Raw genomic sequence first — 216192 nt, 5'->3', positions numbered from 1 at the left:
CCCTTCCCATCCCGAACAGGACCGTGAAACGACTCCACGCCGATGATAGTGCGGATTGCCCGTGTGAAAGTAGGTAATCGTCAGGCTCCCCTTACGGTCAGAGTTAGCGCTTTAGCGGTTACTCTGAGCCAATGCAGAGCATGTAAGACCAAACCCCCGACAGCCCCGCGCTCTCGGGGGTTTGTGCTTTTACGCGCCGGAAAGTCCAAACCGAGACAACAAGCGATCCACTACTATCAGGTCGCGGTCCGCGCGCTTTCGGCAACCCGTTCCTTCCTGCGGATCGCGCAACCGCGCGACACCTCGCCCCCATTCAAGCCTCGCTGTTCTCGTACTTGACATACTGTATATGCATACAGTAAAAAGATCGTCTATACACATCCCGCATAGGGAGACAGGCCGAGCAACCGTGCTGGGCTTGAATGTACGATGGACAACCTCGACGCCGAATACCCGATTGCCCCACCCGCGCCGCTCAAAGGCCGGGGGGCGGTCACGAATCTGCAAGGCCGCTACGAGTTGGATCAGCGAGTAACGGTCGACGACGGCTGGCTAGCCGGGGGCGAGGACGACGCGCCTCCGGCACTGAAGACGCAAGTATTCGAGGAGCAGGCTCGCAGCATCCTCACCCGCAATGCGTCGCCCGACATCCCGTTCAACGTTTCGCTCAATCCCTATCGCGGCTGCGAGCACGGATGCATTTACTGCTTCGCTCGCCCGACGCACAGCTATCTCGGTCTCTCGCCCGGCCTCGATTTCGAAAGCCGCATCTACGCGAAGATCAACGCCCCCGAACTGCTGCGACGAGAGCTATCGAAGAAGAACTACGCGCCGGAGCCGATCGCGCTCGGCGTCAACACCGACGCTTATCAGCCCGTCGAGCGCGAATTGCGCCTGACAAGACGCATCATCGAGATCCTGCACGACTACGGACACCCATTCGCCGCGATTACGAAGTCGTCGCTGATCGAGCGGGACATGGATCTACTCGCGCCGATGGCCGAGCGCGGACAGGTGATGGCGGCCGTCACGATCACGACGCTCGATGCGCAGATCGCACGCACGCTGGAGCCGCGGGCGGCAACGCCCTCGCGTAGGCTCCGTACGATTCGCGCACTCAGCGAGGCCGGTATTCCCGTGGGCGTGAGCGTCGCGCCCGTTATCCCGTTCGTCACGGAGCCCGATCTCGAGCGCGTGCTGGAGGCTTGCGCCGAAGCGGGTGCAACGAGCGCGAGCTACATCGTCTTGCGCTTGCCGTGGGAGGTCGCGCCGCTTTTCAAGGACTGGCTCGCCGCCCATTTTCCGCAGCGGGCGGATCGCGTCATGGCTCGCGTGCACGACATGCGCGGCGGCAAGGACTACGACTCGTCGTTCGCGCATCGCATGAAGGGGGAGGGCGCTTGGGCCGATCTGCTCAAGCAGCGCTTCGATAAAGCGGTGAAGCGGCTCGGCCTCAACGCGCGGCAGCACGGCATCCTCGATATGTCTCACTTCAAGAAGCCGGCCCCGGCCGCCGCGCCGAACCCGCAGTTGGATCTTTTTTGACGGGGCCGCGCCGCCCCGCGATTACTGCGAGAGCGAGGTGCTCAAGCCGCCTTGCGACTCGAAATACGTTTGGAACGACACGGCGAGCCCGGTCATCAGCAGCAGCGCGCCGATGAACAACGAAAAGATCACGACGAAGATGACGGGCCAGCCCGATCGGCTGCGGTTCGTCTGTTCCGCGTTGAATTGCGCGTCCCATTTTTCATCGGGGCGCAGCCCGTAGACGATCGCCGCGAGAAATGCGGCGAACAACGAGACGGCGCCGGGGACGGCGAGCGCCCACCCGAGCACGGAAGCGCGCTGCGTGGCAATGAGCAGCAGCACGCCTGGGATGCCGAGCGCCAGGCCGATCAAGTGAGCCCATCCGAACAGGTCGCGCCGGCCGTACAGATAGAACCGATGTGCGCCGAGACTGCCGAACAGGAAGGCCAGCAATGCAGTGAGCGTTTTGGAGCGAAAGCGCGTGGGGGCGGAAGAAGCGCGTGTGGACATGACCGAAAGAGCGTGGAAAGAACGTGAAGCGGTGGTTTGCCGAGAAAAAACGCCCGCTCACGCAGGCATCCGAGGGCGCATTGTACGTCTCCGTCTTTACATCGAGCCTGGATTCGGTTGCGCATACCGCACGGGAAACCGGGTAAGTGTTTGTTATGGTTTCAGTTTCCCGCTATAATCGATCGTTTCAGTAGTTCCGAACCCCCGGTTTTCAAGGATTACAGTATGGTCATCATCCGCTTGGCACGTGGCGGCTCGAAGAAGCGCCCGTTCTACAACATCGTCGCCACCGATTCGCGCAACCGCCGCGACGGCCGTTTCATCGAGCGCGTCGGCTTCTACAACCCGGTCGCCACGAAGGGCGAATCGCTGCGCATCGCGCAAGATCGTCTGACGTACTGGCAAGGCGTGGGCGCGCAACTGTCGCCGACGGTCGAGCGTCTCGTGAAGCAAGCGCAAAAGGCGCAACCGGCTGCTTAATCGCGCCGGCGGTAATGTGGGCCGCTTGTTGTGTGTACTACTCCGCATGAACGGCGTGGTGCAGGCAGCGGTCGGTCGGCAGCCGCTCGTGGTCGAGCAACTGTGAGGTTTATCGATGTCCGTTCGTGATGATTCGGGCGGCTCGGGTCGAGCAAAAGCCGCTTCCCGGGCGCCTGCGTCGTTTGGCGCGTTCGCGCGCAAGCCGGTCGAGCGCAATGCGGTGCATGCAGCCGCCGGCCCAGCGTCGGGCATCGAGTCGGTCCAGGCGTTGCCTGACGGTGCCGTCGAAGTCGGCGCCATTGTCGACGCCTACGGCTTGAAAGGCTGGGTGAAGGTCGCGCCGCACGCCGGCGCGAACCGTGGCGGCGACGCTTTGACGAGCGCCAAAAGCTGGTGGATCGTCAAGGGGCGCGAGATCAAGGCGGCCCCGGTCGTTGCGGCAAAGACGCATAGCGACAGCATCGTCGCGCAGTTGAGCGGCGTTGGCGATCGTGATCAGGCGCTCGCGCTGCGCGGGTGGCAAGTCCATGTGCGCCGCAGCGATTTCCCCTCGCTCGAGGCCGACGAGTTCTACTGGGTCGATCTGATCGGCCTCGAAGTCGTCAACGAAGCGGGCGTGGCGCTCGGCGCCGTGGCCGATCTGATCGACAACGGCGCGCACTCGGTGCTTCGCATCGAGTATCCGTCGCAGGGCAAGGACGGGCAGCCGGTCACCGGCGAGCGGTTGATCCCGTTCGTCGGCGTGTATGTGAAGACGGTGGATCAGGCGGCGAAGCGTATCGTCGTCGATTGGGAAGCCGATTACTGAGCAGGGTCCACATCAGGGAGCGAGCGATGCAGTTCGATGTCGTCACGCTCTTTCCCGAGATGTTCCGCGCGATTACCGAGTGGGGCATCACGAGCCGAGCGGCGAAGCAAGGGCGGTTCGGCTTGAGAACGTGGAATCCGCGCGATTTCACGACGGACAATTACCGTACCGTCGACGATCGGCCGTACGGCGGCGGGCCCGGCATGGTCATGCTGGCCAAGCCGCTCGAGGCGGCCATCGGCGCGGCGAAAGCGGCGCAGGAAGCCCTGGGCGTGAGCGGGGCGCGCGTCGTGATGATGTCGCCCCAAGGGGCGCCGCTCGATCACGAACGCGTGATGCGTTTCGCAAGCGAGCCTGGGCTCGTGCTGCTCTGCGGCCGATATGAAGCGATCGATCAGCGTCTCATCGAGCGCTGTGTCGACGAGGAAGTCAGCCTGGGCGATTTCGTCCTGTCGGGCGGGGAGTTGCCCGCCATGGCGTTGATGGACGCGGTCGTGCGGCAGTTGCCGGGTGTGCTCGGCGATTCACAATCGGCCGTGCAGGATAGTTTCGTGGACGGGCTGCTCGATTGCCCGCATTACACGCGCCCCGAGGAATACGAGGGCATGCGTGTGCCCGACGTACTGCTCGGCGGCCATCACGCCGAAATCGAGCAGTGGCGGCGTAAGGAAGCGCTCAGAAACACCCTCGCCAAGCGGCCCGACCTGATCGTGCGCGCGCGGCGGAGCAAGATGTTGAGCCGTGCCGACGAGGCATGGCTCGCAAGCCTGGCGAAAGCGGCATCGGAGTCCTGAGCGGGCTGCGGGCCGCGCGCAAGGCGCAGGCGGCGCCGCTTTCAAAGCGGTGTCAGATGTGAACCCATCCTCTATCGGGGCCGAGCCACATTGCCGATTCGGCATACGGCAGGCACAACGCCGACAAGATGGCATAAGGAGTCAGTGATGAATCTGATTGCAAAACTCGAGCAGGAAGAAATCGAGCGCTCGCTCGCCGGCAAGACGATCCCCGAATTCGCCCCCGGCGATACCGTGATCGTCAACGTGAACGTGGTCGAAGGCACGCGCAAGCGCGTCCAGGCCTATGAAGGCGTTGTGATCGCCAAGCGTAATCGCGGCCTGAACTCGTCGTTCATCGTCCGTAAGATTTCGTCGGGCGAAGGCGTCGAGCGTACGTTCCAAACGTACTCGCCGCTGCTGGCCAGCATCGTCGTGAAGCGTCGCGGCGATGTGCGTCGTGCGAAGCTGTACTACCTGCGCGAGCGTTCGGGCAAGTCGGCACGTATCAAGGAAAAGCTGGTCTCGAAGGACCGCGCGGCTTCCTGAGCGTGCAAGTTGTAAGAAAAAAGCACCCGCTTCGGGTGCTTTTTTCTTTTTGGTTTGGCGAGTCACAATGACGGGTATCTGCCCATGACTTCACGAGCGTTACGTTGATCCGTCCCGTCTTCGAACCCGAAGTCTTACCGATCGAAACCACCGGCGCGGCGCTGCCCCGGATCGCCCCCTATCGTCTGACGCCGGCCGGCCTGCGCGAGCGCTTCACCCAGCGTTTGGCCTGGGCGCCCGAACCGTTCGAGACTTTCCCCGAGCGCGGCGACCCGCGCGCCGCCGCCGTGCTCGTCCCGCTCGTCGTGCGCGAGACTGGGCTTTCGGTGCTGCTCACCCAGCGCGCCGATCACCTGAGCGATCACGCAGGGCAAATCAGCTTTCCCGGCGGCCGCCGCGAGCCGTTCGACCGCGACGCAACCGCAACGGCCTTGCGCGAAGCGCAAGAAGAAGTCGCACTCGATCCGGCTCGCGTCGAGGTGCTCGGCGCACTGCCCGATTATCTAACGGGCACGGGATTTCGCGTGGCGCCCGTCGTCGGACTCGTGCATTCGCCCTTTACGGTGCAGGCCGATACGCTCGAAGTGGCGGAAATCTTCGAGGTGCCGCTTCCGTTCTTGATGAATCCCGCCAATCACGAAGTTCGCGTACTGCGTTGGGAAGGCGGCGAGCGTCGCTTTTTCGCCATGCCGTATCCGCGATCGGGCGCAGGCGGCCAATATTTCATTTGGGGCGCAACTGCCGGCATGTTGCGCAATTTCTATCGCTTTTTGGCGGCATGAGTGCACAACCCCTGCATCGTAGGGTGTTGCGCTAAGCCGATGCGCTCGCATTCGGGCATCGCGCCCTGTGCTATCGTTACGCGACATACGAACAAACTCGAATTGTCACGGCCCCTCGCATGACCTTTTTCTCCGTATTGCTGGCCCTCGTCATCGAACAGCTGCGCGCGCTCTCGCAGAGCAACCCGATCTTCGCGCTGCTGCAGTACCACGCGGAATCGGCCGCGCAGGGTTTCGACGCGGGCAAGAGAAAACACGGGATGCTCGCCTGGCTCGTCGTCGTGCTGCCTTGGACGCTCGCCGTCGCCGCGATCTATTACGTCCTTTATCGAATCAGTTTCGCTCTGGCGTTCCTCTGGAACGTCGTCATCGTTTATTTCACGCTCGGTTTCCGCCAGTTCAGTCATTACTTCACCGATATTCATCTCGCGCTGAATAACGACGATGTCCCGCGCGCCCGTGAAATTCTCGGCGAATGGACGGGGATGGATACGGTCGACATGCCCGTCGGCGAAATCGCGCGTCATACGCTGATTCACGCCGTCGTCGCTTCGCATCGCCATGTGTTCGGCGTCTTCTTCTGGTTTCTCGTGCCGATCGGTCCGGCCGGCGCCGTGCTCTACCGGATCTCCGAATACCTCGCGCGCAGCTGGAGCGTGTCGGTCGGGGAGCGCACAGCCGCCTTCGGCGCGTTCGCACGCAACGCGTTTTTCGTCATCGACTGGGTGCCGTCGCGGCTGACGGCGCTCGGTTTCGCGATCGTCGGCAATTTCGAGGACGCGATCTATGCCTGGCGCAACCACGCGCGCCAATGGCCCGACGCCAACGAGGGCGTCCTGCTCGCCGCCGGCAGCGGGGCGCTCGGTGCGCGCCTAGCGGGCCCCCTGGCGGAGCCGTCGAGCCTCGACGCGCTCGGCGCGCCGGACGGCGGGCCGGTGACGGTCGGTGACGACTGCACGCCGCGCACGCTGCAATCGGCGGTCGGTCTCGTCTGGCGTGCCGTCATCTTGTGGATGATCCTGCTGCTCATGCTGACCATCGCCGTCTGGGTAGGGTGACGAACAGGGGGCACGTTTCACGCGCGCTTCACCCGAGCTTCGGTTCCGGTCCCGCTTCGGCTTGGGTCAATTCGTCAGTTCGTCAATTCGTCTCGCGCCACGCACCGCAACGCCAGCAGGCCGTGAATTGCGCTTCCAGCATCTCGCCGCAGGCGCCGCACCGCCAGGGCATGGCCCCAGGCGGTGGTCCGCTCTGGGCTGCCGCCAAGATTCGTCTGGCCAGCGCTTCGTCGCGTTCGTCGACCAGCCATAGCTCAGGGGCGCATTGGTCGGCCGGAATTTCGCCGAGCGCACCGTTCAAGTACCGGTTGTGCAGTTCGCATTCGATGCCGGCCGCGGCCAGCACGTTCACCCAATGTTGGCCGATGACGGGATTCGGTGCGAAGGTCAGCTTCAGCATGGGCGTGCGCTCGTCGAGCGGGTTAGAGCGGATTATTCGGTCGGTCTTGGCGTTGATCGTTATCTGACGATCTGGCTCGCTTCGTGTACGAGCTGGGCGTAGAGCGCATGCCGTTCGCGCCCGACGCGGCCGTCCGCCAGCGCGTCGAGAATCGCGCAGCCCGGCTCTTGCAGATGATGGCAATTGTAGAACCGGCAATGTGCGAGCAGCGGCCGGAACTCGGGGAAGGCCCGCTCGAGCCGGCCTTCGGTCAAGTGGTGGAGGCCGAATTCCTGAAATCCCGGCGAGTCGATCAGTGCGCCGCCTGCGGGCAGCGGGTACAGGCGCGTAAACGTCGTCGTGTGGCGGCCGCTGTTCAGGGCAGTGGAGATCTCCCGGGTGGCGACGTCGGCGTCCGGCACGATGAGATTCACGAGGGTGGATTTACCCATTCCCGATTGGCCCAGCAGCAGCGTCGCATGGCCCTGCAATCGCTCCGCGAGCGCCGAGCGTGCTTCCTCGGGGGACATCTTGATCGACAGTTCGAGCACGTCGTAACCGAGCGCGCGGTAGGGCGCCAGACGTGCGCGCGCGGCGGGCACCGCAACCGTCACGTCGGTCTTGTTCAGGACGATCACCGGCGCGAGTTCGTTGGCTTCGGCGGCGACCAGCGCCCGGCCGAGCAGATCCTCGCTGAAGTGCGGTTCGGTCGCCAACACGATCAGCAATTGATCGAGGTTCGCCGCGAACAGTTTCGATTTGTATTGATCGGAACGATAGAGCAAATTGCGCCGCTCGCCGATTTCGACGATGACGCCTTGGTCCGCCGACGTCGGCTCGTAGACGACGCGGTCGCCCACGGCCACCTCGCTTTTCTTGCCGCGCGGGAAGCACTGCAGCGGCGTATGCGGCTCGTGCTCCGGCGCGACCAGGTAATGGCGCCCGTGCGCGGCGATGACGAGCCCGTGCAAGCGCACGGCACCGGCTTGCTTGCCGGGTTTGGCGGGACGCGAGCTCATGCGTGCCGCAGCAGCCGTTCGATCCGCTGCGACGCGGGCGGGTGCGAGTAGTAGAAGGCGGTGTAGACCGGATCGGGCGTCAGCGTGGACGCGTTGTCTTCATAGAGCTTGACGAGCGCGTTCACGAGTTCGTGCGCGTCGGTTTGGCTGGCCGCGAAGGCGTCGGCTTCGAACTCGTGCTTGCGCGAGGTCAGGCTGCCGAGCGGGGTGACGAAGAACAAGAACACCGGCAGCGCCAGGAAGAAGAGCACCAGTGCCAAGGCGTCGTTGCTGCCCGTCATCGAGGGCCGCACGCCGAGCCCTTCGTAGAACCAGGTGCGCCCGCTCAGCCAGCCCAGCAGCGCGAACAACCCGAGGGTGATCGCAAACGTCACGAGCATGCGCTTGATGACGTGGCGGCGCTTGAAATGCCCCAGTTCGTGGGCCAAGACGGCTTCGATTTCGCTGCCCGTCAGCCGTGAGAGCAGCGTGTCGAAAAAGACGATGCGCTTGGCGGCGCCGAAGCCCGTGAAGTAGGCGTTGCCGTGCGCGGAACGGCGGCTGCCGTCCATCACGAACAGGCCCTTGGCGGCGAACCCGCAGCGTTTCATCAGCGCGTCGATCCGGCGCGCGAGCGCTTCGTCGGTCAGCGGTTCGAATTTATTGAACAGCGGGGCGATCAGCGTCGGATAGAGCACCAGCACGAGCAGTTGGAACGCGACGATCACGACCCACGCCCACAGCCACCACAGGCCGCCGGCCCGGCCCATGAGCCAGAGCACGACGAACAGGAGCGGCAGCCCGAACGCGGCGCCGAGCGCCGAACCCTTGGCGAGATCCGCGAAGAAAATGGCCCGCGTCATGCGGTTGAAGCCGAAGCGCTCCTCGACCACGAATTGGCGGTAGTAGTCGAACGGCAAATCGATGACGCTCGTGACGACGACCACGGCGGCGACGAGCCCGATCTGGCCCGCATAGCCTTCGCCGAGCCAGCCGGTGACCGCGCGATCGAGGGCCTGGACGCCGCCGAGCAGCGTGAGCCCGATCAGCACGGCGGCGCCGATGATGATTTCGAGCATCGTCAAGCGCGTGCGCACGACCGTGTAATCGGCCGCGCGCCGATGCGCCTCGATCGGGATCGTATCGGCGAACTGCCTCGGCACCGCGTCCCGGTGTGCCGCCACGAAGCGGATTTGCCGCGAGGCGAGCCACATTTTCGTGGCGACCATCGCGACCACCATGACGGCGAACAGAACGGTGAAGTCGAGAGCGGGCATCGGGAAGTCCAAGTTATCTATGCGAGAATTATAAAGTTTCGCGGGATCGGGGGAGCGTAACCGACGCCGCGCAGCGATATTTTCATCAACGGATTGCCTTCATTCATGACTGACTTACTCGAACCCGTCGGCGAGCCGACGCTCGCGCGCAGCGAGATGAACCTCGTTTGGCTCGATATGGAGATGACGGGGCTCGAGCCCGACACCGACCGCATCATCGAGATCGCCGTCGTAGTGACGAACTCGACGCTCGACAAGGTGGTCGAGGGCCCGGTGCTCGCGATCCACCAGAGCGACGAGACGCTCGACAAGATGGACGATTGGAACAAGAACACGCACGGCTGCTCGGGGCTCATCGAGCGCGTGCGCGCGTCGGCGGTCTCGGAGGCGGATGCCGCCGAGCAGATCCGCGCGTTTCTCGGCAATTACGTGCCGCCCGGCAAATCGCCGATGTGCGGCAATTCGATCTGCCAGGACCGCCGCTTCATGGCGCGCTGGATGCCCGAACTCGAGCGGTTTTTCCATTACCGCAATCTCGACGTCAGCACCCTCAAGGAACTGTGCCGCCGCTGGCAGCCGGCCATCTACAAGGGTTTTCAGAAGCGCGCCATGCACACGGCGCTGGCCGACATCCACGAGTCCATCGACGAGCTCAAGTACTACCGTCAGCATTTCCTCGTCGCGTCCAGCACGGCACCCGCCGAGGGAAGCTAAGCAACTCCGCAAAACGACGGGGCGATCGGCGTGCGGCAAGGGGCGCGCCATGACGCCGGCCGGCTGCGCGCCGGTGGCGCCCAGCCGGCGGCGTTAGGCCGGCGGCACGCGCCGGGCGCTCTTCGGCCGGAAAGCCGCGACGACCTGCTCGTGAGTGGTCACGTACGGCCCGCCGATCAAATCGATGCAATAGGGCACCGCCGCGAAGATGCCCGGCACCTTCACGGCGCCCGTTTCGTCGCGCAGCCCCTCCAGCGTCTCCTGAATCGACTTCGGCTGGCCCGGCAAATTGATGATCAGCCCCGCGTGGCCGGCCGTTTCGCGGATCACGGCCACTTGGCGCGAGAGAATGGCCGTCGGCACGAAATTCAGGCTGATTTGCCGCATCTGCTCGCCGAAACCGGGCATTTCCTTCGTCCCCACCGCAAGTGTCGCCTCGGGGGTGACGTCGCGGCGAGCCGGGCCCGTGCCGCCCGTCGTCAGCACGAGATCGCAGCCGAAGGTATCGACGAGTTCGATCAGTGCGGCGGAAATTTGCTCGGGCTCGTCCGCTATCAGACGTTTCTCGACGCGCCATGGCGAGGCCAGCGCCTGGCCGAGCCACGCTTCCAGCGCGGGCAGCCCCTTGTCTTCGTAGACGCCGCTCGAGGCGCGGTCGCTGATCGACACGAGACCGATGACGATTTCGTCGGGGTGGCTGCGCGTCGGTTCAGTCATCGTCGTCTTCCGTCGAATCCTCGTCGTCCGGGCTTTCGGCGGAGCCGCCGCCGGCCGACTTGATCCATTGGAACAGCTCACGGAAATAGCGCGGCGGCTTGCCTTGCTGCGCTTCCTTGCGCGCATTGCGGATCAGCGTGCGGCCTTCCTGGGCGTCGGCATCCGGATGTTCGCGCAAAAAAGCCGTGAGGGCATCGTCGTGCGCGATCAGCTGCTCGCGCGTCTGCTCGATCCAATGCAGCCGCGCCGTTTCGGCCTTGTTCACGCCTCGATGCGTGTCGAGTGCCGTGCGCAGGGCGGCGATCTCGTCTTCCCGCAGCGAGCGCATGACGCGCCCGATGTATTGGATTTGCCGGCGTTTGCCTTCATGATCGGTGATGCGGCGCGCTTCGCGCACGGCGTCAGCCAGATTTTCGGGCATCGGCATGCGCTTGAGGGCGTCTTTCGGCAATTCGACGAGATCGACGCCCAAAGTTTGCAGCGCGTGCATTTCGCGCTTCAGTTGCGATTTGCTGGGGCGCTCGTCGAATTCTTGATCGGCGGAATCGTCGTGCTCGATCGGTTGGATGCGGGTTTTGCGTGTCATGGGCGATATTGTAGCGTGCGGCGGCCCGGGGCCTGCCCGTATCGAGGGCGTTTCGCATGGTGTTCGCACTGTGTTCGCGCGGCGCTCGCGACCATCCGCTCAAGCCTTGCTATGATCGCGGGATGCGAACGATCGGGCCACGTGCCCCGCATGCCGGATTCTCCGGCGGCGGTGGCCCGAGCCGTGCTCAACAGACAGCTCTTCACCGGACGGCAAAGACGATGGCAGCGGATACGGAAACCTCACAACGCTTTTTCCCGCACACGCAAGACGAACTGAAGGACATCGCGTCCGACATTCTCGAGCACGCGAAGTCGCTGGGCGCCACCGACGCCGCCACGGAAATCTCCGAAGGCGACGGGCTGTCGGTGTCCGTGCGGCGCGGCGAGGTCGAGACGATCGAGCACAACCGCGACAAGATGGTGGGCGTGACCGTCTTCATCGGCGCCAAGCGCGGCAATGCGAGCACGTCCGATTTCTCGAAGGAGGCGCTGCGCGATACGGTGGCCGCGGCCTACAACATCGCGCGCTTTACGGCCGAGGACAATTGCGCCGGGCTTGCCGAAGCCGAGCTGCTGGAGACGACCCCGCGCGATCTCGATCTGTATCACCCGTGGCACCTGTCGGCCGACGAGGCCGTCGAGATCGCCCGCCGGGCCGAGGATGCCGCGTTCGCCACCGATCCGCGGATCCGCAACTCCGAAGGCGCGAGCGTGTCGGCTCAGCACTCGCAGTTCGTGCTGGCCACGACGCGCGGTTTCTTGGCCGGCTACCCGTATTCGCGCCACTACGTGGCCTGCGCGCCGATCGCCGGCACCGGCCGCAACATGCAGCGCGACGATTGGTACTCGTCCAAGCGCAGCTCGCACGCGCTTGCCGATCCGGAGGCGATCGGCCGCTATGCCGCGGAACGCGCGCTGGCTCGGCTAGGCGCGCGCCGGCTCGATACGCGCAAGGTGCCCGTGCTGTTCGAGGCACCGCTCGCCGCGGGGTTGCTCGGCGCGTTCGTGCAAGCGACGAGCGGCGGGGCGCTGTATCGGAAGACGTCGTTTCTCGTCGATAGTCTCGGCAAGAGCGTCTTCGCGCCGCACGTGCAGATCGTCGAAGATCCGCACGTGGCGCGCGCGATGGGCAGCGCGCCGTTCGATGAAGAAGGCGTGCGCACGAAGCAGCGTTCGGTTGTGAAGGATGGTGTCGTCGAGGGCTACTTCCTGTCGACGTACTCGGCCCGCAAGCTCGGCATGCAGACGACGGGCAACGCCGGCGGCTCGCATAACCTCACCCTGACGAGCAGCCAGACGCGGCCCGAGGACGACTTCAAGGCGATGCTCAAGAAGCTCGGAACGGGCCTGCTGTTGACCGAGTTGATGGGGCAGGGCGTCAACTACGTGACGGGCGATTATTCGCGCGGCGCGTCGGGGTTCTGGGTCGAGAACGGCGAGATTCAATATCCCGTCGAAGAGATCACGGTGGCCGGGACGCTGCAGGAGATGTTCCACCACATCGTCGCGATCGGCGCCGATTCGATCGTTAGGGGAACGAAGCAAACCGGCTCGGTGCTGATCGAGCGGATGACGATCGCCGGACAGTAACGGCAAGTGCAATGATGCGGTGGGGCCCTAGCGCCCCGCGCGCTTCGAAAGCGGATTCACCCCCGGCAAGCGGCGGCGCTCAACCGATGCGACGATAAACGACGCGTTCGTAGTCGAACGCTTCCGCGCGATGCTGTTCGCGCGACACGGCCTCCCACTGCGCCGGATCGGGTGCCGGAAACGTCGCATCCCCCTCGATGTCGGCATCGATCTCGGTGATGATGAGTTTGTCCGCGAAGCCGACACCCTCCGCGTAAAGCTGCGTGCCGCCGATCAAGAACGCTTCGGTCGCACCGTCCTTGGCGGCGAGCTTCAACGCTTCGCCGATGCTCGCGGCCGTCTCGCACCCTTCGAACCGCCGCGCGGCATCGCGCGTGACCACGATGTTGCGGCGGCCCGGCAGCGGACGGCCGATCGACTCGTGCGTCTTGCGGCCCATGACGAGCGGCGCGCCCATCGTCGTGCGCTTGAAGAAGCCGAGATCCTCGGGCAGGTGCCACGGCAGTTGATTGTCGCGGCCGATTACGCCGTTGCGGGCGCGGGCGACGATGATCGTCAGAGTCGTCATGTTCGAAGGCGATAGAGCAAGAGAAAGGAAGCGGGGAAGTCGATCCGCCGATTTTACGCGACTGCCGCGCGTCCCATGCCTTGCCTTTCGCCTTGCCTCATTCCGTCGCCGTCTTGCCTTCGCCTGAATCGTCCGCTTCGCCGGCCTTCTCCTCGGAAGCCGCCGGGTCCCGCAATCCGTGCGAGCCCATGAGCCGGTAAAGCGTCACGCGTGAAATGCCGAGATCCGTCGCCGCCTCGTTGAGCCGATGGCGATGCCGCAGCAGCGCCGATTCGATGGCGCGCTTTTCCGCGGCCTCGCGGGCTTGCGCGAGCGTCATCGTTTGCTGCTCCGTGAACTGCGCGAGATCGAGATCGTCGGCGCCGATCAGTTTGCCCTCGGCCATGACGATCGCGCGCCGCACGCGGTTGATCAGTTCGCGTACGTTGCCGGGCCAGTTGTACTTGTGTATCGCCTCGATCGCCGAGGGCGCGAAACCGCGAATCCGACGGGCGCTGTCGGTTTTGAACTTGTGCAGGATGTGATGCGCCAGGATTTCGATGTCCTTGCCGCGTGCGCGCAGCGGCGGTTCGTCGATGCGCAGCACGCAGAGGCGATGAAACAGGTCCGCCCGAAAGCGGCCGTCGCGCATCGCGCTTTCGAGGTCCACGTGCGTCGCCGAGATTACGCGCACGTCGACGGCGATCGACTCGCGTCCGCCGAGCCGCTCGATCCGGCCTTCCTGCAGAAAGCGCAGCAGGCTCGCTTGGCTTTCGAGCGGCAAATCGCCGATTTCATCGAGAAACAGCGTGCCGCCGTTGGCGGATTCGACGCGTCCGATCTTGCGTTGATTGGCACCCGTGAACGCACCGCGCTCGTAGCCGAACAATTCCGATTGCAGCAAGTGATGGGGGATCGCGCCGCAGTTGATCGCGACGAACGGCTGGTTGCGGCGGGGCGAGCGTTCGTGAATCGCGACGGCCGTGAGTTCCTTGCCCGTGCCGGACTCGCCGGAGATGAACACGGCCGCGTCGGTATTCGCGACTTTGCGGATCGTGCGGAACAGCTGCTGCATTGCGTCGCAGGTGCCGACCATCTCGTCGTCGCCCACGCTCGCCATGCCCGCGACGAGATCGAGATCGGTCAGCGTCACCATGCCGAACGCGTGGCCGGCCAGATAATCGACCGTCTGCGCGGCCGCGGGTAGCCGCAGGTAGTCGAAGCAATAGCTGCGGATCAGACGCCGCACGTCGGGCTCGTCGAGCCGATCGGGGCTTGCCAGCGCGACCCAGCCGACCAGCGGCTGGCGCAAGCTCGTCTCGAGCGCGGCGAGCTCGCGCGCGGTAAAACGCGACAAGTCGACGATGCCGGCATACGGCACGTCGGGACGTATCAGGCGCGCGCAATCGCTCGGCGTGCGGGCCAGCGATACCGTCCAGCCGCAGAGTTTCAGATGATCGACGAGCGCGTCTTCGGGCGCGCGCGAGAAATAGACGAGCAGGCGTTCGTCGGCCTGCCGCTCGTGCTCGCTGCCGCGCTTGCTGTGTGCGAGCGATAAAGGCGGAGCGCTGGCGCCGAGTGGACCGGCTGCTGTCAGATGAGATGTGTCGCGCACGATGCCCCCGTATGGTCAAGCATCAGAAGGTGTACGGGAACCGCACGCCGACGACGAAGTTCGGCGCATCGGGCGTGAGCCCGATCGATACCGATCCGTTGATCGTCAAGTGCTTGTTCACCACGTGGTTCAAGCCGAAATTCACTGCGGCGGCGACGGTCTCGCTGCCCGGTACCTTTTGCCAGCCCTGGCCGGGGGCCTGCGTCTCGCTCTCGGGTTCGATCGCCATCGTGTAGGAGACGCTCGCCGAATCCTTCTCGGAGAAGGCGAGGGCGACGCCGGCGCCCCATTGGATGATGTCGCCGAGCTTGACCTTTGCGGGTTCGACTTGTCCTTCCACGGATGAGATGTCCGAGAACGTGCGCGCGAGGTTGTAGGTGTACGACATGCTGCCGAACAGCACGACCGGGTCGTAGGTCTTCAGCACCGATACGCCGGCCGTGAAGTTCCAGAAGCCCGTGCCGGTGGGCAGCTTCGTCGGGGCGACGAGGCTCGTGTTGTTCGGATCGACTTCGACGAGCTTGATGCCGAACGGCGACGTGCCTGTCGGCGCCTTCACGCGCAGGCTGCCGACGACGTCGGGCGTGCTGCCGTTCTCCTTGAGGAACTGGTAGTACAGGCCGAAGTTGACGTCGCCGATCGCGCTCGAGTTGCCCGACGCGTCCGACAGGGCGCTCGCCGCGCCGCCCGCGCCGCCGACGATGAAGTCGCTATGCCGGTAGACGTAGGGCACGTCGACGTCGAAGCTGATGCGATCGGTGAGGCCGTAGCGGGCGTCGAGGTCGGCCATTACTTGGTGCGACTTCGTCTCGCCCAAATTGATGTTGCCGAGGAAGATCGCATCGAGCGCGAGGAAGCCCGATAGCTGGAGTTGGCGCCGATCGTAATAGGTGTCGCTGATGCCCCAATCGAGTGTGAGCTTGCGGTCGAACAGCGGCGCGTGCTCGCGCTGCACGACGGCGTTTTCGGCTTCCGTGCGCACCGGCTGCGCGGCCTTTTGCGTCGTGCCGATCGCGCTGCCCTGACTGCCGTCGGAGCCGGCCGCGGCCGTGCCGCCTGCCGGTTCGGGAATCGCGGGCGTGGTCGGCACCCCGGTTGCCGTCGAGCCGCCGCTCGTCGGGCCCGCCGAGCCCGGCGCCACCTGTGCGAGCGGCGGCAGCGGGACGGGCAGGCCGTCGGCGCCGGGCGGCGGCACGGTCGAGGAGTCGCCGTCTCCGCCGCTGCCGCTCAGGCCTCGGCCGCGCTCGGACATTTCGAGCTTCGTGACTTGTGCCTCGAGCGATTGAATTTGCTTTTGCTGCTCGTCGACCACGCGCATCAGCGTCGTCAGCCGGTCTTCGACCGATTGTCCGGCCAGTGCTTGAGCAGATGCGATGTGCGGCAGACCCAGCGCGAGTATGGTCGCCGGGATCGCCGCGAGCCGCGCTCGGCCGGCATGCCGCGCGCGCGGCGAACCCCTCGATGACTTCTTGGACATGGTCGTTCCCCCGGACTTGTATCAGCGCGGGAGTCCAGTCATTGCTTTTGACTTTGACTTCCCGCGCCGTTTGTATGGATTGCCTGTTGCGTACGTTCCGATTCCTTTCGTTGCCACGGGTATCCGACCGTGGCCTAGCGCCTGCCTAGCGCCGCGTTCTGCATGGCTTGCAGCACGCCCAGCTGCCGCAGCACCGCACCCGACATCGCTTTCGTTTGAATGCTCAACTGCAGTTGGTTGACGACCGCCTGCGAATTGCCCGCTACTTGAACCAATTGCCCTATCGAGCCGCTGCCTTGCGCAGCCGATGTCGCGATCGTCTGCGTCGCGATGCCGGCCGGCGTTTGCACGCTGAGCGCGACGCCGCCGTTGCCGAATGTCACGGACGCAGTGACGTTGCCCGATGCACTCGCTGCCGACGCGCTTGCGTTGTTCGAGCTTGCTGCCGCGCCCGCGGCGATCGTCGACTGGCTCGTCGCCGACGTGGTGGTGTTGATCGTGCTTGCCCCGCCTCCCGCGGCGATCGTCGATGGGCTCGATCCGTTGAAGTCGATGACGGCCGAGTTCGTGCTTGTGTTGCCGTTACCCGCGACCTGCGTGACTTGCGAGACGCCGTTGATCGAGACGTTTTGGCCGCCCGTGACGCTTGCCTGCGGGTTGGCACCCGTGCCGGCCGATGCCGTGGAGGCGAGTGGCGAGGACGACGCACGCGGCGAGGTCGTCGAAATAGTCGAGGACGATGAGGACGTCGGCAACGATGAGGGCGGCGTGGAAATCGAGGCTATCGATGGCGTCGACACGCTTCCTTGGCCGTTGCCGTAGTGATTGCCGTTGTTGTTCCCGTTCCCGTTCCCGTTGTTTCCGTTTCCGTTCCCATGACCGATGCCGTCGCTCGCTTGAGCGGACGTCGACACCTGCGCCGACAGCGAGTTGTCGGCGTTGGTCGTGACCGTTAGTTGGCCGCTCGCGGTGGCGGAGCCGCCGTTCGGCATTTGCCATTGCGTCATCAGTTGGAGCACGAGGCCGGAGACCATCTCGGCGCCCGGTGCCTTGCCGGTTTGATGCGACAGCACGTCGTCGTCGACGGCTTGCCAGCTAGCGTTCCCGGCCGCGGCGCCCGCTTGCGCCGAGAGGAACTCGGGCGGCACGGCGAGCCGCTCGGCGGCGTACGCGGTGCTCACGAGTCCGCATGCGGCAAGCGCGAGCGCGAGCGTGAGCGGTGAAGCGATAGGGTGCTTCATGGCGTTTCAGAACCAGTCTGCCTTAGACAATCCGTAATCCACGAAGGGGGTCGCCGACGTGCTTGCGTCGAGCGCTCGCTCGCGCAGCTTCAAAGCCAGCGACACGTTGTCCTGCAACAGCGGGGAATCCTCCCTGAACGGCTTGCCGAGGACCGCGAACACGAGCCCGTTCCAGCTCGCGACGAAATCCTTGTCGAGCACGATGCGATTGCCGAGCGCCGGATCGGCGATGAACACGCGTCCGTTCTCGGCATGCTTGACGATGACGAAGTGCTCGTAGCCGCCGATGTTCATCAGCACGAGCACAGGAATTCTCAAGTGGTAGAGCGCGTCGAGGTTGACGCGAAAGCCGCGGCCCCGAAGACCGATCGTTTCGACGAAGTGCTTCATGTCGAGCATCGAAAAACCGTTCTTGACGACGATTTGCGGCGTCGAAAACGCCATCATTCGGCGAATCAATTCCGGCTCCGGAATATCGATTCCATAACCGTACTTGAGCAGCGTCGCAAGCGCGGCCGAGCCGCAGCTGTAGTCGTAGCGCTGGCTCACGATATGGCGATATCGGATATCCCGCATGGAGTGCACCGTCTTGGTGAGTGGCACCCCGGCAAGGTTAGACGTATCGATGGTCGACTGCGCGTTGCTTGGCGCACATATCGCGGCGCAAACGAGCGCGGCGAGAGTACGCCATGCCGCGATCCGGGCATGGGTTGACATGCTGCATTTCCTTGAAAGGCGCATACCGACCGCTTTTTACGCGGCCGGTATGCGTGAGCGCTTCTACCGGCGGCGGACTAGCTCTGCGCGTATCCGCTAGCCGCCGGCGGCGACGCTCAATGGCCGGTGATGTTCGTCGCGGCGATCGCGAGGCCGTTGTGCTGCAGGTTGCCGGCGCCACCGGCGATGTTCACGCCGATGTTGCCCGTCGAGTTCTGCAGCGCATTGGCGCCGATCATGGCTGTACCGCTGAACGTGCCTTGCACATCCATGTTCGCCGTCTGGCTGTTGTTGTCGGAAGCAACCATCGCGACGGCGAGCGGAATCGCGCCGTCCTTCAGGTTCGTCGTCGACGCGGCCAGGCTGTTGTTTTGCCCGTTGCCGACGCCCGCGGCGATGTTCACCCCGATGTTGCCGGACACGCCGCTCAGCGAGCTGTCTCCGAGCGAAGCGTTGAGCGTGAAGTTGTTGATCGCCGCTTGTCCGCCAGCCGATTGCGTGTTGAAGATCTGTGCGTTGCCGAACACATTGCCCTGATCGACGGAGGCCAGCGAAGCATCGTTGCTTTGCGCATTGTCGACGCCTTCTGCCACGTTCATGCCGATGTTGCCGGACGAGCCGCTGCCTACGCCTGAGCCGGTCGTCGCCGTCAAATTACCGGGTGCCTGCGTGTCGATATAGTTCGTCACCGAGCCCGACACCGTCACGTCCGTCGTGGTTTTCGAGTTCGCATAGGACCACGTGGCCGAATGGCTCTTGTCGCTCGAGGCGGTCCATGCCACGCCGCCCGACGACTGTTCCGCGAAGGCTTGGCCGCCCGAACCTTGATTGGCCTTGAACCCCCACACGGCACCTTGGCCCGACCCGCTGTTCGCGCTCTTGCTGTCCATCGAGGCCGACGCGTCGGTGGCGCTGCCCTCGAACACGTTCACGCCGAGATTGCCGTTTGCGCTGAAGCTGCCGCTGCCGTTCTGATTGCCGTGATGATGATGGCTATCCGAACTGTAGGTATAGCCGCCGCCGATCGAGCCGCTTGCCGTCAGCGAGCCGCTCGCGTCTTGCGACGTATGCGAATCGCTGCTCGAGCTGCTCGATTTTTGGTTGCTGTACTCGTAGCCGCCGCCGGAGATCGCGCTGCTTTGGTTCTTGTACGCATAGGCCGACGATTCCTCGAACGCTTGCGCGAATCCTGCGGAGCCCGATACGCTGCTCTTGCTGGAGCCGTTGGCGGAGCCGGTGTCATTCACCGAGCTGTAGTTGTTATTGAACGTCGTCGTGACCGCGCCCATCGAATAGCTTTGCGCGGTCGGATCCAGCGTCGCATTCGCCATGATCGCCTGGGTATTGTTGACGACGGCGCCAACCGTGCTCGACACGGTGACGCAGCCGAACAGGCGGACGAAACCGTCGATCCCGACGTTCTGCGACACGGCCGTGGCGTTGAAGATGTACGGGTCTTTGACGTTGTGCGCGAACGCGGTGCCCGAAGCTGCTGCCAGCACTGCCGCTGCGATGAGTGTGCGCTTCATGATGACGCTCCGATACGAAGAGGTGCTGCGTTAGAAAAAAGTGCCCGCCGGGGGACGGAGCACGAAACTGTTCGCCGTGGCATTACCGGCGCCGGCCGTCTGGTTGATTTGCGCGATGCCGCTCGCGTTCTTGAGCACATCGTTGCCGATGCGCACCGCGCGCTCGCCAGAACTCATCGCCGATACATCCACACGTCCTTGCTTGGGAGAGGCCGCGGACAGCACGCTGTCCGAAACGCTCTCCACTCCTTGCGCGGCAGCGCCGATAACGACGCTGTTGCGTTGGAGATTGGCCGCGCCCGCCGTTTGATTCACCATCGCCACGCCGGACACGTTGGAAAAGGCGCCGTCTTCGATGCTTGCCGTCGCGCTCGGCACGCGCGCGCTCGTTCGGGCGCTTTGGGCCGAACTCGTATCGACGGCACCGTTCGGTGCCAAGACGATCGCCGCTTGATTGTTCTGCGCGTTGGACAGGCCTGCCGCCTCGTTCACGCTCACGACGCCCGTCGAACCTGCGAAGGCACCGGTCTCGATCGTCGCGTTGCCCGTGACGACGGGTGTCGTTTGCGCCCAAGCCGATGCCGATACGGCAAGCGCTGCGAGGGCTGCCACCGCACCGGTGCGGCGAATTGCGATATGTGCGTTCATTTGAGGCCTCCGACACCGGAAAGCGCGGAGGTCAACGGCGCAACGGCGCCCGTTACCGACATCGAGATCGTGCCGCCCACGCCTGTCGTCGTCGGCGCAAGCCCGCCCGGACCCATCGCGACGTTGCTGCCCGTCGCCGAACCGCCCAGGAGCTTGGTCAGCGCCTGCAGGCTCGCCACGCCGCCGCCGGTGTTCGCCACGCCCTGCGAACCGTGCGCTTGCGTAAGGTCCGCATCGGACACGACCGTGGCGACCGACGAATCGAATGCCGGTGCCGGGAAAGTCGTTGCGCGCACAGCGACCGGGTTCTCGTCGCGGGGCAACGCCTGGAACGCGTCGCGCGGCATGACCTGGCGTTCGACGATGATGTCGCCGGGATTCCCGCTTGCTTGCGCGTGGGCGCTCGGTGCGGCGGCCGCCAGCGCGGCGGCGATGCCGGGCAGCAGTGCCGCTTGTGCGAGCCGCCGCGTCGAGGCGAGGAGGATGAGGAACATGTCGGGTTCTCCGGCAAAGGCGAACATCGGTTCGCCGCGCTACTGACGGAAATAGCTGACGGCGTTGGTCTGGGCCACGTGCGACGAGTCCGCCGGTACGGGTACCGGCGCGGGCGGCGCGATTTCGTCCCAGAGCGTCACCGACGGCGCACCCTTGAGCGCTTGGAACGACGCGCCCACGGTCATGAGGCCCGGGCCCGTGCCGCGTTGGCGAGCCAGCGCGCGATCGTCGAGTGCGGCGTCATCGGCAACGGGGGCTTCGGCGGCGAACAACGTGGCCGCGCCGATCGCTTGCGCTTCGCTGTCGCTCAGCGAGTCGGCATGCGCAAGGCCGGGCGCCGCGAGAGCCGCGAGCGCGATGCCCAGCGCCGCGAGGACCGCGCGCGAACGAAGCGAAATGGGGTGAACGAATTGCATGGCGTCTTCTCCGTGTTGCGCGGAGCTAACGCGAAAGCTGTGCCATCGGCGCGAAACCGTTGCGGCAATTGGAGCGTCGATTCATCGCGGGCGGTGGCGCGAACCGAAACGCCAAAATCCGTTTCAGCGCTGAAACGGGGCATCGGAGCAGCAAGCCGGGAGACGATTCGTCATCGGAATTCGATGTCGTAAAACCGCCACGCATCCGCGCTTAAGATTGCGCTGCAGCACTCGCGCGAAGCCGCATGGCGCCTGCCCGGGCCTGTCTTGTTTCAATTCTTACGGCCGCGCGCCTGCCTCAATGACGGGTCGTATAGTAAGCTGTGAGAACAGTTTCACGTCGCCAAAATTGCCGAAAATACGGCAATTGCTATTAATAATTCATTTGCGGGGTCGCGGTAGTTTAGCCAGAGGACTGTGAGCGGGGCTCTCCCACCAGGGAAGGGCCAAGGGGGTAAGCGTTCGCCGACGCGTTGTTCGCGCGAGGCGTCTTGCTTCACGTTCATCGATAAGAGGTCTGAACAATGGAACCCGCAATTCGGCATTTGATTTACGTCACGCGCGACGTCAATGCTCAATTAAGTGCGCAATTCAATGCGCGCGGATGGGACGTGGAGGTGGCGGCGAGCGCGCGCGATGCGCGACGTGCAGTGCGCAGCGATGCGGCGGCCGGCGGGCTGCTCGATCTTTCCAGCCGATTCGATTCGCACGAGATCGTTGCGCTCGAACCTTGTTTGACGAGACCCAACGTCGGCTGGGTCGCGGCCACGGCACCGGGGCAAATGCAAGAGAGCACGTTGCGCCGCCTTGTGCGCGACTACTGCTACGACTACATCACGATGCCCTATGAAGCGCCGCGTATCGTCGATTCCGTCGGACACGCATACGGCATGGTCGTGCTTGGAGCGAGCGACGAAGATGAAACTTCCGCGCGCTCGGGCGAAGGGGAAATGGTCGGTTCGTGCGAGGCGATGCGCGCGCTTTTTCGCACGATCCGCAAAGTAGCGCTGACCGATGCCCCCGTTTTCGTCTCGGGCGAATCGGGCACGGGCAAGGAGCTGACGGCCGTCGAGATTCACGAGCGCTCCTTGCGCCGGGCCGCGCCGTTCGTCGCGATCAACTGCGGGGCCATTCCGCCGCATCTTGTGCAGTCGGAGTTGTTCGGCTACGAGCGCGGTGCGTTCACGGGCGCCAATCAACGCAAGATCGGGCGCATCGAGGCCGCGCACGGCGGCACGCTGTTTCTCGATGAAATCGGCGATCTGCCGCTCGAGAGTCAAGCGAGCCTGCTGCGCTTTCTGCAAGAGGGCCGCATCGAACGTCTAGGCGGCCACGAATCGATCGACGTCGACGTGCGCGTGATTTCGGCCACCCACATCGACATGCATCGCGCGATGGCGGAAGGACGCTTTCGCGCCGATCTCTATCACCGGCTGTGCGTGCTGCAGATCGAAGAGCCGCCGCTGCGCGCGCGCGGCAAGGACATCGAGCTGCTCGCTCGCCACATGCTCGAGCGTTTTCGCAAGGACGGCACGCGCCGGCTGCGCGGCTTTTCGGCCGACGCGATCGCCGCGCTCCACAACTACGCGTGGCCCGGCAACGTGCGCGAACTGATCAACCGCGTGCGGCGGGCGATCGTGATGTCGGAAGGGCGGCAAATCACGGCGCACGATCTCGAGTTGGCCGATTACGTCGAGATCGCACCCATCTCGCTCGCACAGGCGCGCGAAGCGGCCGAACGACAGGCGATCGAAGTGGCGCTGCTGCACCACCGCGGGCGTTTCGGCGATGCGGCTCAGGAGCTCGGCATATCGCGCGTGACGCTATACAGGCTCTTGAGTTCGCACGGCATGCGCGATATCCACGTCCCGCCGGGCGATCCTCGAATGCTGAGCTGACGAGCCGGCGAACCGCTGCGATCGATGCCGGTGCCGCGCAAACGCGCCCTCCGGTCGGAAATCCTGCTGCTTGGTAAAATCGCGGTTTGCGCGGCGCGACAGCGGCCGCGCGCCACGAGCACGAGCCGAAGGATCCCAGCGCATGAAACAGTACCTCGACCTTGTCCGCACCATTCTCGATATGGGCACCTGGCAGGAAAACCGCACGGGTATTCGCACGATCACGATGCCGGGCGCGATGCTGCGCTTCGATCTGCAAGAAGGCTTTCCGGCGGTGACCACGAAGAAGCTCGCGTTCAAGTCGGCGATCGGCGAGATGATCGGATTTCTGCGCGCGTCGCGCAGCGCGGCCGATTTCCGCGCGCTCGGTTGCAAGGTTTGGGACGCGAATGCGAACGAAAATGCGCAGTGGCTCGCCAATCCGTACCGCGAGGGCACGGACGACCTAGGCGACGTGTACGGCGTGCAATGGCGCAAGTGGCCCGGCTACAAGGTGATCGACGCGTCCGAGCAGGCGCGCGTGGCCGACGCGACCGCGCGCGGGTATCGCATCGTCACGCAGTTCGAGGAAGACGGCGTGCAAAAGGTGCTGCTCTACAAGGCCATCGACCAACTGCGGCAGTGTCTCGACACGATCATGAGCAACCCCGGCGATCGCCGCATTCTGTTCCACGGCTGGAATCCCGCGCTGCTCGATCAGATCGCGCTGCCCGCGTGTCACTTGCTCTATCAATTCCTGCCCAACACGGCGCGCCGGGAAATCTCGCTGTGTCTCTACATCCGCAGCAACGACGTCGGGCTCGGGACACCGTTCAACCTGGCCGAAGGGGCCGCGCTGCTGTCGCTCGTCGGGCGGCTGACGGGCTACACGCCGCGTTGGTTCACCTACTTCATCGGCGATGCGCACATCTACGAAAACCAGCTGGATATGCTCAAGCGCCAGCTCGAGCGAGCGCCCTATGAAAGCCCGCGGCTTGTCATTGCCGATCGCGTGCCGGCCTACGCGGATACAGGTGTGTACGCGCCCGAGTGGCTCGAGCAGGTCGAGCCGGGCGATTTCTCGCTCGTCGGCTATCGCCATCACGAGCCGCTGACGGCCCCGATGGCCGTTTGAACGGGCCACACCCTACGTTCGTTCTAAGTACGCCCTAAAGAAGAAGCCCGCGGCATCGCGCACGCGGCGCGCCGGATCGGACCATCGTCCGTGTTCGGTGCGCCGCGTGAGGCGGCCCGCGGGCTTCGCCGTTTTATCGACGCTTGCCGTCAGCCATGGTGATGCTCGTCGCCGTGCGCCGCCGCCGCATGTTGTTCTTGCTTCTGCTCATGCTGCTGGGGCGCGGGCGCCGGCCTTGGTTGCGGCTGCGGACGCGGCTGCTCGATATGAGGCTGCGGCTGCGGACGCGGTTGCTCGACATGGGGCTGCGGTTGCGGGCGAGGCTGCTCGTAATGCGGCTGAGGTTGCGGTTGCGGACGCGGCTGCTCGTGATGCGGCTGCGCCTGGGGTTCGGGGCGCGGCTGCTCGATGCGAGGCTGCGGCTCGGGGCGAGCCTGTTCCTGCCGCGGCTGCTCGTAATGCGGCTGCGCTTGTCCCTGCGGCTGGGGCCGCGGTTGCTCGACGCGAGGCTGAGCTTGCGGCTGTTCGGCACGGGGCTCGGGCTGCATGCGCTGCTCGTTCATCGGCAGGTGCTGCTCCGTGACGGGCGCGTGTGGCTGCGTCCAGGACGGAGCGGGCCTCGCGCCGGCCTCGGCGCCGCGTTCCGCCGGGTTGTTCATCGCGGGCGGACGCGGCACGCCGTTGTTCGGCTGCGCGCGCTCCATCGCCGCGGGTGCATGTTCCATCGCGGCGGGTGCGTGCGGTTGCTCGGCGCCGGCGCGCGGCGGCTGTCCCGCGCCTGCTTCGGGGCGCGGCTGCGCGCCCGGCTGCCCAAAGCGCTGCTCGGCATTCGTGGGGCCGTGCGTCGGCGTGATGACGGGCGAGTGCGTGGCGACGATGCGTACCTCGCGCGCATTCGTTTGCGGCGCGCGACCCGCGAACGCGCCCGGTGCGGCGGGCCGAACAACCGGGGCGCCCGCGCCCGGCACCTTGCCGCCCGCTTGCGCCAGATGTTGGGCCAGCGGATCGCGATAGACGGCCGGCGTGGCCGGCGCGCGCGTGGCGACGATGGACCGTGCGGCGAGCGCCTGCGGCGGATGGTTGGCTGCCGGGCGCAGGCCCGACGCGAAGCTTTGGCTTACCGGTGCCACGCCTGCCGCGCCCGGGTTGAACCGGACGTTCTTCCATTGCCGCGGATCGACGCGCTGCGCGAAATGCGCCACCGGCTGGCCACGCACGAATGCTGTAGCCGGCACGGCCGTGACGGCGCCCGGCGCGCGATAGTTGATATACGTGTTGTGGATGTTCGTGATGTTCACGTTCCTGTTGACGATGACCGTCTGATTCACGCGCTGGTAGTAGTGCGGGCTCCAGCCGCCGTAGCCCGGATGCCAGACTTCGCCGGGGCCGAGCGGGAACCATGCGAGGCCCGCGGCCGCGGCACCGCCGATCGCCAGGCTGACACCCCAGCTGACCCCGCCGCCGCCGCCGCCGACAAACGCGACGAGCGCCGGCGCATAGACGGGCGGCGCGCTGACGACGAGCGGCCCCGGCACCCAGCACCACGACGAGCGCACGTACGCCCAACGCCCGTAGTGGTAGGGCGCGAAGCCCCAGGGCGCGTCGTCGATCCACGTCCAGCCCCAAGGTGCGATCCAAGCCCAGTGGCCGTCGTGATAGGGCGCCCAGCCCGCGGGCTCTTGGTTCGGCACCCAGATCGCGCCGTATTGCGGGTCGTTGCTCCAGGTCCCGTTCGCGTCGAGATCCTCGTAGCCCGGCATATCGCGCGAGACGTAGCGGGCCGAGACCGAGCGGTCCTCGGCGTTGTCGCGGTTCGCGGCCCACGCGTCGAAGGCGTCGGGCGCGGGGGCTTCGGCGACGGATGCCTCTTGCAAGTTCGTGCCCGTGAACGTGATCTGCTGGCCTGCCTGGACCGGCACCTGTCCGTTGTCCCCGTAGGCCGTGAGCGCACCGCTGCGCACGGTCACCGTGGTTGTGCCGCCGTCCGGCGCGACGTCGACGCGGTAATCGCCGGGGCGCGTTACGCCGAGTGCGACATTGGGCGTATCGATCTCATAGGTGGAGCCACTCGGCACTTCCCGCACGCGCGTCGACAGCGTGCCCTGCGCGATCTTCAACTGGGCATCGTTGTCGTCGAGGTTCATGACGTCGAGGCTCGTCGACGATCCGAGACGTACGGCCGTCGATCCGATGTGCAGCTCCGAGCGCGCGTTCGCGTCGTTCCAGAGCTGATCGCCCGTCGTCAGCGGACGATTGACGGCGGCGTACGACCAGTCGGTCGCGCCGGCCGGCTCGGTGGTCACGGTGCCGGCCATGTAGTTCAGGCGGGCGACGCGGTCCGGAGGATCGCCCGCTTGCGTCGTGGGCGCGCCGTCGGGGGCGGGGGGAACTTGCGCAAAGGCGGCGCGCGCCGCGAACGTCAGCGGAGCGAGCGCGAGCAGGGCATAGCCGGCGATGCGTCGAAAGGTCATGGGCGATGAGGTCGTGGCGGTGGTCATAGGGATCTCTTTTGGTGCCGGATCGTACTACGGTCCGTGACAGCACTGTAGCCCCACCGCGTGTATCAAGGCGCTCCGTTTTGTAGCCGTCCGTTCCGGCCTGTAACGAAAAATATCCGGGAACCGTCCCTTTCACGCGGAAAGCAGCGCATCGAATTCGCTGCGGCCGGCCGGCGTGATGCGCAGCACGCGCGGTTTTTCCGCATGTTCGACCCATCGGTGCTGCGTCCAATGATCGAGCAGCGCGGCGCCGAGCGCGCCGCCCAGATGGGCGCGCCGCTCGCTCCAGTCCAGGCAGGTGCAGGCGAAGCGGCGTTTGCGGATGCGCTGCGCGCCGACGTCGATGCCCCAGCGCGCGAGTATTGTTACGCCTTCGTCGGTGGCTTCGACATTGCCGCCCTCGTCGACGAGCCAGCCGCGTGCGAGCAGGTGATCGAACACGCGCACGGCCAACTCGCCGGCCATGTGGTCGTAGCAGGTGCGCGCGTAGCGCATGTCGAGCGGCACCGTGCGCGCCGCGACGGGGGCGGGCCGAGCCGGCGCGCTCGCCTGCGCGAGGTGGGCGAGCGCCTCGATCGCAGCCGCGATGTCGGGGGTGGCGATGCGGTAGTAGCGATGACGCCCTCGGACTTCGAGCGCCACCAATCCGCTTTCGGCGAGCTTGGCGAGGTGGCCGCTCGCGGCCGACGGCGACAGTCCCGCGATCATCGTCAATTCGCCGGCGGGCCTCGCGCTGCCGTCCATCAGCGACCACAGCATGGCGGCGCGCCCGGGATCGGCAAGCAGCGCGCCGATGCGCGAGAGACCGGGGAAGTGGGCGATCTCGCGTTCGGAATCGGAGGGGAGGGTGGCCATGGCTTTTCCTCGTTGCGTCGATGTGAAGTGCATGACGTCACTGTAAACGTCCGATGCATTCGATGTTTCTGTGTAACGTGAAGTATCGAATGCGCCGGTGCGGCCAGGTGCAGGACGGCGCCGGAAGCGGCTTGCCGGCATGGCGCTAGAATGCCGTTGTATGCGGTTTCCGAGCGAGGGCAGCAATGAAAGGGTGGTTGGCGGCCGCTTTGGCCGCATGGTTATGCGTCGGGTGCGCGCAGGGCGGGGCGCCGCAGAGCAACGACGGCAGCAGCATCACGATGTACGGCACGATCGATCAGGGCATCAGTTTTCGGAAGTGACATCGAGGGCGACTTCGAGGCGACGGTAAAGAGTGCTCGGATTGAATGGCGCTCGAACCGTCCAAACCGGGCGAATCATCGGATTCGTCCGATTCGTCCGGATGTGAAAGCTGAAGACCCGGGGCAATGTCCGATCGCATCGGCTGGCAGAAATTGATGCATCATTGTCCTTTCTGCCAATTCGGCATGGGCGAGGATAGGGCTGTCCTCAATCCGCCAAGGGTCACCGATGCACGCTTCCCTGCCCGTCCAACTCGGCCGCGAACGCGCCGGCCGCCGCAATGCGCGCGTCCTGGCGCTTTGCCAGGCGCTCTACACGTCGTCCGTCTCGATCGATCTCACGCTCACGGGCCTCGTCGGCTACACGCTCGCCGACGACAAAGCGCTCGCGACGCTGCCGTTTTCGCTGATCACCGTCGCCGCCGCTCTGACGACGATCTTCGCTTCGTTTCTTATGGCGCGCATCGGCCGCCGCGCCGGTTTTGCGCTCGGTGCGGCAGTGGGCGCGGCGGGTGGGGCGATCTCCGTCCATGCGATTTTCGTTCACAGCTTCTGGCTGTTTTGCTGCGGGACGGCGACGGTCGGCGTATTTCAGGCATTCGCGCAGTACTACCGCCTGGCCGCGGCCGACGCCGTCGACGTGCAGGCGAAAGGCCGCGCGATCTCGACCGTGCTGACGGGCGGCGTCGTCGCCGCGGTGCTCGGTCCCGCGCTTGCCGCCTGGAGCCGCGATTGGCTCGCGCCGGTCACGTTCGCCGGTTCGTATGCGCTCGTGACGGTGCTGGGGCTCGCTTCCATGGGGCTCGTGCTGATCGGGTATCGCAATGCAGCGCCGGCTACTGCGCCGGTGTCCCCTTCGGTTGCGCAGACGCCCGCCGACGAGGCGAGCGCGCGCCCACTCTCGCAGATCGTGACGCAGCCGATCTTCATGGCCGCGCTCGCCAATAACGCGATCGGCTACATGGTGATGATGTTCGTGATGACGGCTACGCCGATTGCCGCTGTCGCCTGCGGCCACACGATTGGCGAGGGCGCCAGCATCATCCAGTGGCATCTCGTCGGCATGTACGCGCCTTCGTTTTTCGCATCGCGTTTGATCTCGCGTTTCGGCGTACTGCGTATCATCGGTGTGGGGATCGCGCTGTCGGCGGCTTGCGGCGGGATCGCGCTGCTATCGACGGACTTGCCGCATTTCTATGTGGCGCTGGCTTGCCTGGGCGTAGGCTGGAATTTCATGTTCGTCGGCGGCACGACCTTGCTCGCGCAGTCGTACCGTCCGAGCGAGCGGGCCAAGACGCAGGCGACGAGCGAGTTCACCACATTCGCGTGCACTGCCTTGGCATCGCTGACGGCCGGGCAGTTGCTGACACGGTTCGGTTGGTCCGTTGTGAGCGTCTCGATCTTGCCGGCGTTGGCAGTGGCCGCTTGCGCGACGCTCGGCTATGCGTGGTCGCGCTCGCGAGCCGGTACGGTTGCAGCGGCGAGTGTTTCGTGAGGCAAGCACATGACCTTGCCTTGGTCGTCGATGAGGATTCCTAAATGATTGCGCCCGCGGCTTCGCCTTCACCCGTTCGGCAAATCGTATTCGCCGTTGCACCGCATCTCGTGTTGCTTGACGCATGCGGTCCGCTGGAGGCGTTTTGGCGGGCCGAACTCGAGATGCGCCAAGCGCGCAACAGCGCCGGGGACGAACCCGTCGCTTATCGAACGCGGGTCGCGTCGATTGAAGGCGGCACGCTGCCGACGCACGTCGGCCTGCCGGTCGTCGTGGAGCGGCTCGATGCGTTGGAGAGCGAACCGATCGATACGATCGTCGTTGCGGGTACGTTCGTGGCTGATCAGATGGTGCTCGACCCGCAACTCGTGAAATGGCTCGAGCGTATGGCGCCGCGCGTGCGGCGAGTCTGCTCGGTTTGCGTCGGCGCATTTTATTTGGCCGCCGCGGGGTTGCTCGAGGGACGGCGCGCGACGACGCATTGGCGCAGCGCCGACGAGCTCGCGCGCCGCTTTCCATCCATTCAGGTGGACGCCGATCCGATCTTCGTTCGCGACGTGCGCGGCGGCAGAGCCGTATGGACTTCGGCGGGCGTGACGGCTGGCATCGATCTCGCGCTTGCGCTGATCGAAGAGGACTTCGGCCATGAGCTAGCCATGCTGGCTGCGCGTCGGCTTGTCGTCTTCATGAAGCGCCCGGGCGGGCAATCGCAGTTCAGTGCGACGCTCGATGCGCAGCAATGCGCGACGGCGGAGTTCGATACGTTGCATGCGTGGATGGTGACGAACCTGCGTGGCGATCTGTCGGTCGAGCGGCTTGCCGAACGTGTACGAATGTCGCCTCGCACGTTTGCGCGACGCTATGTCGATGCGGTTGGACGCACGCCGGCTAAAACCGTCGAGGCATTGCGGCTCGAAGCAGCCGCCCGTTCGCTGGCCCAATCGCGCCGGCCGATGAAACGGATCGCGCTCGATTGCGGTTTCGGCACCGAGCAGAATCTAAGGCGAGCATTCGTCCGCCGTTTCGGGGTGCCGCCTCTTAGTTATCGGGAGCGGTTCGCGCCGATCAATGCAGCAGGTTAGTCGACTTGTGCTTGAGGCCGGCGTGAGCCTAGAGTCAGCGTGAATGGGCCCTAGGGCACGTTGCTTGGCCTGTAATCAGCGTGCAATGGGCGCTAGGCTGCGCCGGACCAATATTGGCCCTTTATAATCGGCTCCTTTACAGCCGCGCGAACGCGCACCACCGGAGCCACGATGAGCACGCCCTCGACCCCCTTGGACCGTTCGGAAACCACATTCCGTTTCCTCGCCGAGCCGACTTCCGTCAACTTCGGCGGGAAGGTGCACGGTGGAGCACTGATGAAATGGATCGACGAGACGGCTTATGCTTGCGCGGCCGTTTGGTCGGGCCGCTATTGCGTGACGGTCAGCGTCGGCAATATTCGTTTTCGCCGCCCGATTCTCGTCGGCAACTTGGTCGAACTGCGGGCGCGTGTGGTTGCAACGGGCCGCACGAGCATGCATATCCATGTGACCGTGCATGCGGGCGACCCGAAAAGCGGCCAACTGCGGTTGACGACCGACTGCCTCGTCGTGTTCGTTGCGGTGGACGAGAACGGCACGCCGATTCCCGTGCCGCCGTTCGAACCGCGCACGGACGAGCAAAAGCGCGTGGCGAAGTATGCGATGGATGTTAAGACGGCGCTCGATGCGATCGTCGAACTCAAGCCGGAAGAGATGGCGAAGGGGAGTATTTGATCAATGCGCGGCGCGCTCGGCTCGAGAAATGCCGAGCGGGCGTGATCGACGACGAACGGCCGTAAGCGAGGGCGCAAACGGCCGTTCGCACGTTTTCACGCTCTTATGCTGTCATCCCCGCCGCCCCGTCATATCCTCGGGCCTCACCCACTCGTCGAACTGCGCCTCGGTCACATACCCCAACGCCAGCGCCGCCGCCTTCAGCGTTGTCCCTTCCTTGTGCGCCTTCTTCGCGATTTGCGCGGCCTTGTCATAGCCGATGTGCGGATTGAGCGCCGTCACGAGCATCAGCGATTCGTTCAGCAGCGTATCGATGCGGTCGCGATTGGGCTCGATGCCGACCGCGCAATTGTCGTTGAAGCTTTGCGCGCCGTCCGCGAGCAGGCGAATCGATTGCAGTACGTTGTGCGCGATCATCGGGCGAAACACGTTCAACTCGAAATTGCCGCTCGCACCGCCGAGATTGATCGCCACGTCGTTGCCGAACACCTGACAGCACAGCATCGTGACTGCCTCTGACTGTGTCGGGTTGACCTTGCCCGGCATGATCGAGCTGCCCGGTTCGTTCTCGGGGATCGAAATTTCCCCCAAACCGCAGCGCGGACCGCTCGCGAGCCAGCGCACGTCGTTCGCGATCTTCATCAGGCTCGCCGCCACCGTCTTGAGCGCCCCGTGCGCGAAAACGATCGCATCGGCCGCCGCCATCACTTCGAATTTGTTCGGCGCACTGACGAACGGCACGCCCGTCAACCGGCCGATAGCCGCCGCGACGCGCTCGGCGAATTGTGGATGAGCGTTGAGCCCGGTGCCGACCGCCGTGCCGCCCTGTGCCAACTCGTACAAATGCGGCAGCGCCGATTCGACGTGCGCGATGCCATGCGTGAGTTGCGCCGCATAGCCGGAGAACTCCTGGCCGAGCGTCAGCGGCGTCGCGTCCTGCAAGTGGGTGCGGCCGATCTTGACGATGTCGGCGAACGCCCGTGATTTTCCATCGAGCGTCGCGCGCAGCGTGGCCAGCGCCGGCAGCAGATGCTTGACGATGGCGCTCGCGGTGGCCACATGCATCGCCGTCGGGAATACGTCGTTCGACGATTGGCCGCGATTGACGTCGTCGTTCGGATGCACCTTGCGCGCTTCGCCGCGCTCGCCGCCGAGCAGTTCGCTGGCGCGATTGGCGATGACCTCGTTCAGGTTCATGTTCGTTTGCGTGCCCGAACCCGTTTGCCAGACGGCCAGCGGAAATTCGCCCGCATGGCGGCCCTCGATGACTTCATCGACCGCCTGCATGATCGCGCGCGCTTTTTCCTCCGGCAACACGCCCAGCTCGAGATTCACCTCGGCCGCCGCGCGTTTGATGACGGCGAGCGCGGTGACGAGTTCGGGCGATTGCTTCTCGGTCGAAATCTTGAAGTTCAGCAGCGAACGTTGCGTCTGCGCGCCCCACAAGCGTGCGGCGGGTACGGCGATCTCGCCGAACGTGTCGCGCTCCATGCGATGGTCTTCGGTCATGATGCTTGCGCTCCGGTACTAAAAGAACAGCGAAATTGAGAAAGGCAGTGGGATGGATTCGGCCCGCGACAGCGACGGTGACCGTGGCGGCGCGCGCTGCCGTTAAAGCTGCGAGTCGATCGGCAACATCAAGAATAGACCTGTGAGCAAATTGCGTACGAAGCCTGCCTCGGGGTCGAGCGTCCATGTGTGCATGTGAGGGGGGCCGCCGTCGTCCTTTTCCTCGCCGCTCCAGACGAGACCCGAATCGGGCTCCCCGAGCGCGCGCGACTGTGCTTGCTCGCTCGGCGTGGCCAGCCGCAGGCGAAAGCTGACGGTCGGGGACATCGACTGGTCGATCAGTTTGGCCACCTCGCCCGCGATCGTCGGGCTGTCGATAACGAGCGCCAGTTCGCTGTTCAGATGCGCCGAGCGAGGATCGAAGTTCAACGAGCCGATCACGAGCGTGCGGCGATCGATGACATACGCCTTCGCATGCAGGCTCGCGCGCGACTCCGAGCTGCCGAACAGGCGCGAATGCTCCCGCTGCACCGGCTGAAATTCGTAGAGTTCGACTCCCTCTTTCAGCAGCGGTATTCGATAGGGGCTATAGCCGGCTTGCACGGCGACCGCATCGGTCGAGGCCAGCGAGTTCGTCAAGACGGCCACGCGCACGCCGCGGTGCGTCAACTCCGACAACAACTTCAGGCCCGCACCGTGCGGGACGAAATAGGGCGAGAGCAGTAGCACCTCATGCTGGGCGCCGCGCAGCAGCTCGGCGAGCTTGTGCATCGGCGGGCTGCGGTAATCGTCGCTGGGGTCGGTGATCTTGGTCGGCGAATCGACGCTGAACGTCGCGTGCGCCCATACGAGCCCCATTTGCTGCTGCGCGATTTGCTGCCACAGCGGTGCAGCGCGCAAAGGCTTTGCGCCGACGGCCTGCGCCTCGGCATCCCAGTGCGCGCGCAATTCCTGACGGGCGGCTTGCAGATCGGCCGCGGCGTAGTTCTTCTTGTCGACGACATTCAGCGGGTACGCGCCGGCGCTGTTCCAAAACGAGTCGAAGCTCTTCGATACATCCTCGACGATCGGGCCCGCGGCGATGACGTCCAAATCGCGGAACTGCAGTTTCGGACTCGCGCTGAAATACTCGTCGCCGAGATTGCGGCCGCCGACGATCGCCAGTTCGCCGTCGGCGATCATTGCTTTGTTGTGCATGCGATGCGTGAAGCGATCGATACGGGTCACGAACGTTTCGGTCCGGGAGAAGACGCTTGGGCGCGTGGTGCCGAACGGATTGAAGACGCGCACCTCGATGTTCGGATGCGTCGACAGGCCGGCCATCAAACGCCGGGTGTCGTTGAAATTCAGATCGTCGACGAGCATCCGGACATGCACACCGCGATCGGCCGCGTAGAGCGCGGCGGCGAGCAGCAAGCGGCCCGTCGTATCCTCGGAGGCGATGTAGTACTGCAGATCGAGCGTCTTGGTGGCCGAGCGGGCCAGTGCGATCCGCATCTGCAGCGCGTCGGTGCCGTCGGTCAGCAGCCGAAAGCCCGACTGGCCCCCATGCGCGGCAACCAGCGGCGCCAATGCCTGCCCGAGCGGCGTCGCGCCGGGATCGGCCAGGGCATGCGAGACAGGGCGGTTCAGCGACGTAGCCGGCGGCAGCGTGGCGCACGCGGTGGCCAGGCAGGCGACGAAGGCAAGGGCGATCCAACGCGCGATGGCGCGCACATCGGCTCGCATACGGTGCGGCGTTCGCGCTCGGCGCACCCGTTGATGCCACGCGGCCCGTGGCCGCGGCCATTGCTCATCGAACACGTCGGACTCTTCCTTCGCTGACGGACCGGCCGGACGAAGGGGCGGCTCGTCCCGGCACCAATAACCTCATTCTATGGGAAGCCGGCGCGGATTACCCGCCAAGTATGCGCGTGCCTAGGCACGGCGTCCGCTTATGATGCCCTGTCGACGCATGTTCGACGATGCTTGCTCAAGTGCTCGGCCGATGGCGCGTGCGGCGCTCGAAACGCAGCGTCATCAGCACGGCGACGCTCGCGAGGCCCGCCGCGAGCCCCCACCAGAGCCCGCGCGGGCCGAACCCGGCGTGAAACGCGAGCAGGTACCCGGTTGGAAAGCCGATGGCCCAATAGCCGAACGCGGCGGCGAGCATCGGTACGCGCGTGTCCTTGAGCCCGCGCAGGCAGCCCGAACCGATCGTCTGCATCCCGTCGACGATCTGAAACAACGCGGCCACGCGCAGCAATGAAGTGGCGATCGAGACGGTTTGCGCGTTGGCCGGATCGTCCAGCTTCAGGTAGAGGCCGACGATGGCGTGCGGCGCAACGGTGAACAGCAGCCCCGACATCGACATGTAGGCGACGCCGAGCCCGAGCGCCACGAAGCCCGCATGGCGTGCGGCGACGCGATTGCCGGCTCCCATCCAGTAACCGACTCGCACATTGGCCGCCTGCGCGATCGCGAGCGGCACCATGAACGTGACGGAGCTGACGCTCAGGGCAATTTGGTGCGCGGCGAGCGGCTTCTCGCCCATCAGGCCGATGAATAGGCCCGTACAGAGAAACAGCATCGATTCGACGCCATAGGTGATCGCGACGGGCCAGCCGATCGAGAACAGCTCGCTCATGACCGGCATCGTCGGGCGCTTGGCGACGACGAAGTGCTTGAAGCGCTGCCGTCCGTGCAGCAGCGCGACGAGCGCGATCGCGCTGAGCCAGACGGTGACCGTCGTGGCCGTGGCCGAGCCGAGCAGGCCGAGCCGCGGCAGGCCCCAGGCGCCGTGAATGAGCCCGTAATTGAGCACGCCGTTGAACACCACGCCGACGAGCGAGACCCAGAGCAGCCGCTTGGCCGCGCCGATGGCCGGCAGGAAGGAGCGCATCATGCCGACGCCGATGAGGCTGCCGAGCGAGGCGAAGCGCAGCACGCCCGTGTAGGCGCCGACGTCGTGCGCGAGCGCGGCCGGCTCGCCGAACGCGAGCAGGATCGGCTGCGCGAACGAGAGCAGCACGAAAGCCGGAATCGCGAGCAGCACCGACAGCGCAAGACCCGTCCAGTAGATATGCGGCACGCGATGGTCGGCCTGCGCGCCGCGCGCGTTGGCGACCGTGACGCTCACGGAGCTCAGCACGCCCTGCAGCAGCGTCACGATGACGAAGAAGATGCCCGCGCCAAGACCGCCCGCGGCGAGCGCGTCGGCGCTCAGCGAGCCGAGCAGGATCGTATCGGTGACGCCCATCGCCATCTGGGACAGCTGCGCGATGGCGAGCGGCGCGGCTAGGCGTGCGGTGTCGGCAGCGTGGCGCGACAACGGCGGCGGGGCCGGCGTGGCGGCGGCCCTAGTAATCGTGGACTCGGACATGGCGAAGCGATCGAGGCGCAACGGGCCGTCAGCGCATGACGCGAGCGCGGCCCATGTTGTTTTTTTATCGGAAACGAAGAGCTTATTGCTTCCGTGCGCGGCTGTCGATGGCGACGGTGCGTAGTCGTTGAGATATGAGACTTTTCCGCTTTCGTTGCTTCAGCTTGCCTCTAGAACGGCGATGCGCGTATCCCCGAGGATGACGACTTGGCCCGCGCGGATCTTGCACGTTTTGCGCAGCTCGACGCGGCCGTCGACCTTGACCTCGCCCGACGCGACGAGCCCCTTCGCCGCGCCGCCGCTGTCGGCCAGGCCCATCAGCTTGAGCAGGTTGTGCAGTTCGACGTGATCGCCCGTGAGCGTGAAATTGAGATTGGCCATGGCGATAAGCCGTCGTGCGGCGCGAAAGCGATTAGGGCACGCATCATAAGCCACGCTGCGGCCTAGAGAAAGATGAAAGATGCGGGTTCGTTTGCTCGTCCCAGTGCTTGCAGTCCGACCATGTATGCCTATACAGTATGTGCGTCGCCGTCCGCGCCGATTTGCGGCTCCGGCGCTTGCTAGTTCGAACGATCGACGGTCTTCCCGTGTCCCCAATTTCTGCCGCTGCCCAGCCGGAGTTTTCCGCGCCGAGCACCCCTTATCTCGAAAAGCTGAACGACGCTCAGCGGGCCGCCGTCGAGCACGGCATTGGCGATCGCGCAAGTCCAGGCGGCCCGCTGCTCGTCATTGCGGGCGCCGGCTCGGGCAAGACGAATACGCTGGCTCATCGCGTCGCGCATTTGCTCGTGAAGGGTGCCGATCCGCGGCGCGTGCTGCTGCTCACGTTTTCCCGCCGGGCCGCGCAGGACATGACGCGGCGTGCGACCCGGATCGCCGCGCAAGCGCTCGGTACGCGAGCCGACTTGGCGCAGGCGCTGACCTGGTCCGGCACGTTCCATGGCGTCGGCGCGCGTTTGCTGCGCGAATACGCGGATTCGATCGGGCTCTCGCCCGCATTCACGATCAACGATCGCGAAGACTGCGCCGATCTAATGAACGTCGTGCGCCATGAGCTTGGACTCTCGGCCAAGGAGCGCCGTTTTCCCGTGAAGGGAACGTGCCTCGCGATCTATTCGCGCGTCGTCAACACGGGGGCGGCGTTGTCCAGCGTCCTCGAACAGGCGTTTCCTTGGTGCCGCGAGTGGGAGCGCGATTTGCGCGCGCTGTTCGCCGGCTACGTCGCGGCCAAGCAAACGCAAGACGTGCTCGACTACGACGATTTGCTGCTCTACTGGTCGCGCATGGCGGCCGAGCCGTCGATTGCCGCCGATCTCGGGCAGCGGTTCGATCATGTGCTCGTCGACGAATATCAAGACACGAACCGCCTGCAGTCGACGATCCTGCTGGCGATGAAGCCCGACGGTCGCGGGCTCACCGTGGTGGGCGACGACGCGCAGTCGATCTATTCGTTTCGCGGCGCGACGGTGCGCAACATCCTCGATTTTCCGGCGCATTTCACCCCCGGCGCGGCGCGCGTCACGCTCGAGCGCAACTACCGTTCGACGGCGCCGATTCTCGCTGCTTCGAACGCGGTGATCGGCTTGGCCGCGGAGCGGTTTACGAAGGATCTTTGGACCGATCGGGCCTCGGCGCAGCGCCCGCGGCTCGTGACGGTCGCGGGTGAGGTCGAGCAGGCCCGCTATGTGGTCGAAGCGGTGCTGGAGGCACGCGAGGCAGGGATGAAGCTCAAGGCGCAAGCCGTGCTCTTTCGCGCCGCCCACCATAGCGCCGCGCTCGAGCTGGAACTGGCGCGGCGCAACATTCCGTTCGTCAAATTCGGCGGGTTGCGCTTTCTCGATTCAATTCACGTGAAAGACGTGCTGGCGGTGCTGCGCTGGGCGCAGAACCCGCGTGATCGCGTGGCCGGATTCCGCGTTTTGCAGTTGATGCCCGGTGTCGGGCCCTCGACGGCCGGCCGCGCGCTCGACGCCGTCGCGGCGGCGGGTGCGCTGCCGGCGGCGTTGAGCGCCTTCGCGCCGCCGCCGCGCGCGGTGGTCGATTGGGCGCCGTTTTCGGCGCTGATGGATGAAGTCGGCGCGTCGCGCACGCCTTGGCCGGCCGAATTCGAGCAAGTGCGCCGCTGGTACGAGCCCCATCTCGAACGCAATCACGAAGACGCGGCCATGCGCCACGCCGACATCCTCCAGATGGAGAGCCTGGCCGCGACGTTCCCCACGCGCGAGCGTTTCCTGACCGAGCTGACGCTCGATCCGCCCGATGCCACGAGCGGCGAATCGGGGGTGCCGCTCGTCGACGAGGACTACCTGATTCTCTCGACGATCCATTCGGCCAAAGGGCAGGAGTGGCGCAACGTGTTCGTGCTCAACGGCGTCGACGGGTGCATTCCGTCGGATCTCGGCACCGGCAGCCAAGACGAGATCGAAGAGGAGCGGCGCCTGCTATACGTGGCCATGACGCGGGCGAAGGAGGATCTGCACATCGTCGTCCCGCAGCGCTTTTACGTGCATAACCAGAGCGCGCTCGGCGATCGCCACGTCTGGGCGTCGCGTACGCGGTTCATTCCCGAGGCGCTGCTCGGCTTGTTCGACGTGCACGCCTGGCCACGCGTGCTGGACGCCGCCCCGCCCACGCCGGCGGGGCTGGCCGCGGCCGCGAAGGCGCGTGTCGATATCGCGGCGCAGCTCAAGTCGATGTGGGATTGACGCCGGCGCTCGATGCGGGCGTCGACCGAGGTGAAACTCGCACGGACTTTAGGCCGGCAGATGCAGGCCTGAGCCTGGCGGCCCCTGGTCTAGCGATCGGAGCGGCAGGCGCTCAGCGGGGGCGGCGCGGTTCGGCCGCGCGCGGTTGCGGCTGCCGGGGCGGGGGCATGAAGAAGCTGCGCATCCACGCGGCCATGCGCGAAAAGATGTCGTACGGCTCTTCGACGAAGATCTCCGGCTTGAGCAGCCGCAGATACTCCAGGATCTGCTGCGCTTCCTGCTTTTGGAACGAGCCGTGCGCGAGCCCGAGCTTGAGCAAGCCGCGCAGTTCGCCGAGCTTTTCGCGCGCGGTGCTGCCGATGCTCGTTTCGCAAGCGATCTTTGCCTCGTAGACACGCTGGCGCAGCGATTCCGCGAGCCGCCAAGCCGGCGTCTGCATCTTTTCCTCGAGCGATAGGATGTCGCGCGCCGTCGACTTGATCTGCGCCGCAAGCGGATCGACGAGCGCGGCGTCGCCGCCGGCTTCCTTGACGATGGCCGAGGCCCAGTCGCGGGCGGCCTTCGCGACCTCGTCGGACGTCCATTCGGAGCGCACCGCGAAGCTGAATCCGAATTCCTCGGCTTGGCGCATCAGAATGGCCACGACGTCGGGGAACTCCTTCTCCAGCGTGCGTTTGGCCCAGGCGTACTGGCCCCCTTGCAGCATCCGCTGCACGGCGGCCTCGGTCAGCGGCACCATGTTGTCGAGCAGCTTCGCTCGCAGGAAGTCCTCGAACGAAGGCGTCGCGAATTGCGGGTCGAGCTTGAGCGACACGCGCATGAAGGCGTCGAAATCCTTCTGCAGCGAATTGAGCGTCTCTTCTCGAAGGGAAAGGGTAATTTGACCCATGGCTTGTCCTGATCGCGCGTCCCCCGTCGGGGGCCGCCGCGGCGTTTCGCGCAGGCACCCTACGGTCGAGCCGGCACGGCGCCCCCAAAACTGGCGGACCCGCTCGATGGCCGGCGCTTTTACGGTTTTTGCATGCGCGTTTCGGGCCGCTGCCGACGCCGGGCGCCGGCGCGCCCCCCGCGCCGCGCGGCCAAGAAGCGCGCTTCGACTGAATAACGGCGATCGAGCGCAGAACTTGAGGCCGAATAGACGATATCGTCGGACGGATAGGGCCGGCGGCGTGCTTCGCGTGCGGGCGCAGGCGTTTCGGGCACCGAGGCTCGGGCTCAGGCTCAGGCTCAGGCGCCTTGGGTACCTAGGCGCTAGTGCATGACCAAGCCTTGCCACGCAAAAAACACCGCGAGCCCGACGGCGATGGTCAGAAGCGGTCGGCGCGTCACGGCGGACACCGCGCAGGCGGCGAGGGCGCCGACTAGCTGCGGGTTGCGCCACGTGAGTTCGGGTGCACCGCCGTGGGGCGTGACGGCCATCGGCACGATGATGGCCGTCAGGACGGTCACGGGCACGAAGCCGAGCGCCGTGCGCACGAGCGGCGGGAACACGATGCGCTCGCCGAGCAGAAACACCGTCGATCGGATCAGGAACGTGACGATAGCCATGCCGAGGATCAGGACGACGTAGCTCATGGCGCGAGCTCCGCGGAGCGATCGGCGTGGGCCGAGGTAGCACGTTCGGCGCCCTCGGCACGTGCGGCCCGCTCGTCGGCTTGGCCGGGATGCTTTGTTGCGCCGGGCTGCCGGCCGGACCGGCTGCGGCCCGCTCCGCCGTCGGCGGCCCAAGGCCGCGAGAGTACGACGCCGACGGCAACGCCCGCCGCCACCGCGGCCAGCAGGCCGAGCTTATACGGCAAACCGGCGCAGGCGAGGGCGACGACGCCGGCCGTGGCGGCCGATGCGATATAGCGCAGCGAAACGAGCTGCGGCACGACGATGGCGATGAACGTCGCGACCATCGCGAAGTCGAGCCCGAGCGATTGCAGCCTCGGGAAGGCCGCGCCGAATAGCAGCCCGGCCAGCGTCCAGATCTGCCAGTTCACGTACATGGCGAGACCCGAACCGAGAAAGTAGTGGGGTCCGATTTCCCCGGGCGGCGCGTGGCGATAATGCGCGTAGGAGACGGCGAACACTTCGTCGGTGAGCAGGCCCCCCAGCGCGAGCCGCCAGCGCACGGGCAAGCGCGCGACGTAGGGTGCCAGCGTCGCGCTGTAGAGCACGTGACGGAAATTCACGATCAGCGTCGTCGCCCAGATCACGGCGAAGCTCGCATGCGCCGCGATGAGGCCGAGCGCGATGAACTGCGACGAGCCGGCGAAGACGGCAAGCGACATCAATTGGCCATGCCAGAGGCTCAAAGGGCCGGCGGTGACGAGCGTGCCGAAAATGATGCCGAACGGGGCGGCGCCGACCATCATCGGGATCGTGTCGCGGGCGCCGTCGATGAATTCGTTGAGCGGAATGCGCGGTTTCAAAAGAAAGTCCTCCTACTGCGCGCAGGATAGCGTTCGCTTGCGGGGCGGCGCTTGTACGTTCTTGCTTTGGGTAGTGGTAGGGACGTGTTTGGGGCGGGCTCCTACGAAAGCTGCTCGGATCGGCGTGTCTATCGTCCGAGCATCCCTTGGGCCAGCGTGCTTCCCGGCAACGGGCGCCTCAGCGCCCCGGGCCGTTGCCCGCCTGCCATCGTCCGGGCGGGACGCCGAACATGCGCCGGAAGTGCCGTGTGAAATGGCTTTGATCGGTGAAGCCGCAGGCCGCGGCGACGTCGGCGACGGCGACGCCTTCGCGCAGCGGCGCCAGCGCCCGCTGCAGCCGCAATTGATTGCGCCAGGCATGGGGCGGCATGCGCGTGGCCTGGGTGAACAGCCGAGCCGCGTGAAACGCGGACAAGCCGACGTCCGCGGCCAGTTCGCTCAGGCTCAGCGGTTCGGTCAGGTCGGCCGCGAGCCGTTCTTTCATCAGCGCGACGCGCGGCGGATCGATGTTCGGCTGGCGCGCATCGGTGTGGCGCAATGCGTGGCGCACGATCAGGGTCGACATCGCGTCGATGAGCGCTGTCTCCGCCGCGAGCGGGTCGCCGTGCAATGGGAATGGGCCACCGTGCGCTGAGCCGTTCAGGCCCTCGAGCAGCCGGTGGGCGCGCGCGACGCGGGCCGCGAGATCGGGATCGCGGATCACGTCCGCCGGGAACCACGGCATCGGCTGGGGCGCGGCCGCGATGTCGCCGGTGAGCTCGGCCATGAAATCGACCGGGATGTAGAACACCCGATAGCGCCAGCCCACCTCCATCGCACGCGACCCGGTGTGGACTTCGCCGGGATTGATGACGGGGACGGTGCCGGCCTCGGCGACGTGATGGCCGCCTTGATAGGCAAACATTTCCGCGCCGGCCTCGATGACGGGGACGGCATAGGCTTCGTGCCAGTGCGGCGCGAACTCGTGTTCGCGGTACTCGGCCGTGACCATGTCCCCGCCGGGCACGAGCGGCGAGCGCCAGTAGTGCGCGCAATCGCGGAAGAGGGGCTCGTCCATGGTCGGCATCGGTTTGGCGGGCGGTGCGGGCGCGGCGTGCGTCAGCGCAGCGGGATCGTCGTGCCGGCCGGCATCGGAACGGCGCTGACGCTGTTCTTGGCGCTGCCCGAGACGACGCGGTCGCTGTACGTCAGGTAGACGAGCGCGTTGCGCTTCGCATCGACGATGCGCACCACGTGCAGTGTCTTGAAGATCAGCGACATGCGTTCGGAAAAGACGTCGGCTTGACGTTTCAACGGGCCGTCGAACTTGATCGGGCCGACTTGGCGGCAAGCGATCGAGGCTTCGGTCGGATCCTCCGCGATGCCGAGCGTGCCCTTGATTCCACCGGTGCGGGCACGGGAGACGAAGCAGGTGATGCCGGCGACGTCCGGATCGTCATAGGCCTCGACGACCACGCGATCCGAGCCCGTGATGTGGAAATTGGTGTTGACGCTGCCGATTTCCTCGGCGTGCGCGGGCAGCGCGGCGCAGGCAAGCGCGAAGCATGCAGCGAAGACGATCGAAAGCGGCGAAAGATGAGTGCGGTGCATGGCGAGTGAGCGATGGCGCGGATTGCGCGGCGATTGGGTGGGCCATGAAAGCCGGGCGATGAACGGCCGAGCCGGATTGGGCCGACCTGCGGACGTTCGCACGGCGGGACCGCGTACGGCATACGTTGAACGGTATCACAACGGCCGGTGGCAAGCGTCTAGGCCGGACGGCCAATGTACGGCCGATACGGGTTGCGCGGCCGATAGCGGATGGGCCGACCGTGAATGCAAAAAGGGCCCGTCGTATCAACGACGGGCCCTTTTGCTGGAGCTTTTGGCTCCCCGACCTGGGCTCGAACCAGGGACCTACGGATTAACAGTCCGGCGCTCTACCGACTGAGCTATCGGGGAACAACGTGCTACGTGAAAATCGTTACCGCGTAAAAAAGCCCGCTATGACGAACGGGCTTTTCCATTCATTCTTTGGCTCCCCGACCTGGGCTCGAACCAGGGACCTACGGATTAACAGTCCGGCGCTCTACCGACTGAGCTATCGGGGAACAACAACAGCAGAGAAGCGAGATTTTATGTACTGACTCTCGCCCTGTCAATACCCGTAGGCATCTTCGCGACGGTTCCAGCGTCTGGCCCATCGCCGCGGTCGAGCCGTCGCATGCGAGCGGTCGGGTATCGCGCCGCACCGGCGAACACCCGTGCGCGGACGCGGCAGCCTCTTATCGCTCGAGGAGTTGGAGCTTTTCCTGGATATCCTTGAACTCGTCCGCTTCGGGCAGCGGCGACTTCGTTTTCGTGATGCTCGGCCAAATCTTCGCGAGTTCGGCGTTCAGCGGGGTGAACTGTTGCTGATCGCCGGGTACGTCTTCCTCGGCGTAGATCGCGTTCACCGGGCATTCGGCAACACACACGGCGCAGTCGATGCATTCATCGGGGTCGATCGCGAGGAAGTTGGGACCTTCGCGAAAGCAGTCCACCGGGCAGACGTCGACGCAGTCGGTATAGCGGCATTTGATGCAGCTTTCGGTCACAACGTGAGTCATTCAAGCTCCTGCAGGTATCTGGGGAAAATGCGAATTAGCAAACGGCGTATTGTAACTTAACGCTCTCGCCACGATGTGCCGGGGGGCTTCATCCCGTTTAGATCGATTCGTGATTAGTTTATGGGATGGGGCCGGTATTCCCGGGATGGGGCCCGTATCCCGTACACATCGCGCGCGAGTTCGCGCCGCGCTCGCCCACCGCGCGCCGCCGTGCGGTAACATGCGGCGATCCCATCGGAGATGGGCGGCGCACGGCGTGCCGCCCGACCGCGTGCCTCGGTTAAGACCATGATCATCACCTCGCTGCTCGACACGGATCTCTACAAGTTCACGATGATGCAGGTCGTCCTGCATCAGTTTCCCGCGGCCAACGTGGAATATCGCTTTCGCTGCCGCACGCCGAACGTGAACCTCGTGCCCTATATCGAGGAGATTCGCGACGAAGTGAGCAAGCTGTGCGAACTGCGCTTCGCTGAAGACGAACTCGACTACCTGCGGGCGATGCGCTTCATCAAGAGCGACTTCATCGACTTTCTCGCGCTGTTCCATTTGAACGAGAAGTACATCTCGATCGAGGCGTCGCCCAAACACAACGGCGAGATCGAGATTTCGATCCAGGGCCCTTGGCTGCACACGATCCTGTTCGAGATTCCCGTGCTCGCGATCGTCAACGAGGTCTACTTCCGCAATACGCAGCGCGACCCGGACTATGCGATCGGGAGAGCGCGCTTGTCCGAGAAGGTCACGCTGCTCGGCGCCCGCCCCGAATTCGCCGATTGCAAGATCGCCGATTACGGCACGCGCCGGCGCTTCTCGAAACGCTGGCACGAGGAAGTGATCCTCACGCTCATGGCCGGCATCGGCGAGCAGTTCGCGGGCACGAGCAACGTCTTCTACGCGAAGAAGCACAACTTGACGCCGCTCGGGACGATGGCGCACGAGTATCTGCAAGCCTGTCAGGCGCTCGGGCCGCGGCTGCGCGACTCGCAGACGTACGGCTTCGAGCACTGGGCCAAGGAGTACCGTGGCGATCTCGGCATCGCGCTGTCCGACGTCTACGGCATGAAGGCGTTTCTGAACGACTTCGACATGTACTTCTGCAAGCTGTTCGACGGCGCGCGCCACGATTCGGGCGATCCGTTCCAATGGGGCGAGCGGTTGTTGCGGCACTACGAAGAGAACCGCTGCGACCCGCGCACGAAGGTGCTCGTGTTTTCCGACGCGCTCGACATCCCGAAGGTGCTGCAGCTCTACGAGCGCTTCCGCGGCCGCTGCCGGCTCGCCTTCGGCGTCGGCACGAATCTCACGAACGACCTCGGCTACAGCCCGCTGCAAATCGTCATCAAGATGGTTCGCTGCAATGGGCAGCCCGTCGCGAAGCTGTCCGATTCGCCGGGCAAGAACATGTGCGACGACAAGGCGTATCTGGCCTATCTGCGGCAAGTTTTCGGGATCGAAACGAACGTTGACGACGGCCCTGCCTGAGGCGGTCCGAGACATCGTTTTTTCGGCCGATCGGCCGATGTATCCCAAAAAAGAAGGCTCGTATAATCGGCCATTCGTTCGGCTCAAGACGGGGAATGCAATGGATACATCGGCGGCGCGGCGCAACATTCTCGCTCGAATCCGCTCGGCCTCGGGCCGTTCGGGGGAGCCCGAGCCGGGCGAGCGCGAGGCCGTTGCCGATTACCTCGCGCGGCATCCGCAGGGCCCGCGCCCGGAGATGCCGTCCGATCGCGAGGGGCTCACGGCGCACTTCGTCGAGGCAGCGCGGCTCATGGCGAGCACCGTCGAACTCGTGGAATCGCTCGACGAGGTGCCGGCCGCGGCCGTACGCTATTTGGCACAGCTCGGCGTCGCGCCGCGCGCCGTCGCCTGGGCCGCGCTGCAAGCGCTGCCGTGGGAGCAGGCAGGCCTTTCGATCGAATTCCGCAAACCCGAGAACAGCGATCTCGTTGGCATCACGGGATGTTTTTGCGCGACGGCCGAAACGGGCTCGCTCGTGCTGCTGTCGGGGCCCGAAACCGAAGCGTCGATGGCATTGCTGCCCGAGACGCATATCGCCGTCGTACCCGCCTCGCGCATCGTGGCCGGGCACGAGGAGGCGTACGCGCTGATGCGCCTGGAGCGCGGCGAGTTGCCGCGTGCCGTGAATTTCGTATCGGGGCCGTCGCGCACCGGCGATATCGAACAAACGATCGTGCTCGGGGCACACGGCCCTTATCGCGTGCATACGATCGTCGTGCGCGGCGCGTGAACTGAGTGCGGGCACCGGCACCGGCACCGGCATCTTAGCCGGGGCGAGGTTCGTCGCCTCCTGCTTCACGAACTACCAAGAGGAAGGGCATGACTGAAGGACAGGCCGCTTGCGCGAGCAAGGCGGCGGCGAGTGCATTTGTGGTGATGGTTGCCGGCTGGTCTCGCGCAGCGTCGGCAGCGTCGGCGATGCCGGACGGCGCGTCGTTGGGGCCGCATTGGGCCTTGCCGTTCGCTGGCATTTTGCTCTCGATCGCGCTCTTGCCGCTCATCGCGCCGCAGTTCTGGCATCGCCATTTCGGGAAGATCTCGGCCGCATGGGCGATGGCCTTTCTCGCGCCGTTCGCTTACGCATTCGGCATCGGGGCGGCCGCCGATGCGCTCGCCCACGCCCTCGTCGCCGAATACGTCCCGTTCATCGTCTTGCTGACGGCGCTCTACACGGTCGCGGGCGGCATCTGCGTGCGCGGCGCGCTGCATGGCTCGCCGCGCGTCAATACGGCGCTGCTCGCGCTCGGCACGGCGCTGGCCAGCATCATGGGCACGACGGGCGCGGCGATGCTGCTGATTCGGCCGGTGCTGCGCGCGAACGAGAATCGCAAGCACGTCGTGCATGTCTTCGTCTTCTTCATTTTTCTCGTCGCGAACGCCGGGGGCTCGCTCTCGCCGCTTGGCGATCCGCCACTGTTCCTCGGGTTTCTGAACGGCGTCGATTTCTTCTGGACGACGCGCCATCTCGCGTTGCCGATGCTGTTCATCTGCGCGGTGCTGCTCGCGCTGTTCTACCTGATCGACACCTACTACTACCGTCGTCCCGGCGAAGCGCGCGCGCCGGAACTCGACCCGGCGCCGGAGGCGGCCGGCATCGTCGTCGAGGGCAAGCGAAACTTCGTGCTGCTCGCGATCGTGATCGGGCTTGTCCTGATGAGCGGACTATGGAAGCCGGGCATCGTGCTCCATGTCTTCGGCGCGCATCTCGCTCTGCAAGACGTCGTACGCGACGCGTCGCTCGCCGTGCTGACGCTGGTGTCGCTCCTCATCACGCCGCGTACGGCGCGCACGGGCAACGCGTTCACCTGGGCGCCGATCGAGGAAGTGGCGAAGCTCTTCGGGGCCATCTTCATTACGATCGCACCGGTGGTCATGATGCTGCGGGCGGGCGAGAACGGCGTGTTCGCCTCGGTGCTGCATCTCGTGACGGACAGCCACGGCCGGCCCATCGACGCCATGTACTTCTGGGCGACGGGTATCCTGTCGTCGTTTCTCGATAACGCGCCGACGTACCTCGTGTTCTTCAATCTCGTGGGCGGCGATGCACACGTGTTGATGAACGCCGGTGCTTCGACGCTCGCGGCCATTTCGGCGGGCGCGGTGTTCATGGGCGCGAACAGCTATATCGGCAATGCGCCGAATTTCATGGTCAAGGCGATCGCCGAGTCGCGCGGCGTGCGCATGCCGAGCTTTTTCGGTTACCTCGGATGGTCGGCCGCCGTGCTGATCCCGGTGTTCCTGCTCACGACGTGGCTGTTCTTTTGAATTCGGAAGGAAGGGTGATATCCATGCAGAAGATTCTCGTTGCGCGTCCGATCTTTCCCGACGTCGTCGAGCGTTTGAGGCAGTACTTCGATGTCGATTGGAACGACGGGCCCGCGTTGCCGCTCGACGAGCTCGCACGCCGGCTTGCCGATAAAGACGGCGCGCTGACCGCGGGCGACCGGATCGACTCGGCGATTTTCGCGGCGGCCCCGCGCTTGCGCGCGGTTGCGAATATGGCCGTCGGCTACAACAACTTCGACATCGATGCGTTCAACGCCGCGGGCGTGGTCGCGACGAACACGCCCGATGTCCTCAACGAAGCGACGGCCGATTTCGGCTGGGCGCTGATGATGGCGGCGGCGCGGCGCGTCACCGAAAGCGAACATTGGCTGCGCGCGGGCAAGTGGGGCGCGTGGCGCTATGACGGTTTCCTCAGCGCCGATGTTTACGGCTCGACGCTCGGCATCATCGGCATGGGGCGGATCGGACAGGCGCTCGCGCGCCGGGCGCGCGGCTTTTCGATGCGCGTCGTCTATCACAACCGCTCGCGGGTAGCGCCGCAGATCGAGGCGGAGCTCGGGGCTCAATACCTGTCGAAGGATGATCTGCTGCGGCAAGCCGATCACGTCGTGCTCGTGGTGCCGTACAGCGTGCAAAGCCACCATACGATCGGCGCGGCCGAACTGGCGCTGATGAAGCCCACGGCGACGCTGACGAACATCGCGCGCGGGGGTATCGTCGACGATGCCGCATTGGCAGATGCGCTGCACGAGCGCCGCATCGCCGCCGCCGGGCTCGACGTGTTCGAGGGCGAGCCGAGCGTGCATCCGCGGTTGCTGACCGCGCCTAGCGTCGTGCTGACGCCGCATATCGCGAGCGCGACCGAATCCACGCGCCGGGCGATGGCCAATCTCGCGGCCGACAATCTCATCGCCGCGCTCGGCATGGGGCCGCGCGCGGGTCAGCCGCCCAATCCGATCAACCCCGAAGTGTTGGGACGCGCGCGTTCATGACGACGATTCTCATGGCGGCGCTCGTTTGTGCCGTTGTGCTGCTGGCCGTCGCTTTGGCGATCTCGGTCCGAAGCGCGAGCCGCACGAACGAGCGCGAGGCGTTCGCCGAGCTCGGTCAACGTATCGAAGCGACGGGTCAGACGCAGGGCCGGGCTTACGAGCGGCTCGAGCGCGAGCTGCGCGGCGAGATGGCCGAAACCTCGCGCCTTTCCCGCGCCGAACTCGGCGGCGGTTTCGCGCAGTTTCAGCAGACGCTTGCCGCGCAATTGACGAGCGTGGCCACCGTGCAGAATCAGCAGATCGACGGTTTTGCCAAGCGCCTTGTGCAACTGACGGAGACGAACGCGGCTCAACTCGGCGCGATGCGCGACAGCCTGCAGCGGCACGCGCACGAATCGCGCGACGAGCAAGCGGCGGTGCTCAAGCGCTTCGGCGATACCCTGGCTCAGCAGCTCGCGCAGCTCGTCGAAGCGAACGACCGGCGGTTCGCCGAAGTACGCGCGACGCTCGAGGCACGGCTCAAGGATATCGAAGCGAACAACGCGACGAAGCTCGAGGAGATGCGCCGCACCGTGGACGAAAAGCTCCACGCCACGCTCGAGCAGCGGCTCGGCGAATCCTTCAAGCTCGTGTCCGACCGGCTCGAGCAGGTGCACCGCGGGCTAGGCGAGATGCAGTCGCTTGCGGCCGGCGTCGGCGATCTGAAAAAGGTGCTGACGAACGTGAAGACGCGCGGCACCTGGGGGGAAGTGCAGCTCGAAGCATTGCTCGAGCAGATGCTGACGCCCGATCAATACGCGAAGAACGTCGCGACGGTGCCGAAGAGCACGGAGCGCGTCGAATTCGCCATCAAGCTGCCGGGGCGGACGGAAGGCGCAAGCGGGCAGGGCACGGCCGCGCCCGTCTGGCTGCCGATCGACGCGAAGTTTCCGCGCGAGGACTACGAACGCTTGATCGATGCACAGGAGCGCGCCGATCCGGCGGCCGTCGACGAAGCCTCGCGCGCGTTGGAAGCACGCGTGCGGGCCGAGGCGCGCACGATTGCTGAAAAGTACGTGGCGCCGCCCCATACGACCGATTTCGCGCTGCTGTTCTTGCCCACCGAAGGGCTGTATGCCGAGGTGCTGCGCCGCCCGGGGCTCAGCGATCAATTGCAGCGCGACTATCGCGTGACGATTGCCGGGCCCACGACGCTGACGGCGCTCTTGAACAGCTTGCAGATGGGCTTTCGCACGCTGGCGATCGAGAGACGGTCGAGCGAGGTGTGGCAGGTGCTCGGCGCGGTGAAGACCGAGTTCGGCAAGTTCGGCGATGTTCTGGCGAAGACGAAATCGCAGCTCGAAACGGTGACGCGCTCGATCGAGGCGGCCGAACGCCGCACGCGGGTGATGAATACGAAGCTTCGGGAAGTGGAAGCGCTGCCCGGCGAACACGCGGAAGGGCTGCTGGGCGACACTGGCTCGGGCCAGCAAGAGCCCGAGGCCTGAACTATGGCGTGAACGCGGGTACGGCTTCGCGGCCCGGCCCGCGCGGTGATACGTGCCTGCGGTGTTGCGGCGTGTTTGCGCCGCGCGCGATGTTTCAGGCTGCGCCGGCGAGCCGGTTCAAGGCCTCGTCGGTGACACGCACGATGCGCCAATCGGGCAGCACCGTCGCGCCCATCTTCGTGTAGAAATCGATGGCGGTCTGATTCCAGTCGAGGACCGACCACTCGAAGCGTCCGCATTGGCGTTCGACGGCGATCGCCGCGACGCGGCGCAGCAGTGCCGTCCCGACTCCGCTGCCGCGCAGCGCGGGCTGAACGTAGAGATCTTCGAGATAGAGGCCGCGCCGGCTGAGGAACGTCGAAAAATTCTGGAAGTAGAGCGCGTAGCCGACTATCTTGCCGTCCTGCTCGGCAACGAGCGCTTCCGCTGCCGGACGCGCGCCGAATAGCGCATCGCGCAGCATGTCCTCCGTCGCCACGAACAAGTGCGTCAGTTTTTCGAATTCGGCTAGCTCACGCATCAAGCCGAACACGCCGGCAATGTCGAGCGGCGTGGCGTTGCGAATGACATCGGCCATGACGTTAGGCTTCCTCGGGTGCGTCGGACAAGACGATTTCGATGCCGCCGAAGCGATCAGCCACCCAGTTGTAGACGTGGCAGGCAATCCAGAGCAGCACGAAGCCGAGGATCGCATTGAGCAGCAGGGCGCTGAAGAAGATCGTGCCGATCTCGACCGACCCCTGGCGCAAATACGTCACGAGTGTGCCGAGCAGGACGATCGGCGTACTGAAAATGACGTAGACGAGGATGAGCGCCTTGGCGGTTTGTCCCGGCGCGATCGATAGGATTTGTTTTTTCATTGGTCTAGGCCTCGTTGAGAGACGATGTGCTATCCGGAAATTGGGCGGTTGGCGTTGCGCCCCGGTCAGACGAGCCCTTCGAAGGGGATGATGTCGACGGGTGCGCCGGCCGCGACGTCGCCTTGGTCGTGGCCCAGTACGATGAAGCAATTGGCTCGGCTCATCGAACTGAGGACGCCGGACCCTTGCGCGGGCGTGGGCACCACGCTCCATTGGCCCGCGCCGTCGCGCGTGGCAACGCCGCGCAGAAACTCGGTGCGTCCCGGCCGTTTTTTGATCGGCGCGCTGCTCGCGGCCGCAAATTGTAGCGGCCCTGGTGCGTTCGCGCCCGACATTGCGATTAGCGCGCCGCGCACGAACTGATAAAACGAGACCATGACGGCAACGGGATTGCCGGGCAGTCCGAAGAAGAGTGCGCCGCCCTCGCTCGAGGCGTGGGCACCCGCCGATAGACGGCCGAACGCAAGTGGGCGTCCGGGCCGCATCGCGAGCTGCCAGAACGCGACGTCGCCGAACGTTGCCGTCATGCGTGCGGTGAAGTCCGCATCCCCCACCGACACGCCGCCGGAGGTCAGCACAACGTCGACGCATGCGGCGGCGGCTCGCAGTGCGGCTTCGATCGCGCCGGGTTCGTCGCGGACGACGCCTAGATCGAGCACCTCGACGTTCATGCGCGTGAGCATCGCGTACAGCGTGTAGCGGTTGCTGTCGTACACGCAGCCCGTATCGAGCGGCTCTCCGACCGAGCGCAGTTCGTCGCCGGTGGAGAAGAACGCGACGCGCACGCGCCGGCGCACGGCGACTTCCGCGACACCGAGCGACGCGAGCAGGCCGAGGTCGGCCGGGCGCAGGATGCGGCCCGCTTCGAGCGCGGCGCGCCCACGCGCGAGGTCTTCGCCGGCTCGCCGGCAGTTGGCGCCGCGTACGATCTGCCGCGTATCGAACGCGACGTTGGAGCCGGTCCGGGTGACGAGTTCTTGCGGCACGACCGTATCGCAGCCGGCCGGCATCGGCGCGCCCGTCATGATTCTGACGCATTCGCCCAGGCCGCAGGCTCGGTCGAACGGATGACCCGCGCGTGCCTCGCCGGCCACGACGAGCGTGAACGGCGCTTGGCCCTCCGCGGCAGCGCCGCTGCCCGAGAGCGCGGCGCCGTCGAACGCGTAGCCGTCCATCGCGGCGTTGTCGTGCGCGGGGACGTCGATCGGGGAGACGATGTTCTCGGCCAGCACTCGGTCGAGCGCCGCGCGCAAGGCGACGCGCTCGACCGCCTCGACGGGCCTGACTGCTTGCCGGATGAGGGTGCGCGCGGCGTCGACGGGAAGCGGATTCGGTGCGGCCGCGCGAGCTTGGCCGGAGGTGTCGTTGGAGATCGTCATCGAAGATGGGGCGCGGCGCGCGCCGGGCGGGCCTGTCACCGCGTGTCTCGGTCGATCTAATCTAGCTGTCGCGCTCGGCGTGGCGCGTCGAGCGTTCGTTCGAGATCGGCGAGATCATGCAAAGAGTTGGCATTGTAAAACGCGCGCTCGTCCGCAAACGGCACTTCGACGTGCTTGTGGCGCGCGTACCACGTGCGAACCTTGCGTTCGCCGGCGTCGAGGTAGGCCGCTAGATCGTCGGCGAGCGTTGCGCGCACGAGCGCGACGACGGGGTGGAGCGAGACCTGTCCTATCGCGTCGACAGTCGCCGCGACGGCGGCATCGGCCTCGTTGGCGTCGAGTGCGGCGAGTAGCCGCACTGCCAGATCGGCCGGCAAGGCGGGCGTGTCGCACGGCACGCACAGGACGAACTCGGTCGACGCCGCGCGCAGCCCAGCCAACAGCCCGGCCAGTGGCCCCGGAAAATCGCGGGTTGCGTCTTGAACGACGCGCGCATCGAACGGCGCGCCCAGCCGAGCGTAGTCGATGAGATGGCGATTCGCGCTGATCAGCAGCGGGCCGACTTGTTCGGCGATGCGCCGGACGACGTGCAGTGCGAGCGGCTCGCCCGCCAGCGGCTGCAGGCCCTTGTCGGCGCCACCCATGCGTGTGCCGCGGCCGCCGGCGAGGAGCAGTCCGGTCATGCGCGAACGCATGGGCGACGCGGTAGGTGATGGATTCGCCATGGCGGGCTTGGCCTCGGGGCGCTAACCGCCGATATACGACATCTCGACGGGCCCGTTGCCGCTGCGCGCGGCATCGGCGGCGGCGCTGCCGCGCAGCTGCGAGTAGCGATCCTCGCGCGCTTGCCAGATGCGGCCGATAGCCGTGGCGATCTCGTCGTCGGTGGCACCGTTGCGTACGAGCGCCCGCAAGTCATGGCCGCCCGAGGCGAACAGGCAGAGGTACAGCTTGCCCTCCGTCGATAGGCGTGCACGCGTGCAGGTGCCGCAGAAGGCGCGCGTGACGCTCGAAATGACGCCGATTTCGCCGCCGCCGTCCGCATAGCCCCAGCGCTGCGCCGTCTCGGACGGCGTGTGGGCTTCGAGCGGCACGAGTGGAAAATGTTCGGCGATGCGGGCGACGACATCGGCCGACGGCAGCACTTCCGCCATGTTCCAGCCGTTCGACGTGCCGACGTCCATGTATTCGATGAAACGCAGGACCGTGCCCGAGCCTTTGAAGTGCCGCGCCATCGGCACGATTTCGCCGTCGTTCGTGCCGCGCTTGACGACCATGTTCACCTTGATCGGCGCGAGCCCGACCGCCTGCGCGGCCGCGATGCCGTCGAGTACCGCGCTCGGGGCGAAGTCGGCGTCGTTCATGCGCCTGAACAGGGCGTCGTCAAGCGCATCGAGGCTGACGGTCACGCGGGTCAGTCCGGCGTCTTTCAAGCTGCGCGCTTTACGTTCGAGCAGCGAGCCGTTGGTCGTCAGCGTGAGGTCGAGCGGCCGTCCGTCCGGCGTGCTCAACGCCGCGAGCCGTTCGATCAGACGTTCGAGGTCCTTGCGCAGCAGCGGCTCGCCGCCCGTAAGACGGATTTTGTCGACGCCGTGCGCGACGAACACGCGTGCGAGCCGTTCGATTTCCTCGAACGTCAGCAGCGCGCTGTGCGGCAGGAATGGATAGTCCTTGTCGAAGACGGCGCGCGGCATGCAATAGACGCAGCGGAAGTTGCAGCGATCGGTGACGGAGATGCGCAGGTCGCGCAGCGGTCTGGCGAGCTGATCGGCGAGCGTCCCGCGCGCGGCGAGCGGCGTTCCGGCGATGTCGGGTATCGCGCTGACATCGGCGACGGGAATGATGCGACGAGACATGATGAAGCAAAAAACGAGCAGAAGCCCATTCTATCCGAACGCTTCGAAGCCGGCGGGCATTGCCCGCCCGATGGTGCGGATAACGTCAAAAATGTGACGTATTTCCATGGATGGATGAACAGCGCCCGCTCGTGAACCGTACCCTAAAAGTTGGACGTCGGTCTAATCTTTTAGGGTACGTTCATGGCGAGCCGAAAAAAAGCCCGCCACGAAGGGCGGGCTTGTCAAGCTAACGAGCGCCTGAGCGCTTCGGAAGCTGAGGATGCGGTTTAGGCGTTCCGGTGCGTCTCGACCTGCTGCATCGGGGTCGAGTCGGCCGGCGGCAGCGGCTTGCGCTCGCGCGGCACGCGTGCCGGGGCGGGCGCTTGCGCGGCGGCTTCCTGGGCGGCGCGCAGCTTGTCGGCGTCGGTATTGACCCAGACGAGGCCCGCCGATTCGAGCATCGGCTTCAGATCGGCGGCGGACAAGCCGTTTGCCCGCGGGCTCGGCTTGGTCGCGACTTCGATCGACGCGGGCCGCTGCACGATTTCCGTGACGGCGCTGGCGGCTTCGAGGGGGGCCGATGCCGCGCTCGCGACCGGCTCCGCCGAAACGACCGGGGTCGGCTCGACGATAGGCGTCGGTTCGACGACGGGCGCGGGGGCGGGCACGGCTTCGATGACGTGCGTGAGCGCCGACTCGGGCTCTGCGGCCAGCGGCGCGGGCGCGGCGGGTGCGGCCGGGATGGCGTGGGCATGCTCGACCGGCGTGGCCTCAGGCTCGCTCGGGGCCGGCGCTACCGGTGCTACCGGGGCAGCTTCCGTCTCGCTCGGGGCCGACGCTACCGGAGCAACCGGAGCCGCCGCCGCAGTGGCCGGCGCTTCGGGCAGCGGCGTAGCGATCGGCGCGTGCGTCGGTACCGGTGTGACCACGACGTCCTCGGTGTGCGCTTCGGCTTGCTGCGGGGCAGCCTCGGCGATCGTCGCGTGTGCATGTGCCGGAGCTTGTTCATGCGCTTCGCCTGCTGCTTCGAGAGCGGGTGCCTCTTGCGGCTGCACGGCGGACGCGGACCCTTCGGCTTCGGCCATGTCGGCGGCCAGCGTTGCGTTCACGCCTTCTTCCTCGCGCTCGCGACGGCCACCGCGACGGCCGCGGCGGCGGCGACGACGCTCTTCGCCGTCACGTGCCGCGGTTTCCTGGTCGGGGGCGGGTACTCCGTCCACCACCGCGCCTTCGGCGGTTTGTGCCTCGACACGTGCGGCGGCTTCCGCGATTACCTCGGCCTGCGGCTTGCGGCGTTCACCGCGCTCGGGACGCTCTTGCCGCTCGCCGCGCTCAGCGCGATCGACACCGCGCTCGCCGCGTTCGCTACGCTCGGGACGTTCACCGCGTTCACCGCGTTCACCGCGTTCACCGCGTTCACCGCGCTCCGCACGCTCACCGCGCTCCGCACGCTCACCGCGTTCGCGCCGCTCCTGGCGTTCGCCGCGCGCCGTGGCTTCGACTGCCTCGGCGCGTTCTTGCCCGCGCTCGCGCGACTCGCCTCGACCTTCGCGGCCCTCACGGCCTTCTTTACCTTCACGCTGCTCGCGGGGCGGGCGTTGCGACGGCTGCTGCTGCTGCTGCTGGCCCGTGCGTCCGCCGACGGCGGATTCGGTACGAGCCGCGCCTTCGCGTCCGCCGGTGCCCCGGCGGTTGCGGTTGCGATCACCGCCGCGCTCTTGACGCTCGCCGCGTTCGGCGCGCGCCGGACGTGCCGGTTGAGCCGGCTCGGGTGCCGGCGCCGGCGCTGCGCCCTGGGCGCCGCCGAACAGGCTCTTGATCCATCCGAAGAATCCGCCCGTGCGCGGGGCGGCTGCGGCGACGGCCGGCGCGGCCGCGGCTTGCGGGCGCACCGGTGCGCTCGGCGCGGGCCGCTCGGGCGTGATGCCCTTGACGGCGGCTTCCTGCTTCGGCTTCACTTCTTCGGCGCGCTTGCTGTAGGCCGTCTCCGATTCGAGTTCGCGAGCGGCTTCCTCGGCCATCTTCCACGATGCGCGCGGCTCATCCAGACGCGAATCGTCGTGACGCAGGCGCTCGAGCTTGTAGTGCGGCGTATCGAGATGCTTGTTCGGAATGAGGACGACGCCCACCTTGAAGCGCGACTCGATCTTGTTGATTTCCTGACGCTTTTCGTTGAGCAGGAAGGCGGTGACTTCGACCGGCACCTGGCAGTGGATCGCCGCGGTGTTTTCCTTCATCGCCTCTTCTTGAATGATCCGCAGCACTTGCAGCGCGGACGATTCCGTATCGCGAATATGACCCGTCCCGTTGCAGCGCGGGCAGGTGACATGGCTGCCTTCGGACAGGGCGGGGCGCAGGCGCTGGCGCGACAGCTCCATCAGGCCGAAGCGCGAGATCTTGCCCATCTGCACACGCGCGCGGTCGTGCTTGAGCGCGTCTTTCAGGCGTTGCTCGACTTCGCGCTGGCTCTTGGCCGATTCCATGTCGATGAAATCGATCACGATCAGGCCGCCGAGGTCGCGCAGGCGCAACTGGCGGGCGACTTCGTCGGCGGCTTCGAGGTTCGTGCGCGTGGCCGTTTCCTCGATATCGGCGCCCTTTGTGGCGCGCGCCGAGTTCACGTCGATCGCGACGAGCGCTTCGGTGTGATCGATGACGATCGCGCCGCCCGAGGGCAGCGGCACCGTGCGCGAGTACGCGGTTTCGATCTGATGCTCGATCTGGAACCGCGAGAAGAGGGGCACGTCGTCGTGGTAGCGCTTCACCTTGCCGACGTTGTCCGGCATCACGATATCCATGAAGGCGCGGGCCTGGTCATGGATTTCGGTCGTATCGATGAGGATTTCGCCGATATCGGGCTGGAAGTAGTCGCGGATCGCGCGGATGACGAGGCTCGATTCCAGATAGATCAGCATCGGCTGACCGGTCTGGCCGCTTTGCGAGGCGGCTTCGATCGCGCGCCACAGCTGCATCAGGTAGTTCAGGTCCCACTGCAGTTCTTCGGCGCTGCGGCCGATGCCGGCCGTGCGCGCGATGATGCTCATGCCGTCGGGCAGCTGCAGCTGCGACATCGTTTCGCGCAGTTCCTGGCGGTCGTCGCCCTCGATGCGGCGCGAGACGCCGCCGCCGCGCGGGTTGTTCGGCATCAGCACGAGGTAGCGGCCGGCGAGCGAGATGAACGTGGTCAGGGCTGCGCCCTTATTGCCGCGCTCTTCCTTTTCGACCTGAACGATGAGCTCTTGGCCCTCGCGCAAGGCGTCCTGAATGCGCGCGGAGCGCATGTCGACGCCTTCCTTGAAGTACTGGCGGGCAACTTCCTTGAACGGCAGGAAGCCGTGGCGGTCTTCCCCGTAGTTGACGAAACACGCTTCGAGCGACGGCTCGATGCGGGTCACGATCCCCTTGTAGATATTGCCTTTGCGCTGTTCGCGCCCGGCGGTTTCGATGTCGATGTCGATGAGTTTTTGCCCATCGACGATGGCGACGCGCAACTCTTCCTGCTGCGTCGCATTGAACAACATGCGTTTCATTGAACGGCTCCAGAGCGGCGTCGCCATGCAAAGCCCAGCCGGAACGAATCCGGCCGAGCGACGCAAGGGAGTGCGCGCCGCATCCTTATTGTGTTTTCACAAGCACGCTGGAGCGGGAACGATGGCGGGGAGAATTGCCTGAGAGGACTCGGTATGGCCGATCAAGGCCGCGAGCCGCATGGGCGCATGCGAACACGGCTTCAAATAACGGCGCGACACGGGGCGTGTGCCGAGCGCTCGGGTGATCCACACAGGAATCCGGCGCACCGTTCGATGCCCGTGCCGGACCCGGGAAAGCCGCGCCGCGTGTGGCGGTGCGAAGCCCGATGCATGCTCGATACGCCACGCGGCGTGTCTAGCCAATTTTTTGACGTCGCCGAGTATCCCGCTTCACGCGGAACACCTAGGGGCGCTCGCCGTAGGTTTCGCTATCGGGAGCCTGGTTTCGCTCGACATCGAGCGATACTGCCGAGGCTCGCCTGATAAATTCTTTTTTACCAAAATTCCGTTACCGTCGGCATCGACCGGACCGAACGCGCCTATGGGCGACGTCCCTGCCGCGATGGATGCCGTGCGTGCAACTCGTTGCTACTCGATTCAGGGCGAGCAACCGGCCCTTGGGTGCAGCCAAGCAAGTAAAATAACAGGTTCTTGCATCACCCTGCACAATCCGGGCGAGGGGCCGCGAAAAATGGCGACACGCACGGATGGCTGGGCAAATTATATTCAGAATGAATGAGTTAGGCAAAATATCCCAGAAATCGGTCGCACCCGACCAGGTCTCGATGATACAGGTGGACGACGGTGTCGCCGGGCAACGCATCGACAATTTTTTGCTGCGTGTCTGTAAAGGCGTCCCGAAAAGTCATATTTATCGGATCCTGCGCAGCGGGGAAGTGCGCGTCAACAAGGGCCGCGTCGACGCCAAATACCGGCTCGCGGTGGGCGACATCGTGCGCGTTCCGCCCATCCGCGTCGCTCAGTCCGATGCATTCGAGTCCGGCCCGGCGGTGCCGGTGCCGCCGGCTCATTTCGAGATTCTGTTCGAGGACGAGTACCTCATCGCGATCAACAAGCCCTGCGGCGTCGCCGTTCACGGCGGCAGCGGCATCGCGTTCGGCGTGATCGAGCAGATGCGCGAGGCGCGTCCGCTCGGCAAGTTCTTGGAACTCGTTCACCGGCTCGACCGCGAAACGTCGGGTATCTTGTTGCTTGCGAAGAAGCGGGCGGCGCTCGTCGGCCTGCACGAGCAGATCCGCGAAAACCGGATGGACAAGCGCTATTACGCGTGCGCTCACGGGCAATGGGAAAGCGGCTGGGGGCGCAGGCGCGCGGTCAAGGAGCCGCTTTACAAATACCTGACGCCGGAAGGCGAGCGCAGGGTGCGCGTGCAGCCGGACGGCTCGCCCTCGCACACGGTGTTCAACCTCGTCGAGCACTGGCCCGGGTACGTGCTTGTCGAGGCCGAACTGAAGACGGGCCGCACGCACCAAATCCGCGTCCATCTGGCGCACCTGGGGCTGCCGATCGTCGGCGACGCGAAGTACGGCGACTTCGCGCTGAACAAGGCGCTCGCGCGAGCGAACGCGCGTCCGTCGATCAAGCGCATGTTCCTGCACGCGCATCGGTTGCGTCTGACGCATCCGATCACGGGCGAGCCAATGGAGCTTTCCGCCCCGCTGCCGGACGAGTGCCGGCGTTTCCTCGATCAACTGACTGACTTGCGCAACGAGACGCACCCCGATGCCCCGACAGCAATTTGACCTCATCGTCTTCGACTGGGACGGCACGCTTATGGATTCGACGGCGCACATCGCGCGCAGCATCCAGGCCGCCTGCCGCGACCTCGGGCTGCCCGTGCCGGCCGACGACGCCGCGCGCTACGTCATCGGTCTCGGCTTGCGCGATGCGCTGCAGATCGCCGCGCCCACGCTCGATCCGGCCGACTACCCGCGCTTGGCCGAGCGTTATCGCTTCCATTATCTGGTCAAGGACGCACAGACGGAGCTGTTCGACGGCGTGCGCGAACTGCTGGCCGAGCTGCGCTCGCAGGGCTATCTGCTGGCCGTGGCCACGGGCAAGAGCCGGGTCGGCCTGAACCGGGCGCTCGACGAAGTGCGGCTCACGAGCGTGTTCGACGGCACGCGCTGCGCCGACGAAACCTTTTCGAAGCCGCATCCCGCGATGCTGCAGGAGCTCACGCGCGAATTGGGGCAAGATCTCGAGCGAACGGTCATGATCGGCGATACCACGCACGATCTCCAAATGGCCGTGAACGCCGGCGCGGCCGGCGTCGCCGTCACCTACGGCGCCCACCCGGCCGAGTCGCTCGCCAAGCTCGAGCCGCGTTTCGTCGCCGACAGCGTGGGCGCGCTCGGCGATTGGCTGCGGGAGTACGCATGAACGCGGGCGAGCGGCAGGCCATGCGCGTGTGCGCCGCAGGCGATCTCGTCGACGGCGGCGCAGGCGTGCGGCGTGCGGCGCGCTATCTCGACGGCGACGCCGTCGTGTTCTTCGTTCGCTACGACGGGCATGTCTACGGCTACCTGAACCGGTGCGCCCATGTGCCGATGGAACTCGACTGGGTCGAGGGCCAGTTCTTCGAATCGTCGGGCTTATACTTGATGTGCGCCACGCATGGCGCGATTTATGCTCCCGACACCGGGCGCTGCGTCGGCGGTCCGTGCCGCGGGGCGCGGCTGCGCCGGATCGAGGTCGAAGAGCGCGACACCCCCGAGGGCCGCGCCGTCTTCTGGCTGCCGGATGGCGATCTGCAGCCGGCGCCGGCCGATGAGCAACGATGCTGAACGCTTTTCCGAATAACAACGGACAACCGAGAACCCATGGCCGACCAACACACGCCTGAATCGCAGCCCCCCTTCGAGCCGCAGCCGCGGCCGCGCGCCAGTGGCGCCCCGTCCGAACCGAACTGGGAGCGCGCGGCGCTCGAGCGGATTGCGTTGGCCGCGATCAACGAGCAGAGGGCCGCCCGCCGCTGGAAGATCTTTTTCCGGTTCGCGTTTCTCGCCGCGCTGCTGCTGATCGTCGTGGGCATCTTCAGCGCATCGCACGAAAAGGCGGTGGCGACGGGCCGGCATACGGCGCTCGTTTCGCTCGAGGGCGAAATCGCCTCCGATACCAACGCGAACGCCAAGGATATCGACCGCTCGCTGCGGCGCGCATTCGCCGACACCGATTCGGCCGGCGTCATCCTCTATATCAATAGCCCCGGCGGCTCGCCCGTCCAGGCCGGAATCATCAATTCCGAGATCCACCGGCTGCGCAAGAAGTATCCGGCCAAGCCGCTGTACGTCGTCGTCGGCGACATGTGCGCATCCGGCGGCTATTACGTCGCCGCGGCGGCCGACAAGATCTATGTCGACCGCGCGAGCATCGTCGGCTCGATCGGCGTGCTGATGGACGGCTTCGGGTTCACGGGGCTCATGGACAAACTGGGCATCCAGCGGCGCCTGCATACATCCGGCGTGAACAAGGGCTTCTTCGACCCGTTCTCGCCCGATACGCCCACGATGGACGCCCACGCGCAGGAAATGCTCGACCAGATCCATCAGCAGTTCATCGACGCGGTCAAGCAAGGGCGCGGCAAGCGACTGCACGAGACGCCCGACCTCTTCTCGGGGTTGTTCTGGACCGGAGAGAAGAGCATCGAGCTAGGGCTTGCCGACGGCTACGGCGATACGGGCTACGTGGCGCGCGAAGTCATCAAGGCGCCGGACATCGTCGATTACACCGAGAAGGAAGGGATCACCGATCGCCTGGCGCGCAAGTTCGGTGCGGCGGTCGGCGCGGGCGCCGTTCACGCGCTCGTCCTCGGGGGCTGGAAGATTCAGTGAGTTCAGTGGGCGCGGCGCCGCAGCCTAAAGCGGCATGCGGCGGCGCTCATCCGCGCGCCATCCGCCTCACGCCTCAGTTCGCCAGCAGCAAGAAAATCGCCGGCCGTTTGTGCATGTCGAACGCGCCGGCCTGCTTTTTCCAATCGCTCGCGGCGAGTGTGGCGACGCGCTCCGAGTCGAGCGTCAAATCGACCGCCACCGTAATCAGCGTCGACGGCGCGCAGTTGGCGACGAGCGTGTCGAGCAGTGCCTTGTTCCGATAAGGTGTTTCGATGAAGATCTGCGTTTCGCGCCCCTTGCGCGAGCGTTGCTCGAGTTCGCGCAGCGTCTTGGCGCGCTCGCCGGCGTCGACGGGCAGATAGCCGTGGAAGGCGAAGCGCTGGCCGTCGAGCCCCGACGCCATCAGCGCGAGCAAGATGGAGCTCGGGCCGACGAGCGGCACGACCTTGACCCCGCGCTGATGCGCTCGCCGCACGAGCAGCGCGCCGGGGTCGGCCACGGCCGGGCAGCCCGCTTCCGAAACGAGCCCGCCGTCGGCCCCTGCCAGGATGGGCGCCAGCAGCTTGTCGACCTCGCCGGCCGGCGTGTTCACGTTCAGCTCGCGAATCTCGATTTCCTGGATCGGGCGCGCGACGCCCACGCGCTTGAGAAACGCCCGCGTGCTCTTGGCGTTTTCGCCGACGAAGTAGCCGAGCGTGGCCGTGCGCGCGATGACGCTCGCCGGCAGGACGGTGGCCAGCGCGTCGGCGTCGCCGTCGCCGAGCGCGTTCGGGATTAAATAAAGTACGCCGCTCATCGAACGCCTCCCAGGAGTGGATAGCCTGCCTCGCGCAGCATGCGCGTGAGGGCGATCAGCGGCAGGCCTACGAGTGCGGTCGGATCGTCCGAGTCGATCGATTCCAGCAGGGCGATGCCGAGGCTTTCGGATTTCGCGCTGCCGGCCACGTCGTAGGGCGTTTCGGCGAGCAGGTAGGCTTCGAGTTCGGCGTTCGGCAGATCGCGAAAGCGCACGCGCGTGACGACATCTTCCGTCTGGGCGAACTCGCGCGCACTGTCGAACAGGCACAGCGCGCTGTGGAACTCCACGACGCGACCGCGCATCATGCGCAGTTGTTCGAATGCTTTTTCATGCGAGCCCGGCTTGCCGATTTGCAGGCCGTCGAAGGTCGCGACTTGGTCGGAGCCGATGACGAGCGTGGGTGCGGCATCGGGCCCGGCGGCGGCCTCGCGGGCCGCGACGGCGCGTGCTTTGGCCTGCGCTAGCCGCAGCGCGGTGTCTGCCGGCGCTTCCGCGGCCAGCGGCGTCTCGTCGAGCGCCGGCACGCACACGTCGAACGGGATCCGCAGGCGCTCGAGTAGGGCGCGGCGATAGGGCGAGCTGGAGGCGAGGATCAGCCGGGGTGGCTGGGCGCTGGAGGCGTGTAGGGTCATGGTGAGAAATCGGTCCGATGCGGGGGCGTTGGCGCCGTGCGTCGCGGCCCCGCATCGGATCATTTAAGTGATTGACTGCAAAAGGTAAATCAAATACAATTTCCGGCTTTTCACGGTGTCCAAAGACGTTTCAAGGACGTTTCAAGGACGTTTCAAGCCACGTTTCGGGCGTTTTTCAAAGCGCGTCGAAGTCGAAGCAGATTGAAGTGCGCGGGCGCCGTGGGGCACGAAGTCAAGCAGAAAGCGCAAGCAGACAGCGGGTTCGGCGATACTTATAAAATAAGCAGTCCCTGAACTTAAGCGGTACCTGAGCGGAGCGAGGAGCGAACCATGTCCCAACAATCCGGCAAGACTGGCGGGCTCATCGATCCGCACGCGTTCGATATCTTCGAATTCGCGCGCAGCGGCCGTCAGGCCGCCGGCGCGGTGCGCGTCTCGCAGTTGCCGCGCATGTTAAACGAAGTCCCGGCGGAAGCGCCAGATCGCGATACGCTGTTCACGTGGCAGGCGGAGGGTTCGACGCAGCCCGAGTTGCAGGACGACGGAACGGAAGCGGCGCAGCCGTATCTGCGGCTCGCGCTGCACGGCGCGGCGTGGATCGAATGCCAGCGGTGCCTTTCGCCGTACGAGCAGCCTTTCGACGTCGAGGCCGCTTACCGGCTCGTGGCGACGGAAGCCGAAGCTGAAGAGTTTCCGCTCGACGAAGACGAACTCGATGTGATCGTGGGCTCGCGCCAATTCGATCTCGTCGAGTTGATCGAGGAAGAGCTGCTGCTGTCGCTGCCGCTTGTGCCCAAGCACGACGTTTGCCCGCAGGTGCACGAGAGTCTCGTCTCGGGTGCGGCCGGTGAGCATGCGAGCGATCCGAGCGACGACGAAAGCGAGAGCGAGGATCCGGCGTCCGGTGCCGCCGAACCCGGCGATGCGGGCAAGCCCAATCCCTTCGCCGCGCTCGAGGCGCTCAAGCGCGGTGGCGGCGAGGGCGGCAACAAGCATTGAGCCGTTTTGAGTATGTGAGTATTAGCGCGATGCGGTGCGCCGGCCGTTGGGCCAGTGGCGTTACGCCGATCGGGCTGTGTTAGAATCCCGAAAATTTTTAGGAGTTACCATGGCAGTCCAGCAAAACAAGAAGTCGCCGTCGAAGCGCGGCATGCACCGCTCGCACGATTTCCTGACGACGACTCCCCTCGCGGTCGAGCCGAGCACGGGTGAAGTGCATATGCGTCACCACATCAGCCCGAACGGTTACTACCGCGGCAAGAAAGTCGTCAAGACGAAGAACGACTAATCGCGTCGGCGCGCGGCGGTTGCCGAATCCGGCAGTCCTGTGCGCGGCAGCGGCTTGCCAGACATTTTCCCGGCTCGAGCAAAAAAGGCGGCATTTATCTGCCGCTTTTTTGCGTCGATCAGCGTTAGCGCTTTTGCAACAGGGCGGCGTTGGTGCGTCAGCACTCACTTCATCCCCGGGCAGAGCACTTACTCTGGTCTCATGCTTCGCGGTCGGCCGCAGTGGGTGCGTCCGCCGGCGGGTGGAGTTCGTGCGTTGGAACTGACTCCGGCCCCATGCGGAGCGCTTGCCGCGATCCCATGCATAGCGCCTGAAATTCGTCGCAGTCCATGACCATAAAGCTCACGATAGATTGCATGGGAGGCGACCACGGCCCGTCCGTGACCGTTCCCGCTGCGGTCAGCTTCGTTCGTTCGCATGCCGATGCCGAGTTGATGCTCGTCGGGCTCGAAGCGCCGATTCGTGCTCAACTGAAGAAATGCAAGGCGCTCGATCATCCCGCGCTGACGGTTGTCCCCGCGTCCGAGGTCGTCGCCATGGACGATCCCGTCGAAGTCGCGTTGCGCAAGAAGAAGGATTCGTCGATGCGCGTCGCGCTCAATCTCGTCAAGGACGAGGTGGCGCAAGCGTGCATTTCGGCCGGTAATACGGGCGCGTTGATGGCCGTCTCCCGCTACGTGCTCAAGACGCTCTCCGGCATCGAGCGCCCCGCGATCGCCTCGGCGCTGCCGAATCCGCGCGGTTACACGATGATGCTCGACCTCGGCGCCAACGTCGATTGCGAGCCGCAGCATCTGCTGCAGTTCGCCGAGATGGGGCACGCGCTCGTTTCCGCGCTGGAAGGCAAGGAACGTCCGACGATCGGCCTGCTGAACATCGGCGAAGAGGTCATCAAGGGCAACGAGACGATCAAGCGCGCGGGCGAACTGCTGCGCGCCAGCACGCTGAACTTTCGCGGCAACGTCGAGGGCAACGACATCTACAAAGGCACGGCCGACGTCATCGTGTGCGACGGTTTCGTTGGCAATGTCGCGCTCAAAACGTCGGAAGGATTGGCGCAGATGCTCTCCGAGATCATCCGCGAGGAATTCGGGCGGTCGTTGCTCACGAAACTGATGGCGTTCCTGGCGCTGCCGGTGCTCATGCGCTTCAAGAAGCGCGTCGATCATCGGCAATACAACGGCGCGGCGCTGCTCGGGCTGCGCGGGCTCGTCATCAAGAGCCACGGCTCGGCCGATGCCTATGCGTTTGAGTGGGCCATCAAACGCGGGTATGATGCCGTCAAAAATGGCGTCCTCGAACGCCTGGCGCGAGCGATGCAAGAGAACGCGGATCCGCTCGCGCAAGCAGCGCGCGACGCGGGCGGCGCCGGTCACGCGAATCTCGCCGGCCGTCCGGCCGAGCCCTACGCCGCGGTATCCTCGAAAGCATAAATGGCCCAATCGAACATTTATTCCCGCGTGCTCGGCACCGGCAGCTATTTGCCGCCCGGCCGCGTCACGAATCAAGAGCTCGCGGATCGCCTCGCCAAGCAAGGGGTCGAAACGAGCGACGAGTGGATCGTCGCGCGCACGGGCATCCACGCGCGCCACTTCGCCGAGCCGAACGAGACGACGAGCGATCTCGCGCTCGCCGCCGCGCAGCGCGCCATCGAATCCGCCGGCATCGATCCGCAGACGATCGACCTCATCGTCGTCGCCACGTCCACGCCCGATTTCGTGTTTCCGAGCACGGCTTGCCTGCTGCAAAACAAGCTGCAAATCAAGAACAACGGCGCGGCGTTCGACATTCAGGCCGTCTGCTCGGGCTTCGCCTATGCGGTGGCCACCGTCGATGCATTGATCCGCAGCGGGCAGCACCGCACGGCGCTCGTCGTCGGCGCGGAAACCTTCTCGCGCATTCTCGATTTCAACGACCGCACGACGTGCGTGCTGTTCGGCGACGGCGCCGGCGCCGTGATCATGCAGGCGTCCGACGAACCGGGCGTGCTGGCGAGCGCGCTTCACGCCGACGGCAGCTACGCCAACATTTTGTGCACGCCGGGGCACGTCAACGGCGGCATCGTGGCGGGCAGCGCCTTTCTCCATATGGATGGGCAGGCCGTGTTCAAGCTGGCCGTCAACGTGCTCGAGAAAGTCGCCGTCGAGGCCCTCCAAAAGGCCGATCTGACGCCCGACCAGGTCGATTGGCTGATTCCGCACCAAGCCAATATCCGTATCATGACGCACACCTGCCGCAAGCTGCGCGTGCCGCAAGAACGGATGGTCGTCACCGTGGGCGAGCACGGCAATACCTCGGCGGCGTCGATTCCGCTCGCGCTCGATATCGCCGTGCGCGACGGGCGCATCAAGCGCGGCCAGAACGTGCTCATCGAAGGCGTCGGCGGCGGCTTCACCTGGGGCGCGTCCGTCATCCGGTATTGATCCGCGGCGTGCCCGCGGCAGTGTGGCCGGCCAGTTGAAATTACCGGCCGGCAAGCCCGCGCGCCGCGCACTTCAAGCTTTACATTTGGGGACGATATGAAATTTGCGTTCGTTTTTCCTGGGCAGGGATCGCAAGCGGTCGGCATGCTGAATGCCTTCGCCGATCGCGCGGTCGTCCGTGAAACGCTCCAGGAGGCGTCCGACGCGCTCGGCCAGGATCTCGGCAAGCTGATCGCCGAAGGTCCCGCCGAGGAGCTCAATCTCACGACGAACACGCAGCCCGTCATGCTGACGGCCGCCTACGCGATGTACCGCGCTTATTGCGAAGCCGGCGGCGCCGCGCCCGCGATCGTCGCGGGCCACAGCCTGGGCGAATACACGGCGCTCGTCGCCGCCGGCGCGCTGGCGTTTCGCGATGCCGTGCCGCTCGTGCGCTTTCGCGCGCAGGCAATGCAAACGGCGGTACCCGTGGGCGTCGGCGGCATGGCTGCGATTCTGGGCTTGGACGACGACACCGTCCGCGCGGTGTGCGCCGAGGGCGCGCGCGAAAGCGGCGGCGTGGTCGAGGCCGTCAACTTCAATGCACCGGCGCAAGTCGTGATCGCGGGGCACAAGGCCGCCGTGGAGAAGGCCTGCGAGCTCGCCAAGGCGAAAGGCGCGAAGCGCGCGCTGCCGCTGCCGGTTTCCGCGCCGTTCCATTCGTCGTTGCTTAAGCCGGCCTCCGATCAACTGCGCGAGTACCTGGCAAGCGTCGACATCAAAGTGCCGCAAATTCCCGTCGTCAACAACGTCGACGTGGCCGTGGTGTCCGAGCCGGCCGCGATCAAGGACGCGCTCGTGCGCCAGGCAGCCGGCGCCGTGCGCTGGGTCGAATGCGTGCAGGCGATGGCGAAGGACGGCGTGACGCATGTGATCGAGTGCGGCCCGGGCAAAGTGCTGGCGGGCTTGACCAAGCGGATCGACGGCAGTCTCGTGGGCGCGGCGGTCACCGATCCCGCGTCGCTCGACGAAGTGCTGAAACTCGTCGGCGAATAAATTACGGATCATCCGAACCATCATGGAAAAAGCTCTCGATAAACAAGTGGCGCTCGTGACGGGCGCTTCGCGCGGCATCGGCCGGGCCATCGCGCTCGTGCTGGCCCGGCAGGGCGCGACCGTCATCGGTACGGCGACGAGCGAAGCCGGCGCCGCCGGCATCAGCGAAGCACTCGCGGCCGAGGGCCTGGCCGGGCGCGGCGTCGTGCTCGAGGTCAACGACGCGCAAGCGATCGACACCCTCATCGATTCGCTCGTGAAGGAATTCGGCGCGCTGAACGTGCTCGTCAACAATGCCGGCATCACGCGCGATCAACTCGCGATGCGCATGAAAGACGACGAGTGGGATGCCGTCATCGATACGAATCTGAAGGCCGTGTTCCGTCTCTCGCGCGCTGTGCTGCGCCCGATGATGAAGGCGCGCGGCGGACGCATCATCAACATCACGTCGGTGGTCGGCTCGACCGGCAATCCGGGGCAGCTCAACTACGCGGCGGCGAAGGCCGGCGTGGCCGGCATGACGCGTGCGCTCGCGCGCGAAATCGGCAGCCGCAACATCACCGTCAACTGCGTCGCCCCGGGCTTTATCGATACCGATATGACGAAGGTGCTGCCCGAAGAGCAGCAAGCCGCGCTCAAGACGCAAATCCCGCTCGGCCGGCTCGGCAGCCCCGAAGACATCGGCCATGCCGTCGCGTTCCTTGCTTCGCCGCAAGCCGGCTACATCACCGGCACGACGCTGCACGTGAACGGCGGGATGTTCATGTCGTAACGAATTTCGTTTACTATCCGCGCCGACGGCAGCACAACGCTTCTTGAGCGCGCGCGGAGCCTTGCCTTGAGCTCGCATTTTTGAACAGGCAAACCTGCTAAAATGCGCGCACTTGGATTTTTGAACTTTTTCCCTCGGAGGGGTAATGGACAACATCGAACAGCGCGTCAAGAAGATCGTCGCGGAACAACTGGGCGTCGCCGAAGCTGAAATCAAGAACGAAGCTTCGTTCGTGAACGACCTGGGCGCGGACTCGCTCGACACGGTCGAGCTCGTGATGGCGCTGGAAGACGAGTTCGGCATGGAAATTCCGGACGAGGAAGCCGAGAAGATCACGACGGTCCAGCAAGCGATCGACTACGCGCGCGCAAACGTCAAGGCCTAACGCCTGGCCGCGCTGCACGCTGGCCGCGGTTGACGCGTTTTCACGCCGGATGCCGATGCTGGTGCCGAATTCTTAGCCACAGGGCTCACAGGGGTGGTTTCCTGTGGGCACTGTGGCTTTTGCTTTTGTCATTTATGGAAAAGGGGTTACCGTGAGCCGTCGCCGTGTTGTTGTTACGGGCCTGGGTCTGGTATCGCCTGTCGGCAATAATGTTGCCGACGGCTGGGCCAATCTGATCGCCGGCAAGTCCGGGATCGCGACCATCACGAAGTTCGATGCGACGAACTTCTCGACGCGCTTCGCCGGTGAAGTGAAAGGCTTCAACGTCGAAGACTACATGCCCGCGAAAGAAGCCCGCCATATGGATACGTTCATCCATTACGGCATGGCGGCCGGCATTCAGGCGATGCAGGACAGCGGAATCGAAATCACCGACGCCATCGCCGAACGTTGCGGCGTCCTGGTCGGCTCCGGCATCGGCGGCCTGCCGATGATCGAAAACACGCAGACGGAACTGCTCAATCGCGGTCCGCGGCGCATTTCGCCGTTCTTCGTGCCCGCCTCGATCATCAACATGATTTCGGGTCACTTGTCGATGCGTTTCGGCATGAAAGGCCCGAATCTGGCGATCGTCACGGCCTGTACCACGGGCCTGCACTGCATCGGCGAGGCGTCGCGCCTGATCGAGTACGGCGATGCCGACATGATGCTCGCGGGCGGCGCGGAGGCGACGGTGTCGCCGCTCGGCGTCGGCGGGTTCGCCGCGGCGCGCGCGCTGTCGCAGCGCAACGACGATCCGGCTACGGCCAGCCGTCCCTGGGATACCGATCGCGACGGCTTCGTGCTCGGCGAGGGCGCGGGCGTCATGGTGCTCGAAGAGTACGAGCACGCGAAGGCGCGCGGCGCGAAGATCTACGCCGAAGTGAGCGGCTATGGGATGAGCGCCGATGCCTATCACATGACGGCGCCGCTGGAAGACGGCGACGGCGCGCGCCGCTGCATGGCCGCGGCGCTGCGCAATGCGGGCATCAACGCTGACGCGGTCGACTACGTCAACGCGCACGGCACCTCGACGCCGCTCGGCGATCTCGCGGAAACGACGGGCATCAAGCGCGCGCTCGGCGATCACGCCAAGAAGGTCGTCGTGAACTCGACGAAGTCGATGACGGGTCACTTGCTTGGTGGCTCGGGCGGTCTGGAGTCGGTGTTTACCGTGCTGGCCGTCCATAACCAGGTGTCGCCCCCGACGATCAACATCTTCAATCAAGATCCGCAATGCGATCTCGACTACTGCGCGAACGAAGCGCGGAAGATGAAGATCGACGTCGCGCTGAAGAACTCGTTCGGGTTCGGCGGCACGAACGGCACGCTCGTCTTCAAGCGCGCCTGAGTTCGCGCTCCGGTGACGCAGGCCGGCCTCGACGTCGAACCGGGCGCGCCGCGGCGTGTGACGCTGCGGTGCTCGCGCACGGTGCGCCTCGCCTCGGCGGCGTTCGCGCTCGTGTGCGCGGCGGCGGTGCATGTTTGCGCAACCGCGCACGTGGGCGCGATCGATGCGCTCTGGCTCTCGGGGGCCGCGCTGGCGGCGCTCGGCGTATCGTTCGTGCGCCATGAGCGCGGGCAGCCGGCTTCGATCGAATTGACGCCCGAGGGCGTAGCCGCCTTCGACCGCACGGGGCGCCCGCTGTTTCAGGGGCGCATCGTCGGTTTCGCGCAATGGGCGGAGCGCGTGCTCGTCCTGGCCGTGGCCGGGGGCGGCATGCGCCGCGCCAAAGCATTCGTCGTCGCGGCCGATGCGGTCGACGCCGCAGCCTTTCGGGCGCTGGCGGTGCGCGGCCGGCACGCGACCCATTAGCGCGCGGGTTGCCGGCGGTAGCCATGGCGCCGGCAAGTTCCGTCTGTAACCGAACCTAATCTGTAACGGCCGTAACGGCGGTTACACATGGCGCATGGGGCGATGATAGGGACGCTACAATAGCCGTCCGCTACGCAATCCCTCCAAGTGAACGGACCCCAACTGGTGAGCGAAAAAGAAATCGACCAGGTTCTGGTCGAACGCGTGCAGCAGGGCGACAAGGCCGCGTTCGAACTTCTGGTCTCGAAATACCATCGCAAGATCATTCGCTTGATCTCGCGGCTCGTGCGCGACCCGGCCGAGGTCGAGGACGTCGCGCAAGACGCATTCATCAAGGCTTATCGCGCCCTGCCGCAATTCCGCGGCGAGTCGGCGTTCTATACCTGGCTGTACCGGATCGCCGTCAACACGGCGAAGAACTATCTCGCGACGCAAAGCCGGCGCGCCCCCACGTCGACCGAAGCAAACGCCGAAGAGGCGGAAACTTTCTCGGACGCCGATCAACTAAGGGATATCAACACGCCTGAGTCGTTGTTGATGAGCAAGCAGATCGCCCAGACGGTGAACGCCGCGATGGCGCTGTTGCCGGAAGAGCTCCGCATGGCCATTACGCTTCGCGAGATCGAAGGGTTGAGCTACGAGGAGATCGCCGACATGATGGGGTGTCCCATCGGAACGGTTCGATCGCGTATTTTTCGCGCTCGCGAGGCAATTGCGGCAAAATTGCGTCCGCTGCTGGATACGCCCGAAGGCAAGCGCTGGTAGCGCTTGGGGCAACGACCGTCTGCTGCTCGGCTGGACAGATTAGAACTGGGTCAAGTGGTGTCACTACGGGGTGTTTGTAAGATGGGGAGCGTCATGGGGTCGGTCTCGATGCAATCGCAAGGAAGCTCGCGAGGCGAGCGTTTGTCGGCATTCGTCGACGGGGAGGGGCTCGAGGCCCCGGGCTCGTTCGCCGAATCGTTCGGTAAGGTGCTGGCCGAGTTCGACCATGTCGACCGCACCACCTGGTCGGCCTACCATTTGATCGGCGATGCGCTGCGTTCCGACGATCTAGCCGCCCATCCGGCCAAGAGCCAAGCGTTCCTCGCCGGCTTCGCCGCTCGGCTCGAAGCCGAGCCGCATATCCTCGCTCCGGCTCGAGCCGCGTCGCGCCACGGCGCTTCCGTGCTGCGCCGGCGCGTGGCTCCGGCACTGGCGGTAGCGGCCGCGGCGGCCGTGCTCAGCTGGGTTGTCATCCCGCAGTGGCATGGCTTCGCGTCGCAGGGCGCGGTGCAAACGGCCGCAACGAGTGGCCGTTCCGACGGCATTCAATCGGTCGCGATGACGAACGTGCCGAACGGGCAAGACGGCAACATCATCCGCGATGCCGACCTGGATCAATATTTGGAAGCCCACCAGCAATTCGCGCAGCAATCGATGATGGCGGGCTCGATGCCGCTCATCCGCGCTGCCGTCCAGACTTCGCAAGGCCAATAAACCGATGCGGACATTGCGCTCGATGCGCGTCGCCGCCCCGCGGCAATGGGCGGCGTGGCTGCTGTGCGCGGCCGCGATGTTGTCGGTTTCCTCGCGCGCGGCCTTTGCCGAGGCCGATACCGCCACGGTGCGCCAGCAGGCGGCGGGCTGGCTCGATCGGATCCAAGAGGCGGCGCGGCACGAGAATTACGAAGGCGTGTTCGTCTATCAGCACGGCAATTTCGTGCAGTCTTCGCGGATCGCGCACTACGCCGTGCGCGGCGACGGCGAGTTCGAGTCGCTCGAAAGCCTCGATGGACAGCCGCGCAAGGTGCTGCGCCACGGCGACGATCTCAACACGTTCGTGCCGCAGCGGCGCCTATGCGTCGTCGAAAAACGCCTCAACAAGGATTCGTTCCCCGCGCTGATGAGCGAAAGCGGGGAACAGGTGCTGTCGGTGTACGACCCGAAGATGCTCGGCGCCGATCGTGTGGCCGGACTCGACGCGCAAGTGATCGAACTCGATCCGAAGGATGCGTTCCGCTTCGCCTACAAGCTCTGGGCCGATGCGAAAACGGGGCTGCTGCTGCGCGTGCAGACGCTCGACGCCTCGGGCCAAGTGCTCGCGCAGGTCGCATTTACGCAGGTGCGCGTCGGCGTGCCCGCGGAAAAGGCCGGTATCGCGGCCGGCATGCGCAACACGAGCGGCTGGACGATCGTCCGCCCTCCCGTTTCGCCGGTGGACATGGAATCTCAGGGCTGGCGCATCACGCCTGACGTTGCCGGCTTCCATCCGATCCGCGAACTGCGCCGGCTCATGGCCGCGCGCGATCCCAACGCGCCGCCGATCGGCGTCGATCAGGCCGTGTTTTCCGACGGGCTCTCCACGATCTCGGTATTCGTCGAGCCGGCCGAGGGCAATTCGCGCAAAGAGGGCGCCGGCAGCACGGGCGCCACGCATGTGCTCGTCACGCGTTATCGCGATTATTGGATAACGGTTCTCGGCGAAGTGCCCCAGGCAACGCTTCAGCGCTTCGCGTCTGCCATAGAATACAAAGCTCCCAAGTAACGCTCCGGTTCCCCTTGTTATGACGAATCTCTCGGTGCGCAAATTCCTCGCGGCCGCCGCGGCAATGGCCTGCCTGTCGTTTGCGCCGCTCGCGCAATCGGCCATTCCGGCGTCGAACCTGCCCGATTTCACCGATCTCGTCGACAAGGTCGGGCCGGCCGTCGTCAACATCCGCACCACGACTCGGATCACGAGTTCGGGGGCAGGCTCGGGCGGCCAGCATGGCGCACCGGGCATGGGTGACGGCGATATGTCGGAGTTCTTCCGGCGCTTTTTCGGGATTCCGCTGCCGCAGGCGCCGCACGGAGACGACCGCGGCGATCAGGGCGATCACGGCGGCAGCCCCGATCAGTCCGACAATGGCGACGGCGAAGCGAACAACGGCGTGGGTTCCGGCTTCATCCTTTCGGCCGACGGCTATGTGATGACGAATGCCCACGTGGTGGACGACGCCGACAACATCTACGTCACGCTGACCGATAAGCGCGAGTTCAAGGCCAAGCTGATCGGCGTCGACGATCGGACGGACATCGCCGTCGTCAAAATCGACGCCTCGAGTTTGCCGACCGTCACGATCGGCGATTCGAACAAGGTTCGCGTGGGCGAGTGGGTGGTGGCGATCGGTTCGCCGTTCGGACTCGACAATACGGTGACGGCCGGTATCGTCAGCGCCAAGGGCCGGGAGACGGGCGATTATTTGCCGTTCATCCAGACGGATGCGGCCGTGAACCCGGGCAATTCGGGTGGCCCCCTCATCAACATGCAGGGCGAGGTGATCGGCATCAACTCGCAGATCTACAGCCGCACGGGCGGGTTCATGGGGATCGCGTTCGCGATTCCGATCGACGATGCCATGCGCGTGGCCGATCAACTCGAGACGACCGGCAAGGTCGTGCGCGGCCGTATCGCCGTGTCGATCGGCGAAGTGACGAAAGACGTGGCCGATTCGCTCGGCTTGCCGCATGCGGAAGGCGCGCTCGTGAGCAGCGTCGAGCCTGGTGGTCCGGCCGACAAGGCAGGCTTGCAGCCCGGCGACATCATTCTGAAATTCAACGGCGTCGCCGTCGATACCGATACGGACTTGCCCCGGATGGTCGGCGATACGAAGCCCGGCACGCAAGCGACGGTGACGTACTGGCGCAAGGGGCAGTCGCGCGACGTGCCGATCACGGTCGTTCAGACGCAGCCCGACAAGACTGCCAAGGCCGATGCCCAGCAGGCTCCGCCGCCCAAGCCTCGTCCCTCCAATTCGCTTGGCGTGACCGTGTCGGATTTGTCGGCCGATCAGATCAAGTCGCTCAAGCTGCGCACCGGCGGCGTGCAGGTCGAGGCCGTCGACGGCCCGGCGGCGCGCGTCGGCCTGGCAAAGGGCGACATCATCCTGCGTGTCGGCGATACGGACGTTTCGAGCGCGAAGCAATTCGAGCAACTGACGGCCCATCTCGATCCGAAAAAGATGGTGGCTGTGCTCGTGCGCCGCGGCGAGAACACGCAGTTCGTGCCGATCAAGCCGCGCGGGCAAGGGAAGTGAAAGCCTCGGGCGCACCGCATCTGACGCTTTATTCGCGGGCATGGTGCCATCTGTGCGAGGACATGCACGCCGGCCTCGAGCCGCTGGCCCGTGCGTTCGGCGCGACGATCGAAGTCGTCGACGTCGATACCGATCCCGCGCTCGTTGCGCTGTACGACGAACTCGTGCCGGTGCTCGTCTGCAACGGCGTCGAACTTTGCCGCTATCGGCTGGATGAAGCGCGCGTGCGGGCGGCGTTGGCGTCGCATCTCGCCTAATCCGATGCGGCGCTCGAACACCCGCGCGGCGTGCGATCGCGGCGGCAGACAAGCTCGTACAGCCTCGGGCGGTTCGGTATGCGCGGTATCCGCGAGCGCCCGGCGCCTCGAAATGCCCCGTGAGACGGTCATTTCGGCTAAAATAGGCCGTTTTTTCACGTACTTACAAGGCGTGCTCCGCAGTTGTCCGAGCGCGCCTTTTTCGCTTGATCGGCCCTGAATGGATCACATACGCAACTTCTCGATCATTGCGCACATCGACCATGGCAAGTCGACGCTCGCCGATCGCATCATTCAACTGTGCGGCGGCCTGTCCGACCGCGAAATGGAATCGCAAGTGCTCGACTCGATGGATCTCGAGCGCGAGCGCGGCATCACGATCAAGGCACAAACGGCCGCGCTCCACTATCGGGCGCGCGACGGCAAGCTCTACAACCTGAATCTCATCGATACCCCGGGGCACGTCGACTTCTCGTACGAAGTGAGCCGTTCGCTGTCGGCATGCGAAGGCGCGCTGCTCGTCGTCGACGCGAGCCAGGGCGTCGAGGCGCAGACGGTCGCGAACTGCTACACGGCCATCGAGCTCGGCGTCGAAGTCGTGCCCGTGCTCAACAAGATCGATCTGCCCGCGGCCAATCCCGAAAACGCGATCACCGAAATCGAAGACGTCATCGGCATCGACGCGATGGATGCCGTGCGCTGCAGCGCGAAGACGGGGCTCGGCGTCGAAGACGTCCTCGAATCGCTGATCGCGCAGGTCCCGCCCCCGAAGGGCGACCCGGCCGCGCCGCTGCAGGCGCTCATCATCGATTCGTGGTTCGACAACTACGTCGGCGTGGTCATGCTCGTGCGCATCGTGAACGGCACGCTGCGTCCGAAGGACAAGATCAAGATGATGGCGACGGAGGCGCAATATCCCGTCGAGCACATTGGCGTGTTTACGCCGAAGTCGAAGAATCTCGAGGAACTCTCGGCGGGGCAGGTGGGCTTCATCATCGCCGGCATCAAGGAACTGACGGCGGCGAAGGTGGGCGATACCGTCACGCTCGCCACGAAGCCCGCGCAGGCGCCGCTGCCCGGCTTCAAGGAAGTGAAGCCGCAGGTGTTCGCCGGTCTCTATCCGGTCGAGGCGAATCAGTACGACGCGCTGCGCGAGTCGCTGGAAAAGCTCAAGCTCAACGATGCCTCGCTGCAATACGAGCCCGAAGTCTCGCAGGCGCTCGGCTTCGGTTTCCGCTGCGGCTTCCTCGGCTTGCTGCACATGGAGATCGTGCAGGAGCGGCTGGAGCGCGAATTCGACATGGATCTCATCACCACGGCACCGACCGTGGTCTATGAGGTCGTGCAACGCGACGGTTCGACCATCATGGTCGAGAATCCGGCCAAGATGCCCGATCCGTCGAGGATCGAAGAAATCCGCGAGCCGATCGTCACCGTGAACCTGTACATGCCGCAGGATTACGTGGGCTCGGTCATCACGCTCTGTACGCAAAAGCGCGGCAACCAGATCAACATGCAGTACCACGGCCGTCAGGTGCAGCTCACCTACGAGATCCCGATGGCCGAGATCGTCCTCGACTTCTTCGACCGCCTCAAATCGGTTTCGCGCGGCTACGCGTCCATGGATTACGAGTTCAAGGAATACCGCGCGTCAGACGTCGTCAAGGTCGACATGCTGATCAACGGCGACAAGGTCGATGCGTTGTCGGTGATCGTCCACCGCGCGCAGTCGCAGTACCGCGGCCGCGAAGTCGCGGCGAAGATGCGCGAAATCATTCCGCGCCAGATGTACGACGTCGCGATCCAAGCGGCGATCGGCGCGCACATCATCGCGCGCGAGAACATCAAGGCGCTGCGCAAGAACGTGTTGGCGAAGTGCTACGGGGGCGACATCTCACGTAAAAAGAAACTGTTGGAAAAGCAAAAGGAAGGCAAGAAGCGAATGAAGCAAGTCGGGACCGTCGAGATTCCGCAAGAGGCTTTCCTCGCGATCTTGCGAGTCGAAGACAAATAACAGGACCTCTCTTACATGGACTTTGCGCTGATTCTTTTTGTGCTCGTCATCTTGACGGGCATCGCGTGGGTTGCCGATAAACTCGTATTTTTGCCGCATCGCCGGCGCGCAGCCGATGCCGCGGTGGCCGACTTCGATCAGCAGCAGGCGCGCATCGGGGAGCGCTTCGCCGACGAAAACGCACCGCAAACGCGCGCCCGCCTGCGCGACGAGAAACTGCGCCAGCCCTGGTGGCTCGAGTACACGGCCAGCTTCTTCCCGGTCATCCTGATCGTGTTTCTCGTGCGATCGTTCGTGGTCGAGCCGTTCAAGATTCCCTCGGGTTCGATGGTCCCGACGCTGGTCGTCGGCGATTTCATCCTCGTGAACAAGTTCGAATACGGGCTGCGCTTGCCGATCATCAACACGAAGATCACGGCGGGCTCGCCGCTCAAGCGCGGTGACGTCGTCGTGTTCCGCTATCCGAAGGATGAATCGGTCGACTACATCAAGCGCGTGATCGGCTTGCCCGGCGACACCATCGCCTATGAGAACAAGCACCTCACGATCAACGGCCAGCCGATCGCCGAAACGCCGATGCCCGACTACTTCGACGAAGAGCGCATCGGCTACGCGAAGCAGTTCGAGGAACATCTGCTCGGGCGCGACCATGGGATCTTGAACAATCCCGCCGTGCCGCCGTTCGTCATCGGCGCCGAAGACTACCCCTTTCGCGACAACTGCTCGTACAACAGCGAGGGCGTCGTCTGCAAGGTGCCGGCCGGCCATTACTTCATGATGGGCGACAATCGCGACAACAGTGCCGACAGCCGCTACTGGGGCTTCGTGCCCGATGCCAACGTCGTCGGCCGCGCGTTCTTCGTTTGGATGAACTTCAGCAATCTGAAACGCATCGGCACGTTCAACTGATCGTGCTGCTCGCCGCGCGCGTGCTAGGGCCGCGCCGCTTGCCGCGGCGTGGTCAGGGCCCACTCGGTTTGCCGCGTTTTTCGCGCCTCGCCCCGTAGGACCGTCGGGCGAGGCGCGCGCGTTATACTCTGCACATGCCGCTATCTCCGCTGGAAAGCCGGTTGCGCTACGAATTTCGCAATGCGGAATTGTTGCGCCAGGCGTTAACTCATCGCAGTCACAGTGCCTCGCACAATGAACGGCTCGAATTTTTGGGCGATTCCGTTCTAAATTGCGCGGTGGCCGCGCTTTTGTATCAGCGATTCGGCAAATTGGACGAAGGCGATCTGTCGCGCGTACGCGCCAACCTCGTCAAACAACAGTCGCTCTACGAAATTGCTCAGGCCCTAAATATTTCGGAAAGCCTGCGGCTCGGCGAGGGCGAACTGCGCAGCGGCGGGTTCCGGCGGCCGTCGATCCTGGCCGACGCATTCGAGGCCATTCTCGGCGCCATCTTCCTAGACGGCGGTTTCGACGCGGCTCAGACGGTCATCAAGCGCCTGTACGTGCCGATCCTCGATCACATCGATCCGCGCACGCTCGGCAAGGATTCCAAGACGCTGCTGCAGGAATATCTGCAGGGCCACAAGATCGCGTTGCCCACGTACACGGTCGTCGCCACGCACGGCGCCGCTCACAACCAGCAGTTCGAAGTCGAATGCTCGGTGCCCAAACTCGACGTCAAGGTGTCGGGCTCCGGGGCGAGCCGGCGCGCGGCCGAACAGGCGGCGGCCAAGAAGGCGCTCGAAGAAGTCATCGCGGTGCAGCCCGCGCTCGAAGTCAAATCGAAGCGTTCGCGCGGAGCGCGTGCCGCCAAACACGGCGAACCCGAGGTCGTGCCCGGCGTGAAGGGCATTCAGGCGGCGCTCGATTTGCGTTCACCCGAACGCCGTGGCGAGAAGAGCGCGCGGGGCGAGGCCGCGAAGGCGGCCGGCGCGGGCGAAGGTTCGGAGCGGGCGGTGGCGAGTCCGAGCGCCGGTGCCAGCGCTAGTGCGAGCGCGCCGCCGGCAATGATTCGTGCCGCGCATGTCGAACACAAAGCGCCGGCGCGTACGCCGGAGACACCCGCCAAGGGGGATGCCGGCACCGGCAAGCCGGAGGCCGCGACACCGGCCAAGCCCGAATCCGCGGGTCCGGCGAAGGCCGACGAGCAGCCGAACGCCAACGGCAACACACCCGGCGGCGAGGCCGAACTCGTCTCGGATATCGCCGGCACGGCGCGTCCGCGCGCGCCCGAGCCTGACCATTCATGATCTCATTCGCGTTCGCGGCGCCTCTCATGGGCCGCATCGCCCCTTTCCGAATCGCCTGTTCCGCATGACCGATACCCCCACTCCCTCCGGCTTTCGCTGCGGCATGGTCGCCATCGTCGGCCGGCCGAACGTCGGCAAATCGACGTTGATGAACGCGCTCGTCGGCCAAAAAATCAGCATCACATCGCGCAAGGCGCAAACGACGCGCCATCGCATCACGGGTATCCATACGTTCGACGATGCGCAGTTCATCTTCGTCGATACCCCCGGTTTTCAGACTCAGCACAGCGGCGCGCTCAATCGTTCGCTGAACCGGGCCGTCACTTCGACGCTAACCTCCGTCGATGCCGTGCTGTTCGTGATCGAAGCGGGCCGGTTCGGTCCCGACGATCAAAAGGTGCTCGATCTGATTCCGCCGTCCGCGCCGACGCTGCTCGTCGCGAACAAGCTCGATCGGGTCAACGACAAAAAGACGCTCTATCCGTTCTTTCAAAAGATGAGTGCGCTGCGCGAATTCAAGGAAATCGTGCCGCTGTCGGCGAAGCACGTCGACGACGTCAAGCGTCTGCTCGATACGGTCAAGCCTTATCTGCCCGAAGGCACGCCGATGTACGGCGAGGACGATCTGACCGATCGCAGCGAGCGTTTTCTCGCCGCCGAGATCTTGCGCGAGAAGGTGTTCCGCTGGACGGGAGACGAGCTGCCGTACACGAGCACCGTCCTGATCGAAAAGTTCGAAACGGAAGGGCGCCTGCGCCGCGTCTTCGCGACGATCCTCGTCGATCGCGATGCGCACAAGGCGATGATCATCGGCCACAAGGGCGCCAAGCTCAAACAGATCAGCACCGAGGCGCGGCTCGACATGGAGAAGCTCTTCGACGGTCCCGTTTATCTCGAGACCTTCATCAAGGTGAAGAGCGGTTGGGCCGACAACGAAGCCGGGCTGCGTGCCTATGGGTACGAATGAGGAAGGGCTTCCGGCGGCCGCCGCGCGTCGTGCGCCGCGCGAGCCGTCGCATCGCATCGCCGAGCAGCCGGCATTCGTCCTGCACAGCTATCCGTATCGCGAGACGAGTCTCATCATCGATGTCTTTTCGCGCGACCACGGCCGCCTAGCGCTCGTCGCGAAGGGGGCGAAGCGCCCTCACTCGGCGCTGCGCGGCGTGCTGCAGACGTTTCAGCCGCTCGCGATGTCGTGGTCGGGCAAATCGGAGATGCGTACGTTGACGGGCGCGGAGTGGGTCGGCGGCATGCTGCCTTTGACCGGCGACGCGCTGCTGTGCGGCTTTTACGTCAACGAACTGCTCGTCAAGTTCTGCGCGCGCGAGGATCCGCATCCGCCGCTGTTTCACCACTACGTCGTCACGCTGACGCGGCTCGCGCACGATGAACCGCCCGTGCAGGTGCTGCGCTCGTTCGAGCGCGTGCTGCTGCGCGAGACCGGCTACGCGATGGCGCTCGACCGAACCGTCGCGCGCAAGGCCGTGATGCCCGAAGGCCGCTACGTCTTCGATCCCGAGCGCGGCGTGCGCGAGCAAGCGAGCGAGCAGCCCGCGCATTGGCCGGTCGTTTCGGGACAAACGTTGCTCGATATGGAGCGCGACGATTACCATCGTGCCCAGACCGTCGCGCAAAGCAAGACGCTGATGCGCTTTCTGCTCAACACTTATCTTGGCGGTACGCCGCTCGCGACCCGCCAGATTCTTCTCGATCTGCAGAACTTATGAGCTTCTTTCTGACGTCGCCGAGCGCCATCGAACTCGGTGTCAACATCGATCACGTCGCCACGCTGCGCAACGCGCGCGGCACGCACTATCCCGATCCGATCCGCGCCGCGCTGCAGGCGGAGGCGGCCGGCGCCGACGCCATCACGCTGCATCTGCGCGAGGATCGCCGCCATATCGTCGATGCCGACGTGCGCGCACTGCGCCCACGGTTGGCCACGCGGATGAACCTCGAGTGCGCGGTCACGCAGGAGATGCTCGACATCGCTTGCGACGTGCGTCCGCACGACGTCTGCCTCGTGCCGGAAAAACGCGAGGAGCTGACGACGGAAGGCGGTCTCGATGTCACCGGCCGCTTCGAGGCCGTGCGTGCCGCGTGCAAGCAGCTGGCCGAGGCGGGTTCGCGCGTCTCGCTGTTCATCGACCCGGACGACGCGCAGATTCGCGCGGCGCACGAAGCCGGTGCGCCCGTCATCGAACTGCATACGGGGCGCTATGCCGACGCGCACGACCAAGCCGAACAGCAGCGCGAGTTCGAGCGCATCGTGCACGGCGTCGCGCTGGGCGCCTCGCTCGGGTTGAAGGTCAATGCCGGGCACGGCCTGCACTATACGAACGTGCAGCCGATCGCGGCGATCGAGGGCATCGTCGAGCTGAACATCGGCCATGCCATCGTCGCGCACGCGATTTTCGCGGGCTGGGACAACGCGGTGCGCGAGATGAAGGCCATCATGGTGGCCGCGCGTCTCGCGGCGGCGCGCTGATCGTTGCGTCTTTCCCTACGCGCATATCCCCTATGGCCATCTACGGTATCGGCACGGACGTCATCCAAGTGAGCCGCGTGGCGGCGGTGATGGCGCGCACGAACGGGCGCTTCGCCGAGAAGGTGCTCGGCCCCGACGAACTGCGCGTCTATCACGCGCGCAAGGCCCGCTCCGAGGTGCGCGGCCTCGCGTTTCTCGCGACGCGTTTTTCGGCGAAGGAGGCTTTCTCCAAGGCGATCGGGCTCGGCATGCGCTGGCCGATGACCTGGCGCGCGCTGCAGACGTTGAACGAGGCCAGCGGCAAGCCCATCGTCAAGGCGTCGGGCGAGCTGGCCGATTGGCTTGCCGCGCGCGGGATCACGGCGCGCGTGACCGTCAGCGACGAGCGCGACTATGCCGTGGCGTTCGTCATTGCCGAATCGGACATGGCGGCACCCGCGGCCTGAGCGGAAACGTGCGCCCGCCGCCCAATCCGGCTGCTATTTTCCTTTCTCCGACATGCTCCTCGAATCGATGAAAAATCCTCCCGGCCCAGTGATGCTCGACGTCAAGGGTCAAGTCCTCACCGACGGCGACGTGCGGCGCCTCGCCCATCCGATGACGGGTGGCGTCATTCTGTTCGCGCGTCACTACGAGAACCGCGGGCAGCTGATTGCGTTGACCGAAGCGATCCGCGACGTGCGTGAAGACCTGTTGATTGCCGTCGACCACGAGGGCGGACGCGTCCAGCGTTTTCGCACCGATGGTTTCACGGTGCTGCCCGCGATGCGGCGCTTGGGCGAACTGTGGGACCGCGATGTGCTGCAGGCGACGAAAGTGGCGACGGCGGCTGGCTATGTGCTCGCCGCCGAGCTGCGCGCGAGCGGCATCGACATGAGCTTCACGCCGGTGCTCGATCTCGATTACGGCCGTTCGACGGTGATCGGCGATCGCTCGTTCCATCGCGATCCGCGCGTGGTCACGTTGCTGGCGAAGAGCCTGAACCATGGGCTTGCGTTGGCCGGCATGGGCAACTGCGGCAAGCACTTTCCGGGGCACGGCTTCGCCGCGGCCGACTCGCACGTCGCGTTGCCCACGGACGAGCGCTCGCTCGACGAGATCCTGAACGACGATGCCGCGCCTTACGATTGGCTCGGCATGGCGCTGGCCTCGGTCATCCCGGCGCACGTGATCTACTCGAAGGTGGACGACAAGCCTGCGGGGTTCTCGCGCATCTGGCTACAAGACATCCTGCGCGATCGGCTCGGTTTCAAGGGGGCGATTTTCAGCGACGATTTGTCGATGGAGGCGGCCCGCGCCGGCGGCACGCTGACGCAGGCGGCCCAAGCGGCGCTCGAGGCCGGCTGCGACATGGTGCTGGTCTGCAACGTCCCGGAAGCCGCCGAGACCGTCCTCAACGAGTTGAGGTACGCGCCTTCGAAAGAGAGCGAGCGGCGCCTGAGGCAACTGCGCGGCCGCGGTAAGGCGCCGAGCTGGCGCAAGCTCATCGAGCGGCCCGCGTATCTCGACGCGAAGGCGCTGCTTGCGAGCGCCTTCGGCTAAGGGCTAAGGCCGACACAGACAGGTAAAAGCGAGAGGCACGAAAAGGGGCGCCGGCCGAGCGCGGTTCGATCGCCGCGCCGCGCCCGGTTATTGGCCGCTAAGCCATCTTCATGCGTTGCAGCTTGTTATAGAGCGTCTTCGGGCTGATGCCGAGCAGCGTGGCAGCCCGGTGACGCGTGCCGCCGACGGCGTCGAGCGTCGCCCGAATCAGCAAATCTTCCACGTCGGACAGCGGCGTGCCGACCGTCACCTGCACGCTGCCACCGTTCAGCCGCCGTCCGCCCGAACCGTTCGTCTCGTCGGCGCGCAGCGAATCGACGATTTCCCCCGACGCGTTGTAGGCACGCCGCACGCGTTCGTGCAGTTCGCGGACGTTGCCGGGCCAATCGTAGGTCAGACACTCCCGCACGAGGTTTGGGCCGATGCGCTTGTTCACGGTGGCGAGGCCGCTCGCGTTGATCTCGCGGTTCAGTTCGTCGACGAGTGCCTCGGCCAGCAGCACGGCGTCGTCGTCCCGCTCGCGCAGTGGCGGCAAGGCGATCGAAGCGGCATCGAGCCGCAGCCAAAGATCTTCGCGCAGCACGCCCTGAGCGACGGCGTCGCGGGCGGGCTTGCGCGTGGCCGCGACGATGCGGCAATCGACGCTGACTTGATTGTTGCCGCCCACCCGCATGTACGTCTGCGAATCGAGGGCGCGCAGCAGCGCTTCTTGCTGCGGCAACGGCAAGTCGGCGATTTCGTCGAGGAACAGCGTGCCTCCCGCCGCTTGCTCGAACAGTCCCGGTTCGCGCCGCTCGATCGACGGTATCGCGCTTTCCTGGCCGAACAGCATGCTGTCGAGCCCGCGTTCGATGCCGCCGCCGTCGCGCGCGAATGCGCGGCAGTCGAATACGACGAACGGGCCTTTGCGGCGCCGGCTCATCTCATGCAGCGTGCGCGCGGCGATTTCCTTGCCCGTTCCCGCTTCTCCGCAAATGAGCACGGCCGATTCGGTCGGCGCGAGGCGCTCGATCGCATCGTAGACATGCTGGATGGCGTCGCTGCGGCCGATGATCGGGCCGAAGCGGCCGAGCCGGCGCAGCGACGCGCGCAGCGCCTGCACCTCTTCCGTCAATTCGTAGGGACGCGGAATGCGGGCGAGCAGGCTGCGCAGCCGCGGGATGTTGACCGGCTTGAGCAGGTAGTCCCAAATCCCGTGACGCAATCCTTCGATGGCGCTTTCCACCGTCGCGTTACCCGTCATCACGATCACAGGGACCACCCCGTCCGGCTGGGCCGGCAGGTTATGCAGCAGATCGAGCCCGCTGCCGTCCGGCAAATTCAGATCGATCAAGACAACATCGGGGATGAAGCGCGTCAATGCGGCGCGCGCCTCGGCGAGCGAGGCGGCCGTATCGACGGAAAAGCCGTCGGCGGCGACGATCGCATTGAGGCCGGACAAGCTATTGGGATCGTCTTCGACAATCAGGGCGTGTGGCATGGCTGGCGTAATCAATTAGGAAGTCGAGAGCCCGTCGGCGCCCGGAAGGAATGACGCCATCCACGGGAAACGCAACTCGACGGCGTGCGGGCTACCAATTGAGAAAGCATTTGGCGTGCCAGATCGTTCTCCTTTATAGAACAAGGGTTTGCACCCACCACTCGGCAAGAGCGGCAGGTCGGGCCGGCCTACAGTGAAAAAACGACCGGTAAAGATTGCTTAACCATACACCACTCATACGAAAAAAAAAGCGCCCCTGGGGGCGCTTTCAGTCGGTATAACGTTCCGTATATGGCGCCCACGGGCGCCATGAGCTGGCACGCTTACGCGCGGCTGCGGTATTCGTCGGTACGCGTATCGATTTCGATCTTGTCGCCGATGTTGCAGAAAAGCGGCACTTGCAGTTCGAAACCGGTGGTGAGCTTCGCCGTCTTGAGCACCTTGCCCGACGACGTATCGCCCTTGACCGCGGGCTCCGTGTACGTGATTTCGCGCACGAGGGTGGTCGGCAGTTCGACCGAAATCGCCTTCTCGTTGTAGAACACGACTTCGCAGGGCATGCCGTCTTGGAGGTAGTTGAGCGCATTGCCCATCATCTCGGCTTCGACTTCGAACTGGTTGTAGTCGGCGTCCATGAACACATACATCGGATCGGCGAAGTACGAGTACGTCACTTCCTTGCGGTCGAGCACGACGACGTCGAACTTGTCGTCCGCCTTGTAGACCGATTCCATGCCGGCGCCCGTCAGCAGATTCTTGAGCTTCATCTTGACGACGGCCGAGTTACGACCCGACTTGTTGTATTCGGCCTTTTGCACGACCATGGCGTCGCTGCCAATCATCACGACGTTGCCCGTGCGCAGTTCCTGTGCAATCTTCATAAAACGATCCTGTGCGAATAAAGTGATTGATCTGTTGCTCAACGGCATCGACATCGATCGCTTCAATCGGTCGCGCTTCGCTCGGTGCTACCGGCCTGCCCGGCTTAACTTCCGCCGGATCGCCGGCGCGCTCTTAAACGCTACGCCGTTGGATAACCGTTTATTTTAACTGAGATTTTGCGAATTCGGCTAGGTTCGCGGCGAGATCGCCGATAGACGCAAGCTCGTCAGCCCAACGCTCGGCACGCGTTCGGAGCACGTGCCGGTGATCCCAAAAATCGGCCCAATCGGGCGTTCCGGCCCCGTTCCAGGCATGCCAAAAGCGGCCGAGCGCCGTCTGCGCGGCCGGCGCCAGCTCGCGCGCGTAATGCGCGAGCGCGGCGTCGAGCTTGGGCAGGTGAGCGGCGTCCGCCTGGGGGTAGATGTGCCAAACGAAGGGCCGGCGGGCCCACTGAGCACGCACGAACGAGTCTTCTCCGCGCACGAAATTCAGATGGCTCGCCCAGAGCAGCGTATCGAATTCGGGCTGGGGGCGGAACGCCAGCGAATGGGCCCGCAGGCTGCCGCATGCGAAATGCGCGCCGGCGGCGAACGCCGATTGCCCTGCGAAACGGGCGAGCGCGCCGGAGATACGGCCTTCGGGCACGAGCAGCACGATCGGCTCGGCGCCATCCCGCCATTGTTCGAGCAAGCCGTCGACGGCGGGGTTTTCGTAGGAGAACAGCGAGATCACGGTCGCGTTCGATTCCGGCGCGGCGGCGCCGGTCGTCTGCCGCCACCAGGCCTCGCGCGCCGTCGAGGACGCGTCGAATGCAAGGCGCGCGTCGTCGAGCTTGCGCTCTTTGATCACGCCCCCCGTGCCCGGCCCGAGACCGGGAAAAAAGAACGTTTTCGTCAGCGGATAACGGGCATGCGGCGATGGCTTGAGATGGCATTCCGCCACCCAATCCTCGGCACTCAAATATTCGAGGTTCAGCCAGACGGGGCTGCGATGACGCCGGGCCATCGCGGCAACGTACGCCGGCGGAAGCTCGCAGGCGAACGCCTCGATGACGATGTCGGCCACCGCGAGCGCGTCGCCCGCATGCGCGGGCGCGTGCCAGTGCTCCACCACGATGCCGTCGACGCGCTGACGGGGCCGCGTGACGTCGAGCGCCGGGCAGAGGCGGGCGAACGTATGCAGATCGTCGACGAGCAGGCGTACCTGCCAGCCGTATTCGGACGACAGCTGGCGAGCCAGGCGCCAGCAGACGCCGACGTCGCCGAAGTTGTCGATGACGGCGCAAAAGAGGTCGCAAGACAGGGTGTCGCCGGGCGCCGGTACGGGGGCGCTAGGCGCATGCTCGGCCGGCACCCCGTGGATCGCGGGCAGGGGAGCGTCGGGCGCTGCGGCGGGGCGTGCGGGTCGAGTCGGGGCCATGGGCTGGATCAAACGAGGAACGGACGAGCCATACGCAAGAAACGGGCAGCGGCGCAGCGGGAACGGGCGTTGTGCCACGTTGCGCCACGCGGCCCGGCGGCGCGAACGCTTGCGCAAATGGTCTAAACTGGCAAGATTCTAAAGCACGCCGCGCGTTACCGTTAGCCCAGCGCGGCGCTTCGCACCTGACTCGCATGACCGATTCCGACGCTCCGAACCCGCCTTTCGAACCGAAGAAGTTCCTAGCCCAATTACCGCATTTGCCGGGCGTGTATCGCTATTACGACGCGCAAGAGAATGTGCTCTATGTCGGCAAGGCACGCGATCTCAAAAAGCGCGTATCGAGCTACTTCACGAAGACGCAGCTTTCCCCGCGCATCGCGATGATGATCACGCGCATTGCCCGGATCGAAACGACGGTCACGCGCTCGGAGGCCGAGGCGCTGCTGCTCGAAAACAATCTCATCAAGGCGCTCGCGCCGCGCTACAACATTCTCTTTCGCGACGACAAGTCGTATCCGTATCTGAAGCTCACGGGCCATGCGTTTCCGCGCATGGCGTACTACCGCGGCGCGGTGGACAAGAAGAACCAATACTTCGGGCCGTTTCCGAGCGCCTGGGCCGTGCGCGAGAGCATCCAGATCCTGCAGCGCGTCTTTCAACTGCGCACCTGCGAGGACTCGGTGTTCAACAACCGGACTCGGCCTTGCCTGCTGCATCAGATCGGACGCTGCACGGCGCCGTGCGTCGGCGCGATCGGCGAAGAGGATTACGCGCGCGACGTCTCGAACGCCTCGCGCTTTCTGCTCGGCCGGCAAAGCGAGGTCATGAAGGAGCTGGAAACCAAGATGCATGCGTTCGCGGCCGAGCTCAAGTTCGAGCAGGCGGCGGCGGTGCGCAATCAGATGAGCTCGCTCTCGACCGTCCTGCATCAGCAGGCGATCGAAGTCGGCGGCGACAGCGACGTCGATATTCTGGCTGTCGTCGCGCTCGGCGGCCGCGTCTGCGTGAACCTCGCGATGGTGCGCGGCGGGCGGCATCTGGGCGATAAGGCTTATTTCCCGGCGCATGTGGAAAGCGGGTTCGGAGGGGACGAGGCGGACGATGCGGAGCAGGAACCGCAAACGCAGAGCGAGCCTGAGGCCGCGAACCGTCTCGAACCCGGCGTCGAAACCGAAGTGCTCGAAGCGTTCATCGCGCAGCACTATCTCGGCAACCGTGTTCCGCCCGTGCTCGTCGTTAGTCATGCACCGGCCAACCCCGAACTCGTCGATCTGCTGACCGAGCAGGCCGGGCACAAGGTGGTGTTCGTGCGTCAGCCGCAGGGGCAGCGCCGCGTCTGGCTCGGGATGGCCGAGCAGAACGCGCGTCTCGCGCTCGCGCGGCTGCTGTCCGAACGCGGCTCGCAGCAGGCGCGCACGCGGGCGCTGGCCGAAGTGCTGAGCATGGAGTGCGACGATCTTGCTTCGCTGCGCGTCGAGTGCTTCGACATCAGCCATACGATGGGCGAGGCGACGCAGGCGTCGTGCGTCGTTTATCGCGACCACAAGATGCAGACGTCGGAGTATCGGCGCTTCAACATCGCCGGCATCACGCCGGGCGACGACTATGCCGCGATGCGGCAGGTGCTCACGCGTCGCTACGAGAAGCTCGCGCTGCTGGCCGCCGAGAGCGCCGACGATCGCGCGCAGGCGCCGCAGGCCGAGGGCGAGCCGCTAGCCGCGGCCGATTCCGCGGACACCATCGCCGGCGGCGGCGTCTTGCCGAACATCGTGCTGATCGACGGCGGCAAGGGGCAAGTCGAGGTCGCGCGCCAAGTGTTCACCGAACTCGGGCTCGATCGCTCGATGCTCGTTGGCGTGGCCAAGGGCGAGGGCCGCAAGGTCGGATTGGAGACGCTCGTATTCGCGGATGGCCGCACGGCCCTCGAACTCGGCAAGGAAAGTGCCGCGCTGATGCTGGTCGCGCAGATCCGCGACGAAGCGCACCGCTTTGCGATCACCGGCATGCGCGCGAAACGGGCGAAGGCGCGTCAGACGTCGCGGCTCGAAGAGCTCGAAGGCGTCGGCGCGAAGCGGCGCCAGCGGCTGCTCGCGCGCTTCGGCGGCTTGCGCGGCGTCGTCGCGGCGAGCGTCGAGGATCTGGCCAGCGTAGAGGGGATCTCGCACTCGCTCGCCGAGCAGATCTACCGCCAATTGCATTAGCGTGTCCCGGGGGAGCGGCCCCCGGCCAGTTCAACCCATGCGGTCATCGGCCGGGTGCTCGGGCGCTCGGCTTGTGGCGGGTCCGGCGACGCGGCACAATGGCGCATCCTTGACCCGCTCCCTTACCTCAACGCCTGCCACTCGTCCATGCCGTTCAACTTTCCGATCTTTCTGACATGGCTGCGGATCGTGCTGATTCCGCTCGTCGTCGGCGTTTTCTATTTGCCCGATTCGATGATGAGCGGCGTCGATCGCAACATGGCCGCGGCGGCGATCTTCGTGCTGGCCGCACTGACCGATTGGTTCGACGGCTTCCTCGCTCGTAAATGGAACCAGACGTCGGCGTTCGGCGCGTTTCTCGATCCGGTCGCCGACAAGCTCATGGTGACGGCCGCCTTGCTCGTGCTCGTGCAGCTCACGCGGATCCAGTCGGCGATCGCGCTCGTGATCGTCGGCCGCGAAATTGCCATTTCGGCCCTGCGCGAATGGATGGCGCAGATCGGCGCCTCGAAGAGCGTCGCCGTCAACCAGCTCGGTAAATTCAAGACGGCTTGCCAAATGGTGGCGATTCCCATGCTGCTGTACTACGGCAAGGTACCGCTCGGCGGCGGCCTCGCGATCGACACGCGCGTTTGGGGGATTTGGCTCATCTATCTCGCCGCCGTCCTGACGATCTGGTCGATGCTCTATTACATGAAGCTCGCCTGGCCGCAAATTCGCGAGCGCGGCGGCGCGAACTAATACTGATGCCGATATGGAGCGGCGCGAACCGTCTGACCAGACAGGTTCGTTCGCGTTCCTATCGGCCTGAAAGCTCGCGTGAAAGCGCGCGGGCGACCTCTTCGACCACGGCATCCCATTGCCCCGGCGACGGCTGCCGTGCAAGCCGGGCACTCGGGTACCACGGGCTGCGGTCGGTGTTCGCGAACCAGCGCCAATCGGCGGCGAACGGAAGCATGAGCCAAAGCGGTTTGCCCAGTGCGCCGGCCAAGTGGGCGATCGACGTGTCGATCGAAACGATCGCGTCGAGCCGGTCCACGATGGCGGCCGTATCGGCGAAATCGGCGATACGCGTATCGAAGCGGTGAAGCGAAGCCGTACGCGCCAGCGCGTCGAGCGCGCGTTTGTCGTCGTCGCTCAGATTCGGTTGAAGCACGAGCCAATCGATGCCTTCGAGCGCCAGCAGCGGCGCCAGGGCAGCCACCGGCATCGCGCGGTTTTCCTGGGCTTGGATGCGCCCCGACCAGGCAAGGCCGACCTTCACTTTCGCATGGCCGCCGAGCGAGCCGCGCCAGCGGCGCCGGTAGGCGGGCGGCACATCGAGATAGCGGCGCGGCGCGGGGAGCGCGTCGAGCGTTGCGCCCAGCGCGAGGGGCAAGCTCAGGAGCGGGCAGTGCAGATCGGCTTTCGGGCGAGTCTCTCCCGCAACCGCCAGCGTCACGCGCCAATCCTTCGCCAGCGGCGCGACGAGCGGTTCGAGCTCCCGCTGCACCGTCAGCACGACGCGTCCGGCGCGCTCGCGTGCGAGCGGTACGAAGCGCAGGAACTGCAGCGTGTCGCCGAAGCCTTGTTCGGCTTCGATCAGCAGCGTGCGGTCGTCGATCGGTTCGCCGCGCCAGCGGGGCGGGGCGAGGGTGGCCGATGTCGTTTTCTCTTCCGCTTTCCTTTCCTCTTCCGCCGCTGCCGCGATCGCGAGCCGCGATTCGTAGGCCGGCAAACCGCGCGCGAGATCGCCGAGCGTGAGCAGCGTCAGTGCGCGATTCAGTTGCGCCGAAGCGAGGTCGGGCCGTAGCCGCAGCGCCTGATCGAACGCGCGCAGCGCGGCATCGTGCGAGCCCAGGGCGTGATGCGCATTGCCGAGGCCGAGCCATGCGAGCGCGAGTTGCGGATCGAGACCGACCGCGCGCTCGAAGCGGGCGATCGCGTCGGCATGCCGCCCCTGTGCCGCGAGCGCGTTGCCGAGGCCTAGCAGGGCCGGCGGAAACGCGCCCTGCAGCGTGAGCGCGGCTTCGAACGCGGCGGCGGCTTGCGCATGACTGCCGATGGCGTCGAGCGTGTTGCCGAGATTGAAGTGAGCCGCGACGAAGTTCGGCTGCGCCGCCAGCGCCGCGCGAAATTGCGCGAGGGCGTCCTCGGTGCGGCCGAGTGCCGCGAACGCCATGCCGAGGTTGTTGTGCGCGCCGGCATGGCCCGGGCGCAGCGCGAGGGCGCGCGAGAACGCCGCGATCGCTTCTTCGCTGCGGCCTAGCGCGTGCAGCGCGTTGCCGAGATTGTTGTAGGTCGAGGCGTCGTTCGGCTGCAGCCGCAGCGATCGCTCGAACGCGTCGACGGCATCTTGGTGGCGGCCCACCAGGGCGTACGTGTTGGCGAGGTTGTAATGCGCGAGCGGAAATTCGGGCGCGAGCGAGAGTGCGTTGCGAAAGCGGTCGATCGCGCCGTCGAGGCGGCCCAGCGCTTTCAGCGCATTGCCGAGATTCAGTTGCAGCGCAGCATCGTTCGGCCGTAGCGCGACCGCCCGTCCGACGAGGTCGGCCGCTTCTTCGTGCCGTCCCTGCTGGTGACGAAGCACGCCTAAGAGGTGGAGGGCGTCGGTGTGGACGGGGTCGGCATCGATCGCGGCGCGGTAGTCGCGCTCGGCGTCGGCGAGTCGTCCGTCACGATGCGCCGCGTAGGCGCGCGCGAAAAAGGGTTCCATGACGGCAAGCAGTGGCGCAGACAAACGCGGCATTGTCCCATACTCGGCCGGCCGAACCTAACGTGCGGCGGTGCCGTCTCCGGGAAGCCATGCCCGTGATGCGGGCATGGCGAGTTCGAGCCCCGATGCGCAACGGCCGGCGTACACTTGGCGGGATCTCGTGGTTTGCCGGAGGACAAGCATGGCCGCCGTCAACGTCAACGCGCTGCCGGTGCTGATCGTGGGGGCCGGGCCTACGGGGCTCGCCTGCGCGATGAGTTTGGCACGCGCGCGCACGAGCGTGCGTCTGATCGATCGTGCGCCGCAGCCGACTACGCATTCGCGCGCGATCGGCATCCAGGCCCGCACGCTGGAGCTGTTCGAGCAGCACCGGATCGTCGAGCCTTTCCTCGAGCGAGGGCACCGCCTGCGCGCCGCCAATCTGTATTCGAACGGCACTCGGCTCGCGCGGCTCGATTTCGATCCGCTCCAAACGCGCTATCCCTATCTGCTCTGTCTAGATCAAACGACGACGGAGCGGCTGTTGACCGAACATCTGTCGACGCTCGGCGTCGAGATCGAACGCGGTGTGGAGCTCGTCGGCCTGCGGCAAGACGCCTCCCAAGTCGAAGCGCAGCTCGCGCATGCCGACGGTCGCGAGGAAACGTGCAGTGCCGCTTATATCGTTGGCGCCGACGGCGCGCACAGCGCCGTGCGCCGTCTGCTCGGCCTGAACTTCACCGGAAAGACGTTCGAGCAGACGTTCATGCTCGCCGATCTCCAGATCGCCTCCGATTTGTCGGACGATGAGTTCCATCTGTTTGCATCGGCCGACGGGTTGGCCGGCGTCATTCCGATGGGAGGCGGCCGCCATCGGCTCATCGCCGATAACGCGCCGGCGCTTGCGGGCGAGAAGATGCCGCCCGCATCGGCCCCGAACGGTGGCGGGGATGCCGGGGCCGATGCGACCTTGGACGAGCATGTGCTTGCGTCGGTCTCCGCCGGCGACGATCCGACTCCCTCGCTCGAAATGTGCCGTGCGATCATGGCCAAGCGCGTGCATCACCCGATGATGCTGTCGGCACTCGATTGGTCCAGTTATTTCCGCCTTAATAGCCGCATGGTCGAACGGCTGCGTACGCAGCGCGTGTTTCTGGCCGGCGACGCTGCGCATGTTCACAGCCCGGCCGGTGCGCAGGGGATGAATACGGGCATCCAGGAAGCGTTGAATCTCGGCTGGAAGCTGGCGCGCGCGATGACCGGCCGCGCGGGCGAGCCGCTGCTCGACACCTACCAGCTCGAGCGGCATCCGATCGAGCGCGATGTCCTGCGTCAGACCGCTTTCATCACGCAATTGGCTGAAGCCGAGCGCGGGCCGCTGAAGCTGCTGCGCGAACGCGTGATGCCGGTGCTGGCGGCGTTCGGTCCGCTGCGCGATGCGGCGCGGCTGATGGTCAGCGAGCTGGCGATTCAATATCGGCGCAGCCCGCTCACGCTCGAGCGCGTGCTCGACGGCGGCCCGCGTGCCGGCGAGCGGGCGCCCGATGCGCTCGTGCATGTCGTGGACGGCCCGCTCGGGCGCGCGCCGGGCACGGGGCATCTTTACGATCTGCACGACCCGGGGTTCTTTTCGCTGTTCGTGCTCGTCGATCCGCCCGGCGGCGCCGATGCCGTGCTCGATGCGACGGGCACGCTGGCCGGGCCCGAGATCAAGCCCGACCCGGAACTCGATTGCCTGAGTTCGACGATCGAAGCGACGTTGTCGGACGCGGTGCGGATTTGGCGGGTGACCGATGCGCAAGAAGGCGACGTGTCGTCGCTCACGCATGCCTATGGCCGAACGCGTCCGGCGTTTTACCTCGTGCGGCCGGACGGCTACATCGGCGCGCGCGGGCGGCCCGCATCGGATGCGAGCGCACTCGCGCGGCATTGCGAGACTTGGCTCGCGGGCGCACGCAAGGGGCTTTGATCGGGGGCTTGGACCGCGCGGGCGGTTCGCCTGAGGCGCCCGCTCGCCGAGCGCCTCAGGGACACACGACGGTAGCCGTTGCTCGTCTTACGCCACCGCTTGCGGCGTCAGCGCGTCGCGCGCACGCGTGAGCGATTCGCGGACGATCGGAGACATCGCCTCGCTTGCGGCAGGCTCGTCGAGCGAGGCGAGAATCGCGCGGCGCATGCGCGGCTCCCAAAAGCGCCGAATGTGCTCGGAGATGTCGGTCAGCGCCTGCTCGCGATCGGGCATCGACGCAAAGAAATCGCCGATCTGATTCGCCATCTCGATCAAATGCTCGATCTTCATCGCTGCCCGCCTTGGTTCATCGATCTTCCGTTGCCGAACGTACTCGTGATCATCTTCATTTGCCGCTCGTCGCTTCGGCCATGGCCCGCTCGCGCTCGCGCAGCAACTCGAGCTGCGTCTCGCTGAAGCGTTCGTAGTGCTGCTGCCATTCCGACGGCTGCTGCACCGGCTGAACTTGAACCGCCGTCACCTTGTACTCGGGGCAGTTCGTCGCCCAATCGGAGCTGTCCGTGGTAATCACGTTCGCGCCCGACTCGGGGAAATGGAACGTCGTGTAGACGACCCCGGGCTGCATCCGTTCGCTGACGAGCGCACGCTGCACCGTATGTCCCGCTCGCGATTCGATGCCGACCCAGTCGCCCGTCTTGATCCCTCGGTCCTCGGCGTCGTGCGGATGGATCTCGAGACGATCCTCCTCGTGCCAGCGCGAGTTTTCCGTGCGGCGCGTCTGCGCGCCGACGTTGTATTGCGAGAGGATGCGGCCCGTCGTCAGCAGCAGCGGGTAGCGCCGCGTGACTTTTTCGCGCGAAGCCACGAACTGCGTGATGACGAACTTGCCCTTGCCGCGGACGAATTCGTCGACGTGCATCGTCGGCGTGCCTTCGGGCGCTTGCTCGTTGCAGGGCCACTGGACGCTGCCGAGCCGATCGATCAGCTCATACGAAACGCCGTGGAAGGTCGGCGTGAGCCGCGCGATTTCGTCCATGATCTCGGACGGATTCACATAATCCATCTCATAGCCGAGTGCGCGAGAGAGCAGCTGCGTGACTTCCCAGTCGGCGTAGCGCGCGAGCGGCGGCATGACGCGGCGCACGCGCGAGACGCGGCGTTCAGCGTTCGTGAAGGTCCCGTCCTTTTCGAGGAACGACGAACCGGGCAGGAACACGTGCGCGTATTTCGCCGTTTCGTTCAGGAAGATGTCCTGCACGACGATGCATTCCATCGCCGTGAGCGCGGCCGCGACGTGCTGCGTGTCGGGATCCGATTGAACGATGTCTTCGCCTTGGCAGTACAGCGCCTTGAAGCTGCCGTCGACGGCAGCGTCGAACATGTTCGGGATACGCAGGCCCGGCTCGGGTTGCAGTTGCACACCCCAAGCCGCTTCGAATTCGTGGCGCACTTCGTCGCCGCCGATATGGCGGTAGCCCGGCAGCTCGTGCGGGAACGAACCCATGTCGCACGAGCCTTGGACGTTGTTCTGGCCGCGCAGCGGGTTCACGCCGACGCCTTCGCGGCCGATGTTGCCGGTCGCCATCGCCAGGTTCGCGATGCCCATGACCGCCGTCGAGCCTTGCGCATGCTCGGTCACGCCGAGGCCATAGTAGATCGCCGCGTTGCCGCCCGTCGCGTACAGCCGTGCGGCCTTGCGCACGAGTTCGGCGGGCACGCCCGTGATGTCGGCCGTCGCTTCGGGCGAGTTCTCCGGCTTGGCGGTGAACGCGCGCCACTGCTCGAACGCGAGCGCTTCGCAGCGCTCGGCGATGAACGCATCCGCCAACAGGCCTTCGGTGATGATCGTATGCGCGATGGCGTTGATCAGCGCGACGTTGGTTCCGGGGCGCAGCTGCAGGTGATAGGCGGCCTTGACGTGCGGGCCGTCAACGAGATCGATGCGGCGCGGATCGACGACGATGAGCTTGGCGCCTTCGCGCAGGCGGCGCTTCAAGCGCGAGCCGAAGACGGGGTGGCCGTCGGTCGGATTCGCGCCGATGACCATGACGACGTCGGAGTGGGCGACGGACTCGAACGTTTGCGTGCCGGCCGATTCGCCGATCGTCGTCTTCAGGCCGTAGCCCGTCGGCGAATGGCAGACGCGCGCGCAGGTATCGACGTTGTTGTTGCCGAAGGCCGCGCGCACCAGCTTCTGCACGAGGTAGGTTTCTTCGTTCGTGCAGCGCGACGACGTGATGCCGCCGACCGAGTCGCGTCCGTACTTCCCTTGGATGCGGCGGAACTCCGAGGCCGCATAGGCGATCGCTTCTTCCCACGTCACTTCACGCCACGGATCGGTGATCTTGGCGCGGATCATCGGCGTCGTGATGCGGTCTTTATGGGTTGCATAGCCCCAAGCGAAGCGGCCCTTCACGCAAGCGTGGCCTTCGTTCGCCTGGCCGTTCTTGTACGGCGTCATGCGCACGACTTCGCTGCCCTTCATCTCGGCTTTGAACGAGCAGCCGACGCCGCAGTAGGCGCACGTCGTAATGATCGAATGCTCGGGCTGGCCCACGAACGAGACCGTCTTCTCGACGAGCGTGGCGGTCGGACACGCCGCGACACAGGCGCCGCACGAGACGCACTCGGACTCCATGAACGGCTGGCTTTGGCTTGCTGCCACGCGCGATTCGAAACCGCGCCCGGCGATCGTCAGCGCGAACGTGCCTTGCGTTTCCTCGCAGGCGCGCACGCAGCGATTGCAGACGATGCACTTGGACGGATCGTAGTCGAAGTACGGGTTCGATTCGTCCTTGACGTCCTTCAAATGGTTGGCGCCGTCGAAGCCGTAGCGCACCTCGCGTAAGCCGACGACGCCGGCCATGTCCTGCAGTTCGCAGTCGCCGTTGGCGGGGCAGGTCAGGCAATCGAGCGGGTGATCGGAGATGTACAGCTCCATCACGTTGCGCCGCAGTGCTTGAAGGCGATCGCTTTGCGTCCGCACGCGCATGCCGGCTTCGACGGGCGTCGTGCACGAAGCGGGGTAGCCGCGCTTGCCTTCGATTTCGACGAGGCACAAACGGCATGAGCCGAACGGCTCGAGCGAATCGGTCGCGCACAGCTTCGGCACGTTGACGCCGGCTTCGATGGAGGCGCGCATGACGGAGGTGCCCGCGGGCACCGTGATGCTGCGGCCGTCGATTTCGAGCGTGACGTCGGTGTCGGCGTGCCGGCGCGGCGTGCCGTAGTCGGTGTCGTCCTGCGGCGAGAACGCGCTCGAACGGCATGCGCAGTTGGCTGAACCGCAGCCGCCCGAATTCATCGAGGCGGAAGGGGTGCGGGCGGGCGCATCGGACATGTGAGGCTCCGTCAATCAGGCTGCAGCCGCTTTCGGCGCAGCGGGACGAAGACCGAAGTCTTCGGGAAAGTGGTCGAGGGCGGACAGCACGGGGTAGGGCGTCATGCCGCCCATCGCGCAGAGCGAGCCCGACACCATCGTGTCGCACAGGTCGCGCAGCAGCGTGATCTGTTTTTCGGAGGTGTCGCCGTTGCGAATGCGCGCGATGACTTCGACGCCGCGCGTCGAGCCGATGCGGCACGGCGTGCATTTGCCGCACGATTCGACCGCGCAGAAGTGCATGGCGTATTCGGCGAGCTCGGCGAGGTTCGAGGTGTCGTCATGCACGACGAGCCCGCCGTGTCCGACGACCGCGCCTACTTGCGCATAGGCCTCGTAATCCACCGGGATATCCCACTGGCTCTCGGGCAGGTAGGTGCCGAGCGGGCCGCCCACTTGAACGGCGCGCACGGGGCGGCCGCTCGCGGTGCCGCCGCCGTAGGTGTCCACGAGTTCGCGCAAGGTCACGCCGAAGGCGAGCTCGACCAGACCGCCGTATTTGATGTTGCCGGCCAACTGGAACGGCAGCGTGCCGCGCGAGCGGCCCATGCCGAAGTCGCGGTAGAACTTCGCGCCGCGCGCGAAGATGATCGGCACGGTTGCCAGCGTGATGACGTTGTTGACGACCGTCGGCTGACCGAAGAGGCCGGACAGCGCGGGAACGGGCGGCTTCGCGCGCACGATGCCGCGCTTGCCTTCGAGCGATTCGAGCAGCGCGGTTTCTTCGCCGCAGACATAGGAGCCGGCGCCCTTGGCGACTTCGAGTTCGAAGGCATGCGCCGAACCGAGCACGTGCTCGCCGAGCCAGCCGGCCGCGCGCGCTTTGCCGATGGCGGCGTTCAGCATGGCGATCGAGTGCGGGTATTCGCTGCGCACGTAGATGTAGCCGCGCGTGGCGCCCGTCGAAATGCCGGCGATGATCATGCCTTCGATCAGCGCGAATGGATCGCCTTCCATGGCGAGACGATCGGAGAACGTGCCCGAGTCGCCTTCGTCGGCATTGCAGACGATGTATTTCTGCGCGGCTTTGGCCTCGCGCACCGTGCGCCATTTGATGCCGGCGGGGAACGCGGCGCCGCCGCGGCCTCGCAGGCCCGATTCGAGCACGGTTTCGCAGGCCGCCTCGGCGGTCATGCCGAGCGCGGCTTTGAGGCCGGCCAAACCCTCATGGGCGACGTAGTCGTCGATCGAGAGCGGATCGGTCAGCCCCAAGCGCGCGAACGTCAGGCGCTGCTGCTTCTTCAGATAGGGGATTTCGTCGACGATGCCGACCGAGCGTTCGTGTTGGCCGCCGGAGAGAAATCCTGCATCGAACAACGATGCAACGTCGGAGGATTCCACATTGCCGTAGCCGACACGACCGTCGGCTGTCTGCACTTCGACGAGCGGCTCGAGCCAGAGCAGGCCACGTGAGCCGTTGCGTACGAGTTCGACGGCGAGCCCGCGGCGCGCGGCTTCTTGTGCGATTGCGTTGGCCAGCGCATCGGCGCCGAGCGCCAGTGCCGACGAATCGCGGGGAACGAAAACACGCGTCGTCATGCGGACTCCTTCGCGGTGGCGCTGCTCGAGCTTGATTGCGCGTCTACGCATGCTTTATCGAGCAGGGCATCGAATTTTTGCGGCGTGACCTTCACGTGCAGTTCGCCGTTGATCGTCATCGACGGCGACAGCGCGCATTGGCCGAGGCAGTAGACCGATTCGAGTTCGACCTGGCCGTTGCCGCCGCTATGAACATGGCCGTTGCCATTAGCGCCGGCTGCATGCGCGGGGTCGAAGCGGCAACCCGTGCGCCCTTCGATGTGCCGGGCCAGCGCTTCCGTGCCCATGCTGCGGCACGCTTCGGCGCGACACAGCGCGACCGTAACCGGCGCGGGCGGATGCGTTCGGAAGTGGTGGTAGTACGTAATGACGCCGTGAACTTCGGCGCGAGACAGATTGAAGGCGCGCGCGAGCGGCGCGACGGCTTCGGGCGGGACAAAGCCCGCGTCGTCTTGAATGGCGTGCAGCACCGCGATCAGCGATGCGCCCGGCGATGCGTGACGTTGGACGAGTTCGTCCGGCGCCAGGGCGCTGGCAGGTTCCAAGGTGGGGGCTCCTCTTAGACTCCAATATGCACTTGCTCGTCATATGACGTGCATATATGCTCGGCTTTAGCCGTTGTTTTCGAACAATAGGCGCGGGTCATGCGATGTGCAATAGGAAATCCGACTTCATAAATGATTGAGATCAAATGCGTCACGCAATTGGTCGTACGCGACAGCGCGGGCCGTGAAGCGAGCTTGACGGACATCGTTCCGCTGCTTGCGCTCGTGGACGAAACGGGCAGCATCGCGCAGGCCGCCGGTGAACGGCAGCTGTCGTACCGACATGCATGGGGGCTCCTGCGCGCGCTCGAGGCGCGGCTGGGGGGCGAGTTGATCTCGAAGGAGCGCGGCAAGGGTTCGGCGCTGTCGGCGCTGGGCCGGGCCGTGGTGCAGGCACAGCGCGCGTGCACCGAGCGGCTCGACGGGCCGCTCAAGCAGATGGCGAACGAGGTGTCGGCGGAGTTGAACCGGCAGCTCGGCGCCGGCGGCACGACGCGTATACATGCGTCGCACGGCTATGCGGTGGCCGCGCTCGTGGCGCAGTTGGGGGCACAAGCGTCGGGCACGGTGGACATCAAGTATCGCGAAAGTGCGGAAGCCGTGGCCGCGCTGGCGCGCGGCGAATGCGACTTCGCCGGCTTCCATTTGCCGCGCGGCGCGTTTCGCGAGTTGTGCGCCGATATCTATCGCCGCTGGCTGGATCCGCGGCGCCATGTGCTCGTCTATTTGACTGCGCGCAAGCAGGGGCTCTTTCTTCCCAAGGGCAATCCGAAAGGCGTGCGGGGGCTCGAGGATCTCGCGCGGCCCGATGTACGGTTCGTCAATCGCCAGCCGGGCTCCGGCACGCGGTTGCTGCTCGATCTGGCTTTGAACAGCATCGGCATCGATCCCGAACACATCAACGGTTACGCGTCCACCGAGCTGACGCATACGGCGATCGCGGCGTTCGTCGCGAGCGGCATGGCCGATGCCGGCTTCGGGGTAGCTCCGGCCGCGCATCACTTCGGGCTCGATTTCGTGCCGATCGTCGACGAGGATTACTACTTCGCTTGCGATCGCGCGCGGCTGTCGGCGCTGCCATTGGTATCGGCGCTGGCCGTGCTGCGCAGCGAGGATTTTCGTACCAGCGTGGCAACCCTCGAAGGCTACGACCCGACGCATTGCGGCGAACTCGTCGATGTTCCGGCGGGTCTGCGGGGCGCGGCGGTGCCCGGAGCGGCCGACATCGCGTGACGGCGTGATTCGACGGCGAGGTACGAGGCGGGTCGTAGCAGCCTTGGCATTCGCCGTTCCGGCTCCGGATTACGGCCGTAACAGTATTGGCTGCAGGGGGCGTGGGTTCTGCGTTACGCTTACGCTTCTCTAGTTCGACTGATTCGGACCGCGTCTTTCGGCGTGGCAATCGCTATGAAATCGCTTTTCAATCTTTGCGCCGGCGTGGCAGCGGCCGGTTTGCTGTCCACGATGGCATCGCTCGCCTTCGCGCAGAACACGCCTGGCGTGCCGGGCGGGATTTTGTCGGATCAGTTTCAGATCCAACAGCATCCGCAGTTGGAATTCGCCGCCTCGGCGCCGTCGAAGAAATATCAGAACCACACGTCGAAGATGCGCAAGAAAGGCGATCTCGGCGATCCGAACGGCTGCAACCTGCAGTGCCCGGACGATGCCGAGTAGTGTCTACCTAGCGCGCTGCAGCTAGCGCGACGCGGAGCGAGTTGCGTTTTGCGGAGATTAGCGTTAATAATCTCCGCATGAATTGCGGAGATTGCACCTACATTTGGCAGGCGGCCGACTGGCCGCATTGGCGTTACGACCTTGAGGCGTTGGCGCTGCCGCTGGCCGAGGTTAGTCGAGCCCAAGGGCTGCTGCTGGGCCGGCTCTTTGACGTCGGCATGTCTTTGCGGGACCAGGCCAGTCTGGCTGCGCTGACGGACGATGTCGTTAAGACGAGCGAAATCGAGGGCGAGCGACTGGACGTCGGATCGGTCCGTTCGTCGATCGCGCGACGGCTTGGCGTGGACATCGGTGCGCTGACACCGGTGGATCGTCACGTCGAGGGTGTGGTCGACATGGTGCTGGATGCGACTTCCAACTCCGATTCGCCGGTAACCCGGGAGCGGCTGTTCGGGTGGCACGCGGCATTGTTTCCCACCGGCTATTCGGGGCTCTCCAAGATCGGCGTCGGTGCTTGGCGCGACGATGCGCACGGCCCGATGCAAGTCGTTTCCGGCCCAATCGGCCGGCAGCGCGTCCATTTTGAAGCCCCGCCTGCCGAACAGTTGGAAGACGAAACGAGACAGCTAATCGCCTGGCTCGAAGCACCGTCGCGCGCGCCTGCCCTGATGAGGGCAGGCATCGGTCATCTATGGTTCGTTACGTTGCATCCGTTCGATGACGGTAATGGGCGCATTGCCAGGGCGATCGGCGATCTATTGTTGGCACGCGCAGACGGCAGTCCGCAGCGGTTTTATAGCCTATCGGCGCAAATACAGCGTGACCGCGATGCGTATTACGCCATCTTGGAGCGGACTCAAAAAGGTACGCTCGATGTGACCGAATGGCTGGCTTGGTTTCTCGCTACGCTTCATCGCGCGATCGAGCAGGCGCATCGCACGCTCGATGGCGTGCTGGTGAAGGCTCGCTTTTGGCAGCGATGGGGCGGTGCGTCGTTGAATGAGCGCCAAACGAAGCTGCTCAACCGTCTCTTGGACGGCTTTGACGGCAAGCTCACGTCGAGCAAGTGGGCTGCGATCGCGAAGTGTTCCGCCGATACCGCGTTGCGCGACATCAACGACTTGCTGGCACGCGGCGTATTGAGAAAGTCCGATGCGGGCGGCCGCAGCACCGGCTACGAACTGGCCGATGGCGCGGCCGACGCCTAGGTGGTGCAGCGCGCGATAGCGAAGCGCAGTTCGGGCTCGGATACCGAATCGTCCTCGACGGCTTTTTCAACGCGTACGTTAGAACCGGAGCCCGTCGACGTGAGCGTGACAAGCCACGCGTAGCCGTTGGAGGAGCGTCCGATGTCGAGTTCGGTGTAGCCGGCGCCGGCGCGCTCATTCACGCTGGAGAGATGTGCCCTCATGCAGTTGGCGATCGTGCGCGGTGAGCGAGCCGAAGAGAACACCATGGGTGTGCCGGAACTGCCCGAGTTCGATGTGCCGAGCGGAGCGGATCCGCAGGCGGTCAGCATGGCGGTGGCGAGCGCCGTGACGGCGGCGGCTGCGAGGGAAATGCGTTTCATCGATGGAAAAGCCTGGATGGTCGGCGGACGTAGGCGCTAGTGTAACCGCCGTCAGTGGCAGCGCGCCGAAGTAGAGCAGCGCCTATACCACCGCCTTTATGCGGATGGTCGCGAAAAACCGCGGCACACAAGATGAACAAAAGCCCCGTCAGACGTCCGTCCACGGGGCTTTCGGAAGCGCTTCAGGGAAAGCGCATGGTGTGTTTGGTGGAGCCGGCGGGAATCGAACCCGCGTCCGCAAATAGTCCACAGCCAGTTCTACATACTTAGTTCTGCCATTTGATTTAACCGCACCGACGCGGACGAACACGCTTCGTTACGGCGAGTCACTAGGTTTTCGGCCCCGGCGTCGTGACACCACCGAGGATTATCTGACGTAAATGACCTCGCTAGTCTTGCGACCCTAGCCCGTCAGCGAGCCAGTGCGAGGCGAGCGGGGTTAAGCCGCTACGGCGAACGAGTTATCGTTTGCGGTTACTTAAGTCCCATTGATTTACGAGGTGACGGGTCCTCGGTATGCCCTGCACTGCTTCGTTACCCACGTCGAAACCAGGTCGGCCCCTAGGTGTAGCGATCGATTATCCCACAGAACGTAAGGTGGTGCGCTTCGCCCCACATTCAAGGCGGGGTGGGGCGTTCAGCAAACCCAAAAGCTGACGCCCGGCGCGTCGCCGTCAGGACGCTCAGATCAGCCCACCAAGCAGCTGCGCAAGCTGCTGCGGCGTATCGACGATGTGCTGCGCGTGCCACATGGCCGGCGGCAAATCCGTGCCGCAATACCCATACGCCGCGGCAACGGTAGCCATCCCGGCCGCGAAACCCGCTTGGATATCTCGCAAATCATCGCCGACATAGACGATTTCGCCCGGCGCCAGCGCCAGCGCTTCGGCCGCATAAAGCAGCGGGGCCGGATGCGGCTTCGAGTGCGGCGTCGTGTCGCCGCTCACCACGCAGCCCGCGCGTGACGCGAGCCCGAGCTGCTCGACGAGCGGCATCGTGAGCCGGCCGACCTTGTTCGTCACGATGCCCCAGCGGATGCCGCGCGCGTCGAGCGCGTCGAGCATCTGCGCGATGCCCGGAAACAACGTCGTTTCGATGCACAAGTCGGCTTCGTAGTTGGCCAGGAACTCCTCGCGCATCGGCGCGTAATCGCGATCGTCCGGACCGATGCCGAAGGCACCGCCGATCAAGCCGCGGGCACCGGCCGAGGCCAACGGACGCAGCCGATCGATCGGGGCGAGTTCGAGGCCGCGGTCGAGGCGCATCTTGTTGACGGCCGCGACGAGGTCGGGCGCGGTATCGGCAAGCGTGCCGTCGAGGTCGAAGAGTGCGGCGCGGCATTGCGTGATCGGCGGCGCGTCGTCGTGCCGTGCGGGCTGCGAGGTCGGTTGGCTCATGAATGAGGAGGCAGGTTAGTCGTCGCGGCGGCAGGCGAGCAGATAATTGACGTCCGTATCGTCGGACAAGGTGAAGTGCTTGCCGAGCGGACGGTAGGTAATGCCTTTCACTTCGGCTGCGCGCAAGCCGGCGGCGCGCGCAAAGCCTGCCAGCTCCGACGGCCGGATGAAACGCGCGTAATCGTGCGTGCCCTTCGGCAGCATTTGCGCGATGTACTCGGCGCCGATGACGGCCAGCAGATACGATTTGACGTTGCGGTTGAGCGTCGAGAAGAACACCCAGCCGCCCGGTTTGACGAGTGTCGCGCAGGCTTTGACGATGGCCGCCGGATCAGGCACGTGCTCGAGCATTTCCATGCAGGTGACGACGTCGAAGCTGGCGGGCTCGCGCGCGGCGAGCGCTTCGGCCGCGATCTCTTCGTATTCGACGGTGATGCCGCTTTCGAGGCTGTGCAGATCGGCTACGCCGAGCGCCTGATTCGACAGATCGATGCCCTTCACCTGGGCGCCGAGGCTGGCCATCGATTCGGACAAGATGCCGCCGCCGCAGCCGATGTCGAGCACGCGCTTGCCGGGCAGGTGCGCATGGGCATCGATCCAGCCGAGCCGGACGGGATTCAGTTCATGCAGCGGTTTGAATTCGGCGTTCGGATCCCACCAACGATGTGCAAGGTCGCTAAATTTCCGTAGCTCGTGGGGATCGGCATTCGTCATAACGGTGCGAGAGGGGGAGGCCAGGATTAGGCTGAGTATATCGAGGGTTGCGCGCTGCGGCAAAACCGGGCGGAGGACGACCGCCGCAGGCGGAAAAAGCCAGAAAAAAACCCCGCCGAAGCGGGGTTTTTCGTGGTGCCGAAGGGGCAGATTACTGCTTGTTCTGCGTACCGACGACTTCGACTTCCACGCGACGGTTCGGTGCCAGGCAGGCGATGAGCGCCTTGCGGTTCTTCTGGTTGCAATCCGTCTTGACCGGGTTGCGCTTGCCCTTGCCTTCCGTGTAGATCTTGTTGGCGGGCACGCCCTTGCTGACCAGGTACGACTTGACGGCTTGCGCGCGGCGCAGCGACAGACGGTCGTTGTACTTGTCCGAACCGATCTTGTCCGTGTAGCCCGTCGCAACGACGACTTCCACGTTCATGCCTTCGATCTTCGTAGCCAGATCGTCCAGCTTTTCCTTGCCGGCCGGCTTCAGGTAAGCCTTGTCGAAGTCGAACAGCGAATCGGCTTGGTACGTGACCTTCTGGCTCGTGATTTCCGGAGCGGCCGGAGCAACCGGTGCCGGCGGCGTCGGGGCTTGCGCGACCAGAGCGCCGTCGCACTTGGCGTTAGCCGTAGCCGGCGTCCAGAATGCATCGCGCCAGCAAAGCTCGTTCGTGCCGTTCATCCACACGTATTCGCCGGTGCCGTTCACCCAGTTATCGTTCGTAGCTTGTCGCGACGCCGGCACCGACTGTGCCGATGCGGATGCGGCCACAACTGCGGTAGCTGCAATGAACGCGAGCTTTGAAAATTTATTCATATTTCTCCTCTCGAAATTGAGATTACCGCAGGTTTACTGCGAGCTTGGATGACGAAGACCAGTCATACATTGCTCGAAGTATAACATTGGTGCGGCACAAAAAACGCCGGCCCTGTGGACACTTCGAGCAACGTCTAACCAAGTGCGTTGGCATTTTGCCATATCGTTCCCTTCTTACGAAAAAAAATTCCTACCGTCTGTTACAGGCTGTTTCGATTGTGGTGTCACCGCAACACGAAGGCGGGGCGGGCTTTTCCGGGCGATCGGCGGGTGCACGCTGCATGCCAGCCGGGGAGGAAAAGCGCCGGTGCCGGTGACGGCGGAATCGGCGGCGTGTGCGCCCCTGCCGTTCGGGCGCGTAGGGGAGTACGTGCGAGGGGTTCGGGCGCCGATGGTGGCCATGTTAGAATCGCGTGATGCCCGGCGCCTCCTGCCGGGCCCCCGGAAAGTAGGCGGTTCGTTTCGGTTGCGCTCCGCTCGCGTCCGACAAAGATACGGATAATGGATCAATTCGCCAAAGAGACTCTACCGATCTCCCTCGAGGAGGAAATGCGTCGCTCGTATATCGAGTACGCAATGAGCGTCATCGTCGGGCGCGCGCTTCCTGATGTCCGCGATGGCCTGAAGCCTGTGCACCGGCGCGTCCTGTACGCGATGCACGAGCTCAACAACGACTGGAACCGTGCCTACAAGAAGTCGGCGCGTATTGTCGGCGACGTCATCGGTAAATACCACCCCCACGGCGACACCGCGGTCTACGACACGATCGTGCGCATGGCGCAGCATTTCTCGCTGCGCTACATGCTCGTGGACGGCCAAGGCAACTTCGGTTCGGTCGACGGCGACAACGCCGCCGCCATGCGGTACACCGAAATCCGCATGGCCAAGATCGGCCACGAACTGCTTGCCGACATCGACAAGGAAACCGTCGATTTCGGGCCGAACTACGACGGCAGCGAAAGCGAGCCGCAGATTCTGCCGGCGCGCATTCCGAATCTGCTGATCAACGGCTCGTCGGGCATCGCCGTCGGCATGGCGACGAACATCCCGCCGCACAACCTGAACGAAGTCGTCGACGCCTGCCACCATCTGCTGAAGAACCCGCAGTCGAGCATCGACGAGCTCATCGAGATCATTCCCGCCCCCGATTTCCCGACGGCCGGGATCATCTACGGCGTGGCCGGCGTGCGCGAAGGCTATCGGACGGGGCGCGGCCGCGTGGTCATGCGCGCGGCCACGCACTTCGAGGAGATCGACCGCGGCCAGCGCATGGCGATCATCGTCGACGAACTGCCGTACCAGGTGAACAAACGCTCGCTGCTCGAGCGAATCGCCGAACTCGTCAACGAAAAGAAACTCGAGGGCATCTCCGACATCCGCGACGAATCGGACAAGAGCGGGATGCGCGTCGTGATCGAGCTCAAGCGCGGCGAAGTGCCCGAGGTGGTGCTGAACAACCTGTACAAGGCGACGCAGCTGCAAGACACGTTCGGCATGAACATGGTCGCGCTCGTCGACGGGCAGCCCAAGCTTCTGAATCTGAAGGAGATGCTCGACGCGTTCCTGTCGCACCGGCGCGAGGTGCTGACGCGGCGCACCGTGTACGAGCTGCGCAAGGCGCGCGAACGCGGCCACGTGCTCGAGGGCCTCGCTGTCGCACTGGCCAACATCGACGAATTCATCGCCATCATCAAGGCCGCGCCGACGCCGCCGATCGCCAAGCAAGACTTGATGGCGCGCGCGTGGGATTCGTCGCTCGTGCGCGACATGCTGGCGCGCGCCGAATCCGAGAACGCCTCGGCCGGCGGGCGCGAGGCGTACCGTCCGGAGGGCCTGAACCCGGCCTTCGGCATGCAGGGCGACGGCCTGTACAAGCTGTCCGACACGCAGGCGCAGGAAATCCTGCAAATGCGCCTGCAGCGCCTGACGGGCCTCGAGCAAGACAAGATCATCGGCGAATACCGCGAAGTCATGGCTCAGATCGCCGATCTGCTCGACATCCTCGCGCGGCCGGAGCGCATCACGGCCATCATCGTCGACGAACTCACGGCGGTGAAGGCCGAGTTCGGCGACGCGCGCCGCTCGAAGATCGAGATGAACGCGACCGAGCTGAACACCGAGGATCTGATCACGCCGCAGGACATGGTCGTGACGATGTCGCACGCGGGCTACGTGAAGTCGCAGCCGCTGTCCGAGTACCGCGCGCAAAAGCGCGGCGGGCGCGGCAAGCAGGCCACGCAGATGAAGGAAGACGACTGGATCGACACGCTGTTCATCGCGAACACGCACGATCACATTCTGTGCTTCTCGAACCGAGGCCGTGTGTACTGGGTCAAGGTGTACGAAGTGCCGCAAGGCTCGCGCAACTCGCGCGGCCGGCCGATCGTCAATATGTTCCCGCTGCAAGACGGCGAAAAGATCAACGTCGTCCTGCCGGTGAAGGAATTCTCGGCCGATAAGTTCGTGTTCATGGCCACCGCGCTCGGCACGGTCAAGAAGACGCCGCTCGAGGCTTTCAGCCGGCCATTGCGCAAAGGTATCATTGCCGTCGGTCTCGACGAGGGCGATTACCTCATCGGCGCGGCCATCACGGACGGCGAGCACGACGTCATGCTGTTCTCGGATGCCGGCAAGGCCGTGCGCTTCGACGAGAACGACGTGCGCCCGATGGGCCGCGAGGCACGCGGCGTGCGCGGCATGCAGCTCGAGGAAACGCAGCAGGTCATTGCGATGCTCGTGGCCGGCAGCGAAACGCAGTCCGTGCTGACGGCAACTGAAAACGGCTACGGCAAGCGTACGCCGATCGCGGAGTACACGCGGCACGGGCGCGGCACGAAGGGTATGATCGCGATCCAGACGTCCGAGCGCAACGGCAAGGTGGTCGCGGCCACGCTGGTCGACACCGAAAGCCAGATCATGCTGATCACGACGACGGGTGTGTTGATTCGCACACGTGTTTCCGAGATTCGCGAGATGGGTCGGGCGACGCAGGGTGTTACACTCATCAGCCTTGATGAGGGTACGAAGCTCTCCGGTCTGCAGCAAATCGCGGAAGCCGATTCCGAATCCGACGCCGAGGGCGACGGCGCGGCGGCCGACGACGAAGCGGGCGAGGACGGCGCGCCGAAGTAACGCGAGGCGGCCGGCCGTCATTCGGTCCGTGCCGCTGACCTCGGTTTGACGAAAGACAACGAAGCGCGCGAGCGATCGCGTTCCTCGGTGAGCGCACCTGCCGCAATAGGTGACGGTGGGCGCGACGAGCCGGGTTCGAAGGCCGCGCGCGAACGATATTTATTTTTTTGAGGAGTGATGATGCAACGACGATTCACGCAATGGATGCTGCTGGCTGCTTTCGTGCCGACTTTCGCGATGGCGCAAGCGCTCCAGAGTCAAGCGCCGGCTGCTCCGGCTGCTCCGGTGGCACCCGCCGCCGCGCCGGTCGACGCGGCCAAGCAAAGTGCGATCAAGGAGCTGCTCGACGCGATCGACGCGCAGAAGCTCGTCGGTGCGATCGGCAACAGCGCGCAGATGCAAGCGAAGCAGTACGTGCCGGAAATCCTGTCGGAAGCGTTGTCTGAAAACAAGACGATGAACGACAAGCAGAAGCAAGCAGCCGTGCCGACGCTGCAAAAGAACGCGGTGCCCAAGCTCGTGGATTCGGCGGGCCAAGTGTTCGCGACGGATTCGTTCCGCCAAGACGCGATGCAAGCGCAGTTCGACGCGTACGCGAAGTACTACTCGACGGATGAAATCAAGGATCTGACGAAGTTCTACAAGAGCCCGACGGGCCGTAAGTTCATCCAAGTGCAAGACCAGGTTGGCCGTGACGTGGTCGGCGGCCTGATGCAGAAGTACATGCCGCAATCGATCCAGGCTACGCGCGCGCAAGCCGACAAGGAAGTCGCCGCGGTCAAGCCCGGCAAGTAAGTCCCGCGGGACCCGCGCCGGCCGGCTTTTTTAGGCCGGTTCGCGCGGATCCACGCGAGCGGCTTTCAATCGGCGGTGCGATAATGGCCGTTTGCGCGAAATGCGCGAACGGCCATTATCTATTTCTGATTCTGATCGGCTGGGCGAATTCGCTGGCGTTGCGCCGGCGTTCGCATCTGACCATCCGTTCGTCCGTTCATCCATTTTCGAGGGTTCTCACGATGCGCGTCTTCAATTTCTCGGCCGGGCCGGCGGCGTTGCCCGAAGAGGTATTGCGTCAAGCGGCCGACGAAATGCTCGATTGGCGCGGCAGCGGCATGAGCGTGATGGAAATGAGCCATCGCGGGCGCGAATTCATGTCGATCCACGAAGAGGCGCTGACCGATCTGCGCGAGCTGCTGCAGGCGCCGGCCAGCCATCGGTGCCTCTTCCTGCAAGGCGGCGGGCTTGGCGAAAACGCGATCGTGCCGATGAACATGCTGGGCAAGCGCGACGTCGCCGATTTCGTCGTCACGGGCTCTTGGTCGCAAAAGTCGCTCAAGGAAGCCGGCAAATACTGCAAGCCGCACGTGGCCGCCAGCGGCGAGACGGCGGACGGTTTCACGCGCGCGCCCAAACGCGGCGAATGGCAATTGTCCGACGATCCGGCCTACGTGCACCTGTGCACGAACGAGACGATCCACGGCGTCGAGACGTTCGATATTCCCGACCTCGGCGATATTCCGCTGGTGGCCGACGTCTCCTCGCACGTGCTGTCGCGGCCGCTCGACGTCGCCAAGTACGGCGTCATGTTCGGCGGCGCGCAAAAGAACATCGGCATTGCCGGCGTGACGGTGGTGGTCGTGCGCGAGGATCTGCTCGACCGCGCATTGTCGATTTGCCCGTCGGCATTCGAATGGCGTACCGTCGCCGAGAACAATTCGATGTTCAATACGCCGCCCACCTATCCGATCTACATCGCCGGCCTCGTCTTCAAATGGCTGAAGCGGCAGGGCGGGCTGAAGGAAATCGAGGCGCGCAACCTCGAAAAGTCGAAGCTGCTTTACGACACGATCGATGCGAGCAGCTTCTATCTCAACAAAGTGGAGCGCGAGTCGCGTTCGCGGATGAACGTGCCGTTCTTCCTCGCGGACGAATCGCGCAACGAAGATTTCCTGGCCGGCGCGAAAGCGCGCGGGCTGATGCAGCTCAAGGGCCACAAGTCCGTCGGCGGCATGCGGGCATCGATTTACAACGCGGTGCCGCTCGAAGGCGTCAAAGCGCTTGTCGAGTACATGAAGGAATTCGAACGGACTCGCGCGTAAGCGCGGGCAGGGCGAGCGCCGGCAGGCTAGGCGACGCCGTTTTCGACACGGCCGTTTCACGCATGGACGACGAACTCAATTCAAAGCTGAAACCGCTGCGCGATCGGATCGATGAGATCGACGCGCAGCTCATCGCGCTGCTCAATCAGCGCGCGCAGATCGCGCTCGAAGTGGGCGAGGTCAAGAAGCACTACAACGCCCCCGTGTTCCGTCCCGAGCGCGAGCAGCAGGTCATCTCGCGCTTGCAGACGATGAGCGAGGGGCCGCTCGCGGGCGATCACATCAGCGCGATTTGGCGCGAGATCATGGCGGCGAGCCGTTCGCTCGAGCAGCCGGTCACCGCGGCCTATCTCGGCCCGGCCGGCACGTATAGCGAAGAGGCGATGTACGAATACTTCGGTCATTCGATCGAAGGGATGCCGTGTCTGTCGATCGACGAAGTGTTTCGCTCCGTCGAGGCAGGCGGAGCCCAATTCGGCGTCGTGCCGGTCGAGAATTCGACCGAAGGCGCGGTTTCGCGCACGCTCGATCTGCTGCTGCAATCGCAGCTTCTGATCGGCGGCGAACTTGCGTTGCCGATTCGCCACAACCTGCTGACGCAAAGCGGCACGCTCAAGGGCGTGACGCGCGTGTGCGCGCATGCGCAGGCCATCGCGCAGTGCCAGCGCTGGCTCGCGACGCATATGCCGCACGTCGAGCGGCAGGCCGTGTCGAGCAATGCCGAGGCCGCGCGCATGGCTTCGCTCGATGCGAGCGTCGCGGCGATCGCGAGCGACCGCGCCGCGTCGTTCTATGGCCTGCAGATCGCGCATCCGGTGATTCAGGACGATCCGCACAACCGGACCCGCTTCGTGATGATCGGCAACGCGCCGGCGGGCCGCAGCGGGCATGACCAAACGTCGCTGATCGTATCGGTGAAGAACGAGCCGGGCGCCGTGTTCAAGCTGCTCGAGCCGCTTGCCCGGCACGGCGTGTCGATGACGCGCTTCGAATCGCGTCCGGCGCGCGTCGGCACCTGGGAGTACTACTTTTACATCGACGTCGAAGGCCATCGCGAGGATCCGGCCGTCGCCGACGCGCTCGCGGCGCTCGAAAAGAAGGCCGCATTCCTGAAGATCCTCGGCTCGTATCCGTGCTCGCGCTAAGGCCGGCGCCGATCATGCCGGCCGCTTTGGAGACACCATGACAATGCAATACGGCCCTTCCTACGTGCGTCAAATCGCCCCCTACGTCGCCGGCAAGCCGATTTCGGAAGTCGCGCGCGAGTTCGGGCTCGACGAGGCGCGCATCGTGAAGCTGGCATCGAACGAAAATCCGCTCGGCATGCCCGAATCGGCCAAGGCCGCGCTGGCGCGCGCCGCCGCCGAACTCGGCCGCTATCCCGACGCGAACGCGTTCGAGCTCAAGGCCGCGCTCGCGGCGCGCTACGGCGTGCCCGCGGAGTGGATCACGCTCGGCAACGGCAGCAACGACATCCTCGAAATCGCCGCCCATGCATTCGTCGAAAAGGGGCAGTCGGTCGTCTACTCGCAGTACTCGTTCGCGGTCTACGCGCTGGCCACGCAAGGGCTCGGCGCGCGCGCGATCGTCGTGCCCGCCGTGAACCACGGCCACGATCTCGATGCGATGCTGGCGGCGATCGAAGCGGATACGCGTCTCGTGTTCATCGCCAACCCGAACAATCCCACGGGGACGTTCATCGAAGGTCCGGCGCTCGAAGCGTTTCTCGAGAAGGTCCCCAAGGGCGTCGCGGTGGTGCTCGACGAGGCCTACACCGAGTACCTGGCGGTCGACCGCCGCTACGATTCGATCGCCTGGGTGCGCCGCTATCCGAACCTCGTCGTTTCGCGCACGTTCTCGAAGGCGTTCGGCCTCGCGGGGCTGCGGGTCGGCTTCGCGATTGCCCAGCCCGAGTTGACCGACCTTCTGAACCGGCTGCGTCAGCCGTTCAACGTCAACTCGATGGCCCAGGCCGCGGCGATCGCGGCGCTCGGCGATACGGCGTTCCTCGAACGGACGGCCGAACTCAATGCCGCCGGCTACCACCGCCTGACGGAAGCCTTCGATAAGCTCGGCCTCGAATATGTGCCTTCGTTCGGCAATTTCGTGCTCGTGCGCGTCGGCAACGACGACGGCGCCGGCTCGCGCGTGAATCTCGCGCTGCTCAAGCAGGGCGTCATCGTGCGCCCCGTCGGCAATTACGGGCTGCCGCAGTGGCTGCGCGTGACGATCGGCCTGCCCGAGGAGAACGAGGCGTTCATCGCGGCGCTCGAGAACTCGCTTGCGCAGGCGTAAGCACGCGCGGCAATCAACACGAAAACGCGCGCTGCCTGCGCGCGCTTTCTTTCGCTGAAGAGCACCTTGTGACCCCGTTCACTTTCGACAAACTCGTGATTTTCGGCGTGGGCCTCATCGGCGGCTCGCTGGCGCGCGCATTGCGCGAGCGGGCCGGCGTGGCGCCCGGCGGGCGGATCGTCGGCGTCGGCCGCACCCGCGCCTCGGCCGAGCGTGCGCGCGAACTCGGCGTCGTCGACGACGTCGCGTCGCTCGACGACGACCGCGAACTCGCCGCGGCGCTCGCGGGCGCGGATCTGATCCTGCTCGCGGCGCCCGTTGCCCAAACGCGGCCGCTGCTCGAGCGCATCTTGCCGTTCCTCGGCGAGCATACGATCGTGACCGACGCCGGCAGTACCAAGTCGGACGTCGTTGCGGCGGCCCGCGCGGCGCTCGGCGCGCGCGCGGCCCAATTCGTGCCTGGCCACCCGATCGCGGGGCGCGAGTCGAGCGGCGTCGAGGCGGCGCTGCCCGATCTTTACGTCGGCCGCAACGTCGTGCTGTGCCCACTGCCCGAGAACCGGCCCGCCGACGTCGCCCGAATCGATGCGCTGTGGCGCGTGACGGGCGCGCTCGTCAGCACGATGAGCCACGAGCAGCACGACCGGGTGTTCGCCTCGGTCAGCCACTTGCCGCATCTGCTGTCGTTCGCGCTCGTCGAACGCATCTTGAGCGCGCCCGACGCGGCGCTGAAGTTTTCGTTCGCGGCCGGCGGATTCCGCGATTTCACGCGCATCGCGGCGTCGAGTCCCGAAATGTGGCGCGATGTCTGCTTAGCGAACCGGGATGCGCTCGTCGACGAACTCGACGGCTATCTGGCGGTACTCGGTCAATTGCGCACGGCGGTGCTCGCCAGCGACGGCGCGACGCTCGAAGCTGTGTTCTCGCGCTCGCGCGAAGCGCGCACCCAATGGCAGGAACGCGGCGGTCTCGCCCCGAAATAAAAGGACATCTATCTCATGGATTACCTCGATCTCGGTCCCTACTCCCGCTCGCAAGGCACGGTTCGCCTGCCCGGCTCGAAGAGCATTTCGAACCGGGTGCTTTTGCTGGCGGCACTCGCCGAAGGCGAGACGACCATCTCGAATCTGCTCGATTCGGACGACACCCGCGTCATGCTCGATGCGCTCGCGAAGCTCGGCGTGAAGTTCACGCGCGAGGGCGACGTGTGCGTCGTGCAAGGCACGCGCGGCGCGTTTACCGCGAAGAAGGCCGATTTGTTTCTAGGCAATGCCGGCACGGCGGTCCGCCCGTTGACGGCCGCGCTGGCGGTGAACGGCGGCGACTACCGCGTGCACGGCGTGCCGCGCATGCACGAACGTCCGATCGGCGATCTCGTCGACGGCCTGCGCCAGATCGGTGCGTGCATCGACTACGAGGGGAACGAAGGCTTTCCCCCGCTGCGCATCCGTGCGGGCACGATCGCGGTCGATGACCCGATCCGCGTGCGCGGCGACGTGTCGAGCCAGTTCTTGACCGCTTTATTGATGACGCTGCCGCTCGTGCCTACGACGAGCGGCGAAATCGTCGTCGAAGTCGAGGGCGAGCTGATCTCCAAGCCCTACATCGAAATCACGATGAAGCTGATGGAACGCTTCGGCGTGACGGTCGCGCGCGAAGGCTGGCAGCGCTTCACGATACCGGCCGGCGCGCGCTACCAGTCGCCGGGCGCGATCATGGTGGAAGGCGATGCGTCGTCGGCGTCGTATTTCCTCGCGGCGGGCGCGCTTGGCGGCGGGCCGGTGCGCGTGGTGGGCGTCGGGCGCGACAGCATCCAGGGCGACGTCGCGTTCGCCGACGCACTGACCGCGATGGGCGCGAACGTCACGATGGCGGAGGATTGGATCGAGGTGCGCGGTGTCGGCCACGATCACGGCGGGCTCGAAGCGGTCGACATGGACTTCAATCTGATCCCCGACGCGGCGATGACGATCGCCGTCTGCGCGCTGTTCGCGCGCGGGACGACGCGGCTGCGCAACATCGGCAGCTGGCGCGTGAAGGAGACGGACCGGATCGCGGCGATGGCCACGGAACTGCGCAAGGTCGGCGCGACGATCGAGGAGGGCGAGGATTACCTCGTGGTCACGCCGCCGGCCAGGCTCACGCCCAACGCCGCGATCGACACGTACGACGATCACCGCATGGCGATGTGCTTCTCGCTCGTTTCGCTCGGCGGCGTGCCGGTACGGATCAACGACCCGAAGTGCGTCGGCAAGACGTTTCCCGATTATTTCGACCGCTTCAAGACGCTCGTCGGTTGACCTGACCGCTTAAGAATCATTAGATGAAACCGACTCGCCCCTTTCATCAGACCCCCGTCATCGCAATCGACGGTCCGACCGCTTCCGGCAAAGGCACCGTTGCGGCGCTCGTCGCCGCCCAGCTTGGGTTTCACTTGCTCGACAGCGGCGCGCTCTACCGGCTCGCCGCACTGGCCAGCGTGCGCTACGGCGTCGCGCCCGACGACGACCAGGCGCTGGCCGCGCTCGTGAACGATCTGCACATCACATTTTGGGAGGGCTGCGCGGAGCTCGACGGCGTCGACGTCTCGAGCGAGATCCGCGCCGAGGAAGTCGGCAACCGGGCCTCCGCGATCGCCGTCCACCAGACCGTGCGTGCCGCGCTGGTGGCGCGCCAGCGGGCATTCCGCAAGGAGCCGGGGCTCGTCGCTGACGGCCGCGACATGGGCACCGTCATCTTTCCCGATGCCGTCTTGAAAGTGTTTTTGACGGCCAGCGTCGAGGCCCGCGCGGCCAGACGGCATAAGCAATTGATCCAAAAAGGGTTTTCTGCTAATATGGATGACTTGCTCCGGGATTTGCGTGAGCGCGACGAACGCGATAGCAATCGCGCCGCCGCGCCGCTCAAGCCCGCGGCAGACGCAAAGCTGCTCGATACCTCGGCGCTCTCGATCGACCAAGCGGTCGACCAAGTGGTGAACTGGTACCGGGAGCGTATCGAGAGCAATAAGCAGTAGAGAGCAGTGAGAAGTAGGCAGTAGGTGCTTGGGCCTGCCAGGTGGCAAACCCAAGCGTGGTATTAACCCTTAACCCCGTGTGGCGTTCGATCGATCTCGCAGCATGCCCGGTCGCGGTGACCGGCTCTGACGGCGCGAAGCCATGCAATTACGCATTTTTATGTCCGACCTGCAAACCTCCAACCCGAACACCGAATCTTTCGCGGCCCTTTTCGAAGAGTCGCTGACCAAGCAAGACATGCGCGCCGGCGAAGTGATTTCCGCCGAAGTCGTGCGTGTCGACCACAACTTCGTGGTCGTCAATGCGGGTCTCAAGTCCGAAGCCTACATTCCCATCGAGGAATTCCTGAACGATCAGGGCGAGGTAGAAGTGCAGGCGGGCGACTTCGTTTCGGTCGCGATCGACGCGCTCGAAAACGGTTATGGCGACACGATCCTGTCGCGCGACAAGGCGAAGCGTCTCGCTTCGTGGCTGTCGCTGGAAAAGGCGCTCGACAACAACGAACTCGTGACCGGCACGATCACGGGCAAGGTCAAGGGCGGCATGACCGTCATGGTCAACGGCATCCGCGCGTTCCTGCCGGGCTCGCTCGTCGATACCCGTCCCGTCAAGGACACGACGCCGTACGAAGGCAAGACGCTCGAATTCCGCGTGATCAAGCTCGACCGCAAGCGTAACAACGTCGTGCTGTCGCGCCGCGCCGTCATCGAAGCGACGCAAGGCGAAGAGCGCGCGAAGCTGCTCGAGACGCTCAAGGAAGGCGCGATCGTCAACGGCGTGGTCAAGAACATCACCGATTACGGCGCATTTGTGGACCTCGGCGGCATCGACGGCCTGCTGCACATCACCGATATCGCGTGGCGCCGCGTGCGTCACCCGAGCGAAGTGCTGTCGGTCGGCCAAGAAGTCACGGCCAAGATCCTCAAGTTCGACCAAGAGAAGAACCGCGTCTCGCTCGGCATCAAGCAACTGGGCGACGATCCGTGGGAAGGCATCTCGCGCCGCTACCCGTCGGGCACGCGCCTGTTCGGCAAGGTCACGAACATCACCGACTACGGCGCGTTCGTCGAAGTCGAATCGGGCATCGAAGGCTTGGTGCACGTTTCGGAAATGGACTGGACGAACAAGAACGTCGCTCCGTCGAAGGTTGTTCAACTCGGCGACGAAGTCGAAGTCATGGTGCTCGAGATCGACGAAGACCGTCGTCGTATCAGCCTCGGCATGAAGCAATGCAAGCCGAATCCGTGGGATGACTTCAGCCGCAACTTCAAGAAGGGCGACAAGATCACGGGCGCCATCAAGTCGATCACCGACTTCGGCGTGTTCATCGGCCTGCCCGGCGGCATCGACGGCCTGGTCCACCTGTCGGATCTGTCGTGGAGCGAAGCCGGCGAAGAAGCCGTCCGCAAGTACAAGAAGGGCGACGAAGTGGAAGCGGTCGTGCTCGGCATCGACGTCGAGAAGGAACGCATTTCGCTCGGCATCAAGCAGCTCGAAGGCGACCCGTTCAGCAACTTCGTTGCGATGAACGACAAGGGTTCGATCGTCGACGGCGTGGTGAAGACGGTGGATGCCAAGGGTGCGGTCGTTGGCCTGTCGGCGGAAGTCGAAGGCTACCTGCGTGCTTCGGAAATCGCGCAAGATCGCGTGGAAGATGCCCGCAACGTGCTGAAGGAAGGCGACAAGGTCAACGCGATGATCATCAACATCGATCGCAAGTCGCGTGGTATCAACCTGTCGATCAAGGCCAAGGATTCGGCCGAGCAGCAAGAAGCGATGCGCGGCCTCGCGGCCGACACGAGCTCGGCTGCCTCGGGCACGACGAACCTCGGCGCGCTGCTCAAGGCCAAGCTCGACGGCCAGAATCAGTAAGCCTTTGAGAGGTCTGCCGCAGTATGACCAAATCGGAATTGGTCGCCCACTTGGCAGCGCGATTTCCGCAACTTGTTCTCAAAGATGCGGATTTCGCGGTCAAGACGATGCTCGATGCGATGTCCGAGGCGTTGGCCAAAGGGCACCGCATTGAAATTCGCGGCTTCGGCAGCTTCGGTCTGAACCGCCGTCCGTCTCGCGTCGGGCGCAATCCCAAATCGGGGGAGAAGGTGCTCGTGCCCGAAAAGCACGTGCCACACTTCAAGCCCGGCAAGGAATTGCGCGAGCGTGTGGATGGCCGGGCCGGCGAGCCGCTTATGGCTGACCGGTCGGACGACGATCTCTGAAGTCGCGGTGCGCATGGCTTCTAGCGGGGCGATGCGTGACGCACGAAAGGTTCGGAAGCCGGCGCGTCGTCGCGCCAATGCCGACGGCGAAGCCGGAAAAAATCGAAAAAGCGCCTTCGGGCGCTTTTTTCATTTGCGGCGCCGCTCTAGGTAGGGGCCGAGGCGGCCCGGCGCCGCGCCGCGGCCCGCCCAGCATCGTTTCCATTACAATACGGGCACTTTTGTTCAGGGTGCGCCGCGGCGGTCGGGCGGCCGCGCCTGCACGACAAACCTAGTCGCCGTCGAGAGAAAGCTCCATGAAATTTATCGTCTGGGTGTTCCGCGTGCTCGTGTTCGTCGTGCTGCTCGTGCTCGCACTGGCGAACCAGGACAACGCGGCGCTGCATTTCGCGGGATATGTCTGGCAGGCGCCGCTCATTCTGATCGGTCTGGCGTTCTTCGCGGTCGGCCTGCTGGCGGGGCTGGTCACGGCGCTGCCGCCCGTGGTGCGGCTCAAGCTCGAGAACGCTCGCCTGAAGCGCGATCTGCGTGCCGCGCGCGAGGAAGCGCCCCCGGCCGTCGTCGAGCCGCCGATGCCGCCCGTCATCTGAGCGAGCGCCGCCGCTCGCATTTTTATCCTCGCTTTTCCGGCCTTCGCATGGATCTCGATTTTTGGTGGCTGCTAGTCGTTCCCGTCGCGTTCGCGCTCGGATGGATGGCTTCGCGCTACGACTTGAAAGCGCTGCTGTCCGAGAGCGCCAACCTGCCGCGGTCGTACTTCCGCGGCTTGAACTTCCTGCTCAACGAGCAGCCGGACCAGGCGATCGATGCGTTCATCGAAGTCGTCAAGCTCGATCCCGAAACGATCGAGCTGCACTTCGCGCTCGGCAATCTGTTTCGCCGGCGCGGCGAGACCGATCGCGCCATCCGGATCCATCAAAACCTGCTGAGCCGAGCGGATCTTCCGGTGAGCGAACGCGATCACGCGCTGTTCGAGCTCGGCCAAGACTTTCTGAAAGCGGGGCTGCTCGATCGTGCCGAAGAAGCGCTGGGCAGGCTCGACGCCGGCGAGTACGCGCGCGACGCGCAGCGCGCGTTGCTGACGATCTATGAGATCGAGAAGGAATGGGGCAAGGCGATCGACGCGGCGAGCCGCCTCGAGAAGATGGGGGCCGAGCCGCTCCCCAAGGAGATCGCGCAATTCCACTGCGAACTTGCGCAAGAGGCGTTGCATCGCAAGGATGCGGTCGAGTCGGCCGCGCAGCTCGAGCTGGCGTTGAGCGCCAACCCGGCCAACGTGCGCGCCACGATTCTCGCGGGCGACGTGGCCGCGGCGCGCGGCGATCAGGCCGCGGCGATCGAAGCATGGCGCCGCGTGGAAGTGCAGAATCCCTCCTATTTGCCGCTCGTCGCCGAGAAACTGATGAAGGCGTACGCCGCGCTCTCGCGCCCGCAGGAGGGCGCCGCACTGCTCACGGGCTATGTCGAGCACTACGGTTCGAGCGATCTGCTCGATGTCGCTTATCCGCACGTCGCGCAACTGTGTGGCGCCGATGCGGCGCACACGCTGGCCCGCACGCAGATGCGGGCGTCGCCGAACCTGTCCGGCATGACGCGCCTGCTCGACGCGCAGATCGAGGCGGCGGATGAGCCGCGCCGCGGAGAACTCGAGCTGATGCGTACGCTGATCAAACAGCGCACCAAAAATTTGCCACGTTACACATGCCAAAATTGCGGTTTCCGGGCGCGCCTGTTCTATTGGCAGTGTCCGGGCTGCAGCGGCTGGGAAACGTATGCGCCGCGCCGCATCGAGCCGATCGCGGCGGCGCAGGCCTGATGCTGAGCGCCGGCCTTCCGGCCGGCACCAACTTGTGGATGTGGAACGCGTATGAAAATCACCATCATCGGCACGGGCTACGTCGGTCTCGTGACGGGCGCATGCCTTGCGGAAATCGGCAATGATGTCTTCTGCCTCGACGTCGATCCGCGCAAGATCGAGATCCTGAACAGCGGCGGGGTGCCGATTCACGAGCCCGGCCTGCAGGAGATCATCGCGCGCACGCGCGCGCACGGGCGCATCACGTTCTCGACCGATGTCAAGGCGAGCGTCGAGCACGGCGACGTGCAGTTCATCGCGGTCGGCACGCCGCCCGACGAGGACGGCTCGGCCGATCTGCAATACGTGCTCGAAGCGGCGCGCAACATCGGCCGTTATTCGAACGGCTTCAAGGTGGTCGTCGACAAGTCGACGGTGCCCGTCGGGACTGCCGAGCGCGTGCGCGCCGTCATAGCCGAGGAGCTTGACGCCCGCGGCCTCGACGGCAGCGCCGGCCATCGGTTTTCGATCGTCTCGAACCCGGAGTTCCTGAAAGAAGGCGCGGCCGTGGACGATTTCATGCGGCCCGACCGCATCGTGATCGGCATCGACGACGACGAAGCGGGGCTCATCGCACGCGAAAAGATGAAGCGTCTGTATGGGCCGTTCAACCGCAATCACGAACGCACGCTCTATATGGACGTGCGCTCTGCCGAATTCACGAAGTACGCGGCCAACGCGATGCTGGCCACGCGCATTTCGTTCATGAACGAAATGTCGAACCTGGCGGATCGCGTCGGCGCCGACATCGAGCAGGTGCGCCGCGGTATCGGCTCCGATCCGCGTATCGGCTATCACTTTCTCTATGCGGGCGTCGGCTACGGCGGCTCGTGCTTCCCCAAGGATGTGCAGGCGCTCGTGCGCACGGCCGGCGAGAACGGCCACCAGTTGCGGATTCTTGAAGCAGTCGAAGCGGTCAATTACGATCAGAAGGAAGTGCTCGTCGACAAAATCGCGACGCGTCTAGGCGAAGATCTGACGGGCCGCACGTTCGCCGTCTGGGGGCTCGCGTTCAAGCCGAACACCGACGACATGCGCGAGGCGCCCAGCCGGCGTTTGATCGCATCGCTGCTGGCGCGCGGGGCGCACGTGCGCGCCTACGATCCCGTGGCGATCGGCGAGGCGCGGCGCGTCTTCGCACTCGATCTGGCCGGCACGCCCGATGCGCTCGCGCGTTTGTCGTTCGTGGCGAAGCAAGACGAGACGCTTGTCGGCGCGGATGCGCTCGTGATCGTCACCGAGTGGAAGGAGTTCAAGAGCCCGGACTTCGCGCACTTGAAATCGGTGCTGAAGGCGCCGCTGATTTTCGACGGCCGCAATCTTTACGAACCGCAGGCGATGGCCGAACTCGGCATCGACTACTATGCAATCGGACGTCCCCATGCCCAATTCGATTCCGCAACCGATGCGCGCGCCTGAGCTGTCGAAGGAGCCGGCGCCGCAAGCGGGCAGCGGCGCGGCACGCCCGGCCGGCATCGCGGCCGTGCCGCGCGAACGGCTCGGCCAGGCAAGGGTGTTGATCGTCGGCGACGTCATGCTCGATCGTTACTGGTTCGGCGACGTCAACCGCATTTCGCCGGAAGCGCCCGTGCCGGTCGTCCACGTCCAGCGGCAGGAAGATCGCCTCGGCGGTGCCGCGAACGTTGCGCGCAACGCGGCGGCGCTCGGTGCGAACGCTGGGCTGCTGTGCGTCGTCGGAGGCGACGAGCCCGGCGAGCGCATCGTCGAGTTGCTCAAGGATAGCGGCGTCGCGACGCATCTGGAACGCGATCCCGAGTTGTCGACGACGATCAAGCTGCGCGTGCTGTCGCGCCAGCAGCAATTGCTGCGTGTCGATTTCGAAAACACGCCCGCGCATGAAGCGCTGCTCGCCGGCTTGGCGCGATTCGATGCGCTGCTGGCGTCGCACGACGTCATTCTGATGTCCGACTACGCCAAGGGCGGCCTCACCCACGTCACGCAAATGATCGCCAAGGCTCGCGCGGCCGGCAAGAGCGTGCTCGTCGACCCGAAGGGCGACGATTGGGAGCGCTATCGCGGCGCGACGCTGATCACGCCGAACCGCGCGGAACTGCGCGAGGTGGTGGGACAGTGGAAATCGGAGGCGGACTTGCACGCGCGCGTCGATGCGCTGCGGGCGTCGCTCGAAATCGACGCGCTGCTGCTGACGCGCTCCGAGGAGGGCATGACGCTGTTTACGGCCGACGGCGAAGCACTCACCGCGCCGGCCGACGCGCGCGAAGTCTATGACGTCTCGGGCGCCGGCGACACCGTGATCGCGACGCTGGCCGTCATGCTCGCCGCGAAGCTGCCGCTCGTCGATGCCGTTGCGCTGGCCAATCGCGCCGCGGGGATCGTCGTCGGCAAGCTCGGTACCGCCACCGTCGACTATGACGAGCTGTTTGCGCCGAATGCGCGTTAGCGTCTGTTTTAGCGTGCCGCTCGCGAAGCGCCGCCGGCTCGCGTCCTCCATCATCGTTATCGAACCATCGCCATCACGATCATGACTCTCATCGTTACCGGAGCCGCCGGCTTCATCGGCGCCAACCTCGTCAAAGCGCTGAACGCGCGCGGCGAAACGCGCATCATCGCCGTCGACAACCTCACGCGCGCCGACAAATTCAAGAACCTCGTCGATTGCGAGATCGACGACTATCTCGACAAGACGGAGTTCGTCGAGCGTTTCGCTCGCGGCGATTTCGGCAAGGTGCGCGCCGTGTTCCACGAGGGCGCCTGCTCCGACACGATGGAGACCGACGGCCGCTACATGATGGAGAACAACTTCCGCTATAGCCGCGCCGTGCTCGATGCGTGCCTGGTGCAAGGCACGCAGTTCCTCTATGCGTCGTCGGCGGCGATCTACGGCGGCTCGAGCCGCTTCGTCGAAGAGCGCGAAGTCGAAGCGCCGCTGAACGTCTACGGCTACTCGAAGTTCCTGTTCGATCAGATCGTTCGCCGCGTTATGCCCAGCGCGAAAAGCCAGATCGCGGGCTTCCGCTATTTCAACGTCTACGGGCCGCGCGAAGCGCATAAAGGCCGAATGGCGTCGGTTGCGTTCCACAACTTCAATCAGTTCCGCGCCGAGGGCAAGGTCAAGCTGTTCGGCGAGTACAACGGCTATGCGGCCGGCGAGCAGACGCGCGACTTCGTGTCGGTCGAAGACGTCGCGAAGGTGAACCTGTTCTTCTTCGATCATCCGGAGAAGTCGGGAATCTTCAATCTCGGGACCGGACGCGCACAACCGTTCAACGATATCGCCACCTCGGTCGTCAACACGCTGCGCGCACTCGAGAATCAGCCGGCGCTTTCGCTTGCCGAGATGGTTCAGCGCGGGCTCATCGAATACGTTCCGTTTCCCGACGCGCTGCGCGGCAAGTATCAGTGCTTCACGCAAGCCGATCCGGCGCGTCTGCGCGCGGCCGGCTACGACGCGCCGTTCCTGACGGTGCAAGAAGGCGTCGATCGCTACGTCCGTTGGCTGTCCGGCCAACTGTAACGCGCGTCGCGCGGTTCTTAGACTGAGGCCTTGCGGTCGGCGCTCGCCGGCCGGCTCTTTCGGAGGCCTCATGCTCGAGCACTTTCGCGCTGTTGTTCGCTTTCTCTTATTCGCGGTGGCGCTTGCCGCCGCGCCCCCGGCTCTTTTCGCCCACGCGGCCAACGTCGACGTCAATACGGCCGACGAGGCCGCGCTGCGCGCGATCAAGGGCATCGGCCCGGCCAAAGCCAAGGCGATCGTCGACGAGCGCGCCACGGGCGGCTTCTTCAAGGATGCCGACGATCTCGGGCGGCGCGTGAAAGGCTTAGGCGGTCGGTCGGTCGAACGCCTGCGGGCCGAGGGACTGACAGTGGGAGGGGTATCGAGCGGCGCGATGCTCGCCGAAAGACCCTACGCGGCGACGGGCTGCGCGGTGCTTTACAATCGGACCGATTCCCATTGCTCAAGATAACGGCGCGCGGTGCGCGAATACATATGCCTTACAAAACCATTGAAGACACGATCGGCAATACGCCGCTCGTTCAGCTCGTTCGTTTGGCCGACGACGAAATCCGCAGCCGAAACAATGTCGTGCTGGCGAAGCTCGAAGGCAACAATCCGGCGGGTTCGGTGAAGGACCGTCCGGCGTTGTCGATGATCAAGAAGGCCGAGGCGCGCGGGCGCATCAAGCCCGGCGATACGCTGATCGAAGCCACGAGCGGCAATACCGGGATCGCGCTTGCGATGGCCGCGGCGATTCGCGGCTACAAGATGGTCTTGCTCATGCCGGAGGATCTGACCGTCGAGCGGCGCCAGAGCATGGCTGCTTACGGCGCCGAAATCGTGCTTACGCCGGTGAAAGGCGGCATGGAGTACGCCCGCGACCTCGCCGAGCAAATGCAGCGCGACGGCCGCGGCATTATCCTCGATCAGTTCGCGAACCCCGACAATCCGGTCGCGCACTACGAGGGCACTGGCCCTGAAATCTGGCGCGACACGGAAGGGCGCATCACGCACTTCGTTTCGTCGATGGGGACGACCGGCACGATCATGGGTACGTCGCGCTATCTGAAGGAGCAGAACTCGGCGATCGAAATCGTCGGCGCCCAGCCCGAAGACGGCTCGCGCATTCCCGGCATTCGCAAGTGGCCCGAAGCCTACATGCCGAAGATCTTCGATCGCACGATGGTCGATCGCACCGAGAACGTCTCGCAGGCCGCAGCCGAAGCGGCGGCTCGCCGCTTGGCTTCGGTCGAAGGCATCTTCTGCGGCATTTCGTCGGGCGGCGCCTGCGAGGTTGCATTGCGCGTCGCGCGCCAGGTCGAGAACGCGACGATCGTCTTCATCGTCTGCGATCGCGGCGATCGTTATTTGTCGACCGGGGTGTTTCCCGCCTGATTGGGCGAGGTCGGCTGTGCCGGCGGCTGTGTAGCCGGTGAGGCCGGTACTACCGGAGCAGGTGCGGCCGGAGCTGGTGCGGCCGGCGCGGACGCATCCATCGGGCCGTCCTCTTCCTCGACGCGCTCCTTCACGCGCTGGCCGAGTTCATAAACGGCGAGCGCGTAGAAGAAGCTCCGGTTGTAGCGCGTCAGCACGTAAAAGTTTTGCAGCCCCAGCATGTACTGGGTCGGCTGGCCCGGCGTGGGCAAGTCGATGACGGTCACCGGCGTGCTGTCTTCCGATGCCAGGTCGAGCTTTGACTCGTCGAGCACCATCCCCGCGCGCAGCATTTGTGCGAGCGGCCAGTGCGGCTCGGGCTGCCCGTCGGCCGCCGCCTGCGCGATGCCGATGCTGCCCGCGTCAGGCGCGATGTGCCAGATCACCGGCCGCCCGTTCTCCCATCCGTTCTGTGCGAGATAGTTCGCTACGCTGCCGATCGCATCGGCCGGGCTGTCGCGCAAATCGATGTGCCGATTGCCTTCGAAATCAACGGCGTATTTGACGATGCTGCTCGGCAGGAATTGCGGAATGCCGATCGCGCCCGTGTACGAGCCGAGCACCGTCGTCGGGTCGATCTGCGCGTCGCGCGTCCAGACGAGATAGTCCTCGAGATTCTTGCGGAACGTCATTTCGCGCTCGGCGCGATTCGGCGTGTTCGGATAGTCGAACGCGAGCGTCGTCAGCACGTCGAGCACGCGGAAGTTGCCCATGTAATGGCCGTACATCGTCTCGACGCCGATGATGCCGACGACGACCTCCGGCGGCACCCCGTACTGCTCGTAGGCACGTTGCAGCGTCGCACGGTTTTCCCGCCAGAACTTCACGCCCGCGTTGATCCTTACCGGGTCCAGGAAGCGGGACTGGTAGATGTGCCAGTTCTTCGGGAACGGCTTCGGCGCCGGGGTGACGAGTTTGACCGCCGTGGTCGAGTAGCTCACGCCGGCGAACAGCGAATGCAGCGCCGCCGGGTCGAAATCGTAGCGGGCGACCATGTCGTCGATGAACGCGTTGACGTCCGCGTTGTTGGCGTAGCGCTGCGGAACGATTTCTTCTTCGAATGTAGCGCCCGACGCGGCCGGCTGCGGGGTCTGGGCGAGGGGGGCGGCATGCTTGGCTGGCGTTGTGGTTGGGGCCGGTGCCGGCGTGGTGGCCGGCGCAGTGGCTGCCGCGGCGCTCTGGGCGCTAGCGTCCTGCCAGGAGACGGCGGCGCCGAGCGCCAGGGCGACGAGCGCGGCGAGGCGTCGCGCGCGTGCTGCGGGTGAAGCGTGTTGACCGGTCATAAGTGAGCAAAGGCAAGGGTTCGGCGCAGTATAGCGAACGGCCGCGATAGGCGGAACCGCCACGGATCGAATCGGCGCGTGGAGCCTCATCGGGTGGACTTGCGCACGCTCGCATCTCGAATGCCTGCCGGCGAGAACGCGGCCGTCCGCCTGTGGCCTGTGGTAACGTAGTCCGATCGCAGGCCCGACCGGCGGCCGACGAAGCAACTCAGGAGACAAGCCGCGCGCGCGGCAAGGCACGACCATGGCGACCGCTTTCTATTCACACCCCGATTGCCTGCTGCACGAGATGGGGCCGGGGCATCCGGAATGCCCGGAGCGTCTCGCCGCTATCGAGGATCAGTTGATCGCGAGCCGCATCGCCGAGGCGATCGAGCGCGAGAGCGCGCCGCTCGCCGACCTGGCCGACATCGCCCGCGTGCATACGCGCGCGCATATCGATTTCATCGAACGCAGCGCGCCGAGCGAAGGCCGAGCGTGGATCGACCCCGATACGTCCATGAATCCGCATACGTGGCGGGCGGCGCTGCGCGCGGCCGGCGCGGCGGTGGCCGCGACCGATGCCGTCATCGACGGGCGCTACGAGAACGCGTTTTGCAGCGTGCGTCCCCCGGGCCATCATGCGGAGCCCGCTCGCGCGATGGGGTTTTGTTTCTTCAACAACGTGGCGATCGCCGCGCGCCATGCGCTCGAAGTGCGCGGCCTCGCGCGCGTGGCCATCGTCGATTTCGACGTGCATCACGGCAACGGGACCGAAGCCGCGTTCGCCGGCGACGAACGCGTGCTGATGTGCAGTTTCTTTCAGCATCCGTTCTATCCGTTCAGCGGCGCCGACAACCAAGCGCCGAACATGGTCAACTTGCCGATGTCGGCGCGAACGCCGGGCACGGCCGTGCGCGAGGCGATCGATCTCGTCTGGCTGCCGCGTCTGGAAGCGTTCAAGCCCGAGATGATCTTTATATCGGCGGGATTCGACGCGCATCGCGAAGACGATCTCGGCAACATGGGGCTCGTCGAAAACGACTACAGCTGGATCACGGAGCAGGTTCGCCGCGTGGCCGAGCGCCATGCGCGCGGACGGATCGTCAGCTGCCTCGAGGGCGGCTACAACCTGTCCGCGCTCGGGCGCAGTGTCGTCGCCCACCTGCGCGCATTGGCCGAAATTTGAGGGAGTTGGCTCATCATGGATCGCTCTGCATCTTCCGCTTCGTCTTCAGCTTCGTCCGCTCCCGAGACGCTCCTCGTCGAGCACGCGGTTTATGGGCTTCCCGGCGTCGTGCGCGTCACGCTCAATCGCCCCGACGCGTTCAACGCGCTGTCCGAGCAGGCGATCGGCGAGCTGCAGGCGACGCTGTCGGCGATCGCTCAATCGGATGAGCGGGTCGTCGTGCTTGCCGCCGAGGGGCGGGCCTACTGTGCGGGACACGATTTGAAGGAACTGCGCGGGACACCGTCGCTCGAGTTCTATCAGTCGTTGTTCACGCGCTGCTCCGCGCTGATGATGACGATACAGCGGATGCCGCAGCCGGTCATCGCGCGCGTGCAGGGCATCGCGACGGCGGCGGGCTGCCAGCTCGTCGCGATGTGCGATCTTGCCGTCGCCGCCGATACGGCCCGCTTCGCCACCTCGGGCATCCACTACGGCTTGTTCTGCGCCACGCCGGCCGTGCCGCTCTCGCGCAATATCCCGCGCAAGGCCGCGTTCGAAATGCTCATGACCGGCGATTTCATCGATGCGGCCAAGGCGCGCGAGCTCGGCCTGATCAACCACATGACACCGCTCGATGCGCTCGACGCCGACGTCGCCGCCCTCGCCAAGCGGATCTGCGACAAACCGGCCGACGCCGTGCGCATGGGCAAGTCGCTGTTCTACCGTCAGTTGGAAACAGGGATCGAGGCCGCCTATCAGATGGCCGGGCAGACGATTGCCTGCAATGCGATCGATCCCGTCGCGCAGGAAGGCATGCAGGCCTTCATCGAAAAGCGCAAGCCGAACTGGAACGCGTGACGGAGGCGACCTTCGAGGCGGAGTCGAAGCCGCCGTCGCGCGGCAACGTCAAGCATCAAGCATGCGCCAGGACCCACTGCGTCAACGCATCGATGACGCGGTCGCGGTCGAGATCGTTCATCGTCTCGTGATAGGCGCCGTCGTAGAGCGTCAGCGTACGGTCGGACGAGCCGGCGTGCGCGGCGAATGCACGACTGCCCTCGGGCTCGGTCAGTTTGTCCGCCGTGCCGTGATAGACGAGCACCGGCAGGCGCAGCGAGGCGCGGCCTTGCTCGATGCGCGCCATGGCGGCGAGGATCTCGGCCCCCGTGCGCGCGGGCACGGCGGCATGATGGACGAGCGGATCGCTGCGATTTGCCTCGACTACGCGCGGGTCGCGCGAGAGCAGCGCGGGCTCGATTTTCATCGCCGGATAGCGGGGCCATAGGCGGCTGACGACGCGGCTGGCCGCAAGCATCCAGCGCGGCACGTCCTTGCCCGGGGCGAGCGCGGGGCTCGAGAGGATGAGGCCCGTTATCGGGCGGACCTGGCTTGCAAACGCATCGAGCCGTTCGATCGCAAACAGGGTGGCGATCGTCCCGCCCATGCTGTGGCCCATCAGGAACAGCGGCGTATCGGGGCGCGATGCCGCTTCGAGCAATGCGCGCGCGTCGTTCAGATACGCGTCGAAGTGTGCTGTCCAAGCACGCTCTCCGGGCGAGCGCCCGTGGCCGCGCAAATCGATCGAGACGAGTTCGATGCCGGCGGCGGCGAGCCGCTCCGCAAGGGGCGCATAGCGGCCCGCGTGTTCCGCGAGTCCGTGGAGCAGGGCGATCGTCGCCCGTACCGGCGCAGCGCTGGGCCAGCGGTACAACGCGAGCTCGAGACCGTCGGTTGTGCGGACCGAACCGTCAGGCATCGGTGCCGCGCCGGCGCGGCCGTTCGCCTCGGTAGCTCGAGATTCCTCCCGCGGCGCAGTTGACGTCGACATGGCTCGTCTCCCTTGAACTCGTCGTTTGCGCAGGATCATAGCCGTCGGCACGCGCCCGCACGACGGATCCGCGCCGTCGCGCCCCTCTAATTTCCAAATGTCATTAAGGCGTGCCGATTAATTATTAAAGGGTATTTGTGCGGCGCGATAAAATTGCCCGTCGTCCATTCCTTTCGTTGCAGCCACGGCGGCAGGCCGATCCGGCGTGCGTCGCGCTGCCGGCGGCACCCGCCGCATTCGCCTTTTCATGATCGAACTACGCCATATCTCGCAGCGTTTCGCCGGCCCCAGCGGTTGGGTCGACGCGCTGCACGACATCAATTTGAGTATTCCCGCGGGCCAGATTTTCGGCATCATCGGCCGCAGCGGTGCTGGTAAGAGCACGCTCGTGCGCACGATCAATCTGCTCGCCCGGCCCAGCGCGGGCGAGGTCGTCGTCGACGGCAAGCCGTTGACCGCGCTCCCGGCGCAGCAGTTGCGCGAGGCGCGCCGCGAAATCGGCATGGTCTTTCAGCATTTCAACCTCCTCAATTCGCGCACCGTGTTCGAGAACGTCGCGCTGCCGCTCGAGTTGGCCGGCATGAAGCGCGCCGAGATCGAAGCGACGGTGTTGCCGCTGCTCGAACTCGTCGGCCTCACGGCGCTCAAGGATCGCTACCCCGCGCGCATCAGCGGCGGGCAGAAGCAGCGTGTCGGCATCGCCCGTGCGTTGGCGAGCCGGCCGAAGGTCCTGCTCTCGGACGAGGCCACTTCCGCACTCGATCCCGAAACGACGCGCTCGATCCTCGACCTGCTCAAGCGCATCAACCGCGAACTCGGGCTCACGATCGTTCTCATCACGCACCAGATGGAAGTCATCAAGGACGTCTGCGATCGCGTTGCCGTGCTCGATGCCGGGCGCGTAGTGGAAGAGGGCGAGGTCGTCGACGTTTTTCTCAAGCCGCGTCATGCGGTCACGCGGGCCTTGCTCGGCGACGTCATCGCGCATGAGCTGCCGAGTGCCGTCAAGGCGCGCGTCGCGGCGCAGATCGAGGCCGGCGAGGGGCAGCTGTTGCGGCTCGCGTTCGCGGGCGGCGGCGTGGACCGCCCGATTCTCTCGGAGACGATCCGCCGCTACGAACTCGATTTCAACATCCTGCACGGACAGGTCGACGAGATCCAAGGCCGCGCGTTCGGTTCGCTCGCCGTGCTCGCCGACGGCGAGCCGCGGCAGTTGAAGGCCGCGCTTCATTTCTTGCGCGAGCAGGGCGTCGTCGTCGAGGAGCTTTCGCATGTTCAGTGAAATGTCTTCGATGTTCGTCCAGTCGTTCTGGGAAACGCTGATCATGGTCGGGATCTCGGGCTCGATCGGGGCGGTGGTCGGCTTGCCGCTCGGCGTGCTGCTGTTCCTGACCGACCGCGGCGGCGTGCTGCAAAGCGTGGGCGCGAACCGCGTGATGGGTTTTACCGTCAACGCCGTGCGCTCGACGCCCTTCATCATCTTGCTCGTGGCCGTCATTCCGATGACGCGTCTGATCGTCGGTACGTCGATCGGGACGGCGGCCGCCGTCGTGCCGTTGACGATCGCTTGCGCGCCGTTCTTCGCGCGGCTCGTCGAAACGGCGCTGCGCGAAGTCGATCGCGGGCTCATCGAAACGGCTGAGGCGCTCGGCGCGACGACGCGTCAGATCGTCTTGAAAGTCTTGTTGCCCGAAGCGCTGCCGGGCATCGTCGCCGGCCTCACGATCACGTTCGTGTCGCTCGTCGGCTACTCGGCGATGGCCGGCGCGATCGGGGGCGGCGGCCTCGGCGATCTCGGCATTCGCTATGGATATCAGCGGTTTTTGCCCGGGGTGATGGTGGCGGTCGTGGCGATCCTGATCGTCTTCGTGCAGCTCGTGCAATCGTTCGGCGACTGGCTCGTGCGCCGTTTGAGCCATCGGTGAGCGGCCATGAGCGGCGCGTGCTAGAGCCGTAGGTCGAAACCCGGGCTTGGCGCTCGGGCGCTTCTTCATTAAAATAAAACGATCGTTCGCAATTCTGGTGCGCGTCGCCGTGGAACAATTCCGGCCTCAGGGGCCGATGTTTCGGCTAGGGGCGGCTCGTTGCGTGTGTCTACCACCCTCGTCGGCGGCGGGCCGCGGGCCAGCCCGAGATGAGCTAGCCCGAGATGGGCCAAGCAATTTGCCCATAGGGGCTTTGCCGAACCGTCGGTTAGTGCGGTCGCAGCATGCGCTGTCGCTATAATGGCCGCTGGGTTGACGTATTCGTAACTTTGGAGCGTGTGCATGAAAATTTTGGTGCCTGTCAAGCGCGTGGTCGACTACAACGTCAAGGTCCGGGTGAAATCGGACGGCACGGGCGTCGACATTGCGAATGTGAAGATGTCGATGAACCCGTTCGATGAAATCGCGGTGGAAGAAGCGGTTCGTCTGAGGGAAGCGGGCGTGGCGACCGAAGTGATCGCCGTCTCGGCGGGCGTGGCGCAAGCGCAGGAAACGCTGCGCACGGCGCTGGCGATCGGTGCCGACCGCGCGATCCTGATCGAGTCGAACGAAGATCTGCAGCCGCTGGCCGTGGCCAAGCTGCTGAAGGCGCTCGTCGATAAAGAGCAGCCTCAGCTCGTGATCCTCGGTAAGCAAGCGATCGACGACGACTCGAACCAAACCGGCCAGATGCTCGCTGCGCTGGCGAACCTGCCGCAGGCGACGTTCGCGTCGAAGGTGACGGTGGCGGACGGCAAGGCGACGGTCGCACGTGAAGTGGACGGCGGTGCCGAGACGCTCACTTTGAGCCTGCCGGCCGTGGTGACGACGGATTTGCGCCTGAACGAGCCGCGCTACGTGACGCTCCCCAACATCATGAAGGCGAAGAAAAAGCCTTTGGAAACGATCAAGCCCGAAGATCTCGGCGTGGATGTGGCGCCGCGTCTGAAGACGGTGAAGGTGGCCGAGCCGCCGAAGCGCAGCGCCGGCGTGATGGTGCCGGACGTGCAGACGCTGGTCGAGAAGCTGAAGACCGAAGCCAAGGTGCTAGGGCTCTGAACCGGGGGCTCCTCGACATGAAATCGCCCAGCTGGCCGCCATGCGGCGTCATTCGTCGTTGCAATAGCTGGGCTATTGCGCCTCCTCATTCCTTGCCTGGCAACCACCTGGGCAATTTCAATTAATCAAGGAGCCCCCGGCCCAGAGCCCGGGGGAGCGAGACAAATGACGATTCTGGTTATTGCCGAACATGACAACGCGTCGATCAAGGGCGCGACGCTGAACACCGTTGCCGCCGCGCAGAAGATCGGCGGCGACGTTCACGTGCTGGTGGCGGGCCACAACGCGCAAGGCGCGGCCGATGCAGCGGCGAAGATCGCCGGCGTGGCGAAGGTGCTGCTGGCCGATGCGCCGCAACTGGCCGCGGGCCTGGCGGAAAACGTCGAAGCCACCGTGCTGAACATCGCGAAGAATTACTCGCACATCATGGCGCCGGCCACGGCGTACGGTAAGAACGTGGCGCCGCGCGTGGCGGCCAAGCTCGACGTGGCGCAGATCAGCGAAATCACGGCGGTGGTGTCCGCCGATACGTTCGAGCGTCCGATCTATGCGGGCAACGCGATCGCCACGGTGCAATCGGGCGATGCGATCAAGGTGATCACGGTGCGTGCGACGGGCTTCGACGCCGTTGCGGCAGAAGGTGGCAGCGCAGCGGTCGAGAAGGTGGAAGCGGCGGCCGACCGCGGCATCTCGCAGTTCGTGAACCGCGAAGTGACGAAGCTCGATCGTCCGGAACTGACGAGCGCGAACATCATCGTGTCGGGCGGCCGGGGCCTCGGCAGCGGCGAGAACTACACGAAGGTGCTCGAACCTCTGGCGGACAAGCTGAACGCGGCGCTGGGCGCCTCGCGCGCGGCCGTGGACGCGGGTTATGTGCCGAACGACTACCAAGTGGGCCAGACGGGCAAGATCGTCGCGCCGCAGCTGTACGTGGCGGTCGGCATCTCGGGTGCGATTCAGCACTTGGCCGGCATGAAGGATTCGAAGGTGATCGTGGCGATCAACAAGGATCCCGAAGCACCGATCTTCAGCGTGGCCGATTACGGCCTCGTGGGCGATCTGTTCACGCTCGTGCCGGAACTCGTGAACGCATTGTGAACCACGGGCGCCGCGTAAGCAGGCGCCGGCAAGTAATAGCAAGGGGCGCTGCGGCGCCCCTTTTTCATGTTCCGCCGGCGAAGAATGTCCTCCGATCCCCGAACTCGGTGTCGCGCCGTCTGAAGAGTCGTTCCGCGCGTTGATTCCAGCTCAATGTATAAGGGGTTTAGGGAGTCTATCTCCGCGGGATAAACGCCCTAAACTCGCTATACACGAGGCTCACACGAATTTGTCCGGATCGACATGTTCCGGGGCGGGGATGGTGCGGGGTCACCAAAAACAAACGGCGCCCGGTTAGGGCGCCGCTCGTCTTGCTTCCGGCTACTTGAGGGTATGCGCGAGCCGTTACGCGTAGGCGGGTTGCGGGGTGCGGCCGAACTCGCCGAGATAGCGATGGACGGAAAGATCGTCGGACTGGATCGCCGGGCGGCAGCCCGAGATCAGATCGGCGAGCAGCTGGCCCGAGCCGCACGACATCGTCCAGCCGAGCGTGCCGTGGCCCGTGTTCAAGAACAGATTCGAAACCGGCGTGCGGCCGACGACGGGCGTGCCGTCCGGTGTCATCGGGCGCAGGCCCGTCCAGAACGATGCTTGGCGCGTATCGCCGCCGCCGGGGAATAGATCGTTGACGCACATTTCGAGCGTGTCGCGGCGCGCCTGACGCAAGTTCTTGTCGAAGCCGACGATCTCCGCCATGCCGCCCACGCGAATACGATCGTCGAACCGCGTGATTGCGATCTTGTACGTTTCGTCGAGAACCGTCGACACCGGCGCTTTGGCTGCATCGACGATCGGTGCCGTGATCGAATAGCCCTTCAACGGGTAGACGGGGATCTTGACGATGCCCGACAGCAACTGCGTGGAGTACGAGCCGAGCGCGACGACGAAAGCCTCCGCGCGCAGCGTTTCACGGCCGCAACGCACGCCGGCGATGCGCCCACCGGCCATTTCGAGTGCGTCGATCGACATATTGAAGCGGAACTTCACGCCGAGCGACTCGGCGAGCGCGGCCAAACGCGTGGTGAACAACTGGCAGTCGCCCGTTTCGTCGCCGGGCAGACGCAGGCCGCCCGTCAGCTTGTGCGAAACGGCCGCGAGCGCCGGCTCCGCTTGCGCGAGCTCGGCGGGGCTCAGCAGTTCGTGCGCCACGTTGGCGTCCTTCAGCACGGCGATGTCTTTTTGTGCGCCGTCGAGTTGCTGCTGCGTGCGAAACACTTGCAGCGTGCCGCCCGTACGGCCTTCGTATTGGATGCCGGTATCGGCGCGCAACGCCTGCAGACAGTCGCGACTGTATTCGGCGAGGCGCACCATCCGGCCTTTATTGACGGCATAGCGCTCGGCGGTGCAGTTTTGCAGCATCTGCCACATCCAGCGCAGTTGGAACTGCGTGCCGTCCAGACCGATTGCGAGAGGCGCGTGCTTCTGGAACATCCACTTGACTGCTTTGAGCGGCACGCCGGGAGCGGCCCACGGCGAGGCGTAGCCGGGCGAGATCTGACCGGCGTTCGCGAAGCTCGTTTCGAGCGCGGGACCGGCTGCGCGATCGACGACCGTCACCTCGTGGCCGGCGCGCGCCAAATAATACGCACTCGTTACGCCGACGACGCCACTGCCCAGAACGACGACTCGCATGGTTGCTCCCAAATGCCTATCAGCCCAGTTGATGCCGCTATACTATTGCTACAAAAGCAGTTTTTGTTCCTGTAGTTTTTGGATTTTTGGTTGAAACAAGATGAGAACAGAACGCCAGCCGATCCGTAAGCTAGACAAGCTCGATCGCAAGATCCTCAAGGTGTTGCAGGAAGACGGCCGCATCGCGATGAAGGATCTGGCCGAGCGGGTGGGACTGACCGTGACGCCATGCATCGAGCGGGTGAAACGCATGGAGCGCGACCAGGTCATCACGGGCTATTACGCGCGTGTCGATCCGGCACAGCTCGGCGCGGCGCTGCTCGTGTTCGTCGAAATCACGCTCGGCAACAAGAGCGGCAACATGTTCGATCAGTTTCGGCGCGAGGTGCAAAAGATCCCCGAGGTGCTCGAATGCCATCTCGTGTCGGGGGAGTTCGACTATCTGATCAAGGCGCGCATCGGCGAAATGGCCGACTACCGCAAGCTGCTCGGCGACATCCTGCTGCAACTGCCCGGCGCGGTGCAGTCCAAGAGCTATGTCGTCATGGAGGAGATCAAGGAGATCTTGACGATCTCCGTTGGGGATTGAGGGCGCGGCGCAGCGTTTCGCTATGATCGTCGTCATGAACACGATCCTCGCCCCCGCGCGCGCCTCACGCGCGATCACCCAACGTCCGAGCCGCCGCGTAGGCGATCTGCTGCGGGAATGGCGCCAGCGTCGCCGCATGAGCCAGCTCGTGCTGGCGACGGAAGCGCGGATCTCGACGCGCCATTTGAGCTTCGTCGAATCGGGCCGTGCGCAGCCGAGCCGCGAAATGCTCATGCATCTGGCCGAGCAGCTCGAGGTGCCGCTGCGCGCGCGCAATGCGCTGCTCGTGGCCGCCGGCTACGCGCCGCTCTACGCCGAGCGGGCGCTGACCGACCCGCAGCTCGATGCCGCGCGCGAGGCGGTTCAGCTCGTGCTGCACGGACATGAGCCTTACCCGGCGCTCGCGATCGATAGGCACTGGACGATGGTGGCCGCCAACGGAGCGCTCGCGCCGCTCGTCGCACGCGCCGATCCGCGGCTGCTCGAGACGCCCGTGAACGTATTGCGGCTGTCGCTGCATCCGGATGGACTTGCGCCGCATATCGTCGATTGGGCCGGCTGGCGCGCGCATTCGCTGCAGCGCGTCGAGCGCCAGGCGCAAGCGAGCGGCGACGCCACGCTCGCGGCGCTCGCCGAAGAACTCGCCGGTTATCCGGCACCCGAGGGCGCCGACCTCGAACCCAGTCGCGAGCGTGCGCCGCTCGCGGACGTCGTCGTGCCGTTTCGTCTGCGCACCGATATCGGTCTGCTGTCGTTTTTCAGCACGACGACGGTATTCGGCTCGCCCGTCGACGTGACGTTGTCCGAACTCGCGATCGAAGCGTTCTTTCCCGCCGATGCGGCCACAGGAGAGGCGTTGCGTGCGTATCAGGCGAAGCGGATGGAAATGGAGGCGGAAACGGAGTCGACCGCGGACGCGGAGGCAACTGGCCGCGGCGGCTGACGCGGTCGAGCCGCGAAGCACGTGATCGTTTTGGATGAGGCGACGCCGCTTTCGCTGAAGCGCCCGATCGCACCGCGTCAGCCGCCTCCACTTTCTTTGAAGCGCTTGATCTGATCGTCTTGGATCAGATGACGCCGTCTTCTCTGAGGCGTCCGAGCGTCTCGGCATCGAGCCCGAGCACCGAGCGCAGCACGTCTTCGGTCCCTTCCCCGAGAACCGGCGGCGCATGGCGAACGGGCATGCGCTCGCCGTCGATACAGTAAGGCGGCGCGAAAACGTGCTCCGTTCCGGCAGCCGGATGCGGCTGTTCGGTGACGAGCCCGGCGGCCACGGCTCGCGGTGACGTCAATGCCTCGTGCAGCCCCATCACCTCGCCGCAAGGAATGCCGGCCCCCGCCAACCGCTCGAGCAGCACCGCGCGTTTGCGCGTCGCCAATTCGGCCCTGATCTGCGCGACCAGCACTTCGCGGTGCGCGCCGCGCGAAACGTTCGTGCTAAAGCGATCGTCCTCGGCCAAATCGGGCCGTTCGATGACGTCGCGGCAAAAGCGTGCGAACTGCGCGTTCGTTCCGACCGTGACGACGATGGGCCCATCCTCGGCATCGAATACGCCGTACGGAATGATCGACGGATGCGCGTTGCCGTACCGCGGCGGATCGTCGCCCGCAAGCAGTGCTTCGAGCCCGTAATAAGACGTGATCGCCACGCCGCAATCGAACAGCGCCATTTCGATGTGGCGTCCGCGCCCGCCGCGCTGCCGGTCGAACAGTGCCGCCAGAACCGCTTGAGCGGCATACATGCCCGTCACCAGATCGACGACGGCCACGCCGAATTTCAACGGCGGCTGCGTCGGCTCGCCGTTCAGGGCCATCAATCCCGACTCGCCCTGCACGACGAGATCGTACCCGGGCCGCGCAGCCTCGGGACCGCTACGGCCGTAGCCTGAAATCGAGCAGTACACGAGCGACGGACGCACTTGGCTCAGCGCGTCATAGTCGAGGCCGAACTTGCGTGCGCCGCCGAGTTTGAAGTTTTCGACGACGACATCGCTCTTGAGCGCAAGCTCGCGCGCGAGCCGTGCGCCTGTCTCGGTCTGCAAGTCGAGTGTCAGCGAGCGCTTGTTGCGGTTCATGCTGTTGTAGTAGCACGTCTCCGTCGCGCCGATTCGAGAGCCCCAATCGCGCGTGTCGTCGCCGCGACGGGGATGCTCGACTTTGATGACCTCGGCGCCGAGATCGGCGAGCGCCATTGCGCATGACGGGCCCGCGAGCACCCGAGACAAATCCAGTACGCGGATGCCGGCAAGCGGAAGGGACGTCGCCCGGCCTTGGATCGATTCGCTCATGGCGCGCTCGTTGTTCAGCGTGTAGAGGATGCGGCCGCTTCGCTCGTTTCGCTTGTAGCGGTTGTTTCGCTCGGCTCGCGTCCGAGCGCGATATACCGCGCCAAATGATGGTCTTCGTCGCCGAGCTGATGATCGATCATGACGAGCCGCTTCGCGTAATGTGCGAGCGGCAGCTCCCACGTCATGCCGATGCCGCCGTGCAGCTGTACCACCTCGCGCGAGAGGTGCGTGCCGACGCGGCCCACCGTGTATTTGGCCGCCGACAGCGCGCGCTCGCGTACAAGGCGCGGCGCGTCGAGCGCCGCGGCCGCGTTGATGACGGCCGAGCGTGCTTGCTCGAGATCGATCGCAAGATCGGCCATGCGGTGCTGCAAAGCCTGGAAGCTGCCGATCGGCACGCCGAATTGGCGGCGTGTCCGCAGATAGTCGAGCGTTGAGGCGAACGCCGTCCGCATCGCGCCCAGCGCTTCGGCCGACAGCGCGAGCACGCCGCGGCCGAGCGCCGCTTCGAGCGTGCCGAAGCCGCCGTCTTGCCGGCCGAGCAGGGCATCCGCGGGCAGGGTCGCGTCGCGCAGGACGAGTTCGGCGCCGCGGCCGCCGTCGATCAGCGCATAGCCGCGCAGCGCGAGCCCCTCCGTGTCGCGCGGGACCCAGAACAGCGAGATGCCCGGCTCCGCATCGACGTCTCCGCTCGTCCGAGCCGATACGACGTAGCCGTCGGCCGCCTCACCGAAGAGCACCACCGCTTTCGTTCCATTCAAGCGCCAGCCGTCGCCGGTACGCGTGGCCGTGGTCGCGACACGGGCAAGTTCGTAGCGCGAGTCGGGCTCGCCATGTGCCAATGCGGCCACCGCTTCGCCGTCGACGATCCGTGCGAGCCATGCGCGTTGCTCGGCGTTGCCGTCGAGCGCAATGGCATGCCCGGCGATCAGTGCGCCCAAGAACGGCTCGAGCACGAGACCCGCGCCGAGATATTCGAAGACGAGGGCGATATCGTCACCCGTGCCGCCGAAGCCGCCGTGTTCGGGCGAGAACAATGCGCCGATGGCGCCGAGTTCGCCGAAGCGCCGCCACATCGCGCGATCGAAGCCGTCGGGCGAGCTCGCGATGCGCTCGCGCGTCGCGAAGCCGTACTGCTCGGCGACGAAGCGCGAGAGCGTGTCAGCGAGCATCCGTTGCTCGTCGGTCAACTCGAAGTTCATCTTCGGGGCCTCTCAGAGTTCGAGAATCGCTTTCGCGATGATGTTCTTCTGAATCTCGTTCGATCCGCCGAAGATCGAGAGCTTGTAGTTGTTGAAGTCGCTCTTGGCGGCATCGGGTGCATCGAACGCGCCGAGCGGTGCGCCTTCATAGCCTTCGTCGAACGCTTCGTCGACGAACGGCTGCGCGTAAGGGCCCATTGCCCGCCGCATCAGCGCGGCGATCTCCTGGCGAATCTCCGTCCCGCGCACCTTCAGTATGGAGCTTTGCGCGCCCGGTGCGCCGCCGCCCGCCGCGGCGGCGATCGTGCGCAGATTCGTCGTCTTCATGTTTTCCAGATCGATCGCGACGCGCGCCACGCGGGCCGCGAACAGCGGATCTTCGGCGAGCGGCCGCCCGCGATGGAGGATTTTCGCGGCGGCGCGTTCGAGCCGCTCGAGCGCCGCGACCGAAAACCCGACGCCCGCGATGTTCGTGCGTTCGTACGTGAGCAGGTATTTGGCGTAGGTCCAGCCGCGGTTCTCCTCGCCGACGAGATTCTCCGCGGGCACGCGCACGTCGGTGAAAAACACTTCGTTGACTTCATGCTCGCCGTCGAGCGTCACGATGGGACGCACCTCGATGCCGGGCGTGTTCATGTCGATCAGCAAGAAGCCGATACCTTCCTGCTTGCGCACGTCGGTGGCCGTGCGTACAAGGCAGAACATCATGTTCGCGTAGTGGCCGAGCGTAGTCCACGTCTTCTGGCCGTTGACGACGTAGTGTTCCCCGCTCGCGTCGACGGCACGCACGGCGCGCGTGGACAGCGACGCGAGATCGGAGCCCGCGCCGGGTTCGGAGTAGCCTTGGCACCACCAGTCGGCGCTGTTGAGGATGCGCGGCAGGTAGCGGCGCTTCTGCGCCTCGCTGCCGTACTTGATCAGCACGGGGCCCAGCATGTTGACGCCGAACGGCACGATGCGTGGGGCACCGGCAAGCGCGCATTCGTTGTCGAAGATGAAGCGCTCCACCGCGCTCCATCCCGTGCCGCCGTATTCGCGCGGCCAGTGGCTCGCGAGCCAGCCGCGCGCGTTCAGAATCGAATGCCACTCGGCCATGTCCTCGCGCGTGAGGCGCAGCCCCTGGTTGACCTTGTGCGCCGTGCGCGCCGGCAGCCGTTCGTCGAGAAAGCGCCGTACGTCACCGCGAAACGCTTCTTCTTCAGCCGTGAAACTCAGATCCATCGCGTAGCCCTCGTGGATGAACCAACGTCAACGTTACGATGCCGATCCATTCAAGCTCGAGAAGTCGGCGCCACGCTCGACGAGTTCGACGATCAGCGGCGACGGCTGCCAAAAGAACGCATCCTCGCCCGCCAAGCGCTTGAGTTCGGCGAGCACGGTCGGCAGGCCGAGCATGTCGGCGTACTTCATCGGGCCGCCGCGATAGCGCGGGAAGCCGTAGCCGTAGAGCAGCGCGACGTCGACGTCGAGCGGGCGCAGCGCGATCCCTTCGCGCACGACGTTCGCCGCTTCGTTGATGACGGCGCACATGAGGCGGCGCACGATCTCGTCGTCCGTGAAGCTACGCGGGGTGACGCCGGTGCGCAAGCGTTCGCTCTCGACGATGCCCTCGACTTCGGGATCGGGCGTGCCCGTGCGCACGCCTTGTTCGTACAGATAGAAGCCGCGCCCCGTCTTCTGGCCGAACCAGCCGCGCTCGCACAGCCGATCGGCGATTTCGACGTAGCGCAGGCGCGGATCGCGCGTCGGCGCGCGCCGCTTGCGCGCCGCCCAGCCGATGTCGCCGCCGGCGAGATCGACCACCTGATACGGGCCCATCGGATAGCCGAACTCGCGCATCGCGCGGTCGATCTGATACGGGGAGGCGCCGTCCTCCATCAGGTAGTCGGCCGCCATGCGGTAGACGGCAAGCAGGCGATTGCCTATGAAGCCGTCGCACACGCCGGCGCGGACCGGCACCTTGCGCAACTGCTTGGCGAGCTCGAATGCGGTGGCGACGACGTCCGCACCGACGCGCGCGGGGACGACGATCTCGAGCAGCTTCATGACATTGGCCGGCGAAAAGAAATGCAGGCCGATGACGTCGGCCGGACGCGAGGTCGTGCCGGCGATTTCGTCGATATCGAGATACGAAGTGTTCGTCGCCAGAACGGCGCCCGGCTTGCAAACACGATCGAGTTCGGCGAAGACGGCCTTCTTCACGGCCATGTCTTCGAATACGGCTTCGATGACGAGATCGACGTTAGCCAAGGCATCGTACGAGGTGCTGCCGGCGAAGCGGGCGAGAGCCGCGTCCTTCGCCTCGGGCTTGATGCGTCCTTTGCTCACGAGGCCGTCGTAGACGCGCTCGATGTGTCCGCGTCCGCGTGCCAGGGCCGCATCGTCGCGCTCGATCATCGTGACGGGCAAGCCGGCATCGAGCACCGCGACGGCGATGCCGGCACCCATCGTGCCGCCGCCGACGATGCCGACCGTCGCGATCGGCCGCGGCGCGGCGGCCTTCGTTTCGGGCGCCTTCGCAACTTCCCGCTCGGCGAAGAAGGCGTGGATGAGGCCCGCGCGCTGCGGGCTGTCGAGGCATTCCATGAATAGCTTGCGCTCGAGGGCGAGGCCCTCGTCGAACGGCAGCGTCAATGCGGCTTCGACCGCATCGACGATCTTCATCGGCGAAAAGAGCCCGCGCGCACGCTTGACCGTCTCCTTGCGCGCGGCATCGACGGCGGCGCGGCTTGCGTCGGCGTCGGCCAATGCCTTGGCCGCCCGTGTCGGTCTCACGCCGGCCTTGGCGGCGAGGAGCTCGCGCGCATAGGCGAGCCCTTCGCCGAGGACGTCGTCGGTTGCGCCGAGGCGATCGACCAGACCGAGCGACAGCGCTTCCTCGGCTCGCGCGTGACGGCCCGACAGCATCAAATCGAGCGCCGGAGCCGCGCCGATGAGGCGAGGCGCGCGCTGCGTGCCGCCGGCACCGGGCAGCAAACCGAGCTGCACTTCGGGCAAACCGAGTTTGGCGCCGCGTACCGCGAGGCGGTAATGCGCAGCCAGGGCAACTTCGAGGCCGCCGCCGAGTGCCGCACCGTGAATCGCGGCGACGACGGGCTTCGAACAGGCTTCGATCCGATTGCAGACCGCCGGTAGCAGAGGAGAGAGCGGCGGCTTGCCGAACTCGCGGATATCGGCGCCCGCGATGAAATTGCGGCCGGCGCCGACGATCAGCACGGCGGCGGCCGCGGCATCGGCTTCGGCGGCGTCGATCGCGTCGACTAGCCCGCGCCGCACGTCGACGCTCAACGCATTGACGGGCGCATGATCGATGGTGACGACGAGCACGTTGCCGTGCAGCGTGCGAGAAACGACGGGGGCTTGGGTCGAGGCGGTCATGGAGGGGCGCGGAGCAGGGTGGAAGACTGCTCGATTGTCGAGCGGATAGCAGCAATTGACAATTGAAGCCCGGGTTGACAGACTGTAAAAATTTCCTTGACAGTGTGGCGATGCCCGGCGTGCTTAACGCACGGCCGGCCGCCGCGCGCCCACTCGTATGGCCATGGATCTGAATTCGCTGTCGCTGCTCGTCGAAATCCTGGAGGCGGGCAATCTGAGCGAGGCGGCGCGCCGGCTCAAGATGACGCGCGCCAACGTCAGCTATCACCTCAATCAATTCGAGCGCACGCTCGGGCTGCAGCTGGTGCGGCGCACGACGCGGCGCGTCGAGCCGACCGAGGCGGGGCTGCGCCTGGTCGAGCATGGCCGAGCGATCCGGCGCGCGCTCGAAGCGGCGCAGGAAACCGTCGAAACCCTTGGGCAAACGCCGCAGGGACGCGTTCGTCTGTCGGTGCCGAGCGGCTATGGGCAAATCGTGATGGCCGATTGGCTGCTCGAATTCAAGCGCCTGCATCCGGGCATCGTGCTCGACGTCATGTTCGAAAACCGCGTGGAAGATCTGTTGCGTGATGAGGTCGACATCGCCGTGCGCGTGATGTCGGAGCCGCCGCAGAATCTCGTCGCGCGCGACATGGGGGCCGTCCGTTACGTGGCGTGTGCCTCGAAGGCTTATGCGAGCGAGCATGGACTGCCGACGGAACTTGATGAACTGCGCACGACGCCTCTGATCACGGCGACGGTCGTTGGTCGCCAATTGCGCGTGGCGGCTTATCTGCGGGAGGACCGGCATGAAGTGCTGCTCGAGCCTACGCTGATTTCGGAAAATTTTCTATTTTTGCGTCAGGCCGTGCTCGCCGGATTGGGCGTCGGCATCGTGCCCGATTACGTGGTGCACGACGACATCCGCCGCGGCGAAGTCGTGACGACGCTCGATGCGTGGCGGCTCAGCATCTTCGGCACGCACATGTACCTGCTTTACATGCCCGATCGTCATCAAACGCGGGCGGCCGCCGCGTTCATCGAATTCGTTCTCGATCAGGCGAGAAAAGCGGGGCGGACCCGCTAGCCGAGCCGGGGCCGCCCCTTTAGCGGCGCGCGCAAGCGCGCCTCTCTGACTTACCTTCAGTGGTGCTTCTTCACGTCACGGTCGCGCTCGAGCTCGTCCTTCAAGTCTTCCTTGGCGTCGCCGTAACCCTTGCGGACAGTCCCCGCGGCTTCCTGGAGATCCCCCTTGGCTTCGCGGGCCGGGTCGTTCGTCACATGCCCGACTGCTTGATTCACCTTGCCCTTCGCCTTTTCCGCTACGCCCTTCACTTGGTCCTTGTTCATGTGAGCTCCTTTTACGAAATGCCGCACGTGCGACATCGATTCGTCCGCAACGCACGTGCCCGTTCCTGCGGGCGAGGCGGGGACGGAAGAGAAAAGCGAAGGGAGGAGCGAGGGGACAAAGCGCACGCGTTCGACGGGAACGCGTGCGCTGTCAAAAGGCGGGCGTGGTGTCCACGGGCGAAGCGCTTTGAGCGTCGGTGCGCGAAGCGGCGGCCTGCGCTTGCGTGTCGTTTGCCTCGAGCACCGGGGCGAGCGAAGGGCCGAGCGTTTTGAGCAGTTGCACGGCCATCGCGCTCGTGTAGTCGTAGCGTGCGGCATAAGGCTCGTGTGCATAGGCCGTCAGCGTGCCGTAGAAGCGGTTGCCGATGACGAACACGAACACGGCGGTCCGATTGACCTTGCGCGATTCGATGAGCCCGCGTCCACGTGCGTAGACGTTGTAGCGCTGATCGCCGGTGCCGGTCTTGCCGTAGACCTCGAGCGTCCGCCCGTCGCCGAGCGGAAGACCCGTGGACAGACGCGCCCCCGTTCCGCCGAGCACGACGTCGCGCAGCAGCGAGCGAGCGACCGTCACGATCTCGGGCGAGATCGCCTGGTGTCCGGGGCTCGGCGCGCGGCCGAAGTGCGTCTCGAACGGCGTACCGGCGGCGAACGTGAGCGTATCGATGCTCTCGGCGCGGTGTGTCTTGCCGTCGTTGGCGATGATGCCGATCAGATGGGCGAGCGCATCGGGGCGATCCCCGGACGCGCCGATGGCCGCCGCGTACGACGGCGTGATGGTTTCGAACGGATAGCCGAGCGCGCGCCACGACTTGCCAATGGCGTCATAGGCTTGCAACTCGACCATATGACGGATGCGGCGGTCCTGCGTCAGATGATGATGCGTCTTGAAGAGCCACGCATAGGAGGTCATGCGCGCGTTGCGGCTCGCCTTGCGCAATTCGTCTTCGGTGGCGTTCGGATGCTGGCGCAAGTATTCGAGCATCCAGAGCGCGATCGGATGCACGCCCGAGATGTAGCCGCGATCGTTCAAGTTGAATTTGTCGATGGCGTACTTTTCGTAGAGCTTTTCGAGGTCGTCGTCGGAAATCGATGCGCTCGGCGTCTTCTTCAGTGCCGCGCGCATACGCTGAGCGAACCAGGGGAACGGTTCGTCGGGCGCGACGCTGCGCAGTGCCGTGGCGAGCTTGGGCGGGCTCTTGCGCATGTCGGCGATGAGCAGGTCGAGCGCTTCGTCGGCGTTCTTGCCGTGGTACTTGCGGTAGAACCGATGCAGGTAGACGAGGCTCTCCTGGTCGGCGAACTGCACGAGGTAACGGTGGCGCACGGCCGGATCGTCGAACCAGTGTGCCGAGGGGCCCGACGTCTGCACCATCTCGTAGTGAACGATGTCGCGCATGAGCCGGACGAACACGAGGTTGACGGAATGCTGGAATGCTTCGCGCACGGTGAGAATGCGGCCGTTGTCGGACTTCTCGAAGTTCGAGAAGCTCTGCGCGCCGCCGCCGGTGTAGAACGTCTCGCCCGGGCTTGCCGAATACTTGCGCTCGACGGCGGCCTCGAGCATGGGCGGCAGCGACCGATCGTTCGTGTGCGAGAGATAGTCGACGGCCCAGCGCGAGAGACCGTCGAGCGGGTCGAGCTGCACGTGCTTCAGTTCGGCCGTGCTCAGCGAGGCGTAGCGCGCGTGCAGCGTCGAGACGATTTGCAGATAGGTGATCAGCGTCCGAAGCTTGGCCGTCGAGCCGAGATTGAGCCGTGCGCCGCCGTTGATGTCGAACGGCTGATTGACACTGTCGGTTTGCACGCGTACGACGTCGTGGCCGCTCTTCTCGTGTTCGAACAGCGCGAAGCTGAAGGAGATCTTCGACGGATCGTCGCCGGGGCGCAGCATCTCGTAGCCATAGAGTCCCGCGGCCTTCGCGCCGTCGATGGTGCCCGCGGCCTCGAGCTGCGCGGCAACGGCTTGCTCCACCGCGTCGTCCAGCGTCGAATGGACAGTCAGATCGAGCCGGTCGAGATCGTAAAAGCCATTGACCCCTAGCGCCTGCTGCAAACGCGAGCGCACGAGCGTGACGGCCTTGCGGGCGACGTACGACGCGGGCGGCTGCGGCGGCTTGTGCTGGTGCGAATCCGAGGCGAGCGACGCCTGAAGCGCGGCGTCGCGCAGCGGCGCCGAGACGATGCCGTTGGCCGCGAGCACCCGGATGTAGCTGTCGGTCAGCCGGTCGAGCGCGGCGCGGTTGCGCACGAGGTAGTACGACGGCGCGCGCTGCGCGATCAGCAGCGAGAGCGCCTGCTTGAACGCGAGCGCTTCGTCGGCAAGCACATCGGGCGCAACTGGTCCGTTGCCTGTCTCCGCCGTGATCTGCGACAGCAGCCGGTTGACGTCGGTAAAGTCGCGACCGTACCAAGCCGTGAGGCCGTCTCCGAGGCCTTGCACTTCACCGACGCCGGGGCTCGCGGCGAGCGGCACCGTGTTCAGGTAATGAACGACGATGTTTCTGCGCGCGGCCATCGTGTTTTCGCCGCCGAGATACGCGCGCACCGAGGCGGATGCGATTTGGCGGAGCTTTTCGGGCGGCGTCGCCGTGCGCCCGCCCGGCGAGTGGCGGAATTTTTCGGTTTGCGTGGCGAGCGTACTGCCGCCGGGTGTCGATTGATGGCGGTTGACGAACCGCAGCGCCTGGTCGGACACCGCTCGGGCGAAGCGGCCCCAGTCGATGGCCGGATTGCGCTCGGGCTCGCTCGAATCGAGCAGATAGCGGTCTTCGATGAACGTCAGCGCGCTGACGACGATCGGCGGAATCGAGTCGTAGTCGGTGTAGGCGAGCGCGGGATAGCGGGCACTGAACAGCGGCACGCCCTGGGCGTCGAACAAGCGCAGCCCCGCTTGATCCTTTTCGGCATACGGGATGAACAATCCGCGATCGGCCAGCGACGTCATCATCGACGAATCGCGCGCTTGGCTCGTGACGATGTAGCCGCGTGCACGCAGCCGCGCTTCGAAGTCCGGCAGCCGCGCATAGCCGAACTGCAAATCGTAGGGGCCGCCCGGCGACGGGAAGCGGATGTCGCTGCTTGGGCCCGGCTGGACGGAAAACGACACCTGCCGGCCGATCCGGGCGAAGTAGCGCGCCTGCAGCCGGGACGTCTGCATCTCGAGCGAGACGAAATAGGCGAGCAGCCCGACCAGCGCGGCGAGGCCGACGAATGTGAGCCATTTCCATCGCAAGCCCGGCGACATCGTGGAGATGTAGCGCAAGGGCAGACGAGCGAGCGGCCGATTCATGATGAGGCTCCGTGGGCGACGTCGCCACCGCGCTGACGACGCTCGTATTAGTTTAATCACGCGCCGAACGCCTGTGCATGCCGATGTGCCCTTCCGCACGCATGATTTTTGCGTGCGCGTGCACAATTTTTGGGGCGATCTCGCCATTCGAGCCGCACCGGCGTTCCTCCCATTGTTCCGACAAGCAACGGACACGCCTGCCGCCCTCTGACCGGGGGCGGTCCGCCACGCGGCATCCGATCGGCATGCCGGCATTATCGATACCGCTATTGGGCGTAAATATGACGCCGTGACTGGCAGGTTTGAAAATGGATTCGGTATTAATTGCCCATTGGAAAACGCGACCCGGTTAAACGAGCTGTGCCTCGAATTTCGCCGGCCTGAAATGTGAGATGATTACGCTCGTTTAAATCGGCGCGGGCGAGCGTCGACTAAACGGGAAAACGAAGCGCATGCGGCAGGTGCGTGTCTGCCGGGTAAATAGAAGCCGGAATATTGCATGTTTACGGCAGGTGCTGCTTATTTCCCGCCATTTCGTCGATGGAATCTTCGCTCGATCGAGCGTCGCACGATGCTTTCGATACGAAGCGGTGGGAGTCGAGTCTTCGTCATTCGTATCCGCGTTGAAATAAAGAAGAGCCTTTGGCGCCCGTTTCGTGAGAGAGCCGTGGCTCGGTTCGTGCCGAGCCGTGGGAGACGGGTGCCGGGATGTCGATGCTCCGGCCGCCAGGCGCGGCCGTCTCGGTATCGCGCAGGCCCTCGCCGGGCTCGCGCGACGACAAGGAGGCACCAATGAAAAGCTGGGCCGAGGAACTGTTGCAAGCGTTGAATCGCACGAACTCCGATACGGAGATCTTCAGCAAGATCGAGGCAGCGGCCGATGGCTTGGGCTTCGAGTTCTGCTCGTATGGCTTGCGGGCGCCGTGGCCGCTGTCCAAGCCGAAGACGCGTTGGCTGAGCAATTACCCGGAAGCGTGGAAAAAGCGTTATCAGGAAGCGCGCTACTTCGACGTCGATCCGACCGTGCAGCATGCGCGCCGTTCCCAGTCGCCGATCGTATGGAGCGACGCGCTGTTCAGCGGCGTGCCCGATCTATGGCGCGAGGCGCAATCGCACGGGCTGCGGCATGGCTGGGTGCAATCGGCGTTCGATAGTTGCGGCGTGGGGGGGATGCTGACGCTCGCGCGCTCGAGCAAACCGCTCACCGCGGACGAACTCGCGGAGAACGAAGTCAAGATGCGCTGGCTCGTCAGCACCGCGCATCTATCACTCAAGCGCGTGTTGATGCCGACGTTGATGGCCGACCCGGAGCGAGGGCTCACCGACCGCGAGGTCGAGGTGCTCAAGTGGGCCGCCGACGGCAAGACCTCGGGCGAGATTTCGAAGATCCTCGTGATCTCCGTCGATACGGTCAATTTTCACGTCAAGAACGCCGTGATGAAGCTGAAGACGACGAACAAGACAGCCGCGGTGGTGCGCGCCGCGATGCTTGGCTTGTTGCAGTGACTGGTCTGTCTATCTTGCTTGATTCGCCGCTTAGTCAGGCTATTTCAGATCGGATGAGAATTTCGGAAATTTAGCGGATTGTGGTCGAAATTCGCTCGACATCGATTGTCGCCGGGCAATTGGCATTAATCTGAGGGCGATGATTGTATTGACGTCGCTCGAGGTTGATTAATAAAACGTAAAACTTTTTAGAAAATTGAATTGGCAATCGAGCTGCTGTGAATGGCGCATCGTTTATACGGCGGCCGTCGGCAGGCAATTATCGGGATTCACGCTCGTGACCGCTCATCGCGCGATTCGTGGATTCGTGCGATAAGCGGCGGCATTCCAGGCGCCGCGGAGGCTCCGCTAAGAGGCCGCGGCCGGGGCCTCGGATCGTAAAAGGCGCCCCGCGTCGAGCCGATACGCGTGTTCCCCGGCGCAGGCGGCCGGTGTCGCGCTCCGTTGCGCAATTACCACAGCAGTGCCCTCTTGGGCCAATTGGCCTCCCAGTTCCGCCACTCGCTCGGCTTCGATGGGCATCAACTCGTCGTATGGATCGTCGAGCAGCAGTAGCCGCGGGCGGGACATCAACGCGCGCGCGATGGCGAGCAACTGCCGTTCGCCGTTCGTGAGCCGGCCGGCGCTTTGATGCGCGCAAGCTTTCAGGAAGGGGAGCCGCTCTCCGAGACGCTCGGCCTGCTCCTCGATGCGCGGCCGGTCCGTGTCGCGCCACACCGCGGTCAGCAGGTTGTCTCGTACCGATAAGGAACTGAACAGCAGACGGTTGTGCGGGACGTACGCGATGCCGCGCGCGAGCAAGTCGGCGGGGCGCTTGCGGCGCATGTCTTCGCCGTCCAGCCGAATCACGCCGCGTTTAGGCCGCACGAGCCCCGCGATCGCCATGAGCAGCGTCGTCTTGCCCGCGCCGCATGGCCCGAGCACGTACGCAAGGCTTCCCGCGAAGAGTGAGCAGGAGACGTTGTCGAGTATGTCGCGCTTGCCGTAGCCGGCGGCGAGCGAATCGATTTGCAGCAAAGGCATGCGCATCGGGTGTCACCTCCGGAAACGGGTACGGCGCTTGGTTGGGCGCGCCGTACTCGAGTGCCGTCGATTTCACCCGCCGAGCTGCTCGGCGGCAACTACCATAAATAGTGGGATAGGGGCGCTTCCCGAGTCGATTTAGGACAGGGCGACGCGCTCGCCCGCGGCCGTGTCTTCGACGGCAAGCGCATCGAGCGCGACATCCGCATTCGGCGCGGGGGCGGCGGAACGCGCCAGAGGGCTTGCATTCGCCGTGGGTTCGGCTGCGGCATGCGCCTGTTCCGCGATCCACCGCGCGACGTCTCGCACGTCCTGCCGCGCGTTCGAATCGGCTTGCAAGAGCCAATACGCGTTTGCACTGCGCTCGCTCTTTCCGGCATCGGCCGGGGCGACACCCGGAGACGGGCCGGCAGCCGCCAAGATCGTTTCGTCGAACAAACGGGTTGCGCCGGCCGGCGCATCCGCGACGCTCGCATGGCGGATGGCCAGATCGATGTTCTCGGTACGCAGATCCAGGAACTTGTCGTTGGCCGCCACGCGGACGTCGAGCGCGGGATAGCGGCGCTGCAGTTCCGATAGCCGTGGCAGCAGCCAGCGCGAAGCGACGCCGATACCGGCCGTGATCGTCACCGGCTGCTTCTCGGCCGGACGCGTGATCGTCTCGAACGCGTCCTGCAGTTGGCGCACGACACCGTCGGCCGTGCGGAACAAGCGCTCGCCGGCCGGCGTGAACGAGATCGAGCGGTATCCTCGATGAAACAGCGACACGCCGAGCGCGTCTTCGAGCGAGTGAATCTGCCGGCTGACGGCCGATTGCGTCAGACACAAGTCCTCGGCCGCGAGCGTCACGCTCATGCGGCGGCCGACAGCGACAAAGCCGCGGATCAAATCGAGCGGCGCAAGTCGAACGAGAGGCGTTGTCATGCGTCTACCTCATGTGAAAGAAAGTGATGTGAAAGTAAATTGATTCGAACTCAGGTATCGGATCAAATGGAAACCCGCGCGACGGGCGCGGCAGCCGTGCACGCGCTGGTATTTCGAGAGCCACGATAGGAGATTCGATGGAGGATCAGACAGCGGATGCGAGCGCGCCTCGGAGCGTTACCTTCGAGGCCCCCGACGGCATGCCGATTCGCGGTTTCGCGTGGCAGGCCGACCCCGGCGGCGGTGTCGGCGGCGCCGCGCGTCCGGTCGTCATCGTCAATCCGGCGACCTCGGTGCGTTGCCGCTATTACTTCCGCTTCGCCAGCTACCTGTTCGCGCATGGGCGCGATGTACTGCTTTACGACTATCGGGGAATCGGCGAATCGCGGCCGGCGAGGCTCGCGGGCTTCGAGGCGAATTGGCTCGATTGGGGCGCGCTCGACTTCGAGGCGGCGTTGCGCTTCGCCGCGACACGCTTCGCGGGGCAAAGCATCGACGTCGTCGCGCACAGCATCGGCGGTTGCTTGATGGGTCTCGCTCCATCGAACGCGGCGATACGCCGTGCCGTGACCGTCGGCGCCCAATACGCCTATTGGCGCGACTACGCGCAAGCACACCGGCTCGCGATGCTGCTCAAATGGCACGTCGCGATGCCGGCGCTCGCCGCCGTGTTCGGTTACGTTCCGGCGCGCCGACTCGGCTGGATGGAGGACACGCCGCGCGGCGTGGCGCGCTCGTGGGCGCGCAGCCGGGCCCGCTTCGAGCAGACCTATGGCGCTCGTCCGTTTTCGCTCGACGATCGCCGCATCGACGCACTCGTGCGCCAGTTTTCGTCCGTACGAGCGCCGCTGCTCGCCATCAGCACGAGCGACGATCCGTTCGGCACCGTGCCCGCGATCGAGCGCTTGCTCGCGTACTTCGACGGCTGCGACGAGCGGATTCATCTGCGTGTCGAACCGCGTGCGATCGATGCCGATGCGATCGGACATTTTGCGTTTTTCCATAGCCGATTCGAATCGCGCCTATGGCCGATCGTGCTGCACTGGCTCGAGACTGCGACGCTCGCGCGGGGGACGCCCGGAGATCTCGTCTCCCTGCGCCCGCCGCGGCGCGGGCCCGCGGCTCGCACGGGGCGCGCCGTCGATGCGTCGCTCGTGTGATGTGGTCGGTTTCATCGGCATTTCCCCAATTGAAATGCGCTCGCAAAGAGCGCATAGGAACGTGCCGGATTTAAGCCATTCTTATGCGAATCCGTAACTGACACATTTGGTAGGCGCATGGGGCAGCCGTGCTCGCGGGCGGGCACGCCGCGGCCTGATGAGGGGCGGGAGCGGTATGCGGGGCGGGCGTGACGAGCCCGTCAACGGCTCTCATCGTCGTCGGTGCCGTCTCCGTCAGATTCGCCGCGGACTGCATCCGCGAAGCGGGCGAGCGCCGCGAGCGAACCGCTCACGCTCACGTATTGCTCGCGGCCGATCTTCGCATCGAGCAGGACTGCCATGCCCGATTCGCGTGCCAGTTCGATGAGATCCATTCGCTGTCGTTGTCCTTGCGTCTTGTTCATGGTCGTCGAAAGAGTCGCTCGGCGATGTCGTGACTTGCATTCGTGCCGCGCGGGCCGCTGTGGCCTTCCGTCGAGCGCGGAACGTCGCGCCCGATCCCGTTCTCCCTGAAGCACGACGCGTACCCACCGGCGGCGCGTGCGGATGCGCCGTCCCGGTGCGCGCCAGGCGGATGTCGCGGCCTGCCGTGCACGCGCGGTGCAGCCGCGGCACGCGAAATGGGCGCGCTCCCCGGGTGTTGGAAAAGCGGCCGGCTCCGGTCGTTCAGACCGATTTGTATAGACAAGAAAGCCGGCCTTACGGCGGCATCGGTATTTGCGAACCCTCCGCGCCGCGGCTTCATGCCGGAGGGGCATATCGACTGCCGATGGCGAACTATAAGGGCCGGCGCCACCTTTACTCGGTGCACGCTCATCTAGTGGATAACCCTAGAGCAAGCTTTGTAAAAAACGACTTGTATATACAAGCTGGGCGCACTAGACTCGCTGTCAGATCGGACATGGCCGCGGGCGATCCCCCGCGGCGACTACAGGACGCTTTTCATGATGATTCTCACGCCGGGCCATTTGACGCTTCCCCAACTGCGCCGCATCGCACGCGAGCGCGTCACGCTGACGCTCGATCCCGCGAGCCGCGCGGTAATCGATGCCGGGGCGAAGGCCGTCGCCGACATCGCCGCCAAGGGCGAGCCCGCCTACGGCATCAATACCGGGTTCGGCCGCCTCGCAAGCACGCATATTCCGCACGATCAGCTCGAACTGCTGCAGCGCAACCTCGTGCTCTCGCATGCCGTGGGTGTTGGCGAGCCGATGTCCGCGCCCGTCGTGCGGCTTTTGATCGCGCTCAAGCTGTCGAGTCTCGGCCGCGGCCACTCGGGCATTCGTGGCGAGGTGATGGATGCGCTCGTTACGCTGTTCAATGCCGACGTGCTGCCGATCATCCCGGTCAAGGGCTCGGTCGGCGCGTCGGGCGATTTGTCGCCGCTCGCGCATATGTCGGCCGTGCTGCTCGGCATCGGCGAAGTGAGCGCTCGCGGCGAGCGCATGAGCGCGGCCGACGGCCTGAAGCTCGCGGGTCTCGCGCCGATGGCGCTGCAGGCGAAGGAGGGGCTCGCGCTGCTGAACGGCACCCAAGCCTCGACGGCGCTCGCGCTTTTCAACTTGTTCGCGATCGAGGACCTCTTTCGCACGGGGCTCGTCGCCGGAGCGCTGTCGGTCGACGCGGCCGCGGGCTCGGTCAAGCCGTTCGACGCGCGCATTCACGCGCTGCGCGGCCATCGCGGCCAGATCGACGCGGCCGCGGCCTACCGCGCGCTGCTCGACGGTTCCGGCATCAACCTCTCGCACCGCGATTGCGGCAAGGTGCAGGATCCGTACAGCTTGCGCTGCCAGCCGCAAGTGATGGGCGCGTGTCTCGATCAGATGCGTCACGCGGCCGACGTGCTGCTGATCGAAGCGAATGCCGTGTCCGACAACCCGCTCGTCTTCCCCGATACGGGCGAAGTGCTTTCGGGCGGCAACTTTCACGCGGAGCCCGTGGCGTTCGCGGCCGACAACCTCGCCCTGGCCGCGGCCGAGATCGGCGCGCTGGCCGAGCGTCGCATCGCGCTGCTGATCGACGCGACGCTGTCGGGACTGCCTCCGTTCCTCGTCAAGGACGGCGGCGTCAATTCCGGCTTCATGATCGCGCACGTGACCGCAGCGGCGCTGGCCTCGGAGAACAAGACGCTCGCGCATCCGGCATCGGTCGATTCGCTGCCGACGTCGGCGAATCAGGAGGATCACGTGTCGATGGCGACCTTCGCCGCGCGCAAGCTCGCCGACATCGCCGAGAACACGGCCAACATCCTCGCGATCGAGCTGCTCGCCGCCGCGCAAGGCGTCGATCTGCGCGCGCCGCACCACACGAGCGGCCCGTTGCAGCGTGTGATGGACCTGCTGCGCGAGCATGTTCCGCACTACGACCTCGACCGTTATTTCGCACCGGACATCGCCAGCGTTGCCCGGCTCGTCGCGGGCGGCGCGATCGCGCAAGCGAGCCCGCTGTCGTTCGCGTCGGAAGCGAGCGCGAGCGAATAACCGAGCGATGAGCAGCGCCAAAGAGATGAACGCGCCCGCGTATCAAGGCATCAAGGATTTCATCCTCGCGCGGATCCACTCGGGCGAGTGGGCCGAGGGCGATCAAGTGCCCTCCGAAAACGAGCTTGCGCGCGAATTCAAGGTCGCGCGCATGACGGTGAACCGCGCGGTACGCGAGTTGACGGCCGAGCAGGTGCTCACGCGCGTGCAGGGCGCGGGGACGTTCGTCGCGCGGCCCAAGTACGAATCGACGCTCGTGGCGATACGCAGCATCTCCGACGAAATCGCCGCGCGCGGCCATCGGCATCACGCGAAGGTGCTCGACCTCGGCGCGACCGTCGCGGGCGAGGCGCTCGCCGCGGAGATGCAAGTCACGCCGGGCAGCCCCGTGTTTCATTCGCGCGTCCTGCATTTCGAGAACGACGAGCCCGTGCAGCTCGAGGCGCGCTGGGTCAATCCGGCGGTCGCGCCCGAGTATGCGCTGCAGGATTTCGCACTCGTCACGCCGAACCAATATCTGACGCGCGTGGCGCCGCTGCAGCGCGTCGAGTACCGGATCGAAGCCGCGCAGCCCGAGACCGATACGCGCGGCCAATTGCGCATGGACGACGTCGAGCCGTGTCTCGTTCTGCATCGGCGCACCTGGTCGCGCGAGCAGGTCGCATCCGTCGCCGACCTTTGGCATCCGGGCAGCCGCTATCGCTTCACGGGCCATTTCTGAGCCGAACCTTGAGCTGAACCGAGCCGTACAACCGAGGACCATGATGAACGATCCGAAACCCTTCGACCCGCGCCTCGATCCGACGCGCACGATCCGCGCGCCGCGCGGCGCCGAGAAGACTTGCAAGAGCTGGCTGACCGAAGCCGCCTACCGGATGATCCAGAACAATCTCGATGCCGAGGTGGCCGAGCATCCGCATGCGCTGGTCGTCTACGGCGGCATCGGACGCGCCGCGCGCAACTGGGAGTGCTTCGATCGGATTCTCGCGTCCCTGAAGGATCTCGAAGACGACGAAACGCTGCTGATTCAGTCGGGCAAGCCCGTGGGCGTGTTTCGCACGCATGCCGATGCGCCGCGCGTGCTGCTCGCGAACTCGAACCTCGTGCCGCACTGGGCGACCTGGGAACATTTCCACGAACTCGATCGCAAGGGCCTCATGATGTACGGCCAGATGACGGCCGGCAGTTGGATCTACATCGGCAGCCAAGGGATAGTGCAAGGCACGTACGAGACGTTCTACGCGGTGGCCAATCAGCATTTCAACGGCGACGCGAACGGGCGCTGGATTCTGACCGGCGGCCTGGGCGGCATGGGCGGCGCGCAGCCGCTCGCGGCCACGATGGCGGGCTTTTCGATGATCGCCGTCGAGTGCGACGAGACGCGCATCGATTTCCGCTTGAAGACGCGCTACGTCGACAAGAAGGCCAAGACCCTCGACGAAGCCCTAGCCATGGTCGAAGCGGCCAAGGCCACCGGCAAGCCCGTCTCCGTGGGTCTCGTCGGCAATGCGGCCGACGTGTTCGAGGCGTGTGTCGCGCGCGGCATCACGCCCGACTGCGTGACCGATCAGACGAGCGCGCACGATCCCATCAACGGCTATCTGCCGCAAGGATGGGACGTCGACCAATGGCGCGAGCGTCAGAAAGTCGATCCGCAGAGCATCGTCGTCCCGGCCAAGCAGTCGATGGCGCGTCAGGTTCAGGCGATGCTGACGCTGCAAGCGCGCGGTGCCGCGACGCTCGACTACGGCAACAACATCCGGCAGATGGCGCTCGACATGGGCGTCGAGAACGCCTTCGATTTCCCCGGGTTCGTGCCTGCGTACGTCCGGCCGCTGTTTTGCGAAGGGAAGGGGCCGTTCCGCTGGGTGGCGCTCTCGGGCGATCCGGAAGACATCTACAAGACCGACGCGAAGGTCAAGGAGTTGATTCCCGACGACCCGCATCTGCACAACTGGCTCGACATGGCGCGCGAGCGCATCGCCTTCCAAGGGCTGCCCGCGCGGATTTGCTGGGTTGGCGTGAAGGATCGCTATCGTCTGGGCCTTGCGTTCAACGAGATGGTCAAACGCGGCGAACTGAAGGCGCCGATCGTCATTGGCCGCGATCACCTCGATACCGGATCGGTGGCGAGTCCCAATCGTGAAACCGAAGCGATGAAGGACGGCTCCGATGCCGTCTCCGATTGGCCGCTGCTCAATGCGTTGCTGAACACGGCCGGCGGCGCGACCTGGGTGTCGATCCACCATGGCGGCGGCGTCGGCATGGGCTTCAGCCAGCACGCGGGCGTCGTGATCGTCTGCGACGGCACCGATGCGGCGGCGCGGCGGATAGAGCGAGTGCTTTTCAACGATCCGGCCACGGGCATCATGCGCCATGCCGATGCAGGCTACGACCTGGCTTGCGAGACCGCGCGCGAGGTCGGCCTCAATTTGCCCATGCTCGGACGCTGACACGCATGACTACGCAATCGCAGGCGGCGCGGCTGGCCGCCGCCCACGATTCGCCGGCCGCGCATGCCGCGCGCGCGCCGTCGCGGATCGTGCGTGCAAGCGCGCTGACCGCGACGCCTTGGAAGAACGGCGGCGGCGTGACGCGCGAGATCGCCGCGTATCCGGTGGGGGCGAGCCTCGACACGTTCGTCTGGCGCGTCAGTGTGGCCGACGTCGAGCGGGCGGGACCGTTTTCGAAGTTTCCGGGCATCGATCGGACGCTGGTCCTGCTGGCCGGCGCGGGGATGCATTTGTCCGAGGCCCATGGTGTCACGCATGCGCTGATGGAGCCGCTCTCCGTTGCGCGATTCGACGGCGAAGCGGCGCTCGATGCGCAACTCGTCGACGGTGCCACGCGCGACTTCAACGTGATGGTGCGGCGCGAACGCGCGAGCGCCACGGTGCAGGTATGGCAGGGCGCGGGCACGCACACGCTCGATGCGGATGTCGCGCTCGTGTTTTGCGCGCGCGCATCGCTCGACGTGCGCGTCGACGTAAAGAGCAAAGGTATCGGTCAAGGTCATGCAACCGTGCCGCCGGCAAAGGCGGCGGCGACGCTCGCCGAGATGGATACGCTTGTGCTCGACGCGCCGCGTTCGCTGGTATGCGAAGTGACGGGCGACGGTGCCGCGCTGGCCGTGCTCGTGCATTACGCGTGACCTTCGCATGACTTTCGAGACCATCATGAGCGACCTGGTTTGGCAGCATTTGAATCTTTGTCCGACGGGCGATCCCGGCGAATCGATCGCCGATGCCGCGCTGGCCGTGCGAGACGGCAAGATCGTATGGCTCGGCGCCGCGCGCGAGCTGCCGCGCGAGTTCGATACTTGGCCTCGCAAGGACCTCGACGGCGCATGGGTCACGCCGAGTCTCGTCGATTGCCACACGCACCTCGTATTCGGCGGTCATCGCGCCGACGAGTTCGCGCTGCGCCTCGCCGGTGCGAGCTATGAAGAGATCGCGCAACGCGGCGGGGGCATCGTATCGACGGTGCGCGCGACGCGGGCGGCCGACGAGGAGACGTTGATCGCGTCGGCCGCGGCGCGTCTCGAGCCACTCGTCGCCGAAGGGGTAGGGGCGATCGAGATCAAGTCGGGCTATGGTCTCGATCTGGCGAGCGAGCGCAAGATGTTGCGCGTGGCGCGCGCGCTTGGGCGCCTCTATCCCGTCTCCGTCTACACGACGTTTCTCGGCGCCCACGCGTTGCCGCCCGAATTCGCCGGCCGGGCCGATGCCTATATCGACGAAGTGTGCGAAACGATGCTGCCGACGCTGGCCGACGAAGGGCTCGTCGATGCGGTCGACGTCTTTTGCGAGCGCATCGGTTTTACCGTGGCGCAGAGCGAACGCGTGTTCGAGGCGGCGCAGCGCTTGCGTTTGCCCGTGAAGATCCATGCCGAGCAGTTGAGCCTGTCCGGCGGGACGGCCCTGGCCGCGCGCTATCGCGCCTTGTCGGCCGATCACATCGAGTTTCTCGACGAGGCCGGCGTGCAGGCGATGAAGGAGGCGGGGACCGTTGCGGTGCTGCTGCCGGGCGCCTACTACTTCATCCGCGAAACGCAGTTGCCGCCGATCGAATTGCTGCGCCGCCACGGCGTGCCGATCGCGCTTGCGACGGACTGCAATCCCGGTACCTCGCCGGCCACGTCGCTGCTGTCGATGCTCAATCTGGGCTGCACGCTGTTTCGAATGACCGTGCCGGAGGCGCTGCTGGGCGTCACGCGCCATGCGGCGCGCGCGCTGGGCCGCGGCGAGCGGCACGGCGAGCTGGCAACGGGCCGGCAGGCCGATTTCGTCGTCTGGCGGGTCGACACCTTGGCCGAGCTCGCATACTGGATCGGCCGCCCGCTTGTCGCACGGGTCGTTCGCTCCGGCTCGACAGTCTATGCCGCCCCCTTGTTACAACAAAGGAACGCGAAGTGACACAAAACGTGACAGTGACAGTGACGAACGAACGCCTCGCATTGTTCGCGGCGCACGCCTACCTGCCGCAGGGATGGCGGCGCGATGTCCTGCTCGAATGGAACGGCGAGGGCCTCCTTTCAGCCGTCACGCCCGATGCGGCGGCGCCCGAGGGCGTTCCGCGTGCGAGCGGGCCGATCGTGCCTGGGATGCCGAACCTGCACTCGCACGCGTTTCAGCGCGCGATGGCGGGGCTCGCCGAGTATCGTGCGCAGGCGAGCGACAACTTTTGGAGCTGGCGCGACCTGATGTATCGATTCGCGGCGCGCATCACGCCGGAGCGGCTCGAGGCGATTGCGCGCTGGCTCTACGTCGAGATGCTCAAGGCCGGGTATACATCCGTCTGCGAGTTTCACTACGTGCACCACGCGCAGGACGGCAGCGGCTATGGGAACGCGGCGGAACTCGGGCAGCGCGCAGTCGATGCCGCGTCGCAAGCCGGCATCGGGATGACGATGCTGCCTGTGCTCTATCAGTACAGCGGTTTCGGCCGGCGCGAGCCGCGCCCCGATCAGCGCCGCTTCATCAATACGCCCGAATCGCTGCTCGACCTGCTGCTGACGCTGCGTCGCGCGCGGCCCGAGCACGGCGCGTTGACCTACGGCGTGGCGCCGCATTCGTTGCGCGCCGTATCGCAGGCGTCGCTGCAAGCGCTGGTCCAAGGGCTCGACGCCCACCTGCCGGGGGCGCCGATCCATCTCCATATCGCCGAGCAGACGGGCGAAGTGGAGGAATGCCTCGCCGCCACCGGGGCGCGGCCCGTCGCTTGGCTGCTCGAGCATTTCGACGTGAACGCGCGCTGGTGCCTCGTGCATGCGACGCACGTCGACGAGGCCGAGACGGCTGCGTTGGCGGCGAGCGGCGCCGTGGCCGGGCTGTGCCCGACGACGGAGGCCAATCTCGGCGACGGCCTCTTTCCCGCGCGCCGATACCTCGATGCGAACGGGTGCATCGGCGTGGGGTCGGACAGCCACATCGCCGTCGATTGGCGCGCGGAGTTGCGGTTGCTCGAATACGGGCAGCGCCTGGCACAGCGGCAGCGCAACGTACTTGCTTCCGAGGCGCGGCCGCAAGTGGCCGAGCGGCTGTTCGACGCGGCCCTGGCGGGCGGTGCGCGGGCAAGCGCGCGCGCCGTCGGTGCGCTGGCGCCGGGGTGCCGCGCCGACTGGCTCGTCCTTGACGGCGCGCATCCGAGCGTCGATGGGCGAGAGCCCGACGATTGGCTCGCCGGTCTCGTATTTTGCGAACACGGCGGCTCGCCGATCGCCGAAGTGCACACGGGCGGACGCTGCGTGGTGCGCGACGGCCGGCACGAAGACGAAGCGCGCGCCTACGCCGCTTATCGCGAAGCCGTCGCGCATCTGCGGACGTGACGGCGGGCGCGCCTGACGCGATGCGCAACGCGCGTTAAGCTTGAAGCTGTTTCGATCCCCAACCGGTACCTTCATGAACGCTACGCTCGAACCCGCCGTGTTTTCCGTCCGGCCCGGCACGCTGCCGCTGTTGATTTCGATGCCCCACGTCGGCACTCACGTTCCCGGCGACATCGCGGCGACGATGACCGAGGCCGCGCGCCATGTCGACGACTGCGATTGGCATCTCGAACGCCTGTACGATTTCGCGGCTCGGCGCGGTGCTTCCTTGCTCGTGCCGTCGCACGCACGCTACGTCGTCGATCTGAATCGTCCGCCCGACAATGCGAACCTTTATCCGGGGCAGGACACGACGGGCCTGCTGCCGATCGATACGTTCGACAAAGCGCCGCTTTACCACCCCGGCGGCGAACCGACGGATGCCGAAGTGGCGCGTCGCGTTTCACGGTACTGGCAGCCGTACCACGATGCGCTGGCAAGCACATTGGCCGAGCTCAAGGCACGGCACGGCGCGGTGCTGCTATGGGAGGCGCACTCGATTCGCTCGCACGTTCCGCGCTTTTTCGAAGGGCGCTTGCCCGATTTCAATTTCGGCACGGCGGGCGGGACGAGCGCGGCGCCCGGGATGGCCGAGGCGCTGGCCGAATGCGCGACGCGTCATGGCGGCGGCTATACGGCTGTCGCGAACGGGCGCTTCAAGGGCGGTTACATCACCCGCCAGTACGGCCGGCCGGAGCAGGGCATCCATGCCGTGCAACTCGAGTTGTCGCAGATCACGTATATGCAGGAGACGCGGCCCTACGCCTATGACGAGGCGCTGGCGTCACGTATCGAGCCCTTGCTCGAAGCGCTGATGGACGAGGCCCTGGGGCGCCTGCCGGGCGCCTGACCGGATCGGGGATATCGCTCGTATCTCGGATCGCCGGCCGCACGGGCCTGGCTGCTGCCCAACGGGCCCGCGTGAAGCTTAACGGCCGCCTTCTGTCAACGTGCCGGATGCCGCGGTGATGCGCGCCGTAGACAACCGGCACTTGTCGATTGACGGAGCGACGCTTCGCCGCTATGGTTTCGGCCCATGGCCGATACCGACAACATTCATCCGGGCGCCGTCGTGCGCCAGCTCTGCCTAGAGCGACACAACCTGACCGTGACTGAAGGGGCGGCGGTGCTCGGCGTGAGCCGTCAGGCGCTGACGAATCTGCTCAGCGGCAAGGCGGGCATCTCGCCCGAAATGGCGTTGCGGCTGGACAAAGCGTTCGGCGGCGGTGCGGAGACCTGGCTCCAACGGCAGCTGGTGCACGACCTCGCCAAGGCGCGTAAGCGGCTGGACGAACTCGACGTCGTTTCGATGGCGCAGCAACGTCAGCGCGCGTTGTTTTGACGCTTGATTGGAATTTTCGAATGTGCGAATTTGCCGATTTGCGCGGCGCCGCTTCAAATGCTCAATTCTTCCAAGATCTGCTCGGCGAGAAAGTCGCACTCGGGGCGCTTCGAGCGCGCGCTACGCGCGAGCACGATCTCGAGCGGCGCCAGCGCGGGCAGACCCTGCGCGCGCCCTAGCTCGACGAACCGCTCGGGCATGGCGCAGCGCGCGACGGGGGCCACGGCCAGCCCGGCTTCGACCATGCTGAACAGGCCGAGCAGGCTCGGGCTTTCGTAAGAGGTTCGGTAGGCAATCCGCGCGCGCTTGAGCGCGCGAATCGCATTGTCTCTGGCCACGCTCCCTGCCGCGAACACCGCGATCGGCAGCGGTCGCTCGCGCCAGACGGCGGCGCCGCGCGGAGCGCCGGCCCAGACGAGCGGCTCCAGCCGCACGCGTTCGCCGCGTACCCCTTGCACGCGCGTCATGCAGGCCAGATCGACCTGGTTCTCGCTCACCATCGGCGCGAGCGCATGGCTGGGCAGGCCGATGACCTGGATTTCCACCTTAGGGTAGGTCGCCGAGAACTTGCGCAACACGGGCGGCAGCAGCGACGACGCGTAATCGTCGGGCACGCCTATCACGACGCGCCCCTTCACGTCCGGATGCACGAGCGCGGCCCAGGCTTCGTCGCGCAGCGCGAGCATGCGCCGGGCGTAATCGGCGAGCACGAGGCCTTCGTGCGTCGGCACGACGCTGCGTGCGCGCCGCTCGAAGATCGGCTTGCCGAGCGCTTGCTCGAGGGCCTTGATCTGCATGCTCACCGCCGACTGCGAACGATGGACGAGGGCCGCGCCGCGCACGAAACTGCCTGCGTCGGCGATAGCGACGACCATCGACAGGACGTCCAAATCGAGTGTTTTCATGGGCGGCTTAGTTCAGTTCAGCGATCAGAAAATCTGAAGACGGCGTTCAATATAACGCGTTTGTCTGAAGGCACACGAGCCGGCATACTCGATTGCGTCGGGTCCATGCGGCCCAGTCCCAAAAGAAGACGAACGATGACGATGACCTACGACGCGTTCAAGGCGCAGGGCCTTTCGATCGACATGACGCGCGGCAAGCCTGCCGCCGAGCAACTCGATCTTTCGCAGGCGTTGATCGATGACGTGGGGCGCGCGGGGTTCCTGTCGCGCGACGGGATCGATTGCCGCAACTACGGTCACGTGCTCGGCTTGCCCGAAGCGCGCGAACTCGGTGCGCAATTGCTCGGGCTGCCCGCAACTCAAGTCGTCGCGGCCGGCAATTCGAGTCTCGAACTCATGCATGACGCGCTCGCGTTCGCGATGCTGCATGGCACGGTGCAAAGCGGGCCCTGGGGGCGCGCCGGCGAGGTGGCATTTCTGTGTCCGGTGCCCGGCTACGACCGTCATTTCGCGATTTGCGAAGCCCTCGGCATCCGCATGATCGCCGTTCCGATGAACGACGACGGCCCCGACATGGAGCGTGTCGAATCGCTCGTCGCGGCGGACCCGGCGATCAAGGGCATCTGGTGTACGCCGCTCTACAGCAATCCCACGGGCGCGATCTATTCGAGGGAGACGGTGCGCCGTCTGGCGGGCATGCCCGCGGCGGCGCCCGATTTTCGGCTGCTCTGGGACGACGCCTACCGTTTCCATCATCTGACGGACGAGCGCTATACGACGCCGGACATCGTGGCGGCCTGTGCCGAAGCCGGCCATCACGATCGCGCGCTCGTGTTCGCGTCGACGTCGAAGGTGACGTTCGGGAGCGCGGGGCTCGCGTTGTTTGCCTCGTCGCCGCGCAACGTCGACTGGTGGCAGCGTTGCGTGTCGGTCCGCACGATCGGGCCCGACAAGCTGAACCAATTGCGGCATGTGCACTATCTGCGCGACCGCGCGGGGCTCGAGCGGCTCATGGACCGCCACCGCGCGATCCTGCAGCCGAAATTCGAGGTGCTTGACGCTTCGCTGCACGCTTTGCTCGGCGACGTGTCCGATGTGTCGTGGACGAAGCCGAAAGGCGGCTACTTCGTCAGCTTGTTCACGCCCGACGGCATGGCGAAGCGCACGGTCGAACTCGCGGCGCAAGCGGGCGTCGTGCTGACGCCGGCCGGTGCCGCGTTTCCGTACCGCGTCGATCCGCGCGACCGGCATTTGCGCATCGCGCCGAGCTGCCCGAACACGGTACAGATCGAGCAGGCGGCAATGGCCATCGCACTGTCGCTGCGCCGGGCATTGGACGAGGGCGCGCGGCAGGCGCGGTGAGGTAGTGGCGCAGTCACGCAGTCACGCGGTGGGGCCTAGCCCGCAGCCATGCGCGTCGCGATGAATTCGCCTTCGAGACGCCAGGTCTTGCCGTCGGCGTCGAGTGCTTCTCCGATCCATTGAAAGCGGTTCACGCCGATATCGGTGAAGCGCCACCGCGTGGCCTGGCCGTCGGCGCGCGCGCCCGTCTGGACGATCTCTTCGCCGATCCGCCGGCCGATCTGCATTTCGCGGTGGCCGCGCGCCGGATTGTTCCATGCGATGCGCCAAGCTCGCAGCGCCGGGTCCCACGCCCGCAGCGTGGAGCCGTACATGTCGTTCATCGGATCGCGTGCCATGCGGCCCGCGCGTCGATCCTCGCGAACGGGCATAATCCATACATCCTGTACCGCCCGTCCTTCGAGCACCCAGCCGGCGTGCACCTCCCCGGCCAGGTTCTCGTTGCGCACGTCGTACCCGCGATAGTGCAGCACCTGCAGCGACCAACTGCCGACCAGCCAGCCGTAGACATCGTCGGCTTCGTCGATATCGGCTGCGCGGCCAGGGGCTGCAAGGGCGGATAGGAAGGCTTGGGGCGTGTAGCTTTCGATAGGGCTCATCGTCGATTTCCTCAGTGAAACGTCCTCAGCGAAACGCTGTCGCGCGGCATTCGCTCGGCGGCGCATCGAACGGTCCGATCACGATAGGGCGTTCAGCGAGGCGAATCTTGGCAAAAATTGCGCTGGATCTGGAGCGCGCGCTCGCAATGCGCGCCCGCGACGCGGCGGCCGGGGCAACCGAGCCGCGCACCGTCGCGCAGGGCCGAGGCTGGACGGTGGCCGACGTGCTCTGCACGTGCGGCCCCGGCGATCGCGCGTTCGAGGAGCGCCACGGGGCGTACTGCATTGCGCTCGTCGCGGCCGGCGTATTCGAATACCGATCGGAAACGGGGCGTGCGCTGATGACGCCCGGCGCAGTGATGCTCGGCAATGCCGGAGAATGCTTCGAATGCGGCCACCGGCATCGTGCCGGCGATCGCTGCATCGCGTTTCGCTATCGGCCTGAGTACTTCGAACGCTTATATGCCGATGCGGGCGGCACCGGCCGCGCACCTTCGTTCTGCGCGGCGCGCATCGAGCCCTCGCGGGCGTTGGCGCCGTTCGTCGCGGCCGCGAGTGCGGGCGTGACCGTTCCCGATTTGGCCGGCTTAGCCTGGGACGAGGTGGCGCTCGCTTTGGCCGTGCGCGTCATGCCGTTCACGGGCGGCGCGCCGGCGTCCGACGCGAAGCCCGTTGCACACGCCGCGTTGGCGCGCGTCGTCGATACGGTGCGAAGGATCGAGGAAGCCCCGGATGTCGAACTCGGCTTGGACACGCTGGCCGACGAGGCGGGGCTCAGCCCTTATCACTTCTTGCGTACCTTCGAGCGCGCAACCGGCGTGACGCCGCACCAGTACATCCTTCGCGCGCGGCTGCGTGCGGCCGCCGAGCGACTGGCCGATGCACCGGGCAAGATCGTCGACGTCGCGCTCGATTGCGGCTTCGCCGATCTATCGAATTTCAATCGTGCATTTCGGGCCGAATTCGGCGTAACGCCGCGTGCCTACCGCGCGCGTTGGCAGCCGTGACGATCGGTAGGAATGCGAAACGACCCGGTCGCGGTCGCTGCGCGATCGCCGTGCGTCTCGTGGCGAGCCTACTCGTATGGGTATCGGCGCCGATATCGGTATCGGTCTGCGCCGCCGCGCAAGCGGACGCGACGGCTCATCCCGCACCCGCGGAGGCTCAGTCTCAGGCGTCCGACCCGGCGCCGGCCACGATCGAATCCGATGTCCATGATTTCACGGTAGCGCACGACGGCTCCGTCGTCGAGAACGACGAGACGACGCTGCGTGCCAATACCGTTGCCGGCGTCGACGATATCGCGCAGCGCTACGTGTGGTTCAACAAGGACATCGAACGGATCGACTCGTTGTCCGCCGAATCGATCGATCCGCAAGGCGGCGTGCATCCGGTCGGCCCCGACGCGATCCGCGATGTGCAAGAGCCCCGCGCGGCCGGTGCCCCGACGTTCGAGGATGGGGTATTGCGCACGGTCATCTTTCCGGGCATCGAACCGGGCTGGCGCGAGCACCTGACGTTTCGCAAATCGCGCAAGGCAGCGCAGCCGGGAATGTTCGAATACTTCGCTGTGCCCGCCAGCGACCCCGTGCGCGAGCAACGGCTCGTCTTCGACCTGCCGGCCGATATGCCGCTTTACGCCGATGCGCGCGGGTATGTCGCGCGCGAACCTGTCACGGATCATGGGCGCACGCGCTACGAGTTCGATTATCGGCATGGCCCGTACGCGCCCGCCGAACATGGCGCTGTCGGGGAAGCGGACGAGGGCGATCGGTTGATGGTGACGACGGTGCCGAGCTATGCGGCGTTCGCCGCAAGGTATCGTGAGGATGCCGCCGATCCGACGGCGAGCGATCCCGATGTCGTCGCGCTGGCCCAGGCGCTGACGCGCGATGCGCCCGACGACTGGACGAAGGCCGCGCGGCTTTACGATTGGACGCGCTCGAACATCCGGTACGTGGCGCTGTTTCTTGGCGAGACGGCCGCCAAGCCGCATCGTGTCATCGACGTGCTGCGCCACCGCTACGGCGATTGCAAGGACCATGTGGCACTGTACAGCGCGCTGCTCGCGGCGGTGGGCATTCGCAGCGAGCCCGCGCTGATCGGCCTCGGTTCCGTCTACACGCTGCCGGCCGTGCCCGGATACGGCGCGGGAGCGATCAATCACGTCATCGTCTGGATTCCCGGGCTGGGCCGGTTTGCCGATACGACTTCTGGCGGCGGCATCGCGTTCGGTTTTCTGCCGCCGAGCGTCATGGACCGGCCTGCGCTGCTCGTTGGCCAAGGCGTGCTGACGCGCACGCCGGCCACGCAAGTGCGCACGCGAGAGGCCCGGGTCGATGTCGACATCGACGAAAGCGGCGATGCGAGTTACGGCTATCGCGTGGTGGACGGCGGCTTCACCGCGGAACTCGAGCGCAACGTCTTTCGCCGGGCGACGCACGCGCGCGCCACAGAAATCGCCAATGAGCGGCTACGGGGAACGGGACTGCACGGCACGGCTTCGATCGAGACCGACGACGTCGATGCAACGAGCGGCCCGTTCGGCGTCACGATGACGGGCACGCTCGAGCATGTCATCTGGACCGACGGCATGACGGCGCTGCCGGCCTTGTCGAGTTTCGCGGGCGGTATCGCTTCGCAGATCGGCAACTGGCTGGCCGATGCCACGCGGACGCAATCGTACGTTTGCATCGGCGGGACCTTCGTGGAGCACGGGACCGTGACGTTGCCGCATGACGCGAAGCTCGTCTACACGCCTTCGGACGTCGCGATCGATGCCGGGCCGATCGACTACGCGGCACGGTACGTGTTCGATCCGGTTTCACGCGTCGTTCAGATATCGCGCAGGTTGCGGGCCGACTTCGGGAAGCAAGTTTGCAGTCCTGACGACTTCAATGCGATGCGCGACACGCTCGTGCGTATCGAACGCGATACGTCGGCGCAGATTATCGTGCAGGGGCGTTAGGCGTGAGCGGCGTCCGGCGCGACTGTCAGCTTGATGTCAAGTGCCCACTCGCGAGATCTGGTACGGGCCGTCCGGCAGGTTGAACGTGTTCGTGCCGAAGCGCGTGTCGGGCACGTCTTGCGGCTCGAGCACGGCGCCTTCGGCGGCCGCGGAAAAAGCCGCCGGGCTTTCGCCGAGCAGCCTGAAATGTTCCTACGAAACCATGCACCTTTACTACTCGATCGCGATGCCCTCGCGTGCGAGTACGCGTCTGACTGCCGGACGCTCGAGCATCCGCGCGCTCAGCGATGTCCACGCCGGGCATTGCGCGCGCATCGGCATGCCGATCTTCGCGCCCCATCCATAAAGCACGAACAAGAACGGATCGACGACCGAATAGCCGCTCGGGACAGCCCACGCGCGTCCGTCGCCGAGCATGTGCTCGATCTTCTTGTACGCCTCTTGCACGACGCGGCGGCCGTTCGCGCGCAGCGCTTCATGCGCCGAGGGATCCTCAGCGCTGAATCGTTCCGGCCGCCAGATTCCTCCGTAGCCCACGCCGTGTACCCACCCGGCGAGCCACGCCAACCATTCGAACACGCGAGCCTCGTCGATCGCGCTCGTCTGCGGCAAGAGTCCGGCTTCAGGGTGTCGCTTCGCGAGAAACGCAAGAATTGCCGGCAACTCCGTGAGGATTTGCGGCTCGCCCGAAATTTCGAGCACGGGCACGAACCCCTTGGGGTTGATCGCGAGGTAGCTGGCTTGGCGATTTTCGGCGCGTGCGACGGACACCTCGTGCAACGCGAACGGTGCGCCGATTTCTTCGAGCACGACATGCACGGCCATCGAACAAGCACCGGGCGAGTAATAGAGTCGATAGTCCATATAGCGAGTGAAGTGAAGAGAAGAGAAGGGAACGGATGAGCGGGGCACAACCCAACGACGTAACGGATTGCGTCGCGTCCCCGGAGCGCCGCTCGACTTGGCCAACGCGGTTCGATTCCGATGGCAGCGAAGTCTAGCGACCGACCTCGCGCGGACACAAACGATGAATTGTCGAGATCAGACATTAGTGGTACTAATGGTCGATGCAAAAGCGCTCCCATCTCCCACCGCTCCAGACATTGCGTGCCTTCGAGACCGCCGTGCGTCTGGAAAGCTTCACGCGCGCAGCCGACGAACTCGCCTTGACGCAAGGCGCGGTCAGTCAGCATGTGCGCGCATTGGAGGCCCGACTCGGGATGTCGCTCTTTACGCGTGAGCGTTCCGGCGCGGTGCCCACGCGCAAGGCCCACGAGTTGGCGCTACAGATTCGGCAAGGCTTGAACGTGCTCGAGCGCGCGTTCGAAGCACCTGAGGCGCGAAATACCGCGCGCACCCGCGCTCGTCCGCGCGAATCGGTTCAATTGACGGTGAGCGTGCTGCCGCCGTTTGCCGAGCGATGGCTCGAGCCTCGTCTCGCACGCTTCGAACGGAAACATCCGCATATCGAGCTGGCGCTGCGCAAGGAAACGACGCTCGCGCGGTTGAACGCGCGCGACGGCGTGGACGTGGCGCTGCGCTACGGTCCCGGCGCATGGCCGGGCTTGCAGGCCGAGCGTTTCATGGAGGAGGAGATCTTTCCGGTGATGAGCCCCGGCTACGGTGACCGTGTGCGTTCTCGGCCTAGGCGGTTTGCGGATCTCGCGCAATGCACGTTGCTCAAGCATCGGGCCCAGCCCTGGGAGCCTTGGTTTCAGGCGGTCGGAATCGACCTGACGGAGCCGCGCGGCACGCCGGTGTTCGACGATGCCAGGCGATTGCTCGAAGCCGCGGCCAAGGGCCGGGGAATCGCACTCGCGCGCGCATCGCTCGTGGAGCGTGACTTGAGCGACGGGCGTCTCGTGCGTCTTTGGAAGCGCCGCGTCGCCGACATCTACGCGCACTTCATCGTTTGGCGTGCGGATAGCGAGAAGCGCGAAGCCATCGACGCGTTACGCCGATGGTTGCACGACGAAGTAGCCCGGCGCGCGCGCTGATCGTTCGGCTCGTAGGCTGGGCTCCGGCTATTGCGCTAGTCGCACCCATCGCATCGATCGCATCGGCCGCGACACGATCAACCCCGCCGTGCGACGGCGATCTGTTCGAGGTGTAGCGCGACCCTATCCTCGAGCCTGTCCGCGCCGCCGGGCGACGGCGACTGCGGCGGCGCCAATTCGAGCCGCTCGCGCGCCATCCCCTCCGGGCCGTTGTCTTGAGGCAGGAAGTCTTGCAGCGCTTGGGCGACGTCTTGCTGTCCGGGCTGGAGCGATTTCAGTACCGAATCGAACCCGCCCAACGGCGCGGGCGCGTCTTTGTCGTTCGCCATCGTCTGGGCGACATTGGTTTCCAATTGCGCGGCCACTTGCGCCTTCGCCTCGCTGTAGCGCGGGTCGTTGACATTCACGGTCGTGCTGCCGGTGTCGGCCATGTAATAGGCGTCCACCGCGCTCGTCAGACTCGAGATCAACTGCGAGCGCGCGGTCCCGGTCGACACGGCATTCGGCTGACTCGCCGCCGCCGTGCTGTACGTTTGCAGCGCTTGGTAAGCGGCGTTGACGGCCGCCGTCGGCGTGACAGGCTGTTGGGGCATGCCGCCCCCATCCATTGCGATCCGCATTGCGATGTTCTCCTCGTGCGACGACACGAACCATGACAGCCTATATCGTGAACGAGGTCGGACCGCTGCGTTCGCATGTTTTCCGTAAATGCGGCGTGAGAAACCGGCAGCCGCGCGGCTAAATCGAAGAAGGCACTACGAAACGCCGGCTTGCGGAGCCGATGCCGATCGTCGTCGGAGGCGCGGGACGGCTGCCGGAAAATCGGGCGATATGACATCGCCCGGTTTGGGGGCCGGGCGATGACCGAGCGTGCGGCGCGCTAAACGACGTTGCGTTCGACGACGGGACGGTTTTCCAGCACGCGCTCGAAGCCGAGCGGCGACAGGTCGAGCGAGACGAAGCGGCCGTTCAGGATCAACTCCGCCACGCCGCGCCCCGTCGCGGGGCCTTGCTGCAGGCCGTGGCCGCTGAACCCGTTCGCGAAGATGCAGTTCTCGATGTCGGGGTGGTAGCCGATGATCGCGTTGTGATCGAATACGTTGTACTCGTAGTAGCCCGACCAAGCATGTTCGACGCGCAGCGCTTCGAATTGCGGCACGCGATGCGCGAGCGTCGGCCAGATCACATCGTCGAACAGAGCGTGATCGACTTCGTCGAGCGGTAGATCGTCCGGATCGCGATCGGGGCTTGGCGACGTCCCGCAGATGTACGTCTTCCCTTCGGGGCGGAAATAAACGCCGGTCGGATCGATGAGCAGCGGGCAGCGTTCGAGCTTGGCCGGCGAACTCACGTTGAAGATGCTGCGCCGGCGCGCGTAGACGGGCAGATCGATGCCGAGCATGTCCGCGACGTGCCGCGCCCAAGCGCCCGCCGCGTTTACCATCACGTCGCATTCGAGCGCATCGCCGGCCGCGGTCAGCACGTGCGTCACGCGCCGGCCTTCGCGCCGCACGCCGGTTGCATCGGTCGCGACGTAGCGCGCGCCGAGCGACTGCGCCTTCTTGCGCAATGCCTGCACGAGCCCATAGCCGTCGAACCAGCCTTCGCCCGAGACGCCATACGTTCCGGCCACGAGATCTTCCGAGTTCAGCCACGGAAACGTCGCTTGCAATTCGCCTTGCGGCAAATAACGGATCTGCGCGCCGAGCGACGTCTGCAGCGCGTGGTTTTCGCGCAAGATCGACTCGCCGGCCGGCGTGGCGAGAAAGAGGTAGCCGCCTTCATGCAGATCGATCGACGGCGCTTCGCCGCCGACGGCCAGCCGCTCGCCGATCGAGCGTAGAAACTCGATCCCGTAGAGCGACATTTGCACGGACAGGGGCGTCGAAAACTGTTGGCGGATCGACGCGGCCGACAGTGCCGAGGAGGCGCGCGCGTAGCTCGGGTCGCGCTCGAGCACGGTGACTTCGACGCTCGGGTCGGCGCTGCGCAGAAAGTAAGCCACGGCGCTGCCGATGACACCGCCGCCCACGACCACGACCTTCGAAACCGAAACCATTAGGACTCCAAAACGAATTGCGAATATCTTTTGCAAAAAGGCACGGCGCCCTAGGGCGCCGCGCCGCATGGCTCGATCGAGCCCGCGGGCAAATGCCCGCGCGGGATTCGATCAGGAGCCGCCCTTCGTCACGACCGTCACGAACTGGCCTTTCTTGACTTGGTACATCGTCGACGAGCCATTCTTCAGCGAGCCGTCGGCGTTGAACGCGATATGGCCCGTGATGCCGTCGAAGCTGATGCTTTGCAGCTTCGGACGGTAGTCGTCGGGCTTCGTCGATCCGGCCGCCTGCATGGCCTTGATCGCCGCCCATGCAGCGTCATAGCCGAACGGCGCATACGAGAGCACATCGACGCCGAACTTCTGCTTGAAGCGCTCCGCGAACTTCGAACCGACCGGCGTGCTGTCGAGCGGACGTCCGTATTCCCACGCCATCGCACCTTCGGCGCTGTCGCCCGCGAGCTTGATGAAGTCGACATCCTTCACGCCGCCGCCGCCGACGAACTGCGCCTTGATGCCGAGCTGCGTCATCTGCTTCATGATGCCCGCGGCTTGCGGATTGAGCGCGCCCACGAAGATGAGGTCGGGGTTCTTGGCCTTGATGTTCGTGAGTTGGGTCTTGAAGTCCGTCGCCTGATTCGTCGTGTACTCGCGATCGACGATGCTGCCGCCGTGTGCCTTGACCGCCTTCACGAACTCGTCCGCTTCGCCCTGGCCGAACGCCGTGCGGTCGTCGATCACGGCAATATGCTTGGCCTTCGTCGTCTCGACGGCGTACACGCCCGCGGTGCCGGCGTTTTGCGCGTCGCTCGAAATCACCATGAAGATGTTCTTGAAGCCGCGCCCGCTGATGGTCGGATTGGTTGCCGCCGGGTCGATGTCGGGAATGCCGGCCTTCTCGTAGAGCTCGGAAGCGGGGATCGTCGTGCCGGAGTTGAAATGGCCGACGACGACCGATACGCCTTCGTCCACGAGTTTTTGCGCGACTTGAACGCCGACGCGCGGGTCGGCTTGGTCGTCTTCCGAGACGAGTTCGAACGAAACCGGCTGACCGTTGATCTTGACGCCTTGAGCCTTGGCGTCGTCGAGCGCCATCTTCACGCCGTCTTCCAAGTCTTTGCCGTAATTCGCATTAGGGCCGGTGAGCGGAGCGGCAAAACCGATTTTCACGACGGTGTCCGCGCGAGAGGCGAGCGGCGCCAGCGCGAGAAATGCTCCAACTGCAACTGCGATAGGGGTGAGGGTCTTCGCAAAACGCATGTTGTTTCCTTTGTCGGCAAGCATGAATTCACTGCTGTGGCGTGCATGCCGGCTTCGCGCCTTGGCTAGGCGCTTGGCGCCATGGCTAGGCGCTTGGCGCCATGGGTGCGGCGGCCGGTGCACGGCTCTTGTTCGTTCTCACTGCGTGTGGCAGTCACCTCCTGCAGGGCGTGTGTTGATCGAACCGCTCGACGTGAGAAACGCCGCTGCGATCATTCTGAGCGACTATAGAAAGCCAATATCGCTCCGTCTTGACCTCTTGCGACGGTTCCTATGCGCATTTCGGCACAGCCGGGCCGGCCGAATCAATCGGGACTAACACGCCCGATCGCCTATCGGTATTTGTCCTATTCGTAGCATTTATTGCAGTGCAGCGCGCAATTCGAATTGAATCGCACTCCGAACATTCCCTAGGGGCCTGAACGTCAAGTTTGCAATGCGGCATGCCGTTTACCTGTGCGCGGGATCACGAGTCCTCGCAGCTACTCGCAGCTACTCGCAGCTACTCGCAGCTACTCGCAGCTAATTCGTATGAAGGAAATTCCTGAATGTTTGCGTCAATTCGCACGCGCGTACTCGCAGCGTGTCTTGCCATCGTCGTCGGTTCTTTGGTCGTCAATGCAGCACTGAACTTCTTCGTAGTCGATTCCCACGAAAACGACTCCATCAACAACAACCTCATCGCGCTCGCGAACGGACACGACGCCGGCATCGGCGAGTGGGTCGCGTCGAAGACGGCGGCCGTCGCGGCGCTGCAGGACGTCACGCTGAATGCGGCCACGGCGGATCCGATTCCGACCTTCAAGCAGATCATGGCCTCGGGCGGTTTCGTCAACGTCTATGCGGGCTATGCCGATAAAACGGCCAAATTCGGCGATCCGACCGGTGTGCCGCCGACCTACGATCCCACGGCGCGCCCGTGGTACAAGCAGGCCGAGGCGGCCGGCAAGCCCGTGGTGACGGCGCCGTACGTCGACGCGGGGTCGGGCAAGCTCGTGGTCACGTTCGCCGTGCCGATCGTTCGCGACGGTTCGCTCAAGGCCGTCGTGGCCGGCGACGTCAACATGGACAGCGTGATCGCGAACGTGAAGTCGATCCATCCCACGCCGGCGAGCTTCGGCTTGCTCGTCGACGGGGCCGGCGACATCGTCGCGCATCCCGACTCGAAGCTCACGCTCAAACCGATTTCCGCCCTGATGCCGGACATGACGGCCGCGACGGTCAATTCGCTGGCGAGCGCCTCCGCGCCGCTCGACACGCAGGCCGACGGCCACGCTGTCTTGCTGCGCGGCATGAACGTGCCGGGCACCGATTGGACCGTGATCGTCGCGCTCGACGAAGGCGAAGCGAAGGCCGGCATCCGTTCGTTCCTGACGACGTCGGCCATCGCGCTCGTCCTGATCGTCGTGCTCGCGGCGGCCATCGTGTCGGCCGTCACCTCGAAGGCGTTCAAGCGTTTGTCGCTCGTGCGCGACGCGATGGATGCGATCGGTTCGGGCACCGGCGATTTGACTCAGCGTTTGCCGGCCGACGGCCGCGACGAAGTCGCGCAGATCGCGCGCTCGTTCAACCGTTTCGTCGACAAGCTGCGTGACGTGATGCGGCAGATTCGCGATACGAGCGAATCGGTGCGCACGGCCGCCGACGAAATCGCCGCGGGCAACCTCGATTTGTCGGGCCGCACGGAATCGGCGGCGGCGAGCCTGCAGGAAACGGCGGCTTCGATGGAGGAGATCACGTCGACCGTCACGCACTCGGCCAGTTCGGCGCGGCAGGCCAACGATATGGCGGCGTCGGCCTCGACCGTCGCTTCGCGCGGCGGGCAGGTCGTCTCCGAAGTCGTCGCGACGATGGGTACCATCGAATCGGCCTCGGGCAAGATCGGCGACATCATCGGCGTGATCGACGGGATCGCGTTCCAGACGAACATCCTCGCGCTGAACGCGGCCGTCGAGGCGGCGCGCGCCGGCGAGCAGGGCCGCGGCTTCGCGGTGGTGGCCGGCGAGGTGCGCAGCTTGGCCCAGCGCAGCGCGCAAGCCGCCAAGGAGATCAAGTCGCTGATCGAATCGACGATCGACAGCGTCTCGTCGGGATCGAGCCAGGTCAGGCGCGCGGGCGACACGATGACGGAGATCGTGTCGAACGTGTCGAGCGTGACGACCATCATGTCGGGGATCACGCACGCCGCCGACGAGCAGACGCGCGGGATTCAGGAAGTCAATCGTGCCGTCGCGCAGCTCGACGAGATGGTTCAGCAGAACGCGGCGCTGGTGGAGGAATCGGCGGCCGCGGCGGCGGCCCTGCAGACGCAGGCGGTCAATCTTGCCGCCGCGGTGGGGCAGTTCAGGCTCGATTGAGTTGTCTAGGTGGGGGCGCCGATCGCCCAGGCGCCGAGCCATTCGCGCGGCTTGGCGATGTCGTCTTGGGCGGCGATGAGTTCGAGTTCGTAGCGGCCCGCGGCGTAGGTCGCCTTCAAGACGGCATGCACAGCCGAGACGGCATGCTCGAACGCGGTGCGCAGCGGGTCGCCGGCCAGCCGGCGGGCCACGAACGTCGCGCTCGTCAGCTCGCCGACGCCGACCGGCTGACGCGCGAACGGATAGCGCGGATGCTGCGTCATCCAGGCCTCGCGCTCGGTGACGACGAGCAGGTTGACGCGGTCGGCCGGGCTGTTGCGATCGACGAGCTGCTTCACGAGCACGACCTGCGGGCCGCTGCGGATGATTTCACGGCAAGCGTGCACCGCTTCGTCGACCGTTTCGATCGTGCGCCCAACGAGCTTTTGCAGCGTATCGTGGGTAGGGGAGAGCCCGTCGGCCAGCGCGGGCATCGTCTCGAGCAGGTACTCGTCGACGCTCGCACCGGCGCCCGCGCCGATGACGGGCGTGCAAAAGTGCCAGGCTTCGGGGTTGGTCGCCTTCACGGCGCGCACGATGTCCATGACGGCTTGCGCATGGGCCTTGGAGCCGAGATAGCCCGAAACGATCGCGTCGCAGCGCCTGAGCATGCCGATCGCGCCGATCCCCTCGACAAGTTCGGCCATCTGCGGCGGATCGATCGCGCTGCCGGCCCAATGGCCGTATTGCATGTGGTTCGAGAACTGCATGGTGTCGAGCGGCCAGACGTTGATGCCCAGCCGCTGCATCGGAAAGACGGCTGCGCTGTTGCCCGCATGGCCGAATACGACGTGCGGTTGAATGCTCAAGACGTTTTTCATGATGAGTGTGCCCGCATGAAGCGCCCCTGGCTCGAACCGGCGCTGCAACCGGTTCCGGCGATACGACGCCCCGCAGCGCGGCGTCTTGGTGAAATCTCGATATTTGCAAGATACATGAGTTGTTGCGTCGCGTCATCGGGCGCCGCCGGCAATTGCGCATCCGGGTGCCCGCGGCGCCAGGTGCGGTTCCGGGAAATGGCCCCGAAATACGAAATTGACGAGAAGAAGGCTCGGCGTTGCTTATGCCCGACGAAATGGCGGTGCCCGGAGTGGGCTTTAAGCGATTTCCGGCACGCACTGATACAATTGCCCGTTTCCAAAGATTACAAAGCGCTCTGACGGCTTCTCCCGAGCCGGTCCGACGGCTCCCGGGCGGGCCGTTCCAGTGCGCGTCGTGTTCGTTTTGGCTGCGTCAGACAATTTAGAGCGCGCGTTTAAGAAAAGAGCGCGCGTTGCGCGATCCTCGAGTCGGCCCCCGGGCCTTTCGCACCGTTTTTCCCGCGCGCTCACGCCGATTGTCCCCACGCACGCCGTGCGAGCGCGAATATTCGCGCGGCCCGCTTTCGCGCCGCATGTCGAGAAGAACGAAGGAGTTGCGAACGTGCCAGCAAGCGTCTCATCGAACGGGTCGGCCCCGCATCGCCCGCACGCGGCCGCCGCCGCGGTAGCGGCGCGCGCGGCCCGCGAAGGGGGCATGCGATGACGTCGATTTCGCCCGCCTCGCTTTGGGATGGGTTGCTCGTGGCCTTGTGCTGCGTGGCGACGGCCTATGTCGTCGTCGCGGCGCTGGCGCTGCCGTCGGCGCGCGTGCTCGCGCAGCGCTCGCCGGGCAAGGGTGCGCGCGACAACGGCGTGCGCTTTCCGCTCGAGCCCGTCAGCGTGCTCAAGCCGCTGTGCGGCGCCGAGCCGCGTCTTTACGAAAACCTTTCGACGTTCTGCGAGCAGACGCATCCTTGCTATCAACTGCTGTTCGGCGTGTCCTCGTCGGCCGATCCGGCGATCTCCATCGTGCGGCGGCTGCAGGCGGCGTTTCCCGAGCGCGACATCGCGCTCGTCGTCGATTCGCGCGTGCACGGGCACAATCTGAAGGTCAGCAATCTGATGAATCTGGCGGCGCGGGCGAAGTACCCGCTGATCGTGCTGGCCGACAGCGACATCGCCGTCGCGCCCGACTACCTCGAAGCCGTGACCGCGCCGCTCTCCGATCCCCAAGTGGGGATCGTCACCTGCCTTTATCACGCGAAGAGCGTGGGCGGATTCTGGACGCGCGTCGGTGCGCAGTTCATCAACGAATGGTTCGCGCCTTCGGTGCGCATCGCGCATGCGGGCGGTTCGCGCAGCTTCGGCTTCGGCGCGACGCTCGCGCTGCGTTCGAGCGTGCTGGCCGATATCGGCGGCTTCGACGCGCTCAAGGACTGCCTGGCCGACGACTACTGGCTCGCCGAGTACACGCGCCAGCGCGGGATGGCGACGGTGCTGTCGGAAGTCGTGGTCGACACCGACGTCATCGAGCCCGATTTCAACACGCTCTGGCTGCGTGAGACACGCTGGCTGCGTACGATCCGCTCGATCAATCCGCTCGGCTTCGCGTTCCTGTTCATTACGTTTTCTTCGCCGTGGCTGCTGGCCGGCGCATTGCTGGCGGCGCACGGCGGGGCGGGTTTGCGCGAGGCTGCGCTGGCCGTTTCGACGGTGCTCGGCATCGGTGCCCGCATCGGCCTGCACGCCCGCGCTTCGCGCGAAAGCGGCGAGTTCTGGCGCGATCTCCCGCTCGTGCCGCTGCGCGATGCGCTGCTTGCCGCGCAGTGGTTCGTGGCGGCGTTCGGCTCGCACGTGGTCTGGCGCGGCGCTCGCATGCCCGTCGTGGCGCGCGTGGCCGAAGGATCGGACGGGACTTGAGCGTAGCATCGTATTCGTATTTCGTCGGCGGTGCGCGTGGCGCGGCCGTCGTCGCCCTAATATTGCATCACCTTAAGGTTAGCCGGAGCATCATCCATGAAAACGCTGTTCTTGCAGGCCCCGTCCTATGACGGTTTCGATGGCGGCGCCGGTTCGCGCTACCAGGCCAAGCGCGAAATCCGCTCGTTCTGGTATCCGACGTGGCTCGCGCAGCCCGCGGCCCTCGTGCCCGGCAGCCGCGTGCTCGATGCGCCGGCGGATGGCCTGTCCGTCGAGCAAACGCTGAAGATCGCCGACGCCTACGATCTCATCATCATTCATACGAGCACGCCGTCGTTTCCGACCGACGCGCTGTTCGCCGAGGATCTGAAGAAGCGCAAGCCGTCGCTGCTGGTCGGCATGGTAGGCGCGAAGGTGATGGTCGATCCGCACAACTCGCTCACGGCGTCCGAGGCGATCGATTTCGTCTGCCGCGAGGAATTCGATTTCACCTGCAAGGAACTGGCCGAAGGCAAGCCGTTTGCCGAGATCAAGGGCCTCTCCTGGCGCGCGAAGGACGGCTCGATCGAGCACAACGAAGCGCGTCCGATCCTCGAGAACATGGACGAGCTGCCGTTCGTCGCGCCCATCTACAAGCGCGATCTGAAGATCGACAACTACTTCATCGGCTACCTGAACTTTCCGTACGTCTCGATCTATACGGGCCGCGGCTGCAAGTCGCGCTGCACGTTCTGCTTGTGGCCGCAGACGGTCAGCGGCCACCGCTATCGCACGCGCTCGGTCGAGAACGTGCTCGAGGAAGCGAAGTGGATCCGCGACAACATGCCCGAAGTCAAGGAACTGATGTTCGACGACGACACCTTCACCGACGACCTGCCGCGCGCCGAAGCGATCGCGATCGGCCTCGGCAAGCTCGGCATGACGTGGTCGTGCAACGCGAAGGCGAACGTGCCGTACAAGACGCTCAAGGTCCTGAAGGAGAACGGCCTGCGTCTTCTGCTCGTCGGCTTCGAATCCGGCGACGACCAGATCCTCGTGAACATCAAGAAGGGTGTGCGCACCGATTTCGCGCGGCGCTTCAGCGCGGACTGCAAGAAGCTCGGCATCAAGATCCACGGCACCTTCATTCTCGGCCTGCCGGGCGAGACGCCGGAAACGATCAAGAAGACCATCGAGTACGCGAAGGAAATCAATCCGCACACGATCCAGGTCTCGCTGGCCGCGCCCTATCCGGGCACGACGCTCTACAAGCAGGCCGTCGAAAACGGCTGGATGGAAGAGAACAAGACGATCAACCTCGTGAGCAAGGAAGGTGTGCAGCTTGCGGCGATCGGCTATCCGCATCTGTCGCGCGACGAGATCTATCACCATCTCGAGCAGTTCTACCGCCAGTTCTACTTCCGCCCCTCGAAGATCTGGGAAATCGTGCGCGAGATGCTGACGAGCTGGGACATGATGAAGCGTCGTCTGCGCGAAGGCGTCGAGTTCTTCCGCTTCCTGCGCGCGCACGAGGCGTAAGACGGTGACACGCTCGGGCCGCCGCGCCCTCATCGTCACCGCGGACGATTTCGGGCTGCATCCGCGCGTGAACGCCGGTATCGAGCGTGCACATCGTGAGGGCGTACTGAAGGCCGCGAGCCTCATGGTGGGCGCGCCCGCGGCCCAAGATGCCGTGGCGCGTGCGCGGGCATTGCCGAGCCTGCGGGTGGGCCTGCACCTCGTGCTCGCCGATGGGCCCGCCACGCTTCCGGCCGCGCAGATTCGCGCGCTCGTCGGGGCGGACGGGCGTTTCGGCGACGCGATGGTCCGCGACGGTTTTCGTTTCTTCTTCCTGCCGGCCGTGCGCCGTGCGCTTGCGCGCGAGATCCGCGCCCAATTCGAGGCATTTGCGCGAACGGGCCTGTCGCTCGATCACGTCAACGCTCACAAGCACTTCCATCTCCATCCGACGGTTCTCTCGCTCGTGCTTTCCATCGGGCGCGAATTCGGCCTGCGTGCCGTGCGGCTGCCGTTCGAGGCGAATGCGCCGTGGTGGCTCACGCCTTGGATCGGTCTGATGCGCGCTCGGCTTTCGCGCGCCGGTATTGCTTATAACGACTACGTCGTGGGCATCGAACATACGGGCGGCATGGACGAGGCCGCGATGCTCGATGCGCTGGCACGGATGCCGGCGTACGGCGTCGGTGAAATTTACAGCCATCCGGCGGAAGCGGGCGAGGGGCCGATCACGGACTCGATGCACGCCTATCGTCATGTGGACGAACTCGAAGCGCTGACTTCGCCGCGCGTGGCCGAGGCCATCTCCAAGGCGGGGCTCGCTTGCGGCGGATTCGCCGATGTGTTCGGCGGTACCCTCGACGCCTCGCAAGGCGCGGGCGATGCGGCACGTCATCGCGACGCCACGCGAGGAGGGGCGCCGCTATGAGGAAATGGCTCAAGTGGGCCGGCTGGCCCGTCGGCATCGCGCTGTTCATCGGGCTCGTCGTGCGCGACGGGGCGGCTGACGTCGCTCATGTGATCGGCCAGGCCGGCTTCGCGCTGCTCTGGCTTGTGCCGTTTCATGCGCTGCCGCTGCTGTTCGACGCCTACGGTTGGCGCATCCTGCTGCGCGGCCGTGCGTCGCTCGCTTTTCTCTGGTGGATCGCCACGGTGCGCGAGGCGGTGGGCCGGCTTCTGCCCGTGCTCACGGTGGGAGGGGAGATCGTCGGCATTCGGCTGGCGCGTTGGCGCGTGCGCGATGCGAGTGTCGTCAGCGCGTCGGTGATCGTGGAGGTGCTGATCACGATCGGCGTGCAGTATGCGTTTTCCGCGCTCGGCGTCGTCCTGATTCTCGCGGCGACGGGCGGCGGCCATGCGAAGACGATCGGGCTTGCGCTCGTGCTGTCGCTGCCGGTGCCCGTGGTGACGGCCCTGCTGCTGCGCCGCGGCGGCGTGTTTCATGCGATCGAGCGGTTCGCCGCGCGTGCGCTCGGTGATGGGCATCGGCTCTTGCAGGGCATCGACGGCGCCCGGCTCGATGCCGAAATCAATGCACTGATGACGCGTATCGGCATCCTCGTCAGTACATTCGTCTGGCAGCTGGCCGGCTATCTCGTCGGGGCGCTCGAGACGTATTGGGCGCTGGCGCTGCTCGGCCATCCCGTATCGGCCGGCGGCGCGATCGCCATCGAAGCGCTGACTCAGGCGGTGCGGCACGCGGCGTTCATGGTGCCGGGGGGCCTCGGCGTGCAGGAAGTGGCAGTCGTCCTACTCGCACAGATGTTCGGCATCGAGCGCGAGGTGGGGCTTTCGCTCGCGCTCGTGAAACGGATGCGCGAAGTCATCTTTGGCTGTATCGCGCTGGCGTCATGGCAGCTCGCCGAAATCGCGCGTGCGCGCCGGCATGCTCCGGCGCAGGCGGCATCCTCCACACGGAAGGCGGCCGCCCCATGTGTCGAGGCTCGGCGCACGGATGTCCGCGGCAAGGCGCGCGACACCGATCTCGTCCGCTGAAAAGCGCGCGTCGGTTCGGCTGCATACGTTTGCCACACGCTCGGCCCTCTGGCCTTCCCTATGCACGTAAACACGCTTTGCGTTCGATGCGCATCTCGTCCTACATTACTGACAACCGGACACGTCATATCGAATTACATCGACACCGATTGAAGGCCAGACGACGCAGCGCAGCGCCGGCTACGGGGGGCGAAAGAGCGCCAAGTGCATTGCACTGGCGGTCGGACGCAAGCCAAAGACGCAGCGCAAGGGACGACGTCGTTCTGCCGGTGTTCCGGCACTTTTGCCGACGATTTTTGCGTCGCGCGCCATGATGATTGCCGGCCGTTCACTGCGCGTGACGGCCGGTTCTGTTTTTTGGGCGCCTCTTTTTGCTCGCCCTGACGACACGCCGGGGCTGCCTCAGAATATACGCACCGCCGCACTCCCGAATATCGAAAAAGCGACGCGAAACTTGCGCAATCGCTCCCCCGCGCCCGCGCCACCTTGGCGCCCCCGATTTCGTCCAGCGGCGCGTCAGCGCGTTTTCTCGGTCGAGCAGGCGCGATGTTGCGCCGCAATAATCACCTTCCCAGCGTTTGAACAAAACAATTTCGCTTGCGACTATCCGCGCCAGGCGAAAAACCGGAAGAAGCCGCGCGACGAGACGCGGCAGCCGGCGGGCCGTGCGGCGCGGGCTTTGCCCGCGCGTTCGCCTTGCGTCGCGGTTCTTGGCCGCGACGCAAGGCAATCACCAATCAAGATGGAGACGCCCGTGTTCCTCTACGGCTTCGGCCCGATCCTTCTCGCCGGCACGATCAAGACGATCGAGCTGTCGGTGCTCTCGCTTGCCGTGTCGGTGCTGCTCGGACTGATCGGCGCTGTGGCGAAGCTCTCGCGCAATCGCGTCGTCTCCGGCGCGGCCACGCTCTATACGACGTTGATCCGCTCCGTGCCCGATCTCGTGCTGATGCTGCTGCTGTTCTACAGCATCCAGATCGCCGTCAATCAGATGACCGATGCGCTCGGCATGGATCAGATCGACATCGATCCGTTCGCCGCGGGCGTGGTCACGCTCGGATTCATCTACGGGGCGTATTTCACCGAGACGTTTCGCGGCGCGTTTCTCTCCGTGCCGCGCGGCCAATTGGAGGCGGGCAGCGCCTACGGCATGAGCGGCATGAGCGTGTTCGTCCGCATCCTGTTTCCGCAGATGATGCGCTTCGCGCTGCCCGGCATCGGCAACAACTGGCAGGTGCTCGTGAAGGCGACGGCGCTCGTGTCGATCATCGGTCTGGCCGATGTGGTCAAGGCGGCGCAAGACGCAGGCAAGAGCACGTTCAACATGTTTTTCTTCATTCTCGTCGCGGCGCTGATCTATCTCGCGATCACGACGGTCTCTAACGTCGTGCTGCTGTGGCTCGACAAGCGCTATTCCATCGGCGTGCGCCACGCCGAACTTTGACGGGAGCCCAGCCATGATCGAAATCCTTTCGCAATACGGCCGCGCGTTCCTCTACTACGACGGACAGGGCCTGTCGGGCTTGGTCGTGACCTTGTGGCTGCTCGTCGCCTCGCTCGTCATCGGCTTTTGCATGGCCGTGCCGCTCGCCGTGGCTCGCGTGTCGAAGAACCGCTGGCTGTCGACGCCCGTGCGCTGCTACACGTACGTCTTTCGCGGCACGCCGCTGTACGTGCAGCTGCTGCTGATCTATAGCGGCGTGTACAGCCTCGAATTCGTCCGCGCGCATGCCGTGCTGAACGAGTTTTTCCGCAGTGGCCTGCATTGCGCGATCCTCGCGTTCGGGCTCAATACCGGGGCCTACACGACCGAGATTTTCGCCGGCGCGATTCGTTCGATCACGCACGGCGAGGTGGAGGCCGCGCGCGCCTACGGGATGGGCAAGTGGACGATGTATCGCCGCGTCATCCTGCCCTCCGCGCTGCGCCGCGCGCTGCCGTTGTACAGTAACGAGGTCATTCTGATGCTGCACGCCACGACGGTGGCGTTCACGGCGACGGTGCCCGACGTGCTGAAGGTCGCGCGCGACGCCAATTCGGCCACCTATATGTCGTTCCAGGCCTTCGGCGTCGCCGCACTCATCTATCTTGCGGTATCGTTCGCACTCGTCGCGGCGTTCCGGCGGGCCGAGCGGCACTGGCTGGCCTATTTGGCCGTCGGCCGGCATTAATGCGGCATTTAAGCGGTATTCAGGCCGCATCGCAGCGGCTTCAAAGCCGGCATCGATTCAAACGCCTTCGATTCATACGGGAGAGCATGGTGCTCCAAGCGACTTCTCATTCCGCCGCCGCCAAGCTCGCGGCGCTCGACATCCACAAGCGCTACGGCGACAACGAGGTGCTCAAGGGCGTCACGCTGACCGCGAAGGCCGGCGACGTCATCAGCATCATCGGCGCGAGCGGCTCGGGCAAGAGCACGTTCCTGCGCTGCATCAACTTTCTCGAGCGGCCGAACGCGGGCAGCATCGTCGTCGACGGCGAAACGGTGCGCACGAAAGCCGATCGCGCCGGCAACCTCGAAGTGGCCGATCACAAGCAGTTGCAGCGGATCCGCACGAAGCTGTCGATGGTGTTTCAGCACTTCAATCTCTGGGCGCACATGAACGTGCTCGAGAACGTCATCGAGGCGCCGGTGCACGTGCTCGGGCTGTCCAAGCGCGAAGCGGAGGAACGTGCCCGCATGTATCTGGAGAAGGTCGGCCTCGCGCCGCGGCTGGAGCAGCAGTACCCGTCCCATCTGTCGGGCGGGCAGCAGCAGCGTGTCGCGATTGCGCGCGCGCTCGCCATGAACCCCGACGTGATGCTGTTCGACGAGCCCACTTCGGCGCTCGATCCCGAACTCGTCGGCGAAGTGCTGAAAGTCATGCAGAAGCTGGCCGAGGAAGGCCGCACCATGATCGTCGTCACGCACGAGATGGGCTTCGCGCGCAACGTCTCGAATCATGTGATGTTCCTGCACCAGGGCCGCACCGAGGAAGAGGGCGATCCGGCCGTCGTGCTGTCCGAGCCCAAGAGCGAGCGCTTGAAGCAGTTTCTCTCCGGCAGCTTGAAGTAACGGCATGCAAGGCTGGGCGAACGCACAAGACCGAAACGGCGCATGCTGGTGCCTGGTGCATCGCGAGCGCTGCGTCTCGCGCGAGGGCTGATCGATGTCGCGCATGCAAGCCGGTCCGGCCAAGACGACGCAAGTGGCGATCGTGGCGCTGCCGCCCGTTTCGATGTCGGGCATCGCGCCGATCGTCGACGCGCTGCGGCTCGCCAACGACATCGACGGGCGGGCCCTCTACCGCTGGCAAATCCTTTCCTGGGACGGGCGCGCCGTGACGCTCGCGGGCGGCGCGACGCTGCCGGCCGACGAGGCGTTCGGCGACGGCATCGCTTGCGACTGGCTCATCGTCGTGGCCGAGCGTTTTCAGCAGTTCGCCGACTACCGGCTGTTCCTGGCTTCGCTGGCGCGCGTGGGACAGCGTACGCCGCTCGTGACCGGCATTCATCACGGCGTCTGGTGGCTCGCGATGGCGGGGCAGCTGTCGGGCTACCGCGTCAGCGTCAACTGGGAGACGTATCAGCAGTTCGCCGAGCAGTTCGAGCGCTCGATCGTCACTCAGCAGATCTTCGAGATCGACCGCGACCGCGCCACGTGCGCGGGGGGGATGGCCAGCGCCGACTTCATGCTGGCGATGATCGCGCGCGAACACGGTCCCGAGCTGTCCGAGCGCATTGCGGACGCGCTCGGCGTGGGCGTGCTGCGTTCGGGCGAGGAGCGTCAGCGCATTCCCTACGTGACGGCTCCGGGCGAGCGGCATCCCCGATTGAACGACGCGCTGCAGCTGATGGAAGCGAACATCGAAGACCCGTTGATGACCGACGACATCGCCAACCTCGTCGGGGTGTCGCGCCGGCAGCTCGAGCGGCTGTTCCGGCAGTATCTGGGCTCGATGCCGTCGAAGTACTACCTCGGCTTGCGGCTCGCCAAGGCGCGCATGCAATTGCAGCGCACGAGCAAGTCGATCGTGCAGGTGAGCCTGGCGTGCGGATTTTCGTCGGCCGCCCATTTTTCCAACGCGTATCGGGAGCGCTTCGGCGTGACGCCGCGGGAGGAGCGCCGCAACTGGATCGCCAAGCAGCATGGCGCTGGCGTGGCTTATGCAGGCGAGCCGCGGGCGGGCGCGCTGATCGAGCCGCCCGAGCGATCCTGACGAACGCGATAAATTGCGTCGCCCCCAAGCAAGACGCCGAACCGAAACGTTTTCTAAACTAACGCATATTGCCCTCGCAAGAGGACCGGACGCCAAGCGACGGGTCCGAGGGCGCTCACTCACCCGAAAAGGACCCGCCATGAACGATTTCGCCGTGAACCGCCAAACTTTCGATGAAGTCATGGTGCCGGTATTTTCGCCCGCGTCTTTCGTGCCGGCTCGCGGCGAAGGCTCGCGCGTCTGGGATACGGAGGGCCGCGATTACGTCGATTTCACGGGCGGCATCGCCGTGACGGGCTTGGGCCACTGCCATCCGGAACTCGTGCGTGTGCTGCGCGAGCAAGGCGAGACCCTGTGGCACATCAGCAACGCGTACACGAACGAGCCCGTCCTGCGTCTGGCCAAGCGGCTCGAGTCGCTGACGTTCGCCGATCGCGCTTTCTTCGCCAATTCGGGTGCCGAGGCGAACGAAGCCGCGCTCAAGCTCGCGCGCCGGGTGGCGATCGAGCGCCACGGCCCCGAAAAAATTGAAATCGTCTCGTTCAAGCAATCGTTCCACGGCCGCACGTTCTTCACGGTCAGCGTGGGCGGGCAGCCCAAGTACGCCGAAGGCTTCGGCCCGGTGCCGGCCGGCATCGAGCATCTGCCCTATAACGACATCGAAGCGGCACGCGCCGCGATCGGCCCGAAGACGTGCGCCGTGATCGTCGAGCCGATGCAGGGTGAGGGCGGTGTCGTCCCCGGCGATCCGGCGTTCCTGCGTGCGTTGCGCGAGGCTTGCGACGCCCACGGCGCCTTGTTGATTTTCGACGAAGTCCAGACGGGCGTCGGCCGCACCGGCTTCTTCTACGCCTACATGGATACGGGCGTGACGCCCGACATCCTGACCACGGCCAAGTCGCTCGGCAACGGCTTCCCGATCGGCGCCATGCTGACGACGAAGGACATCGCCGCGCATTTCAAGGTCGGCGTGCACGGCACGACGTACGGCGGCAATCCGCTCGGCGCGGCCATCGCGGACAAAGTCGTCGAACTCGTCAGCGATCCGGCGCTGCTCGAAGGCGTGAAGCAACGCGGAGAACAGATCCGGGCCAAGCTCGCCGAACTCAACCAGCGCTTCAATCTCTTCAAGGAAGTGCGGGGCAAGGGGCTCTTGATCGGTGCCGAGTTGACGGCCGCCTACGAAGGGCGCGCGAAGGATTTCGTCAACGCGGCGGCCGCGCACGGCGCGATGCTGCTGATCGCCGGGCCGAACGTGCTGCGCTTCGCGCCTTCGCTGGTGATCCCCGAAGCCGATCTGGACGAGGGCTTCACGCGGCTGACGAAGGCGATCGAGGCGGTCGTCGGCGCGGCGGCCGACGCGCAAGCTCGCTAAGCGTCCACCTTTCACGAGACCCACAATGCTCTTCGTTCGCCCAGGAAGGCTTTCCGATCTCGACGCGCTGGCTCAGATGGCGCATGCCGCGCGCCCCGTGCTGCATTCGCTGCCGCACGATCGGCACGAGCTCGAAGCGCGCGTCGCGCTGTCGGAAGATTCGTTTCGCGCCGATGTCGACTTCCCGAGCGAGGAGTTCTACCTCTTCGTGCTCGAGGACAGCGCGACCGGCAAGCTGCTCGGCACGGCCAGCATCGTCGCCGCCGCCGGCTACGCCGCGCCGTTCTACGTGTTCCGCAACGATGCGCTGATCCACGCGTCGCGCGAGCTGCACGTCAATCGCAAGATTCACGCGCTGACGATGTCGCACGAGCTGACGGGCAAGAGCCGGCTGGCAGGCTTTTATATCGATCGCGCGTCCACCGGCGCGGGCGATGCGCTGGCACACCTGCTCTCGCGCGCACGGATGATGTACATCGCGGCGAATCGCCGGCGCTTCACGCCGGAGGTGTTTTCGCTGCTGCTCGGGGTGACGGACGAAGCTGGCACCTCGCCGTTCTGGGAGGCCGTGGGCCGGAAATTCTTCGGGCGCGATTTCGCGCAGATCGAAATCGCCTCGGGCGGGCGCAGCCGCACGTTCATCGCGGAAGTCATGCCGACTTATCCGCTGTACGTGCCGCTGCTGCCGGAGGCGGCGCAGCGCGTGATCGGCGAGCCGAACGCGAAAGGGCTGCTCTCGTACGACATCCACCTCGAGGAAGGCTTCGAGCCCGATCGTTTCGTCGATATCTTCGACGCGGGCCCGGTGCTGACGGCGCAGGTCGATCGCAGCGCCTGCGTGACCTTCAACGAAACGCGCGCGGTCCTCGAGGCGGGCGGCAAGGCGGCCGACGATACGCGGGCCTACCTCGTTTCGAGCCACCGCGACGGCGATTTCCGCTGCGTGCTCGCCGAGCTGCCGAGCGAGCGCGGTGCCGATGCGCCGCTCTCGGGGCCGGTGCGCGCGGCGCTCGGTGTCGTGCACGGCGATGTCGTGCGCTGCGTGCCGCTGCATCGCGGCGCGTCCGATGCACCGCAAGACGGGGCGGACGACGTGCGGGCGGACGATACGTACCGCGGTTCGTTTTCTACTCAATCATCGACACAATCGGGAGATCGGCGATGATCGTCGTTCGTGCCGTCAAGACAGACGACCTCGACGCGCTCGTGTCGCTCGCCCAGGAAACGGGGCCTGGCCTCACGACGTTCAAGCCCGACCGCGACGCGCTCGCCGCGCGGATCGAGCGCGCGAAGCGGACCATGGATGGGCGCGCGCAGGCGCACGAGGCCGGCTACTTCTTCGTCATGGAGGACGCGGCGACGCGCGACGTGGCCGGCGTGTGCGGCATCGAGGTGCAAGTCGGGCTCGAGCAGCCGTTCTACAACTACCGCGTGAGCACGGTCGTGCATGCGAGCCAGGAGTTCGGCGTGTGGACGAAGATGTCGCTGCTGAACATCTCGCACGACCTCACGGGCTACGCCGAGGTGTGCTCGCTGTTCCTGTCGCCCCGGTATCGGGCGCATGGCGTGGGGGGGCTACTGTCGCGCTCGCGCTTCATGTTCATGGCGCAGTTTCGCGACCGCTTCCCCGAGCGGCTGTGCGCCGAACTGCGCGGACACTTCGATGCCGACGGCACCTCGCCGTTTTGGCGCGCGGTCGGCAGCCACTTCTACCAGATCGATTTCAACGCGGCCGATTACCTCAGCGCGCACGGACGTAAGTCGTTCCTCGCCGAGTTGATGCCGCGCTATCCCGTCTACGCCGACCTGCTGCCGAGCGAGGCGCAAGCGGTCATCGGCACGACGCATCGCGATACGGCGCCGGCGCGCAAGATGCTCGAAGCCGAGGGGCTCCGGTATCAGAACCACGTCGACATCTTCGACGCGGGCCCCGTGCTCGAATGCCATATCAACGATTTGCGTACCGTGCGCGAGAGCGTGGTCGTGCCTGTCGTGATCGGCGAAACCGAGGGCGGCGAAGGCAGCGGCGGGCGGGACGGCGCACGCTCGCTCGTTTCGAATACTTCGATGGCGGGCTTTCGTGTGGGCGTCGCGCCCGGCACGGTGGAGAACGGCGCGATGCGCCTCTCGTCCGACGATGCCGCGGCGCTCGACGTGCGCGAGGGCGATCCCGTGCGCGTATTGACGCTGAGCAAGAAGTCATAGCAACGGCGGCAGCGAAAGCAAAAGCAAAAGCCGTCGCGATAAGGATAGCAAGCGTGACGGCATTGGCGGTAGCGACAGCACGAGCGGCAGCGACAGCATTAGCAAGGACAAGCAGACATGAGCGAACTTTTCATCGACGGGCAATGGCGTGAGGGTAGCGGCCCGGCCTTCGTTTCGCGCAACCCCGGTACGGGCGCGGTGGTATGGGAAGGCAAGAGCGCCTCGGCGCTCGACGTCGATCGCGCGGTGGCGAGTGCGCGCCATGCGTTCGGTGCGTGGTCGGCGCTGCCGTTCGATACGCGCGTCGAGAGCGTGCGCCGTTTCGCGGCGCTGTTGACCGAGCGCAAGGAGCCGCTCGCGCATGCGATCGGCCGCGAAACGGGCAAGCCGCTCTGGGAGGCGCGCACCGAAGTCGCGGCGATGGCGGCGAAGGTCGGCATCTCGGTCACGGCGTATCACGAGCGCACGGGCGAGAAGCGTGTGCCGATGGCCGACGGTACGGCCGTGCTGCGTCATCGTCCGCACGGCGTCGTGGCCGTGTTCGGGCCGTACAACTTCCCGGGCCATTTGCCGAACGGTCATATCGTGCCGGCCCTCATCGCGGGCAACACCGTGGTGTTCAAGCCGTCGGAGCTTGCACCCGGCGTCGCGCGTGCGACGGTCGAAGTGTGGCGCGAGGCCGGTCTGCCTGCGGGCGTGCTCAATCTCGTGCAGGGCGAAAAGGACACCGGCGTCGCGCTCGCGAACCATCGCCAGATCGACGGCCTCTTCTTCACGGGCAGCTCCGATACGGGCACGCTGCTGCACAAGCAGTTCGGCGGCCGTCCCGAGCTCGTCCTTGCGCTGGAAATGGGCGGCAACAATCCGCTGATCGTGGCCGACGTCGAAGATGTCGATGCCGCCGTTCATCACACGATTCAATCGGCGTATCTGTCGGCGGGTCAGCGCTGCACCTGCGCGCGCCGCCTCTTCGTGCCGAGCGGTGCGTTCGGCGATCGTTTCCTCGCGCGCTTGACCGAAGTGACGTCGCACATCGCTTACGGCCTGTACGACGCCGATCCACAGCCGTTCATGGGCGCCGTCGTCTCGGCGCGGGCCGCATCGCGGCTCGTGCTCGCGCAGGAGCGGTTAGTCGCTGCCGGTGCGCGAGCCTTGCTGCCGATGGCGCAGCGCGACGAGGGTCTCGGTTTCGTGAGCCCGGCCATCCTCGATGTCACGGACGTGCGCGACTTGCCCGACGAAGAGCACTTCGGTCCGCTCGTGCAAATCGTTCGCTATGCCGATTTCGACGAAGCGATCGCACGCGCGAACGACACGGCCTACGGGCTGTCGGCGGGCTTGCTCGCCGACGACGAAGCACGCTGGACGAAATTCCATCGCACGATACGCGCCGGCATCGTCAACTGGAATCGGCCGACGAACGGGGCCTCGTCGGCGTCGCCGTTCGGCGGCACGGGCCGCTCGGGCAACCATCGCCCCAGCGCCTATTACGCGGCCGACTACTGCGCCTATCCGATGGCCTCGGTGGAAAGCGCGCAACTCACGATGCCCGCGAGCGTTTCGCCGGGTCTTCAGTTTTAAGAAGTTTTAAGAATCGAGTAGGGATCGACGATGCAAGCACGGGAAGCCAATTTCGACGGACTCGTGGGTCCGACGCACAACTACGCGGGGCTGTCGTTCGGCAACGTGGCGTCGCAGACGAACGAGAAGTCGGTCGCCAATCCGCTCGCCGCCGCCAAGCAAGGTCTGCGCAAGATGAAGCAGCTCGCCGATCTCGGCTTCTTGCAAGGCGTGCTGCCGCCGCAGGAGCGGCCGTCGATGCGCTTGCTGCGCGAGCTCGGGTTCTCGGGTTCCGACGCGGCCGTGATCGAACGCGCGGCGAAGGATGCGCCCGAATTGCTGGCCGCGGCCAGTTCGGCATCGGCGATGTGGACGGCCAACGCGGCGACGGTCAGCCCGTCGGCCGATACGCAAGACGGCCGCGTGCATTTCACGCCGGCCAATCTGACGAGCAAGCTGCACCGCGCGATCGAGCATGAAGCGACGAGGCGCACGCTGTCGTCGATCTTCGCGGATCCGGATCGCTTCGCCGTCCATGAGGCGCTGCCCGGGACGCCGGCGCTCGGCGACGAAGGGGCCGCGAACCATACGCGGTTCTGCTCGGCGTACGGCGAGCGCGGCGTCGAGTTCTTCGTCTACGGACGCAGCGAATACCGGCGCGGCCCGGAGCCGGTGCGCTATCCGGCGCGCCAAACGTTCGAGGCGAGCCGCGCCGTCGCGCAGCGGCACGGTTTGAGCGAAGAGGGTACGGTCTACGCGCAGCAAAACCCTGAAGTGGTCGATGCGGGCGTGTTTCATAACGACGTGATCGCCGTGGGCAACCGGCAAACGCTGTTTTGCCATCAGCGCGCGTTCGTTGAGCAAAGCGCCGTCTACGATCAGTTGCGTGCGCAACTATCCAAGGCGGGCGCGCAGTTCAACGTCATCGAAGTGCCCGATTCACGGGTGAGCGTGTCCGATGCCGTCTCTTCGTATCTGTTCAATAGCCAGTTGCTGGCGCGTGCCGATGGCCGCGACGTGCTCGTCGTGCCGCAGGAATGCCGCGAGAATCCGCGCGTAGCGGCTTATCTCGACGATCTCATGGACGGGTCGGGGCCGATCGGCGAAGTACTCGTGTTCGATTTGCGCGAGAGCATGAAGAACGGGGGCGGGCCGGCGTGCTTGCGGTTGCGCGTGGTGCTGAACGAAGCGGAGCGTCAGGCCGTGACGCCGGGCGTCTGGATCGACGATGCGCTGTTCACACGGCTCGACGCATGGATCGGCAAGCACTATCGCGATCGGCTCGCGCCGAGTGATCTCGCCGATCCGAAGCTGCTCGACGAATCGCGCACGGCGCTCGACGAACTGACGCAAATCCTTGGTCTCGGGTCGCTCTATGACTTCCAGCGCTGAAACGTCGATGCCGGCGATGCTCGCCGATTTTCTGGCGTTCACGCTGGCGGGTTTGCGGCCCAGCATGGGGGATGCGGGCGGGGAGTGCGCGGGCGGCGTGCGTTACCAGTGGCTCGAGGACGGCGTGATCGAGTTCACGCCTGCGTCCGCAGCTCGGCCCCAGGCGAACCCGTTGCGCAGCGTGTTGGTATCGGCCGGCGTGCACGGCGATGAAACGGCGCCGATCGAATTGCTGTCGCGGATGGTCGCCGACATCGCTCGCGGTGAGGTCCCGCTCGCCTCCCGTGTCGGCATCGTCCTCGGCAACGTGGCGGCGATGCGCGCGGGCGGCCGTTATGTCGACGACGATTTGAACCGGCTCTTTTGCGGCCGATACAAACAGCTTCAGGAAAGCAGCGAGGCGCCGCGTGCGCGCATTCTCGAGGCTGTGGCCAAACACTTCTTCTCGCGTGCCGACGATGCCGATCACTCGCGCTGGCACATCGACATGCACACGGCGATTCGCGCCTCGGTGTTCGAGCGCTTCGCGTTGCTGCCGCACACGGGCCGTGTGCCGTCGCTCGCGATGTTCCAATGGCTTGCCGATGCGCGTATCGAGGCGGTATTGCTGCATACGGCGAAAGGCAATACATACACGCATTTCACAGCGGAATCGTTCGGTGCGAATGCTTGTACGCTCGAACTCGGCAAGGTGCGGCCGTTCGGCGAAAACGACCTTGCCCGCTTCAGCGGTGCCGACGCGGCCGTTCGCTCGTTGATCTCGGGCGCGCCATTAAGCGATGACGTACCGATGCCGCGCGTGTTCACGGTCATCGGCCAGATCACGAAGCAAAGCGATGCGTTCGAGCTTCACATGGCGGATGACGTCGCCAACTTCACGCCGTTTCAAAAAGGCACCGTGCTCGCGAGCGACGGCGACTATCGTTATGCCGTCACGCACGACGAAGAACGGATCATCTTTCCGAACCGCACCGTGAAGCCGGGCTTGCGTGCGGGGCTGACCGTCGTCGAGACGACAGGGGAGACGATCGCCGAGTTGGCGCCGTAGGATAGGCTGCACGACGGAATTTCCGATACTGCCTTTCCGGTAGATTACGGCGCCTCGCTAGGCTTTATGGCGTCGTCCCAAACTTGGCGATTGGAGCCTCTGTTGTCGTCGCGCCGGCGAGGCCCCTCCCGCGCTCATTGATCGTCGTCTTCGGGAACAACCGCCTCCCATCCTTCAGGGCAGTCCGTCACGTACGGGTAGTACTGGCCTGCCGATTCGCAGTAGTACCAATACTGGCCTGCTTCGCTCGAACCGTACTCCACGTCGCCCGGCGAGAACGCGTCGGGGTACGGATAAACGGGCTGCGGATAGAAGTACCAAAGACCGCCCACGACCCACCACCAGCCGAAGCGGCCGTCGTGGTGGGAGTGATGCCAATGGCCGCCGCGCCAGACGTGTGCGTCTTGATCGACGAAACGATGCATGTCGCCGCGATAGGGGGCCGGAACGGAGCCATGCGCGCGCGGTGCGTGTTCGATCGGGGCGCCCGGGTGGACATGCGGTCCTTGGTTGATCTGAGCACCTGGGGCGACGTGAGGCCCGCGGCTCATCTGAGCACCTGGAGCAGCGTGCTGCTCGATATTCGGCGCGTGTTGCTGCCCATAGGCCGGGCCGTTGTTCTGGTGCACGGGGGGGCGCGGCGCCGGCTGCATCGGCCGCATCATTGGCGCTTGTTCCATCGGGGGCCGCTGTCCGAATGCAGGGCCTTGCGGGGCGTGTCCCGGGCCCATGGAAGGTCCGGGGCGGACACCGGGCGCGGCAGGCGCACCCGGGCCTGGTCCGCCCGGATGCATCATGGGGCCGTGTGCTTCCCGGCCTTCCCCCTGGCCGCCGGGGCCGTGTGCTTCGCCGCCGGAACCTCGGCCGGCCGCCGATTCATGCCCGGGTTCCCGCTGCTCCTGGGCGAGCGCCGTGACCGTCGAGATGCCGGCGAAGCCGGCGACGGCAAGCGCGACAAGGGTTCTTGCGATCATGGAGATCTCCCTGCATGCAACGATCATGACTTTAAGCATAGACGCTTGGGCCAATTCATGATTCGAACCCGCAATTTGCGGTCCCGCTCCTGGTTCGCTCCTAACCAAATCGCATGTAGGCGGCATCCGACAAGCGGCGGTAACGCTTGACGCGATTCTCGGCGCGCGCTGATTTTTATCAGAGGTTTCGTTGCCGATACTGAGTTCAAGGGTTCAGCCGATGTCGTCTAACGGTTGCGGCCCGCCTAGGAACCGGGAGTCGAGAGCATGGGTGCCGAAAGGATTTCGCTGAGAACGCTGGTGGACAAATGGCTTGCGCCGACACTCGCGTCTCCGGCGCATGTGCTTCGGACGGGCCGTATGACCGGGTCGCGCGCGCGTTACGTGTGCGTCGAAATGCGGGCGACGGACGGCGTGCGCTCGATCTTCCTGTTTCGCCACGGGGATGGCTCGTGGTGCGTCTTTCCGCCGAGCGAATCGCGACCGGCGATGTGCTGCGTGAGCGTGTCGCGGGCGTAGAAGTTCGGCGCGCTCGAAGGCCTGCTCGAACACGCTATTTGCGCGAGCGGCTCGAACTGGAGTCCGCTTGTTCTTAGCGGGGCTGTTTCCATCTATCGGCCAACGTGGGTCGACCGGGCTTCGCGCCGAACCTTCGAGCAAGCCATGAGCGCGACGGCCGAAACGGCGATCACAGCGGATAGCAGCTCATATAGCGCCGGCGTGGCGAAGTTACTGCAGACGGTCGGCGTAACGAAAACGATGGCGCTGATCGAGCTCGTGAGGAACAAGCTGTTGGCTCTAAAGCGAGCTAGTAGATGAGTGGGGCACTCAGTGAGGAAGCGGGCTTCGGAGCGTACGCGGACGATCGCGAAGCCGACTCCCAAAGCAAGATGCACCGCGACCAACGATTTTAATGCTGACAGGAAAGGAACTACCGCTAGCAGCCCAGCGATGAGGAGCACTGTGCAGAGATCATGGTGGAGGGGGCACGGCTGGCCTCTTGCAACTCTAGCCAGTGCAGCGCTTGCACCCAGCGCGCCGATGGACCATGCGGCTTTCACGAGAGAGTAGCTCGCTCCGGAAAGCTTTAGGTCGAGGTTAATGAAGGCCGGCAGCAAGGTGTTGGTCACTTGGCCGACTGCATACGCGAGCGCGGAGCAGGCCGCGATTGAAAACAGATGACGGTGTCTCATGTAAAGCGAGGGGCCGAATCGATGCCGCTCCCGCCGAATGCCGGGCGTGTATGTGAGTGAGGGAAGTAGGCAGGCGGAAAGCACCGTGAGCAACAGGCCGCAGCCACCGATCAACAAGAACGCATCGCGCCATGCCGTGCAAGAGACGAGGTAGCCGCCGAAGGCGGTACCGGCAATGAGCGTCAACTGTGAGACAGAGTTGATGGTTGCTAGTTTTTTGGTTCTTTCGTTCGAGGGAATTGCCAGCTTGGTGAAATAGTCCATCGAGCAGACGAGGACCATCCCTGAAACGCTGGACAAGAGCGTAGCAACAATCAGCGAGAAAAACGGCGCGACATGCGGAACGGCGAAGTCCAAGGCGACTGGCGAGGCACCGCAAATTGCGACGCCGAAGTGGCCGGCGAGCACGAAGGGCTTTTTACGCGAGCATCGATCGATGAACGCCCCGATGAACGGGGACAACACGAGGCTGGCAGCGCTCGAAACCAACAGAACGTGTCCGACTGATTCCGGGCGCCCGGTGATTTGAACCGCGGACCAAGCCGTCGTCACGAGCTGGCATCCGATGCGGAAGAAGTTTGCGCCGGCCAGGCAGAGCAAGAGAGCGAAGCTCGATGGCGGCGGAAGGCTGTTCGATGTCGGCAGATTGCCGATCGAGATCTGAGCATTCGTGGTCGGCGCGAGTTCACTATCGACTGCAGTCATCGTGGTTTATGGCTGTTGATCTGGACTGGCTCGTTTCTCATCCAGATCGATGCGTTCGCAATCGCCCGGTCGCATAAAAACTCGGCCAATGCCCACCCCGATTACCGCGATCGTAAAAAAGCGAAAGCCTGGCTATCGACGTAGATAGGGCCGTGGAACCGCGTCAATTCGAGATAGGTCCACACGCAAACAAATCATCGGCATCGAGGCCCAATCGCGTCGTCGCCGAACGCAAGCCCAGTTCCGCCGCGACTTGCCCCCGCGCGACAAGCAATTGCATGTTCCCTCGAGCACTCGTTGCCCGCGCAACCACCCCCGTAGCCCGACCCGCCTGCGTACTTCCGCCCGCCGGCGCCCGCGATCCCCGTACAATGCCGGTCCCATTTGCCTTGTGCGCCGCATCAATCGCGTAACAGGCATTTGAACGGCTTTTTTGGCGCAGCCACGATGCGCGCCAGGTTGTATCTCGGTATCAACTCTGTCTAGGATCAAACCTGATGAAACTGAACTTGCGGAAGAAGGTGTCGCTCGCGCTCGTCGCGGTGACGGCGGCGGCAGCAGCCGGCAACGTCCTGGCGGCGGATCTGAACGAGCTTCGCTTCGGCGTCGAGGCGTCCTACGCGCCGTTCGAATCGAAGAGCGCCACGGGGCAGCTGCAAGGCTTCGACATCGACGTCGGCAACGCCGTCTGCGCGAAGCTGAAAGTCAAATGCGTCTGGGTCGAAAACGACTTCGACGGCCTGATTCCCGCGCTGAACGCCCGCAAGTTCGACGCGATCAACTCCGACATGACGATCACCGATCAGCGCAAGCAAGCGATCGCGTTCACCGATCCGATCTACACGATTCCGAACCAGCTGATTGCGAAGAAGGGCAGCGGCCTGCAACCGGTCGTCGCCTCGCTCAAGGGCAAGCACGTGGGCGTGCTCCAAGGCACGATCCAAGAAACGTACGCGAAGGCGAAATGGGCGCCGGCCGGCATCGACGTCGTCTCGTATCAAACGCAAGACCAGGTCTACGCCGATCTCTCCTCGGGCCGGCTCGACGCCGCCTTCCAGGATTCCGAAGCGGCATCGAAAGGCTTCCTGAAGCGTCCGCAAGGCGCCGGCTTCGACTTCGCCGGGCCCACCGTGTCGGATCAGAAGCTGCTCGGCTCGGGTGTGGGCTACGGCGTGCGCAAGAACGACAAGGCACTGCTGGACAAGCTCAACGGCGCACTCTCGGCGCTCAAGGCCGACGGCACGATCGACAAGATCGCCGCCAAGTATTTCGACGTCAAAGTGGTTTTGAAGTAAGGAAGTAGGCGAGAACGAATCGCGAGGGAATCGCGAAGGGATCGCCAAGCGTTCAAAAACAGTTGAGCGCAGCCGCTACGGCGGACGAGGCCAAATACCACGTGCGACGCGCCGAAACCCGCGTCGCACTGGTACTTAGCCTCGATTTTCGGACACATGTTTACGGTTATAATCGCCCCAACATGCGCGCGCGAGAACAAGACGTCGGGACCAGCGTTGCGCCGCTAATCGTAAGAAGAAAAAGGAGAGGGGCGATGGGGACGGCGACCGAAGCGGCGCAGCGGCCAGCGGAGGGTCAGGCGGAAGCGGACCAAGCCGGCTATGTGCGATATCCCGCGAGGGCGCCGATCGTCGATGGGGACTGCTTGCTGCGCGGCTTCGAATTGCATCTGCGCGAGTTGCCGGTGGCCGAAGGCGACGAAGCCGATGTCCGGAAAGCCACCGATGCCGCGGCCGCGCATCTGCTCGCGGCACTCGGTGCAAGCGATGTGCGCACGGCACTGTCGGGCCACCCGGGATACCTGAACGTCAGCCGCCCGCTGCTTTTTTCCGACGCCATTGCCCGCCTCAAGCCCGATCGTTTCTTTCTCGAAATTTCTCCGACGATCGGTGTCGACCCCGAGCTGACCGCACGCCTCGTGACACTGCACGCAAGGCGCTACCGATTCGTCATCGACGACTTGCGGCAGCCCGACGAAGCATTTGCGAAGCTGCTGCCTTACGCCCACGCCATCAAGATCGATCCGGCTCGGCACGATCCCGAATTGCTGCAGCGGCTGTCGAAGGCATTGAAATCGGCCGGGAAGCTGTTGATCGCGCTCAACGTCGAGACGCACGAGGCCTTCGAACGAGCCAAATCGCTGCATTTCGATCTCTTTCAAGGCTTCTTCTTCGCACGCGGCAGCAAACAGAGCGCGCGCCGTATCAATGCACCCCGTCAAGCGCTGATCAATCTGCTGCGCCTGCTCTCGTCCGATCCAAGCGTCGCGCAGCTCGAAGCTGAACTGAAGCTCAATCCCGTTCTCGTCATGCATCTGATGCGTCTCGCCAATTCGGGCGAGGCCAGCATCGGCCGCAAGGTCGCGACGCTGCGCGATGCGATCAACGCCACGGGCACGAACCGCATCGCGCGCTGGACCCAGCTGCTGCTCTACGCGGACGGCCGCAAGGTGCCGCTCGAGGAGGATCCGCTCGTTCAGCTCGCCGCCACGCGCGCCCGGTTCATGGAGATCGCATCCTCGCGGCTAGCTGCAACGAGCCGCAAGGTCGTCGACGGCGCCTTTTTGACGGGCGTGTTCTCACTGGTCGATGCCGTGTTCGGCGATACGCTCGAAAACACGCTCGAGGCGCTGACGCTTGCGAGCCACATTCGCGCGGCAATCCTGCACAGGGAGGGGCAGCTCGGGACCCTGCTGAGCGCGATCGAGTCGCTCGAGCGCGGCGATTGGGAAGCGCTCGATCGAGCAAGCGCGGCGCTCGCGCCGCTGACGTCGTGCGATCTCGCTCAGATCGCTATCACGGCCGCCGCATGGGCCAGCACGGCCGATCAAAGCAAGGAAAACGAGGGGCTCGAGCGAATCGAGGAGTGAGCCCGTCGAAGCGCCGATGGATGAGAGGGATGAAATGGCCGGATAGCCGCCGCGGTTCAGGCCCGCGGCGGCCGGCGAATCACAGCGTCTCCAGCTCGCGCGCGGGCGCGTGCGTGAAGAACCTTCCGAGCTCGCGCGACAGTTCGTTCAAGGCACTCATCTGCGACTGCGAGACCTTGCGCGGCTCTTGCGAGAGCGACCAATCGCCGTACAGCAGGGCGACGGTAGACTGATTCGCGATGACGGGCAGCAGCACGAACGAGCGGGTATCGTCGAACGCGTTGCGGTACCACAGCGGCAAGCGCGCCAACATCTTCGGATCGCGAGCATTCTCGATGAAGATGCCGACCGAATTGGCGATCGCGAGATGAAACACGTCCGGCTCGAACGCTTCCTTGAAAAACAGCGAGGGCAGGGCCCGCTCGACGTCGCGGCCAAATCCGAGCCGTGCCTTGTAGAACCCCGAGCCCTGCCGCACGAAGACGACCGTGCGCGTGAAGCTCAATCCCGCCAGCACCGTTTCCGAGGCGAGCGCGAGCACCGGCGCGAGCGCGTTTTCCGAGGGCAGCGCACGCAGATCCTCGAGGCCGGCCGCGATCCGCGCTTCCGCGTTCACGCTCGCGCGGGCGATCGCGTCGGCGTTCGCCCGCAACTCGTCGATTTCGCGCATGAAGCCTTCGCCGGCTTCTTCGCGCGCGAGCCCCATGGTCATGTCCGCCAGCTCGTCCGGCTCGCTCCCGAGCGCCGGGCTGTAGCGGCGCGCCAGCTCGGCGATCTTGGCATCGCGCGCGTGAGGGGCGATGTCGGCCGCGCTCAGCACGCCGGCCACTTCCGTCGAATAGTTGGTCACCGCGCGCAGCCACTGCACCTGCGGCTGCTCCGGTTCCTTGGCGTCGGGCTCGAAGGTGCCCATGCCGGCCCGGATCGCCTCGGGCAAGCGCCAGCGCGTAGCCGCCTCTTGCCCCAGTTCCTCGAAGGTCACGCCGAGCACGGCGGCGCAGACGTCCGATTCGTCGAGTTTTCCGGAGCTTGCCTTCTGCCGAATCTGCTCCCATTCGGCTTCGAGATAGAAGACGACGAGCAGCTTGCCGACCTGCCGCATCAGCGTGCAGACGACGGCTTCCTCGCCGGCGCGCAGGTCGCCCTGCTCGGTGAGCTTGCGGGCGACGCAGCCCGACAGCATCGTACGATTGAGTTCGAGTTTGGCGTCGATGCGGTGCGGCACGCTGTGATGGAAGTGATCGACGAGCTTCAGGCCGACGACGAGATGGCCGACCGCGTCCATGCCGAGCACCATCAAGGCGCGCGTCACCGTCGTGATATTGCCGCCGAACGCCATGTACATGGCCGAATTCGCGAGCCGCAGCACCTTCTGCGTGAGGGCAAAGTCCGACAATACGACCTGCACGAGCCCCGAAAAGTCGAGGTCGTCGTTCGTCATGGCCGCCATCGTGGTGCGCAGCGACTGCGAGAGCATCGGGAAATCACCGCGCTCGCTCATGCGCGCCCATAGCTTATCGAGCAGCGCTGCCTTTACCATGTGAATCCCGTTCGAACCATACGCATATCTGTTATTGATTGCCGCGCATCGCTGGACGACGATCGGTTCATGCCGCTTCGTGCAGATGCAGCACGCGGTCTTCGAACCGCTTTGCCAACTCGTCGGACGGCAATGCTTTACAAACCAGCCAACCCTGAATGTGATCGCAGCCCATTGCCGTGAGCAACTCGCGTTGCGCTTCGGTCTCGACACCTTCGGCGACGAGTTCGAGTTCGAGCGTTTGGGCCAAGCCTACCACCGCCGAAACGATCGCTCTATCGTTGCGAGAGGTTAGCAGGTTCTCGACGAAACTGCGGTCGATCTTTAATTTGGCGAGCGGAAAACGTTGCAGATAGGCCAGCGAGGAGTAGCCCGTGCCGAAATCGTCGACGGCAAAGCGGATGCCGATCGTCGTCAACTCCTCCAGCAACACTTTCGCGTGCGCCGGGTCCTGCATCAGCAGCGATTCCGTGATCTCGAAGACAAGCCGGTTCGCGTCCACGCCCGTGAGCGCCACGGCGTCGCGCACGTTCTGGGTGAAGCGCGGGTCGCGGAACTGCTGCGGCGAGACGTTCACGGCCATGTACTGCAACACGATTCCCTTTGCGTCCCACTGCATGAGCTGCATGCAGGCGATCTTCAGGACCCAGTTGCCGAGGTAATTGATCAGGCCGATCGATTCGGCGAGCGGAATGAACGCGGACGGCGGCACGAACCCATGCACGGGATGGTGCCAGCGGATCAGCGCCTCCACGCCGACGACGCCATGGGTGTGGCTGCTCGTGATCGGCTGGAAATGCAGCGAGAACTCGCCGTTTCGCACGCCGTCGTAGAGGTCCGCTTCCAGTTTCAGGCGCTCGGCGTCGGCCGGATCGGCATGCTCCGTGTGAAAGGCCAGTGTATTGGTGCCAGATCCCTTGGCCTGCGCGAGCGCCTGATCGGCGCGGCGCAGCAATTGATCGTAATAACCGGGCGCACCGCTGCCCTGCGCCGGGTCGGGGTAGAGCGCCACGCCCACGCTGGCCGAGAGGTGCACCGGCTGGCCATCCACCGTGTACGGTTGCTGCACCGCGGTCATGAAACGCCGGCCGAGCGCCTCGGCCGCTTCCCCGGCCTGCTCGCGCGTGCCCGCGCGCACGAGCACGGCGAACTCGTCGCTCGTCACGCGTGCAAGCGTTTCGTCGGCCGTGACGAGCGCTTCGAGCCGCCGCGCCGTCTCGCGCAGGAGCGTGTCGCCGGCGTCGTATCCCAGCGCCCGGTTCACGCGATGATAATCGTCCAGATCGACGAGCAGCAGGGCCGCGCCGGTGCCCTCCGCGTCGGCATCTTCTTGGGCGCGCTTGACGGCGGCCGACAGCGCGAGCCCGTTCGCCAGACCCGTCATGCGGTCGCTGTGCAGCTCGTAGTTCAGGCGTTCCTCATTGGCGCGCCAGGTGGAGACGTCGAAGGCGCTGATCGCGAAGCCCGGCGTGCCCGCATGCATGCTGGCCACCACGCGCAGTTCGACCGCGATCGGGTACGTCAGCGATTTCATGAGATGCAAGGTCGCGCGCTCGACGCGGCCCGTCTCGGCGGCGCGCGCGATGAGCGCGTCCAGCGCCGCCATCTCGCCGCTCGGGACGAGTTCGTGCAGCGTCACGGTTTGCAGGTATTCGCGCCGGTAGCCGCTGAAACGCAGGCTTGCATCGGATACGTAAAGAAAGCGCAGGTGGCGATCGACGTGCGCGAGGAAATCGACCGCACCCAGCGTCTTTTCGAGCTGCTGCGTCAGTGCGCCGTGCTCGCCGCCCAAATCGAAGGCTTTCACGTGCGCGCCCGCCCGGCCTGCGCGGCCGCGCAGCAGGTCCAGGGCCGAGCGCCAGGCGCTGCGGCGCGGTGCGCCGATTGATTTTGCTTCCATTCGTTCTCGCTGGCGACTGAAGTCGATCGGGCGACGGGCTTTCCGCCGCGAGCGCCGGTTGGCTCGCGAAGCGGCGCTCGTACGTCGCCATGCCACCCATCAGGACGTGATATCGGCAGGGCGTAAGGATTCTTTAGGGATGACGGAGCCGTTTCACGCGAAACTTGAGTCGGGATTGCCCCGGGCATGCACGACGGGCATTTTTTGTGGACAATGGCCGGAGGATGCATTTGTTCTACATAAAGCCGGATCAGTCATGGCCGAAATATCGATGATAAGCACGGAGGCGTCTCCCGTTCGCGATGTGCGCACCCGTTGCGAAATCGACAGTCTCTATATTGGGCGTCAGCCGATCTTAACGCGGGGTGGGGCGCTCGAGGCCTATGAGCTGCTGTTTCGCGAGAGCGAAGTGAACCGCGCGCTCATCAGCGACGATGCGCAGGCGACGGCACGCGTCGTGGCCAACGCGATGTGCGCCATGGGCATGTCCGCGACGATCGGGCCCTACTGCGGCTATGTCAACGTCTGCCGCGAAATGCTGTTCGACGACACCGTCATGCTGCTGCCGCCCGAGCGCTTCGTGCTCGAGGTGCTCGAAACGGTGCACGTCGATGAAGCCCTGATCGGGCGCCTCGACAAGCTGCGCCGCATCGGTTTCAGAATCGCGCTCGACGATATCTGCGAGCTGTCCGACGAACTGCTGTGGCTGCTGCCCCATGTCGATATCGTCAAGGTGGATTTTCTGTCGGTGGACCGCGCCCGGCTGCAGGCCCTGACCCAGGCCGTGAAAGCTTACGGCAAGACGCTCGTTGCGGAAAAGGTCGAGACGCGCGACGACTACCTGCTGGCGCAGGGCCTGGGCTTCGATTTGTTCCAAGGCTACTATTTCGCGCGTCCGCAAGTGCTGTCCGCGCGGCGCGGCGATCCATCGCGGCAGTCGCTGCTGCGCATGCTCGCGCTGATCGCGTCCGAGGCGCCGTTGGTCGAGCTCGAGCAGGAATTGAAGCGCAGCCCCGACGTCGTCATGCAGCTGCTGCGGCTCGTCAATTCGAGCGCTTATGGGCTCGAACGCCGGATCGCGTCGGTGCGCGAAGCGATTCTCGCGACCGGAACGCGTCAAATCGCGCGCTGGGCGCAATTGGTGCTTTACGCATCGAACGGCGAGTTGTCATGGCGCTCGGATCCGCTGGCCCAGTTGGTCGGGGCGCGCTCCCGTTTCATGGAACTGGCGGCGGCCCGCGTGCGGCCCGACAGCGAACGGTTCGGCGATGCGGCGTTCATGACGGGCGTGTTCTCGCTCGTGCACGTGCTGCTCGGCGACGCCGAGCCGGCCGAGTCGCTCGCGCAGATCCGTCTCGTCGCGGAGATCAGCGATGCGATCGTGCACCGCGCCGGGCTGCTCGGTGCCCTGCTCACGCTCGCGGAAGCGGTCGAGGACGGCGTCCAAGACGAGGTGGCACGCGAGATGCGAGGCATCTATCCGGAACTGGCCGCGTTGACGCCGCCGGTGTTCGCCGAAATCAATCTCGAAGCCGCGATGTGGGCGCAAGCGCATAAAATGGCGTGATACGAATCACGCTCAAGGAAATGCCATGAAGCCCAGCATGAGCCGCGCCGTGCGCGCGGTAGCCGTTTGCGCGGCCCTTTCCGTTTTCTCGCTCGATGCGTCGGCCGTCCTCAAAGTAGGGGACAAAGCGCCCGACTTCACGACCGAGGCGTCGCTCGGAGGGAACGCCTACCCCTATTCGCTAGCCGATGCCCTGAAGAAGGGGCCCGTCGTGCTCTATTTCTATCCGGCCGCGTTCACGAAAGGTTGCACGATCGAGGCGCACGAATTCGCCGATGCGGTCGACCAATACAAACGCTACGGTGCGACAGTGATCGGCGTCTCGCACGACGACATCGCCACGCTCAAGAAGTTTTCCGTCAGCGAGTGCCGCAGCAAATTCCCGGTCGCTGCGGATCCGCAGCGTCAGATCATCGATGCCTACGATGCCGCGATGCCGCTCGTGAAGACGATGGCTAACCGCGTATCGTACGTGATCGCGCCGGACGGCACGATCCTCTACGAGTACACGAGCCTGTCGCCCGACAAGCACGTGCAGAACACGATGAATGCGGTCAAGCAGTGGGCGAAGGATCATCCGCGGAACTAGCTCGCCGACCGGTATCCGCTAACCGGTATCTACCGGTATCAATAGCCGGGCGGTGGAGGCGGCGGCGTGTAGTAGTAGCGCCGCGGCGTGCTGCCGTAGCCGGCCGGCATCGGCACACGCTCGCCCTGCGCGTACATGCATTGGACGTAGGCGTAGTCGTAGCGCCGCTGAATGTCGTAGGCCGAGCCTTGCGCGGCGCCCATGCCGATCGCGCTGCCTGTCAGCAGCCCCGCGCCGGCGCCGACCGCCGCACCGCGTCCGCCGCCGAATGCCGCACCCGCCGCCGCGCCGACGGCCGTGCCGAGCGCCGCACTGCCGACCCCGGCCGTCGTGGCCGCTTGGTTCGCGCTGACGCCGCCGACTTGTCCCGACGCGTACTGCCGGCAGTTGTAGTCGTCGGCACGAAATTGATCGAAGCTCTTGCCGGTGCCGGGCAGCGCCATGACGCTCGGCCCCGTCGGCATGACGGTACAGGCGCTGAGGCCGGCCACCGCCGCGAGCGGCAGCCAAATCGCGCGCCGCTTTGCGCGTGTCAGGATGGAATCGTTCATATCGTCACCGGTTCGGTGCGGGCGGCGTGGCAGGCACTTCGCGCCAGCCGCTTGCGCATTGTTTGACGTACGGGTAGTACGACTTCGTCCGGGCGCAGTACCACCATGTGCCGGGCTGCGGCCCGTCTTCGCCTTGGTCGTCCTGCTGTCCCGGCTGCGGGCGCTCGACGTAAGTCGTGTCCGGATCGTCGGGCGCGACGACGACGGGAGGTGCGTAGGGGGCGTAGTAGTAGGGCGCGGGCACCACCGGGCCGTAGGGGTAGTAATACGGCCCCGGTGCGCCCATGTAGACCCCGACGCGCCAATGCGCCGCATGAGCGGCGCCGGCGAAGCCGAGAAGGGCTGCGGCCGCGAGTGCGAGTGAAGCGTTGAACCGCCGCACGATGGACTCCTTGTGTCGGTTGGGGCGCCGCCTCCGCGGCGGCGCAGTACCTACAAGGCTATGCCATCGACTCCGCGAGCGCTATAACGGGCCCGTTCACAATTGTTTCAACTGCTTACCTGGCACCCTGCGGCGACGCTTCCGGCCGTGAGCGGCGTTTGTCGCTCCAGACGCGCAGCCGGTCCATGTAGAGATAGACGATGGGGGTCGTATAGAGCGTCAGCACTTGGCTGACGAGCAGCCCGCCGACGATCGAGATCCCGAGCGGCGAGCGCAGCTCCGCGCCGTCGCCGTTGCCGAACGCAAGCGGCAGCGCGCCGAGCATCGCCGCACACGTCGTCATCATGATCGGCCTGAAGCGCAGTATGCAGGCGCGATGAATCGCGTCGACCGACGACAACCCTTGGCGCGAAGCTTCGATCGCGAAATCGACCATCATGATCGCGTTCTTCTTGACGATGCCGATCAGCAAGATGACGCCGATGAGCGCGATGATGCTGAACTCGGAGTGGAACAGCAGCAGGGCGAGCAGCGCGCCGACGCCGGCCGAGGGCAGCGTCGAGAGGATCGTGACGGGATGGATGTAGCTCTCGTAGAGCATGCCGAGCACGATGTAGACGGCCGCGAGCGCCGCGAGAATCAAAAGCGGCATGTCGTGCGTCGACTGCTGGAACGCTTGGGCCGTTCCCGAGAAGTTGCCGTGAACCGTGGAGGGCATCCCGATCTCGGCGGCCGTCTCGGCGATCGCGCGCGTGGCGTCCGACAGCGATTTGCCGGGGGGCAGGTTGAACGAGATCGTCGAGGCGACGAACGGACCTTGGTGATTGACCGCGATCGGCGTGCTGCCGGGGCCGAACGAGGCGATGGCGGACAGCGGAATCATCGTCTCCTGCGAGGTCGAGACTGCCGAGCCTGTCGACGCGCTGGATTTGCCGCTCGCGGCGATCGAGTTGGTCGCCAGATTGCGCGCGGAATCGGCCGCGATCGCGGCGGCGCTCGCGTTGGCGCTGGTGCCTGTGCCGGCTGTCGGTGCCGTGAACGTGCCCGCTACCGCATTCGTCGATTGCGAGCCGGTCGCGCTGCCGCCCGACGTGCTGATGTAGATCTGGTTCAGCATCGACGGATCTTGCCAATAGCGCGGCGCCACCTCCATCACCACGTGGTATTGGTTCAGCGGGTTGTAGATCGTCGAGACCTGCCGCTGTCCGAACGCATCGTAGAGCGTGTTGTCGATCTGCGACGGCGTGATCTTGAGCCGCGCGGCGCTCTGGCGATTGACCGTCACGAACGCTTCGAGGCCGCCTTGCTGTTGATCGGAGTTGACGTCGGCCAGCTCGGGGCGATGCTTGAGCGCCTCGGTCAGAAGCGGCGCCCACTTGTAGACGTCGGCGCTCGAATCGCCCAGCAGGGTGTACTGGTACTGGGCGTTCGACTGCCGCCCGCCCACACGGATGTCCTGCACGGCTTGCAGGAACGTCTGCGCGCCGGCGACGTGTCCGAGCGGCTTGCGCAGCTGCGCGATGACCTGATCGGCCGAAGTCTTGCGCCCGGGCTTCGGCTTGAGCGTGACGAACATGAAGCCCGAGTTCGTCTGGCGTCCGCCCGTGAACCCGATGACGTTCGACACGTTCGGGTTGTGCTGCACGATCGCCATCATTTCCGAAAACTTGACCTTCATCGCCTGGAACGACGTGGACTGATCGGCTTGAATGCCGCCGATGAGGCGCCCCGTGTCCTGCTGCGGGAAGAAGCCCTTCGGCACGACGACGTACAGATACCCGTTCAGTGCAATCGTCGCGAACAGGGTGAGCAGGATGAGCCGCGGGTGTGCCAGCGCCCAGCCGAGCGTGCGCGCGTAGCCGCCCTGAAGCCGCGTGAACGCGCGCTCGAGACGCTGCGCGAGCGGGCCGTCCTTGGGCTTGTGCTGGGAGTCGGCGAGCAGGCGCGAGCACATCATCGGCGTGACCGTCAGCGACACGGCGAGCGAGACGGCGATCGCGAGCGACAGCGTGACGGCGAACTCGCGAAAGAGCCGCCCGACGATGCCGCCCATCAGCAGGATCGGCAGGAACACCGCGACCAGCGAAATGCTGATCGAGGTCACGGTGAAGCCGACTTCCCGCGCGCCGAGATAGGCGGCCCGCATGCGCGGCACGCCTTCCTCGATGTGGCGCGAGATGTTCTCCAAGACGACGATCGCATCGTCGACGACGAACCCCGTCGCGACGATCAGCGCCATCAGCGAAAGGTTGTCGATCGAGTAGTGCAGCAGGTACATCGCCGCGAACGTGCCGACGATCGAGATCGGCACGGCCACGCTCGGGATCAGCGTCGCACGCCAGTTGCGCAGGAACAGAAAGACGACCGTGATGACGAGCAGCACGGCGACGATCAGCGTGCGCTCGGTGTCCTTCAGCGAGGCGCGGATCGTCGTCGAACGGTCCGCCACGGACGTGATGTTGATCGCCGCCGGCACCGACGCTTGCAGCTGCGGCAGCATCGCAAGCACGCGATCGATCGTCGAAACGATGTTGGCGCCGGGCTGCCGGTAAAGGATCACGAGGACCGACCGCTGACCGTTCATGAGGCCGAGGTTGCGCAAGTCCTCGACGGAATCCTCGACCTGGGCGACGTCGGAGAGCTTGACCGCCGCGCCGTTGCGATAGGCGATGACGAGATCCTTGTACTGCGAGGCCGCCTTGGCCTGGTCGTTCGTATAGATCTGAACGCGGTTCTGGCCGAAGTCGATCGAGCCCTTCGGGCTGTTCGCATTCGCCGCCGCGAGTGCCGCGCGGACGTCCTCGAGCCCGATGCCGTAGTGGAACAGGGCCTGCGGTTCGAGTTCGACGCGCACGGCCGGATTCGCCGAGCCGCTGACGTCGACTTCGCCGATGCCGTCGACTTGCGACAGCGCCTGCTGCAAGACGGTCGACGCGGCGTCGTAGAGCTGGCCCGCCGGCACCGTCTTGGACGTCAGCGAAAGGATCAGGATCGGGGCGTCGGCCGGGTTGACCTTGTGATAGGTCGGATTGCTGCGCAGGCTCGCCGGCAGGTCGGCGCGCGCGGCGTTGATGGCCGCCTGCACGTCGCGCGCGGCGCCGTCGATGTCGCGGTTCAGTCCGAACTGGAGCGTGATCCGCGTTTGGCCGACGCCGCTCATCGACGTCATTTCGGTGACGTCGGCGATCTGCCCCAGATGGCGCTCGAGCGGGCTCGCGACGCTTGTTGCGACGGTTTCCGGGCTCGCGCCGGGCAGTTGCGCTTGGACCGAGATCGTCGGAAAGTCGACTTGCGGCAGCGGCGCGACGGGCAGCTTGACGAAGGCGAACGCGCCGGCGAGCGCGACGCCGATGGCGAGCAGCGTCGTCGCGACGGGGCGCGCGATGAAGGGGCGGGAAAGGTTCATTGCATCATGCCCCTGCGTCGCCAGCCTCGCTGCGGCCGTGCCCGAAGCGCTCCCGCATCCGTCGTGCCAAGGAGTCGAAGCCGAGATAGATCACGGGCGTCGTAAACAGCGTGAGCAACTGGCTCACGACGAGCCCGCCCGCGATCGCGATGCCGAGCGGATGGCGCAGCTCGGAACCCACGCCCGTGCCGAGCATGAGCGGCAACGCGCCGAGCAGTGCCGCCAGCGTCGTCATCAAGATCGGCCGGAAGCGCAGCAGACACGCCTGATAGATCGCTTCGTGCGCGCTCTTGCCTTGCTCTCGCTCGGCCTCGAGCGCGAAGTCGATCATCATGATCGCGTTCTTCTTCACGATGCCGATCAACAGCACGATGCCGATGATGCCGATGATGTCGAGGTCGTGCCCCGAGACGATCAGCGCGAGCAGCGCGCCGACACCGGCCGACGGCAGCGTCGAGAGAATCGTGATCGGGTGGATGAAGCTCTCGTACAGTACGCCCAGCACGATGTACATCGTCACGATCGCGGCCAAGATCAGGAACAGCTCGTTCGACAGCGATGCCTGGAACGCGAGGGCCGCGCCCTGGAAGCGCGTTTGGAACGAGGCGGGCAGGCCGACGTCGTGCTCGGCCTGCTCGATGGCCTTCACCGCGGCGCCGAGCGAGGCGCCCTGCGCGAGGTTGAACGACACGGTCGTGGCCGGGAATTGGCCGAGGTGCGTGACGAGCAGCGGCGCCGGGCGCTCGGTGAACTTGGCGATCGCGGTGAGCGGCACCTGCTGCCCCGTGCCTTGTGAGGAGGGCAGGTAGATCGACTTCAGCGCATCGGTGTAATGCTGCATGCTCGGATCGGTCCCGAGAATCACGCGGTACTGGTTCGACTGCGTGAAGATCGTCGAGATGATGCGTTGGCCGAACGCGTCGTAGAGCGCGTTGTCCACCGTGGCCGGCGTGATGCCGAAGCGCGCGGCCGTGGCGCGATCGATCTCGACATAGACCGATTGGCCGTTTTGCTGGAGATCGGTTGCGACGTCGGCCAGTTCCGGCGCTTGTTCCAGCCGATCGACGAGCTTGGGCACCCAGGTCGCGAATTCGTCGGGATTCGGATCCGTCAGCATGAACTGATACTGCGTGGCGCTGACGGTCGAGTTGATCGTCAAGTCCTGCACCGGCTGCAGATAGAGCGTGATGCCGGCCACCTTCGCCGTTTCGCGTTCGAGGTCGCGAATGATTTCGGTGGCGTTCTCCGAGCGGTCGCTGTGCGGCTTCAGATTGATCAGCATGCGGCCGCTGTTGAGCGTGATGTTCGTGCCGTCCACGCCGATGAACGAGGTCAAGCTGTCGACGTTCGGATCCTTCAAGATGGCATCGGCCAGCGCTTGCTGGCGTTCGGCCATCGCCCCGTACGAGATCGACTGCGGTGCCTGCGTGATTGCCTGAATCACACCCGTGTCCTGCACGGGGAAGAAGCCCTTCGGGATCAGCACGTAGAGCAGGGCCGTCAGCACGAGGGTCAGCAGAGCCACGACGAGCGTCGCGCGCTCACGCGTGAGCACCCAGCGCAATGCCACGGCATAGCGGGCGATGACGGCGTCGATGACGGCGTGCGCCTTGGCCTCGAAGCGATGGCTCTCGGGCGGGGGCGTATGCCTGAGCAGCTTCGCGCACATCATCGGCACGAGCGTCAGCGAGACGACGGCCGAGATGACGATCGTGACGGCCAGCGTGATCGCGAACTCGTGAAAGAGCCGGCCGACCACGTCGCCCATGAAGAGCAACGGGATCAGCACGGCGATCAGCGAGACCGTCAGCGAAATGATCGTGAAGCCGATCTGCTTGGAGCCTTTGAGCGCCGCTTCGATCGCCGTGTCCCCTTGCTCGACGTAGCGCGAGATATTCTCGATCATGACGATGGCGTCGTCGACGACGAAGCCGGTGGCGATCGTCAATGCCATCAGCGAGAGGTTGTCGAGCGAGAAGCCGCACAAGTACATGACGGCGAGCGTGCCGATCAGCGAGAGGGGCACCGACAAGCTCGGAATGATCGTCGCGTAGATGTTCGCCAGGAACAAGTACATGACGAGGACCACGAGCACGACCGACATCGCCAGTTCGAACTGGACGTCGCGCACCGAAGCGCGGATCGTCGTCGTGCGGTCGGTGATCACGGCCACGTTGACCGCCGCCGGCAGCGACGCCTGCAGCTGCGGCAGCAGCGCCTTCACGCTGTCGACCACCTGGATCACGTTGGCGCCGGGCTGGCGCTGGATGTTGAGCAAGATCGCCGGCGTGACTTTGCCGCCCGTTCCGACCCACGCGCCGAGCTTCGTGTTCTCGGCGCCGTCGACGATCTTGGCGACGTCGGTGAGCATGACGGGCCGGCCGTTCTTGTACGCGACGATGGCGTCGTTGTAGGCGCTCGCGTCGGTGAGCTGGTCGTTGGCGTTGATCGTGAAGTTGCGCGTCGGGCCGTCGAAGTTGCCCTTCGGCGTGTTGACGTTCAGGTTCGCGATGCTGGTGCGCAGATCGTCGAGGTTCAGGCCGTACGAGGCGAGTGCGAGCGGGTTTGCCTGGATGCGCACCGCGGGCCGCTGGCCGCCGCTGATGCTGACGAGGCCGACGCCGGCCACCTGCGAGATCTTCTCGGCGAGGCGCGTGTCGGCGAGATCCTCGATGTCGGTCAGCGGTGTGGTCTTGGACGTGATCGCGAGCGTGAGGATCGGCGCGTCGGCCGGATTGACCTTCGCGTAGATCGGCGGCGCGGGCAGATCCGAGGGCAGCAGATTGCCGGCGGCGTTGATGGCGGCCTGCACCTCCTGCTCGGCGATGTCCAGCGGCAGGTCGAGGCTGAACTGCAGCGTGATGACCGACGAGCCCGCGGAGCTTTGCGACGACATCTGATTGAGCGACGGCATTTCGCCGAACTGCCGCTCGAGCGGCGCGGTGACCGACGAGGTCATGACCTCGGGGCTCGCGCCGGGGTAGAAGGTTTGGACCTGGATCGTCGGATAGTCGACTTCGGGCAGCGCCGAGATCGGCAGGAAGCGAAGCGCGACGAGGCCGACGAGCATGATCGCCGCCATCAGCAGGGCCGTGCCGACGGGGCGCAGAATGAAGGCGCGAGACGGATTCATGCGAGTGCGTGTCCGCCGTTACTGTGCGCCGGCGGTGCCGGACGCGCTCTTGTGCCGATGCGCGTGCGCGCCCGAGGCGCCCGATGCATGGGCCGCATGCGCCGCCGAGGCGCCCGACGCGGGATGCAAGACGGTGGCCGCGTCCGGCGCGACGGTGATTTTCGCGCCTTCCTTCAGGCGGTCGGAGCCGTCGCTCACGACGCGCTCTCCGAGCGCCAGCCCCGATGCGATGCTCGTGCGTTCGCCGTCGACCGGGCCGATCTTGAGCTGGCGGACGGTGACGGTGTTGTCGGGCTTGACGACATAGGCGAACGTTCCGTTCGCGCCGTTGAGCACGGCCGAACTCGGCACGATCACCGCGTTGTGGATCGTGTCGATCAGCAAGCGCGCGTTGACGAACTGATTCGGAAACAGCATTTGTCCCGTGTTCGGGAACATGGCGCGCAGCTTCACGGTACCCGTCGACGTATCGATCTGATTGTCGATCGTGTCCAGATAGCCCGTTTCGAGGGGGATCGTATTGTTGCGGTCGTAGGCCGTGGTCGACAGCTTGGCGCCGGCATGCATCTGCTTGAGGATGGCCGGCAGGTTGTCTTCCGAGGTGGTGAAGATCACGCTGATCGGCTGCAACTGCGTGATGACGACGATCCCGTTCGCATCGGACGGCGTCACGTAGTTGCCGGGATCGACCTGGCGCAAGCCGACCCGGCCCGAAACGGGCGCCGTGATGCGGGCGTACGTGAGATCGAGCTTGTAGGTGTCGATGCTCGCGTGATCGGACTGCACCTGGCCCTCGTACTGCTTCACGAGCGACGCTTGCGTGTCCACTTGCTGCGACGCGATCGAATCCTGCGCGAGCAGCGTTTTGTAGCGCTTCAAATCGAGGCGAGCCGTTTGCAGCAGGGCGGTGTCCTTCGCGAGCACACCCTCGGCGTTTTCGAGCGAGATCTGATAGGGACGCGGGTCGATCTGCGCGAGCACGTCGCCGGCCTTCACGAGCTGGCCTTCCTTGAAATTCACGCTCTGGAGCGTGCCTGAAAGCTGCGTCTTGACCGTCACCGTGGCGAGCGGCGTGACGGTGCCGAGCGCCGTCAGCACGATCGGCATGTCGCCCGCGGTCGCGGTTGCCACGTGCACGGGCTGCGGCAGGTTCGAGAACGCGCCGCGCCCGCCGCGGCCGGCATGACCCGCCGTCGTGGCCGGGCCCGCGCCGTTGCCGCTCGTACGGCTCCATGGGTGCCACCACAGCAGCGCGGCCGCTAGGATCACGACGACGGCGATCACGACGCGGGGGCGGGTGCTCGTTTGGCGCTGCGCCGGGACGGCGTCGGCGGTGCGGCGCTTGCCGTTCTCATGCGAAGGGGGGCGGTTTTCTTGTTCGGCCATCGAAGTGTTATGAGCGGCAATGCCAATACGGCGTGAGGTAGGGGAGCGCAGCGTCCGTGCCGCCCGTCGAGGACGGCGCGGCGCCGGCGCGGCCGCGCGTGTGCGTTCGGCAGGGTGCTGCGGGTTGGGGCGGGCGGCACCGCGCGGCTGCGCTGCGATGCATGATGCTACGTCCCGGCGCCTACGCCAGTCCAGTCATGCATCTTTCGGTTTTTTACGGGCGTTACAGTATAGAGGCAGCGCATGAACGAAGCCTATGGGCGCACCACGCAATCGCACAAGGGAAAGTCGCTTGCTTGCAGGCCGCGGCTCGCGCCGCCTCTGCCTTTGCTTCTTGTCGCCTCAATCGCCGAGCCGCTGGCGCGGTGCACCGCCGATTTCGCGGACGATGCGCTCGACGCATTCGGTCAGCACCGGCGCGGCATGCTCGACAAGCCATTCGCGCGGGCACATATGCGCGGCGCCGCCGCAATTGACCGCGTAGCGTTCCCCCGACGGGCCGACGAAGCCCGCCGCGATCGCGTTCAACTCCGAATACCACTCGCCCGTGACGATCGCGAAGCCGAGTTCGCGCGTTTCTTCCAGCGAGCCTGCCAAGCGCGCGTGAATGTGCGGCCAGTCGTCGCCCGAGGCGGCTTGCAGCCCGACCAGCAGCGCGGCGCGATCGGTTTCGGACAGCGCCGCCAGATAGGCGCGGCCGACCGCCGTGCGGACCAGATTCACGCGCGAGCCGACTTCCAGCCTCGACACGAGCACGGCCGAGCGCGGCCGGATGGTGTCGATGACGACCATGTCGAGCCGGTCCCGGGCCGCGAGATGGACAGACAGAGACGTCCGCTCGGCGAGATCGATCAAGAATGGCCGGGCGCGGGCTCGTATATCGAAGTTGCGCAAGAAGCCGTTGGAGAGTTCGAGCACGGACGCCGTCAGCACGAACCGTTCGCTGTCGGGTAGTTGAAAGAGAAAGCCGGCACCGACGAGCGTGGCGGTGATGCGGGAGACGGTCGGCTTCGGAATGCCCGTGACTTCGGCCAGTTCCCGGTTGCTGATCGGCGCGTCGGCCGAGGCCACGCGCCGCAGCAGCGCCAGACCGCGCGAGAGTGCGATGATCTCTTCGCCGGCGCCGTCCTTGCCCTTCGATTCGGGCGCTTGCGCCGAGCTGCGTGAGGAGGATTTCGCCACGTTGCCCCTGTGACAGTTTTTTGAAATGAGGTTTCACATCTGAGGATTCGCCCAGTCTACGCCAGCTTGGGGGATGGGTGAATGAGGTAGTAATTACCGATTACCCCAGATGAAATCGATACCAATTTTGGGGTACCTGTTAACTTTTCGGAAAAAATTATCTTGACTTCGTCAGTGGAAAGCGAAAGAATGGAATCTCATTTCGGAACGACACGTTTTCGAGCGTGTGGATGGGTGGGTCGGATAAGGTGTTCGATCAGGGTCCCAGCCCCGAAATACCGTCTCTCAGGTTCTAGCACGGCCCTCGGAATGGCTAGAACTTCTTTAAGGCGCCACGGAAACGTGGCGCCTTTTTTTTCGTGAGTTCGCGCGAGGCCGCCTTGGCGGATAGCCTTCCACGCGCAGTCCCCCCCCGGTTTCCCATTCCCGGCCCGCTCTGCTTCGCCTCGCTTTGATCGAGCGGGGTGCAATGCGTTTCGTCATGCTCGGCGGCAGCTTTGCCGTGCTTCTGCTATCGTCAGCGTCGATCCGGAGTTGGCGCTCGTTCCATGCGCGGACCGGCTCCGATCCTTTGGACAGCAAACGATGCAGACGATTCTCTCTATCTCAAATTTATCGAAGACCTACGCCTCGGGCTTTCAGGCGCTCAAGCGCGTGAATCTCGACATCCGGCGCGGCGAGATCTTCGCGCTGCTCGGGCCGAACGGCGCGGGCAAGACGACGCTGATCGGCACCGTCTGCGGCCTCGTCAATCCCAGCGAAGGCAGCGTGGTCGTGGACGGGCACGACATCATCAAGGATTACCGCGGCGCGCGGGCGATGATCGGCCTCGTGCCGCAGGAATTGACGACGAACGCGTTCGAAACCGTCTGGGCGACGGTCTCCTTCAGCCGCGGCCTGTTCGGCAAATCGGCCGATCCGGCGCACCTGGAAAAGGTGCTGCGCGCGCTCTCGCTGTGGGACAAACGCAACAACGCCATCATGACGCTCTCGGGCGGGATGAAGCGGCGCGTGCTGATCGCCAAGGCGCTCGCGCACGAGCCGCAGCTGCTGTTTCTGGACGAGCCGACGGCCGGCGTCGACGTCGAATTGCGGCGCGACATGTGGGCGATGATGCGCGGGCTCAAGGAAACGGGCGTAACGATCATCCTCACCACGCACTACATCGACGAAGCCGAGGAGATGGCCGACCGCATCGGCATCATCAACCGCGGGGAAATCGTTCTCGTCGAGGAAAAGACGCAGCTTTTGCGCAAGCTCGGCAAGAAGCAGCTGACGCTGCAGCTCGCGGCGCCGATCGAGCATGTACCGCGGGCGCTGGCCGGCTACGGGCTCGAACTGTCGGCGGGCGGCGGCGCGCTGACCTACACCTACGACGACACTCAATCCGAACGCGCGGGCATCGCCAATCTGCTCAAGGATCTGGAAGACGCGAGCGTTCGCTTCAAGGATTTGCAGACGACGCAAAGCTCGCTCGAAGACATCTTCGTCGATCTGGTCAGGGAGCGGTCATGAACTTTTACGCAATGCGGGCGATTTACCGTTTCGAAATGGCGCGCACCTGGCGCACGCTGATGCAAAGCGTCATCTCGCCGGTCATTTCCACTTCGCTTTACTTCATCGTGTTCGGCGC

The 216192-nt window shown here is 65.3% G+C and carries 190 protein-coding genes, 2 tRNA genes, 1 rRNA gene and 1 other RNA gene (1 of these 194 cut by a window edge); 115 read left to right on the top strand and 79 right to left on the bottom strand.

What is annotated here, in order from left to right:
• Positions 1-86: ribosomal RNA gene (gene rrf / locus DWV00_RS35105) — 5S ribosomal RNA — on the top strand; the annotation flags it as partial.
• Between the two features lie 343 nt (positions 87-429).
• Positions 430-1545, top strand: coding sequence for a PA0069 family radical SAM protein (locus DWV00_RS21180; protein ID WP_115535552.1), 1116 nt, complete (start codon positions 430-432; stop codon positions 1543-1545).
• Positions 1546-1566: 21 nt separating this feature from the next.
• Here the strand turns inward: DWV00_RS21180 and DWV00_RS21175 are convergent, their stop codons facing one another.
• Positions 1567-2037: an NINE protein gene (locus DWV00_RS21175; protein ID WP_115535551.1), complete on the bottom strand. Its 471-nt coding sequence runs from the start codon at positions 2035-2037 to the stop codon at positions 1567-1569.
• A 225-nt stretch (positions 2038-2262) separates the two neighbouring features.
• On the opposite strand from DWV00_RS21175, the gene rpsP reads away from it, so the two are divergent.
• From rpsP to DWV00_RS21145, 6 genes are all read left to right on the top strand, one after another.
• Positions 2263-2517, top strand: a complete 255-nt coding sequence (gene rpsP, locus DWV00_RS21170; RefSeq protein WP_010091769.1) for a 30S ribosomal protein S16 — start codon at positions 2263-2265, stop codon at positions 2515-2517.
• 115 nt (positions 2518-2632) lie between these two features.
• The gene (gene rimM, locus DWV00_RS21165; RefSeq protein ID WP_115535550.1) at positions 2633-3325 is read left to right on the top strand and encodes a ribosome maturation factor RimM; all 693 of its coding nucleotides are present in this window, start codon (positions 2633-2635) and stop codon (positions 3323-3325) included.
• A 26-nt stretch (positions 3326-3351) separates the two neighbouring features.
• Positions 3352-4119, top strand: coding sequence for a tRNA (guanosine(37)-N1)-methyltransferase TrmD (trmD, locus tag DWV00_RS21160; RefSeq protein WP_115535549.1), 768 nt, complete (start codon positions 3352-3354; stop codon positions 4117-4119).
• A 147-nt stretch (positions 4120-4266) separates the two neighbouring features.
• The gene (gene rplS / locus DWV00_RS21155; RefSeq protein ID WP_115535548.1) at positions 4267-4647 is read left to right on the top strand and encodes a 50S ribosomal protein L19; all 381 of its coding nucleotides are present in this window, start codon (positions 4267-4269) and stop codon (positions 4645-4647) included.
• A gap of 104 nt (positions 4648-4751) precedes the next feature.
• Entirely contained in the window at positions 4752-5429 is a 678-nt protein-coding gene (locus DWV00_RS21150; protein ID WP_115535547.1) for a CoA pyrophosphatase, read from the top strand.
• 119 nt (positions 5430-5548) lie between these two features.
• Positions 5549-6487, top strand: coding sequence for a CobD/CbiB family protein (locus DWV00_RS21145; protein WP_115535546.1), 939 nt, complete (start codon positions 5549-5551; stop codon positions 6485-6487).
• Positions 6488-6569: 82 nt separating this feature from the next.
• Here DWV00_RS21145 and DWV00_RS21140 read toward each other — a convergent pair whose 3' ends face one another.
• The 3 genes from DWV00_RS21140 to DWV00_RS21130 all read right to left on the bottom strand — a co-directional run bounded on the left by DWV00_RS21140 (position 6570) and on the right by DWV00_RS21130 (position 9141).
• Complete coding sequence (locus tag DWV00_RS21140; protein ID WP_115535582.1) at positions 6570-6884, bottom strand: putative signal transducing protein; 315 nt, start codon at positions 6882-6884, stop codon at positions 6570-6572.
• Between the two features lie 62 nt (positions 6885-6946).
• Positions 6947-7885 carry a ribosome small subunit-dependent GTPase A gene (rsgA, locus tag DWV00_RS21135; RefSeq protein ID WP_115535545.1) on the bottom strand — a complete coding sequence of 313 codons (939 nt, stop codon included), beginning with the start codon at positions 7883-7885 and terminating at the stop codon, positions 6947-6949.
• The gene (locus DWV00_RS21130; RefSeq protein ID WP_115535544.1) at positions 7882-9141 is read right to left on the bottom strand and encodes a M48 family metallopeptidase; all 1260 of its coding nucleotides are present in this window, start codon (positions 9139-9141) and stop codon (positions 7882-7884) included. The genes rsgA and DWV00_RS21130 overlap by 4 nt, the downstream gene beginning before the upstream one ends.
• A 105-nt stretch (positions 9142-9246) precedes the next feature.
• Here DWV00_RS21130 and orn point away from each other — a divergent pair, with 105 nt between their 5' ends.
• Positions 9247-9855 (top strand): oligoribonuclease, encoded by a 609-nt coding sequence (orn, locus tag DWV00_RS21125; protein WP_115535543.1) that lies wholly within the window; start codon positions 9247-9249, stop codon positions 9853-9855.
• Positions 9856-9948: 93 nt separating this feature from the next.
• Here the strand turns inward: orn and mog are convergent, their stop codons facing one another.
• Together mog and yjgA are read right to left on the bottom strand one after the other, a co-directional pair.
• Complete coding sequence (gene mog, locus DWV00_RS21120) at positions 9949-10572, bottom strand: molybdopterin adenylyltransferase (protein ID WP_115535542.1); 624 nt, start codon at positions 10570-10572, stop codon at positions 9949-9951.
• Entirely contained in the window at positions 10565-11158 is a 594-nt protein-coding gene (yjgA, locus tag DWV00_RS21115) for a ribosome biogenesis factor YjgA (RefSeq protein ID WP_115535541.1), read from the bottom strand. Before yjgA ends, mog begins: the two co-directional genes overlap by 8 nt.
• A gap of 221 nt (positions 11159-11379) precedes the next feature.
• Between yjgA and pmbA the strand changes: the two genes are divergently transcribed.
• Positions 11380-12750, top strand: a complete 1371-nt coding sequence (pmbA, locus tag DWV00_RS21110; protein ID WP_115535581.1) for a metalloprotease PmbA — start codon at positions 11380-11382, stop codon at positions 12748-12750.
• Between the two features lie 79 nt (positions 12751-12829).
• Here the strand turns inward: pmbA and DWV00_RS21105 are convergent, their stop codons facing one another.
• The 9 genes from DWV00_RS21105 to DWV00_RS21065 all read right to left on the bottom strand — a co-directional run bounded on the left by DWV00_RS21105 (position 12830) and on the right by DWV00_RS21065 (position 21435).
• Positions 12830-13318, bottom strand: a complete 489-nt coding sequence (locus DWV00_RS21105; protein WP_115535540.1) for a dihydrofolate reductase — start codon at positions 13316-13318, stop codon at positions 12830-12832.
• A gap of 97 nt (positions 13319-13415) precedes the next feature.
• Entirely contained in the window at positions 13416-14912 is a 1497-nt protein-coding gene (locus DWV00_RS21100) for a sigma-54 dependent transcriptional regulator (RefSeq protein ID WP_115535539.1), read from the bottom strand.
• A 22-nt stretch (positions 14913-14934) separates the two neighbouring features.
• Positions 14935-16389 carry a hypothetical protein gene (locus tag DWV00_RS21095; RefSeq protein WP_115535538.1) on the bottom strand — a complete coding sequence of 485 codons (1455 nt, stop codon included), beginning with the start codon at positions 16387-16389 and terminating at the stop codon, positions 14935-14937.
• 134 nt (positions 16390-16523) lie between these two features.
• Entirely contained in the window at positions 16524-17630 is a 1107-nt protein-coding gene (locus tag DWV00_RS21090) for a hypothetical protein (RefSeq protein WP_115535537.1), read from the bottom strand.
• A 6-nt stretch (positions 17631-17636) separates the two neighbouring features.
• Entirely contained in the window at positions 17637-18347 is a 711-nt protein-coding gene (locus DWV00_RS21085) for a C39 family peptidase (RefSeq protein WP_115535536.1), read from the bottom strand.
• A 116-nt stretch (positions 18348-18463) separates the two neighbouring features.
• A complete protein-coding gene (locus DWV00_RS21080; RefSeq protein ID WP_115535535.1) occupies positions 18464-19876 on the bottom strand; it encodes a hypothetical protein in 1413 nt (470 codons plus the stop codon).
• Positions 19877-19906: 30 nt separating this feature from the next.
• Positions 19907-20524: a hypothetical protein gene (locus DWV00_RS21075; protein WP_115535534.1), complete on the bottom strand. Its 618-nt coding sequence runs from the start codon at positions 20522-20524 to the stop codon at positions 19907-19909.
• Positions 20521-21018 (bottom strand): hypothetical protein, encoded by a 498-nt coding sequence (locus tag DWV00_RS21070; protein WP_115535580.1) that lies wholly within the window; start codon positions 21016-21018, stop codon positions 20521-20523. Before DWV00_RS21070 ends, DWV00_RS21075 begins: the two co-directional genes overlap by 4 nt.
• Before the next feature lie 39 nt (positions 21019-21057).
• Positions 21058-21435: a hypothetical protein gene (locus DWV00_RS21065; RefSeq protein WP_115535533.1), complete on the bottom strand. Its 378-nt coding sequence runs from the start codon at positions 21433-21435 to the stop codon at positions 21058-21060.
• A gap of 524 nt (positions 21436-21959) precedes the next feature.
• Between DWV00_RS21065 and DWV00_RS21055 the strand changes: the two genes are divergently transcribed.
• Positions 21960-23333: a sigma-54 dependent transcriptional regulator gene (locus tag DWV00_RS21055; protein WP_115535531.1), complete on the top strand. Its 1374-nt coding sequence runs from the start codon at positions 21960-21962 to the stop codon at positions 23331-23333.
• Positions 23334-23475: 142 nt separating this feature from the next.
• A complete protein-coding gene (locus tag DWV00_RS21050) occupies positions 23476-24447 on the top strand; it encodes a thymidylate synthase (protein WP_115535530.1) in 972 nt (323 codons plus the stop codon).
• Between the two features lie 149 nt (positions 24448-24596).
• Here DWV00_RS21050 and DWV00_RS21045 read toward each other — a convergent pair whose 3' ends face one another.
• Both DWV00_RS21045 and DWV00_RS21040 read right to left on the bottom strand, forming a co-directional pair.
• Positions 24597-26945 (bottom strand): DUF6600 domain-containing protein, encoded by a 2349-nt coding sequence (locus tag DWV00_RS21045; RefSeq protein ID WP_115535529.1) that lies wholly within the window; start codon positions 26943-26945, stop codon positions 24597-24599.
• A 132-nt stretch (positions 26946-27077) separates the two neighbouring features.
• Positions 27078-27800 carry an ArsR/SmtB family transcription factor gene (locus DWV00_RS21040; RefSeq protein WP_115535528.1) on the bottom strand — a complete coding sequence of 241 codons (723 nt, stop codon included), beginning with the start codon at positions 27798-27800 and terminating at the stop codon, positions 27078-27080.
• A 185-nt stretch (positions 27801-27985) separates the two neighbouring features.
• Here DWV00_RS21040 and DWV00_RS34145 point away from each other — a divergent pair, with 185 nt between their 5' ends.
• From DWV00_RS34145 to DWV00_RS21025, 4 genes are all read left to right on the top strand, one after another.
• On the top strand, positions 27986-28123 hold the full coding sequence (locus DWV00_RS34145; RefSeq protein ID WP_181885543.1) for a hypothetical protein: 138 nt from the start codon (positions 27986-27988) through the stop codon (positions 28121-28123).
• A gap of 229 nt (positions 28124-28352) precedes the next feature.
• A complete protein-coding gene (locus tag DWV00_RS21035; RefSeq protein ID WP_115535527.1) occupies positions 28353-29618 on the top strand; it encodes an MFS transporter in 1266 nt (421 codons plus the stop codon).
• A 44-nt stretch (positions 29619-29662) separates the two neighbouring features.
• Positions 29663-30700, top strand: coding sequence for a GlxA family transcriptional regulator (locus DWV00_RS21030; protein WP_115535526.1), 1038 nt, complete (start codon positions 29663-29665; stop codon positions 30698-30700).
• Positions 30701-30871: 171 nt separating this feature from the next.
• Positions 30872-31375: an acyl-CoA thioesterase gene (locus DWV00_RS21025; protein WP_115535525.1), complete on the top strand. Its 504-nt coding sequence runs from the start codon at positions 30872-30874 to the stop codon at positions 31373-31375.
• A 111-nt stretch (positions 31376-31486) separates the two neighbouring features.
• On the opposite strand, the gene fumC is transcribed toward DWV00_RS21025, so the two are convergent.
• The 4 genes from fumC to DWV00_RS21005 all read right to left on the bottom strand — a co-directional run bounded on the left by fumC (position 31487) and on the right by DWV00_RS21005 (position 36626).
• Positions 31487-32884, bottom strand: coding sequence for a class II fumarate hydratase (gene fumC, locus DWV00_RS21020; protein WP_115535524.1), 1398 nt, complete (start codon positions 32882-32884; stop codon positions 31487-31489).
• Between the two features lie 102 nt (positions 32885-32986).
• Positions 32987-34612: a phospholipase D family protein gene (locus DWV00_RS21015; protein WP_115535523.1), complete on the bottom strand. Its 1626-nt coding sequence runs from the start codon at positions 34610-34612 to the stop codon at positions 32987-32989.
• 244 nt (positions 34613-34856) lie between these two features.
• Complete coding sequence (locus tag DWV00_RS21010) at positions 34857-36245, bottom strand: MATE family efflux transporter (protein WP_115535522.1); 1389 nt, start codon at positions 36243-36245, stop codon at positions 34857-34859.
• Positions 36246-36404: 159 nt separating this feature from the next.
• Positions 36405-36626 (bottom strand): RNA-binding S4 domain-containing protein, encoded by a 222-nt coding sequence (locus DWV00_RS21005; RefSeq protein WP_115535521.1) that lies wholly within the window; start codon positions 36624-36626, stop codon positions 36405-36407.
• A 137-nt stretch (positions 36627-36763) separates the two neighbouring features.
• Between DWV00_RS21005 and DWV00_RS21000 the strand changes: the two genes are divergently transcribed.
• On the top strand, positions 36764-38950 hold the full coding sequence (locus DWV00_RS21000; RefSeq protein WP_115535520.1) for an ATP-dependent helicase: 2187 nt from the start codon (positions 36764-36766) through the stop codon (positions 38948-38950).
• A gap of 112 nt (positions 38951-39062) precedes the next feature.
• Here the strand turns inward: DWV00_RS21000 and DWV00_RS20995 are convergent, their stop codons facing one another.
• The 8 genes from DWV00_RS20995 to fdxA all read right to left on the bottom strand — a co-directional run bounded on the left by DWV00_RS20995 (position 39063) and on the right by fdxA (position 43955).
• Positions 39063-39839: a DUF4088 family protein gene (locus DWV00_RS20995; protein ID WP_115535519.1), complete on the bottom strand. Its 777-nt coding sequence runs from the start codon at positions 39837-39839 to the stop codon at positions 39063-39065.
• Between the two features lie 362 nt (positions 39840-40201).
• A complete protein-coding gene (locus DWV00_RS20990) occupies positions 40202-40525 on the bottom strand; it encodes an AzlD domain-containing protein (RefSeq protein ID WP_115535518.1) in 324 nt (107 codons plus the stop codon).
• A complete protein-coding gene (locus DWV00_RS20985; RefSeq protein ID WP_115535579.1) occupies positions 40522-41307 on the bottom strand; it encodes an AzlC family ABC transporter permease in 786 nt (261 codons plus the stop codon). Before DWV00_RS20985 ends, DWV00_RS20990 begins: the two co-directional genes overlap by 4 nt.
• A 238-nt stretch (positions 41308-41545) precedes the next feature.
• Entirely contained in the window at positions 41546-42424 is an 879-nt protein-coding gene (locus tag DWV00_RS20980) for a helix-turn-helix domain-containing protein (protein WP_115535517.1), read from the bottom strand.
• A 41-nt stretch (positions 42425-42465) separates the two neighbouring features.
• Positions 42466-42957: a CreA family protein gene (locus DWV00_RS20975; protein WP_115535516.1), complete on the bottom strand. Its 492-nt coding sequence runs from the start codon at positions 42955-42957 to the stop codon at positions 42466-42468.
• 275 nt (positions 42958-43232) lie between these two features.
• A tRNA-Asn gene (locus DWV00_RS20970) sits at positions 43233-43308 on the bottom strand.
• A gap of 73 nt (positions 43309-43381) precedes the next feature.
• A tRNA-Asn gene (locus tag DWV00_RS20965) sits at positions 43382-43457 on the bottom strand.
• A 174-nt stretch (positions 43458-43631) separates the two neighbouring features.
• Positions 43632-43955, bottom strand: a complete 324-nt coding sequence (fdxA, locus tag DWV00_RS20960) for a ferredoxin FdxA (RefSeq protein ID WP_115535515.1) — start codon at positions 43953-43955, stop codon at positions 43632-43634.
• Positions 43956-44243: 288 nt separating this feature from the next.
• On the opposite strand from fdxA, the gene pncB reads away from it, so the two are divergent.
• The 5 genes from pncB to DWV00_RS20935 all read left to right on the top strand — a co-directional run bounded on the left by pncB (position 44244) and on the right by DWV00_RS20935 (position 50247).
• Entirely contained in the window at positions 44244-45440 is a 1197-nt protein-coding gene (gene pncB / locus DWV00_RS20955; RefSeq protein ID WP_115535514.1) for a nicotinate phosphoribosyltransferase, read from the top strand.
• A gap of 100 nt (positions 45441-45540) precedes the next feature.
• Entirely contained in the window at positions 45541-46212 is a 672-nt protein-coding gene (locus DWV00_RS20950) for a LutC/YkgG family protein (protein WP_115535578.1), read from the top strand.
• A gap of 146 nt (positions 46213-46358) precedes the next feature.
• A complete protein-coding gene (locus tag DWV00_RS20945) occupies positions 46359-47747 on the top strand; it encodes a sodium:proton antiporter (RefSeq protein WP_245964969.1) in 1389 nt (462 codons plus the stop codon).
• A gap of 23 nt (positions 47748-47770) precedes the next feature.
• Positions 47771-48760, top strand: a complete 990-nt coding sequence (locus DWV00_RS20940) for a 2-hydroxyacid dehydrogenase (protein ID WP_115535512.1) — start codon at positions 47771-47773, stop codon at positions 48758-48760.
• The gene (locus tag DWV00_RS20935; RefSeq protein ID WP_115535511.1) at positions 48757-50247 is read left to right on the top strand and encodes a DNA recombination protein RmuC; all 1491 of its coding nucleotides are present in this window, start codon (positions 48757-48759) and stop codon (positions 50245-50247) included. Before DWV00_RS20940 ends, DWV00_RS20935 begins: the two co-directional genes overlap by 4 nt.
• Positions 50248-50341: 94 nt before the next feature.
• On the opposite strand, the gene DWV00_RS20930 is transcribed toward DWV00_RS20935, so the two are convergent.
• From DWV00_RS20930 to DWV00_RS20905, 6 genes are all read right to left on the bottom strand, one after another.
• Positions 50342-50824: a GNAT family N-acetyltransferase gene (locus DWV00_RS20930; protein ID WP_115535510.1), complete on the bottom strand. Its 483-nt coding sequence runs from the start codon at positions 50822-50824 to the stop codon at positions 50342-50344.
• Positions 50825-50828: 4 nt separating this feature from the next.
• Positions 50829-51107: a hypothetical protein gene (locus DWV00_RS20925; protein WP_115535509.1), complete on the bottom strand. Its 279-nt coding sequence runs from the start codon at positions 51105-51107 to the stop codon at positions 50829-50831.
• A 65-nt stretch (positions 51108-51172) separates the two neighbouring features.
• Positions 51173-52486: a molybdopterin molybdotransferase MoeA gene (moeA, locus tag DWV00_RS20920; protein ID WP_115535577.1), complete on the bottom strand. Its 1314-nt coding sequence runs from the start codon at positions 52484-52486 to the stop codon at positions 51173-51175.
• A gap of 56 nt (positions 52487-52542) precedes the next feature.
• Positions 52543-53169: a molybdenum cofactor guanylyltransferase MobA gene (gene mobA / locus DWV00_RS20915; protein WP_425452810.1), complete on the bottom strand. Its 627-nt coding sequence runs from the start codon at positions 53167-53169 to the stop codon at positions 52543-52545.
• A gap of 63 nt (positions 53170-53232) precedes the next feature.
• The gene (gene moaA, locus DWV00_RS20910; RefSeq protein ID WP_115535507.1) at positions 53233-54342 is read right to left on the bottom strand and encodes a GTP 3',8-cyclase MoaA; all 1110 of its coding nucleotides are present in this window, start codon (positions 54340-54342) and stop codon (positions 53233-53235) included.
• 269 nt (positions 54343-54611) lie between these two features.
• Positions 54612-57854, bottom strand: coding sequence for an Rne/Rng family ribonuclease (locus tag DWV00_RS20905; protein ID WP_115535506.1), 3243 nt, complete (start codon positions 57852-57854; stop codon positions 54612-54614).
• Positions 57855-58585: 731 nt separating this feature from the next.
• Here DWV00_RS20905 and DWV00_RS20900 point away from each other — a divergent pair.
• From DWV00_RS20900 to DWV00_RS20885, 4 genes are read left to right on the top strand one after another with little or no spacing between them, the layout of a single operon-like run.
• Positions 58586-59617: an RluA family pseudouridine synthase gene (locus tag DWV00_RS20900; RefSeq protein ID WP_115535505.1), complete on the top strand. Its 1032-nt coding sequence runs from the start codon at positions 58586-58588 to the stop codon at positions 59615-59617.
• Positions 59598-60257 (top strand): HAD-IIIA family hydrolase, encoded by a 660-nt coding sequence (locus DWV00_RS20895; RefSeq protein WP_115535504.1) that lies wholly within the window; start codon positions 59598-59600, stop codon positions 60255-60257. Before DWV00_RS20900 ends, DWV00_RS20895 begins: the two co-directional genes overlap by 20 nt.
• Complete coding sequence (locus DWV00_RS20890; protein WP_115535503.1) at positions 60254-60661, top strand: Rieske (2Fe-2S) protein; 408 nt, start codon at positions 60254-60256, stop codon at positions 60659-60661. Before DWV00_RS20895 ends, DWV00_RS20890 begins: the two co-directional genes overlap by 4 nt.
• A 36-nt stretch (positions 60662-60697) precedes the next feature.
• On the top strand, positions 60698-61708 hold the full coding sequence (locus tag DWV00_RS20885) for a S49 family peptidase (protein WP_115535502.1): 1011 nt from the start codon (positions 60698-60700) through the stop codon (positions 61706-61708).
• A gap of 73 nt (positions 61709-61781) precedes the next feature.
• Here the strand turns inward: DWV00_RS20885 and DWV00_RS20880 are convergent, their stop codons facing one another.
• Entirely contained in the window at positions 61782-62504 is a 723-nt protein-coding gene (locus DWV00_RS20880) for an SAM-dependent methyltransferase (RefSeq protein WP_115535501.1), read from the bottom strand.
• Positions 62501-63139, bottom strand: a complete 639-nt coding sequence (locus tag DWV00_RS20875; protein ID WP_115535576.1) for a Maf-like protein — start codon at positions 63137-63139, stop codon at positions 62501-62503. Before DWV00_RS20875 ends, DWV00_RS20880 begins: the two co-directional genes overlap by 4 nt.
• Positions 63140-63469: 330 nt before the next feature.
• Between DWV00_RS20875 and DWV00_RS20870 the strand changes: the two genes are divergently transcribed.
• The 22 genes from DWV00_RS20870 to nagZ all read left to right on the top strand — a co-directional run bounded on the left by DWV00_RS20870 (position 63470) and on the right by nagZ (position 83457).
• Positions 63470-64138, top strand: coding sequence for a DUF177 domain-containing protein (locus DWV00_RS20870; RefSeq protein WP_115535500.1), 669 nt, complete (start codon positions 63470-63472; stop codon positions 64136-64138).
• Between the two features lie 109 nt (positions 64139-64247).
• The gene (gene rpmF / locus DWV00_RS20865) at positions 64248-64427 is read left to right on the top strand and encodes a 50S ribosomal protein L32 (RefSeq protein ID WP_010105341.1); all 180 of its coding nucleotides are present in this window, start codon (positions 64248-64250) and stop codon (positions 64425-64427) included.
• Between the two features lie 329 nt (positions 64428-64756).
• The gene (plsX, locus tag DWV00_RS20860) at positions 64757-65860 is read left to right on the top strand and encodes a phosphate acyltransferase PlsX (protein ID WP_115535499.1); all 1104 of its coding nucleotides are present in this window, start codon (positions 64757-64759) and stop codon (positions 65858-65860) included.
• Entirely contained in the window at positions 65861-66850 is a 990-nt protein-coding gene (locus DWV00_RS20855) for a beta-ketoacyl-ACP synthase III (protein ID WP_115535498.1), read from the top strand.
• Between the two features lie 96 nt (positions 66851-66946).
• Positions 66947-67885 carry an ACP S-malonyltransferase gene (fabD, locus tag DWV00_RS20850; RefSeq protein ID WP_115535497.1) on the top strand — a complete coding sequence of 313 codons (939 nt, stop codon included), beginning with the start codon at positions 66947-66949 and terminating at the stop codon, positions 67883-67885.
• 22 nt (positions 67886-67907) lie between these two features.
• On the top strand, positions 67908-68657 hold the full coding sequence (gene fabG / locus DWV00_RS20845; protein ID WP_115535496.1) for a 3-oxoacyl-ACP reductase FabG: 750 nt from the start codon (positions 67908-67910) through the stop codon (positions 68655-68657).
• A 145-nt stretch (positions 68658-68802) separates the two neighbouring features.
• Positions 68803-69042 (top strand): acyl carrier protein, encoded by a 240-nt coding sequence (acpP, locus tag DWV00_RS20840; protein ID WP_004197638.1) that lies wholly within the window; start codon positions 68803-68805, stop codon positions 69040-69042.
• A gap of 151 nt (positions 69043-69193) precedes the next feature.
• The gene (gene fabF / locus DWV00_RS20835) at positions 69194-70432 is read left to right on the top strand and encodes a beta-ketoacyl-ACP synthase II (RefSeq protein WP_115535495.1); all 1239 of its coding nucleotides are present in this window, start codon (positions 69194-69196) and stop codon (positions 70430-70432) included.
• 12 nt (positions 70433-70444) lie between these two features.
• Complete coding sequence (locus DWV00_RS20830; RefSeq protein ID WP_115535494.1) at positions 70445-70897, top strand: protein YgfX; 453 nt, start codon at positions 70445-70447, stop codon at positions 70895-70897.
• Positions 70898-71062: 165 nt separating this feature from the next.
• The gene (gene rpoE, locus DWV00_RS20825) at positions 71063-71662 is read left to right on the top strand and encodes an RNA polymerase sigma factor RpoE (RefSeq protein ID WP_115535493.1); all 600 of its coding nucleotides are present in this window, start codon (positions 71063-71065) and stop codon (positions 71660-71662) included.
• 93 nt (positions 71663-71755) lie between these two features.
• The gene (locus tag DWV00_RS20820; protein ID WP_115535575.1) at positions 71756-72376 is read left to right on the top strand and encodes a sigma-E factor negative regulatory protein; all 621 of its coding nucleotides are present in this window, start codon (positions 71756-71758) and stop codon (positions 72374-72376) included.
• Positions 72377-72380: 4 nt separating this feature from the next.
• Positions 72381-73424 carry a MucB/RseB C-terminal domain-containing protein gene (locus DWV00_RS20815; protein WP_115535492.1) on the top strand — a complete coding sequence of 348 codons (1044 nt, stop codon included), beginning with the start codon at positions 72381-72383 and terminating at the stop codon, positions 73422-73424.
• 19 nt (positions 73425-73443) lie between these two features.
• Positions 73444-74955: a DegQ family serine endoprotease gene (locus DWV00_RS20810; RefSeq protein WP_115535491.1), complete on the top strand. Its 1512-nt coding sequence runs from the start codon at positions 73444-73446 to the stop codon at positions 74953-74955.
• Entirely contained in the window at positions 74952-75212 is a 261-nt protein-coding gene (locus DWV00_RS20805; RefSeq protein WP_115535490.1) for a glutaredoxin family protein, read from the top strand. Before DWV00_RS20810 ends, DWV00_RS20805 begins: the two co-directional genes overlap by 4 nt.
• 220 nt (positions 75213-75432) lie before the next feature.
• Positions 75433-77226: a translation elongation factor 4 gene (lepA, locus tag DWV00_RS20800; RefSeq protein ID WP_115535489.1), complete on the top strand. Its 1794-nt coding sequence runs from the start codon at positions 75433-75435 to the stop codon at positions 77224-77226.
• 15 nt (positions 77227-77241) lie between these two features.
• A complete protein-coding gene (gene lepB / locus DWV00_RS20795; protein ID WP_115535488.1) occupies positions 77242-78135 on the top strand; it encodes a signal peptidase I in 894 nt (297 codons plus the stop codon).
• A 134-nt stretch (positions 78136-78269) separates the two neighbouring features.
• A complete protein-coding gene (gene rnc / locus DWV00_RS20790) occupies positions 78270-79427 on the top strand; it encodes a ribonuclease III (RefSeq protein WP_115535487.1) in 1158 nt (385 codons plus the stop codon).
• A gap of 103 nt (positions 79428-79530) precedes the next feature.
• Complete coding sequence (era, locus tag DWV00_RS20785) at positions 79531-80394, top strand: GTPase Era (RefSeq protein WP_115535486.1); 864 nt, start codon at positions 79531-79533, stop codon at positions 80392-80394.
• Positions 80381-81154, top strand: coding sequence for a DNA repair protein RecO (gene recO, locus DWV00_RS20780; protein ID WP_425452809.1), 774 nt, complete (start codon positions 80381-80383; stop codon positions 81152-81154). Before era ends, recO begins: the two co-directional genes overlap by 14 nt.
• Positions 81151-81915: a pyridoxine 5'-phosphate synthase gene (gene pdxJ / locus DWV00_RS20775; protein WP_115535485.1), complete on the top strand. Its 765-nt coding sequence runs from the start codon at positions 81151-81153 to the stop codon at positions 81913-81915. Before recO ends, pdxJ begins: the two co-directional genes overlap by 4 nt.
• 32 nt (positions 81916-81947) lie before the next feature.
• Complete coding sequence (gene acpS / locus DWV00_RS20770; protein WP_115535484.1) at positions 81948-82361, top strand: holo-ACP synthase; 414 nt, start codon at positions 81948-81950, stop codon at positions 82359-82361.
• Between the two features lie 67 nt (positions 82362-82428).
• A complete protein-coding gene (gene nagZ, locus DWV00_RS20765) occupies positions 82429-83457 on the top strand; it encodes a beta-N-acetylhexosaminidase (protein WP_115535574.1) in 1029 nt (342 codons plus the stop codon).
• 97 nt (positions 83458-83554) lie between these two features.
• Here the strand turns inward: nagZ and DWV00_RS20760 are convergent, their stop codons facing one another.
• From DWV00_RS20760 to earP, 3 genes are all read right to left on the bottom strand, one after another.
• On the bottom strand, positions 83555-84937 hold the full coding sequence (locus tag DWV00_RS20760) for a sigma-54-dependent transcriptional regulator (RefSeq protein ID WP_115535483.1): 1383 nt from the start codon (positions 84935-84937) through the stop codon (positions 83555-83557).
• A 323-nt stretch (positions 84938-85260) separates the two neighbouring features.
• Positions 85261-85818: an elongation factor P gene (efp, locus tag DWV00_RS20755; protein ID WP_115535482.1), complete on the bottom strand. Its 558-nt coding sequence runs from the start codon at positions 85816-85818 to the stop codon at positions 85261-85263.
• Positions 85819-85978: 160 nt separating this feature from the next.
• Entirely contained in the window at positions 85979-87238 is a 1260-nt protein-coding gene (gene earP / locus DWV00_RS20750) for an elongation factor P maturation arginine rhamnosyltransferase EarP (protein ID WP_115535481.1), read from the bottom strand.
• A gap of 194 nt (positions 87239-87432) precedes the next feature.
• Here earP and uvrC point away from each other — a divergent pair, with 194 nt between their 5' ends.
• Together uvrC and pgsA are read left to right on the top strand one after the other, a co-directional pair.
• The gene (gene uvrC, locus DWV00_RS20745; RefSeq protein ID WP_115535480.1) at positions 87433-89442 is read left to right on the top strand and encodes an excinuclease ABC subunit UvrC; all 2010 of its coding nucleotides are present in this window, start codon (positions 87433-87435) and stop codon (positions 89440-89442) included.
• A 147-nt stretch (positions 89443-89589) separates the two neighbouring features.
• Positions 89590-90183 carry a CDP-diacylglycerol--glycerol-3-phosphate 3-phosphatidyltransferase gene (gene pgsA / locus DWV00_RS20740; protein WP_115535479.1) on the top strand — a complete coding sequence of 198 codons (594 nt, stop codon included), beginning with the start codon at positions 89590-89592 and terminating at the stop codon, positions 90181-90183.
• Between the two features lie 58 nt (positions 90184-90241).
• Here pgsA and DWV00_RS20735 read toward each other — a convergent pair whose 3' ends face one another.
• The gene (locus tag DWV00_RS20735; protein WP_115535478.1) at positions 90242-92137 is read right to left on the bottom strand and encodes a tetratricopeptide repeat protein; all 1896 of its coding nucleotides are present in this window, start codon (positions 92135-92137) and stop codon (positions 90242-90244) included.
• A 181-nt stretch (positions 92138-92318) separates the two neighbouring features.
• On the opposite strand from DWV00_RS20735, the gene DWV00_RS20730 reads away from it, so the two are divergent.
• Positions 92319-94085 (top strand): FAD-dependent monooxygenase, encoded by a 1767-nt coding sequence (locus DWV00_RS20730; protein ID WP_115535477.1) that lies wholly within the window; start codon positions 92319-92321, stop codon positions 94083-94085.
• Positions 94086-94172: 87 nt separating this feature from the next.
• Here the strand turns inward: DWV00_RS20730 and DWV00_RS20725 are convergent, their stop codons facing one another.
• From DWV00_RS20725 to DWV00_RS20710, 4 genes are read right to left on the bottom strand one after another with little or no spacing between them, the layout of a single operon-like run.
• A complete protein-coding gene (locus DWV00_RS20725) occupies positions 94173-94415 on the bottom strand; it encodes a formate dehydrogenase subunit delta (protein ID WP_115535476.1) in 243 nt (80 codons plus the stop codon).
• Positions 94416-94470: 55 nt separating this feature from the next.
• The gene (gene fdhF / locus DWV00_RS20720) at positions 94471-97425 is read right to left on the bottom strand and encodes a formate dehydrogenase subunit alpha (RefSeq protein ID WP_115535475.1); all 2955 of its coding nucleotides are present in this window, start codon (positions 97423-97425) and stop codon (positions 94471-94473) included.
• Positions 97426-97440: 15 nt separating this feature from the next.
• The gene (locus DWV00_RS20715; protein WP_115535474.1) at positions 97441-99003 is read right to left on the bottom strand and encodes a formate dehydrogenase beta subunit; all 1563 of its coding nucleotides are present in this window, start codon (positions 99001-99003) and stop codon (positions 97441-97443) included.
• On the bottom strand, positions 99000-99548 hold the full coding sequence (locus DWV00_RS20710; protein WP_115535473.1) for an NAD(P)H-dependent oxidoreductase subunit E: 549 nt from the start codon (positions 99546-99548) through the stop codon (positions 99000-99002). Before DWV00_RS20710 ends, DWV00_RS20715 begins: the two co-directional genes overlap by 4 nt.
• Before the next feature lie 132 nt (positions 99549-99680).
• On the opposite strand from DWV00_RS20710, the gene DWV00_RS20705 reads away from it, so the two are divergent.
• The 3 genes from DWV00_RS20705 to DWV00_RS20695 all read left to right on the top strand — a co-directional run bounded on the left by DWV00_RS20705 (position 99681) and on the right by DWV00_RS20695 (position 102430).
• The gene (locus DWV00_RS20705; protein WP_115535472.1) at positions 99681-100781 is read left to right on the top strand and encodes a substrate-binding domain-containing protein; all 1101 of its coding nucleotides are present in this window, start codon (positions 99681-99683) and stop codon (positions 100779-100781) included.
• A 174-nt stretch (positions 100782-100955) separates the two neighbouring features.
• On the top strand, positions 100956-101222 hold the full coding sequence (locus DWV00_RS20700) for a hypothetical protein (protein WP_115535471.1): 267 nt from the start codon (positions 100956-100958) through the stop codon (positions 101220-101222).
• Between the two features lie 77 nt (positions 101223-101299).
• Positions 101300-102430, top strand: coding sequence for a Fic family protein (locus tag DWV00_RS20695; protein ID WP_115535470.1), 1131 nt, complete (start codon positions 101300-101302; stop codon positions 102428-102430).
• Here DWV00_RS20695 and DWV00_RS33750 read toward each other — a convergent pair.
• The 5 genes from DWV00_RS33750 to ompA all read right to left on the bottom strand — a co-directional run bounded on the left by DWV00_RS33750 (position 102427) and on the right by ompA (position 105708).
• Entirely contained in the window at positions 102427-102792 is a 366-nt protein-coding gene (locus DWV00_RS33750; RefSeq protein ID WP_147297950.1) for a sugar ABC transporter ATPase, read from the bottom strand. The two genes, DWV00_RS20695 and DWV00_RS33750, sit on opposite strands and share 4 nt — an antisense overlap.
• 205 nt (positions 102793-102997) lie before the next feature.
• Positions 102998-103354, bottom strand: a transfer-messenger RNA (tmRNA) gene (ssrA, locus tag DWV00_RS20680).
• A gap of 121 nt (positions 103355-103475) precedes the next feature.
• Positions 103476-104189 carry a phosphoglycolate phosphatase gene (gene gph / locus DWV00_RS20675; protein ID WP_115535467.1) on the bottom strand — a complete coding sequence of 238 codons (714 nt, stop codon included), beginning with the start codon at positions 104187-104189 and terminating at the stop codon, positions 103476-103478.
• A gap of 15 nt (positions 104190-104204) precedes the next feature.
• Positions 104205-104903, bottom strand: a complete 699-nt coding sequence (ubiG, locus tag DWV00_RS20670) for a bifunctional 2-polyprenyl-6-hydroxyphenol methylase/3-demethylubiquinol 3-O-methyltransferase UbiG (protein ID WP_115535466.1) — start codon at positions 104901-104903, stop codon at positions 104205-104207.
• Positions 104904-105054: 151 nt separating this feature from the next.
• Positions 105055-105708, bottom strand: coding sequence for an outer membrane protein OmpA (ompA, locus tag DWV00_RS20665; protein ID WP_115535465.1), 654 nt, complete (start codon positions 105706-105708; stop codon positions 105055-105057).
• Between the two features lie 501 nt (positions 105709-106209).
• Between ompA and gyrA the strand changes: the two genes are divergently transcribed.
• The 17 genes from gyrA to cysM all read left to right on the top strand — a co-directional run bounded on the left by gyrA (position 106210) and on the right by cysM (position 125198).
• Positions 106210-108840 (top strand): DNA gyrase subunit A, encoded by a 2631-nt coding sequence (gene gyrA, locus DWV00_RS20660; RefSeq protein ID WP_115535464.1) that lies wholly within the window; start codon positions 106210-106212, stop codon positions 108838-108840.
• A 180-nt stretch (positions 108841-109020) separates the two neighbouring features.
• A complete protein-coding gene (locus tag DWV00_RS20655; RefSeq protein WP_115535573.1) occupies positions 109021-109635 on the top strand; it encodes a DUF2059 domain-containing protein in 615 nt (204 codons plus the stop codon).
• A 221-nt stretch (positions 109636-109856) separates the two neighbouring features.
• The gene (gene serC, locus DWV00_RS20650; protein ID WP_115535572.1) at positions 109857-110939 is read left to right on the top strand and encodes a 3-phosphoserine/phosphohydroxythreonine transaminase; all 1083 of its coding nucleotides are present in this window, start codon (positions 109857-109859) and stop codon (positions 110937-110939) included.
• A gap of 62 nt (positions 110940-111001) precedes the next feature.
• Positions 111002-112084 (top strand): prephenate dehydratase, encoded by a 1083-nt coding sequence (pheA, locus tag DWV00_RS20645; RefSeq protein ID WP_115535463.1) that lies wholly within the window; start codon positions 111002-111004, stop codon positions 112082-112084.
• 37 nt (positions 112085-112121) lie between these two features.
• A complete protein-coding gene (gene hisC, locus DWV00_RS20640) occupies positions 112122-113234 on the top strand; it encodes a histidinol-phosphate transaminase (protein WP_115535462.1) in 1113 nt (370 codons plus the stop codon).
• 68 nt (positions 113235-113302) lie between these two features.
• A complete protein-coding gene (locus DWV00_RS34660; RefSeq protein ID WP_115535461.1) occupies positions 113303-114217 on the top strand; it encodes a prephenate dehydrogenase in 915 nt (304 codons plus the stop codon).
• A 15-nt stretch (positions 114218-114232) separates the two neighbouring features.
• Positions 114233-115534 (top strand): 3-phosphoshikimate 1-carboxyvinyltransferase, encoded by a 1302-nt coding sequence (gene aroA, locus DWV00_RS34655; protein ID WP_115535460.1) that lies wholly within the window; start codon positions 114233-114235, stop codon positions 115532-115534.
• Between the two features lie 23 nt (positions 115535-115557).
• A complete protein-coding gene (gene cmk / locus DWV00_RS20625) occupies positions 115558-116250 on the top strand; it encodes a (d)CMP kinase (protein WP_115535459.1) in 693 nt (230 codons plus the stop codon).
• A 142-nt stretch (positions 116251-116392) separates the two neighbouring features.
• The gene (gene rpsA / locus DWV00_RS20620; RefSeq protein WP_342766998.1) at positions 116393-118123 is read left to right on the top strand and encodes a 30S ribosomal protein S1; all 1731 of its coding nucleotides are present in this window, start codon (positions 116393-116395) and stop codon (positions 118121-118123) included.
• 23 nt (positions 118124-118146) lie between these two features.
• On the top strand, positions 118147-118470 hold the full coding sequence (locus tag DWV00_RS20615; RefSeq protein WP_115535457.1) for an integration host factor subunit beta: 324 nt from the start codon (positions 118147-118149) through the stop codon (positions 118468-118470).
• Positions 118471-118766: 296 nt separating this feature from the next.
• A complete protein-coding gene (locus tag DWV00_RS20610; protein WP_115535456.1) occupies positions 118767-119060 on the top strand; it encodes a LapA family protein in 294 nt (97 codons plus the stop codon).
• Between the two features lie 47 nt (positions 119061-119107).
• Positions 119108-120286, top strand: coding sequence for a lipopolysaccharide assembly protein LapB (gene lapB / locus DWV00_RS20605; protein WP_115535455.1), 1179 nt, complete (start codon positions 119108-119110; stop codon positions 120284-120286).
• Positions 120287-120337: 51 nt separating this feature from the next.
• Positions 120338-121744 (top strand): UDP-glucose dehydrogenase family protein, encoded by a 1407-nt coding sequence (locus tag DWV00_RS20600; protein WP_115535454.1) that lies wholly within the window; start codon positions 120338-120340, stop codon positions 121742-121744.
• Positions 121707-122747 carry a D-glycero-beta-D-manno-heptose-7-phosphate kinase gene (gene rfaE1 / locus DWV00_RS20595; protein ID WP_181885542.1) on the top strand — a complete coding sequence of 347 codons (1041 nt, stop codon included), beginning with the start codon at positions 121707-121709 and terminating at the stop codon, positions 122745-122747. The genes DWV00_RS20600 and rfaE1 overlap by 38 nt, the downstream gene beginning before the upstream one ends.
• Positions 122748-122828: 81 nt before the next feature.
• The gene (rfaD, locus tag DWV00_RS20590) at positions 122829-123821 is read left to right on the top strand and encodes an ADP-glyceromanno-heptose 6-epimerase (protein WP_115535453.1); all 993 of its coding nucleotides are present in this window, start codon (positions 122829-122831) and stop codon (positions 123819-123821) included.
• Positions 123822-123891: 70 nt separating this feature from the next.
• Positions 123892-124272: a ComEA family DNA-binding protein gene (locus DWV00_RS20585; protein WP_115535452.1), complete on the top strand. Its 381-nt coding sequence runs from the start codon at positions 123892-123894 to the stop codon at positions 124270-124272.
• A gap of 23 nt (positions 124273-124295) precedes the next feature.
• On the top strand, positions 124296-125198 hold the full coding sequence (gene cysM, locus DWV00_RS20580; RefSeq protein WP_115535451.1) for a cysteine synthase CysM: 903 nt from the start codon (positions 124296-124298) through the stop codon (positions 125196-125198).
• Here cysM and mltB read toward each other — a convergent pair.
• The gene (gene mltB, locus DWV00_RS20575; RefSeq protein WP_245964960.1) at positions 125168-126520 is read right to left on the bottom strand and encodes a lytic murein transglycosylase B; all 1353 of its coding nucleotides are present in this window, start codon (positions 126518-126520) and stop codon (positions 125168-125170) included. The genes cysM and mltB overlap by 31 nt on opposite strands.
• A 244-nt stretch (positions 126521-126764) precedes the next feature.
• Between mltB and DWV00_RS20570 the strand changes: the two genes are divergently transcribed.
• Positions 126765-127688, top strand: coding sequence for a histone deacetylase family protein (locus tag DWV00_RS20570; protein WP_115535449.1), 924 nt, complete (start codon positions 126765-126767; stop codon positions 127686-127688).
• A 15-nt stretch (positions 127689-127703) separates the two neighbouring features.
• Positions 127704-128528, top strand: a complete 825-nt coding sequence (locus tag DWV00_RS20565; protein ID WP_115535448.1) for an enoyl-CoA hydratase — start codon at positions 127704-127706, stop codon at positions 128526-128528.
• 55 nt (positions 128529-128583) lie between these two features.
• Here DWV00_RS20565 and DWV00_RS20560 read toward each other — a convergent pair whose 3' ends face one another.
• Complete coding sequence (locus DWV00_RS20560; protein ID WP_245964967.1) at positions 128584-129426, bottom strand: alpha/beta hydrolase; 843 nt, start codon at positions 129424-129426, stop codon at positions 128584-128586.
• Between the two features lie 319 nt (positions 129427-129745).
• Here DWV00_RS20560 and DWV00_RS20555 point away from each other — a divergent pair, with 319 nt between their 5' ends.
• The 4 genes from DWV00_RS20555 (at position 129746) to DWV00_RS20540 (ending at position 133619) form a co-directional block, all read left to right on the top strand.
• Positions 129746-130780, top strand: a complete 1035-nt coding sequence (locus DWV00_RS20555; RefSeq protein ID WP_115535446.1) for a methionine ABC transporter ATP-binding protein — start codon at positions 129746-129748, stop codon at positions 130778-130780.
• A complete protein-coding gene (locus DWV00_RS20550; RefSeq protein ID WP_115535445.1) occupies positions 130770-131423 on the top strand; it encodes a methionine ABC transporter permease in 654 nt (217 codons plus the stop codon). Before DWV00_RS20555 ends, DWV00_RS20550 begins: the two co-directional genes overlap by 11 nt.
• Positions 131424-131765: 342 nt before the next feature.
• Complete coding sequence (locus tag DWV00_RS20545; protein ID WP_115535444.1) at positions 131766-132521, top strand: electron transfer flavoprotein subunit beta/FixA family protein; 756 nt, start codon at positions 131766-131768, stop codon at positions 132519-132521.
• A 165-nt stretch (positions 132522-132686) separates the two neighbouring features.
• On the top strand, positions 132687-133619 hold the full coding sequence (locus DWV00_RS20540; protein WP_115535443.1) for an electron transfer flavoprotein subunit alpha/FixB family protein: 933 nt from the start codon (positions 132687-132689) through the stop codon (positions 133617-133619).
• Positions 133620-133964: 345 nt separating this feature from the next.
• On the opposite strand, the gene DWV00_RS20535 is transcribed toward DWV00_RS20540, so the two are convergent.
• Positions 133965-135251 (bottom strand): D-amino acid dehydrogenase, encoded by a 1287-nt coding sequence (locus DWV00_RS20535; protein WP_115535442.1) that lies wholly within the window; start codon positions 135249-135251, stop codon positions 133965-133967.
• Between the two features lie 100 nt (positions 135252-135351).
• On the opposite strand from DWV00_RS20535, the gene DWV00_RS20530 reads away from it, so the two are divergent.
• Both DWV00_RS20530 and DWV00_RS20525 read left to right on the top strand, forming a co-directional pair.
• Positions 135352-135840, top strand: coding sequence for an Lrp/AsnC ligand binding domain-containing protein (locus DWV00_RS20530; protein ID WP_115535441.1), 489 nt, complete (start codon positions 135352-135354; stop codon positions 135838-135840).
• A 34-nt stretch (positions 135841-135874) separates the two neighbouring features.
• Positions 135875-136783, top strand: coding sequence for a helix-turn-helix domain-containing protein (locus DWV00_RS20525; RefSeq protein WP_115535570.1), 909 nt, complete (start codon positions 135875-135877; stop codon positions 136781-136783).
• Between the two features lie 124 nt (positions 136784-136907).
• On the opposite strand, the gene DWV00_RS20520 is transcribed toward DWV00_RS20525, so the two are convergent.
• From DWV00_RS20520 to DWV00_RS20505, 4 genes are read right to left on the bottom strand one after another with little or no spacing between them, the layout of a single operon-like run.
• The gene (locus DWV00_RS20520) at positions 136908-138116 is read right to left on the bottom strand and encodes a CaiB/BaiF CoA transferase family protein (protein ID WP_425452813.1); all 1209 of its coding nucleotides are present in this window, start codon (positions 138114-138116) and stop codon (positions 136908-136910) included.
• 26 nt (positions 138117-138142) lie between these two features.
• The gene (locus tag DWV00_RS20515) at positions 138143-139330 is read right to left on the bottom strand and encodes an acyl-CoA dehydrogenase family protein (RefSeq protein ID WP_115535439.1); all 1188 of its coding nucleotides are present in this window, start codon (positions 139328-139330) and stop codon (positions 138143-138145) included.
• A 12-nt stretch (positions 139331-139342) separates the two neighbouring features.
• Positions 139343-140551, bottom strand: a complete 1209-nt coding sequence (locus tag DWV00_RS20510; protein ID WP_115535438.1) for an acyl-CoA dehydrogenase family protein — start codon at positions 140549-140551, stop codon at positions 139343-139345.
• 33 nt (positions 140552-140584) lie between these two features.
• Complete coding sequence (locus DWV00_RS20505) at positions 140585-142708, bottom strand: 3-hydroxyacyl-CoA dehydrogenase NAD-binding domain-containing protein (protein WP_115535437.1); 2124 nt, start codon at positions 142706-142708, stop codon at positions 140585-140587.
• A 163-nt stretch (positions 142709-142871) separates the two neighbouring features.
• On the opposite strand from DWV00_RS20505, the gene DWV00_RS20500 reads away from it, so the two are divergent.
• Positions 142872-143774 carry a LysR family transcriptional regulator gene (locus tag DWV00_RS20500; protein WP_115535436.1) on the top strand — a complete coding sequence of 301 codons (903 nt, stop codon included), beginning with the start codon at positions 142872-142874 and terminating at the stop codon, positions 143772-143774.
• A 56-nt stretch (positions 143775-143830) separates the two neighbouring features.
• On the opposite strand, the gene DWV00_RS20495 is transcribed toward DWV00_RS20500, so the two are convergent.
• Positions 143831-144037: a CsbD family protein gene (locus tag DWV00_RS20495; protein WP_115535435.1), complete on the bottom strand. Its 207-nt coding sequence runs from the start codon at positions 144035-144037 to the stop codon at positions 143831-143833.
• A gap of 151 nt (positions 144038-144188) precedes the next feature.
• Complete coding sequence (locus DWV00_RS20490; RefSeq protein ID WP_115535434.1) at positions 144189-147329, bottom strand: transglycosylase domain-containing protein; 3141 nt, start codon at positions 147327-147329, stop codon at positions 144189-144191.
• Positions 147330-148121: 792 nt separating this feature from the next.
• Between DWV00_RS20490 and DWV00_RS20485 the strand changes: the two genes are divergently transcribed.
• Positions 148122-148835 (top strand): autoinducer binding domain-containing protein, encoded by a 714-nt coding sequence (locus tag DWV00_RS20485; RefSeq protein ID WP_115535569.1) that lies wholly within the window; start codon positions 148122-148124, stop codon positions 148833-148835.
• A gap of 348 nt (positions 148836-149183) precedes the next feature.
• On the opposite strand, the gene DWV00_RS20480 is transcribed toward DWV00_RS20485, so the two are convergent.
• Complete coding sequence (locus DWV00_RS20480) at positions 149184-149864, bottom strand: ABC transporter ATP-binding protein (RefSeq protein ID WP_115535433.1); 681 nt, start codon at positions 149862-149864, stop codon at positions 149184-149186.
• Between the two features lie 132 nt (positions 149865-149996).
• Positions 149997-150782, bottom strand: coding sequence for a LysR family transcriptional regulator (locus DWV00_RS20475; RefSeq protein WP_115535432.1), 786 nt, complete (start codon positions 150780-150782; stop codon positions 149997-149999).
• Positions 150783-150919: 137 nt separating this feature from the next.
• On the opposite strand from DWV00_RS20475, the gene DWV00_RS20470 reads away from it, so the two are divergent.
• Positions 150920-151942 (top strand): alpha/beta hydrolase family protein, encoded by a 1023-nt coding sequence (locus DWV00_RS20470; protein WP_115535431.1) that lies wholly within the window; start codon positions 150920-150922, stop codon positions 151940-151942.
• Positions 151943-152142: 200 nt separating this feature from the next.
• Here the strand turns inward: DWV00_RS20470 and DWV00_RS34135 are convergent, their stop codons facing one another.
• Entirely contained in the window at positions 152143-152316 is a 174-nt protein-coding gene (locus DWV00_RS34135) for a hypothetical protein (RefSeq protein ID WP_181885541.1), read from the bottom strand.
• A gap of 570 nt (positions 152317-152886) precedes the next feature.
• Here DWV00_RS34135 and hutH point away from each other — a divergent pair.
• The 8 genes from hutH to DWV00_RS20430 all read left to right on the top strand — a co-directional run bounded on the left by hutH (position 152887) and on the right by DWV00_RS20430 (position 161630).
• Complete coding sequence (hutH, locus tag DWV00_RS20465) at positions 152887-154422, top strand: histidine ammonia-lyase (protein WP_115535430.1); 1536 nt, start codon at positions 152887-152889, stop codon at positions 154420-154422.
• A gap of 25 nt (positions 154423-154447) precedes the next feature.
• Complete coding sequence (gene hutC, locus DWV00_RS20460) at positions 154448-155143, top strand: histidine utilization transcriptional repressor HutC (protein ID WP_115535568.1); 696 nt, start codon at positions 154448-154450, stop codon at positions 155141-155143.
• Positions 155144-155186: 43 nt separating this feature from the next.
• A complete protein-coding gene (hutU, locus tag DWV00_RS20455; protein ID WP_115535567.1) occupies positions 155187-156875 on the top strand; it encodes a urocanate hydratase in 1689 nt (562 codons plus the stop codon).
• Positions 156876-156880: 5 nt separating this feature from the next.
• Complete coding sequence (locus tag DWV00_RS20450; RefSeq protein WP_115535429.1) at positions 156881-157573, top strand: HutD/Ves family protein; 693 nt, start codon at positions 156881-156883, stop codon at positions 157571-157573.
• 25 nt (positions 157574-157598) lie between these two features.
• Positions 157599-158837, top strand: a complete 1239-nt coding sequence (hutI, locus tag DWV00_RS20445; protein WP_115535566.1) for an imidazolonepropionase — start codon at positions 157599-157601, stop codon at positions 158835-158837.
• Positions 158838-158857: 20 nt separating this feature from the next.
• Positions 158858-160249 carry a formimidoylglutamate deiminase gene (locus tag DWV00_RS20440; protein WP_115535428.1) on the top strand — a complete coding sequence of 464 codons (1392 nt, stop codon included), beginning with the start codon at positions 158858-158860 and terminating at the stop codon, positions 160247-160249.
• Between the two features lie 73 nt (positions 160250-160322).
• Complete coding sequence (gene hutG / locus DWV00_RS20435) at positions 160323-161138, top strand: N-formylglutamate deformylase (protein WP_115535427.1); 816 nt, start codon at positions 160323-160325, stop codon at positions 161136-161138.
• Between the two features lie 186 nt (positions 161139-161324).
• Positions 161325-161630, top strand: coding sequence for a HigA family addiction module antitoxin (locus tag DWV00_RS20430; RefSeq protein ID WP_115535426.1), 306 nt, complete (start codon positions 161325-161327; stop codon positions 161628-161630).
• Between the two features lie 53 nt (positions 161631-161683).
• Here the strand turns inward: DWV00_RS20430 and DWV00_RS20425 are convergent, their stop codons facing one another.
• Positions 161684-162535, bottom strand: coding sequence for a LysR substrate-binding domain-containing protein (locus DWV00_RS20425; protein WP_115535425.1), 852 nt, complete (start codon positions 162533-162535; stop codon positions 161684-161686).
• A gap of 135 nt (positions 162536-162670) precedes the next feature.
• Between DWV00_RS20425 and DWV00_RS20420 the strand changes: the two genes are divergently transcribed.
• Positions 162671-163897, top strand: a complete 1227-nt coding sequence (locus DWV00_RS20420; RefSeq protein ID WP_115535424.1) for an aspartate aminotransferase type Ic — start codon at positions 162671-162673, stop codon at positions 163895-163897.
• Between the two features lie 35 nt (positions 163898-163932).
• Here DWV00_RS20420 and DWV00_RS20415 read toward each other — a convergent pair whose 3' ends face one another.
• A complete protein-coding gene (locus tag DWV00_RS20415) occupies positions 163933-164496 on the bottom strand; it encodes a hypothetical protein (protein WP_115535423.1) in 564 nt (187 codons plus the stop codon).
• Between the two features lie 107 nt (positions 164497-164603).
• Here DWV00_RS20415 and DWV00_RS20410 point away from each other — a divergent pair, with 107 nt between their 5' ends.
• A complete protein-coding gene (locus tag DWV00_RS20410) occupies positions 164604-165503 on the top strand; it encodes a helix-turn-helix transcriptional regulator (RefSeq protein ID WP_115535564.1) in 900 nt (299 codons plus the stop codon).
• A 59-nt stretch (positions 165504-165562) separates the two neighbouring features.
• The gene (locus tag DWV00_RS20405; protein WP_115535565.1) at positions 165563-167464 is read left to right on the top strand and encodes a DUF3857 domain-containing transglutaminase family protein; all 1902 of its coding nucleotides are present in this window, start codon (positions 165563-165565) and stop codon (positions 167462-167464) included.
• A gap of 213 nt (positions 167465-167677) precedes the next feature.
• Here DWV00_RS20405 and DWV00_RS20400 read toward each other — a convergent pair whose 3' ends face one another.
• Positions 167678-168328: a glutathione S-transferase family protein gene (locus DWV00_RS20400; RefSeq protein WP_115535422.1), complete on the bottom strand. Its 651-nt coding sequence runs from the start codon at positions 168326-168328 to the stop codon at positions 167678-167680.
• A 203-nt stretch (positions 168329-168531) separates the two neighbouring features.
• On the opposite strand from DWV00_RS20400, the gene DWV00_RS20395 reads away from it, so the two are divergent.
• Positions 168532-169461, top strand: coding sequence for a LysR substrate-binding domain-containing protein (locus DWV00_RS20395; RefSeq protein ID WP_115535421.1), 930 nt, complete (start codon positions 168532-168534; stop codon positions 169459-169461).
• Between the two features lie 77 nt (positions 169462-169538).
• On the opposite strand, the gene DWV00_RS20390 is transcribed toward DWV00_RS20395, so the two are convergent.
• The 3 genes from DWV00_RS20390 to DWV00_RS20380 all read right to left on the bottom strand — a co-directional run bounded on the left by DWV00_RS20390 (position 169539) and on the right by DWV00_RS20380 (position 172780).
• Positions 169539-170054, bottom strand: coding sequence for a hypothetical protein (locus DWV00_RS20390; RefSeq protein WP_147297949.1), 516 nt, complete (start codon positions 170052-170054; stop codon positions 169539-169541).
• 287 nt (positions 170055-170341) lie between these two features.
• The gene (locus DWV00_RS20385; RefSeq protein ID WP_115535419.1) at positions 170342-171520 is read right to left on the bottom strand and encodes an NAD(P)/FAD-dependent oxidoreductase; all 1179 of its coding nucleotides are present in this window, start codon (positions 171518-171520) and stop codon (positions 170342-170344) included.
• A gap of 111 nt (positions 171521-171631) precedes the next feature.
• Entirely contained in the window at positions 171632-172780 is a 1149-nt protein-coding gene (locus tag DWV00_RS20380; RefSeq protein WP_115535563.1) for a branched-chain amino acid ABC transporter substrate-binding protein, read from the bottom strand.
• Between the two features lie 548 nt (positions 172781-173328).
• On the opposite strand from DWV00_RS20380, the gene DWV00_RS20375 reads away from it, so the two are divergent.
• Complete coding sequence (locus tag DWV00_RS20375; protein WP_115535418.1) at positions 173329-175137, top strand: methyl-accepting chemotaxis protein; 1809 nt, start codon at positions 173329-173331, stop codon at positions 175135-175137.
• A 5-nt stretch (positions 175138-175142) separates the two neighbouring features.
• Here DWV00_RS20375 and pdxY read toward each other — a convergent pair whose 3' ends face one another.
• Positions 175143-175997: a pyridoxal kinase PdxY gene (gene pdxY / locus DWV00_RS20370; RefSeq protein ID WP_115535417.1), complete on the bottom strand. Its 855-nt coding sequence runs from the start codon at positions 175995-175997 to the stop codon at positions 175143-175145.
• A 699-nt stretch (positions 175998-176696) separates the two neighbouring features.
• Between pdxY and hpnI the strand changes: the two genes are divergently transcribed.
• From hpnI to astE, 14 genes are all read left to right on the top strand, one after another.
• Entirely contained in the window at positions 176697-177896 is a 1200-nt protein-coding gene (gene hpnI / locus DWV00_RS20365) for a bacteriohopanetetrol glucosamine biosynthesis glycosyltransferase HpnI (RefSeq protein WP_115535416.1), read from the top strand.
• A gap of 96 nt (positions 177897-177992) precedes the next feature.
• Positions 177993-179414 (top strand): hopanoid biosynthesis associated radical SAM protein HpnJ, encoded by a 1422-nt coding sequence (hpnJ, locus tag DWV00_RS20360; protein WP_115535415.1) that lies wholly within the window; start codon positions 177993-177995, stop codon positions 179412-179414.
• Positions 179415-179418: 4 nt separating this feature from the next.
• Positions 179419-180321, top strand: coding sequence for a hopanoid biosynthesis-associated protein HpnK (hpnK, locus tag DWV00_RS20355; RefSeq protein ID WP_115535414.1), 903 nt, complete (start codon positions 179419-179421; stop codon positions 180319-180321).
• Entirely contained in the window at positions 180318-181388 is a 1071-nt protein-coding gene (locus DWV00_RS20350) for a lysylphosphatidylglycerol synthase domain-containing protein (protein ID WP_115535413.1), read from the top strand. The genes hpnK and DWV00_RS20350 overlap by 4 nt, the downstream gene beginning before the upstream one ends.
• 754 nt (positions 181389-182142) lie before the next feature.
• Complete coding sequence (locus DWV00_RS20345; protein WP_181885546.1) at positions 182143-182832, top strand: ABC transporter permease; 690 nt, start codon at positions 182143-182145, stop codon at positions 182830-182832.
• 13 nt (positions 182833-182845) lie between these two features.
• A complete protein-coding gene (locus tag DWV00_RS20340) occupies positions 182846-183559 on the top strand; it encodes an ABC transporter permease (protein WP_115535412.1) in 714 nt (237 codons plus the stop codon).
• A gap of 86 nt (positions 183560-183645) precedes the next feature.
• The gene (locus tag DWV00_RS20335) at positions 183646-184443 is read left to right on the top strand and encodes an ABC transporter ATP-binding protein (protein WP_181885540.1); all 798 of its coding nucleotides are present in this window, start codon (positions 183646-183648) and stop codon (positions 184441-184443) included.
• 103 nt (positions 184444-184546) lie between these two features.
• On the top strand, positions 184547-185587 hold the full coding sequence (locus DWV00_RS20330; protein WP_425452808.1) for a GlxA family transcriptional regulator: 1041 nt from the start codon (positions 184547-184549) through the stop codon (positions 185585-185587).
• A gap of 139 nt (positions 185588-185726) precedes the next feature.
• On the top strand, positions 185727-186962 hold the full coding sequence (locus DWV00_RS20325; RefSeq protein WP_115535410.1) for an aspartate aminotransferase family protein: 1236 nt from the start codon (positions 185727-185729) through the stop codon (positions 186960-186962).
• A 25-nt stretch (positions 186963-186987) separates the two neighbouring features.
• Positions 186988-188127: an arginine/ornithine succinyltransferase subunit alpha gene (aruF, locus tag DWV00_RS20320; protein WP_115535409.1), complete on the top strand. Its 1140-nt coding sequence runs from the start codon at positions 186988-186990 to the stop codon at positions 188125-188127.
• Positions 188124-189167: an arginine N-succinyltransferase gene (gene astA, locus DWV00_RS20315; RefSeq protein WP_115535408.1), complete on the top strand. Its 1044-nt coding sequence runs from the start codon at positions 188124-188126 to the stop codon at positions 189165-189167. Before aruF ends, astA begins: the two co-directional genes overlap by 4 nt.
• A gap of 117 nt (positions 189168-189284) precedes the next feature.
• Positions 189285-190748: a succinylglutamate-semialdehyde dehydrogenase gene (gene astD / locus DWV00_RS20310; protein WP_115535407.1), complete on the top strand. Its 1464-nt coding sequence runs from the start codon at positions 189285-189287 to the stop codon at positions 190746-190748.
• A 30-nt stretch (positions 190749-190778) separates the two neighbouring features.
• Positions 190779-192119 carry an N-succinylarginine dihydrolase gene (astB, locus tag DWV00_RS20305; RefSeq protein WP_115535406.1) on the top strand — a complete coding sequence of 447 codons (1341 nt, stop codon included), beginning with the start codon at positions 190779-190781 and terminating at the stop codon, positions 192117-192119.
• Positions 192103-193167: a succinylglutamate desuccinylase gene (astE, locus tag DWV00_RS20300; protein WP_115535405.1), complete on the top strand. Its 1065-nt coding sequence runs from the start codon at positions 192103-192105 to the stop codon at positions 193165-193167. Before astB ends, astE begins: the two co-directional genes overlap by 17 nt.
• A 134-nt stretch (positions 193168-193301) precedes the next feature.
• Here the strand turns inward: astE and DWV00_RS33745 are convergent, their stop codons facing one another.
• Positions 193302-194141, bottom strand: coding sequence for a hypothetical protein (locus tag DWV00_RS33745; protein ID WP_147297948.1), 840 nt, complete (start codon positions 194139-194141; stop codon positions 193302-193304).
• 611 nt (positions 194142-194752) lie between these two features.
• A complete protein-coding gene (locus tag DWV00_RS20280) occupies positions 194753-196039 on the bottom strand; it encodes an MFS transporter (RefSeq protein ID WP_115535401.1) in 1287 nt (428 codons plus the stop codon).
• 497 nt (positions 196040-196536) lie between these two features.
• Between DWV00_RS20280 and DWV00_RS20275 the strand changes: the two genes are divergently transcribed.
• Positions 196537-197334 carry an ABC transporter substrate-binding protein gene (locus tag DWV00_RS20275; protein WP_115535400.1) on the top strand — a complete coding sequence of 266 codons (798 nt, stop codon included), beginning with the start codon at positions 196537-196539 and terminating at the stop codon, positions 197332-197334.
• Positions 197335-197588: 254 nt separating this feature from the next.
• A complete protein-coding gene (locus DWV00_RS20270; protein ID WP_115535399.1) occupies positions 197589-198923 on the top strand; it encodes an EAL and HDOD domain-containing protein in 1335 nt (444 codons plus the stop codon).
• A 79-nt stretch (positions 198924-199002) separates the two neighbouring features.
• Here DWV00_RS20270 and DWV00_RS20265 read toward each other — a convergent pair whose 3' ends face one another.
• On the bottom strand, positions 199003-200463 hold the full coding sequence (locus DWV00_RS20265; RefSeq protein ID WP_115535398.1) for an HDOD domain-containing protein: 1461 nt from the start codon (positions 200461-200463) through the stop codon (positions 199003-199005).
• A 67-nt stretch (positions 200464-200530) separates the two neighbouring features.
• Complete coding sequence (locus DWV00_RS20260) at positions 200531-202363, bottom strand: putative bifunctional diguanylate cyclase/phosphodiesterase (RefSeq protein ID WP_115535397.1); 1833 nt, start codon at positions 202361-202363, stop codon at positions 200531-200533.
• Positions 202364-202634: 271 nt separating this feature from the next.
• On the opposite strand from DWV00_RS20260, the gene DWV00_RS20255 reads away from it, so the two are divergent.
• Complete coding sequence (locus tag DWV00_RS20255; RefSeq protein WP_245964959.1) at positions 202635-203930, top strand: EAL and HDOD domain-containing protein; 1296 nt, start codon at positions 202635-202637, stop codon at positions 203928-203930.
• Between the two features lie 37 nt (positions 203931-203967).
• Complete coding sequence (locus tag DWV00_RS20250; protein WP_425452812.1) at positions 203968-204519, top strand: peroxiredoxin; 552 nt, start codon at positions 203968-203970, stop codon at positions 204517-204519.
• Positions 204520-204557: 38 nt separating this feature from the next.
• Here the strand turns inward: DWV00_RS20250 and DWV00_RS20245 are convergent, their stop codons facing one another.
• The 6 genes from DWV00_RS20245 to DWV00_RS20220 form a co-directional block, all read right to left on the bottom strand.
• Positions 204558-205070: a hypothetical protein gene (locus DWV00_RS20245; RefSeq protein ID WP_115535394.1), complete on the bottom strand. Its 513-nt coding sequence runs from the start codon at positions 205068-205070 to the stop codon at positions 204558-204560.
• 4 nt (positions 205071-205074) lie between these two features.
• Positions 205075-205452, bottom strand: coding sequence for a hypothetical protein (locus DWV00_RS20240; RefSeq protein ID WP_115535393.1), 378 nt, complete (start codon positions 205450-205452; stop codon positions 205075-205077).
• Between the two features lie 115 nt (positions 205453-205567).
• Positions 205568-208858, bottom strand: a complete 3291-nt coding sequence (locus tag DWV00_RS20235) for an efflux RND transporter permease subunit (protein ID WP_115535392.1) — start codon at positions 208856-208858, stop codon at positions 205568-205570.
• A 4-nt stretch (positions 208859-208862) separates the two neighbouring features.
• Positions 208863-211991, bottom strand: coding sequence for an MdtB/MuxB family multidrug efflux RND transporter permease subunit (locus DWV00_RS20230; RefSeq protein WP_115535391.1), 3129 nt, complete (start codon positions 211989-211991; stop codon positions 208863-208865).
• Between the two features lie 18 nt (positions 211992-212009).
• Positions 212010-213377 (bottom strand): MdtA/MuxA family multidrug efflux RND transporter periplasmic adaptor subunit, encoded by a 1368-nt coding sequence (locus DWV00_RS20225; protein ID WP_115535390.1) that lies wholly within the window; start codon positions 213375-213377, stop codon positions 212010-212012.
• 342 nt (positions 213378-213719) lie between these two features.
• Positions 213720-214559 (bottom strand): IclR family transcriptional regulator, encoded by an 840-nt coding sequence (locus DWV00_RS20220; protein ID WP_115535389.1) that lies wholly within the window; start codon positions 214557-214559, stop codon positions 213720-213722.
• Between the two features lie 585 nt (positions 214560-215144).
• On the opposite strand from DWV00_RS20220, the gene DWV00_RS20215 reads away from it, so the two are divergent.
• The gene (locus tag DWV00_RS20215; protein ID WP_115535388.1) at positions 215145-216074 is read left to right on the top strand and encodes an ABC transporter ATP-binding protein; all 930 of its coding nucleotides are present in this window, start codon (positions 215145-215147) and stop codon (positions 216072-216074) included.
• On the top strand, positions 216071-216192 hold the 5' portion of the coding sequence (locus tag DWV00_RS20210; RefSeq protein ID WP_115535387.1) for an ABC transporter permease. 640 nt of this gene lie beyond the right edge of the window; only the first 122 of its 762 coding nucleotides appear in the window; the start codon lies at positions 216071-216073; its stop codon lies off the right edge, out of view. Before DWV00_RS20215 ends, DWV00_RS20210 begins: the two co-directional genes overlap by 4 nt.

The organism is Trinickia dinghuensis, from assembly GCF_003367175.1.
Lineage (GTDB): Bacteria > Pseudomonadota > Gammaproteobacteria > Burkholderiales > Burkholderiaceae > Trinickia > Trinickia dinghuensis.
The sequence above is the reverse complement of the archived record's forward strand: the minus strand, read 5'-3'. Positions and strand labels throughout refer to the sequence as shown.

What these genes read in the sequence shown, in the direction of transcription:
- DWV00_RS34135 (WP_181885541.1), bottom strand. Translation starts at nt 152,316, where the DNA reads ATGGATCTCATCGAACTGGCACGCGAATCGGGCATGGCAGTCCTGCTC.
- rnc (WP_115535487.1), top strand. Translation starts at nt 78,270, where the DNA reads ATGCCGCTATCTCCGCTGGAAAGCCGGTTGCGCTACGAATTTCGCAAT.
- rpmF (WP_010105341.1), top strand. Translation starts at nt 64,248, where the DNA reads ATGGCAGTCCAGCAAAACAAGAAGTCGCCGTCGAAGCGCGGCATGCAC.
- DWV00_RS20930 (WP_115535510.1), bottom strand. Translation starts at nt 50,824, where the DNA reads ATGGCCGATGTCATTCGCAACGCCACGCCGCTCGACATTGCCGGCGTG.
- fabD (WP_115535497.1), top strand. Translation starts at nt 66,947, where the DNA reads ATGAAATTTGCGTTCGTTTTTCCTGGGCAGGGATCGCAAGCGGTCGGC.
- DWV00_RS20725 (WP_115535476.1), bottom strand. Translation starts at nt 94,415, where the DNA reads ATGAAGATCGAGCATTTGATCGAGATGGCGAATCAGATCGGCGATTTC.
- DWV00_RS20550 (WP_115535445.1), top strand. Translation starts at nt 130,770, where the DNA reads ATGTTCAGTGAAATGTCTTCGATGTTCGTCCAGTCGTTCTGGGAAACG.
- hutG (WP_115535427.1), top strand. Translation starts at nt 160,323, where the DNA reads ATGAACGCTACGCTCGAACCCGCCGTGTTTTCCGTCCGGCCCGGCACG.
- DWV00_RS20950 (WP_115535578.1), top strand. Translation starts at nt 45,541, where the DNA reads ATGGATACATCGGCGGCGCGGCGCAACATTCTCGCTCGAATCCGCTCG.
- DWV00_RS20610 (WP_115535456.1), top strand. Translation starts at nt 118,767, where the DNA reads ATGAAATTTATCGTCTGGGTGTTCCGCGTGCTCGTGTTCGTCGTGCTG.
- fdxA (WP_115535515.1), bottom strand. Translation starts at nt 43,955, where the DNA reads ATGACTCACGTTGTGACCGAAAGCTGCATCAAATGCCGCTATACCGAC.
- aroA (WP_115535460.1), top strand. Translation starts at nt 114,233, where the DNA reads ATGGATTACCTCGATCTCGGTCCCTACTCCCGCTCGCAAGGCACGGTT.
- serC (WP_115535572.1), top strand. Translation starts at nt 109,857, where the DNA reads ATGCGCGTCTTCAATTTCTCGGCCGGGCCGGCGGCGTTGCCCGAAGAG.
- mobA (WP_425452810.1), bottom strand. Translation starts at nt 53,169, where the DNA reads ATGACCGGACTGCTCCTCGCCGGCGGCCGCGGCACACGCATGGGTGGC.
- astB (WP_115535406.1), top strand. Translation starts at nt 190,779, where the DNA reads ATGCAAGCACGGGAAGCCAATTTCGACGGACTCGTGGGTCCGACGCAC.
- DWV00_RS20350 (WP_115535413.1), top strand. Translation starts at nt 180,318, where the DNA reads ATGAGGAAATGGCTCAAGTGGGCCGGCTGGCCCGTCGGCATCGCGCTG.
- DWV00_RS20515 (WP_115535439.1), bottom strand. Translation starts at nt 139,330, where the DNA reads ATGAACTTCGAGTTGACCGACGAGCAACGGATGCTCGCTGACACGCTC.
- trmD (WP_115535549.1), top strand. Translation starts at nt 3,352, where the DNA reads ATGCAGTTCGATGTCGTCACGCTCTTTCCCGAGATGTTCCGCGCGATT.
- DWV00_RS20495 (WP_115535435.1), bottom strand. Translation starts at nt 144,037, where the DNA reads ATGAACAAGGACCAAGTGAAGGGCGTAGCGGAAAAGGCGAAGGGCAAG.
- nagZ (WP_115535574.1), top strand. Translation starts at nt 82,429, where the DNA reads ATGAAAAATCCTCCCGGCCCAGTGATGCTCGACGTCAAGGGTCAAGTC.
- DWV00_RS21080 (WP_115535535.1), bottom strand. Translation starts at nt 19,876, where the DNA reads ATGAAGCGCACACTCATCGCAGCGGCAGTGCTGGCAGCAGCTTCGGGC.
- rfaE1 (WP_181885542.1), top strand. Translation starts at nt 121,707, where the DNA reads ATGCCCAATTCGATTCCGCAACCGATGCGCGCGCCTGAGCTGTCGAAG.
- DWV00_RS20225 (WP_115535390.1), bottom strand. Translation starts at nt 213,377, where the DNA reads ATGGCCGAACAAGAAAACCGCCCCCCTTCGCATGAGAACGGCAAGCGC.
- DWV00_RS20905 (WP_115535506.1), bottom strand. Translation starts at nt 57,854, where the DNA reads ATGAAACGCATGTTGTTCAATGCGACGCAGCAGGAAGAGTTGCGCGTC.
- pncB (WP_115535514.1), top strand. Translation starts at nt 44,244, where the DNA reads ATGATCATCACCTCGCTGCTCGACACGGATCTCTACAAGTTCACGATG.
- hutU (WP_115535567.1), top strand. Translation starts at nt 155,187, where the DNA reads ATGAACGATCCGAAACCCTTCGACCCGCGCCTCGATCCGACGCGCACG.
- DWV00_RS21030 (WP_115535526.1), top strand. Translation starts at nt 29,663, where the DNA reads ATGATTGCGCCCGCGGCTTCGCCTTCACCCGTTCGGCAAATCGTATTC.
- ubiG (WP_115535466.1), bottom strand. Translation starts at nt 104,903, where the DNA reads ATGACGAATGCCGATCCCCACGAGCTACGGAAATTTAGCGACCTTGCA.
- DWV00_RS20875 (WP_115535576.1), bottom strand. Translation starts at nt 63,139, where the DNA reads ATGACCCTACACGCCTCCAGCGCCCAGCCACCCCGGCTGATCCTCGCC.
- DWV00_RS20545 (WP_115535444.1), top strand. Translation starts at nt 131,766, where the DNA reads ATGAAAATTTTGGTGCCTGTCAAGCGCGTGGTCGACTACAACGTCAAG.
- yjgA (WP_115535541.1), bottom strand. Translation starts at nt 11,158, where the DNA reads ATGACACGCAAAACCCGCATCCAACCGATCGAGCACGACGATTCCGCC.
- rfaD (WP_115535453.1), top strand. Translation starts at nt 122,829, where the DNA reads ATGACTCTCATCGTTACCGGAGCCGCCGGCTTCATCGGCGCCAACCTC.
- DWV00_RS20555 (WP_115535446.1), top strand. Translation starts at nt 129,746, where the DNA reads ATGATCGAACTACGCCATATCTCGCAGCGTTTCGCCGGCCCCAGCGGT.
- mltB (WP_245964960.1), bottom strand. Translation starts at nt 126,520, where the DNA reads ATGACCGGTCAACACGCTTCACCCGCAGCACGCGCGCGACGCCTCGCC.
- pdxY (WP_115535417.1), bottom strand. Translation starts at nt 175,997, where the DNA reads ATGAAAAACGTCTTGAGCATTCAACCGCACGTCGTATTCGGCCATGCG.
- DWV00_RS21055 (WP_115535531.1), top strand. Translation starts at nt 21,960, where the DNA reads ATGGAACCCGCAATTCGGCATTTGATTTACGTCACGCGCGACGTCAAT.
- DWV00_RS20890 (WP_115535503.1), top strand. Translation starts at nt 60,254, where the DNA reads ATGAACGCGGGCGAGCGGCAGGCCATGCGCGTGTGCGCCGCAGGCGAT.
- DWV00_RS21000 (WP_115535520.1), top strand. Translation starts at nt 36,764, where the DNA reads ATGTGCGTCGCCGTCCGCGCCGATTTGCGGCTCCGGCGCTTGCTAGTT.
- DWV00_RS20700 (WP_115535471.1), top strand. Translation starts at nt 100,956, where the DNA reads ATGAAATCGCTTTTCAATCTTTGCGCCGGCGTGGCAGCGGCCGGTTTG.
- moeA (WP_115535577.1), bottom strand. Translation starts at nt 52,486, where the DNA reads ATGACGATCTCCAACGACACCTCCGGCCAAGCTCGCGCGGCCGCACCG.
- DWV00_RS20475 (WP_115535432.1), bottom strand. Translation starts at nt 150,782, where the DNA reads ATGACAACGCCTCTCGTTCGACTTGCGCCGCTCGATTTGATCCGCGGC.
- lepA (WP_115535489.1), top strand. Translation starts at nt 75,433, where the DNA reads ATGGATCACATACGCAACTTCTCGATCATTGCGCACATCGACCATGGC.
- DWV00_RS20815 (WP_115535492.1), top strand. Translation starts at nt 72,381, where the DNA reads ATGCGGACATTGCGCTCGATGCGCGTCGCCGCCCCGCGGCAATGGGCG.
- DWV00_RS20655 (WP_115535573.1), top strand. Translation starts at nt 109,021, where the DNA reads ATGCAACGACGATTCACGCAATGGATGCTGCTGGCTGCTTTCGTGCCG.
- rpsA (WP_342766998.1), top strand. Translation starts at nt 116,393, where the DNA reads ATGCAATTACGCATTTTTATGTCCGACCTGCAAACCTCCAACCCGAAC.
- rplS (WP_115535548.1), top strand. Translation starts at nt 4,267, where the DNA reads ATGAATCTGATTGCAAAACTCGAGCAGGAAGAAATCGAGCGCTCGCTC.
- DWV00_RS20400 (WP_115535422.1), bottom strand. Translation starts at nt 168,328, where the DNA reads ATGGACTATCGACTCTATTACTCGCCCGGTGCTTGTTCGATGGCCGTG.
- DWV00_RS20570 (WP_115535449.1), top strand. Translation starts at nt 126,765, where the DNA reads ATGGCGACCGCTTTCTATTCACACCCCGATTGCCTGCTGCACGAGATG.
- DWV00_RS20900 (WP_115535505.1), top strand. Translation starts at nt 58,586, where the DNA reads ATGAATGAGTTAGGCAAAATATCCCAGAAATCGGTCGCACCCGACCAG.
- DWV00_RS33745 (WP_147297948.1), bottom strand. Translation starts at nt 194,141, where the DNA reads ATGATCGCAAGAACCCTTGTCGCGCTTGCCGTCGCCGGCTTCGCCGGC.
- DWV00_RS20470 (WP_115535431.1), top strand. Translation starts at nt 150,920, where the DNA reads ATGGAGGATCAGACAGCGGATGCGAGCGCGCCTCGGAGCGTTACCTTC.
- DWV00_RS21045 (WP_115535529.1), bottom strand. Translation starts at nt 26,945, where the DNA reads ATGACCACCGCCACGACCTCATCGCCCATGACCTTTCGACGCATCGCC.
- DWV00_RS20530 (WP_115535441.1), top strand. Translation starts at nt 135,352, where the DNA reads ATGAGAACAGAACGCCAGCCGATCCGTAAGCTAGACAAGCTCGATCGC.
- DWV00_RS21005 (WP_115535521.1), bottom strand. Translation starts at nt 36,626, where the DNA reads ATGGCCAATCTCAATTTCACGCTCACGGGCGATCACGTCGAACTGCAC.
- DWV00_RS20485 (WP_115535569.1), top strand. Translation starts at nt 148,122, where the DNA reads ATGAAAAGCTGGGCCGAGGAACTGTTGCAAGCGTTGAATCGCACGAAC.
- hutH (WP_115535430.1), top strand. Translation starts at nt 152,887, where the DNA reads ATGATGATTCTCACGCCGGGCCATTTGACGCTTCCCCAACTGCGCCGC.
- DWV00_RS20735 (WP_115535478.1), bottom strand. Translation starts at nt 92,137, where the DNA reads ATGGAACCCTTTTTCGCGCGCGCCTACGCGGCGCATCGTGACGGACGA.
- DWV00_RS20510 (WP_115535438.1), bottom strand. Translation starts at nt 140,551, where the DNA reads ATGGATCTGAGTTTCACGGCTGAAGAAGAAGCGTTTCGCGGTGACGTA.
- pdxJ (WP_115535485.1), top strand. Translation starts at nt 81,151, where the DNA reads ATGAGCTTCTTTCTGACGTCGCCGAGCGCCATCGAACTCGGTGTCAAC.
- fabG (WP_115535496.1), top strand. Translation starts at nt 67,908, where the DNA reads ATGGAAAAAGCTCTCGATAAACAAGTGGCGCTCGTGACGGGCGCTTCG.
- DWV00_RS20385 (WP_115535419.1), bottom strand. Translation starts at nt 171,520, where the DNA reads ATGGTTTCGGTTTCGAAGGTCGTGGTCGTGGGCGGCGGTGTCATCGGC.
- DWV00_RS21075 (WP_115535534.1), bottom strand. Translation starts at nt 20,524, where the DNA reads ATGAACGCACATATCGCAATTCGCCGCACCGGTGCGGTGGCAGCCCTC.
- DWV00_RS21090 (WP_115535537.1), bottom strand. Translation starts at nt 17,630, where the DNA reads ATGAAGCACCCTATCGCTTCACCGCTCACGCTCGCGCTCGCGCTTGCC.
- earP (WP_115535481.1), bottom strand. Translation starts at nt 87,238, where the DNA reads ATGGCCCCGACTCGACCCGCACGCCCCGCCGCAGCGCCCGACGCTCCC.
- DWV00_RS20505 (WP_115535437.1), bottom strand. Translation starts at nt 142,708, where the DNA reads ATGACCGCCTCGACCCAAGCCCCCGTCGTTTCTCGCACGCTGCACGGC.
- DWV00_RS21105 (WP_115535540.1), bottom strand. Translation starts at nt 13,318, where the DNA reads ATGACGACTCTGACGATCATCGTCGCCCGCGCCCGCAACGGCGTAATC.
- DWV00_RS21035 (WP_115535527.1), top strand. Translation starts at nt 28,353, where the DNA reads ATGCACGCTTCCCTGCCCGTCCAACTCGGCCGCGAACGCGCCGGCCGC.
- DWV00_RS20325 (WP_115535410.1), top strand. Translation starts at nt 185,727, where the DNA reads ATGAACGATTTCGCCGTGAACCGCCAAACTTTCGATGAAGTCATGGTG.
- DWV00_RS20480 (WP_115535433.1), bottom strand. Translation starts at nt 149,864, where the DNA reads ATGCGCATGCCTTTGCTGCAAATCGATTCGCTCGCCGCCGGCTACGGC.
- DWV00_RS21180 (WP_115535552.1), top strand. Translation starts at nt 430, where the DNA reads ATGGACAACCTCGACGCCGAATACCCGATTGCCCCACCCGCGCCGCTC.
- pheA (WP_115535463.1), top strand. Translation starts at nt 111,002, where the DNA reads ATGGACGACGAACTCAATTCAAAGCTGAAACCGCTGCGCGATCGGATC.
- DWV00_RS21095 (WP_115535538.1), bottom strand. Translation starts at nt 16,389, where the DNA reads ATGTCCAAGAAGTCATCGAGGGGTTCGCCGCGCGCGCGGCATGCCGGC.
- rimM (WP_115535550.1), top strand. Translation starts at nt 2,633, where the DNA reads ATGTCCGTTCGTGATGATTCGGGCGGCTCGGGTCGAGCAAAAGCCGCT.
- DWV00_RS21070 (WP_115535580.1), bottom strand. Translation starts at nt 21,018, where the DNA reads ATGTTCCTCATCCTCCTCGCCTCGACGCGGCGGCTCGCACAAGCGGCA.
- DWV00_RS20945 (WP_245964969.1), top strand. Translation starts at nt 46,359, where the DNA reads ATGGTTGCCGGCTGGTCTCGCGCAGCGTCGGCAGCGTCGGCGATGCCG.
- DWV00_RS21025 (WP_115535525.1), top strand. Translation starts at nt 30,872, where the DNA reads ATGAGCACGCCCTCGACCCCCTTGGACCGTTCGGAAACCACATTCCGT.
- DWV00_RS20935 (WP_115535511.1), top strand. Translation starts at nt 48,757, where the DNA reads ATGACGACGATTCTCATGGCGGCGCTCGTTTGTGCCGTTGTGCTGCTG.
- DWV00_RS20730 (WP_115535477.1), top strand. Translation starts at nt 92,319, where the DNA reads ATGGCCGCCGTCAACGTCAACGCGCTGCCGGTGCTGATCGTGGGGGCC.
- DWV00_RS20565 (WP_115535448.1), top strand. Translation starts at nt 127,704, where the DNA reads ATGGATCGCTCTGCATCTTCCGCTTCGTCTTCAGCTTCGTCCGCTCCC.
- DWV00_RS20430 (WP_115535426.1), top strand. Translation starts at nt 161,325, where the DNA reads ATGGCCGATACCGACAACATTCATCCGGGCGCCGTCGTGCGCCAGCTC.
- DWV00_RS20760 (WP_115535483.1), bottom strand. Translation starts at nt 84,937, where the DNA reads ATGCCACACGCCCTGATTGTCGAAGACGATCCCAATAGCTTGTCCGGC.
- pmbA (WP_115535581.1), top strand. Translation starts at nt 11,380, where the DNA reads ATGGCAGCGGATACGGAAACCTCACAACGCTTTTTCCCGCACACGCAA.
- hpnI (WP_115535416.1), top strand. Translation starts at nt 176,697, where the DNA reads ATGACGTCGATTTCGCCCGCCTCGCTTTGGGATGGGTTGCTCGTGGCC.
- DWV00_RS20390 (WP_147297949.1), bottom strand. Translation starts at nt 170,054, where the DNA reads ATGCCCCAACAGCCTGTCACGCCGACGGCGGCCGTCAACGCCGCTTAC.
- DWV00_RS21085 (WP_115535536.1), bottom strand. Translation starts at nt 18,347, where the DNA reads ATGTCAACCCATGCCCGGATCGCGGCATGGCGTACTCTCGCCGCGCTC.
- DWV00_RS20715 (WP_115535474.1), bottom strand. Translation starts at nt 99,003, where the DNA reads ATGACGACGCGTGTTTTCGTTCCCCGCGATTCGTCGGCACTGGCGCTC.
- fumC (WP_115535524.1), bottom strand. Translation starts at nt 32,884, where the DNA reads ATGACCGAAGACCATCGCATGGAGCGCGACACGTTCGGCGAGATCGCC.
- DWV00_RS20940 (WP_115535512.1), top strand. Translation starts at nt 47,771, where the DNA reads ATGCAGAAGATTCTCGTTGCGCGTCCGATCTTTCCCGACGTCGTCGAG.
- hutI (WP_115535566.1), top strand. Translation starts at nt 157,599, where the DNA reads ATGAGCGACCTGGTTTGGCAGCATTTGAATCTTTGTCCGACGGGCGAT.
- hutC (WP_115535568.1), top strand. Translation starts at nt 154,448, where the DNA reads ATGAACGCGCCCGCGTATCAAGGCATCAAGGATTTCATCCTCGCGCGG.
- DWV00_RS20810 (WP_115535491.1), top strand. Translation starts at nt 73,444, where the DNA reads ATGACGAATCTCTCGGTGCGCAAATTCCTCGCGGCCGCCGCGGCAATG.
- fdhF (WP_115535475.1), bottom strand. Translation starts at nt 97,425, where the DNA reads ATGTCCGATGCGCCCGCCCGCACCCCTTCCGCCTCGATGAATTCGGGC.
- orn (WP_115535543.1), top strand. Translation starts at nt 9,247, where the DNA reads ATGACTGACTTACTCGAACCCGTCGGCGAGCCGACGCTCGCGCGCAGC.
- DWV00_RS20600 (WP_115535454.1), top strand. Translation starts at nt 120,338, where the DNA reads ATGAAAATCACCATCATCGGCACGGGCTACGTCGGTCTCGTGACGGGC.
- DWV00_RS21175 (WP_115535551.1), bottom strand. Translation starts at nt 2,037, where the DNA reads ATGTCCACACGCGCTTCTTCCGCCCCCACGCGCTTTCGCTCCAAAACG.
- hpnJ (WP_115535415.1), top strand. Translation starts at nt 177,993, where the DNA reads ATGAAAACGCTGTTCTTGCAGGCCCCGTCCTATGACGGTTTCGATGGC.
- DWV00_RS21010 (WP_115535522.1), bottom strand. Translation starts at nt 36,245, where the DNA reads ATGTCCGAGTCCACGATTACTAGGGCCGCCGCCACGCCGGCCCCGCCG.
- DWV00_RS21130 (WP_115535544.1), bottom strand. Translation starts at nt 9,141, where the DNA reads ATGCCCGCTCTCGACTTCACCGTTCTGTTCGCCGTCATGGTGGTCGCG.
- DWV00_RS20245 (WP_115535394.1), bottom strand. Translation starts at nt 205,070, where the DNA reads ATGAACGATTCCATCCTGACACGCGCAAAGCGGCGCGCGATTTGGCTG.
- aruF (WP_115535409.1), top strand. Translation starts at nt 186,988, where the DNA reads ATGCTCTTCGTTCGCCCAGGAAGGCTTTCCGATCTCGACGCGCTGGCT.
- DWV00_RS20340 (WP_115535412.1), top strand. Translation starts at nt 182,846, where the DNA reads ATGATCGAAATCCTTTCGCAATACGGCCGCGCGTTCCTCTACTACGAC.
- era (WP_115535486.1), top strand. Translation starts at nt 79,531, where the DNA reads ATGGTCGCCATCGTCGGCCGGCCGAACGTCGGCAAATCGACGTTGATG.
- rsgA (WP_115535545.1), bottom strand. Translation starts at nt 7,885, where the DNA reads ATGAGCTCGCGTCCCGCCAAACCCGGCAAGCAAGCCGGTGCCGTGCGC.
- DWV00_RS20980 (WP_115535517.1), bottom strand. Translation starts at nt 42,424, where the DNA reads ATGGACGAGCCCCTCTTCCGCGATTGCGCGCACTACTGGCGCTCGCCG.
- DWV00_RS20615 (WP_115535457.1), top strand. Translation starts at nt 118,147, where the DNA reads ATGACCAAATCGGAATTGGTCGCCCACTTGGCAGCGCGATTTCCGCAA.
- gph (WP_115535467.1), bottom strand. Translation starts at nt 104,189, where the DNA reads ATGAGCCAACCGACCTCGCAGCCCGCACGGCACGACGACGCGCCGCCG.
- efp (WP_115535482.1), bottom strand. Translation starts at nt 85,818, where the DNA reads ATGAAGATTGCACAGGAACTGCGCACGGGCAACGTCGTGATGATTGGC.
- DWV00_RS20560 (WP_245964967.1), bottom strand. Translation starts at nt 129,426, where the DNA reads ATGCCTGACGGTTCGGTCCGCACAACCGACGGTCTCGAGCTCGCGTTG.
- lepB (WP_115535488.1), top strand. Translation starts at nt 77,242, where the DNA reads ATGGACTTTGCGCTGATTCTTTTTGTGCTCGTCATCTTGACGGGCATC.
- DWV00_RS21145 (WP_115535546.1), top strand. Translation starts at nt 5,549, where the DNA reads ATGACCTTTTTCTCCGTATTGCTGGCCCTCGTCATCGAACAGCTGCGC.
- DWV00_RS20415 (WP_115535423.1), bottom strand. Translation starts at nt 164,496, where the DNA reads ATGAGCCCTATCGAAAGCTACACGCCCCAAGCCTTCCTATCCGCCCTT.
- DWV00_RS20535 (WP_115535442.1), bottom strand. Translation starts at nt 135,251, where the DNA reads ATGCGAGTCGTCGTTCTGGGCAGTGGCGTCGTCGGCGTAACGAGTGCG.
- DWV00_RS20540 (WP_115535443.1), top strand. Translation starts at nt 132,687, where the DNA reads ATGACGATTCTGGTTATTGCCGAACATGACAACGCGTCGATCAAGGGC.
- DWV00_RS20250 (WP_425452812.1), top strand. Translation starts at nt 203,968, where the DNA reads ATGAGCCGCGCCGTGCGCGCGGTAGCCGTTTGCGCGGCCCTTTCCGTT.
- DWV00_RS20870 (WP_115535500.1), top strand. Translation starts at nt 63,470, where the DNA reads ATGTCCCAACAATCCGGCAAGACTGGCGGGCTCATCGATCCGCACGCG.
- astA (WP_115535408.1), top strand. Translation starts at nt 188,124, where the DNA reads ATGATCGTCGTTCGTGCCGTCAAGACAGACGACCTCGACGCGCTCGTG.
- DWV00_RS20230 (WP_115535391.1), bottom strand. Translation starts at nt 211,991, where the DNA reads ATGAATCCGTCTCGCGCCTTCATTCTGCGCCCCGTCGGCACGGCCCTG.
- DWV00_RS20425 (WP_115535425.1), bottom strand. Translation starts at nt 162,535, where the DNA reads ATGAAAACACTCGATTTGGACGTCCTGTCGATGGTCGTCGCTATCGCC.
- DWV00_RS20895 (WP_115535504.1), top strand. Translation starts at nt 59,598, where the DNA reads ATGCCCCGACAGCAATTTGACCTCATCGTCTTCGACTGGGACGGCACG.
- cmk (WP_115535459.1), top strand. Translation starts at nt 115,558, where the DNA reads ATGAAACCGACTCGCCCCTTTCATCAGACCCCCGTCATCGCAATCGAC.
- DWV00_RS20215 (WP_115535388.1), top strand. Translation starts at nt 215,145, where the DNA reads ATGCAGACGATTCTCTCTATCTCAAATTTATCGAAGACCTACGCCTCG.
- DWV00_RS20395 (WP_115535421.1), top strand. Translation starts at nt 168,532, where the DNA reads ATGCAAAAGCGCTCCCATCTCCCACCGCTCCAGACATTGCGTGCCTTC.
- recO (WP_425452809.1), top strand. Translation starts at nt 80,381, where the DNA reads ATGGGTACGAATGAGGAAGGGCTTCCGGCGGCCGCCGCGCGTCGTGCG.
- DWV00_RS33750 (WP_147297950.1), bottom strand. Translation starts at nt 102,792, where the DNA reads ATGAAACGCATTTCCCTCGCAGCCGCCGCCGTCACGGCGCTCGCCACC.
- hisC (WP_115535462.1), top strand. Translation starts at nt 112,122, where the DNA reads ATGACAATGCAATACGGCCCTTCCTACGTGCGTCAAATCGCCCCCTAC.
- DWV00_RS20975 (WP_115535516.1), bottom strand. Translation starts at nt 42,957, where the DNA reads ATGCACCGCACTCATCTTTCGCCGCTTTCGATCGTCTTCGCTGCATGC.
- DWV00_RS21065 (WP_115535533.1), bottom strand. Translation starts at nt 21,435, where the DNA reads ATGCAATTCGTTCACCCCATTTCGCTTCGTTCGCGCGCGGTCCTCGCG.
- DWV00_RS20990 (WP_115535518.1), bottom strand. Translation starts at nt 40,525, where the DNA reads ATGAGCTACGTCGTCCTGATCCTCGGCATGGCTATCGTCACGTTCCTG.
- pgsA (WP_115535479.1), top strand. Translation starts at nt 89,590, where the DNA reads ATGCCGTTCAACTTTCCGATCTTTCTGACATGGCTGCGGATCGTGCTG.
- DWV00_RS20985 (WP_115535579.1), bottom strand. Translation starts at nt 41,307, where the DNA reads ATGGTCGGCGCCGCCCCGTTCGGCATCATTTTCGGCACGCTCGTCACC.
- DWV00_RS20705 (WP_115535472.1), top strand. Translation starts at nt 99,681, where the DNA reads ATGATTGAGATCAAATGCGTCACGCAATTGGTCGTACGCGACAGCGCG.
- DWV00_RS21050 (WP_115535530.1), top strand. Translation starts at nt 23,476, where the DNA reads ATGAAACAGTACCTCGACCTTGTCCGCACCATTCTCGATATGGGCACC.
- DWV00_RS20585 (WP_115535452.1), top strand. Translation starts at nt 123,892, where the DNA reads ATGCTCGAGCACTTTCGCGCTGTTGTTCGCTTTCTCTTATTCGCGGTG.
- gyrA (WP_115535464.1), top strand. Translation starts at nt 106,210, where the DNA reads ATGGATCAATTCGCCAAAGAGACTCTACCGATCTCCCTCGAGGAGGAA.
- DWV00_RS20265 (WP_115535398.1), bottom strand. Translation starts at nt 200,463, where the DNA reads ATGGTAAAGGCAGCGCTGCTCGATAAGCTATGGGCGCGCATGAGCGAG.
- rpsP (WP_010091769.1), top strand. Translation starts at nt 2,263, where the DNA reads ATGGTCATCATCCGCTTGGCACGTGGCGGCTCGAAGAAGCGCCCGTTC.
- plsX (WP_115535499.1), top strand. Translation starts at nt 64,757, where the DNA reads ATGACCATAAAGCTCACGATAGATTGCATGGGAGGCGACCACGGCCCG.
- DWV00_RS20925 (WP_115535509.1), bottom strand. Translation starts at nt 51,107, where the DNA reads ATGAAAAAACAAATCCTATCGATCGCGCCGGGACAAACCGCCAAGGCG.
- DWV00_RS20420 (WP_115535424.1), top strand. Translation starts at nt 162,671, where the DNA reads ATGACGATGACCTACGACGCGTTCAAGGCGCAGGGCCTTTCGATCGAC.
- DWV00_RS20450 (WP_115535429.1), top strand. Translation starts at nt 156,881, where the DNA reads ATGACTACGCAATCGCAGGCGGCGCGGCTGGCCGCCGCCCACGATTCG.
- DWV00_RS20235 (WP_115535392.1), bottom strand. Translation starts at nt 208,858, where the DNA reads ATGAACCTTTCCCGCCCCTTCATCGCGCGCCCCGTCGCGACGACGCTG.
- ompA (WP_115535465.1), bottom strand. Translation starts at nt 105,708, where the DNA reads ATGAATAAATTTTCAAAGCTCGCGTTCATTGCAGCTACCGCAGTTGTG.
- DWV00_RS20695 (WP_115535470.1), top strand. Translation starts at nt 101,300, where the DNA reads ATGAATTGCGGAGATTGCACCTACATTTGGCAGGCGGCCGACTGGCCG.
- DWV00_RS20330 (WP_425452808.1), top strand. Translation starts at nt 184,547, where the DNA reads ATGCAAGCCGGTCCGGCCAAGACGACGCAAGTGGCGATCGTGGCGCTG.
- DWV00_RS20490 (WP_115535434.1), bottom strand. Translation starts at nt 147,329, where the DNA reads ATGAATCGGCCGCTCGCTCGTCTGCCCTTGCGCTACATCTCCACGATG.
- DWV00_RS20855 (WP_115535498.1), top strand. Translation starts at nt 65,861, where the DNA reads ATGGCCCAATCGAACATTTATTCCCGCGTGCTCGGCACCGGCAGCTAT.
- DWV00_RS20280 (WP_115535401.1), bottom strand. Translation starts at nt 196,039, where the DNA reads ATGACTGCAGTCGATAGTGAACTCGCGCCGACCACGAATGCTCAGATC.
- acpS (WP_115535484.1), top strand. Translation starts at nt 81,948, where the DNA reads ATGGCCATCTACGGTATCGGCACGGACGTCATCCAAGTGAGCCGCGTG.
- DWV00_RS20375 (WP_115535418.1), top strand. Translation starts at nt 173,329, where the DNA reads ATGTTTGCGTCAATTCGCACGCGCGTACTCGCAGCGTGTCTTGCCATC.
- DWV00_RS21015 (WP_115535523.1), bottom strand. Translation starts at nt 34,612, where the DNA reads ATGCGAGCCGATGTGCGCGCCATCGCGCGTTGGATCGCCCTTGCCTTC.
- DWV00_RS20525 (WP_115535570.1), top strand. Translation starts at nt 135,875, where the DNA reads ATGAACACGATCCTCGCCCCCGCGCGCGCCTCACGCGCGATCACCCAA.
- DWV00_RS20995 (WP_115535519.1), bottom strand. Translation starts at nt 39,839, where the DNA reads ATGGGTCAAATTACCCTTTCCCTTCGAGAAGAGACGCTCAATTCGCTG.
- DWV00_RS20380 (WP_115535563.1), bottom strand. Translation starts at nt 172,780, where the DNA reads ATGCGTTTTGCGAAGACCCTCACCCCTATCGCAGTTGCAGTTGGAGCA.
- uvrC (WP_115535480.1), top strand. Translation starts at nt 87,433, where the DNA reads ATGACCGATTCCGACGCTCCGAACCCGCCTTTCGAACCGAAGAAGTTC.
- DWV00_RS20335 (WP_181885540.1), top strand. Translation starts at nt 183,646, where the DNA reads ATGGTGCTCCAAGCGACTTCTCATTCCGCCGCCGCCAAGCTCGCGGCG.
- DWV00_RS20270 (WP_115535399.1), top strand. Translation starts at nt 197,589, where the DNA reads ATGGGGACGGCGACCGAAGCGGCGCAGCGGCCAGCGGAGGGTCAGGCG.
- moaA (WP_115535507.1), bottom strand. Translation starts at nt 54,342, where the DNA reads ATGTCTCGTCGCATCATTCCCGTCGCCGATGTCAGCGCGATACCCGAC.
- cysM (WP_115535451.1), top strand. Translation starts at nt 124,296, where the DNA reads ATGCCTTACAAAACCATTGAAGACACGATCGGCAATACGCCGCTCGTT.
- lapB (WP_115535455.1), top strand. Translation starts at nt 119,108, where the DNA reads ATGGATCTCGATTTTTGGTGGCTGCTAGTCGTTCCCGTCGCGTTCGCG.
- mog (WP_115535542.1), bottom strand. Translation starts at nt 10,572, where the DNA reads ATGACTGAACCGACGCGCAGCCACCCCGACGAAATCGTCATCGGTCTC.
- astE (WP_115535405.1), top strand. Translation starts at nt 192,103, where the DNA reads ATGACTTCCAGCGCTGAAACGTCGATGCCGGCGATGCTCGCCGATTTT.
- DWV00_RS20820 (WP_115535575.1), top strand. Translation starts at nt 71,756, where the DNA reads ATGGGGTCGGTCTCGATGCAATCGCAAGGAAGCTCGCGAGGCGAGCGT.
- astD (WP_115535407.1), top strand. Translation starts at nt 189,285, where the DNA reads ATGAGCGAACTTTTCATCGACGGGCAATGGCGTGAGGGTAGCGGCCCG.
- DWV00_RS34145 (WP_181885543.1), top strand. Translation starts at nt 27,986, where the DNA reads ATGAAAGGGTGGTTGGCGGCCGCTTTGGCCGCATGGTTATGCGTCGGG.
- DWV00_RS20500 (WP_115535436.1), top strand. Translation starts at nt 142,872, where the DNA reads ATGGATCTGAATTCGCTGTCGCTGCTCGTCGAAATCCTGGAGGCGGGC.
- DWV00_RS20255 (WP_245964959.1), top strand. Translation starts at nt 202,635, where the DNA reads ATGATAAGCACGGAGGCGTCTCCCGTTCGCGATGTGCGCACCCGTTGC.
- DWV00_RS20275 (WP_115535400.1), top strand. Translation starts at nt 196,537, where the DNA reads ATGAAACTGAACTTGCGGAAGAAGGTGTCGCTCGCGCTCGTCGCGGTG.
- DWV00_RS21040 (WP_115535528.1), bottom strand. Translation starts at nt 27,800, where the DNA reads ATGGCCACCCTCCCCTCCGATTCCGAACGCGAGATCGCCCACTTCCCC.
- acpP (WP_004197638.1), top strand. Translation starts at nt 68,803, where the DNA reads ATGGACAACATCGAACAGCGCGTCAAGAAGATCGTCGCGGAACAACTG.
- DWV00_RS20260 (WP_115535397.1), bottom strand. Translation starts at nt 202,363, where the DNA reads ATGGAAGCAAAATCAATCGGCGCACCGCGCCGCAGCGCCTGGCGCTCG.
- DWV00_RS20885 (WP_115535502.1), top strand. Translation starts at nt 60,698, where the DNA reads ATGGCCGACCAACACACGCCTGAATCGCAGCCCCCCTTCGAGCCGCAG.
- DWV00_RS20880 (WP_115535501.1), bottom strand. Translation starts at nt 62,504, where the DNA reads ATGAGCGGCGTACTTTATTTAATCCCGAACGCGCTCGGCGACGGCGAC.